The organism is Pedobacter glucosidilyticus DSM 23534 (assembly GCF_000425145.1).
Classification (GTDB): domain Bacteria; phylum Bacteroidota; class Bacteroidia; order Sphingobacteriales; family Sphingobacteriaceae; genus Pseudopedobacter; species Pseudopedobacter glucosidilyticus.
Window position 1 is genome coordinate 1 of record NZ_AULF01000009.1, and the last position, 204,097, is coordinate 204,097.

A 204,097-nucleotide genomic window follows, 5' to 3' on the forward strand; every position below is an offset into this window, starting at 1 on the left:
CACCAAAATAGAATCAAAAGCAAAAACAGATTTTCTGAAGGTTAAATTGTTAGTTTCATATCTACCGCCTGCATCTTGAACAAAATCCATTGCAAATATGCCATCATTACCTGCTGATAGTGCACCAACAAAACTTTTTGCTTGATACTCGTCTCTGGTTGAATTTGTTGGAGGTCTTAAATCAGCATAGTCTGATAAATGGACAGTTGTTGTGCCAGGCATTACATTCCAATCCCAACCATCTCCACCAGAGATATATCCTGTGGCGGCTGTAGTTTCATAAAGAATGTCTAAAGCTCCATAACCTTGGTATCTGCCATAACGATTGGCATTGGCATAAATCTCTGTACCAAACATTTTATTGGTTAAGCCTTTTGCAATAGCAACCCAGTTTTTATGACGTTTAATACCCATTGGACCATAATTAAATTGATGAAAACCATCCAAATTAACTGTAGGTACTCCAGGGTAGTATGTTGTTTTGTAAAAATAGTTGTATAAAGCAGCTGCGTCAGGATCTACGGTTTGATTAATAAGGTTTCCACCTACAGTAACTAATTTTCTAAAATCAGATATTCTAACTGCTGATGATTGGTTAAAAGGAAATCTCCCTGAGCTAGAATTAGCCCTTACTGCCCCTTTATTCAGCTCTAAAAATAACACTTTAACTGCTGTTAACATGTAATTGTAGGCTTCTAAAGAAATTTTAAAAGGCGTACCTCTTAAGTTATAAGCATGATCTATCCATGTAGCATAGGCATACATGTAATGAAAGTATTTAGATTGATGATGATACCCTAAACCATCTGGCTTAACGCCATCTCTACCTCCGTCACCTGGTTCCATTACCTGCGCCATAAATCTGTTTATAGATTTTAAATCTCTTACAATTTCTGCATTATCATTACTTAATAATGCCAGTTTAATAATATTTTCTAACTTAAGATGAACAAAGTCCATGTTATTTCTAACCAAAAACTGATTGCTGTAGATCTTATTATACTCATTAGACCATTTGAGCATCTTAATTAAATCTGATTTTACATTAGCATCTGAAATTAAAGGCGCTACAATTATGAAATTATCATTAAATACTCTTGCGTTGTCATAAGCATTGGTTTCCATTACATTTCTACCGCCTTCCGCTACTCCTTGGTCAATAAGATATCTGGTAAATAATGTTAGCGTATCTAAATTGCTTTGTGTTGTATTATTAAAATATTTTCTTGCAAAGATGTTACAGTACCTAGAAAACTTAACTAAGCTATCCTGATTAATATCACTTAACAAGCCCCTGATATAGTAAAGTGTACCACTAGTTAAACTAGGGCCACAATATTTATAATAAGCTCTCGCTTCTGCTAATTCTGCTGGTGTAGGGACTGGTGCAGTACTAGAAGTTGGAACAATACTGTATCTCTTTTTAAGGCTATCTATACCAATTAATTCAGCTGAATTTGGTGTTACAAGTGCAATGTCAGGTGTATTTAACCAGCTTGATAAAGGTTGCCCTCCACGTAAAGAAGAAGTTACTAGAAATTGCGAGTTATCTACCAGCATATGAGTTCCAGGATACCTTAATTCTTTATCCCCAACCCAGTCAATTTCATCAATCCAAATTTGCCTACTACCTGTTGTACCAGACTTCTTCTTAAATGTAAATTTAACTGTTGATAGGTCAAAGCCTGGCAAAGCATTACCACCACCATAATCAGCAACAAGGTTACGATGATATTCTCGCCAGCCTGTAAAATTCAATACAATAGTTCCTGTTCTTTTTACCTCACCGGAAGGATTTAAAAATTGCACCAATAAGGTATCTGACGCACTATTAGTATTTGTAAAAATATAAAAGTGCGTGTTATTTATATTAGAATTTTGCGTTTGTGCTAAACTAATAGTTAAACCGCTAACAGTAAGGGTTTGATTATTTGTGGGTGTCCATTTTAAAGCTTGTGTTCCGCTCTTGAAACGTGTGGTACTTAATGCCAAATTTCCAGAGCTTGATGTAGTTGTCCAATTACTTGGGACTGAAGTTATACCATCAAACGTTACGGTTTGAGCTTTGAGATAAGTTACTCCATAGAGTAAGATAAAAAATAATAGAATTCTTTTCATTTTGGTTTAATTATTAACCAATTTTACCAAAACAAAAGATGGGTTAACCACGAAAATTGTATCACAAATACAAGTCTAATGTGTTAAATCCTAATAAATTAAGGTTATAACATTTTGATTAAACTGTTTTATCCTTATTTTTTTGATCTTTCATTTAATTGCTGTTGGTATAAAGATTTTGGTACTACACTTTCACCGTTATTAAATATAAATCCATCACCAACGGCTGGCAAACCTATATATTTAAAGTTGTTATTAGATATTTTATTCAACTTGTCTAAGCTTTGTTCAATATTAATTTTAGTACTCCATTTATCGGTTAATGCAACTGTACCAAAAGAGAAATTTTGCGCTGTTGGGGGTTTCATTACAACTGCCAACGGAGTCATGCAATTCCATAAAACCATTTGTGCTCCTGCCCAACCATGTCCAGATCCAAAACTTCCTCTGTTAGACAAACTAAAGCCTGCATCTGGTCCAGAAACAGAGCAATTATCAAATAAAGTTCCGGTGGCCCATCTTTGGTGTGGTTCTGATTTTGCGTGGCAAAGTTCTGCAGTATTATTTACAAAAGCGTTCGGACCTGCCACTACGGCTCCCATTACAAAATCATGTCGGCCGTTACGGGCGTAAGAATTAGTAACTAAACATTGTTGCCCGTTTATTGAGTAGGCATAGCGTCTTCCTCCTTCGATAAGACATACAGGGTCTAAAAATCTACAATTTTGTATAGTGATAAACCTGCTTTTAAGTCCGCAAACAAATCCAAAAGAAAATACGGTAACTTCTATATTATCAGCCCAACTGTTTTCAGCATTTACAAAATCTAAAAACGTCCAGCCATGTTGCTCATCGGCAAAATAAGTTTCGCCTTCTCTATTTTTTGCAATAACACTTTTATTAAATAACGAGGTTGCTGATAAATTACATATTCCAACATCTGTTAATCTTTTAGTATAACTGTATTTATAAACTAGTCCGCCTCCATATTCTTTTTGTAAGGCATTAGTAAGAGGGATATCTATGGTGATGATGTTTTTATCTATAGCTGTAATTTTTCTTTCAAAGATTAGATTTTTAGAACCTGGCTCCCATTGCTTAGTAGTATTCACTCTCTTTCCGTCTTCACTTAATTTCCCACTTTTTCTATATTCTTCTAACTGGTTGGCGTTTAAGACTTTAATTGAGCTCCAGCTATCTTCTATTTTATCCATTCCAATAGCTGTTATCCACTCGGTGGTGCTAGGTCTTTCTACTATTATAGCATCTCCAACTTTAAAGCATGAGGCATCATTTACCAATATTTTTCTAGTACCCGATGGAACATAATCTGCTACTACCTGACGTTTGGTTTTATGATCAATTTTAAAGTTTTCTCTTTCACCAATTCTAACAAGCGTATATTGTTTAGGTGTGGTAGCAACTAAAATGGTATTTCTAGCCTGGTCTTTTTCGCCCATTAAAACCACTCCAGAATATTTTATGGTAATACTTTCTGATAGGTTGTATGTGCCAGGCATTAATAACAATGCTCCTCGTATCCCATTCTTATCTGCTTTAAGCTGTCCAATGCTATCCAAAGCGTTTTGAATTGATTTAGTATTATCACCATCCAAAGGGCTTAGTGTTTTAACTACTTTAGTTAAGTTAAATTTAGTAATACCAGCTTTATAGCCACTAAATGAAAAATCAGGGATAATATCTCCTTTATCTGTATAAGGTTTATAAACTAAGCTATTTGTTTTTTCATCAAGGTAGATGATATTATTTGTGTTTGATATAGCATTATGGTTGTCATTTTGGGCAAATATTGATGTTGTGGTGAATAAAATTAGAATTGTATTAATAAATAAATTTTTCATGTTTTTATATTTTAAGAGCCTAATTAATACACGATATATTTCAAGGCTATTTATCGTGATTGATAATGTAATTTTTAGGCGATTGTTCAAATCACTTTGTTTAGAAATGACACAATTTCGTCTATTTTTTCATCTACTATTAACTTATAGTTTGAGTGTGGTTTATCTTTTAACACATGTAACTGTGATTTTTTAGATTCAATTACGTCCATTCTATCTTTTATAGCATGAGCATAAGCTATGTTTATGGTTTTGTCTAAATCTCCATGATAAATTAAAACCGGAGGCGCACCTTTTGTAATAACATTTACGTTTTCTAAACCACCATAAAAGTTTACTACCCCTTTTATAGGTAATACTTTTTGTTTTGAGCCATAGGCAACGTATAAAGCAGCCATTGCGCCAGCAGAACTTCCAGTAATAGCAACTTTGTTTATATTTAATTTGTATTTAGCTGCATGATTTTTTATCCATTGCATAGCACTTATAGCATCATCAGATGCGTTTTTAATCGCCTCATTTAAAATCGGATGGAAAGAACCATTGGGAGGTAAGCCTTTTGCCATATTGCTAGAACAGCTAGCTCCAATTACTTTTTTGTACCTTAAAGTTAACCTGTAATTTATAGAAACAACCGCAAAACCTTGAAGAGAAATTTTAGAACATAATTCTAACATCCCTTTATCGCCATTAACAAAACCACCACCATGCAGGTACAAGAAAACAGGGAGTGATTCTTTTTCATTTACCTTATTGGGTAGGTATAAATCAAGAATCCTATCACTTACCGAGTCATTTATGAATTCTGGAATGGAGCCATATCTTATATTTTTTATAATGGAGATGCCGTTATACGTTATTTGTTTTTGAACTGGCGGAACGTAATTATCTATTAAATTATTTTGTGCATGAACTGTAAAAGTTAAAACGAAAAATAATACGAATATAAAAAGTATGGAATTTAGCTTTTGCTGCATGTTATAATTTTAAGCTAAGAATTTTAAAATCTTGATTAGAATAAATAAGTAAAAGTAATTTTAGGATAAGACTATAAAATTTTACTATATATTTTAATCAGCTCCTTTATAAAAAGCTATTTAAAAATGATGTAATCTCATTTATTTTTTCCTTTGCTATTAAATTATATTGCGCATGTCCTTTATCTTTTAATATTTTTAATTGAGATTTATCTGAGCCAATCTTATCCATTCTTTCTTTTAAAGCGTAGGCATATTCAATATTAATAGTCGTATCTAAATCTCCATGGTAAGTTAGAAGTGGTGGCGAAATTTTTGAAATAACGTTTGCATTTTCAAGCCCACCCCATAAATTCACAACCGCTATAATAGGCAGTACTTTTTGTTGAGAAGCGTAAGCAGCATGTAAAGCCGTCATTCCGCCAGCAGAACCGCCACCTATAGCTACTTTGCCAGTATTTAAATTATATTTTACTGCATTATCTTTTATCCATTGCAATGCACTAATAGCGTCATCTGACGCGTTTTTTATAGCTTCATTTAACACCGGATGAAAGGCGCCATTAACAGGAAGCCCCTTAGCCATATTAGCTGAACAAGATGCCCCGCTTACTTTTTTGTATTTTAAAGTTAAACGATAGTTGATAGAGGCTACAGCAAAACCTTGAGATGCAATTTTAGAACATAAATCTACTAATCGCTTGTCTCCACCAGTAAAACCACCACCGTGAATAAAAACAAAGACAGGTAAGGATGTTGAACTGTTGTTAGTAGGAAGGTATAAATCAAGGATCCTATCACTTGTAGAATCTGTTGCTATTTGTGGAATAGGAGCATATCTTAAATTTTGATGAAGAGTGATGTTATTAGGCAATTTAATTTCTGAAGGAGATGGAGGTTGATAACCTACAGGATTTGAATTTTGTGCAAATGTTAAGCTACAAATAAGTTGCGATAATACTGTAGTTAGTATGAATAACCATTTATGTTTAATCATAAAAATAATAAGATTAGGGTTAAATTTGGATTTATAATTTTATTATAAAATTAAGCTTTAGCTACTGTTTTAGACCATTACACAGGTATCATATATGTAGGTCTATTGTATTATAATGTGGTAATTATTCTACTTCTCTAAATTGTTTTGCAAACTCTAGTGGATTTGCATCAAATTCTTCTTTAAAGCATTTTCTGAAATAATTTACATCTTGGAAACCTACCATATAGGCCACCTCATTAATATACATTTTCTTCTGCTTAAGTAATTGGGCAGCTCTTTGCAAACGGATATATCTTATAAACTCTACCGGGCTTTTGGATGTTAAGGCTTTTAACTTCTTGTATAAGTTTCCTCTGGTCATGCCAATATGTGCACTAATATCTTCTACACTTAGTGTTTCTTCTGATATATGCTCTTCTATATACTTAATAATACGCTCTATAAATAAATCATCAAAACTAGAGATAATGGTATTGGTAGGTTCTAGCAGTACTTGTTTTTGAAATCTTGAACGCATTTTCTGGCGGTTCAATATCAAATTCCAAACTTTAACTTCTAACAAATCTAGGTTAAAAGGTTTCGAGATATATTCGTCAGCGCCTTTTTCTAAGCCTTCTAGTTTAAATAAAAGTGGGCTACGGGCTGTTAGCAATACAATAGGAATATGACTGGTATTGATGTTTTCTTTTAAGAGTTTGCATAGCTCAACACCGTCCATTTCAGGCATCATTACATCACTTATTATAATTTCTGGAATATATTTTAAGGCTTCTTCGTATCCAGTTTTTCCATTTTCGGCGGTATAAACTTCAAACTCTGGTTTAAAATGATCTTCTAAAAAATTACGCACTTCGGTATTATCTTCCACAATAAGCATGATAATTTTCTCAGGGCCATGGTCTGCCTTTATCTTATTTTTTACATCTTCAAAATTCCTTTGTCTGTTTAAATGGTAGTCTTTATAGTTGTCTATATTATCTGTCTGTAGGTAATTATCATCTATTTCCGACTCTTTTAAATGAGTATCGCCTAAAGGCAACTTAATTTTAAAACAAGTAAAGCCATTCTCTCCTTCAGTGGCAGGAGTGCTCTGCACATCAATTTCACCTTGATGAAGATCTACCAGTTCTTTTGCAAAAGCTAAGCCTATGCCCGTACCAGATACATTGTTTAGCAAGCTATCAGTATGTTTGAATGGGGTGAAAATGCTGGCTATCCTATCTGGTGCTATACCACAACCATTATCTGTGATGCTTATAGCAACCTGTTTGTTAGGTTTAACTTGTTCAACATATACATTTATTTTGCCATATTCCGGAGTGTATTTAATAGCGTTAGAGAGAATGTTGTAAATTACCTTCTCCATTTTATCTTTATCAAACCAAGCCTCTATCTTTTCATCGGAAAAAGAAAAAGATAAGTCGATATTTTTAGCATTGGCTAGGTTTGTAGAAATAACCACAATCTCGTTTACAAACAACACTATATCTCCTTTGGCAGCTTTCAAGCTCGATTGATTTAAATCTATCCCTCTTACATCTAATAACTGATCAATCAAATTAAGTAACCTTTGCCCACTCTTATTCATGGTATTGAGGTATTGGTGCAAAGCTGGGTTATTTGCATGAGCCGATAAAAGCTTTTGTAAGGGAGCCATTATCATAGTTATAGGCGTTTTAATTTCATGAGATATTTTTAGAAAGAAACTTAGTTTTTGTTGTGCCAGCTCTCTTTCTTGTTTTGCAATGTATTGCTCATAAGTAATCTTCCCTTTTAAACGCTCTTTATACTTTGTATAAGAGTAAAAAAGGTATAATAGTAGTATGATGATGATAAAGTACGCAAGATAAGCCCACCATGTTTGATACCAAGGAGGCAAAATGGTAATGTTAAGTGTTTTGATATTACTTACCCAAATACCGCTGTTGTTGGCTGCTTTAACTTTAAGCAGATATTTACCAGGGTCTAGATTAGTATAGGTTGCTTGTCTTTGGTCGTTAACGTAATGCCATGTATCATTAGGAAAGCCTTCTAGTTTAAAAGCATATTTGTTTTTCTCTGGATGTATAAAATTTAGCAGAGAAAATTTGATGGTAAAAGAAGCTTTATTATAAGGTAAAATAATTTCCTGAGTTTCATCAATAGCTTTATTTAGGACACTATTTTCTCCGGCACTCACAGGTTTTCCTAATATAGAAAGTTCAGTAAAAATAATATTGGGCTTATTCTTGTTTACTGATAGTTGGCTAGGTAAAAAAGAAGTTAACCCGTTAATACCACCAAAGAAAAGTTCATTGTCTATACCCCTATAAACCGAATGATGCAAGAATTGATTACTTTGCAAACCATCCTTTACGGTATAGTTCACAATTTTAATATGCTCGAATTTTAAAGATTTAGTATTTACAGTGATATTTACTTTAAAAATACCACGGTTTGTACTTAACCATAAAGCCCCCAGCTCATCTTCTGTAATTGCATGAATAGTATTATTTAACAAGCCATTATTGCTGTTTAGGACTAAAAAACGATTGGTTTTAGGGTCGTAATAATTAAGTCCACCACCGTCTGTCCCGATCCAAAACCTGCCTTTGCTATCATTAAATAAGCAAAGTATATTATTGTTACTTAAACTATAAAGGTTGTTTTTATCATAAACATAGCTTGATATTTCACCTGTTTTATAGTTGAGATAGTTTAAGCCTGCTGTTCTATTTCCTATCCATAAACCTTTACCATTATTATCTTTTAATGCTGTAAGATTGTTAGAGTTAAAGAAACCTTCTTTAACAGTTTGGTTGTTATAAGCCTTTATTTTTTTTCCATCTTTAAATAAATATAAGCCACCAAAATTGCTCGCAATCCATAAGCCTTGTTTGGTGTCCTCAAAAACATGCTGCTGTATAAATGCTGGAGAATTATTAGAGGTCGCAAAATTAAATTGTTGAAATGCCCGGCTAGTGGTATTAAATTTTAATACTCCTCCACCTGTACTTAGCCACAGGATATCGTTCTTTTCAGAATCTTTATGAATGATTTTGATGGTATTGTAGGTACTAGTACCTTCTGCGTACTTATAAACTTTTATTGTATTTGCTTTTCTATCCCAATAGTTTAAACCGCCGCCATCTGTTGCCAGCCAAACATTTTTGTTTTGATCCTCATAAACACTATTAATCTCTTTATTTGAGAGCTTTACTGGGTCTTCTTTTGCATGCCCTTTGTAAGCAAAATTTTCTTTGAAATTATAAACCAGATTAACTCCTCCAGAATAGGTTCCCAGCCATATATTTCCCTCTTTGTCTTTATATAAATAGCGTACAGAAGCTTGGCTTAATGAATATTGAGATTTCTCATCACTTTTATAGGTGTAATTTTTAATACTGCCGGTATTAGGGTTAAGTATGCTCAAGCCAAACTTGGTACCCACCCAAATTTCATTTTTATTAACAATTAAAATGCTTCTTACAGTATTAGATAAAAGACCGCTAGTATTAGTGAAATATTCTATCTGATTATTATTTTTAAAATGTAAAACTCCTTCTGCTTCTGTGGCTAGCCAATAAGAACCATCTTCTTCATATTTAATAGTTCTTATCCAAGAGTTTTTAACGGTATTTTGTAATGTTGGATAAGCAGAAACCAGCTTTTTTTTATTAAAGTCATAAAAATACAAACCCTTAAATTTTCCTATCCAAAGTAGGTTGTTTTTATCTATATAGATAGATTGAATTCGCTTATCCTTACCTAAGTTTAATTCTATATCTAAAAGTTTTCCTTCCAAAGGATTTAAGTATTTTAGACCATCATCTGTAGCTATCCAAATTATTCCGTTTTTATCTTCAACTATACTGTATACTGCATAATGCTTATTGCTTTTGCTAGAGAAAGATTTAAACACTTCTAAATTTCTATCAAATAGATTTAAGCCAGAAGATGTACCTATCCATAATCGATTTTTCTTATCTTCTATGACAACACTTACTCTATTATCATTTAAGCTGTTTGGATTTCTTCCATCATTTTTATAAGTAACAAAATCATAACCATCATATTTGTTTAATCCGTCCCATGTGCCTATCCATATAAGGCCTTTATGGTCTTGATAAATAGTGTTGACAGTGTTTTGAGATAGGCCGTCGTCTATGGTTAGGTGTTTAAATTTTAAATCATCGGCAAATAGACTTTTAAAGAAAAAAAAGTGTAATAAATAAACAACAAAATATTTGATTAAAAATTTCGCTCTCAACTCTTAGAATTAAATTAACCTAATATATGATTAATATCAGTGGTTTTTATAAATGGTTTTTTCAAAAGTAGTAATAAATATTCCAAATAAAATCCAGTTCAGCAGTCTTAGCTAGTATTAACTAGTCTGTCTTATTTAATAATTGGAGACATAATAATGTATATAGTGAAATTTAGTTTTGGTAACCTAAACAATTACTGAAACTAGTTGGGAAGTATAAATTAAAGTATTAATTGTTTTAAGTATATTTTAACTTAGTAGCCCGTAGGGGAATCGAACCCCTGTTTCCAGAATGAAAATCTGGCGTCCTAACCCCTAGACGAACGGGCCAAATATCTTTGGGTGTGCAAATATAGAAAACAGCCTAAAACTCACAAAAAAAATTAAATATTTTTTAATCGTACACATTAGGTAAATTCGCTAAAATTTCTGAGAGCATATATGAGGGTAGCCATTAATGGTTTTGGGCGCATCGGGCGTACCGTTTTAAAACTATTATTACAAAAGCAAGATATAGAGGTTGTTGCCATTAACGATTTAACAGATACAGCAACATTAGCGCACCTGTTCAAGTACGATTCTGTGCATGGTAATTATAAAGGAACCGTAACGCATCATCAGCAAGAGCTTGTGGTTAACGGGCAAAGCATCCAAACCTATGCCGAGAAAAATCCAGAAGATTTACCTTGGGAAGCACTAAATATAGATTTAGTGATAGAGTCAACCGGTAAATTCTTATCCCGAGCTTTAGCAAATAAACACCTAGAAGCAGGAGCTAAAAAAGTGCTATTATCAGCTCCAGCTATAGACAAAGATATTCCAACTGTAGTACTAGGCGTTAATGATGGGCAAATAGATTGGTCTTCAAAAATCATCTCCAATGCATCTTGCACCACCAACAATGTGGCAGCTATGGTAAAAGTTTTAGATGATAACTGGAAAATTAAAGAAGGTTACATCACCACGGTACATTCTATGACGGGTGATCAAAACCTGCATGACGCACCACATCGTGATTTAAGAAGGGCAAGAGCAGCTTCATCTTCTATCATCCCAACCACAACAGGGGCGGCAAAAGCCATTACCAGTATTTTTCCTCAATTAGAGGGTAAATTAGGCGGTGCAGGCATCCGTGTACCTGTCTTAAATGGTTCTTTAACAGATTTTACCTGTATTCTAGAACAGCAACCATCATCGGTAGCACAAATAAACGAAGCCTTTAAAGCCGCAGCAGAGGGCTCACTTAAAGATATTCTGTATTATACAGAAGACCCTATTGTTTCCGTTGATATTATTGATAACCCACACTCTTGCGTATTTGATGCGCAACTAACCTCTATTGTTGGCGGTATGGTAAAAGTAGTAGGTTGGTACGATAACGAGTTTGGTTACGCTAGCCGGTTGGTGGATGTTGCTCAAAAAATGGCCATAAAATAAAGCTGATGATTAAGTTTATTTCCGCAAAAGATGTTTTGCCTTTACGCAATCAGGTTTTAAGAGAAGGCAAACTTCAAGACCATGAATGTGCTTTGCCTTTAGATGAAGAACCTGAAAGTTTCCATTTAGGCTATTTCGTGGCAAACGAATTGGTTTCCATTGCTACATTTCATATCGTTCCAAAAGAAGGTTTTGCGGGTTTGGGCTATCAATTAAGAGGCATGGCTACAGATGAGGGTTTTAGAGCTAAAGGTTATGGTAATATGCTGATTAATTTTGCAATCGTATATTTGCGAGGCAAAAAGGCTAACTATTTGTGGTGTAACGCCAGAAAAGTAGCTTATAAGTTTTATGAAGGTTTAGGTTTCGAGTTTATTTCTGATGAATTTGAAATCTCCGGTATAGGCCCTCATAAATGCATGTATTTAAAAATTCAATAACAATCCAACACAATAAATATGAATACTGTAGACAAATTAAATTTCGCAAACAAGAAAGCTTTAGTAAGGGTAGATTTTAACGTCCCTCTGGATGCTGATTTCAATATAACCGATGATAAGCGTATTACAGCTGCCTTGCCAACTATCCAAAAGATTTTGAATGATGGTGGTGCAGTTATCTTAATGTCGCACTTAGGTCGTCCAAAAGATGGTCCTACAAATAAATATTCTTTACAACATGTGGTTAAGCATTTATCTACTTTGTTAGGTAAAGAAGTGGCTTTCGCCGATGATTGTATAGGTGCCGAGGCAAAAGCTAAAGCTGATGCTTTACAAGCAGGAGAGGTGTTATTGATAGAAAATTTACGTTTCTATAAAGAAGAAGAAAAAGGTGATGAAGTATTTGCAGAAAAATTAGCTCAATTGGGTGATGTTTATGTGAACGATGCCTTTGGTGCGGCACACAGAGCACATGCTTCTACCGCTGTAATTGCTAAATTTTTCCCAACAGCAAAATATTTTGGTTATTTAATGGCTTCTGAGTTAGAAAATGCAGAAAAAGTATTAAATAAAGCCGAAAGACCATTTACAGCTATTATGGGTGGTTCTAAAGTTTCTGATAAAATCCAATTGATAGAAAGATTATTAGATAAGGTAGATAATTTAATTATTGGTGGCGGTATGACATATACTTTCGTGAAAGCTTTAGGCGGTGAAATTGGTAAATCTATTGTAGAGTTAGATAAGCAAGAACTGGCTTTAGAGATTTTAAAGAAAGCAGAAGCAAAAGGTGTAAAAATTTATATCCCTACAGATTCTTTAATTGCGGATGATTTTGCAGAAACAGCCAATACGCAATACGTAGAAACAAAAAATATCCCTTCAGATTGGGAAGGATTAGACATTGGTTTAGAAACCCGTAAAAAATATGCAGACATCGTGATGAATTCTAAAACCATCCTTTGGAATGGTCCAATGGGCGTTTTTGAAATGAAGAAATTTGAAGAAGGTACCAGAGCTGTAGCAGACGCTATTGTAGCTGCAACTAAAAATGGGGCATTTTCTTTAATAGGTGGAGGAGACTCTGCGGCAGCTATCGCTAAATTTGGTTTAGAAAACGAGGTAAGCTACGTTTCTACAGGTGGTGGTGCTTTATTAGAATATATGGAAGGTAAAGAACTTCCAGGTGTAAAAGCTATACAAGGCTAAAACATTTTTAGTCACAAATAAGACTATAGCATCATTTTATGTCAGGCTGAGCGAAGTCGAAGCTTTTTTATCCTATCCTTCAACTTCGCTCAGGATGACAATAATCCTCAGCCGTATTCCCCATTGACCAATAACTATTCCCTATTAACCAATAACTATTCCCTATTCTCCCATTCCCCAACTATCTATTCCCCATCACCCAACAAAACTCTCCAGAATCTTAAATCCCTCGTTAGTGCTAAGCTCTACTTTTTGTGTACCAGCAGGAATTAAAATACAATCTCCCATGCTAACCGGTAACTCTTCCATACCATATTTTAAAATATAAGAACCTGAAACACAAACATGAATCACAAAGCTATCCAGAGCACTATAATCTCTCATCACAGAAGTTTCAAAGTCTAAGACATGGGTGGTAAAATATGGGCAAGAAACCAATGGTGTTGGCGTATTTTTTTCTTTTTTATAAGCTGTTTTATAAGCGTCGTAAAAGTTATAATCAATAGCATCTAAGGCTTCTTCAACATGAAGTTCTCTTTTATTACCCTTGTCATCCACACGGTCAAAATCATAAATGCGGTAAGTGATGTCTGATGTTTGCTGTATCTCAGCAATCAAAAGTCCTTTTCCTATGGTGTGCACCCTTCCGGCTGGTAAGAAAAACACATCATCAGCTTTTACATCTTCCTTGTTTAAAATAGCTGTAAGTTTGCCTTCGTTAAATTTTTCTAAATATAGCGCTCTATCAACTTTTTGGTTGAAACCGGCTATCAAAGAAGCACCTTCATCAGCTTGTATCACATACCACATTTCTGTTTTACCAAAAGAATTATGGCGCTTTTTGGCTAATTCATCATCAGGATGAACTTGTATAGATAAATCTTCATTAGCATCTATAAATTTTACCAATAAAGGAAACTCATCTCCAAACCTGTCATAAACACTTTTACCTACTAGGTTTTCTTTTTCTGTAGCCAATAAAGCCGCCAATGATGTACCTGCTAAAGGTCCATTTGCGATCACAGAAACATCACTTTTTACACCAGATATTTCCCAAGTTTCGCCGCAATTAGGTAAGTTTCCAAAATCTTTCCCTAAAACTGTTTTGATTTTTTGTCCGCCCCAGATTTTGTCCTTAAAAATGGTTTTAAATTTTAATGGATATAAATGATTCATTTTTTTAATTCAGTTAACAGGTTATGTTATAAGTGAAATGTAAAAATACAATTTTGAATGTACTAGGGCTGCTATTTCTAAAATTCTTTTTCGCAGCATCAGCTATAAATGTCTAATAAATAGATATTCATCACTTTTTTATTATCTCAGCTATAATTTATTTGATAATCCAAATATTTGTTATAAATTTATTTTATTATGCTTGCATAATATCAACCAATATAAACTATAAAATAATTAAAATGAAGAAACAGATACTTTTAGGCATCATGGTGCTTAGCTTTTCATTTTTTGCGCTGCCTACCTTGGCACAAAATGTTAAGGGAAAAGTTGTAGCGTCAGACAATAGTAGCTTACCTGGGGTAAGTATTATTGTACAGGGTTCTTTTGTTGGTACTTCTACAAATGGAGACGGTGCTTTTGCTTTGAATGTGAATTTTGATAAAGTACCTGTTGTGTTAGAAGTTTCAATGTTAGGTTTTCAAACCCAAAAGATTTCTTTAAATAAACCAAGCACCGATTTAAAAATCACCTTGCAAGAAGCCACTATAAACTTTGATGAGGTTGTTGTTTCTGCTTCCAGGGTAGAAGAACGTATCCTAGAAGCCCCTGTAACCGTTACCAAGGTTAGCGCTAACCAAATATTAGCCGGTGGTGGTCCAGAGATGTTTAGTAACCTGGCTAGATATCAGGGGATAGATGTTAACAGTTCTTCTATGCTTTTAACCACTATTTCTACCAGAGGTTTTAATAGCCCTAAATCAGAGCGTATGATTCAACTTGCAGATTATGTAGATACTCAAGTACCAAGTTTAAATCTTAATGCGGGTAACATGTTAGGTGTTGCCGAGCTGGATGTAAGTTCTGTAGAAATTATACATGGTCCTGCTTCTGCTTTATATGGTGCCAATGCTTTTAATGGTGTCTTATTAACCAATTCAAAAGATCCATTTTATACAGAAGGTTTATCATTAAAATTAAGAGGAGGTAATAGAGCTTTATTTGATGGTCAAATCAGATACGCTAAAAAATTGACTGATAAATTGGCTTTTAAAATTAATGCTTCTTATTTTTCTGCCGACGATTGGTTGGCTAATGATCAATCATCTAAAAGAATAACTTCGGCAAAAAATTACGGACCAGGTTCTGGTTTTGGTTATGATGCTTTAAATACCTACGGAGAAATTAGTACAGTACAAGCTGGTGTAACAACTCCTATTGTTCCTGGAGAAGTACTTTATACACCAGGATGGACAGAATCAGCTTTAATTGCCAATGATAATAGAACTTTAAGTTACAGAATTAACCCTAGTATCTCTTATTTAATTACCGATAAGCTAAAAGCTACACTAGATTATAAAAGGGCAGGTGGCACCACTACTTACCAATCTACCAGTAGGTATCGTTTTAAAAACTTAAGTGTTGACCAGTTTAGAGCCGAGTTAAAATCTGATAAATGGTTTTTAAGAGCTTTCAGAACCGAAGATAATGGTGGTGATACTTATGATTTAAGCTTCTTAGGAGCTAGAATGGCAACTTTAAACCCTACAGCAGCTGGATTACCTGCATTGCCAATTAATCCTACAACCATAACACTAGCAAATCCTCAAGGGAGACCCTATTCGAATCATACCGAAATGTTTTTCACCACTTACGGAGGTGCTATACAACAAGGTGCAACGCCAGCACAAGCTTATGCAGCAGCAAGCGCAACATGGCCAAAAGAAGGTTCCACATCTTTTAACGCATTGCGTAAATACAATGCTGAGCTAAACCAACCAGCAGGTTCTAGGTTACCTGTTAACTCTGTTATGACAGATGTGAGCGGACAATACCAATTTGGGTTTAAATTTGCAGATGTTATTGTTGGTGGTGCTTACAGAGCATTTGGCTTAGCTTCCCAAGGTGCAGTTTTTGAAGATACTCCTGGTGGTGATAGAATTAAAAATTACGAATATGGTGTTTACAGCCAAGTAGCTAAAACTTTCTTTAATGATGCATTAAAATTACAAGTTGCCGGGCGTTTAGATGATTTCCAAAATTTCGACTCTAAATTCTCACCAAGAGCTTCAGCAGTTTATACTTTTGGAGAGAAAAGACAACACAACTTCCGTTCTAGCTACGGTGTAGCCTTTAGAAGTCCTACCCAAATAGACCAATACATCCGTTTAGATATTGGTAGCGCCTTATTATTAGGTAACGTTAGAAACGGTTTCAACGGTTATAACACTAGTTTATTAGCTGGAGGCCAAGCGGCAGTAGGGGCAAATATTGCTGCAGTTGCTGGAGGTTCTACCGCATTTAATTATGCAGCACCACGCTTAGATTTAGAACAGGTTGCCACTTTTGAAGTAGGTTATAAAACCATCATTAAAGATAAATTAACTTTTGATATTACCTATTTTAGAAGTAATTACGATAATTTTATCGGGGCCCAACCATTTGTTGGAAATACAGATGGATCTAGACCAACAGCAGGACAATTGGCAGTTGCTGTAGGCGCAGCACCTGGTTCAGATAATCAAACAAGGAACCGTTTAAATGATCCATCAAGTCCTACCCGTATCATTCAAGTTTGGTTTAATAACCAACAAGAGGTAACAACACAAGGTGTTAGCGTTGGTTTAGGATATGCTTATAAAAAAGAGTTAAACTTTAATGCAAATTATAGCTATAATAAAATTGGTGATTTACCAACTGGTTTCTTAGCCTTCTTTAACACACCAGAAAACAAGTTTAATGTAGGTATTGATGGCGAGTTTAAGAAAAGACTAGGTTATAATGTTAATTATAGATGGCAACAAGGTTTTGTATATGAATTCCCTTTTGATATTGGTCCTATAGATAACATTGGTACCTTAGATGCTTCTTTGTCTTATAAAATTCCTAAAGCTAAATCAACCATTCAGATTGGTGGTTCTAATTTAACCAATGCTTATAATACGCAAATTTGGGGCGGCCCGCAATTGGGAAGAATGATTTTTGCCGGAATTTTGGTTGATATTAAATAAAACTTAAATAGCCCACACTAACTAATAAAATGCGAAGCTGCTGATGATGTAAATCATTGGCAGCTTTTTTTACTTTAGTCGTTTATAATTAATCTTCTTCCAGTATCTCTTGTACACGGCCAACTTGTCCATCATCCAACATCACTTTAATACCTCGATGATGTTTTGGCGCACTTGTTAAGATTCTTTTTACAATACCTTCGGTTAGGGTGCCTGTTCTCTGGTCTTTCTTTAAAACGATATTTACCAAAGCTCCAATTTTGATGTTATTTCTGATTGTTCCATCCATCATTAAAAAATATTACGCATTAAAAAAGAGGCTGTCTCAAATCATCACTTTATGTCAGGCTGAGCGGAGTCGAAGCCTTTTTTGAGTATATCAGAGAATATTTCGACTCTGCTCTATGTGACAAATGTGATTTTTGTGACAGCCTCTTTATAGACTATTTAAATACAAGCTAATGGTTTAACTTGAGCTTCTATAATTATAGCTACTTAACCTAATTTAGCTTTTAAATTCTCATCAATAGCAGCTAAGAATTCTTCTGTATATAGGTAATGTGTACCATGTTCTACTTTATTTCCATGGATACAAACAGCTAAGTCTTTAGTCATTTTACCACTTTCTACAGTTTCAACACAAACTTGCTCTAAAGTTTGGCAGAAATTAATAAGCTCTTGGTTGTTGTCTAACTTACCACGGAACTCTAAACCTCTAGTCCAAGCAAAAATAGATGCAATTGGATTAGTAGAAGTAGGTTTTCCTTTTTGATGATCACGGAAGTGACGGGTAACCGTACCATGTGCAGCTTCTGCCTCCATTATTTTACCATCAGGGGTAACCAAAGTAGAGGTCATTAAACCTAAAGAGCCAAAACCTTGTGCTACGGTGTCAGACTGTACATCACCATCGTAGTTTTTACAAGCCCAAACAAAGTTACCATTCCATTTTAATGCAGAAGCAACCATATCATCAATTAAACGGTGCTCGTAAGTAATACCAGCAGCTTCAAATTGAGCTTTAAATTCTTGTTGATAAATCTCTTCAAAGATATCTTTAAAACGACCATCGTATTTTTTTAAGATAGTGTTTTTAGTAGATAAATATAAAGGCCATTTTTTACTTAAAGCTTGGTTAAAGCATGATCTTGCAAAGCCTTTAATACTTTCGTCTGTATTGTACATAGCTAAAGCAACACCATCTCCTTTAAAGTTAAATACTTCAAATTCTTGAACAGTACCGTCTTCACCTTCAAATTTAATGGTTAATTTACCTTTTCCTTTGGTAACAAAATCAGTTGCTCTGTATTGGTCTCCAAAAGCATGACGACCAATGCAGATAGGTGCAGTCCAGTTTGGAACTAAACGAGGAACATTTTTACAAACAATAGGCTCTCTAAATACAGTACCATCTAAAATATTTCTGATGGTTCCGTTCGGAGATTTCCACATTTGCTTTAAACCAAACTCTTCTACTCTGGCCTCATCCGGAGTAATGGTAGCGCATTTAATACCAACACCATATTGTTTGATTGCATTGGCTGCATCGATTGTGATTTGGTCATTTGTTTGGTCACGATACTCCATTCCTAAATCATAGTATTTAATATCTAAATCTAGGTAAGGAATAATCAATTTGTCTTTAATGAATTTCCAGATAATTCTGGTCATCTCATCGCCGTCTAGTTCTACTACAGGGTTTGCAACTTTGATTTTGCTCATTATTTATTTGTTTTTGTTTTATCCCACTAAAATGAGGCGTAAATATAAGAATTGATTTTTAATGCGAGCTTTTGGCTCAGCTGTTTTTTGTAATGTTAAGGTCTTAATTTTAATGTTTTGGCATATTTATAGTACAACATGATTTACAATTACTTAAAATGATAAACCATGGAAAATAAAAAGCAAATAAACCACGATAACGAAAGGTTTAACCGTAACCAAGAGTCTAATCTAGTTGATAACGAGGCGCAAAATCTAAAATATAACCCTAAGGAAGGTAGTTTTGAGTTGGATGTAGATCCAGAAGAAGCTCAGGAAGTAGGATATGAGCATCCAGACCCTTATGATACTGCTGCCAATGATTATAGTTCTGATTATGATGAATCTAATCCTTATGTTGGCGATGAATATGATAAAAATGCTTCTTTAGAACACGATGCCGATAAATTAGGGATGCACATCACAGGTGAGGAAAATCTTAAAATCAGTAAAAAAGACGAAGAGATTGCTCGTACTCCAGAAGATAGTCGTGATGATTTAGATGAAGAAGGTTATCCTAAATTCTTAAAGTAATTTAGAAATCAATATCTAGGTTGAAAATTCTTCTAAAGTCTTCTAGTTTAGGGTTTTTTTCAACCAGATGTTGGTATTTATCTCTGCTGGTATATAATTTTCTTTCTTCCTGCTTCTCGTTAATAATAGGTTCTAAAGTAATGGAGAAATTATTTAATTGCTTGCGCAGATAGTTTAGAACGTCTATTCGCTCATTAATCAACTCGTTAGCTTGCAACTTATTCTCTACCTCTAGCTCTATTTGATAGCCTGCCTTTAATTTGGGTGTATAGTTCATCATTAAAGCGGCCAAGCTCATTTTACCATCAGCTTTAGCTTTAAAAGAGAAATTTCCCCAAGCTTCAATAAACTGCGCTGCTGTAAAATCATCCTTAGCATCACCAGTTAGATAGTCTATAGTGTCTTCCAGCTGTTCTTTGGTTTTTATAGCCGTAGGATTTTTTAAATTAGGTATTAAAGTAGTTCCTAATTTTGGAATAAGCGTTTTAGGGTTGATATTTATTTCTGCCGCTGGTGTTTCTGTCTGAGATACCACCTGATTTATCGCTTTTTCTGATGTTTGTACAGTAGGAGCAACTTTTTCTAGTACATCCTGTTTAGGAGCAGTAAGAGGTATGTTTGCTTGAGGACTGGCTAAATTTTCAGGTTTTTTTTTTAGTTGCTCAGCTATTTGCTGAACATGAGGGTTTTGGCTTAAGCTTACCGCTTGACTGATGTGGCTTATCTTAATCAGCGTAAGCTCAACCTGTAAACGTTGGTTTTTACTGATTTTATAATTTAAATCGCATTGATTGGCAATATTTAATGCACTTATTAAGAAAGATGCTGAAGCTAATTTAGCCTGCTCTAAATATTTTTGTTTGATATTCTCGCTAACTTCTAATAATTGAACAGTAGCGGCATCTTTACAAACCAATATATTTCTAAAGTGCGATGCTAATCCAGTAATAAAGTTGTTCCCATCAAAACCATTGTTTAAAATCTCATCAAACAAAAGTAAAGCGGCTGGCGTATTTTGCGCCATTAAAAACTCGGTAACCTTAAAATAATAATCGTAATCAAGAATATTAAGGTTATCAATAACAGCTTGATAATTAACCTGTCTGTTAGAAAAACTAACAATTTGGTCAAACATAGATAAGGCATCTCTTAAACCTCCATCTGCTTTTTGGGCTATCAGGTGTAAACCGTCCTGATCATAAGCTATTTCTTCTCTAGTGGCAATTTTAGCCAAATGATTGGCCATATCCTCAACCTTTATCCTGTTAAAATCGAAGATTTGGCAACGAGATAATATAGTTGGTAATATTTTATGCTTTTCTGTAGTTGCTAAAATAAAAATAGCATAAGAAGGTGGTTCCTCTAAAGTTTTCAAAAAGGCATTAAAAGCACTTTGAGAAAGCATGTGAACCTCATCTATGATATAAACTTTATATTTTCCGGCTTGTGGAGGTATCCTTACCTGGTCTATTAAATTTCTAATATCATCAACAGAGTTGTTTGAGGCAGCATCTAATTCATGAAAATTAAAAGAATTACCATTTTGGAAAGAGATACAAGATGCACAAGTACCGCAAGCTTCTGCTGTAGGGGTTAAATCCAAGCAGTTGATGGTTTTAGCTAAAATTCTGGCGCAAGTAGTTTTACCTACCCCTCTTGGCCCGCAAAATAAAAATGCTTGTGCAAGCTGATTGTTTTTAATAGCATTTTTTAAAGTATTGGTAATATGCAGCTGCCCCACAACACTTTCAAATGTTACAGGTCTGTATTTTCTTGCCGATACTATAAAGTTCTCCATCAGGTTGCTAAAATAGAAAGATGTATTTGATTGTGCAATTTAAAAATGATTAATCGGGGATGCTTTGCTTGAATTATATTTTGGTTTGTTAAATTAATTTTTTCATTTTTAATATACCAATTATTTAAGAATGTATAGGTTTTTATTTTTTGTAAAACTATTGCCCGGTTTTATAACTTTTTTATTTAGAAAAGTAATAAAATGAAGGTGTTGCAAATCTTCGATATCGAGTTCTTTATGATAAAATCCTTTTAATCTCTTGTTTATCAATTAAATGTTTTCTACCTTTGCAATCCCGTAAAAGCGGGTAAAACAATAGTAAGAAATGAATCAATACGAAACCACTATCATTCTTACCCCATTGTTATCAGAAGAAGTAGCAAAAGAAGTGATTGCAAAATTCACGAAAGTGTTAACTGATAACGGAGCCGAAATTGTCCAAGAGGATAATTGGGGTTTGAAAAAACTAGCGTATCCAATTGAGAAAAAATCAACTGGATATTATCATCTAACTGAATACAAGGTATCAGGAGAGGTTATCGGCAAATTTGAATTAGAGTTAAAACGTGATGAGCGTGTTATGAGATTTTTGACAGTACGTTTAGATAAACATGCTGTAGCTTATAACGAGAAAAAACGTAACGGCGCATTTAACAAGAAAAAAGCGGAGGCAGCAAACTAATGGCACAAGATCAAATCCAATATGTTACTGCTCCCAAGGTGGAGGATAACAGAAAGAAATACTGCCGTTTTAAGAAAAATGGTATCAAGTATATCGATTACAAAGACGCTAACTTTTTATTGAAGTTTATCAATGATCAAGGTAAAATTTTACCTCGTCGTTTAACTGGTACTTCTTTAAAATATCAGCGTAAAGTAGCTCAAGCAGTTAAAAGAGCTCGTTTAATTGGTATATTACCTTTCGTTACAGACGGTTTAAAATAAGGAGGCTAAGCAGATGGAAGTTATATTAACACAAGATGTAAAAAACCTAGGCGAGAAAGACGATATCGTTACAGTAAAACCAGGTTACGGCCGTAATTATTTAATTCCTCAAGGTCAAGCTATTTTAGCTACTGAGTCGGCAAAGAAAGTTTTAGCTGAGAACATCAAACAAGCTCAGTTTAAACAAGAAAAAATTAAGAAAGACGCAGATGCTGTTGCAGCTAGATTAACTGATGTAAGATTAACTATTGGTGCTAAAGCTGGCGAAAGCGGTAAAATCTTTGGTGCTGTTAATACGATACAAGTTGCAGATGCATTAAAGAAATTAGGCTTTGATGTAGACAGAAGAAGAATTACTTTTGATTCTGATGTAAAGTTTGTTGGTGAGTATATTGCTAACTTAAACTTACACAAAGAAGTTAAAGTACAAGTTCCTTTTGACGTAGTTGCTGAGTAATTTATCGGTACATGAATAATTTAAATGCTTCCTGATAATTTTCAGGAAGCATTTTTTTTGAAATCAAATATGGCAAAATCATCTTCTTTGCTCCAAAGGCTATCCAAAATCATCCTGAGGTTGATATTATGGTTTTTCGGTATCAGCATCTTTTGGGTTATCCTGTTAATATTTGTAAATCCTCCTGTTACCTATTTGATGTTACAACGAGGTTTTGAGAGAAAAGCAGAAGGTAAAACATGGAAGCTTAAGAAAGACTGGAAAGATTTTGAAGATATTTCCATGAATCTTAAAAAAGCAGTTTTAGCAGCAGAAGACGCCAGATTTTTGATTCACCATGGTTTTGATTTTGAAGCTATAGAAAAAGCTTATCAGAAAAATAAGAAAGGTAAAAAAATACATGGAGGTAGTACCATATCCCAGCAAACAGCAAAAAATGTATTTCTATGGCCGGGTAGGTCATATATCAGAAAAGCTTTTGAAGCTTACTTTACCTTGCTGATAGAGATTTTCTGGTCTAAAGAAAGAATCTTAGAAGTTTATCTTAATGTTATTGAAACCGGAGATGGTATTTACGGAATGGAAGCCGCTACCCAAACTTATTATGGTAAATCTTGTACAAGTCTATTAAAAGGAGAAGCTGCTTTATTAGCTGCAGTTTTGCCTAACCCAAGAAGATGGACACCCCTAAAACCAACCACTTATATTTATTATAAGCAAGGTCTTATTTTAAGAAATATGAGAAATCTAGGAAAACTTAAGTTTTAAATGCTTTGAGGTAAAGAAAATACCCTTTGATGCCAGCTATTTATAAACTTACCTTCCCACTTATCCTGATATTCTTGATAATTTTGAACTAGATTATTGAAAACAATCGTGTTTTGATTAATTTTTCCTGCCGCTATAAGAGCCTCGAAAGCATCACGATTTACAGTTTTTACTTCCTCTTGTTCTTTATAAGCTATATTAAACCTGTCGAAAAGATTAACTTGATATTTTTCCTGAATTTCTTTCATTAAATGAACAGATTTATCAATAGAACAGCCACTAGCTCCAGCCTCACGCTCATCCACAATTAAAACAATAAAACGATTATATTTAATTTCAAAGCCAGCTTTTAATTGTTGTTGATGCGCTTGCCAACCAGCGGTAAAATCTGCTAATAATTGCTCTAGTTCTTTTACTTCAGCATCAGTAAAAACTCTGTCTGATTGATAAATCCAAACTCTAGAAAGTGGGTGAAATTTCATACCGTAAAATTAGTAATTCTAAACATGATCTGGATGATGATTGTAAGAGTTTACATTAAGATGGAGTTAATAAGTGGAAAAATATATTTCTTGTTTTTTTAATAGTTGCATTAAATTTAATGCGTGAATTTACTTTATGTCTTAAGTTTTGTTTTCTTGAGTTTCCTTGGTGTCCTGAATGATACCGATGAGCTTAAAAGTTTTTATAGAAAGCAAATAGAAGAGCTTCTTAGAAAGTACGATGCAGACCGATTCATTGGGAGTAAATCATTTACGCTGGAAGTTAACAATAATGGTTTTTTACGTTACAAAAGAATTTTAGCAAGTAACAAAACAGAGTACTATTCCGTAAGAATAGAAAAAGTTCAAAAGTTAAATTATTTTGGAAATGAAAAATCGGGTTGGTTAAGCGTAGTTTGCGAACCATCTTCTGTGATATTTCAAAGCTATAGAGATCCATCTGGTGATGTTGATTCCATGGCTCATGAAATTCATCTTCCTTTAAGAGGGATTTCAGAAGAAGAGCTCAATTCATTAAATAAAAGCTTTGATTTTTTAAGAGAAAATTATTAAAATACTCTTTAATCATGCTTTTAATTGATATTTTTTCTTATTTTAGTGTTATTATTTATAACGATTTAAATGAAGTTCGGTAAAATAAGTTTTATTATCCTGATTTGTGCATTACTGATTACACATACCTTGGTATTAAACATCTGGTTAAGTGGAGATGTCGCTCAGCAAAATCAAGTAAGTTTTAAGAAGTATAATCATGCCAAAGACAGTTTAATACAAGAAGATGGCAGATTAATAAATTATAAAAACTCTTCAGCTCCGAAAATCGAATCTATTTCTGTAAGTAGGTGAAAATTACCCAGCACCCTTTACAAGATGCTGGATGATGAGGATTTTTAAACTAGATTATTATTTCTGGCTGTAATTTCGGCAATATCTAATACTTCAATATCCTGTTCTTTTTCAAAATGTTTAACGCCGTCTTTCATCATGGTCATACAAAAAGGACAACCCACTGCCACAACCGATGCTTTGCTTTCTAACACATCATTCATCCTTTCAATATTTACATCTTTTTTGCCTTTTTCTGGTTCTTTAAACATTTGGGCACCACCTGCGCCACAGCAAAGTCCGTTTTGCTTGCAACGTTTCATTTCTACCAAATCGGCATCTAAAACTTCCAATACTTTTCTAGGCGCTTCATATACACCATTTGCTCTACCCAAGTAACAAGGGTCATGATAGGTTATTTTTTTACCTTTAAAAGGTTCTCCGTTTTCTGCTTTTAATTTACCAGCATCAATAAGTTCTTGTATCAATTGCGTGTGGTGGATCACTTCATAATGACCTCCTAAATTGGGATACTCATTTTTAATGGTGTTAAAGCAATGTGGGCAAGCGGTTACAATTTTTTTGATATGATAACCGTTCAAAACTTCGATATTCATCATAGCCTGCATTTGAAAAAGAAATTCGTTGCCTGCTCTTTTTGCAGGGTCTCCGGTACAGTTTTCTTCTGTGCCTAATACCGCGAATTTAATATGGCAATGCGTTAATATCTTAGCGAAAGCCTGTGTAACTCTTTGTGCTCTTTCATCATAACTACCGGCGCAGCCTACCCAAAATAAAATTTCTGGTTCTTCGCCCGCAGCCATCATTTCTGCCATGGTTGGTACTTGTGTCATTGGTTATCTTTGTTAGTTGCCAGTTCTTAGTTATCGGTTTCTGTAGTAGAATCTTTAATATCGTTAAGTGTCCTTACTCTTTTATCTTTCTTCTCTTTATCTTTTTGTCTTAAAATTTAATCCTCTTTATTTGCCCAATTAAATCTATCCGCAGGCGAATATTTCCAAGGAGCACCATTATTCTCGATGTTAGAGAACATCGCGTTTAAGCTCCCCGTTACATTAGATTCTTCCATTACTGCATAACGTCTTAAATCTAAAATGATAGAAAGCGGGTCTATATTTACCGGGCAAGCTTCTACGCAAGCGTTACAAGTGGTACAAGCCCAAATTTCCTCTCTGCTGATATAGTCATCCAATAAACTTTTACCATCGTTATAATCTTTACCATGCTTATCTATATTTCTGCCAATCTCTTCCATTCTGTCTCGAGTATCCATCATGATTTTTCTTGGAGATAAAAGTTTACCTGTTATATTAGCCGGACAAGAAGAAGTACATCTACCACACTCTGTACAGGTATAAGCATTCATCAATTGCACCCAGTTTAAGTCTTGTACATCCTTAGCTCCAAACTTATTATTAGCATCTAAAGCAGGAGGTGTATAAGATGGATTTAACATAGCTTTTACCTCATGAGATACGGTTTCCATATTGTTAAATTCACCTTTTGGAGTAAGTTTAGCATACCATGTATTAGGAAATGCTAAAATGATATGGAAGTGTTTAGAAAATGGTAAGTAGTTTAAGAAGGCTAATATGCCTAATATATGGAACCACCAACAAAAACGTTCGATTAGGATTAGGGTATTGACTTCTGTAGGCAATAAAGGTGAAATAAACTGCGACACCGGGAAGCTGCCTGCAAGGGCGTAGTGACCAGCACCTGCTTGCTGTAATTTATAATCTGCTGCATTCATGGTTAAAAAAGCAGACATCAATAAAACCTCAATCACTAAAATATAAATAGCATCTGATTTTGGCCAGGCAGTCATTTCCACACCACTGAAACGTTTAAGCTGTAACACCAGCCTTCTCGCCAAGAAAACAAATACACCCAGAAGAACTAATAAGGCTAAGATTTCAAAGGAAGCTATTAAAAAGTTATAGAAACTCCCTAAAAAAGAAAACACACGGTGTGTACCAAAAATACCATCAATTACAATTTCTAAAACTTCTATATTGATGATGATGAAACCCACATAAACCAAAATGTGCATGATGCCCGCCACAGGTCTCGCAGTCATTTTACTTTGCCCAAGTGCTACCTTAAACATGTTTTTCCAACGCTCTGGTTGATGGTCTGTACGGTCTATAGGTTTACCCAAATTAATATTCCTGATAATTTTCTTAATGCTAATGGTAAAAGCTGCAATGGCTACCATAAGTGCTAAAATGAAAATAATTTGTGCCAGCATAGTGTTTAAATTGATGATAGAGCTAATATAAAGATTAAATTTAAAAAAACTATGCAAGCATAGTAATTTTCTTCTTAATCCTAATCATTAAGGTATGAAATGTTTTTATTATCAATAATAATACCTGAACAATTATTTTACAGGGCTTTTGTAACAAAGCTTTCATCAGCCTCGTCTTAGTATACAAACATTAAATTTATGGAAGAACAACTATTAGAAGAAGCTTTACAGCTGATGCTTGCCGGAGAGCAAGAAGATGATTCTATATTGAGCGAAGTATTAGCCATAGTACAAAAACTTTTAGCATAACAGGGTCATGATTTTTAAGTACGAAAGAATATTGATTTTCTTTTATGAAGCTTTAATACGGTGACTTAAAGAAGTTTAGTAATTATTTGAAAATATTATTTGTATTTTATCAAAAAGAGGCTACATTTGCAATCCCGAAACGAAGCAACGTTTCCACCAAGATGGTACGGTAGCTCAGTCGGTAGAGCAATGGACTGAAAATCCATGTGTCGCCGGTTCGATCCCGGCCCATACCACCAGAAACCCTTTCGAGTTTATCTTGAAAGGGTTTCTTGCTTTAATAGTTATCTTTGTTAGCATTTGGATTTTTATTTTCATCTTTAAAAGATATAACGCTTAGGTTTTCTAATTTTGTTCCTTAAGAAATAGCATGGCCACATTCCGTTTATTACTTTTTCCATTCTCGCTGATTTACGGAATCATTGTTTGGCTGCGTAACAAATTTTACGATTGGAATTGGTTGAGCAGCACTTCTTTTAAATTACCGCTTATTGTTATTGGCAATTTAGAAGTTGGTGGGGTTGGCAAAACACCTTTAACAGAATATATCATCAGACTATTAAAGTCTGATTTTAAAATGGCAACTTTAAGTAGAGGTTACGGACGCAAAACTAAAGGCTTTAGGCTGGTAGAAGAAAATGAAAACGCATCCTTAAATGGCGATGAACCTCAACAATTAAAAAATAAATTTCCTGACATTACAGTTGCAGTTTGTGAAGACAGGGTTTTTGGCGTGGAAAAACTTGAAAATGTACATGAGCTTATTGTTTTAGATGATGCCTATCAGCATAGGGCTTTAAAAGCCGGGATGAACATCTTATTGTTTGATTATCATCGCTTAAAGCATTTTAAATTATTGTTGCCTGCTGGAAATTATAGGGAATCTTTTGCAGGTAAAAGTAGGGCTCAAATGATCGTGATTACCAAATGCCCCTTAGATTTATCCGAGACTGAGAAAAATAAAATCAAGGAGTCTTTTTCTTTAACTCATTATCAAAAAATCTTTTTTTCTTCCCTAGCTTACAGCAAGCAATTAAAAAAAATTGATACTGGAGAAAGTTTAGCTTTAGAAGAAATAGCAGCTGATACACCCATTTTATTGCTCACAGGTATAGCTAGGCCGGCATTATTACGAAAAGAAGTAGAAAAGTATAGTTCGCATATTATTCATCATAATTATCCAGATCATCATCATTTCAGCCGAAAAAATATGCTTAAACTTGTAGCAGATTTTGAAAAATGTGGTACAGGAGCATTAATTATCACAACAGAAAAGGATGCCGTACGTTTAAAATCTCAGTCTGATAAAGAGCTATTAGCCAGACTACCTATTTACGAATGGCCCATTGAGGTTGTTTTTAAACATGATGAATTGATTTTTAAAGAAGAAATTTTAAAATATGTTAAAGCAGTTAAATGATTCTGTAGAATTTATAAAGAAAAGAATAGGTGATTTTGAGCCAGAAATAGGTATTATTTTAGGCACAGGCTTAGGCGGTTTGGTGAAAGATATTGAGATAGAACATCAATTATCTTATGCGCATATTCCTCATTTTCCTATTTCTACTTTAGAGTTTCACTCTGGTAAATTGATATTTGGAACTTTATCAGGTAAAAAAGTAGTAGCCATGCAAGGGCGCTTGCATTATTATGAAGGCTATAATATGAAACAAATTACTTTTCCGGTGAGGGTTTTAAAACTATTAGGGATTAAAACTTTGTTTGTTTCTAATGCAAGTGGGGCTTTAAATCCGGCTTTTAAGAAAGGCGATTTGATGATAATTGAAGACCATATTAACTTACAGCCAGAAAATCCGCTAACAGGTACAAATTTTGATGAGTTGGGTCCGAGATTTCCAGATATGAGCGAGCCCTACAAAAAGCATTTGATAGAAAAGGCTTTGGCTATTGCTGCAAAAGAACAGATTACTTGCCATAAAGGTGTTTACGCTTCTGTAACAGGTCCAAATTTAGAAACCAGAGCAGAATATAAGTATTTAAGAATTATTGGTGCTGATGCTGTTGGGATGAGTACTGTACCCGAAGTTATTGTTGCCAACCACATGGGTTTACCTGTATTTGCCATTTCTGTGTTAACAGATGAAGGTTTCCCTGAAACCTTACAACCTGTGTCGGTAGCGGAAATTATCAAAACAGCCACGGAAGCAGAACCACACATGACCAATATCTTAAAACAGTTAATTTTATTGGTGTAATGTTAAAAAAGCTGTTCCTTTTCATCTTACTGGCTATTGGATATGTTTCTGTAATAGCACAGGTACGCCAAATGCCACGTACCATTGGAACGGGTAATACCAGGTTTAATGATCCGAACCAAAATCAGCCAAATGGACAACAGCCTGTGCAACCTAAAGAAGAAATAAGTGTTGATTCTTTAAGAAAGCAGTTAGAAACTAAGAAGGACTCTATCATTTACACAGCAAAATTTATAAAAGTTACAAAAGAAGAGTTTTTAAGAGATAGCGCCAGGTTATTTCCTTTAGACACCAGTACCACTAATTTTCATAGGTTTAACCCTTTGTATGACCCTAAAAGCCCAACCATGAATACCGGAGCTATGGGTATGGCGTACAGGCCCATGTTGTTTGAGCCCTTAAAAAATATAGGATTTGATTTAGGCTATCATTTTTTTGATAGGTATTTAACCAAGCCAGAGGACATTATATATTACCAAGCAAGGTCTCAGTTTACAGAAATGTATATGGTATCAACCACACTGGGGGTAAATGCCGAGCAAGTTTTCCATGTGATTCACAGCCAAAATATAAAACCTAATTGGAATGTAGGCGCAAAATATGCTACCAACCGTACAGAAGGCTATTATTTTGGGCAAACGGCTAATAATTTAAATGCTTCTTTATGGACTTGGTACGAGTCTAAAAATAAACGTTATACACTTTTGGCAAATGCTATTTTTAATACGATTAAAAGTGACGAGAATGGTTCCATTAGAAATGATTCTATTTTTACTGTACCTACCATAGTACAGCCCGAGTTTGAAGCTACCCGTTTAGATGGAGCGCAACACAACTGGAGATATAATACCATCAACATCAAACAGTTCTATAATATAGGTAAACAAAGATTTGCCTCGGCAGATAGTACATCGGCTTTGCCAACACAAAGGGTGAGCTATAATTTTACCTATAACAGGCAGAAATATTTTTTCAGAAATACAGGGATTGACACTACTGGCGTATTAAATAACTATTATATTTTCAGAGATTCCACTTCTGATTCTACCTTGGTAAATCATCTTAAAAACGAATTTGCTTATAGTTTTTATTTAAGAGGGAAAAAGCTTTCTTTTTTGAAGAACGAGTTGAAGTTGGATGTTGGCTTAGTACAAGATTTTTATGACTATAAGCAGGTTAATTATCAATCTCAATTCCAAAACTTAAGCTTAAAAGGAACTTTAAATTACAGCTTTAGCGATAAAGCTAGCTTAAAAGTAGACTTACAGCAGATTTTCCAAGGCAGAAATATTGGTGATTTCTTATATCAAGCGCAATCAGAAATAAAGCTAAGCAATTCTGTTGGTAGATTAGTCTTGGGGGCTTACTCTCAAAACCAAAGTCCGGCGATTATTTACGAACGTTGGTTTTCTAATCACCACCGTTGGAATTTGAATTTTGATAATCAAAAAACACAAAACTTATCTTTTGCTTATGTAAACCCAAAGTTTCATTTTCAGGCTAAAGCCGAGTATTTTTTAGTGTCTAATCATCTTTACTTTTCATCAGAAAATAATATCATAGAGCCTAAACAATTAGGTAGTAATGTCAATTTATTGAAACTTAGCGTAGGTAAAGATTTTAAGTTTGGGAAGTTTACTTTCGAGAATTATCTGGTTTACCAGAAAACAGATTTTGAGCAAATTTTAAGAACACCAGAAGTATATACCTTCCATAGTATATACATGCACCAAGATTTTTTTAAGGTTTTAAAAACCGAGTTTGGTTTTGATGTACGTTACTTTAGCGAATATACCGCACCTTCTTATGCACCAGCTATTGGGCAGTTTTATAATGGCGAGGCAGTAAGGTTTAATACCTGGCCTGTTGCTGATGCTTGGATAAGAACCAATTGGAAAAGAGCCAACTTATTTTTAAGATATAATTATGTAAACCAAGGGCTTTTCTCTAACGGATATTATACGGTAAACAGGTATCCTATGCCTTACGCTGCTGCGCAATTTGGCATAAAGTGGAATTTCTACGATTAGGTTTTTTGTTTTTTCTTTTTAGCTGCCGGGAAAAGGATGTTGTTAAGGATAAGTCTGTAACCGGGCGAGTTCGGATAAAGATTTAAATCTGTTGGCGGATCGCCCACAATATGCTGATAATCTTCTGGATCATGGCCACCATAGAAAGTCCATTGCCCTTTTCCAAACTGCCCATGAATGTATCTGGCTTCATTTGCAGCTTTTAATTCGCCCATCACCAATACATCAGGTTTTATGGTTTTGTTATTAAAGGCAGTAGTTTGTCCCATAAAACCTTTGATAACTTTTTCGTGGTTCTGGGTCAGCATGGCTGGTACAACATCCCATTTTGCCGAAAAGTCAAATAGCGTAAAGAAATCTCTTGTTCTTTCTATATTTCTAAAACTGGTAGCATCAATATTTGAAAACTCATAATTAGACGGGTTTAAATCCAAAAGGAAATTCTGAAAAGCGAAAGTATTATTGAAATTTAGCTTTTGCTGGGCTTGAGGGTCGGCTGGGTCACCATCAAACATGCTTTCGCAAATATCTGTTCCGGCCGCAGCCAAAGCGATATCAAAACTATCTGTACCAGAACACATAGCAAAGAGGAAACCGCCTCCGCTACAAAAGTCTCTAATTTTTGAAGCTACAGCCAGTTTCATCTGAGACACTTTTGTAAAGCCCATCTTTTTGGCGGTACTTTCTTGCTGTTGCACATCATCTCTGTACCAAGAAGCCATCCGGTAATTGGCCCAAAATCTTCCATACTGCCCCGTAAAATCTTCGTGGTGTAAGTGAAGCCAATCATATTCTAGAAGTTTGCCATTTAAAACCTCTTCATCATAAATAATATCGTAGGGAATCTCCGCATAAGTTAAAACCATGGTTACAGCATCGTCCCAAGGAAGCTTACTTTTAGGAGTATAAACAGCTATTTTTGGAGTTTTTTCAAGTTTTACAATATCCATATTAACCTCCGGATTAGAAATTTCCGTAAAAATGGCTGTTACTTTAGCATCGGCAATAACCTCATAACTGATGCTTCTTATTTTAAGCTCTTTTTCAATAGTTGTATTATAGGTTGTTAAAAAGCTCCCGCCTCTATAATTTAATAGCCAGTTTACTTCCTGCTGATTTTTTAAAACCCAATAAGTAAGTCCGTAGGCTTTTAAATGGTTCTTTTGGTCTTCATCCATAGGGATAAGGATAGAAGCTGCAAAGCCCTTAAAAGTGAAAATTAGTAAGAATAAAAGAAGAAAGTTTTTTTTCATTTCTCTAAAATTACGCATATAGAATGAAAACGATTAGTGGAGGCTAAAAATTTTATTAATTTTGCATTCTTAAAACCAAGAATATGAGTAAAGCAATCATTAAAACCGAAAAAGGAGATATGACTGTAGCCTTCTATGATGAAGACGCACCCAATACAGTAGCCAACTTTAAAAAATTAGCGAAAGAAGGATTTTATAATGGCGTAACTTTTCATCGTGTAATTCCTGATTTTGTAGTGCAGGGTGGCTGTCCTTTTTCTAAAGACGCTGCAACATCATACAAAGCTGGTAGTGGTGGTCCGGGTTATCATATAGACTGCGAGTTAACTGGCGGCAACCAATATCACGAGCGTGGAGTATTATCTATGGCGCATGCAGGAAGAAATACAGGTGGTTCTCAGTTTTTTATCTGCCACAGTCGTAACAACACAGCTCATTTAGACCGTAACCATACTTGTTTTGGGAAAGTTATAGAAAATGTAGATGTGGTTGATGATATCAGACAAGGAGATAAAATTTTAAGTATAGAAATAGTAGAAGATTAATTAGAGCTTCAACAAAAGATATGAATTTAACAGGCTTAGTAGCTGTTTCGGGTAAACCGGGCTTATACAAATTAATAGGGCAAAACAAATCGGGTTTTATTTTAGAAAGCTTAGATGCTCAAAAATCTAAATTAGTTGTAAATATGTCTACAGCTAAACTAGCATCTTTAGAGGATATTACCATTTATGGTGATGACGAGGATTTAAGGTTAAAAGATGTTTTTGAGGCCATGAAAGCTTTTAAAGGTGTTGTTCCAGAAGCTAAAGCTGATGGCAAAGACCTTAGAAAATTCTTTTTTGAAGTGGCGCCTAACCATGATGAAACCAGAGTTTACGCTTCTGATATCAAAAAAATTGTATCCTGGTATCATATTTTAAAAGATCTTCCAATTTTTTCTGAAGAAGAGCAAGTAGCTACAGAAACACAGGAAATAGAAGCCGTAACAGAAGAAAAACCTAAAGCGGCAAAAGTTAAAGAAGCTAAACCTAAGGCAGAAAAAACTACCAAAGCACCTGCCAAGAAAGCTACAAAGAAAGAAGCATAAGTATAAATCGTAAAATACAAAGCCTTTAAGATTTTCTTAAGGGCTTTTTTATATTTGATAAATTTCTAAGATGAGCTGCTATCTTATTATGTCTACAAATTATAGGAGGCATCAGCTATCTTGTTATTGGTTATTACGTTTAAAAGCTTTATGCCTAAATTCTTTTGTTGTTTAACAAGAGGGCAGCCTTAAATTATGGATGAGTTAGACGAGAGCTTTCCCCTGTAAAACCTTTAAGGAAATTGAAATAAATTATAATATTAGCTATCTTTAAAAAGGCTAAGCAAAATTCGCATTTTGATATTTGATAATTATAACCTTTACTACCTCGGTATTATTTTGATGTCGGGATTCGTAAGTCTTACGGCACTTCCTTCTATCATGTTTATAGCAAGGGAGCGTAAATTATATGATGATTTTCATCAAGAGCGTAAAACACATCAATCTGGTATATCCAGATTAGGAGGAGTTGGTATTTTTTGTAGTTTCACCATCATATCACTACTTTTTGCAAGGTACGATAGCGTTTTGCCTACTAATATTTTATTAACAGCCTGTATCATGCTATTTGCCGTAGGTTTAAAAGATGATTTGGCAGGGGCAGGGCCGGGTACAAAATTTTTCATTCAGTTTTTAGCATCAGCAATACTCGTTTTTTTAGGAGATGTTCGTTTAACCAGCATGTATGGTGTTTTTGGAATATCAGAGATAAGTTTCCTGTCTAGCATAGTACTTTCTATCACCACCATTATGTTTATGATAAACGCCTTTAATCTTATTGATGGGATAGATGGCTTAGCAGGCACCTTAGGTCTTATCGTTAATTTAACATTCGGGATCATGTTTTTGCACATGGGACAGGGCGAAATAGCCACATTGGCCTTTAGTATGGTTGGTGCATTAGCAGGCTTCCTGTATTATAATTATACACCTTCAAAAATATTTATGGGTGATACAGGAAGTTTATTAATAGGTTTAATTTCAGTAGTGTTAGGAATTAAGTTTATAGAGCTAAATAAATTTGGAAGTACAGAAGTTACACCCGTTTTTATCTCGGCACCAGCTACTGCAGTAGCCGTACTGATTATACCTTTATTTGATACTTTTAGAGTGTTTACACTAAGAGTTATAAAAAAGAAATCTCCTTTTAAAGCTGATAGAAATCATATCCACCATCGTATACTAGCTTTAGGCTTTACCCATTTACAAGCTACTTTTGTAATTGTATTAACCAATTTGTTTTTTATTTACTTGGTTTTGGTATTGAAAGAATGGGGCAATTTTGTACTCATTTTTGTTTTTTTTGGTTTGTGTATACTCATCAATTGGATTACCACAGTTTTATTAAGAATCAAGTTCAGGAAAGATTTTAAATTAAGTTATTTCTGGGAATAATTTAATTTTCAGGTCTTCCTAGGGCTTTCCCCTTTTGATAAAGCTGCTCTTCCTTTTCCACCAATTGTTTTTCTTCCAGTGATTGGTCTTTCCTAATTAAATTTTTCATGTCAGGTTGCCCTGCATCTACCCAGGCCGAATACCAAAAGCTGCCAACCGAAAGAATAGATTTTCTCATTTGCCTTTCTACCATCCCATCTAAAGCCTTATGATAAGCTTCCGAGTATTCTGCAGAATATTCTCTAATTACCTTATTATTTCGCTCGCTATAACTGTATTTTCTATCAGAGGGAAAGCTTTTACTCAATTGCTTCTCAAATAAAAGAGTAGAGTCTAACATGGTATAGGTATTTTCTACAATTTTCCAGGCTTCGTTTAAAGGATTATCTATATATTTTGCTCTTCCAACAAAGTAATCATATCGGTCTGCAAATAATTCGGGTAGTCTACTTTCCCAAAAACCATGTATACCTATTTGGCCTGTCAGTTGCCCATTATAATTTTCAGTAGTATGCAAAGGTACATGAGCATCTGCTATATAATGCCCAATATCGGCAGAGTGACGTAGAATTTGTACCGAGTCGCGGTCTTTAAATGCTTTAACCAGCCTGTAGTACACACGTTCTATATGCCAAGGTACAATACCATAAGCTTTTAAAGTATCTTCAGAATACTTTTTAACAGCATCATTCCATTTCTTAGGGATACTATCAAAAGGAGCTTTTCCATAATGGTCGGCATCTAGGTAATGCCTTGGTGCTTCTAAAGAATCTGCATACCTGCGTTTATCTGGGTCTACCGCATGGTCTGTTATATAGTTGATGTTGCTCTTATAAAAGCTAATGAGATCTTTTGGTAAGGTAAAAACAGCAAGCCTGTTTATCCTTTTATGCGCAAAAAATCCCCAAGAACAAAGTAAAATTACCAGTGGTAAAAGAATGATGAGTAGTTTTTTAGTATTCTTCATAATCAAATGTAAGGCTTGTATATTTATTTAAATAAGTTATTGTTTAAAATTTTTGTAAAGCTTATTTTTTTATGGCTTACACATTCAGGTGCTAAGGCTATTTTGTGTTAAATGCTGCTTAATAAAGCATATCATGAATTGGAAGCTCATGCTACTTAATTTTTAAGGTTTAAATACATGTAAAAAAAATAGCATAACACTTTGTATTTTAATTTTTTCAATCTATATTTGCATCCCCAATAGGGAAAGATATTAATAAGGAATAAAAAGCTTAAGATGGCAAATCATAAATCGGCATTAAAAAGAATCAGATCAAACGCGGCGAAGCGTTTACGTAACAGATACCAAGCTAAAACTACTAGAACTTTTATCAAAAGATTACGTAGTGCAGTTTCTAAAGACGAAGCTCTAGCATTATTACCTAAAGTAACTTCAATGTTAGATCGTTTGGCTAAAAAGAACGTAATTCATAAAAATAAAGCAGCTAACAATAAGTCAAGATTGACAAAATTTGTTAACTCCTTATAAGATATAGATATTCCTTTTATCTAAAAAAGCTGATTTTTTAATTAAAATCAGCTTTTTTTATTTGTGTTTACATAGGTTTTTGTATTTTTAATTAATGAAATCAACCTATGAACAAAAAATGCCTATTACTACCTGGGCAGAAGAAGACCGTCCACGTGAAAAATTATTAGCTCAAGGCAGAAGAGTTTTATCAGATGCTGAGCTTATTGCCATCTTAATTGGTTCAGGCAGTAGGTCAGAATCAGCCGTAGATTTAAGTAAAAGAATACTAAATACTTATCAAAATAATCTAGATGCTTTAGGTAAGCTAAGTGTTCAAGAATTATCTAAATTTAAAGGAATTGGAGAAGCTAAAGCCATTTCTATCATAGCAGCCCTAGAACTAGGCCGGAGAAGAAAAGAAGCAGATGTGCCAGAACTTACCAGTATTTATACGCCATCAGACATATTTAATGTATTAGAATCTTATTTTGCAGATTTAATGCATGAAGAGTTTTGGATTATTTTACTCAATAAAAGGAATGCTATTTTAAATAAAATTTTAATATCTAAAGGTGGTTTGGCAGGTACTGTGGCAGACCCTAAAATCATCTTCAAAGCAGCATTAGAACATCATGCTGCTAGTATCATATTAGCTCATAATCATCCTTCCGGAAATTTAAAACCTAGTTCGGCAGATATCAGGCTTACCAAAAAAATTGTAGATGCAGGTGCTTTGTTAGATATATCCATTTTAGACCATGTTATTTTTTGTGATAAAAAATTTTTTAGTTTTTCTGATGCAGGCATGATATAAGCGTTTTTAATTAAACTTAATGATGGGCACTTTGCTAATATTTTCATCATTAAGCTTTCTTTTCCTATTTTTGCGCTTTCGCGAAAATACAAATACATGAAGATATCCTACAGCTGGTTAAAACAATTCCTAGATACAGATTTAAAACCCGAAGAAATTTCAGCCATACTCACTTCCATAGGTTTAGAGGTTGAAAGTTTAGAGCGTGTACAAGCAGTACCCGGTGGTTTAGAAGGTTTGGTTATAGGTTACGTAAAAGAGCGTTCCCAGCATCCTAATGCTGATAGATTAAGCATCACTAAAGTTGATGTTGGTACCAATGAAGATTTACAAATTGTTTGTGGTGCACCAAATGTAGCAGCCGGCCAAAAAGTAGTGGTTGCAACGGTGGGTTGTACTGTACATCCAACAAGTGGCGAGCCTTTTAAAATAAACAAATCTAAAATAAGAGGCGAAGTATCTGAAGGGATGATTTGTGCCGAAGACGAAATTGGTTTAGGAAAATCACATGATGGCATCATGGTTTTGCCAGAAGATGCGCCAATTGGTAAAGAGGCAAAAGAGTTTTTTAATCTACAGGATGATTTTCTTTTTGAAATAGGCTTAACACCAAACCGGGCAGATGCTGCTTCTCATTTAGGCGTTGCTCGTGATATTGCAGCTTACCTAAAAATTGATATTAAAAAACCTGTTGTTGACAGTTTCAAAGTGGCAGAAGAAACATCAGCTATAGAAGTTGTTATAGAAGATGCAGTTGCAGCACCCAGATATTCTGGTTTAACCATTAGTGGAATAGAAGTTAAAGAATCTCCAGATTGGCTAAAAGAGAAATTAGCTGTGATAGGCCTAAGAGCAATAAACAATATTGTAGACGTTACCAATTATGTTTTGCATGATTTAGGGCAGCCTTTACATGCTTTTGATGCGGATGAAATCAAGGGAAATAAAGTCATTGTGAAAAAATGTGCAGAAGCTACTTCATTTAAAACCTTAGATGAGGTAGAGCGTAAGCTTTCTGCTGATGATTTAATGATTTGTAATGCCCAAGAGCCTATGTGTATTGCCGGAGTTTTTGGTGGCATAACATCAGGTGTAAAAGCTACAACAAAAAATATATTCTTAGAGAGTGCCTATTTTAACCCCGTAAGTGTAAGAAAAACAGCTAAAAGACATGGTTTAAAAACCGATTCTTCTTTCCGTTTTGAGCGTGGTACTGATCCAGAAATTACGGTTTACGCTTTAAAAAGAGCCGCTTTGTTGATACAGGAAGTTGCTGGGGGTACTATTTCATCTCCAATATTTGATCATTATCCGCAGCCAAACCCTTATTTTGAGGTTGATTTAAGCTTAGATAGGGTAAATAAAATTATTGGACAGGTAATTCCTGATGAGGAAATCATCAGCATCATTAAATCTTTAAGTATTACAGTTGTTAAAGCCGAGAACAGGTTACTTCAATTACAAGTGCCTAGCTATAAGGTTGATGTAACCAGAGAAATTGATGTGATAGAAGAGGTGCTGAGAATTTATGGTTACGATAATATCGATATACCTGGCAAAGTTAATGCTTCTTTAAACTATTCATCTAAACCTGATAAGGAAGCGGTACAACATACCATTGCCGATTTATTATCCTCAAATGGATATTTCGAGATTTTATCTAACTCTTTAACAAAGAAGAGTTTCACTTTGGATGAGGAAAAAGCTGTAAATATCTTAAACCCGCTTAGCTCTGATTTGGATGTGATGCGACAGTCTTTGTTGTACTCTGGCTTAGAGGCTATTGCATACAACAGCAATAGAAAACAAGCAGATTTAAAGTTTTACGAGTTTGGAAAGACTTATTTTTTAAAGGAAGAGAAATATCAGGAAAATAATTGCTTGGCTATTTTTGTAACCGGTAAAACACCTGCTAACTGGCAAAATGCAGCTAAAGAATATAGCTTCTATCAAATTAAAGCCACAGTTGATGCTATCATTCAAAAGTTAAATGTTGCTAATCTGATATCTGAAGATTTAAAAGATAGCGAGTTTGCTTACGGCATCACCTACAAAAGAGGACAAAAAACTTTAGTGAGGTTTGGCGCAGTAGAAAATGCAGCTTTAAAAAAGGCAGATGTTGATAAAGCCGTTTTTGCAGCCATCTTCAATTGGGATTTAATTTTTACCATCATCAGAAATAATAAAATCACTTATCAAGAGATTTCTAAATTCCCTGCGGTGAAAAGAGATTTATCGATGCTGCTAAATGCTGATATTAGTTTTGAGCAATTGAAGAAGATAGCTCTTAAAACAGATAAGAAATTGTTGAAAGCGGTTGATGTTTTTGATGTTTATCAAGGAGACAAACTTCCGGAAGGAAAAAAATCTTATGCTTTAAGTTTTGTTTTGCAAGACGAAGAACAAACCCTTACGGATAAACAAATAGATGCGGTGATGCAGAAATTAATTGTTAATTTCGAAAAAGAAATAGGCGCAGAAATTAGAAAGTAAATTTCCATATTTTGTATTCCCTATTTTAACTTTTGAATTTTTAGTTTAGAATTTTAAAATATTATGTCTGTAATAGCTCAAAAATTAGATCAGGTTCTGGACCGCACCCAAAAACTGGTAGAGTTAGCAAAGGCTTTACAGGAGCATAATGACCTTTTAAATCTTGAAAATCAATCGCTTCAAGTAGCATTAAATACCAGCGAAACCAAGCGAAAAGAGCTAGAAGAAAAGCTTAGAGTTTTAAAGTTAGCGAAGAGTTTAGAGGGTACAAGTGAAAAAACACTTGACATCAAGAAAAAAATTAACGAATTTGTGCGGGAAATAGATAAATGTATTGTATTGCTGAAGAAGTAATACAGTAGTGAACCTAAGCTCAATGGGAGAGATCTCCATAAAAATAAATATTGCTGACCGTGTTTATCCTTTAAAGATAAACGTGGAGGAAGAGGAAGTTGTGAGGCGAGCTGCTAAATTAATAAATGACCGCATAAAAGAATTTCAAGAAAATTATGCAGTTAAAGATAAACAAGATTTGCTCTCTATGTGTGTGTTGTATTATGCAACCGCAACCATAAAGGCCGAGAAAAATGCCAGTAATGAAGATACAGAGGTGGCAGAGAAAGTTTATCATTTAGATAGTTTATTGAACGATTTTTTCGCTAAACAAAAGTAATAGCGTTCTTTATATAAGAGTTTTAAAATTTAACCGCAGTTAAATTTTAGGTTTCACTATTAAAAACTTAACACTTCGATATTTTGAAGGTAAGTATAGATAATGCCGATTTTTTGCCATCAGCAACACCTCGGTTATTTGTACCTTTAACCTGTAATTGAAGTTTACAATACATGAAATCTAAGAGTTAGTTGCGGTTTTTTTATTTTATTTAACGACATTTTATGGAGATAATGATTTACCTCGCTATTGCAATTGTTGCTTTTGGTGGAGGAGTTTTAACAGGAAGAGTACTACTTCGTCAGCTACTAAAACAACAAGAAGTAGCAGCACAATCTAAAGTAAAGAAGATTTTAAAAGATGCTGAAAATAATGCTGAAATCTTAAAAAAGAACAAATTATTAGAGGCTAAAGAGAAATTCTTGCAAATGAAAGCAGATCACGAGCAAGAAATCAATCAAAAAAATATTGCCATTTCACAAAGAGAGAACACTTTAAAACAAAAGGAACAGTCTCTCAATCAGAAATTAGAAAATCAAACCAGAAAAGAGCAAGAGCTTGATAATCTTAAAAAGAAGTTAGAGCAACAAACAGAAATTGTTGTTAAAAAACAAGAAGAGGTTGAGGCTATCAAAAATCAACACATCAAAGAGTTAGAAACTATTGCTGGTTTATCTGCCGAAGAAGCTAAAACACAACTAGAAACTAATTTAAAAGAAGAAGCCAGAACCAATGCTATGGCTCAAATTAAAGATATTGTTGATGAAGCTAAAATGACTGCAGCTAAAGAAGCTAAAAAAGTAGTTATACAAACCATTCAACGTACAGCTACTGAGTCTGCAATAGAAAATACCGTATCTATTTTCAATATCGAAAATGATGAAATTAAAGGTAGAATTATAGGTAGAGAAGGCAGAAATATCAGAGCTTTAGAAGCTGCAACAGGTATAGAAATTATTGTTGATGATACGCCAGAGGCTATCATCCTTTCTGGTTTTGACCCTGTAAGAAGAGAAATTGCCCGTTTAGCACTTCACCGTTTGGTAACAGACGGACGTATACACCCTGCCAGAATTGAAGAGGTGGTAGCCAAAACTCAAAAACAAATTGAAGAAGAGATTATTGAGATAGGCGAGCGTACTGTTATTGATTTAGGTATCCATGGCCTTCACCCAGAGTTAATCAGAATGGTGGGTAGAATGCGTTACCGCTCTTCTTACGGACAGAATTTATTACAACACTCTAGAGAAGTTGCCAACTTCTGTGCTACTATGGCATCAGAACTAGGGTTAAACGCTAAATTGGCTAAAAGAGCCGGATTATTACATGATATTGGTAAAGTACCTGATGATAATCCAGAATTGCCACACGCAATTTTAGGGATGCAGCTAGCAGAAAAATATAAAGAGCACCCTGAAGTTTGCAACGCTATTGGTGCACACCATGATGAGATAGAGATGACTTCCATGATATCCCCTATTATCCAAGCTTGCGATGCTATTTCTGGTGCAAGACCAGGCGCAAGAAGAGAGGTAGTAGAAAGCTATATCAGAAGACTAAAAGAGTTGGAAAGCTTAGCTTTATCTTACCCTGGCGTTGAAAAAACCTTTGCTATACAAGCTGGTAGAGAGTTAAGGGTGGTAGTAGAAAGTGAAAAAATAAGTGATGCGCAATCTGAAATTTTAGCTGCTGATATTTCTAACAGAATTCAAACTGAAATGACTTATCCTGGTCAAATCAAAGTTACCGTTATCAGAGAGACTAGGTCTGTAGCATACGCAAAATAGGTTTAAAGTATAGAGTAGAAAGTACGGAGTAGAAAGTATAAAGACCCTAAATTTTTGAGTTAAAGAGATTTAAACTTAAAGAATTAATATCAAGCGGTGGATTTATCCATCGCTTTTATATTAAAATGAAATGACTAAAGTAAATCAAGAAGAAAAAAGAGAAATAGACGTTTTGTTTGATGAGTATTCAAAATCGCATCAGCATCCAACAAATAAACTTATCCATTGGATATGTGTGCCACTTATTTTATTTAGCATCATAGGTTTAATAACCGCCATACCTTTTCCGCATATTGCCTTTTTAGGAAAATATAATACTTACATCAATTGGTTTTCTTTTCTATTAGCGGGTAGCATCTATTACTATCTAAAACTATCGCCTTTGCTTTCTTACTTAATGTTATTTGTAGTGGGGGCTATGTATTTTTTCATTGTGCAGCTAGAATATGTAGAGCAAGCTGGTGGTCCAGCACTATGGCAAGTAAGCTTAGCAATATTTATACTATCGTGGATAGGGCAATTTATAGGGCATAAAATAGAAGGCAAGAAGCCTTCTTTTATTACAGATTTGAAGTTTTTATTGGTCGGACCTATTTGGCTACTTCATTTTATTTTAAAAAGGTTCAACATCAGATACTAAGGTTAAGTGTTAACCTTTTCTTAACACATCAATTACTGTTACTTAATTTTAAAGTAACACCCACGTAACATGTAGCTAATACTTTTGCAACAACTAAACAAAGCAAAAGTGAATCAAAAATTATTTAGCTCATTTTCTATCATTAGCATTCTGCTAATAACTTTATCCATTAATGTTTTTGCGCAAACTGGAAAAATAACAGGTAAAGTTACCGATAAAACTACAGGAGAAACATTAATAGGTTTAATAGTTGGTATTGATGGTACAACTAAAGGCGCTGTTACAGATATTGAAGGTAGATATTCTTTACAAGGTTTAGCACCGGGTAAGTATAATTTAAGTTTTAGATATCTCGGGTATCAAACTAAAAATGTAACGGGTGTAGAAGTTAAAAGTGGCGTAGTTTCTACTTTAAATGTCATCATGGAAGAGTCTGCCAGTAAAAGTTTAAATGAAGTTGTGGTTACTGCAACTTATAAACAAGCAACAGTTGGAGCTTTATATGCGCAGCAAAAAAATAATGTAAGTATATCTAGCGGTATTTCATCTGACATCATCAAAAGATCACCTGATAGGAATACTTCCGATGTTTTAAAGCGTGTAAGTGGGGCAAGTATTCAAGAAAATAAATTCATTATTGTAAGGGGGCTTAACGATAGATATAACTCTGCTCTTATTAATAATGCCATTTTATCCTCTACAGAACCTGATAAAAAAGCTTTCTCATTTGATATTTTTCCATCTAATTTAATTGAGAGAATAGTAATAAATAAAACGGCATCTCCTGATTTACCTGGTGATTTCGCAGGGGGTATTGTTCAAATTTTTACAAAAGATGTACCTGATGAGAATTTTACCGAGATATCGGTTGGTCAGGGATATAACAATATATCAACTTTTAAGGATTTTAAATCAAATGTTAATTCTGAAAATAAATGGATAGGTTTTTCTGCAAATTCAAGAGCACTACCCGCTGCATTTCCTACAGATAGACAGTCTTACGCTACATTACCAGATGCACAGAAAGCAGATGCATCAAGACTTTTCGACAATAGCTATCCAGAGTCAGTATCAACTGCTATTCCTTCTCAAAATTATCAAGCTACAGTTGGTTTAAGAAAGGATTTAAAAGATGATGCTACAGTTGGTTCAATTATATCTTTAACCTACAGAAGTGCTCAGAATCTTTATCAGTTTTTAAGAAATGACTGGGATAATCCCGATACCAGAACTATTTATGCAAAAGAGTACTATGACGCTCAAAATAAATTTAATGTTACTTGGGGTGGTATAGCAAACTTCTCTTATAAAAAGGGTAATAATAAGATTTCATTCAAAAATTCATATAATAGAGTTTTAGACGAACTTTACTATACTAGAACTGGAGAGAATAGAAATAACTTAGTTGATGTTGATTTTAGATCAAACGAGTTAAGCGAAAAGAGCTTTTATAATACTCAATTTGAAGGAGACCATTTATTTGGTAAAAAGAAATTAAAGTTCAATTGGAATTTAAACTATGCTAATATCAATCGCTCACAACCAGATTTAAGAACTATAGAATATACAAGGTCTATTGGAACTCAATTGCCTTTTGAAATGGTAGACAGAAACTCAAGAAGATTCTTTTCTGATTTAAGTGATAATAATATAGGTGGTTCTGTTAACTTATCAATTCCTTTCAATTTCAAAAAAGAAGTTAACACCTTAAAAGTTGGTTTACTAGGTCTTCAGAAGTATAGAGATTTTAGCTCAAGAATCTTTAACTATCAAACTCAGGCTTCAGGAGCAGAAGCAGCCAGATTAATTTCTCTACCTTTTAATGAAATCTTTCAACCAGAAAACATTAGAGCAGATAGATTTATCTTAAATGAGTTTACCAATAACCCAGATGCTTATAAAGGTCAATCAACCTTAGGTGCAGGATATCTAATGTTAGATAATAAATTGTCTGAGAAATTAAGATTGGTTTGGGGAAGTAGATTAGAATATTTTTATCAGAACATAGATGGAACAGATTTAAGCGCACAACCAGTTGATGCAGAGGAAATTTATCTTGATGTATTACCTTCTTTTAATTTAACCTATTCTTTAACAGAAAAGTCTAATTTAAGACTATCCGGATCTAAAACTGTTACCAGACCAGAATTCAGAGAATTAGCTCCATTTGCTTTCTTTGATTATCAAACTACAGCCTCTTTATCGGGAAATCCTGATTTGAAAAGAAGTTCAAACTATAATGCTGACATCAGATTTGAGACCTATCCTTCTGCAGGTGAAGCAATTACAGTATCAGCTTTTTATAAGTATTTCCAAAACCCTATAGAACTTATTGCTAACTCATCATCTAATTCAGATTTGAGAAGATTTTCATACCAAAATGCTAATAGTGCAATAACTTTAGGATTGGAAGTAGATTTTAGAAAAACTTTAAGTTTTATTTCTGATAAAGGATTCTTTAATAATACCACGTTTTTTGCAAATGCCTCATATATCAAATCTGAGGTTAGCTTAGGTAATGTAGGAGGAAATCAGAATAGAGCTTTGCAAGGTCAGTCACCCTATTTAATCAATGGTGGATTGCAATATTCGGATTCAAAATTAGGTCTTACTCTTAGTACTTTATATAATAGGATAGGCCAAAGGATAAACGTTGTTGGTTTCCAGGGTTATCAAGACTGGTATGAGAACAGTAGAGATGTTGTGGATATACAAATCAGCAAACAAGTATTTAAATCAAAAGGGGAATTTAAATTGAATGTTTCCGATTTGTTAAGCCAAGATTTTGTGACCTATCAAAATATGGATTCTCAAAACGCTTTTAATAAGGATATTGATAGAAATATCTTTACTAACAATCCTGGAAGGTCTATTTCGCTTTCTTTTTCTTACAAATTCGGAAATAGAAATTGATAACAATATGTTAATGTGTATTTAAAGCACACTTAATTTTTACTTATCATCTTTGAGCAAATAAAAAATAAAGAAATGAAAAAATTAAATCTCTTAAGTTTATTGGTGTTATTAACAGTATTAATAAGTAGTTGTGGTAAAGATGACCCTACTGAAGATACTGGTCCTCAGCTTGAAATTGTTAATCTTCAAAGCGGCGCTACACTAGAAGGCTCTTACAGTGGAAAAGATATTAGACTAGCGGAAGGAACTTATACATTAAAAGCTTATGTTTATTTAACTGGAGGTTCAAAACTAACTATAGCTCCAGGATCAATCATTAAAAGCGATATTACACAAAAAGGAGCTTTAATTGTAGAAAGAGGTTCTCAGTTAATTGCTGATGGTACAGCTGCTAAACCGATTGTATTTACTTCTGGTAAAGCAGTTGGACAAAGACTACCAGGTGATTGGGGAGGAATTATTTTATTAGGTAAAGCACCAACCAATCGTTCAACTGAGCCTTTAATAGAAGGTGGTGTAAATAGGAACTACGGTGGTACAGATCCTAACGATAATTCAGGTATATTAAGATATGTAAGAATAGAGTTTGCTGGTATAGCAGCAGAACCAGGTTCTGAAATAAATGGTTTAACTTTAGGTGCTGTAGGTTCTGGTACAACGCTAGATTATATTCAAGTTGCTTATGGTAATGATGATGCTTATGAGTTCTTCGGTGGAAATGTAAATGCAAAACATTTAATCGCTTATGCAACAGCTGATGATGATTTTGATTTTGATTTTGGCTACACAGGTAAAATACAATTTGCTGTAGCACTTAGAGATCCTGAATTTGTGGATTCTGGTGATGCAGGTAATGGTATTGAGTGTGATAACGATGGAGCAGGTTCTTCTGCAACCCCTATCACAAGACCTGTTATATCTAATATGACAATTTTAGGTCCAAATGGCGCTGCTAATACTGCGGCAAATCATAACTTCGCAAATAGATTTAGAAGAGGAACAAGATTTGTTTTAAATAACTCTATTTTATTAGGTCATCCAGACGGTGGTTTGTCTTTGGAATCTAACCCTACCTATGAAGCTTTTATAGCTGGAAATTCTGAATTCAAAAATAACTTAATTTATGCGTTAGCTGCTTCATTTAAATTAGGTGGAGATGTAACAACTGCAGGTGCTACTGCTGCTGCAATTCAAACAAAAGCTACAACAGACGGTACTTTGTTACTAGCAAACTCAGCAGGTGCAGGTTTAACAGATCCATTCAATTTACTTACTCCTAACTTCTTACCAGCTACTGGTTCTGTAGCGTTAACAGGAGCAGCTTTTTCAGGTGCTACCAATGATACGTTCTTTGAAAGAGTAACTTATAAAGGTGCTTTTGGTGGAACTTCAAACTGGGCTTCTGGTTGGACTAATTTTAACTTTACAAAAACAGCTACTGGTTATTAATTCTTAAATATTAACAGACTAGCTTGATAATATCAATAAAAATCCCGTTACTCAAGTGACGGGATTTTTTTACATAGATTACTAAAATAATCACCATATGAAAAACACAATAATAATGCTAATACTATCATTAATAATATTTAGCTGTAAGAAGGATAATCTTGCAATTCCATCATCAAAACAAGAATCTTATAAAATAGAATCCAATCAATTTAATGCTACCTTAATAAAATTAAAGGATACTCAGGATTTAAATCTAGTTTTAAACGCAAAAGATAGTCTCTTATACAAAGAAGTCAAAGTATTAAATGAATACTATCATTTTTATTTTAAAGTTTATAGCAAATCGACAGGAGAATCAGTTTTACTTCATGGAAATATAAATGAGGATTCGAAAAAGCTTACATATTACACATATTTCGTAAAAGAATAATCAAAATATATGACGGATTTCTTAAAGTCTCGTTACTTTCCGTAACGGGACTTTTGTGGATAGGTGTCCTAACTTAAATTTGCAGCTATAGCTTAAACTCTTAAATATAATATTTTGCTCTAAATGGTGTAATAACGCTAGAAAAGAAAGCAGGTAAAGTCTTCTTGTATCCAATAATTATTTGCTTTTAATACCTCTTCGCCCAAATACAAGGTGTTCTCGTTTTGCGCAAGTATAAGGAGTTAGGTAAGCGAGTAAAAAAGCTACTTGGACCTTAATTAATAGTTCTAACATTTAAGGCGTGTCGTATGTGTAAATCAAAAGGGTGAATACCTAAATTAGAGTATACCTTTTCAATGATAATAAGAATATTCTAATATTTTTTTAAACCTGTAAGATTTTCTCCAAATACTCAAAATTCACTATCTCATAAGCTAACAGAGGATTTTTTTGTTAGATCTAAATATCCCTTATAAATAATTGTAAACTATCCAATATTTAAACAAATCTTTTACTTTGTACTTTCTACTTAAATAATATAGCTTATACAACTTTGCATTCGAGTTTGCATTAACTTAATCAAGTTTTTTATTCAAAAAAACTTGAAGCACTTTGCATAAATTTAAACAACTTAATTCTTAGAATTTTAAAATATATAATTAAAACCATAAATTAGATATTCTAAATATTATTCCTTGCTATAATTTTGTTTTTTTGAATACGAACTCCTTTTCCGATTTGGATGATTCAAGTTTAACTGTTCTGTTGCAACAGGGGTATGAACAGGCTTTTAAACAAATTTATGAACGCTATAAAGGTGTTCTCTATCTACATGCGGTAAAAATGCTAAAAGACCGTGATGAAGCACAAGATGTTGTACAAGAAATATTTACCAAACTATGGGATAAAAGAGAAACAATCATCATTAACACAACACTATCCGCTTATTTATACACCGCTATTCGTAATAAAATACTGGACATATTTTCTCATGAGAAAGTGGTTGCCACCCATCAACAATCTTTGCAAGATTTCATCAATCAAGGTGAATACCAAACAGACAATTATATGCTAGAAAAGGAATTAATTGTTTTGATAGAAAAAGAAATCTCAGCACTTCCAACAAAAATGAAAGAAGTATTTGAATTGAGTAGGAGAAAAAATCTTTCTTACTCGCAAATTGCCGAACAACTAGATATTTCAGAAAATACAGTTAGAAAGCATATTTCAAAAGCCTTGTCTAGGCTCCGATCTAAACTTACTTTCATACTTATAATATTCGCTATTGTATTAAAATACGTTACCCAATAATAATAGTGCTAAAAAAAATATCTAGAGTACTACTTTAATAAAACATAACCGTCTTTATTATAATTGATGGTTCATCAAAAATTAAAATGAAAAAATTAAATGCAACCCAACTTCTAGAGAAATATCGCTTAGGAACTATAAGCGATGAAGAAAAGGCAATTTTGGAAGCTTGGTACAATAGCTATGTTAAAAGTGAAGCTATGATTAACCTATCAGAAAAAGAAATTGAACAAGATCTTTTAAAGATATCAGAAAAAGTTCCTTTCGCTGATACTAAAATCAAGCAGTTAAATAGAAATAGATTTATAATAAAAGTAAGTGCAGCTGCTGCTTTAATTTTTCTTTCCTTATTCACTTTTCTTTATTTTAATAGAACCTCAGAGAAGTCTAAAACTATTGTAGAAATACAAAAGGAGATAATCCCAGCACAAAATAAAGCAGTACTAGTTTTAGCAAATAATAAAAGAATAGTTTTAGATGATTCTTCAATCGGAGAGTTGGTAAATCAGTCAGATATATCGATAAGTAAAACTGCTGATGGAAAATTAAAATATAAAGTTCTAAAAAGTAATACAGAAGAAGCAGCAGAAGTACAATATAATACTATTAGTACACCACGTGGTGCACAATATCAAGTAGAGCTAGCAGATGGCTCTCTTATATGGTTAAATGCATCATCATCAATAAGTTTTCCAACTCGTTTTGACGGAGATGACAGAGTAGTAAAGATTACCGGAGAGGTTTATTTTGAGGTAGCAAAAGATAAAAGCAAACCATTCCGCGTAAGTACAGGAAACCAACTTGTTGAAGTTTTAGGAACACATTTTAATATAGATGCACATAGTAAGATTGCTATAAAAACTACTTTGTTAGAAGGTTCTATAAGGGTTTCATCAGGTGGTAGTAAACGAAATGCGAAAATTTTAGTTCCAGGAGAGCAGTCTTTATATGATCATAACAATTTAACGATTCAAATTTCTAAAGTAGACTTAGAAAAAGCTGTAGCATGGAAAAATGGATACTTTTTATTTGTTGATGATGACTTAACAACCATAATGGAAGAAATTTCTAGATGGTATGATGTTGATATTATTTACATTGGTAATAAAAAAATCAGTCAAAAATTTAGCGGTACCATATCTCGGTCTAAGTCACTTGCTCAAGTTCTTAGAGTTTTAGAAGTAAGCGGAAATGTAAACTTTAAAGTAGAAGGAAGGAGGATAAAGGTTATGTTTTAATTTTACTTTTAGGTTAAAACAAGAATCCCTAAAGTGCAGCGAACACCTTAGGGACAAATTGGGTTAACCCATTCAAATTTTCTACATCAATACAAACAAATTATAAACCCAACATTTCAAATGTATGAAATTTTATTGTTTTAATTTTTTCGGCTTATCCACCGAAAAATTCAAAATTTTGATGATCATGAAGTTAACGTTCATCATATTAGTCGTAACATTATTCCAAGTTAGAGCAAGTAGTTATGCTCAGAATATCAACATTAAACAAACCAATAGTTCAATAGAATCGGTTCTTAAAAAGGTAAGGGTGCAAAGTGGTTATGATTTTTTTTACAATTCTGATTTAATAAAAAGTGCAAAACCCATTAGTATTGACATTAAAAATGCAACTATAAGTGATGCTTTAAGTATAATTTTTAGAAACCAATCTTTAAGTTATACTATTGAAGAAAAAACCGTAATTATTACTCCAGCACCCTTAGTTAATTTCAATATAGACGTTAAGGGTAAAATTATTGATGAGAAAGGCGAATCATTACCTGGCGTAAGTGTAAAAGTGAAAGGCGAGAATCAGGCAACTTCTACTGATATAAATGGTAATTTTATATTGAAGAATGTTAAAGAAAATGCCGTTATACAGTTTTCTTTTATTGGATTTCAGAGTATTGAAGTATCAGCAAAAGCTGATGTAGGAATTATTACACTCAAAACAAGCAGTGCTAACCTTAGTGAAATTTTAGTTGTTGGCTATGGTACAGTACGTCGGGGTGATGTTACTGGGGCAATTACATCCTTAAAACCCGATGCTATTGAAGCTTCGCAAGCTGTTTCTGTAGAAAATATTTTACAAGGTAAAGTAGCAGGAATGTTAGTAAGCACATCAAATGCTAGCCCAGGTGCAGCTTCTTCTATTACAATAAGAGGAGCAAACTCACTTCGTGGTGATAACCAACCATTATATGTGATTGATAATATTCCGCAGGCATCAACCGGAGAAATTCCCTCAAGTGCTTTCGGTGGTGGCGATTATGAAATTGCACAAAATCCCTTAACTAACTTAAATCCATCAGACATTGCAGATATTCAAGTATTAAAAGATGCTTCTGCAACAGCCATCTATGGTTCGCGTGGTGCAAATGGTGTAATCATTATTACTACAAAAAAAGGAATTGCAGGAAAAGCAAAAGTAAGTGGAAATGCCAATTACTCAATAGTGCAAGCAACAAACTTACGCGATATGATGAGCCTTTCTCAATTTGGAACTTACAGAAATGAGAGAACTGGTGTTGCAGGGGCACAATTTTTTCAAGTTGAAGATCAAACACGTTATATCTTTCCAGGAGGTGTGTACGATGCTAGTGACCCTTCTACATATTTTATTCTGGAGGAAAGAAATTGGCAAAAAGAAATTTACCAATCTGCTTTAAGTCAAAATTATGATTTAACCTTAACAGGAGGTACAGATGCTATAAAGTATTATTTATCTACTGATGTAAAACTTATCAACGGAATGATAAATGGTACAAGTTTAAGCCAACAAGGATTACGCTTAAATTTAAATGGTGATATCACCAAAAAGTTGAAATTTGCAATTTCAATGAGTGGTAACCTTAGGAAAAATGATATGATGAGTGGTGGTAATAGTAGAGGTGGAGCTACAGGCTCTATAGCCCGTACTGCTATTGATTCTGCCCCTTTTGAATTTCCAGCAGGAGATCCTCTATTGAATAATAGTGAAGAAGCTAGAACTACAACTTTGGCTTGGTTAAATGATTATGATGATTTTACCATAGAAAAATCTGCCCGTGTTTCTAGCGAATTAACGTGGCAAATATCAAAAAACTTCTCATATAACTTACGTTCTGGTGGTAACATCAGGCTACAAGATCGGGATAGATGGTATGGGACAGATTTATTTTTGGGTTTAAACAATAATGGTTATTTAGGTTTAAATTCTTTAAACGCTAATAATTATACGGTTGAAAACTTAGTTAATTACAACTATTCAATTAAAAATTTGGTTGATATAAGTACAACTGCTGGTGTTACTTATGATGATTATGGTTGGATAAACACCTCAACAACCGCATCAAATTTTCAGTTTAAAAATTTAAGAACAGAGGGGCTACATTTAGCTTCTATCATTAATCAACAACAACCACAACAAAGAGATTATCAATTACTTTCTTTCTTGGGAAGAGTAAATCTATCATTTTTTAAAGGTAAATATTTAGCAACCCTTACCGGTAGATCCGACGGTTCTAGTAAATTTAGAAAAGGTAATAGAACAGAATTTTTCCCTTCTTTAGCATTAGCTTGGAGAGTGGAGCAAGAAGAATTCTTAAAAAATATTAATTGGATAGATCAATTAAAATTAAGAGTAGGTTACGGTAAAACCGGAAGTCAATCAATTTCTCCTTACAACAGTTTTTATAATTATGATCAAGTAATTGATTATGCAAATGCCATTGGTGATAAACAATTAGCAATTGCAGTTGCGAACTTGCAAAACAGTGATTTAAGATGGGAAACTACTTCTGCTTACAACGCAGGTATCGATTTCTCCTTGTTTAAAGGTAGAATAGGTGGAACCATTGATGCTTATTACAAAGAAACTAACGATTTGTTAATTGAAAAAGCCCTACCTACTTCAACCTCATTTAACTCCATTACCTTAAACCAAGGGGCTATGAGTAATAAAGGTTTAGAGTTAAGTTTAGATGGTGATATTGTTAAAACCAAAAACTTTAAATGGACCTTATCTGCAAATATAGGTAGTAACCAATCACAAATTAAAGATTTAGGATACGCAGAGGCAAAATATGGCAATGAAACTTATAGAGCTTATCTAGGAAACGCTATCGGGGACCATTTTGGTGTAGCAAACATATTTATAGTAGGTAGAGAACCTGGATTGTTTTGGGGTTATAAAACAAATGGAATTATTCAAACTGGAGAGACTGGTTTACCAACATCTGCTTTATTTACTCAGACTCCTGGAAATATTAAAGTAGTTGATGTAACGGGCGATGGAAGAGTTGATGCTAATGATAGAACCATTATTGGTAATCCAAATCCAGACTTTAGTTATGGTTTTAGAACATCATTCAGCCACAAAACGTTAACATTATCTGCTACATTTTATGGTGTCTATGGCAATGATATTGTTAACGGAAACTTAAGATACGAAGAAACACCATCAATAAACACAGGGAATTTAACCAAGTATGCGTTTGAAAATCGTTGGACACCAACTAACCCGTCTAATCTTTTCCCTTCTGTAAATAGCAATTTACAAAATGTGCTTTATGATAGATATGTTGAAGATGGTAGTTTTTTAAGATTAAGTGATATCACTTTAAACTATAATATTCCCAAAAAATTACTTAAAAAAACTGTACAGAATGTAGGTTTATTTACATCAGTAAAAAATGTGCTTTTAATTACAGATTATACAGGCTACGACCCAGAGATGAGAACTTTTGCTTTTGATGGGCTAAGACCTGGCATAGATCTAAATTCTTACTCAAACCCACGTCAGTTTATTTTTGGTCTTAATATTACATTTTAATACTTGAGGAAATGAAAAAGTTAAAATATATTGGATTATTAATGATAACAGTTTTGTCTTCATCTTGCGAAAAATTATTGCAAGAAGACCCAAAGTTTTCTATTAATAGTAAAACAGCATTCGAAGCAGAATCTACAGCAGAAATTGCGCTTAAGGGTTGCTATGGCTACTTAACAACTTATGGTAGCTATGGTCAGCAAACTACAGAGGTACTTGTTGCAGCTTCCGGACTATCTTGGGCACAAACAAATAAAAGCGATAATGACCTGCTAGTATCATTAACTATACCGGCAACAAATGGTTTGGTTAACACAACATGGGGAGCTTATTATAGAGTCATTGGTCAATGCAATTTCTTTATCAATAGTGTTACAGAAAGTAATCTGAGTAGCGAATATAAAACGCAAAGTATTGCAGAAGCTAAATTTCTAAGGGCTTTTTGCTATTTTAATTTGGCAAATATGTTTGGAGATGTACCTTTAAGATTGTTTCCAACATCTACCACAACAATTGCCGTAGGTAGATCGCCAAGAGCTGAGGTTTATGCCCAAGTAGAACAAGATTGGTTAGATGCAGCAGAAAATCTTAAAACTAAAGAACAATTAGGTGCAAATGGAATTGGAAGAGCAACTAAATACGCTGCTTACGCTTATTTGGCGAAACTTTATTTTACTTTAGCAAGTCAGGAGAATGTCTCGTCTTCACCTTATTGGGCAAAAGCCAAAGCTATAGGAGATAAGGTAATCATTGAGGGTAACTACGATTTAGAACCAAAATTTAGAAATCTATTTGTTAACCACGTAAATAATTCCGTAGAATCTATTTTTCAATTAAATTTTTCAACCGCATCTATTACAACAGGTAACCGAACAAGTTGGATTTTTTCACCTGCAAATTCAACTACAGGTATAAGTTTTGGTAGAGAGAGAGCATCAAAAGCCTTTTTTGATTTATTTAAAGGTACTTACCTTAATGATCCACGTCTAAATGTGAGTTTTGTTTCAAGTTGGAAATCACTTAATAATAATCAGCAACAGTTTTCATATCCTTACTTGAGATCTGCTAATCAGGGGACGCCTACAAACCCAATTTTTGTAGCTATTGATTCTATCAAATATGACAACTTGAGCAATCCAACTAACCCAAAAATTTCTGAACTATCTACACGTATGGTAGATAACTTTACAAAGAGAGCTGGAGATCATCCAGGTTGGGCATACTACGGTAAGTTAATGGATGTTACCGCTACAGCACAAAACAGCAATAAAAATCTTATTCTTTTCCGTTATGCAGATTTTCTTTTACTCATGGCTGACGTTGAAAATGAATTAGGCAATAAAGATAAAGCTGTTGAATACATCAACAAAGTATTAACAAGAGCTCGAAATTCTGCAACTCCAGCTAGTGTTAATCCTAAAAATGTATTATTGGACATTACGAAAGAAAATTTACGTAATAAAATCTTCTTTGAAAGATTATTTGAATTAGCAGGAGAACCAGAAATGTTTTTTGATACTAGGCGTAGAGGTGTAGATTATTTTAAAATGATTATAGATAATAATAATAATCACAACATTACCAAAGCATTTGTTGATTATGCAGCTGCAAATGGCAATGTAACCAATTTTAGAGACCGCTTACTACCTTCAACACCTGAGTTATTGAAAAAGAATCTATTGTTACCAATACCAGTAGATGAGATTAATACCAATGATGAGATTAACGAAAGTGATCAGAATTATGGCTATTAAATTTAAAAGAAGATGAAGAATCAGTCTCAAATACTATACTTATCATATTAACTGGAGTCGATTGTCATCCAGCGGAGTCGAAGGAGAAAAACTTCGATTCCGCTATTAACAAAAAATGTAATTTGAAATAGCCTCTTTTTTGATTTTCAAAAAGTTTAAATTTTAAAATCTTTCAAAAAGCAATACTACTTATAGCAGTATTAACCGTCTATATATTGATGTGCAATCAAAGTATAATCAGTTAATTTTTAACAATTAAATTCTTAAACATGAAAATGTTTGATTTTCGCCATATTTATTGGCTTAGCATGCTATTGGCTTTTCTTACTCATGGGTGTAAAAGTAAAGAAGTTAAAAAACAACCCAATATTGTCATCATCATTTCTGATGATCACTCCTTTCAAACCATTGGGGCTTATGGCAGTAAGATTATAAAAACACCCAATATTGATCGCATTGCAAAAGAAGGCGTAACTTTTAATAAAGCTTATGTTACTAATTCAATTTGTGGACCAAGCCGGGCTGTTATATTAACAGGTAAGTATAGTCACAAAAATGGCTTTAAAGACAATGAAACCTCAGTTTTTAACTACAAACAGGATATGTTTGTAAAGCACCTAGCAACTAATGGTTATCAAACCGCTTGGATAGGAAAACAGCATCTAGGTAATAAAACAGAAGGGTTTACTTATTATAATATTTTGCCAGAACAAGGAGATTATTATAACCCTGAATTCATTCGAATGGATGGTAGTATAGAAAATACAGAAGGTTATGTAACCAATATTATTGAAGAAAAAGCTGAAAACTGGTTAGATAAGCGTGATCCTAATAAACCATTTTGTCTAGTTATCGGTCATAAAGCAACACATCGAACATGGATTCCAGATACTTCCGATTTTAATTTGTATGATGATGTGAAATTTCCTTTACCAGCTACTTTTTATGATGATTATAAATGGCGTAAAGCTGCAAGTTTACAGGAGATGCAGGTGAGCAGAAATCTTTTAATGAGTTATGATTTAAAAATGTTAAGCTACGCTTCTGAAAATGAACCCATGATTGAAAGAATGAATCCGGCACAAAGAGCAAAATTTGACGCATATTATAAACCCATAGAAGCAGATTTAAAATCAAGAAACCTAAGTGGTAAAGCCCTAGCTGAATGGAAATATGAACGTTATATGAGAGATTACGCTAGCACTGTTGCATCACTTGACCGCAATATTGGTAGAACCTTGGATTATTTAGATAAAAATAATTTAACAGAAAATACAGTGGTTATTTACTTATCTGATCAGGGATTTTACATGGGAGAACATGGATGGTTTGATAAACGTTGGATGTATGAAGAATCTTTCCGTACGCCAATGGTGATGCGTTATCCAAGGGTTGTAAAAGCCGGAACCGTAAGTGAAAATATGATATTGAATTTAGACATTGCTCCAACCATGTTAGATATCGCCGGTTTAGCAATTCCAAAAGAAATGCAAGGAGAGTCTTTTATGCCCATAATAACCGGTGATAAGAAAAAGGAGCGTGATGCTATTTTTTACCATTATTATGAAAACGGAGAACATGCAGTTTCTCCTCACTTTGGCATACGTACTAAAAGATACAAACTTATCCGCTTTTATAAAAAAGTAGAAGGTTGGGAGTTATATGATTTAGAGAAAGACCCTTACGAAATCCACAATGTTTACGATAATCCAGTATATCAAAAAGTTATTCCTGCACTTAAAAGCAGAATGATACAGTTGATTGATAAATACGAAGATACAGATGCTAAAAAGATTTTAAATAAGAAATAAACCCGCCAGAACCTTTTATAAATATCATGATGATACTCCAAAAAAAACTAGGATTACTACTAGCATTAAGTTTAATAACTTTTCTGCCAATTAGAATAGTTAAAGCACAAAATAATATTATTCCAAAACCAGCAAACATCAAACTTGGTAATGGCTCATTTACCATCAATAATCAAACGATTGTTAGCTATCCTAAAAAAAATACCGAGTTAAGAACCTTGGTAGATTTTTTTAATCAACATATCCATAAAATATCTGGTATTACTTTATCCAGTAATAAAAAATATACTCAAACAATCGAATTTAAATTGGTAGATATAGCAAGCTTACGTAAAGAAGGATATCGTTTAACTGTAGCTAAAGATTTGATTTTACTTGAAGCAAATGCTAAAGAAGGACTCTTTTATGGCGTACAATCCTTAATACAATGTCTACCTGCAATTAGAACAAATGAAGCTTTAAACATTCCTTTTATGGAAATCACAGACTATCCCCGTTTCGGTTGGCGTGGGATGATGCTGGATGTAAGTCGTCATTTTTTCTCAGTAGAAACTATCAAAGAAATTATTGATTTACTTGCAAGCTATAAAATGAATGTTTTTCATTGGCATCTGGTTGATAATGAAGGATGGCGATTAGAAATTAATAAATATCCAAAATTAACCAGTGTTGGTGCATGGAGACAAGAAGTTTATGGTAGCCGTTGGTATGCTAAAGATTCAACTTTAAACCTTAATGATACTTATAAGTACGGCGGTTATTATACTCAACAGCAAGCTAAAGATATTGTTGAGTATGCAAAAGCCAGAAATATTACTGTAATTCCAGAAATTGAAATGCCCGGACATTCAGGTGCAGCTTTAGCGGCCTACCCACAGTTTTCCTGTACTGGAATTCCACAAGCAGTGCCAAATTCTACTGTTGTGAATGGAATTAAAGGACACCGAGGTGTAAACTTTGAATATTGCGCTGGTAACGATAGTACTTTTCTTTTTTTACAAGATATATTAAAAGAAGTGATGCAGATTTTCCCATCAGAGTATATTCATATTGGTGGGGATGAAGTAGAGAAATTCCGTTGGGAAGAATGTCTAAAATGCCAATCAAGAAAAAAAGCAGAGCACCTGAAAGATGCACACGACTTACAAAGCTATTTTATCAAAAGAATTGAGACTTTTTTGTTAGCTCATGATAAAAAACTCTTAGGATGGGATGAGATTTTAGAAGGTGGCCTAGCCTCATCTGCAACCGTAATGAGCTGGAGAGGCGAAAAAGGAGGTATTGCAGCTGCAAAAGAAGGTCATGATGTAATCATGTCTCCTAGTGATCCTTTATACTTTAACCGCTATCAAGCCGATCCAAAAACAGAGCCTTTTGCAGCGGGATTCTCTATAAATAGTATAGATAAAGTATACCATTACGATCCTCATTCTGCTAAACTAAATACCGAGCAACATCAATTTATCAAAGGAAGTCAGTTCGCTCTTTGGACAGAGAATATTGCTACAACAGAATATTTAGAGTATATGATGTTGCCAAGAATGCCAGCACTAGCCGAAGGATTATGGACCCCTGTTGCAGCAAAGAATTACGATGATTTTATAAAACGTTTAAACGCTTGGCATTTTAATGCATGGGCTGCAAAAGGCTTTAGCTTTTACCAAGCATTATATAAACAAAAATATTAAGCCTCATTCGTACATCTTTTTTATAAAGGCTCATAAATAACCCAGATACAATAGCTTTTTTTAAATCCTAAAAAAATGAAAAATACTTTTATAATACTGATGAGCTACATCATCATGTTATTAGGTTGTAAAGCAACTTCAAGGTTTTCAGAAAATATCTCTCAAAAAAATAAAGAACCAAAGTGGAAACTCGTTTTTGAGGATTCATTTAATTCACGGGGGGATTTTAATCAAAAAAAGTGGACTTTTAGTCCTCGTGGAAATTCTCCTTGGAGTAAATATTTAACACCTTCTTCAAAATACGTATACCAAAGCGGAGGTAGTTTAATGTTAATGATGGATAATCAGAAAATTGATGAAGATAATGTCCCTTATCATTCTGGAGGCATACAAACCAAAGGAAAATTTAGTTTCTTATACGGTAAAGTAGAAGTAAAGGCAAAATTTAAATCAGGTAAGGGCGCATGGCCTGCAATATGGATGATGCCCGAAAAAAGTACTTATGGTACTTGGCCCAATAGTGGCGAAATTGATATTATGGAACAAGTTAATTTTGAGAAAGTAGCCCATCAAACTATTCATAATGCCTCAGTAACTAATTCTAAAGGGAATAGTTCTGCTACACACGCTGCAAAATATAAATTAAATGATTTTAATATTTATGGGATAATATGGACTCCAAAATATATCCAGTTCTATGTAAATAATATACTTCAATACACTTATAATAAGCCTGAAAATGCGGATTATAAAACTTGGCCATTTGATCAGCCTTTTTACCTAATCCTCAACCAATCGGGTGGTTTGGGATGGCCAGGAGCTATTCTAGATGCAGATTTACCTTTCAATATACAGGTAGATTGGGTAAAAGTATATCAAGAAAATAAATCGAGAACATATTTCTAAAACTTAAATAGGAGAGTATTAATCTCGTTTGGTTAAAACAACATCAATTTTAAGACTAAAAACCTAAAAGTAAAATCTTTTTATTAAAATATAGCGAGGTAATTCTATTTAATTTTTTTAAAAAGAGTACTACTAAATGCTCCTAAGCCCGTCATATCATTAGTGTTTTACAAATCATAGCACTACCACATTATTAACCCTTATAATTTCAATATGATGAAAAAAATACTCACCATCTTTTTTGCTTTAGGTATCATGGTATCTAATGCCCAAGTAATTAATAAAGCTATGAACTTTCCTGGTAACGGAACTACTACACAGCAAGGTGTTTCCTTTCCAAATATCAATACGTTAAATAGCGTCACCCAATTTACTCTTGAAGCTTGGGTTTATATTGATAACTGGAATACAGGCAGTATAATGTTAACAGGTAACGGAACTGCAACAAACAGAATTGGCATACAATTAGGAACGCTACCAAATACCACAAAGGTATTATACTTTTATGTTGGTAATGGGGCAAATACTAGTTTACAGGTAAATAATCCTAATATTGATGATGGAGCATGGCACCATATAGCCATGGTTTTTGATGGCTCGCAGGCTACTGCTAATGATAGGATTAAGGTATATATAGACGGAATTGCCAAAACTACTGGTATAGTAAACAATGGTACTTTCCCTACTTCAACTGGAGTTGCAACTAACCCTTTTTGGCTAGGAAGAGACTTCTTTAAAGGCCAGATAGATGAAGTAAGGATATGGAATATAGCATTAACACAAAGCCAGCTTGATAATAGAAATACAATCAATGCATACCATCCTTTGTATAACAATCTACTAGCTTATTGGAAAATGGATAACTTAACCAGTGGATTAGTGAAAGACAGTAAAGGAACAATAAACGGGACCATAACGGCTACCACATCAGCCCTTACCACTGTTACCAATAACCCACAGTTTACTTATAAAGTCATAAGTGGTTATGTTCGTTCTAATTTTTATGAAAATGCAAAAATTAGTAATGAACAAATTCTAAATAACAACGATCTCATTTATTTAACATGTAGCCCTTATGCCAATGGTGATTTATTCTTTGAATATCCTATTAATGATGGAGTTCTTACCAACGCAAATTATTTAAGCAGCTTCAATGGTAGAAACGGAGTAATGAGTTTTGGAGGTAATGGAGCAAATATGAATTGTGGTAAAAATCTTTTAAATACCGCTACTGCCGGAGCTAACAGATTCTCTTTTGCTACTTGGGTTTATGTTGATAACTGGGTAGAAAATAGTTATATTTTTAGAAAGCAATCCTCTGCAAGTAATAGTATAGATTTACAATTGGGTGCTCAAGCTACTTCTACCTTATACCTTCATATAGCCAATGGTGGCGATAATTACGTACAATTGAATAATTCAGGAATTGCAGATGGACAATGGCACCATGTAGCTGTTACTTATAATGGTGGTGCAGGAGCAAATTCACAAATAATCATCTATATAGACGGAGTTAGTAAACCTTTAACCTATAAGAATGGGAATGGATTGTTACCAACTTCTGGTCCTTTCATTCAGTCAGACTTTGAATTAGGAACAAATTTTTCAGGTAAACTAGACGAAACCAGTGTAAGTTTATTGACTTTAAGCCAAAGTGAAGTTACAAGTGTTAGAAATGGTACTTATATAGAGAACAATACACCTAGTTTCAATAAAACCAAAGTAGCAGCTTATTGGAAGTATGATGATGCTGCCACTCCTGGAAAAGATTCTAGAACTTGGTTGGGAGTACTCAATGCTTTAAAATCCACAATCAATGGATATGATGGTATTAAGTTACGTTTAGGTGTTACCAACGGAGATTGGACTAGCATGATTACAAATTCTACAGCTAGACAAAATTTTGCTACCAATATTAATAATATTGTTCAAACCTATGGTCTCGATGGTGTAGATTTAGATTTTGAGTGGGCGTTAAACTCTCAACAATGGGCAGATTATAGTAGTACCATAATAGCAGTGGATGCAGCACTATCGCCAACATCCATCTTTTCAGTATCTCTTCACCCATTATATCATCAAATTAGTACATCAGCTATTGCAGCAGTAGATTTGGTGTCTATTCAATCTTACGGCCCCAACCCTAATAGGTTTCCTTACAGCCAATTTTTAGCCGATATAACTACGGTTACAAATTATGGATTTCCTAAACCTAAACTTTTAATGGGAGTACCGTTTTACGGAACTGCAAGTTCAAATCCTAGCCCAAGTGTTACTACGGGTTATAATGATATTCTCATTGCTAATCCTTCATTAAATCCTGCTTTAGATGAGGCAACCGTTAATGGCACAGCTTTCACTTTTAATGGTAAAAACACCATTATATCAAAAACTATTTATACAAGAGATCAATTATTAGGTGGTATTATGTCTTGGGATTTAGGTAATGATGCTACACTTTATTCCAATCCATTATCTTTATTAAGAGCCGTAAATACAATAGCAAATGCTAATATAGGTGAGCCAGATAATTTATTCTTACCTGTTAATATTTCATCATTTTCGGTAAAAGCCAATCTTTCATCGGTAAATGTATTATGGAAAACTTCATCAGAACAAAACAGCCAACTTTTTGAAATAGAGCGTAGTATTAATGGTGTTGATTTTTCTGTCCTTGGCTCAGTTTCTGCAAATGGTAACTCCTCAAAAATAATTTCTTATCAATTTGATGATTTATCACCAGTAACAGGTATAGCTTATTATCGCTTAAAACAAATCGATCAAGATGGTAAATTTGAATATAGCGATGTTAAGTCTGTTCATTATTACCACGGAAAAAAGGTATCCATCAATATTTACCCTAATCCTGCAAAAGATAAGTTAATAATTAGTGGACCATCCACTGATATTAAAGAAGTAGTCTTTTCAGATTTAACAGGAAGAGAATTATGGAGAAAAGCTAATCCAGAAACATCTTTAATAATTCCAGAAAACATCAGCCCTGGAATATATATACTTACAGTAATTTATAAAGACGCCGTATACCAACAAAAAGTAGTTATGCAAAATTAATACAGAAACTACGGGTTAAAAATAACCTTGATACACAAGAAAATAATTAGAATAATCATCATTCTGCTAAGCTAAACTTTATCATTGATATAAAACGGAGGATTTTATTCTCCGTTTTATATAAAAATAAACACTTAAAACGTGAAAATATCAGCGATATATTGTTTGGTGATAAGCATGTTAAACTATACTAATTTTAAATCTGATACTGTAATAAAAATCCGATGAATTTAAATAATCACTTTTAACTTTAATGGTAACTAAATGAAATTCTTAAAAATAACATTAACAACCCTAACAACATTACTAACGATATTAAATCATGTGAATGCCCAAAATACGGCTACTATAGAGCCAGAAGATACCGCGTATGATATTATTCGTAAGGCAGCTAATGTTACTCCTACGCCAAGACAGTTACGTTGGCAGCAACTAGAACTAACTGCCTTTTTCCATTTTGGTGTTAACACTTATACAGGAAAAGAATGGGGTACAGGAAAAGAAAATCCTAAAATTTTTAATCCTACCAACTTAGATACCGAACAGTGGATTCGTACAGTAAAAGAGGCAGGTATTAAACAAGTAATTCTGACTGCTAAACATCACGATGGTTTTTGTTTATGGCCAACAGCTACTACAGAACATTCACTTAAAAATAGCCCTTGGAAAAATGGTAAAGGAGATGTTGTAAAAGAAGTTGCCGAGGCATGCAAGAAATATGATATAGGTTTTGGTATTTATCTCTCTCCTTGGGATATGAATGCTTCTATATATGGAACACCTGAGTATAACGATTTCTTTTTAGAACAGTTAACAGAATTGCTTACAAAATATGGTCAAATTGATGAGGTTTGGTTTGATGGTGCCAATGGCGAAGGTCCAAATGGAAAAAAACAAGTATATGACTTTAATAGGTGGTACACACATATACGCAAACTACAACCTCAAGCAGTTATCGCCATCATGGGGCCTGATGTGCGCTGGGTAGGTACAGAAACAGGATATGGGAGAGAAACGGAGTGGAGTGTCTTACCAACAGCCGAGAAAGATGAAGAAAAAATTGCTTTACTCTCTCAAAAGGATGTAGCTGTAGTCCCTACGTTATCAGGGTCTTTCAGAGATCAGGATCGTGGTAGTAGAAGTAAATTAAAAGGTGCAACTGGCCTAATCTGGTATCCAGCAGAAATGGACGTTTCTATTCGTCCGGGATGGTTTTATCGCGAGACAGAAAACGATAAAATCAAAACACCAGAAATATTACTCGATATTTATTTTGGTTCAGTAGGGAGAAATGGTGTATTACTTTTGAATATCCCTCCAGATAAACGTGGGTTGATACATGAAAATGATATAAAAGTTTTACAAGAATGGAAAAGACTTAGAGATGAGATTTTTGATGATAACCTGGTAAAAAAAGCCAAATTGAAAGGTAATGGTGAAAAGTTAAAAGCAGTTAAAGATGATAACTATAATACTTTTTGGACAACCAAAGGAAACGATAGTACAGCTGTAATAGATTTGAGCTTTAAAACTCCACAAACCATGAACGTATTCGAGTTGCAAGAAAATATTGCTATTGGGCAACGTATTGAGAAATTTATTGTAGAATACAAAGATGGAGAAGAATGGAAAAAAGCTATAGAAGGCACCACAGTAGGATACAAACGCTTGATACAATTTCCAGAAATAACAACTTCATTCATCCGTTTAAAAATTGTTTCTTCTCGTTTATCACCAACACTCTCCAAAATAGGATTATACAAACAATAATTAAAAAAACTTATTAAAGGAATCTAAGAAATAAGGATGGATGCAAACAGTATCTATCCTTAAAAAATCTTAAAGAAATCTACCAATGATTTTAAAGCCCCAAAGGCAACTTCTAAAAAACTTTACTATACCAATCAATTTTAAAAGTAACTTCTAAACTTGTTAAGATGACAAAACAATATCTTAAATCATTTTATGCCCTTATTGGCTTCTTCTTATGGACATTGCCCACATGGGCACAAAGAGATACTATTCTATTAAATGAAAATTGGCAGTTCCTGATGGATAAAAATGCTAAAGGAATGGAACAAAAATGGTTTGAAAAGCAATTAGATAATTCTAAAACTATAAATATTCCACATACATGGAATGTAGAAGAAGAAAATCAGAATTTTTATGGTTGGGGATGGTATCAAAAAACGATACAAGTACCCAAATCATGGAAAGATAAAAATGTTACTATAGAATTTGGTGCTGTAAATCATACTTCCTATATCTACTTAAATGGGAAAAAAATCTATGAAAATATAGGAGATGGCTTCAATAAATTTTATGTTAATCTTAATGGAAAACTCAACTACGGGCAAAAAAATACGTTAACAGTAGCTGTAAATAATGATTATGGGCGTAATAAAATTCCTTTCGGTAACTCGTTTGATTGGCCCAATGATGGTGGTATTATCCGTAAAGTTAAAATGATTGTAAGCGGAAAACCTGCTGCTGCTTACCTTCATGCATCATCATCTGTACATCTAGAGGATGAATCAGTAAAATTAAAACTAAAAATAGGATTTGACCAATCTCTTGATACAAAAACAAGCTTTTTGGTGAAAATCACCGAAGAAAACCAGCCTTCAAAAAAAGTAATTTGGCAAAAAGTAAGTACAGCACAATGGAAGAAAGAAGAAGCAGAAATTAATATCAAACTTGATAAAGTAAATCTTTGGCATTTTGATCGTCCAAACCTGTACAAAGTAGATGTTACCATTATAAATAATAAGAAAGCCGTTGATAAAATAGCTATAAATACAGGTTTCAGAACCTTCCAATTTAAAAATGGCAAAACCTACCTAAACGGAGAGCACATTAAATTAATGGGGATAGAGTGGACAGCTGGTTCTAACCCTAATTATGGTTTTGCAGAACCAGATAGCGAAATTATACGTCATGCCCGTATGATGAAAAATGTAAACGCCATATTTAGCCGTTTACATTTTACACAGGATGATTTGTTTTATGATTTCTGCGATCGGAATGGAATCTTATTACAAACAGAAGTACCACTTTGGGGTCCAGAAACGCCTGTTAATGATACCATCAAAACGTTAGCGCATACCCAACTTAACCGTATGGTTAAAAATCTTTATAATCATCCCTCTATTTTTGGATGGGGAGTAGGTAACGAGCTACGTGGGAGAGATCTGGAAATGAAAAAAATGATTAGCGGACTATTGGCTACGACAAGAAGTTTAGATCCTAACAGAATGACAAGTTATGTAAGTAATACTTTAAAAAATGGCTTTAATACAAATTCTAATTTTGTTCCTGATGCTGGTAGCTTTGGCGATTATTTAATGATGAATGAATACGCTGCAAGCTGGTGGAACATCCCTCAAGCCAAACTTTCTAACTATCTTGATAGCATTCATCATTCTTATCCAGATAAGCCATTCTTTATATCAGAATTTGGCCTATGTGAGCCTAATTTTAAAGGAGGCGATAAAAGACGTATAGAAGACCTCATTTACCACATGGCAGTATATGAGTCTAAACCCTATGTAGAAGGGGCAATATATTTTGATTTAACAGATTACCGTACTCATTATCCTGGTACCATGGATAAAAATAAATTTAGGAGAAGAATCCACGGAGTTTACGATATGTACGGAAATCCTAAACAGTCAATGGAAGTACTACGCGAAATGTCTTCTCCGTTAGAAGTGCAGTACATGTATAAAAAAAGAGGAAAGCTATGGCTCACCATTTTTGGTAGCATAGGGCTTCCCCAGCATATAGTTAAAGGGTATAAATTATATGTTTCTGATAAAACAAGTAATTATAAGCTTTATAGAGCATACCAATTGCCAGAAATTAAACCCGGGGAACGTTTAGATTTAGAAATAGATGATTTATTTAACGGAGAAGGTATTGTAACTGTAGAGCGCCCTAATGGTTATGTAGTTACGCAAAAATCATTTTATTAAATCTAAACTTAAATCAAATCATTAATGTAAAGTTGCAAACTAACGGAGTAATCCTTTTCAAATGGGGGAGACACTAGTCAAATACATGGAAAGCGTGGAAGATAGCATTCTTATGATTTTAAGATTTTTCTGCACAACCAATTGGCAAGGTGTCTACCCTATAGAGAAGGTTTAGGAGGCAAAGTATGCCTCGTGTCTTTTTCATATTTAGTACTAATAAATGCCAATTAACTAGATTTCTTTTTTTAATAAAATTATTTCTATAATTATCTTATATTTTAAGTTGTATGGAACATCTATAATACATCCTGCACAACATAGTCACAAATTGTTGAAAAGACAGAGTAATAAAAACATTAAAACATTTCGGACTTAAAGATAAATTCAGCGACATTTTTTGTAAAGAATTTGGAAACAATAGTGAAAAAAATAAACAAATTTCGAAACGTAATTTTAAAATTGGACGTTCCACCTAACCACCCAACCCCCTAACCACCCAACCACCCAACCACCTAACAAACTAACCAACCAACCACCTAATCACCTAACAAACTAACCACCCAACCACCCAACACATACATCACACATAGATCACACATATCAATCCGAAGGATCACCGAAGGAAGAAAACACCAAAAACCAGACTTTTCGCCATTTTTCACTTATTTCAGCAGCAAGAGCAGTAGAGCCAACAGAAGCTAATAGGTTCTATTTTGTTCTAAACAAGTTGCATAAGGTTTTATTTTGTTCTTTTAGCTCAAACACATTTGGAACTTCATTTTATATGGATAACAATTTTAGCATCTTTATGTGCGTAAAGCTTAAAAACAAGCTCTATCATTAAAACCAATTTAAGCCTCCATGAGTCAGTATTTCATATTTTCAAGACTTAGAAAATTTTGTATATTATTTTTATTAAGTGTTAGCAGTACATTTGCACAAGACAAGCCCGTATTACAAAACCCGGTTTTAAAAGGATATTATCCAGATCCAAGCATTTGCCGTGTAAATGATGATTATTATCTGGTTTGTTCAACTAACGAGTATTTTCCCGGTTTACCCATCTTCCATAGTAAAGATTTAGCAAATTGGCAGCAAATAGGCCATGCTTTAGATAGGCCAGATCAAATAAGATTAGATAGCGTAAACCCATCAGGAGGGATTTTTGCACCTACCATCAGATACCATCAGGGGCTATACTATATTTTATGTACCAGAGCCGGTGGCGATCCTGTAAAAAGAAATTTTGTGATAACAGCAACAAATCCCGCTGGCCCATGGAGCAATCCCTATTGGCTGGAAGAAGCCCCAGGTATAGACCCTTCTTTGTTTTTTGATGACGATGGAAAAGCTTGGTACACAGGTAATAAAATCCCAAATAAAGAAAGATATTTTAAACAAAGAGAAATTTGGTTGCAAGAGTTTGATACCAAAACCATGAAACTTAAAGGTCCGGTAACCCTTTTATTGGATGAAGGAGCAACCAGAGAAGCCCGTAATATAGAAGCCCCACATATTTATAAGGTAAACGGTTATTATTACCTCATCATAGCAGAAGGAGGTACAGATTTTAACCATGCTGTTACTGTTTTTAGAAGTAAAAGCATTCAGGGACCTTATGAAATTGGAGCTAAAAATCCCATCATCACCAGCAGACATTTAGGCAATCATTACCCTATACAAAATATTGGGCATGCAGATTTTGTAGAAACACAAAATGGCGAGTGGTATACCGTTTTGCTCGGAACCAGACCCTACGGTGGAAAAGGTCTGGCTAATTTAGCTCGCGAAACTTTTATAGCACCCTTAATTTGGGAAGATGGATGGCCAGTTGTAGCACCCGGCGAAGGCAAAGTACTCCCCCAGTTTCCTTTTCCTAATTTGCCAGCGTTTAAGGTAGCCAAGCCTGATAGAAGAGATGATTTTGATAGTGATAAATTAGCCTATCAATGGAATTTCATCAGAACACCATCAGCAAATTTATATTCGCTAACCCAAAAAGAAGGAACTTTAAGGCTATATCTGAAACCAGAAACCATTACAGAAAAAGCTAACCCAGCTTTTATTGGACGCAGGCAACAGCATATCAATTTCTCGGCAAGTACATTCATGGAGTTTAATCCAAAAAATAAAGAAACAGCAGGGTTGTTGGTTTATCAAAACCCAACCCATCATTTTAAGTTGGAGTATCTCTTACAGAATGGAAAAAAGGTGTTGCGCTTAACCAAGGTAAAAGCAGGAGAGGTAGAAATACTAGCAGAAAAAGCTGTTGATGCCAAACAATTATTTTTAAAAGTATCTGCCAAAGGTCAGGCCTATACCTTTCACTACGCTACAAAAGAAAACGAATGGAACTTATTACTAGATGATGTGGAAGGCACCATGCTTAACAGAACAATGGCAGGAGGCTTTACAGGAGTTTACCTAGCTATGTATGCCAGTAGTAATGGTTTAAAAACCAAGAATTATGCAGATTTTGCATGGTTTGATTATTTGGGTGAAGATAAATAGGCAGTACAACAATAATGATGTTTTTTACGATGAATAGCTCCTTCCCATTATGATTAAAAAAATTCTCCTCAGCTTCTTATGCTTTCAAACGGCTCAACTTTGCGCACAAGAGCAGCTAAAGGCCCAGCTATTTCCTCTTGCTGCTGTAAAATTAGAAGACGAACTCTTTCTTAAAGCACAACAAAATAATTTAAAGTATATATTGGCTTTAGAGCCAGATAGACTTTTAGCTCCATTTTTAAAAGAAGCCCAGCTTACGCCCAAAGCACCCATGTATGGCAATTGGGAAACCAGCGGACTCGGAGGGCAAACTGCTGGTCATTATCTTTCATCACTTGCCATGATGTATGCCTCAACCAAAGAGCCAGAGTTGATAAAGCGGCTAAACTATATGATAGATGAGCTAGCTATATGCCAACAAAAAAATCCTGATGGATACCTTGGCGGGGTGCCTGATGGTTTAGCCATTTGGGCTGATGTAGCAAATGGAAAAATAGAAGTATCAAACTTTTCATTAAATAAAAAATGGGTGCCATGGTACAATTTACACAAGCTTTATGCCGGCTTAATTGATGCTTATTTAATCAGCAATAACCAGAAAGCAAAACAAATACTCGTGAAACTGAGCGATTGGTGTTTAAATACTATTGCCAATTTAAGTGATGAGCAGATGCAAAATATGTTGCGTTGCGAGCATGGCGGTATGAACGAGGTTTTAGCAGATGTAGCAGCCATCACTGGTGATGATAAATATTTAGCGGCAGCCAAGCGCTTTTCGCATCAATTTATTCTACAACCCTTAATACAACAAAAAGATGCCCTCACCGGTCTTCATGCCAATACGCAAATTCCAAAAGTAATTGGTTTTATGCGTATAGCAGAACTTACAAGTAACCAAAGCTGGAAAAATGCAGCTAAGTTTTTTTGGGAAAACGTAGTTTATCATAGAAGCGTAGCCATAGGAGGCAATAGCGTAAGAGAACATTTTAACAAAACCGATGATTTTTCTGAACTTATTCATCATAAAGATGGTCCAGAAACTTGCAACAGTTATAACATGTTGAAATTAAGTAAGCAGCTGTTTCAAAATCATCCACAAGCAGCTTATATGGATTTTTATGAGAAAACCACCTATAACCATATACTAGCTTCGCAACACCCGCAACACGGAGGCTTGGTTTATTTAACCCCTATGCGGGCGCAACATTACAGAGTTTACTCTAAACCAGAGTTGGCTTTCTGGTGCTGCGTGGGTACAGGTATAGAAAACCATGCTAAATACGGCGAGTTGATTTATGCTTATCAGAAAAATGACATCTTTGTAAACCTATTCATAGCATCCACCCTAAACTGGAAAGAAAAAGGCCTGATTTTAAAACAGGAAACAAAATTTCCTTTTCAGGAATCTACAGCATTAACGCTTAAATTGGCAAAACCATCCTCATTTACCTTATACATCAGAAAACCAGAGTGGTTAAAAAATGCTCAGATGAATATTTTAGTTAACCAAAAGACTGTAAAAGCCCAACTACAGGCAAATGGATATTATGCTATCCAAAGAAACTGGAAAAATAATGATCAAGTAAAGCTTACCCTGCCCATGGCAACTCAAGCAGAGAAATTACCCGATCAATCTTCTTGGGTAGCTTTTAAACATGGTCCAGTAGTACTTGCTGCAGCTACCTCTTCTCAAGATTTGGTAGGTTTAGTTGCCGACGATTCCAGAAAAGGGCATATTGCTAACGGACCAATCTATTCTGTTGCAGATGCTCCGGTTCTCATCACAACAGCTACAGATTTTAAACCCCAATTAGAAGTTATCGATAAAGAAAAACTTATTTTTAGTGCTTCCTCATACATTTATCAGGCTAAGTACAAAGACCTAAAATTGATTCCTTTTTTTAAGCTGCATGATGCTCGTTACATGCTGTATTGGCCGGTAAGTAATCTCGAAAATGTAGAAGAAAATCGTAAGAAATGGCTGGCAGATGAGCAAAGAGTTTTACCATTAGAAACTGCCACGATAGATTTTGTGGCACCTGGCGAACAACAGTCGGAAGTAGACCACGCTTTTGAAGGCGATCAAACAGAAAATGGATTATTTAGAGATAGGCGGTTTAGAGCCATAAAATCTTGGCTCTCCTATGAGCTTAAAAACGAGAACAAGCAGGCCAGAAAACTCCGTATTACGTATTACGGAGCCGATAAGGTAAACGGACTTCAAATTTTTATAAACGATAAGCTTTTGCAACAAGTTGTTTTAAATGGAGATAAAGGAGAAAAGTTTTTTGATGAAGAATACCCCATTCCTGATGATATACTTTCAAGCGTTGACGCTAAATCTTTAAAAGTGAAATTTGTAAATCAGGAAGCTACGCCAACAAAAATCTTTTTTATAAGACTTTTAAAAAACTTATAAATGATAAAATGATTTTTATGATTTACCTAACAATATTAACTTAGCAAATATTAGCTAACCATATACCAAACCGCAACATGAGGAATTCTATTCTTAAATTTAAAAACCTAACGTTTATCATATTAAGTTTTTTACTTGTTTTAACCGTACAGGCACAAACCAATACCACATCCAGCTTTACTTTAGTAGTTACCGCCGATAAACCTAACTGGATTTACCAATTGGGCGAGCAACCTAAATTTAAAATTACAGCCCTTCAAGACGGTAAGCAAGTTAAAAACATAAAAGTAAAGTACGAGCTTGGTCCAGAAAAAATGCCAGCTATTAAAAAGGACTCGCTAATTTTAACCAAAGGAGAAGCTTTTGTAAATGCCAATTCTTTAACAGCACCAGGTTTTTTAAGAATAACCGTTACGGCACAATCTGGAGATAAAATAGTTAAAAGTTTGGCTACAGCAGCTTTTGCTCCTGAAAGCATAAAACCTACCATTACTTTGCCTGATGATTTTAATACTTTTTGGGCAAATGCGATAAAGGAGTTAGATAAAGTGCCTTTTGATGCAAAATTAGAATTGCTAAAAGAACGTTCTACAGCCACAGTTGATGTTTACCAGCTCAATATCCAAAACATAGGCACTTCCAGAATTTATGGTATTTTGTGTGTGCCAAAAAAAGAAGGAAAATATCCGGCCGTGTTAAAAGTACCGGGTGCTGGTGTAAGACCATATAATGGCGATATTGCCCTGGCAGAAAAAGGTTTTATAACCTTAGAAATAGGTATACATGGTATCCCGGTTAACTTAAATGCAGGTGTTTATGATGATTTAAGAGCTGGTGCATTAGCAGGTTATCCTAGCTTTAATTTAGACAACAAAAACAGCTTTTATTATAAAAGAGTTTATTTAGGATGTATCAGAGCCTTAGATTATTTAGCCAATCATCCAGCTTATGATGGTACTAACTTAGCTGTACAAGGTGGCAGCCAAGGTGGGGCATTATCTATTGTAACGGCAGCATTAGATAAAAGAATTAAATATTTGGTGGCATTTTACCCAGCTTTAAGCGATGTTACAGGTTATTTATTTAATAGGGCAGGTGGCTGGCCACACTACTTCAATGCAACATCTGTAAACCTAAATAATACCAAAGCCAAGCTAGAAACTTGCCAGTATTATGATGTAGTAAATTTTGCTAAACAGTTAAAGGTTCCAGGCTTTTACAGCTGGGGATTTAATGATGAAACCTGTCCGCCAACATCTATGTATGCAGCTTATAACAGCATTAGTGCGCCAAAAGAATTAGCTATTTACAAAGAGTCTGGACATAGACAACTGCCCGAGCAAAAAGAACAAGCCACCAATTGGTTAATAGATAAGTTGAAAAAGCCTTAATTGCGAAATTTAAAATAATCTTATACCCTTGTATTCAGAACTATTTATTTAGTTCTGTTACATTTGTATAAACACTCACTTATTTTGCTGATTAATGCGTACCGATAATTTTTTTAAGCTCATCCAAATAGATGAATATTCTGCTACCCCAAAATACTTGCAGCTGTGCGACTCTATTGTAGAAGCCATAGAAAACGGAAAGCTTAAAAAAGGGGATGTTTTACCATCTATAAATGAGTTAAGTTATGCTTTAGATATTTCCAGAGATACAGCAGAAAAAGGATATAAGCATCTTAAAAAGCAAAACATCCTAGTATCAGTACCTGGTAAAGGCTATTACATAGGACAAACAGATTTTAAAAAGAAAATCAGGGTGTTCTTGCTCTTCAATAAGCTATCAGCACATAAAAAAATTATTTACGATGCTTTTGTAGCCGCATTGGGTGAAGAGGCAAGTATTGATTTTTACATTTATAATAACGATTATACCATCTTTAAAAAGCTTATTCTAAGTAAAAGAAGCGATTATTCTCATTATGTCATCATCCCACATTTTGTAGAAGGAGGTGATGATGCTTATCAAATTATCAATACCATACCAGCAGAAAAACTTATCCTATTAGACAAAAAATTAGAGGGTATAGTAGGTAATTATTCGGCAGTATATGAGAATTTCAGGCAGGATATTTACCAATCTCTCCATCAAGCTAAAAAAGAACTCTCTAAATACCACACATTAAAGCTTATTTTTCCCGATAAAAGTTATTATCCAACAGAAATCATAGATGGTTTTAAACTTTTTTGTCAGCAATATGCCTTTAACCACCAAATCATTCATGATATAGAATCAGAACCTATAGCAAAAGGTGAAGTTTATATCAATTTGATGGAGCATGATTTGGTTACTTTGATAGAAAAAATACTTTCTTTAAATTTTGAATTGGGTAAAGAGGTTGGCATCATCTCCTATAATGAGACACCATTAAAAAAATTATTGCTAAACGGAATTACCACCATTTCAACTGATTTTAAACTCATGGGAACCATCGCAGCAGAGATGATAAAGAATCAAATTTCGGCACATCGCGAAATTCCATTTGCACTTACTTTAAGAGCCTCTTTATAAAGAGCACATGATGGTGCATGACAGTTTAACTAAGCTTGGTGCATATTTTAGCGCTACCAATAAGTTAAACGAATTTACATGCAAGCATTACTAGGCGTTATTTTTCATTTTATCGGGGGCTTTGCTTCGGGTAGTTTCTACATTCCTTACAAAAAAGTTAAAGGTTGGTCTTGGGAAAGTTATTGGATAGTAGGCGGGATATTTTCTTGGCTAATTGTACCTCCTCTAGCAGCTTATTTAACCATACCAGATTTTACTGCAATTATTGCCGCTACTGATGGTGACATTTTGGGCTTAACTTACTTTTTTGGTGTTTTATGGGGAATAGGTGGCCTAACCTATGGTTTAGGAGTAAGGTATTTAGGTGTTTCTTTAGGGAGTTCAATCATTTTAGGTTTATGCTCTGTTTTTGGAGCTTTAATTCCTTCTTTTTATTATGATTTATACCCTAGTCCGGGTAAAGATTCTTTTACAGATTTAATAAACAACACTTGGGGTCAAATGGTGCTATTAGGTATTCTGGTATGTATCATCGGAATTATCATCTGCGGAAAAGCAGGTATGATGAAGGAAAAAGATTTAAACGCCACAGAAAAGGACACTGCTAACAATGAGTTTAAAATAGGTTTAGGACTTTTTGTAGCCATAGTTTCTGGTGTTTTGAGTGCATGTTTTGCTTTCGGTATTGATGCAGGTAAAGATATGGCCTCTACCGCGAACGAGGTATGGAAAGCTAATAACCCCAACCAAGGCGAGTTCTTGTTTCAAAACAATGTAACTTATGTTGTTATTCTCTTAGGTGGTTTAACTACCAATTTTATTTGGTGCATGCTGCTAAATATCCGTAACAAAACTTTCGGAGATTATACCAACACAAGCACACCACTTTTAAAAAACTATATCTTTTCTGCCTTAGCGGGCACAACATGGTTTCTGCAATTTTTCTTCTACGGTATGGGCGAAAGTAAATTAGGAAATGGCCCAAGTTCGTGGATATTACACATGGCATTTATCATTCTTATAGCCAACCTTTGGGGTTTAATACTTAAAGAATGGAAAGGTGTAAAAAGTAAAACCTTCACTACAGTAATAGTAGGTATTCTCTTTATTATCCTTTCTATTTTAATTGTAGGCTACGGAAACTCAATCAAATCATAAACAATAAAAACCAAAATAAGATGTCTTTTGATACAAAGCAATTTAAACATGTAAGCTATTTATGGGATGAGGCAGAAGCAGCAAAACTTGCCGGTGATGAAGTAGCTTTATTAATTTATCGTTCAAATTTATTAGGTGCAGATTTAAGATTAACCAACTATGGTGGTGGAAACACATCTTGCAAAGTCATAGCAAAAGATCCTTTAACAGGTGCAGATACAGAAATCATGTGGATCAAAGGCTCTGGTGGCGATATAGGTACCCTCAAGAAAAGTGGCTTGGCAGCGCTATACGTAGACCGCTTGCGCAATTTAAAAAATATATACCGTGGGGTAGCCTATGAAGACGAGATGGTTGAACTTTTTAACCACTGTATTTACGATTTAGCTTCTAAAGCACCATCTATTGATACACCTTTACATGGTTTTTTACCATTTAAACATATAGACCATTTACATCCTGATGCAGCTATCGCTATAGCAGCAGCAAAAGATGGTAAAAAAATTACTCAAGAATTATTCAACGGAGAAATTGGTTGGGTTGAGTGGAAAAAACCAGGTTTCGAGCTAGGCTTACAGTTAAAGCAATGTTTAGATGAAAACCCTAGTATTAAAGGTATTATGCTGGGCTCGCATGGTTTATTTACTTGGGGAGATACAGCTTACGAAAGCTACATCAATACCTTAGAGGTGATAGAGAAATGTGCGGAATACCTAGAGCAAAATTATGGTAAAAAAGGACCTGTTTTTGGTGGACAAAAAATACAAAGTCTTCCAGAAGACCAACGTAAGAAACAAGCTGCTGCTTTAGCACCTATTTTACGTGGTTTTTGCTCAAGCGAAAGAAGCATGATTGGGCATTTTACTGATGATGCTAGAGTACTCGAGTTTATCAATTCTCATGATTTAGATAGGTTAGCACCACTAGGAACCAGTTGTCCAGACCACTTCCTAAGAACTAAAATTAGTCCTTTAGTATTAGACTTAAAGCCAGAGCAAGATTTATCAGACGTAAAAGCTATAAAAGAGCAATTAGCACCAGCATTTGAGGCTTACCGTAAAATGTATACCAATTATTACGAGACCTGCAAGCATGATAATAGCCCGGCTATAAGAGATGCTAATCCGGTAATTATTTTATACCCAGGTGTAGGTTTATTCTCTTTCTCAAAAGATAAACAAACTACCCGTGTAGCGGCAGAATTTTATATCAATGCTATTAATGTGATGAAAGGTGCTGAAGCTATTTCAGAATATACCTCATTACCAAGACAAGAGGCTTTTGATATTGAGTACTGGTTGCTAGAAGAAGCTAAATTACAACGTATGCCTAAGCCAAAGGCTTTATCCGGGCGTATTGCTTTAATTACAGGTAGTGCCGGTGGTATAGGTAAAGCTATTGCAAAGAAATTTGTAGAAGAAGGCGCTGTAGTTATTTTAAACGATATGAATGCAGAGCGTTTAGCTGGTGCTGGCGAAGAGTTTAAAAAGCTTTATGGTAAAGATGCTTATACCACAGCAGTTTTAGATGTTACCAATGATAGCCAAATACAAGAAGCTTTAGAAGTAGCTGCTTTGGCTTTTGGCGGGGTAGATTTAATTGTAAATAATGCTGGTTTATCTATCTCAAAATCTATAGAAGACCATACCGATAAAGATTGGGATTTACTTTACGATGTATTGGTAAAAGGCCAATTTAAAATTACCCAAGCAGGTGTAGCAATCATGCGTAAGCAAAATATTGGTGGCGATATCATCAATATTGTGAGCAAAAACGCTTTAGTTTCTGGTCCAAATAATGCTGGTTATGGTTCTGCAAAAGCAGCGCAATTACATTTAAGCAGATTAAATGCTGCAGAATTAGGTGCTGATAAAATCCGTGTAAACGTGGTTAACCCTGATGCTGTAATCTCTGATAGTAATATCTGGGCTGGTGGCTGGGCAGAAGGCAGAGCAAAAGCTTATGGCGTTAAAGTAGAAGAACTGCCTGCTTACTATGCAAAACGTACTTTATTGAACGAGATTATTTTACCAGAAGATATTGCTAATGCTTGTTTCGCATTTGCTGGTGGTTTATTAAATAAATCAACCGGTAATGTGCTAAATGTTGATGGTGGTGTTGCCATGGCATTTGTAAGATAAAAAGCAGCAATGAAAATACCGATTAAGAACAATTGCTACGGTTTCTTAATCGGTTATTTTTGATTATATTAATAAAAAACCAATTACAACCATGTTGATAGAAAAAAGTCATATAGACCAACATAATAGCGATCATCAAGCGTCACATCAAAAAAGGTTTGATTTCATTAAATCAGAAATTCCTCAAGTAGAGGCTGTTATCCAAAAATTAATTGATTTCCAAATAGCTATCCCTAGTTGGGCTTTAGGTACAGGTGGTACGCGTTTCGGCAGATTTTCTGGTGGTGGCGAGCCTCGTAACCTAGAAGAAAAAATTGCTGATATTGGCTTGTTGCATACATTAAACCAATCTAGTGGTGCTATATCTTTACATATTCCTTGGGATATCCCTCAAGATTATGACGCTATAAAAAATCTTACGGCAAGTCATGGTTTACGTTTTGATGCTATGAACTCTAATACCTTTCAAGATCAAAAAGGACAAGAGTTGAGCTATAAATTTGGTTCATTACAGCATGTAAACAAAGCGGTAAGACAACAAGCTATAGCACATAATATCGAAGTTATTCAACAAGGTTTAGCATTAGGTTCAGATTCTTTAACCGTTTGGCTAGCAGATGGTTCTTGCTTTCCTGGGCAATTAAACTTCAGAAAAGCTTTCCAAAATACTTTAGAAAGCTTGCAGGAAATATATGCTGCCTTACCAAAAGACTGGAAAATGTTTGTAGAGTATAAAGCTTTCGAACCAAATTTCTATTCGATGACCGTTGGCGATTGGGGACAGTCTTTATTATTTGCCAATAAACTAGGCCCTCAAGCTTATACTTTGGTAGATTTAGGTCATCATTTACCAAATGCCAATATAGAGCAAATAGTTTCTTTATTATTGATGGAAGGTAAACTAGGCGGTTTCCATTTTAACGATTCTAAATATGGCGATGACGATTTAACCGCAGGAAGCTTAAAACCATATCAGTTATTCTTAATATTTAACGAATTGGTAGAAGGTATGGATGCAAAAAATATGAACCACGCCAAAGATTTAGGTTGGATGATTGATGCATCGCACAACGTAAAAGATCCGTTAGAAGATTTATTACAATCTGTTGAAGCTATCATGATTGCCTATACACAAGCTTTATTGGTTGATAGAACAGCTTTACAAAAAGCTCAAGAAGAAAACGATACGGTTAAATGTCAGGAAATATTACAAAATGTTTTCCGTACCGATGTTAGAGCAATTGTAGCAGAAGCTCGTTTACGTTCTGGTGCAGCTTTAGATCCGGTAGCAGCTTACAGAAAATTAGCCGTAAGACAAGAACTTATAAAAGAAAGAGGAGCTGTAACGGTAGCAACCGGACTTTAATATTTTAGATTTTAGAATTACAATTTTAGATTGATTTCTGAAGAATTTAGAGTTTAAATGACGATTTATATTGAAGATTTTAAACTCTAAACTTTTCACTTTCAACTTAATACTTTCAACCTTTAACTTAATACTTTCAACTTAAAAAATGCTTATTCCCGTTATCGCTGTTTTTGATGTAGGTAAAACCAATAAAAAGCTTTTCCTTTTTGATGAGCAATACCATATTGTTTATGAAAAATCGGCTCGTTTTTTAGAAACCAAAGACGAAGATGGAGACAGCTGCGAGAATTTGGACAGCCTTAGATTATCAGTTTTTGATTCTTTAAATGAAGTTTTAAAAGCCAATAAATACGACATCAAAGCCATTAATTTTTCTACTTACGGGGCAAGTTTTGTATACCTTGATGAGGAAGGAAAACCCTTAACGCCACTTTACAATTATCTAAAACCTTATCCAAAAGAATTAGAAGAGTTATTTTACCAAACACATGGCAGCCCACAAAAAATAGCACAAGAAACAGCATCGCCAGCTTCGGGTAGTTTAAACTCTGGTATGCAATTGTACCGTATCAAGCATCAAAAACCTGATATTTTTAAGCAGATAAAATACGTTTTGCATCTTCCGCAATACATGAGCAATTTAATCACTGGTAAATATTTTACCGATATGACCAGTATTGGATGCCATACCCAACTGTGGGATTTCAATAAAAAAGATTATCACCAATGGGTTTACGATGAACAATTGGTAGAAAAGCTTCCAAAGATTTTTCCTGCTGATGATGTTATTGAAGCCTCTTTTATGGGCAAAACTTATAAAACAGGTGTAGGCTTGCATGATAGCTCGGCAGCTTTGATTCCTTATTTGGTAAATTTTAAAGAGCCTTTTGTATTGCTTTCTACTGGTACTTGGTGTATTAGTCTTAATCCGTTTAACGAAAGCCCTTTAACCTCGCAAGAGTTAGAGAACGATTGCTTAGCTTACATAGCTTATCATGGGAAACCAGTAAAAGCTTCAAGATTATTTGCAGGCTTCGAGTTAGAACAACAAAGCAAAAGAATAGCAGCACATTTTAAGGTTGATGCGCTTATTTTTAGAACCATGCCTTTTGATGCACAATTGGCAGCTCAATTAAAAGAACGCTTTAAAAATGAAGATCAAGCATCAGTAATTTTACCAAAGCAATCTACATTTGGAGGTAGAGATTTAAGCAGTTTTGCAAATGAAAAAGAAGCTTATCATCAATTAGTGGCAGATATTATTGATTTACAATCGCAATCCACAGCTTTAATTATAAAAGGTTCTGCCATAAGGAAAATATTTGTAGATGGTGGTTTTTCAAAAAATACCATATATATGAATTTATTGGCAAGAGCATTCCCTCAGATAGAGGTTTATGCCGCCTCCATGGCTCAAGCAACGGCTTTAGGTGCTGCGGTGGCTATTCATAAACATTGGAACACAAAAGCCCTCCCAAATGATATTATAGAACTAAAGTACTATTCTGTAAATCAACCCATACTGGGCGAATAAAAAAACATCTTTTTAAACATTTATAATAGCGTTTTCTAATTTGAGGACGCTTTTTTTTATGCCAAGTTTTTGCTGGTATAAAATTACCTCTTTTATCATGGGTTAAACCAATCCTATTTTATCATGTCTTAAATATATTGTTATCATAAAAATCTCAAGAGTTATGAAAATCACTTTTCGTTATTTCAGTATAACTGCACTCATCATTACCGGTTTATTGGTACTGGCTTCCTTTACTAAAGAAAAGCCGGTAAAGGCAAAGTTTTCTTTTCCTTACAAGCAAGCAGGTTTAACCGAGCGTGAAGCAGCAGCGCACCTTTTAAATAGATTTACCTATGGTATCAAACCAGGTGAAATAGATGCTGTGCTGAAAATGGGCTTAGAGAAATGGTTTGCTACTCAACTAAAAGCAAATTTAGAAGATAAAGAGTTGAAGCAAATGCTAGATAAGTATGATGCACTTCAACTCTCCAACGCACAAGTAGTAGAAAAATACCCAAGAGGTGGAGTAGTTATCAGAATGGCTATCAAAGATGGATATGTTCATAAAGACTCAGTTAATCAAAACCGGGCAGATTATCGTCAAATCATCAAAAAATATATGGATGATAAAGATTTAAAACCACAGCAAGAGCTTTACAGACAATTTATCAGTCAAAAGATATTAAGAGCGGCTTATTCAGAAAACCAGGCTCAGGAAGTTTTAACAGAGTTTTGGTTTAACCATTTCAATGTTTCCTTAGATAAAGGGCAATGTGCCGAGTTTATACCAGCTTATGAGCGAGATGTGATTAGGCCAAATGTATTTCAGGATTTTAATATTTTATTACAAGCAACCGCAAAATCTCCGGCCATGTTAAGGTATTTAGATAATTTTTCTAGTGCTGGCCCTATGGAGATGCCTAAAAATGCAAAAGTTAAAAGACCAGCTAATAACAACCGAGGCTTAAATGAAAACTATGCCAGAGAGGTAATGGAGTTGCATACTTTAGGTGTTGATGGTGGCTACAGTCAGCAAGATGTAACCCAGGCTGCCCGTGTATTAACCGGTTGGACAATAGCCCCTATGAATGATGGTTATGCTGATGGGATGAAAAAAACCATGGAGAATACACCCAAAGATAAGCTCCTTAAATCTGGCTTTGTTATAGATGGTGATTTTATGTTTGTACCTAACCGTCATGATAAAGGAGAAAAAACAGTGCTAGATAAATACTTTCCTGCCGGTGGAGGCTATGAAGAAGGTGTTACTTTATTGAATATGCTGGCCGATCATCCATCAACAGCTAAGTTTATCTCACGTAAATTGGCTATACGTTTTGTAAGCGATAATCCTCCACAAAGCTTAATAGATAAAATGGCTAGTACCTTCCGTGAGAAAAAAGGGAATATCAGAGAGGTGATCATCACGATGGTTACAGCTCCAGAGTTTTGGAATAAAGAGGCTTTAAGAGAAAAAACCAAATCTCCTTTTGAATTGGCTATCAGTGCTGTTAGAAGTTTAGATGCCGAGATTACCCAGCCTTATCAGTTATTTACTTGGATTAATAAAATGGGTCAGAAAATTTATTACTATCAGGCACCAACAGGTTTCCCAGATAGGGCGGCTTATTGGATAAATACAGGCTCCTTATTAAACAGAATGAATTTTGGATTAGCTATTGCATCGCAAAAAATACCGGGGGTAAGGTTTAATATACAAGCTTTAAATCAAAACAGAGAACCAGAGAGTGCAGAGGCAGCTTTATATACCTACAGCAAAATTATGATGCCAGAGCGTAATGTGCATGAAACGGTTAAAAGGCTAAAACCTATGGTTAATGATTCTGAGTTGAGTAAAAAGGTAGAAGCGGCAGCCAATAAAAATCAGGTGAAAACAGAAAATATGATGAATGAGGATGCCGCCTTAGGAGATGATATGATGGGAATGCAAAATATGAAAGAAAAAAATCAGCAAAAATCATCTACTCCGCCTAAACAAACCATGCAGGCAAATGCAGGGAGTAACATGTTGGCACAAGTAGTTGGGGTAATTATTGGTTCTCCAGAGTTTCAACGTAAATAATAAATTAAAATATTAAGGATATGACATCAAGGAGAGGATTTATAAAAGCAGGTGGTTTAGCTCTTTTTGGGATAGGTATTGGCGGTATTCCAACCTTCTTATCAGAAGCTGTAGCAGGTATCAGAGAGCCAGGCTTGTTCCAACGCCGTAAAATACTGGTATGTATTTTTCAACGCGGTGCTATGGATGGTTTAATGGCTGTAACGCCTTTTAACGATGAATATTTAAAGGCTGCAAGACCAACACTATTTATGTCGCCCGTTAAAGCAGCAAATAAAAAACCTTTGATAGATTTAGACGGTAATTTTGGTTTACATCCATCAATGGCGGCTTTTGAGCAGGTTTTTAGAGACAAAAGGATGGCTATCGTACATGGTATTGGCTCGCCAAATACAACACGTTCCCATTTTGATGCTCAAGATTATATGGAGTCTGGTACACCTTTTAAAAAGGGAACATCTAGTGGTTGGTTAAACAGAGCGGTGGGTTTACTTGGTCATGAGGCGGCTACACCATTTCAGGCAGTAAGTTTAACATCTTCTTTACCTCGTTCTTTTTATGGGGATAACCCTTCTTTAGCTATCAGTAATCTCCAAGATTTTAATATTCAAATGAGAGGAAACCAAGCCAGCGCTAATATGGCGGCTAAGAATTTTGAAGATTTATACGATCAAACATCTTCTGAGCTATTGAAAAATACAGGTAAAGAAAGTTTTGAGGCTATTAAAATGCTTCAAAAAACCGATACTAAAAATTATAAGCCAGCTAATGGCGCAGTATACCCTACATCATCTTTAGGAAATTCTTTAAAGCAGATAGCTCAGCTCATTAAAATGAACGTTGGTTTAGAGGTGGCTTTCGCCGAGTCTGGTGGTTGGGATACCCACTTTAACCAAGGTACAGATACCGGTATTTTCGCTAGAAATGTTAATGATTTAAGCGAGAGTATTATGGCTTTTTGGACAGATATGGGCACTTTACAAGATGATGTTACGGTAATGACGATGACAGAATTTGGACGTACCGTTAAACAAAACGGAACTGGTGGAACAGACCACGGAAGAGCATCATGTAATTTTATTTTAGGTAATGATGTTAAAGGTGGCTTAGTACATGGTAAAGTGGCACCATTATCTGTAGAAAATTTAGAAGATGGAAGAGATTTAGCCGTAACTACAGATTTTAGAAGTGTATTTAGTGAAGTTGCTGCAAAACATTTGAAAGTAAATAATCATGCTCAATTATTTCCAGACTGGAATGGCAGTGCCATTGGTGTTATGAAATCTTAAAATGATAAAATTTCTATAAATGAGGCTATCTCAAATCACCACTTTATGTCAGGCTGAGCGGAGTCGAAGCCTTTTTTGAGTATATCAGAGAACATTTCGACTCCGCTCAATGTGACAAATATGATTTCTGAGATAGCCTCTTTTTTATGGAAAAATCTGTATATCAAACAGATGAGATGATTGAATTTTTTAGCTTCTAAAATTGTGAATATTATTGATGATTTTTTTTCTAGAATTAAAATCAATTGATATATTTGCGCCACAGTAACAAACTCGTTTTGTACATACGATCCCGAATAGCTCAGCTGGTTAGAGCATCTGACTGTTAATCAGAGGGTCGCTGGTTCGAGCCCAGCTTCGGGAGCCAGACTGGGCAAGCAGATTTTATCTAGCTTGCCCTTTTTCTTTTTAGTGCCTAAGTTCTTGGGATCAAGCGTAAAAGTTGGGGAGAGACATTAAGCATATATTTTAGCTAGTCTAAAGAGGAATATTTGATGATTTTATAATCAGGACCATCAATATCACCAGAGAGCAATAGCTCTCTTCCCTGAGTAATACGTTTATTAAGCTCCGTAATTTCAACGATGTATTTAGATTTATTTAGGCGGTCATGTTTAGTGACGGATTCAAAACTATCGAGTATTGCCGTTTTAAAATGCAGAGCAAAAATATCGTTAACATTTTATGCCCACTTCAGCAGCAAGAGCAGTAGAGTTAACAGGAGTTGATAGGTTCTATTTTGTTCTATTGAGCTTAAAGTATTTGGAAGCTAATCATCAGAAGTAAAGAGAAAAAAGATTTATAAAAAAACGAAGCAGAAATGAGTATCAATATCCAATAAAGATTTCACAAATAAACCTTATTAAGCTAAATATTTGTTATTTTCAGGCTTTTTGATACAAATGGAAATCATCATCATTATTGCATTGATACTTTTAAACGGAGTTTTTTCTATGAGCGAGATTGCTTTAGTCTCATCCAGAAAATTTAAATTAGAAAGTGCAGCAAAAAAGGGAAATAAAAATGCTAAAAAGGCATTAGAATTAGCAAATCATCCCAATACATTTCTATCTACAGTACAAATAGGTATTACTTTAATTGGTATCCTTACCGGTATTTTTAGTGGTAATACTTTTACTGCTGCTTTAACCCATTGGTTTAATAGTTTTCATGTCTTACAAGCTTATAGCGAGTCTTTAGCAGTTATCACGGTTGTTGTAGGCATTACCTATTTAACCATCGTTTTCGGAGAACTTATCCCTAAAAGGGTGGGACTAAGCTTTCCAGAAAAAATCGCCTCTTTTGTTGCCATTCCCATGACAGCCTTAAGCACCATATCTAAACCCTTAATATGGTTATTAGCCAAAACAAACGATTTGTTTTTAGGCTTATTTGGTATCAAAGAGAAACAAGATGGGATCATAACAGAAGAAGAGATAAAATCTATACTAAGCGAAAGCACCAAAGGCGGAGAAATAGAAGAAATAGAACATGATATTGTAAAGCGGGTTTTTTCGTTAGGAGATCGTAAAGTTGGTCAACTCATGACGCACAGGCATGATGTAATTTGGATCAATATAGACGAGTCTTTAGAGCAAATAAGAGATAAAGTTAGCCAAGAACCCCATTCCGTTTATCCAGTTTGTGATACTACCATAGACAAAGTGTTAGGCTTTATATCTATAAAAGTATTATTTAGTAAAGCTACCAGTTTTAATGATTTTGATATGATTAAAAATCTGGCTAAACCGCTTTATGTGCCAGAAAGTATGCCAGCTTATCGGGTGTTAGAAATGTTTAAAATCCATAAATCTCATAGTGCTATTGTTTTGGATGAATATGGCTCTTTACAGGGTATCATCACCAAAGATGATGTTTTAGACGAATTGATAGATGATTCTATTGAGTCGGAAGATAACCAGTATCAAATTATCCAAAGAGATCAAAACTCGTGGTTTGTAGATGGACAATTGCCTTTTTTTGAATTATTAGAATTTTTTAATCTGGAAGAGGCTCATAAACCGGCCGATTTTACCACTGTTGCGGGTTTATTTATTTCTTTGGTAAATCATATTCCAAAAACCGGCGAAAAAACAGAATGGAATGGTTTTATATTAGAAGTTTTAGATATGGATGATAACCGCGTAGATAAGCTTTTAATTACCATAAAAGAGTAGTGTATAAAGCAATTATACATCCATCAAAAATAAAAACGTAAACCAGGCATAAGTATCCAACACGCAGGCTTAGGCTATATTCGCCATCTTAAATAAGTAAGACTTAGAAAACTTTACATTATATAACATGTACTGCTTATCTCAGATATAAACAAATTTGTTTATATTTGAGTATGCAATTCTCTATAGATAAATATAAAGGTCTACATCCAGGAATGATATTGGAAAGGGAATTAAAGAAAAGGAAGCTTAAAAAAGCTCCTTTTGCACTATCATTACAAGAATATCCGCAGACCTTAAATGAAATTACAAAAGGGAGACGCGGCATTACACCTGCCTTATCCCTTAAAATAGATCAAGCATTAGAATTTAAAGAGGGAACCATGCTTATTTTGCAGGCCTATTATGAGCTCGAAAAAGAAAAATTAAAAACAGAGCCGCTGCCAAATCTTTCTTTGCTAAGAAAAGCACTTTTTTGGGACACAGATATCGAAACAATAAATTGGCGTAAGCAATCTAAAGCAATCATAAAAAGAGTGTTTGAAAGAGGGAATGAGGTAGAAAAAAATGAGATCATCAGATTTTATGGTGAAAAGAAAATTAAAGAAGCTATAGGTTCTTTAGATTCCATAAAAGTTCTTAACCATAAAAGAATAGCTTAAAATGCTCTATTGGAATACTGTTGAAAAACTTCTGAAAGAAATACTTCTCACTTTAATGTACGCACCAGAATTAAAAGATTTTAGGCTTGTTGGAGGTACTGCAATGAGTTTGCATCTCGGTCATAGGGTGTCTGTTGATATTGACCTATTTACTGATGCACCCTATGGTTCTATCAAATTCGAGGAACTTGATAAGTTCATTAAAGAAAATTTTGCTTATGTAACTGGAGATTTCGGTGGAAATCCGGGAATAGGTAAGTCTTATCTTGTTGGAAAATCTTCTAACGAAGTAGTCAAGCTAGATATTTATTATGCAATGGATCCATTTTTTCAAGATATTGTTGAGGAAGATGGAGTAAGACTGGCGAGTTTAGAAGAAATTATAGCCATGAAAGTTGATATTATTCAGCGAATAGGAAGAAAGAAAGATTTTTGGGATTTACATGAGGTACTAAATCGTTATGACATTAATAAAATGATAGACCTTCATCGCCAAAGATTTGAACGGACTCATGATGAGAAGCTCATAAGAGAGAACTTTTTGAATTTCACTGAAGCTGATGACGATTTAACTCCAATATGTTTAAGAGGTAAAGAATGGGTATTTATAAAAGAAGATTTTGAAGATGCAATTGAGAAATCTAATGCCAATTAAATTACATTTAAGACTTGGTTAATTTGGATTTAATGGAAATAGATGTATGACAATAATGAAAGCACCAGTTAGTCCATGGCTATGTCTAGCCCGATAAGATTTACGCCAGTTTGGAAAAAACAGAATGGAACGGTTTTATATTAGAAGTTTTAGATATGGATGATAACCGCGTAGATAAGCTTTTAATTACTATACAAGAGTAGTGTATAAAACGTTTACAAATCCATCAAAAATAAAAAACACTATATGTTGGTGTTTTAAACCTTTATATAGTGTTTTCTATTAAATTTACTTGTTATTTATTAAAGATAATCTTTAAAAAAGTGTAAACTCAACCCTACGGTTTTCTTGTCTGCCAGCAGCAGTAGTATTACTTGCTATAGGTTGGTTTGGACCGTAACCTGTAGCTTCAATTCTAGAAGCATTAACTCCTTGGCTTACTAAATAAGCTTTTACTGCTTCTGCTCTTTCTTTAGATAAACGTAAGTTTAATTCCATAGAACCTGTATTATCCGTATGGCCAGCAAGTTTAAGGCTAAAGTTTTTTTCTACCAGTAAAGCAGCAACTTTATTTAAAGTAGGATAAGATACAGAGCGTAGGGTGGATTTACCCAAATCAAATTCTAAGTTTTTAATGGCTTCATCAACAATTTTTCTATCCACCTCGGTTACCATTATTTTTTCTCTGATAATTTGTTTTGGTGTGGTTAAAGGACATCCAGCGCCATCAACTACAGTATTTGCAGGTGTGTTAGCACATTTGTCAAATTTATTAGCTACTCCGTCACCATCATCATCGCCTAAATCTTTAGCATATTGCTCCCTGTCTCTCAAAGCATTTTGTTCTGCATTAGATAATGCTCTTCTTAGCTCTTCACTTTCTGCAGCTGTTTGTTTTCTTAAATCAGCCAAAGCGCTATAATTAGCTAATTGTGGGTTTTCTTTTTTCCCCAAAGCAAACTCAACACCTGCATGTCCGTAAGAGAAATTATCAAATCTAGAGCCAGCAACACCATCAAAAGTGTTTGTTTTCATGAAATTTACATCATAACCCAAATCTAGGTTAACACCTTTGGCTATGCCTATTTTAAAACCTGCACCTACAGGTACAAACCAATTTTCTGCATACCCACGGTTTGGCCCCGCATTTACCACCTCAGCGTTAGAGGATAAATATCCAGCCCCAGCTTTTACATAAGGCGAAAAATATCCTTGCTCATTATTGATACTCAAATTGGCTAAAGTGAAATTGGCTGTTAAAGCAGCAGACCACTCTATATGAGATTTAAAACTTGAACCTTCATATAAGGTATTAGCAGAAGTGTTAGGAACCAAACTTGATGCTCTTAATCCTTCAACCTTACCAGCCAAAAAATCTGCCTGAATTCCAAATGATGGTATAATTTGCTTTTTTAAATAGCCACCATAACCCCAGTTTTCTTTTGGAGTATTAAAATCATTTGTTTGACCTCTGAATACCGTGTATGGAGTTAATACTCCACCATGTATACCAACGGACCACGTACGGAAATTTTTAGTTGAAAAACGAGATGTTGTCTCTGCGGTTGTTTCCTGTGCATTACTTTGTGTTGCTAAACTTGATAAAACAAGCAGCATACTAATTTTAGAAATTGTTTTCATAGCTTAATCAATTAAATCGGTAACATAATAAGGTTACCGAATAATAGGTGTATTAGAAAAACCCTGCCAAGAATTTTTATAAGTTATAATCAGGCTCTGTATCATAAAGAGCTGGTATTTATCTTGAGCTTTGTTTTGTCTTGTACTCTTGGCAGTACATGATGAACCTATATTTAAGAAGATGTATGATTTTTTATGAGCTATTCTTACAAAAAAAGCCCGCTTCGTTAAAAGCAGGCTTCTTAAAAATACTTATGTAGCTTAAGCTAGTTTTCTATATTTAATCCTTTTAGGTGTAACATCACCCAATCTCTTTTTACGGTTTTCCTCATATTCTGAGTAATTGCCTTCAAAGAAATACACTTGCGAATCGCCTTCAAAGGCTAAAATATGGGTACAAATCCTATCTAAAAACCACCTATCGTGAGAAATTACTACGGCACAACCTCCAAAATTCTCTAAAGCTTCTTCCAAGGCTCTTAAAGTATTCACATCTATATCATTGGTAGGCTCATCTAGTAATAAAACGTTAGAGCCTTCTTTTAAAGTAATTGCTAAATGAGCTCGATTACGTTCACCTCCAGATAAAACCCCAACTTTTTTCTGTTGGTCTGCTCCGTTAAAGTTAAATTTAGAAACATAAGCTCTAGAATTGGTGGCTTTATTTCCTAACATCATGGTCTCATGTCCGCCGGTAATATTCTCCCAAACAGATTTTTCTGGGTCTAAATCATGATGCATCTGATCTACATAACCTAATTTTACAGTCTCTCCAACTCTAAAAGTACCAGCGTCTGGCGTCTCTTGGCCAGTAATTAACCTAAATAAAGTAGTTTTTCCGGCACCATTTGGCCCTATAATACCCACTATACCAGCCGGCGGAAGAGAGAAAGTTAAATTTTCAAATAGTACACGGTCTCCATAAGCTTTGGTTACACCATTAGCCTCAATAACCACATTACCTAATCTTGGTCCTGGCGGGATAAACAGTTCCAGTTTATCTTCTCTTTCTTTAGTTTCTTCTGATGCTAATTTCTCATAATTACCCAATCTGGCTTTAGATTTTGCATGTCTGGCTTTTGGTGCCATTCTAACCCATTCTAGTTCTCGCTCTAAAGTTTTTTGGCGTTTGCTTTCGGTTTTTTCTTCTTGGGCTAGGCGTTTAGCCTTTTGATCTAACCAAGATGAGTAATTACCTTTCCATGGAATACCTTCTCCACGGTCTAATTCTAAAATCCAGCCAGCAACATTATCTAAGAAATACCTGTCGTGGGTAACCGCTATGACAGTTCCTTCGTAGTTTTGCAAGTGCTGCTCTAGCCAATCCACAGATTCCGCATCTAAGTGGTTGGTAGGCTCATCTAACAATAAAACAGCAGGTTCTTGTATTAATAATCGGCATAAAGCTACACGTCTTTTTTCCCCTCCTGACAATGTGGCAATCTTAGCGTCAGGTTCTGGGCAACGTAAAGCGTCCATAGCTCGCTCTAATTTTGCATCTAATTCCCATCCGTTAGCAGCATCAATTTGGTCTTGCAAAACGCCTTGTCTTGCCAAAAGTTTATCCATCGCATCAGCGTCTTCATAAACTTCGGGTAAACCAAATTTTTCGTTTATTTCTTCGTATTCTTTCAGGATGTCTGTAATCTCTTTTGCACCCTCTTCAACCACCTCTTTAACGGTTTTTTCTGGGTCTAGCTCTGGTTCTTGTGCTAGGTAGCCTACAGAAAAACCTGGAGATAATACTACTTCTCCTTGGTAAGATTTATCTAAGCCAGCAATAATTTTTAATAGGGAAGATTTACCCGATCCATTTAACCCTATTACGCCAATTTTAGCGCCGTAAAAGAAAGAAAGGTAAATATTTTTTAGTACCTGTTTCTGTGGTGGATAAATCTTATTTACCCCTGCCATTGAAAAGATTATTTTCTCGTCTGCCATTATTTCATCAATTGAAAGGCAAATATCGTTTTTTTGGTCAGAAACAGGTAAAAATTCTTAACTTCACTAGTGTAAAGCGGTTTTCCACTATATTGGTTAAATTGTTGATAAAAACTACTAAACGTTACTCTTGCATTTCTAAAACTATTTGATACATTAGAACGTTTCTACACTTATAGAGAAAGGTATTATATGGAAGCTAAATTTTCGCCCCGAGTTAAAGACGTAATTTCTTACAGCCGTGAAGAGGCTTTAAGATTAGGTCATGATTATATTGGCACAGAACATTTGCTATTGGGTTTGATTAGAGAAGGAGATGGGGTAGCGATAAAGATTTTAAAATCTTTGGGTGTTGATACAGCAAAGCTTCGCAGAGCTATTGAAGATGCCGTACGTGGTACTTCTGCTATTACTGCTAATTTAGGGAACATTCCCCTAACCAAGCAAGCAGAAAAGGTATTGAAGATTACCTACTTAGAAGCTAAAATTTTTAAAAGCGATATTATAGGTACAGAGCATCTTTTATTATCCATTTTAAGAGAAGAAGATAATATTGCTTCTCAGATATTGGCGCAGTTCAATTTAAATTATGAAATATTTAAATCTGAAGTAGAAAATAATAAAGGTGGTTTTAGAGATGATCCTACAAATTCTGCAACCAGTGGTGGTGATGATGACTTTAAAGAAGAAGAGTCTTTTTCTACACCTAAGAAGGTTTCAGATATCAAATCTAAAACGCCAGTACTTGATAATTTCGGAAGAGATTTAACAAAAATGGCCGAAGACGGGAAACTAGATCCTATCGTTGGTCGCGAGAAAGAGATTGAGCGTGTGTCTCAAATTTTATCTCGTCGTAAGAAAAACAATCCTATCTTAATAGGAGAGCCTGGTGTGGGTAAATCTGCCATTGCAGAAGGTTTAGCTTTAAGAATTGTACAACGTAAAGTTTCAAGAGTATTATTTAACAAGAGAGTTGTTACACTTGATTTAGCTTCTTTGGTGGCTGGTACAAAGTATCGTGGCCAGTTTGAAGAGCGTATGAAGGCTGTGATGAACGAGTTAGAGAAATCTCCAGATGTTATTTTGTTTATTGATGAGATTCATACCATTGTTGGTGCTGGTGGTGCCTCCGGCTCATTAGATGCTTCTAATATGTTTAAGCCTGCATTAGCTCGTGGAGAAATCCAATGCATTGGTGCTACAACTTTAGATGAATATCGTCAGTACATAGAGAAAGATGGTGCTTTAGACCGTCGTTTCCAAAAGGTGATGATAGAGCCTGCTACGCCAACAGAAACTATCGAGATTTTAAACAGAATCAAAGAAAAGTACGAAGAGCATCACGGTGTAACTTATACTGATGAGGCTATTGAAGCTTGCGTAAGCTTAACTTCAAGATACATTACGGATAGATTTTTACCAGACAAAGCTATTGATGCTTTAGACGAGGCTGGCTCTAGAGTTCACTTAACCAATATTCATGTTCCGCAAAATATCATTGATATTGAGCAAAAAATAGAACAAATAAAGGTTGAGAAGAATAAAGTAGTTCGTAGCCAAAAATACGAAGAAGCAGCAAAACTTCGCGATACTGAGAAAAATCTGTTAGAAGAATTAGATAAAGCTAAGGCAGAGTGGGAAGCAGAAACTAAAACCAAGAGATATATTGTTTCTGAGGATAATGTAGCCGAAGTAGTTTCTATGATGACTGGTATTCCGTTACAACGTGTGGGACAAACCGATAGCCAAAAACTATTAGGTATGTTCGAGAAAATTAACGAAAAAATTATTGGTCAGGATGATGCTATCAAGAAATTAACCAAAGCAATACAACGTACCAGAGCCGGATTAAAAGATCCTAAAAAACCAATTGGTTCTTTCATTTTCTTAGGACCTACAGGCGTTGGTAAAACAGAGTTGGCTAAAGAACTTGCCCGTTTCATGTTTGATGCAGACGATGCTTTGATTCAGATAGATATGAGCGAGTATATGGAGAAATTTGCTGTTTCCAGATTGGTAGGAGCGCCTCCAGGTTATGTGGGTTATGAAGAGGGCGGACAGTTAACCGAGAAAGTGCGTAGAAAACCTTATGCTGTGGTATTGCTAGATGAGATTGAAAAAGCGCATCCAGATGTATTTAATATCTTATTGCAAGTTTTAGATGAAGGCCAGTTGACAGATTCTCTAGGTCGTAAAGTCGATTTTAGAAATACCATCATCATCATGACTTCAAATATCGGAGCTCGTCAGTTAAAAGATTTTGGACAAGGTGTTGGTTTTGCAACTTCTGCTAAATTATCACAAACCGAAAGTCATAATAAAACCGTAATTGAAAGCGCTTTAAAAAGAGCATTCGCTCCTGAGTTTTTAAACCGTGTTGATGATGTAATTGTGTTTAACTCTCTTGAAAAAGAAGAAATATTCCAAATTATTGATATAGAATTAAAAGCTTTATTTGGTCGAGTTCAAACTCTGGGTTATGATATCAAATTAACTGAAGCTGCTAAGGATTATATTGCTGAAAAAGGCTTTGATGCCAATTTTGGTGCTCGTCCTCTAAAAAGAGCTATTCAGAAATTCTTGGAAGATCCGATTGCAGAAGAAATTCTTAAAGGAGAGCTTACAGAAGGTGATACCATGGAAGTAGATTATGATAAAGAAAAAGATCAAATCCATATCATAGGTAAAGCCGCTAAAAAGAAAAAGAAGAAGGAAGAAGAAAAAGAAGGTGGAGAATAAGTAGAACTTCTTCTATCAAGAAAAGCATCACAAATAATTGTGGTGCTTTTTTTGTTAGTATGCAACCATCATCATATATCAATCGTCTAATAATTAATTATTCATTTTTAAATATAACACACATGAAGAAGCTAGCCATCGTTTTATTAGGTATATTGGTGTTAGGAACATCATCTTGCCGAAAAGTAACAGAAGAATATTATACCATCCCAAATAAAACCATTTATGATGTTGTCCAAGAAAATGAATGGATTACTAATGATGGCGGAGTAACTTATTCATTTTCTATTCCTTTATCAGAAATTAATCAGAATGTTTATGATTTAGATGGTATTTTGGTTTATGGGACCTTTGTTGATGGTGAAGATGAACCTATTCCAAATGTATTTGAGGGGATTTCTTATACCTATGCCGTTAGAGTAGGGGCCATCATCATCAAGGTACAAAGTACTGATTTAGGAGTGATTAACAGACCTGGTGCTTTACCGGTTAAAATAGTGTTAATCCCGTCAGAACAATAAGATATATTTATCATGTGTCTGGTATAAAAAAGCCTCAAAACCATTATTTGGTTTTGAGGCTTTTTTTATCGAGTGCTGTATTAGATTTTAGTCTTCTACAACAACACCCATGCTGCAAAATTTCTCAATTCTCTCATCAATTAACTTCTCGATTTTTTTAGCTTTCAGCTCAGATAAATCTGTCAGTAACTGGCTTTTGATGGTTTCTGCCATAGCTTTAGGGTCTTGATGTGCGCCACCTAAAGGTTCTTTAATAATACCATCTATCAGCTTATTGTGATACATATTATCAGCAGTAAGCTTTAAGCATTCTGCTGCTTGTTCTTTAAAATCCCAGCTTCTCCATAAAATAGAAGAACATGATTCTGGTGAAATAACAGAGTACCATGTATGCTCTAACATATAAACTTTATCTCCAATACCTATGCCCAAAGCTCCGCCAGAAGCACCCTCACCAACAATGATACAGATGATAGGAACATTTAGCACAGACATTTCAAGTAAGTTTCTTGCAATAGCTTCACCTTGTCCACGCTCTTCGGCTTCAAGACCAGGGAAAGCACCCGGTGTATCGATAAAGGTAATAACAGGTTTGTTAAATTTTTCGGCAAGCTTCATCAGTCTCAATGCCTTTCTATATCCTTCCGGATTAGCCATACCAAAATTTCTGTACTGGCGCATTTTGGTATTTACACCTTTTTGATGACCAATAATCATCACAGATTGCCCGGCAATAGTTCCGAAACCACCAACAATGGCTTTATCATCTTTAACGGTTCTATCACCATGCATCTCTATAAAATCATCACAAATCATTTCTATGTATTGCAATGTATAAGGTCTTTCTGGATGCCTAGAGATTTGTACTTTTTGCCAGCCTGTGAGGTTGTTATATATGTCTAGCTTGGTTTTTTGTATTTTATCTTGCAGTTCTTTCAATGTAGCAGACATATCTACCTTAGTTTTTTCTGCTACCTGCTTTACTTTTTCAACCTGTTGCTGTAAGTCTGCAATAGGTTTTTCAAAGTCGAAAGATGTATTCATATCGCTCCTTTTATTTAGGTTGCTAAGTTATCGTTTAATCTTAAATTTTAAAAAAACTAATTTACAACAACTAGTTGTTTGTATTTCTGGAGTTGAGTTGCAGAAAGCACTTTTTTAGTTGCGATATGAGCTTTTAAATAGGCGTTTCTTAATTCGCCCTGCAGAGCCCCGATTTTATTGGTATAAAAAATTAAAGAACCATCGTTTATTTTCTGCTCTTTAAACAAAGTATTGAGTTTACTTTCTTGAGCTAAAATGAAACTCCCCATTTCTTTAGCCTTTCTGGCCATTTCATTAAGGATTTGAGTGATTTGTGATTTTTGTGCAGCGTTTAAATTAAGTTGTTGTGCATATTGTAAAGCTTTCTGCGGTGAGGGATAATTATTTATTTCTGCTACCAAAACCAATTCAAGTGGATTTGCTTTAGTATAAGCCAAATATTGTTCATTGCTTAAATACGTTGGCTTTATACTTTTTAAAGAGTCTGTTTGGTAAGTATTAGCTTGTAACACAGAAAATCCTAATACGCAAAATAAAAGCGTAAATAGTGCAGTTTTCTTCATTTAATTTTCAGGTTTGATTTTATTAAGTTTCTCTTTTGCAGCATCCCATGTATTTTGCTGAGGTTTTTCTTGTGTGTTATCAATAAGTTCTTGTAGGTTAGCCAAGCCTTTTAACACTTCCTCGGCTTTAATATTTGCCTTTTTTAAATATAATAAGTCAATAATTAAAGCTTTACTATTTCCTTTATCATCTGTTATCATGCTGATGCCTGCTGTCATAATCAAATATTTAACGTTTCAATAGCAAATATGGTATTAAATTTTTAAGCATAAAAAAAACCGGGTCTTAAACAGGCCCGGTTTTACGTAAGGTGGTTTTAATGTTAAATTTTTATTGAAGTAACTGTAGTGATATTATCTTCTGGAGAAACTAATAAGATAACTTGTTTTTCTCCGCTGATTAAAGATACCCAGTATGAACCAGTGTCATCAGAAAATTGGAAATCAGATGGTCTTGAAATGATTTTAACAATTTTTTGAATTTTAGCACCAGCGTAAGTATCATAAATACTTTTTAACGCAACTTTAGAAAACTCTTCTGTTTTAACAATTTGTGTAGCAACTAAAAACTCATTTTGTAAATTGTATAAAGCGTAAGCTGGTTTATCATTTAATTTAAAAAACGCAGTTTGAAATTTTTCATTGATATTCCACTTTACATCAGTTGCGTTGTAAAAGTTATAAGCAAATTGTCTTAAAACATTTTCTGCAACGTTTCCAGATTTTGAAGCCGCTTTAGAGTCTTTTTCGTCAGCAAAGCTTACTGTTAAACTCAATAATAGTGCGATTGATAATATAGCCTTTTTCATAATTTTAAATTTTAAATAGTAACATAATTATTTACACAACAAAAGTATGTTAATATTATTAAATATGTAAGTAAAATTTAATTTTTATAAAAAATTCATATTAAAAAGACTTTTTAATTAAAAATGAAAAAAATCTTAGTGTAAATACTACACTATTTGATAAATTTATAAAAAGACTTGGTAGGTAAGGGTGATTTTATTTTGTAAGTGTTTGATAAAGAGCTTTTTTGTGTAAAATATTTGTTAAATAGATGTGATTTTATTGTGAATCTTGGCTTGATGAAACAAAAAAGGGCTGATTCTAAGAATCAACCCTTATTAAAAGCGTCATGATTTTGTTTATAATTTTTCTAAATCAGCAATATTGCTTTTTAAATATTCTATTTGAAGATTAACATCTGCTTTAGCTTGGGTAGGAGTAGAATTTAACAAATCTGTTTTTATTTTTAAAAGATTATGAAGTAAACCTATAACGTATTTATCAATACCATAAGATTTATACTGTATACCAATACCTTTTAAAAGAGCTACATTCTCGTTAAAAATGCCTGTATTTTTTATTTTGCTTAACATGCCAACATAACGCTGCATCATCTGAAACTTTTCTTCTATACCACCATCTTTAAAAGCCTTAGAAACAAAATCGAAATTATTTTCTGAACCTTCATCTGCATAAAGCGCTACCAGAGCAACAGATAAAGGGCCTCTGCTATCTTGTTCTAAAGTTTTTGCAAGTATGATTGCTTCTTTTTTATTGGTTGCAGCTAACGCTGCCAAGGCAGCGCCTTGTACCGCATACGATTTACTCTTTAAAGCTTCTTTAAACAATGTTTCATGCGAACTGTCTTTTAAAGATGCTAATGCAGTTATAGCAGCTGCTTGTACTAATGTTTTTTCATCGGTTTTAACTAAATTTTTAAGTATAGGAAGTGCTTTAGCTTTAACAGATGATTGATTTAGCTTTAGAGCATCTATGGCTTTGATTCTTATTTTGTAGTATTTATCATTTAAAGCGCTGTGGATAATTGCTTGTGCAATTGCATCGCTACTATTTTTGCTAGCTGCGTTTAAGGCTTCTAAACGGTCAAGATACAGTGGTGCGTTCTCATATTGAAAGGCGTATTCACTTAAAGATTTTTCATCTGTTTTTTTTGCTAGTATGATTTTATCAGCATCAACATTAACTAAATCTGGTTTTTTATTTAGAGTGAAATTTAATGTGTCGGTTTTTTTAGTCATGAAATAATCGTGACGTTCTTTTTTACCACCTACATAAATATCAATTTTCATAGGTAACAAGAATACATCGTTTTTTTGAGTCTGATTTAATATAACTTGCTGTGTTTTTGCGCCTTCGTTCCAGCTATATTTGATGTTAAGCTCTGGATGACCTTCTCTAAAATACCATTGATTAAAAAACCAATTTAAGTCTTTACCAGTAACCTCTTCAAAAGCTAATCTCAATTGGTGCGCTTCGCCGGTTTTAAAGGCATTACTTTTTAGATATAGATTTAAGCTTTTATAAAATGCATCTTCCCCAATATCATGACGAAGCATGTTTAATATACGCCCTCCTTTTTGATAAGACACTACATCAAACATATCTTCTTTATCTTCATAATGAAATCTAATCAGATGTTTAGATTTAGCAGTAGGGTTATTAAGGTAGGCTTGCATAGCTTCATAATTATGAGCATCTCCTGCATCTTTACCAAATTTATATTCGTTCCAAAGGGTTTCGCTGATATCAGCAAAAGATTCATTAACAGATAAATTGCTCCAACTTTCGGCAGTTACGTAATCTCCAAACCAATGGTGAAAAAGTTCGTGTGCAATAACATCTTCACCAGCACTTCCATCTAACAGTTCACGGTCTGTTTGTTGAACAAAATCACCATGTATAGTGGCTGTGGTATTTTCCATTGCACCGCTTACAAAATCTCTCACTACAACTTGTGCATATTTATCCCAGGGGTAATCTATCCCTAATTTATTAGAAAAAAAGGTCATCATCTCTGGTGTATTACCAAAAATGCTTTTCGCATAAGGAGCGTACTTAGGCTCTAAATAATAGTCTACCGGTATGTTTTTCCATTTATCTTGATAAATTTTAAAATTGCCTACAGCCATCATAAATAAATAAGGAGCGTGAGGCTTGTCCATTTTCCAAGTATCCGTACGAGTGCCATCTTTATTAGATTTTTTATTTACCAAAGTACCATTAGATAAAGTTGTATACTTTGCAGGCGCAGTTATGCTAATTTCCTGCGTGGTTTTTTGATTCGGACTATCTATGGTTGGAAACCATACTGAAGAACTTTCAGTCTCGCCTTGTGTCCATATTTGAACAGGCTTATTTTGTATGGTACTATCAGGATTTATAAAATATAACCCTTTAGCATTGGTAATAGCTGCACTACCTTTGGCTTTAAGCTCATCGGGTTTAGCCACATAATCAATATAAACGGTATAGCTTTCTTTACTAGAATAAGTTTTATCGAGGTTTATTTTGAGTTTTAAACTATCATAGCTGTAGTTAAGCTTGCTTAGCTTATGATTAGTAACCAAAGCTACAGTTTTAATATCCATCCCTTTAGCATCTAGGGTTAAAGAATCAATAGCGTAAAAGAGAGGTTTAAGAGTTATCCAAGCTTTACCATTTAGCCTTCTTTTTTGATAATCGAAGCTAACATCTAATTTGGTGTGTATTAAATCGTTAATTTTATCAACTGTTGCCCGGTAAGCTTTTAGTGATTGTGAAAATGAGGCAGTAGGAAGAGAAAATAGTAAAATAACTACAGATAAATACCTGAATAAGCGATAAATCATGTGAATTTAGTTAGTGAAGTTGCAAAGATATTTAAATTGAGTTAAAACTATTGTAGTTTCATTTGTAAAGAATTTATATCCTATTTATATTACGGCTTTAAATTGAATACATGAGTCATATATACCTAATCTTAATATACTTTCATCTATTACTCTTTCAGGGGATTGATATTAATCATTATAAAAAGGTAATAAGCACTTCTGATAATGATTCATTAGTGGTAAATGCACACATTATGATGATGAAGTCTTTTGGACCTAATAAAATGGACTCCGTAAGATTGTATTTTAATAAAGCTTTTGACTATTCAAAAAAGAAAAACTTTTTAATAGGCGAGACTATCCTGAACCATAACATGGCTAATTTATTAAGTGTGCATGGAGATTTATCAGAAGCATTGGTTTATGCTAACGCCGCTGCTGCTGGTGCTAAAAAGCAAAAAGATGAGCTTAACCTAGCCAGGGCTTATGGATTGTTAACGGTTATTTATGGGCGTAAGGGCGATTTTACAAAATCAGCGGCAAATGCATTTTCATCCTTAAATATTTTTGAAAAATTAAAAAATAAATCTGGTATGATTAACGCTTACATTAAATTAAGCGCAATCCATATACAAATTCATGATTTTAAAAGCGCACTTAAATACTGTAAAATTGCCGACTCTTTAAATAAAGAAGTAAAGGATAAAGATTTTGAGTTAGATATTGTAAATAATTTGGCTATAGCATTTGCAGAACAAGGTAAATTGGACGATGCTTTAGAAATGTTTAAAAGAGTAAGTAACTTAACAAAAAGGCAAAAATCTAAAATATCTGCACATGCTTCTGCACTGATGAATATTGGCTTAGTTTATAAAGAGAAAAAAGAATATAAAAAGGCCTTAGACTATTATCAACAATCTTACAAAGTTTCCTTAGATAATAATTATCCAGAGGGAATTGTAAAAAACATGCAGAATATTTCTGTTGCTTATTATTTTATTGGTGATTATGATAAAAGTAATCAAGAGGCCTTAAAAGCCCTAGATAAATCGCGAGAAATGGGGGTTATTGATTTGGAAGTTGAGATTTTAGAAGGTTTAAGGAGTAATTATTTAAAACAGCAAGATTATAAAAATGCTCAAAAATATACAGAAGAGTATTACGAAGCAGCTATGAAGCTGAACGTTAAAGAGCGTGAGAGAGAAATTTCAGGTATTAAGGATAAGTATGAATTAGAAAAAACACAAGAGCAAGTTAAACTGCTTAATCAAATTAATGAAACAAGAACCAAGCAACGTAATTTAAGTATTATTCTTCTGGTGATTGCGTTCTTCTCTATGATTGTTTTTGCTTATTCTTATTATCGTATTAGAATTCTAAACAGGCAAAATGTTATTAACAAAGATAAATTGTTTGAGAGCAATCAAATTAAAGACAGGATATTTTCTATTATAGGTCATGATTTAAGAAGTGCCTATGTATCAACGTTAGGGATTTTAAGTCTTATCAAAGAAAACAATATATCAGAGCATGAAAAAAGCAGTATGATAGATCGTGTTATTCATCAATCTGAAACTGCATTAGAAACTTTAGATAAATTATTACATTGGGGCTACAGCCAAATAAGAGGAGCTAAAATTACGCTAGAGGATTTTAATTGCGCAACACCCATTAAGCAAACTTTAGATTTTTTACAGCAACTAATTCAAGAGAAACAGGTGGTTGTTGATAATCAGATTAATGAGGAAATATGTGTTTTGGCTGATAAAAATCATTTCAATTTTATCATAAGAAATCTAATTTCAAATGCAGTAAAGTTTACACCCAATGGTGGTAAAATAACTTTGAAATCTCAAGAAGAAAAAGATAGTTTTAAGTTTTTTATTACTGATAGTGGTGTTGGTATTGCTAAAGCAAGATTAGAAAAAATTTTTACTGCCGACTCTTCAAGTACAAGTGGTACTCAAAACGAAAAGGGTACAGGATTAGGATTGATCATCTGTAAAGAGTTTATAGAAAGTAACGGCGGTAAAATTGAAGTAAATAGTATAGAAGGAGTAGGAACTACTTTTAGCTTTACTTTAAAGAAGGGAAAATGTTAATGAAAAGAGAATGTCTCCAATACAATTTTTGAGGCATTCTCTTTTAAGAAATTAACAATATTGTTCAAAAGCACCAATCAAATTATCTGCTATCATTTGTGCTGGGCGACCTTCAATTTGATGTCTTTCTATAATGTGTACCAATTTACCATCTTTAAATAAAGCCATTGATGGCGATGATGGTGGGTAAGGCAACATGTAATTACGGGCAGCATCTACAGCGTCTTTCTCCATTCCGGCAAAAACAGTTACAATTTTACTAGGCTTTTTGCCTTCCTGTACCGCAATTTTAGCAGCCGGACGGGCATTTGCAGCAGCACAACCACAAACAGAGTTAACTACAACAAATGTTGTACCTTCTGTTTCTATAGCTTGTTTTACTTCATCAGCATTTTTTAATTCTTCAAAACCAACACTAGTTAAGTCGGTTCTCATTGGGGCAACTAAATATTCTGGATACATTTTCTTTGTATTTACGATTTACGAATTAAGATTTTTCTTTTTACAAGCACAAAATTAAGCTTTTAACCAAATGCTAACAATAAAGCATATCAACTGGATGTCATAAAAGAATTGAATCATAGTATAAATAATTGAGTTTGGGGTTTAATAGAACTTATGGTTTACAATTTGTAAACTTTTTTTACCTTTGAGTAGATGAATCATTTTAACATCATAAAGCGTAGCACCTTAATTGAATTTTATACTAAGTATCCTGATGCTAAAAAGCCTATAGAACTTTGGTATTCTGAAATTAGAGAAAGTGATTTTAGCAATTTTAATGAGTTAAAGGCCGTTTATAAGCATGCAAGTGTAGTAGCAAATAACAGAGTTGTGTTTAATATAAAAGGTAATAACTACAGATTAGTTGTAAAGATTAACTTTTACACTAAGCAAATTTTTATCATCTGGTTTGGTACACATAAAGATTACAATAAAATAGATGTAGAAACTATAAGCTATAAAAAATGAATTGGACAATTTTAAAAACAGAAAGCGATTATAATAAAGCCTTAGAGAGGCTAGACATAATTTTTGATGCTGAACCTAATAGCCCTGATTTTGCAGAAGCTGAATTATTAGGATTGCTTATCAGTAATTATGAGGATAAGCATTATCCAATAGCCAGCCCCAATCCCATAGAAGCTATAAAATTGAAGATGGAAGAATTAGGATTAAAGAATAAAGACCTACAGCCTTATATTGGGTCTAAAAGCTACGTATCTTCTATACTAAGCGGTAAAAGGGAAATAACATTGCGTATAGCTAATATTTTACACCATAAACTCGGTATCCCTACTGTGGTATTCTTTAACGCAAACGTTTAATAGGATTTGATTACCATTAAATTTAGAAATTATGACCATGTTTGCGCCAGCACATCCGGGGGAATTAATAAAAGAAACCATAGAGGGATTGAGAGAAGAAACCAGTAATAAAACTGACTTTGGAAGAAGTTGCTGCTGGGTTAGAAATTAGTCGTAAAACTTTATCTGCCATCATCAATCAGAAGCAAGGTATTAGTCTTGAAATGGCATTAAAACTCGCCAAAGTTTTTAATACAAGTCTTGATTTTTGGTTAAGAGCACAAGAAAATTATAATCTTGCGCAGGCTGAAAAAAAGTGAATACCGATAATATCAGGGTTTTTTGGAGAGAAGCTGTGGCGGTATTGTAGATTGTAAAACTCCATTAGTTGCATCAATCGCCTCACCTATTTTCAAAAGTTCTTCTATTTGTGATATTTTAAACTCTTTTTTATAGTAATCTTCCATTTTATAATGAATTTTAGATGAGGGCTATAAAAATACCAAAATCTTAACAATCTCATTACCATTAACCATTTGAATTTCATCCGCCTAAGCGGTATCTTTGCAGCTCACAAAATAAAAAAACTATGTCATCAGTAGTGATAATTTTATAGATTTCATAGTTTTGCACCATATTAAAAAAAGCTTATAATAGTGATTTATAGGCTTTTTTTATTTAATAATATTTCGTGGTATTAATAAAAGGTGTGCAAATGGTGTGCAAATTCTTATATTTGTAATATGGCATCAGCGCAAATCTATTTAGACAAAAGGCGACAAAAAGCAGACGGTAGTTTTCCTATTAAAATACGTGTGGGTAATGGTAAAGAGGTTCGGTATTATAGTACCGTACACAATTGCAATGGCCCTCATCATAAAGAGGAGTTTGACAAAATTATAACTGGGGGAGGACGGAATAAAACTATAATTAAAAAGCATGATGATTTGATAAGTTTACTTAATAAGGCAACGCAAATTATCGACACTCTTTATCCCTTTGATTTTGATACATTCGAAGTTAGATTTCGTCAAAAAGGTAATAGGTTAGATTTAATTTCCCTATTAATAAGTAAATCAGAAAAACTTAGATTAGAAGAAAAGTTTGGGAATGCTAATTTATACAAACAAGCTGCAAACCTCTTAACTGTTTACATATCAGAAAAAAATAACAGTGAGTTGTTATTAAATAGTATCACACCTAAATACTTAAGTGAGTTTGAGTCTTGGGCCTTAAGCATAAAAAACAATAAGAAAGAACCTAAGTACTCGAAAACTACCCTATCAATCTACATGATTAGAGTAAGGGCAATTTTTAACGATGCTATCAGCGATCAAGTTGTACACCCTTCTGTTTACCCTTTCCACACTCCACAAAATAATAGGGGTTATAAAATACCAGTACCAGCCGGAAACAAAAGAGCCTTGACGAAAGCTCAAATAATGCAAATTTTGAATTATGAGGCTTTGACCGATAAGCAGCAACAAGCAAAGGACTTTTTCATATTCTCATACCTAGCTAGCGGAATGAATCTTATAGATATATTTTCCCTTCGTTGGTCTGATGTAAAAGGCGATGTCTTTACTTTTATAAGGAAAAAAACAGCCGGTAAAACAGGCGGACGAAATGTAATTTCTATCACCTTAAACAAGGTCATGTTTGATATAATAGACAGACAAGGGAATAAAAGAGGAACCAGTCCCCTAGTGTTCAAAATATTAAATCCTAATGCTTCAGAATTAGAAATCCAAAAAACCACAAGGCTCGTAATTGCAAGCATTAATTCCAATCTTAAAAAGATAGCTGCCAAATTAGATATTACAACCGATATATCTAGCTATTACGCTAGACATAGCTTTAGCACCAACCTAATGAACAATAACGCCCCAGTAGTATTTATTAGCAAGCAGTTAGGGCATACTAGTATAAAAACAACAGAGAATTATTTAGGTGAGTTCACAGATAATAACGCTCAATCTTACACCGATAATCTTTTAGACTAGAATTGTCATATTACAGTCAGTATTTTTTATTATTTGTCTTAAAATTTTAAGATGAATAACAAAAAAGACCTAATTATTATACGTTTTTATTACGATTGCCAAAGGCAAACATCTATAAATCAGTTATTTGTAAAATATTTAATGTTTAACTAAGGTATATATTAGTATATTTGGGCAAGCGAAAGACAGATATTTTAATCTGATTTTTATAGACGGTTTCACGCTCGTAAACGGCTATGATTGATAAAAGAAATATTGTGGCTTAAGTCGCTTCGACTTTACTGAAAAATCGCAAAAACGCAAAAAAGGAAAAAAGACCACTACGTAAAAAGTTGAGAATTAAAAGCAAGGGCGTTTGCTAATCATTAATCTTTAAAATTTACGAAAGTGAATAAACCTGATGTGTATGGCCTGAAAGGTCTCCAAGAACTTCTAAATTGCTCTAAGTTTACAGCGCAGAAAATCAAAAATAGCGGAAAAATACCTTTTATTTCTGTTGGTAAAAAACTAGCATTCAATAGTGAAGAAGTATTACAAGCGTTAACTACTAAGGCAAAGGAGGGTCTACCCAATGCAAACTAATGTAATGCAAAATCCTTTTGAGTTAATCCTTAATAAACTCAATCATTTAGAAAGCCTGATAGGTTCTGCTGCAACACAATCCTCAACGTCTTTTAAATATTTAAGCGTTGTTGAAGCAGCTCGGTTTTTAGATAAAACACCCAACGCTTTACGTGTAATGGTCTGCAAAAACCAAATAAAACACATTAAGAAAGGTGGAAAGCTTTATTTTCTTCAATCCGATATTGAAGAATATATGGAAAGCGGAAGGGTTGAAATAAAAAGCAAGGAAGACCCGATAGAAGCTTTAAAAGTTGGCAATAAAAAGAAAGGAGTCTCAAAATAATGAAAACTCCTTTTACTCTCTCTAATTTCGCAAGGCAAGGCAAAACTAAGAATAAAAAACGAAATTCAAAACCCTTACACAATAATATATCACTGTATACCAATAACTTAATAATAGATATTGCGCCTTACAATACCCAAAAATGTTATATAACTGTTAAGTGTAATGATATAGTCATCCTATCGGGTATAACTGATATTAAATATCTCAATGACCCTAATATCTTTTACCAAAAAGTAAAGGCTGCTTTGCCAGAATTTTTTAATAATAAGGGGGGACATAAATGAACGCTTTAGAAGCCAAAACGATAGGCCTTAAAATAGCCCCGGATTACTCTAGATTCTTAATACACCAATGCTTGGATTTACCTAAACCAGAAAGCGTTTTTAGTATTAACGGTATTTCCCTTTTTACAAAGAAATCCCTTTCTCTAGTTAAAGCTAAAGCTAAAGCAGGCAAGACGTCGGCTGTCGCTTGGATGATTGCACAAATGCTAAAAGACAAGGTTTCAGTTATTTGGTTTGATACAGAACAAGGGTCGTACTATGGCAGCAGAACGCAGCACTGGATACTATCTATTGCTTTTTTAGATTCTTCAGAATTTCTACAGTATTATGATTTAAAAACCCTGTCACCTAATGAGAGACTTGAAGCGATAGAACAAATATTATATAATAATAAACCTGAGGTTGTTGTAATTGATGGTGTAAGGGATTTAGTAAGTAGCATTAATAACGAGGATCAAGTATCAAACGTTATAACCCATTTAATGCAATGGGTAGAGAATTACAATTGCCACATAATAAATATTTTACATCAAAATAAATCTGACAATAACGCTAGGGGCCATTTAGGTACAGAATTAAATAATAAGGTGGAAATAGCGTTAAAAGTTGAGACAGACGCTATCAATCAAATTCTTATATCCCCGGAATTATCAAGGGGCTTACCATTTGAGGGTTTCGCACTTGGTAGGTCAGATGCTGGAATACCTTATTTAATTAAAGATTGGCTTTCACCTGAATCCGCAAAAACCAAAAACAAAAAGCCCTTACCTACTCAAATTGATTATGAATTTCATGTTAGTGTTTTACAAAAGGTTTTCCATAATGAACATCAATTAAATGGTTCAAATTTTTACAACGAATTTATAGTCGCTTACAATTCTCTTGTAGATGCCACGATTGATAAAATGGTTTATAACCGATCAAGGGAATTTCTAAATTTTTATGTGAGAGAAAAATACTTATGCCTTCAAAAAGGTAAGCGAAACAACGAAATTTTATACGAACTAAACCCGGAAAAAGAAGATGATAAATTCATTTAAGGACGTCGGTTCGATAGTAGATAACGGTTTGTTAACAAACCAAAATAACAAACCGGTTTTGGGTTTGTGGTTTGTTATCCCCCTATATATAGGGGGTAACTAACACACCAAACCACGAATAAAAAAGTATAAAAATTTGAAAGCAGGTAATTAGTAAAATAACAAACCGAAAAGTCATTATGGAAATATCAAAATTTGAGAAAATACATTTTTTAAAACCGATAGCCACTATTCACCCCTTAGAGCCTTTTCTTGACATGGGTTGTAAAGACATCATTGAAAGCATAAGAGCCGAACCGATTGAGGATATACAAAAGCTGATGAAGACCGAGAATTTACCCGCCTTCACAGCAAGCGGTACTTTTTCACCAACTCGAAATGAAGCCAGTTTAAAGAAGCATAGCGGCTGCATAGCCTTTGACATTGACAAATTGAAAGCGTTTGAGGTTGACCCCTTAAAACGTTTACTGAAAGACGACCCGTTCGTTTATGCTTGTAGCTTATCTGCAAGAGGTAAAGGCCTTTGTGGCTTATTTAAAATTTCAGAGCCAGCATTTCATAAAAAACATTTTGCAGCAATGGAAAGGTATTTCTTAATGACGTATCATGTAAAATTAGACCCCGCCCCCAGTAATGTGGCAAGTGGTAGGTTTTACAGCTATGATGCAAACCCTTTTATAAACGAAAAATCAAAAATATTTGAATATTTATATGATGAACCTAAAAAGCCAAAAAACAACTATTCTGGTAAAAGTAATAGTTATAGCGTAGCAGATGATTTTAACATTAGAGGCGGGGCGTTAATTGAAGAACTTTTAATCGAACACGGTTGGGCTTATATTGAAACAAAAGGCACAAACAATAGATACACAAGGCCCGGTAAGACCTCGGGTATTAGTGCAAATTATTGTAGTGAAAGAAAACTATTCTTCGTATGGTCAACTGACCCCGACACAGGTTTAAAAGTCGACAGAGCTAAAGCTTTTAATCATTGGGCCGTATTCGTTCAACTAGAGTGCAACGGCGATCAAAAAGAAGCTGCCAGAAAGTTATACGCTTTAGGCTATGGGAACCCCTTGGACATTACACCACACGTTGAAGCCCCTGAGATAATCGATTTATCAAAGTTATTCAATTTTCCTTTTTTAATCCCTGCAAACTCTTTAGAGGTTAAAATCTGTGATGAAATATTAACCCCTCAACAATTTAATCAAATATTAACATGACAAATAGTGAGAAAATTAAGAAAGTTATTCAAAACACCCAATTAATATAACAAACTTTAGAAGCTTGGAACAATAAGCCAGATTTAGACACTTGCTTGACAATCAATCAGATATATCTTGAGTCAAATAGGCTCTTGTTTCAGGTTTTAATCTCAGTTTCCGAAAAACTTGAAAGTATAGACTTTGAGTAAATGGTTAATAAATGAAATACGAATAATAAATGTCAAATAAACACTTAATAAATAAAAATGGAACAGAAACTAATTGCAGAAATGCTACAAAATTTGGATGAGGCCTCAAAAGAGCTCAGGAAATTACAGCCACCGAAAGAAGAAGACCCTGCAAAGGTATCGGAGCCGGTTAAGAATTATCTCGACTGGCAAAAATCAGAAAACGAGAAAAGAGAAGCAGCCAAAAAGCAAGGAATCTATAAAGGGTATTAATAATTAAACAAAATGGAAAATATAATAATATCGCCCCCTATTATCAAAACTAGCACCTTTCAGGGTGCTACGAACTACATCGATATGTATAATGAAAAGAAAGCTCTTTTAGCTGCAATCGAAAACGGAACAGCTTATACAGTTAGTGCTGAACTAAACAACTTTTTAAAACACACAGACCCAAATTTATACCACACTATTAACGCTTTATAACATGGAAAAGATATTTATCTCAATTGATTCAAAAAAACAAAATAAATCTTTATCGAACTTACAATTACTCTCTGATGCTCTTAAAAACGCTAATGACGTTCTACTTAGAATTATTGGTAATCCATTAGATACCAATATTGCTAAAACATTAGTTTTCAAAGGAATTGATGTTTTTGTAGGTGATTTTGTCAAGAATTTTGAATTACAACTTAAGAAAGAAAACAAACCTTTACTATATATCCAAAATAGTTGTAATGATATAAAAGAACCACTTCTTGAAGACTTAAAAGAAGCTTTTGAACCTATCAAAAACATACCCTATAAGGATTATTTCAAGTATATAGCTCTCCATAAAAATGGCAATCCGTTAATTCTGGAGAATGCCCAAAAAGATATAACTGAAGATTGTACAATTTATGCAGATTCAGAAGCAAAAATACAGCTACATAAAAAACATTTAGAGGCTGTTAAGATTTTAAATGAATTATCAAACGCATACTACGAGTTATTCCAGCGAAGACTAACCATGTATGACTTTTATGGAACTTTTCTGAAATTTAATGATAATGGTCAACTTATTCCTGTAGAAATACCATATAATTTATCAATTGAAAACAGAAATTAATAATTAACCGAAGGGGCGCAAATTCGGGCATAGAATAAGGGTAAATATTTGTTAATGAGATATTTACCCTTATTTTTATTAGACTTTTAAAATTATTTATATGCCTGTAGATATATCAAACGGTGGCTTAAACTTTAGTAGTGATTTAGACCCTCAAGGATTTGTACAGGGCGCAAATACTATTAAACAGAAAGAAGCTGAACTAAGAAAGGTTGTAGCTGACGGAGCAAAACAGCAAAAGTTTTACACCGATGAAATGTTACAGAGCTGGATTTGATTTGAGCAAAAAGCAGTTTGACTTCCATGTAGTTACCGCCAAAGAGCAACTAGACATAGCCATGAGTATAATATTAGCAAGTATAGATTTAGAAGGTGAAAACATATATGTGGGTACCGACAAGAAAGCATTTAATATAAAAAGCGGTTTACCCTTAAAGGAAGAGGTTACAAAACTATATGAGATAAGACCCAGATTATTTTTTGCAGGTAATGGAGTAGATGATATTATTTATAGAGTAAAAGAAATACTGATAGAAAGCAACGATAAATCAGTTGAGGATTTGTTTACTATCATCAATAATATTAAAGTTTCTACGATAGAGGTTAACAATAAAATAATTGGGGACTGCGTATTTGTTATTTGTGGTCTGCTAAACGATAAACCTTTCATTTATGTTAGAGATACCAAAAGCGGTCAAAGCCACTTATTGAAGCCAAAATCCGGCAGGATAATTTATGTTCTAGCGACTTTTAATGATGAAGTAGCAAAAGAACTACATTCCTACTTTCCTTCGCAGTACAACCGTTTAAACGATTGTTCAGCCTCAATATTAAATACTTTAAGGAAAGGGAGCACCTTATGTAATACAATTGGTGAAACTTTCGATATAAAAACCACAAAATTAAGCAGATGAATAAAACAACAAGATTAAAATTTAAAGTAAGTGCTCTTAATAATAGATGTGCTTCAGGTGTTATGTTAGTTGGCGATGCTGCCGGTAATAACAACGCCGGTGTGTCTGGTGTGGTAGATGCCACACCCGGCAATAGTGTAAGGTTTTGGGCTGGAGCTCCTTATGCAGATCGGAATACAGCACCTTATAGAGTTCAGCAAGATGGTAGTTTTTATTCAACTAAAGGCAAGATAGGTTGTTTAGATATAGGTGTTAATGATTTACGTCTTGGGGACGAAAGTAGTTGGGCAGCTAACAGCAATTATATTACTATATCAGAAAGTTATTTTTTATATAGAAAAAACGGCAATGTTGTAGGAAACAAAAGAGAAGTTGCATTTGATTTATACAGCAATCAACTGGGTAGTCCCAATACCATATCCTTTAAAGTTGAAAATTCTACTGAAAACAGTGGTATTTTTGGAGGTGCAAATGTGGCTGTTCTAGGCGATGCTAAGAACGGAAACCTAAACTATGCTTTCTATGCGGGTAATGGACTTTCAAAATTCAGAGGTATAGAAAATGAAGTTAAAATTTCAGCATCAGGCTATACTTTAACTAAAGATGATTACTATGTATTAATTACCTCAGGCGGTAATGTTTTTTTACCGGCCAATCCAGAAGAAGGTCGCACCGTTTGGGTGGCAAAAAATACCGCTTCAACGGTAACCCTTCAAGGAAACGGCAAAACAATCTTTGTTAGAAATGATGGTGGAAATAGTGCTATAACCTTACAATGGTCTATGCAATTAATTTATGCTGGTGGTGCATGGAGATTATTGCAACAATTGGTTTAATATATCGAATTCAGTAGTACTTGTTGATTCCTGAAGTACTACTGAATTACTAAGCTATCCATGGCATTTTCATCAAGCATTTTTTTTACGTCTGGTACGCTTTTAGCCCTGTCTTGTAGTCTACTAACTAAATTTTCATCGAGCTTAATAGTCAAGTCCATGTTCTTTTTATCAACGATTGAAAAACCTGTTGGTTCACCAAAAAAGGTCAATTCCTTTTGTTTTATCATTTCTTTATAGAACAAATCTAGCGCTTCCATGTATGCCGTTGTATCATTTTCTGATTGGATTGAATAAGTGGAATCCTTTTCATAAAAATTAAGCGTTAAACGATACTCATTTAAATTAGCTGTTGTCGGTTTATTTGAACTGCCTTTACAAGAGATGATAAAAAGAGCCAAAGCGAATAGTAATGATTTTTTCATAGTACTAAAATATTAAAAAAACATATTACTATCTAATCCTTAGGAGCTTTATCGTTTATCGCATCCGCTAAATCTTTTAGAACCCCCCAGGCTTTTTTCAAATCTTCATCCGTTAATTGCTGGGTACTGTGTCCAGACTTTACTCTATTAACCTTATTATAGAGTCTTGAGCGTGGATTGCTTTTACCTTCGTACATTTTGTTAGCTATACCAGTAGCGTTTATCTCTGGACGCTCTAAAATCTCTTTAAAATCTTCTTCCTTCATACTGTAAAGATAATAATAATCTAAATTGAATTATACTTTTGTATAACATTACGTTTCTATGACAAATAAACAATAATTGAATTATACATTTGTATCATTCAATTAATAATAGCGGTATATGAAATCTATAAAGTTACAAAAACAGTTAAATGCAGAATACGCAAAAAGAAACCCTAATATGCCTAAGGTTCTAGACCTGTATGTTAGAATGAACGAAGAAAAAGTTAAAGAAGGTTTGCCCTACTTAAGACTTGAAAATTTAGAAAAAAGAATCGCACTTAGATCATCAATAATTTAATAAGTATGAGATCATTAGTATTTAAAACTGCATGGCAGTTAAATAGCAGCTTCAAGAATTTTTCAGAGGCATTAAAACACGCCTGGGCAATAATAAAGTTGAAATATAAGATGCTCAAAGGTGTTGTAGAATTTGCTTATAAAAAAGTTGATGGCAGTATAAGAACAGCCGTTGGGACACTACACGCACCTCATGTCAATTACGAATTCAAAGGGCAACCTAGTAGCAACAAAACAATGGCATATTTTGACCTTGAACAAGGTTCATTCAGAAGTTTTAAAATTGAAAATTTAATCTATTAAGCTATGATAACGACAATTGAGCAGTACAAAATTTGGATTGAGAACGCACCTTTAGAAGAAGTTATAAAGATGGGAGAAGAACTGTTAGATATTCTTAACTGCGAAATTTTAGGTGTGAAACTCTTAATAGACGAAAAGTAATGGATACTATAGAACAAATTGCGAAAGCTAGACAACTCGGTCATTTAATGAGATTTGAAGTGCAAAAAAGACCGAACAATACGGACATTGTAGAAGGCACCATACTTTACGCTGTACCTATGTGTAGTGAAAATTTATATTTTCAATTTACAGACGGTAAACCTAACACCTTTATTGTTGTAGATGATGAAAGTATAGAAGTATTAACTGTAAACCCAAATAAGAGGGTAGAAATAGAAATGATGAATGCTATTAAACCAAATATATGGGTGGTTATGTCCCGGCAAGAAAATTTGAAGGTATCTACCAGAAGATTAGAACTGTATAAACAATTTCCCCATCTATTGCCCTCAGTTAAACTTAAATTGAACGCGAACTAATAAAACACAAAAATGGAAATAACACTTTTAACCCTTAGAAACATGTTGGCTGATGCAGCTGAAATTGGAGCTCAAACAGCATTAACAAAAGCCGGTCTAATCAAGCCTTGGATAAGTAAAGCAGAAGCTTTTAGAAGATATGGTGAGAAAACTGTAAAGCGTTGGATAGCAGAAGGTCAAGTAAAACTAAGATACCCTAGCATTAATGCTGTAAAAAAGCATATCAATTTAGAAGAGATTGAAGCTGTAAATAAAGCCTATAATACCCCTATTTATAAACACTTTTAAGGTTTTTACTATATTAGGGTATGAAAACCCTAACCTTACAAATCACAAAATTAAACTTCGATGCTATTCTAGACGGTAGTCAAAAGCAAGAAGAAAGGCAAATCTGGCCTAATACAGTAAAACGATATATCGTTGACCCTGATGCGCTGGAATTGGAACTTATCAAATACGATGCTCTTTATCTCATCAATGGTAGGCAAAAGAACGCTAGACGTTTAACTGTGGAAGTATTAGATGCTGAATTGTTTTTTGAGGTAGATGAAGAAAACAAACAAATAACCTACTTTGAGAATGGGATTGAATACGATTTAGCATTTGTAAGTTATTCGCTGGGCAAAATCCTTTCAACTGAAAATTGTTAACGTCATTAGTCTTTATAATCCTTGTCATAATACGGCAAGGGTTTTTATTTGATTAGTTTTCCAATTAAACTTTATTTAGATTTGTCTAAGATAATCACGCAAGGTGTGTAAATAGTGTGCAAATATGATTTTAAAATTTGCGTAACTAATTGATTATTAAAAAATTAAATAAAACAACTATGTCATCAGTAGAGACAACTTACGTACCTTACAAAGTGAAGGATATTTCCTTGGCCGAATGGGGAAGAAAAGAAATTGAATTAGCCGAGGCAGAAATGCCAGGTTTAATGGCTCTTAGAGAAGAATTTGGCGCAAGCAAACCTTTAAAAGGAGCAAGAATTGCAGGATGCTTACACATGACCATCCAAACTGCAGTTTTAATTGAAACTTTAGTAGAATTAGGAGCAGATGTTACTTGGTCTTCTTGTAATATTTTCTCAACTCAAGATCACGCAGCTGCTGCAATTGCTGCCGCAGGTATCCCTGTTTACGCATGGAAAGGCATGAATGCAGAAGAGTTTGATTGGTGTATTGAGCAAACCTTATTCTTTGGCGAAAACCGCGAGCCTCTAAACATGATTTTAGATGATGGTGGCGATTTAACCAATATGGTTTTAGATAAATATCCAGAACTAGCAGCAGGTATCAAAGGAATCTCAGAAGAAACAACTACAGGTGTTTTACGCTTACACGATCGCGTTAAAAAAGGAACACTTCCAATGCCGGCAATCAATATTAACGATTCTGTAACCAAATCTAAATTCGATAATAAATATGGCTGTCGCGAGTCTTTAGTAGATGCTATCCGCAGAGCTACAGACGTTATGATGGCTGGTAAAGTAGCTGTTGTTTGCGGTTATGGCGATGTTGGTAAAGGTTCTGCAGACTCTTTACGTAACGCAGGTGTTAGAGTTATTGTTACAGAAATAGACCCAATTTGTGCTTTACAAGCTGCAATGGAAGGTTTCGAAGTTAAAAAGCTCGCTACCGCTATCAAAGAGGCAGATATTGTGGTAACAGCAACTGGTAACAAAGACATCGTAAGAGGCGAGCATTTTAAAGCCTTAAAAGATAAAGCTATCGTTTGTAACATTGGTCACTTCGATAACGAGATTGATATGGCTTGGTTAAACGCAAACTATGGCGATACCAAAATCGAAATTAAACCACAGGTAGATAAATATACTATTGATGGTAAAGACGTTATCGTTTTAGCAGAAGGTCGTTTAGTTAATTTAGGTTGCGCAACTGGTCACCCATCATTTGTAATGTCTAACTCCTTTACAAACCAAACTTTAGCGCAAATAGAGTTATATACAAACTCATCAGCTTACGAAAACAAAGTTTATGTTTTACCAAAAACATTAGACGAGAAAGTAGCTCGTTTGCATTTAGCAAAAATCGGTGTCGAGTTAGAAGAACTTCGTCAAGACCAAGCAGAATACATTGGTGTTACTGTACAAGGTCCTTTCAAATCAGACGCATACCGTTATTAATATTTTTAATTGTTGTCCCGATAGCTATCGGGAGACGATTAATCCAAGCCGCTCTGTACCCACAGGGCGGTTTTTTTATGTAGTTACGGAGGAGTTTTATTAAGAAAAGCAATGGCAGCATTTCATTTTAAGGCTAGTCCGGTGCTTTGCTTTACTCCTCGTCCATTTTACGTAAAAGCTACAAATGTACTGCGGGGTATCGCCCACGCCCCGGTTTATTTTTCAAAACCTGTACTAAGTATTTACAGTATCACAGCATAATGATACCTTTGTATATGTCATTAGCCAAATTATCAGTAAACATCAATAAAATAGCCACTTTAAGAAACTCAAGAGGTGGTAATAACCCTAATGTATTACAAACAGCATTAGACTGCGAGCGTTTTGGAGCACAAGGAATAACCGTACATCCTCGTCCCGATGAAAGACATATTCGCTATCAAGATGTTTACGATTTAAAAGGCCAAATCCAAACAGAATTTAACATAGAAGGCAATTGCCAAGAAGAAAAATTTGTAGAATTGGTTTTAGCAAATAAACCAGCACAAGTAACTTTAGTACCCGATGCTTTAGGGCAAATTACCTCTAACCACGGTTGGGATACTATCAAACATCAAAACTATTTACAAGATATTATTGCTGTTTTTAAGCAAGCTGGTATCAGGGTATCTATCTTTGTAGATCCTAATCCAGAAATGGTTGAAGCCGCAAAAACTACAGGTACAGATAGAATAGAACTTTATACAGAGTCTTACGCGGTAAATTATCATCAAGATAAAGAAAAAGCTATATTACCTTATGTAAAAGCAGCCGAAATGGCCAATAAAGTAGGTTTAGGCATCAATGCCGGGCATGATTTAGATTTACATAATCTTCAATATTTTGCGCAAAATATACCAGGTTTGTTAGAAGTTAGTATAGGGCATGCACTTATTTGCGATGCACTTTATCTAGGCTTAGAAAATACTATCCAAAGATATTTGTATCAGTTGAAATAATTATATTTACACAAAGCACTTATCATGACAATCTCAGCAATAAGAATCAAATTACAAGAATATATAAAAGTGGCAGATGAAAAAAAAGTCAAAGCTATTTTTGCACTTTTAGAAGATGATATTGTAAAAGATTTTAATTGGTGGGAAGATAAAGACTTAGTAAAGGATTTTGAGGACAGGGTAAAAAAATGCAAGAATGGTACAAATAAGGCCTTTTCTTTGGAAGAAATAGATGCAGATATAGAGAAAATAAAAGCTAACACTATTTCATGAGCTATAAAGTACTACTAACGAAAAAGAGTAGGAAAGAATTTCTGGATGCTTTTTGTTGGTATCAAGAACAAAAATTAGGTTTAGGTGATGATTTTAAAACCGAGATTTATAAACATCTTAATTTAATATCAGAAAATCCAAAACACTATCCCAAAAAGATAAGAGAACTAAGAGAATTGGTTGTCAAAAAATTTCCATTTATCATCATTTACAGTATAGATGAAACCTCTAGGATTATCTATATAGCTTCCATCTTTCATTTCAAAAGAAACCCAAAAAACAAGGTTTAAACTTTTAAGCTACTTGTATTTTAATCTTTACAATTTCATGCTGTTTCTATTATAAAAGCACCCTCATTTTTCATAATTTTGCGCATCTTAAAAACTTCCGTTTAAATGAAATTAAATGTTGATTATCAGGAACTGTTCGAGCAAAGGCATATTGCACCAAATGAGCAGCATACCCAAGAAATGTTAGATGCTGTTGGGGTAAATTCTTTAGAAGAACTAATTGCCCAAACAGTGCCGCAAAACATACGTCTTAAAGGTGCTATGGATTTACCTTCGGCAAAAAGTGAGTTCGAATACCTGAATCATCTTAAACAAACGGCTTCTAAAAACAAGATTTTTAAATCGTACATAGGGCAAGGTTATTACGGTGTTATTGTGCCAGGTGTTATCCAAAGAAACATTTTAGAAAACCCAGGATGGTACACGCAATACACACCTTATCAGGCAGAAATTGCGCAAGGTAGATTACAAGCGCTATTAAATTTCCAAACGATGGTTATTGATTTAACCGGAATGGAAATAGCCAATGCGTCTTTGTTAGATGAAGGAACTGCAGCTGCAGAAGCGATGTTTATGCAATATAGTTTAAGGAAAAATAATGCTGCAAAAACATTTTTCGTTTCTGAGGAAGTATTCCCACAAACCATAGATATTCTAAAAACACGTTCGCAGCCTTATGGTATAGAGCTTGTTATCGGCGACCATAGAACCGTAGAGCTAACAGAAGATATGTTTGGTGCTATTGTTCAATACCCAGCAGGTAATGGTGAAGTATTTGACTATAGCGATTTTGCTAATAAAGCTCATGAAAAAAATATAAAACTTACTGTTGCGGCAGATATTATGAGTTTAGCTTTATTAACTCCTCCAGGAGAATGGGGCGCTGATATTGTTGTAGGTACAACCCAACGTTTTGGTATTCCAATGGGTTTTGGTGGGCCTCATGCCGCTTTTTTTGCTACAAAAGAAGAGTACAAAAGGTCTATGCCAGGCCGTATCATTGGGGTAACTATTGATGCTCATGGAAATTACGCTTTGCGTATGGCCTTACAAACCAGAGAGCAACATATCAGAAGAGATAAAGCAACTTCAAATATTTGTACGGCTCAAGCTTTATTGGCTATTATGGCTGGTATGTATGCTACTTACCATGGCCCTAAAGGGCTTAAACTTATAGCAGAAAGAATACATGGTTTAGCTGTTTTATTGTCTAATGCTTTACAACAGCTAGGTTATAAACAAGAAAACCAAGCTTATTTTGATACGGTAAGGTTTAACGTAGGAGCATTGGTAAATGCTATCAAAGCAGAAGCTTTAAATAACGAAGTTAACTTAAACTACCAAGGTGAAATCGTAACCATTGCTATTGATGAGACTACCTCTGTAGCAGATATTAAAACCTTAGTAAGATTCTTTGGAAAAGTAAAAGGTATCAATCAAAATGATATAGATGTTGATGCTTTAAGAGGAGATTTAGCAAGTACTATTCCTGTTTCTTTAACTAGAACATCAGCTTATTTAACGCATCCTATATTTAATAGTCATCACTCAGAACATGAGTTGCTGCGTTATATCAAATCTTTAGAAGCAAAAGATTTATCCTTATGCCACTCTATGATAGCTTTAGGTTCATGTACCATGAAATTGAATGCTACCACAGAAATGATTCCGGTTACTTGGCCAGAGTTTGGAAATTTGCATCCTTTTGCGCCAATAGATCAAACTGGTGGTTATATGCAGATTATGGATGAGTTAAACCGTTGGTTAAGCGAAATAACCGGCTTTGCATCCATGAGCTTACAACCAAATGCTGGTGCACAAGGTGAGTATGCAGGTTTAATGGTTATCAGAGCCTATCATCAAGATAGAGGAGATTTCCATAGAAATATTGCTTTAATTCCATCTTCTGCACATGGTACAAACCCGGCTTCTGCTGCTATGGCAGGAATGAAAATCGTGGTAACTAAATGTGACGAAAAAGGAAACATTGATGTTGAAGATTTAAGAGTAAAAGCAGAAGAACACTCTGCTAACTTAAGTTGTTTAATGGTAACATATCCATCAACTCATGGTGTTTTTGAAGAGTCTATCATAGAAATCTGTGATATTATCCATCAGCATGGAGGGCAGGTTTATATGGATGGTGCCAACATGAACGCACAAGTAGGTTTAACATCTCCGGCAAATATTGGTGCCGATGTTTGTCACCTCAACTTACATAAAACATTTTGCATTCCACATGGAGGTGGTGGCCCAGGTATGGGGCCAATTGGTGTAGCTAAACATTTAGTTCCGTATTTGCCTGGGCATGCTGTGGTAGATATCGGTCAAGAAAAATCTATAAATGCAGTTTCGGCGGCACCTTGGGGTTCTGCATCTATTTTATTAATTTCTCATGCCTATATAGCTATGATGGGAGCTGAGGGCTTAACTAACGCTACTAAATATGCTATCCTAAATGCAAATTATATCAAAGCTAGGTTAGAACAAAATTATCCAGTATTATACTCAGGAGCGAATGGAAGATGTGCACATGAGATGATTTTGGATTGCCGAGAGTTTAAAACTTTAGGTATCGAGGTTACAGATATCGCTAAAAGATTGATGGATTACGGTTTCCATGCACCAACAGTTTCATTCCCTGTGGCTGGTACAGTGATGGTAGAGCCTACAGAATCTGAACCTAAACACGAGTTAGACAGATTCTGTGATGCTATGATAGCTATAAGAAATGAAATAGCTGATATTGAAACTGGTTTATTAGACAAAGCAAATAATCCTTTAAAGAATGCGCCACATACCGCTGCAATAGTAACAGGTAATGATTGGGATAAACCTTATACCAGACAAAAAGCGGCATTCCCTCTACCTTATGTGGCTCAGTATAAATTTTGGCCTTCCGTAGGTAGGGTTAATGATACCCATGGTGATAGAACTTTAATCTGTTCTTGTCCACCATTAGAAACCTACTTAGAAGAAACTGTTTAAGAAAGAGAATAACTTCATTCATAAAAAAAAGCTGGATTATCCAGCTTTTTTTGTTTAAGTTTAAAACATAAAATAAATATTTTACAAGAAAAATATTGTCATTAAAATTATGTTTCAGCTATAAGTATGCGGTTTTTAATATCATTTTTAACTAGCTTTCTTTTAGTACTTAAAATTTTAAATGCTTCTGAAAAAGACACGATTAAGCTTCAGCTCAAATGGCGTCATCAATTTCAGTTTGCAGGTTATTATGCGGCACTTATTAGAGGGTATTATAAGGAAGAAGGTTTAAATGTTCAGTTAATTTCTGGAGGTCCATCAGTATCACCTATCAATGAAGTTTTAAAAGGCAGAGCCGATGTCGCAATTTTTGATCCTAATATAATTCTTAGAAATTCTAAAAAGAATCCTTTAGTTGTTTTAGCAACTATCATGCAATCATCTCCCTATGTAGTCTTAAGTTTAAAAGAAAAAAATATATTAAAACCTTCTGATTTAATAGGTAAAACAATCTTAGCAGATCAAGATCAAGGATGGAATATTGTTAAAGCTACTTTACTAAAAGAAGGTATAAAGGAAGACTTAATAAATATAATCCCTAGAAAAAAAGATTCAGAAGAAATTGCCGACGGCAAAGCCGATGCTGTTGTTACCTATATTACCACACAACCACAAAGACTTCATCAATTAGGGTTAAAGCTCAATATGATTAGGCCAGTAGAATATGGTGTTGATTTTTATGGAGATGTTTTGTTTACAACTAGATCTTTTGCTTACCGTAATACCCAAGTAACAGATGCATTTATTAGGGCAACCTTAAAAGGCTGGGAATATGCACTAGCGCATGAAGATGAAATGATTACCTATATTCTAACATTACCAGGTGTTAAAGAGCATGGTAATAACAAAGCTTTTTTAAAGGTAGAAGCAGCGGAAGTAAGGAAGCTAATCATGCCAGATTTAGTACAAATTGGTCACATGAATTTAGGTAGATGGCAGTATATGCTTCAAATTTACCAACAATTAGGTATTGCAAACAAAGATTTAACTTTAAAGGATTTTATCTACAACGCAGAAGATCGCAGCTTAAGTAAATGGCTTAAACCCTTAATTTATCTAAGTATTGTTGTTTTAATTGTTATCGTTATTATTTCTTTTATCAATTGGCAATTGAGAAAAAGAGTTAGAGTTAAAACAGCAGAGTTATCGGCAGAAATTGAAAGTAGAAAAGCTGCCGAGAGCTTTGCTAAAAGGAATGAACAAAAGTTAAAGTTGGCTATAAAAAGTGCAAATATTGGTCTTTGGGATTGGGATTTACAGCAACAAAAAGCTTTTGTGAGTAAAGATTGGTGCAAGATCTTAGGAATAACTTATCAAGAAACATTAAATCAAATAAATTTACTGCATTATATACATCCCAATGACAGGTTAAATGTTGTTAAAAGTTTTCTACGATTTAGAAACAGTATTGAAAAGCAACAAATTGTACAATTTAGATTAAAAAGTAATCATGGAGATTATTTATATGTTATGGCCTCCTTTACTTTTGGAGAACAAATAGCTAAGCATATCGTATCAGGCATTGTGATTAATATTGATACCATTAAACGTAAAGAATTTCAACTCATCAAAGTTTCGGAAGAATTATTAAGAAGCAACAGCGAGCTTAAAAAGTTTGCTTATATCACTTCTCATAATTTAAGAGCACCCATAGTAAATCTGGAAACACTGTTTAATATGTTGCATCTTCCTGATCTAAATCACGAACAAGCCATTATTATTGATAAAATAAATATCTCCATTCAAAAACTCAGCAACGTATTAAATGATTTGATAGAAATTGTCTCTCATCAAATTGCATCAGAAAATAAATATCCAGTAAAAATTAATCTTGAAGAAGAGTTCGTAAAAGTAATTACTTCCCTAGAGCCTCAAATACTAAAAGCCAACGCTAAAATAAGATTGCATTTTGAAGAAAACTTTCTGTTTTACCCTAAGCAATATTTTGAAAGTGCTATCTATTGTTTATTAACCAATACTTTAAAATATAAATCAAATGATAGAAATTTAGAAATAAATATCTCAACACTTAAAGTAGAAAATCAAGTTATCTTAAAAGTTTCTGATAATGGTTTGGGTATTGATATGAAAAAAAATGGAGATAAAATTTTTGGTTTGTATCAAAGATTTCATGAAAATATTGAAGGTAAGGGATTAGGTTTATTTATATTAAAATCCCATTTAGAATCTTTAGGTGCGTCAATAGAAGTAAGTAGCCAATTAAATTTAGGAAGTACTTTTATACTAACATTTAACCAATCCGAATACATTTAAACTGCTTTTGATAATGTCAGTATAATGTAAATAGATATTTACATGTTTAAACATGTAAATTATTTATGTAGGTTTGCAATACAAAATTAAAAATTATGAAAAAAGGAATATTATTAATTGCTTTAGTAAGCATGATTATGGTAGCATTTAAGCCTGCCGTTGTAGAGTATAAAGTTGATACTCAAAAATCAAAAATCGAATGGATTGGTAAAAAAGTTACAGGTGAGCACCGAGGTGAAATCAAACTTTCATCAGGCGTATTAAACTATAATGGAAATGCGTTGTCTGGAGGTAACTTCATCATCAATATGAACAGCATGACAGTAACTGATTTGGAAGGTGAGATGAATGCAAAATTGTTAGGGCATTTAAAAGCCGACGACTTTTTTGGAGTAGATAAACATGCGCAATCAAAATTTACAATCACTAAAGTTACTCCTGTTAGTTCTGGAAAAGTAAATATTACTGGTAATTTAACTATAAAAGGGATTACCCAGCCTATAACATTTCCTGCCGCTGTAAGTATTAAGAATGGTGTTTTGGTAGCAGTTGCTCAAGGTGTTAAAGTAGATAGAACTAAATATGATATCAAATACGGCTCTAAAAGTTTCTTTGATAGCTTAGGAGATAAAGCAATTAATGATGATTTCGAGCTTAATATTAATTTAGTTGCTAAAAAATAAGCAATAGAATTATTTAAAATCATCAATAAGGGGATAAGTATAAACACTTTATCCCCTTTTTTTATTTTGTGTAGAAAATAATGCTTGTAATTAACCAATAGTGTATATTTGTCCCCAATAAATGTTTCCCAAATAGCATTACAACTTTAAATGTTAAATAAATACAAATTAAAATACAGTATTGTATTCCTTATATAGATTATATATGATTAATCTTTACGAATTAATATTTATGGTATAAAACTTGAGACAATTTTTAAATTATACTGTATCAATTATGATTAATGATTATAATAGCGGAATAATTTTATTAGGCTAACTCGAAACTTTATAATTAATAAAAACTTTATTTAAACTCTTTCGTAAAAGAGCCCATATATGATGAATCAAGCCTTACATATTTTAATTATTGATGATGACGAAATCAATAATTTTATAGCCGCTAAACTAATAGACAAGATACCACCAAGAGCAAAAGTTTCTACTTGTTTAAATGGACAAGAAGGGATAGATTATATTATTTCTGGGTTAAATAACCAAGAAGAGCTTCCTGATATTATTTTTTTAGATATCAATATGCCTGTTATGAATGGTTGGGAGTTTTTAGAAGAGTACGCTAAAATAGCTCATCAGCTATCAAAAAAGATAGTTATCAATATGCTTTCTTCATCTGTATACAATGATGATATCAGTAAATCAAAAACTTTTTCTACAGTAAACAAATTTATTTCTAAACCATTAACTGTAGAAAAGATAAAGAGTTTGTATGATAGTTTAGGTATTAACTAAAAGCACTTACCGTAATATTTCCTTGTTCGTCTTCTTTTACTGTACCGATAGTCCTGTTTTTAGCATGATAAAATAAGCAAATCCAATGGTTTTGTGCTGCTTTTTTACCATATTCAGTTCTTAAATCTTTAGCTAGTTTTCCATCAAAATCATATTTAGCTATAAAATTTCTTTGTAACTGTTCTGGTTCAGGCACTACATCGCCACCAAAAAAAATCTCTTGGTCTGCATTTTTTATATAATATACTTGGTGAAATTCACAATGCCCACCGGTAAGTTCATAACTAATTTCATCGGTTAAGATTCCATTTCCATCAATAAAATGAACTTGTCCTGATCTTTGTATCACATCAAAAATCTCTGTTTTATATGAGGATGATTGCTTAGCATAAGCCGTTTCCCACTCGCCCCTTTGGATAATGTATTCTGCGTTAGCAAAGCTAGGTTCTAATTTGCCCTGATTATTCCAAACCATCCCACCACTATGGTCATAATGTAAATGAGACATTAAAACTTTAGTAACATCATCCGGATGATAACCTGCTTTTTTAATATTTTCATGTAAAATAAGATTGCCTTTCTCATCATGATAACCTAAACCCGTATCTAGAATTAATAATTCCTTTTCAGTTTTAATCAAAAACGGATTGATGTGTATAAACAATGAAGCAGGTCTTTCGCTTGCTTTATGAATGCTAGGGTCAAAGGGGATAAATTTCTTTGATGAATCTACAGAGTATGAACCTTCTTTAAGTGCTATAATTTCCAAAATGCTAGTTTTTTGTAATTTAAATAAGACATAATCAGTGGCTTACAATTCTTTTTTATGGAGCTTATTGATTATTGTATCTTTACTGTGTTACATTGCGCAAATATATGGAAAAAAGGTGGGTAGAGCATTCGATACAAGATATAGAAACTGTTAAATTACTCTCAGAAGAGTTAAATATAGATGAGATTTTAGCTCAAATGTTGGTTGCCAGAGGTATAAAAACTTTTGAGCAAGCTAAACTATTTTTTAGACCATCTTTGGATGATTTGCATGACCCATTTTTAATGAATGGGATGGAAGAAGCCGTATCCAGAATACAAAGAGCCATCAAAAACCAAGAGCATATTTTAATTTATGGAGATTATGATGTTGATGGTACAACTTCTGTAGCTTTAACCTATTCTTTCTTTAAAGATTTATATCCTCATTTAACTTATTATATTCCAGATAGATATGTAGAGGGCTATGGTATATCAACACAAGGGATTGATTATGCCACTCATCATGGTATAAGCCTTATAATAGCTTTAGATTGTGGTATCAAATCTATTGATAAGGTTGAGTATGCAAAAGAAAAGGGAATAGATTTTATCATTTGCGACCATCACCTACCGGGAGATGAAATTCCGGATGCTGTTGCTGTGCTAGACCCAAAACGTAAAGATTGTCATTACCCATATAAAGAGCTTTCTGGTTGTGGTTTAGGCTTTAAACTAATTCAGGCTTTTGCATCTAGAAATAACATCCCACAAGAAAAGGTGTTAAAATATCTTGATTTGGTAGTGGTAAGTATTGCTTCGGATATTGTGCCTATTACTGGAGAAAATAGAATTTTAGCGCATTATGGTTTAAAAAAACTTAACTCAGACCCATGTAACGGTTTAAAAGCTTTAATTGAGTTGTCTGGTAAAGCCGATGATTTTACCATCACAGATATTGTTTTTTCTATTGGCCCTAGAATTAATGCCGCTGGTAGAATTGATGATGCCAAACAAGCGGTTAAACTTTTAATAGCTTCCTCAACGCAATTGGCAGAGGATGCTGGCTTTATCATTAACCTCAAAAATTCTGAACGTAAAGAGTTTGATAATAATATTACAGAGCAAGCGCTTAACATGATTTTAAACTCTCCAGAAATGGAAAAAAGAAAATCAACCGTTGTTTACCATGAGACTTGGCATAAAGGTGTGATAGGAATTGTAGCGAGTAGACTAACAGAGAAATATTATCGTCCAACAATTGTTTTAACTCAGTCTAACGGACATATTGCAGGTTCGGCAAGGTCTGTTTTGGGGTATGATTTGTATGAAGCTTTATGTGAGTGTAGCGATTTGTTAGAGCAATTTGGCGGACATAAATACGCCGCAGGTTTAACCATGAAACCAGAGAACTTACCTGCTTTCATCCATAAATTTGAAGAGGTTGTATCTGCTACCATTACCGATGATATGCTTATCCAAGTAATAGAAGCAGAAAAATGTATAGATTTAAAAGATATTAATCCTAAATTTTTCAGGATATTAAAGCAGTTTGCTCCTTTTGGTCCTCAAAATATGGCACCTGTTTTTATCAGTAGAAATGTATATTCGTACGGCTATGGCTCTATTGTTGGTAATAACCATTTAAAAATGAGTGTTAGACAAAAAGATAGTCAAGTTTTTGATTGTATAGCCTTTGGTTATGGAGATTTTTTAGAGCAAATTAACAGAGGTATACCTTTTGATATTTGTTACACTATAGAAGAGAATGTATGGAAAGATAAACGTTCAATACAATTAAACATCAAAGGCATTAAAACCTATTAGGTTAAAATTTATGATATTAAGAGCAGAAAATCTAATTAAAAAATATAAGCAAAGAACTGTTGTAAATAACGTTTCTTTTCATGTAGGGCAGGGAGAAATTGTAGGTTTACTTGGCCCAAATGGAGCAGGCAAAACAACTTCATTTTACATGATAGTGGGTTTGATAAGACCAAATGAAGGCAATGTTTTTTTAGAAGATGAAAATATCACCCAAGACCCAATGTACAGAAGAGCGCAAAAGGGTATAGGCTACTTAGCGCAAGAAGCTTCTGTATTTAGAAAACTCACCGTAGAAGATAATATCAAAGCTGTTTTAGAGATGACGCAACTCTCCAAAACAGAACAAAAAGATAAATTAGAACAACTTATTGATGAATTTAGCCTCCATAAAGTAAGAAAAAACCGTGGCGATTTATTATCGGGTGGCGAGAGAAGAAGAACAGAAATTGCCAGAGCTTTAGCCGCAGACCCAAAGTTTATTTTATTAGACGAACCTTTTGCAGGGGTAGACCCTATTGCGGTAGAAGAAATTCAAACTATTGTTGCCAGACTAAAACATCGCAATATTGGGATTTTGATTACCGATCATAATGTAAACGAAACCTTATCTATTACAGATAGAGCTTATTTATTAGCAGAAGGTAAAATTATGCTTGCTGGCACTCCTCAAGAAATTGCGGATAATGAAATGGCTAGGAAGTTTTATCTAGGACAGCATTTTGTACTTAAAATCAAGAATTTTAAAGTTTAAAAACTATATCTCTTACATTCAAAGTAGCCCATAGCCCATTATGACAATTGTAAATTCTTTTCTTAACTGGATTATGAAAAAGCGTATGCACCAGATAGAGCTTTTCATGAAATATCCTAATGAAGTACAAGAAGAATGGTTAAATACTTTGGTAAACTCAGCAGAAAATACAGAGTGGGGTAAGCTTTACGATTATAAATCCATAGAAAACGAGCGTCAATTTAAAGAGCGTGTACCCTTGCAAAGTTACGATACTTTAAAGCCTTTTATAGAAAAAATGCTAAAAGGCGAGCAGAATATACTTTGGCCATCAGAAATTAAATGGTTTGCCAAATCATCGGGTACCACCAGCGATAGAAGTAAATTTATCCCTGTAAGTGAGGAAGCTTTAGAAGAATGTCATTTTAAAGGAGGTAAAGATATGCTGGCTATTTATTGTAACAATAGACCAGACGCCAAGATGTTTACTGGTAAAAGTTTGGTTTTAGGAGGTAGCCACCAAATCAATCAATTAAGTCCCGATTCCTTCTATGGGGATTTATCAGCCGTTATCATAAAAAACTTGCCTATATGGGCAGAAATGATGCGTACGCCAGATATGTCTATTGCTTTAATGGATAACTACGAGGAGAAGATTGAAAAGATGGCCAGAGCAACTATGGAAGTTAATGTAACCAATATTGCTGGTGTACCAACCTGGACTATCGTTCTTGCAAAACGCATTTTAGAACTTACGGGTAAAAATAACCTCATGGAAGTTTGGCCTAATTTAGAGCTTTATGTACATGGTGCAGTAAATTTTGAACCTTATCAAGAACAATTTAAAATGCTTATTCCTAACGAGCAAATGTATTATCTGGAAACCTATAATGCATCTGAAGGCTTTTTTGGGATACAAGATCAAAGTGAAGATAAAGATTTATTACTGATGCTTGATTATGGTATTTATTACGAGTTTTTACCAATGGAGCATTTTGATGAGGAAAACCCTGAGACATTATCCCTAAGCGAGGTTGAGCTTAATAAAAATTACGCCATCATCATCAGTACCAATGCCGGTTTATGGAGGTATGTTATTGGTGATACAGTAAAGTTTACTTCATTAGACCCTTACCGAATAAAAATAACTGGAAGAACTAAACATTTTATTAATGCATTTGGCGAGGAGGTTATCATAGATAATGCTGAAAAGGCACTTACTAAAGCTTGTGCGGAAACCAATGCTATTATTAAAGATTATACTGCCTGCCCAATTTATTTCCAAGGTAATGAGGCTGGCGGTCATGAATGGATCATAGAGTTTGAAAAGAAACCTAACGAGTTTAATAGATTTGTTGATATTTTGGATAATACTTTACGCGAAGTAAACTCTGATTATGACGCTAAAAGATTTAAAGATATGGCTTTAAGAAGACCAACAGTACATATTGCTCCTGATGATACTTTCTATAAATGGTTGAAACAGAAAGGGAAATTAGGCGGACAACACAAGGTTCCAAGATTGGCAAACAACAGAACTTATGTTGATGAAATCTTACAAATCATACAAAGTTCATAGCCATTTAAAAAATAATTAAACCCACATGCAACCTATCTTATAAATTCATCATCTACCTTATATAACACGATGAATTTGCAGCACAAATACTCTCAGGAAGAAATTATTAAAGGATGCCAGGCAGGCGAAAGACGTTATCAAGAGTTGCTGTATAAGATGATGTCTTCTAAAATGCTAGGTGTTTGTATGCGTTACGCTAAAGATCAATTTGAAGCAGAAGATATGATGCAAACTGCTTTTGTAAAGGTATTTAAGAATATAAATGCGTACCGCGGAGAAGGTTCTTTTGAGGGCTGGATAAGAAGAATAATGGTAAATACTTCTATAGAAGTGTACCGTAAAAATTTAAGAAGTTTAAATATTGTTGATATAGATGAAACACATGATCATCAGGCCTCAACAGCATTTGATATGAGTAGATTAAATATTGCAGACTTAATGAAGTTGATAAGAAATCTTTCTGATGGTTATAGATTAGTATTTAACATGTATGCTATAGAAGGATATTCGCATAAAGAAATAGCAAAAGAACTAGGCATTACAGAAGGAGCATCAAAATCCCAGTTAAGTAGAGCTAGAGCAATATTAAGAGAACAAATTTTAAAAATGGAGGGAAACAGTTATGGAACCAATGTCGGATAAAGAATTGGATCTTTTATTCAAATCTAAATTTGAAGATTATGAAGTAGAGCCATCAGTTTCAAGCTGGTCTAAGATAGACGAACAGCTATCTATTAAGCCTATGCAACGCAGAAAAGTTCCTTTTCTATGGATGGCAGCTGCTAGTGTATTAGTTGTTTTGGGTTTAGGTTTAATATTTTGGAATAAACCGCAGGAGCAAATTATGTTAAAAGGTAAGCCAGCTATTGACGAAGGAAATATCTTGATTGCTGAAAATAATAGTACTAGTTCAAGTAATGAGGTTAACACTAATACTAAGCAAGCCAACCTGCAATCAGGAAATCAAGAAAGTGAAGTGCAAAAAATAACTCAATCTGTTTCAGAACAAAATGGTTTGCAAGAAGAAAATCTTTTTGCATCCATACAAACAGATAAGTCAGGAATACAAGAAGAACAAGAGCTTGTAACACGTACAGAACCAGTTAAAAGAATCACGGTAACAGAGCTAATACTTCTTGAGGAAGAAAATGCAGTAAAAACTGATAAAATTAAATCGAGCATGTTTTCTTCTTTTAATGAAGATAACCAATCATCAGAAAAAATAAGATCTGTAGGAGATTTGGTAAATTTTGTTATCGCAAAAGTTGATAAAAGAGAGCAAAAACTTATCAGAATTAGTAAAACAGACGAAAGTGATATAGAAATAACAGGAATTAATCTAGGACTCTTTAAATATAAAAAAGACTAAAATGATGAAACAATTCATACTTGTAACATGCAGCATTTTTTCTATCGCAGCATTTTCTTATGCCCAAACGGCAGACTCAGTGATGGTTAAAAAAGAAAGAAAAGCCCATTTAGAAATAGGGAAAGAGGGAGTTAATATTCATATTGGTAAATCAGATTCAACTCAAAAAGATAAAAAGGGAAGTTTTCCCAAAGTAAGTTTTGGATTTAACTTTGAGCATTTTGATATCGGTTTAAGCAAATATCATAACAATGGTGATTTCGGGTTCCCAAATAGCTATGATTTTTTAGAGCATAACAACTGGAAAACGCATACTTTTGGTTTTGATATTCTGCAATTTGGAGTAAGGTTTAATCCAAATTTTAAAATAGCGCTTGCCGGGGGGATAGATTGGAATCATGTAAGACTTGAGAAAGATGTAACCATCAGACCAGATTCGCCCGTGTTAACAGCTGACCCATCCTCAGAAACGAATTTAAAAAAGAATAGATTTTCTAGTAGATACGTAAGAGTCCCTTTGTATTTTGAATATAGAAGTAACCAAGGTAAGGATGGGAAAAGATTTTCTGTAGTAGCAGGTCCGGAAGTAGGTTTCCTGATAGATGGCAAGGTTAAACAAAAGACTGATGGCGGCGAGAAAATCAAAGTTAAAGATGATTTTAATTTTAACCAATTTAGATATGGTGCCAATCTTAGGCTAGGTTATGGTGGCGCAGGTTTATTCTTTAAATATTACCTTAACGATGTATTTGCAGAATCAGAGGCTCCTGGTTTAGAAGGGTATAAAAACCTTTCATTTGGATTAACTTTCGGATTTTAACCTGTAATAATATGATGTGTGTAAAAGCTCTGTTTTGATACAGGGCTTTTTTTATTCTTTCATTTATCAACACGATGATTATATTTACTAAGTAAACAATAAGATTTTGCCTTTAATTAGTGTAAGTAATATTTATAAGAACTTTACAAAGACCTCTCATTCTGGTGTTTCCGGAATTAGCCTTGATATTCATGAAGGTGAAATTGTGAGTATTGTAGGAGAAAGTGGAAGCGGTAAAACAACTTTATTAAAGCTAATTTATGGTTATCTTATTCCTCAGGAAGGTGAAATCCTTTTTGAAGGTAAGCGTGTATTGGGACCCACAGAAAAGTTGATTCCAGGGCATGATGAAATGAAAATGGTTACGCAAGAACTTACCTTAAACCTTTATGCTAGGGTTTATGATAATATATCGTCTCTGCTATCTAATACTGATTTAGATGTTAAAAGAGATTTAACCATGCAAACCATGGAATTCTTAAGAATAGACCATTTGGCCTATAAAAAAATTGTTGAATTAAGCGGCGGCGAGCAGCAACGCGTAGCTATAGCAAGGGCGGTTATTACCGAGCCTAGAGTGTTATTATTAGACGAACCTTTTAGTCAGGTTGATTCCATTCTAAAAAAACAATTAAGAGATGATATAGAACGCTTAGCTCGTTTCTTAAAAATAACAGTTATCATGGTATCTCATGATCCTAACGATGGTTTATCATTATCTGATAAGTTGGTGATTGTAAAAGAGGGGAAAGTAGTTAGAGAAGGTAAACCACAAGAAATTTATCACCACCCACAACATGCTTACGTGGCTCAGCTTATTGGTAAAGCCAATATTTTAGAAGGTTTATCATTTTTAGAAAAAGGTAAGTATGCTGTTTACCCTCAGGATGTTGTTGTGAAAAAAGATGGTATAGCTGCTAAAGTTAAATCAGTTCATTTTGGAGGTTTATATCAAGAAGTTGAATATGTAATTGAAGATAAAATCATATTATCTTATGATTTTGATTTTCTACCGTTATCTAGAGGCGATGAAATAAACATTGCTTTTAAAAAGCTAATAGCGTTGGATTCTTAATAAAAATCGGAGCATAAATTGGGTAAAATCAAAGATTTTTACCCAGTTTTTCTATCATATCTTGAGGGATATTTTCTAAATCCAAAACCAAAAAACCATCTAAACTATCAGAGAATTTAGGGTCAATATTAAAACAAATAATCTTAGCATTTAAGGCGATATATTGCCTTAGCAAAACAGGAATTTTAATATGATTGCTCTCTACTTCAGCAATTAAACTATCTAGGTTTTTAAGAGAGTTACTGTTAGCCGTTAGTATATCAGCATCAATTTTAGAAAAGTCTACCTTAAATTGTTTTCTAGGTTTAACCATTTGTGCCATTTCGTGGTCAAAATGATTACGGTAAATAAAATCCACAATCAAAGATTTAGAAAATTTACTAAAAGTATTACTGATGGATACAGGACCAATCAAATATTTATATCTAGGATTATCAATCAGAAATTTAAGAATCCCTTTCCACAGTAAAAACAGTGGTAAAGGTTTTTGTTGATATTCTTTTCTTATCCAAGAACGCCCAAGTTCTAAACTATTTCTTAAAACAACACTAAACTGAGACTTTATCTTAAACAATTCGGCAGTGTAAAAGCCTTTTTTGCCATAGCTGTAAAAAATTTCATCGCCTTTTCCAATTCTATATGCTCCAACAACCATTTTTTGCTCAGTATCCCAAATAAATAAATGGTTGTAATAAATATCATAACTATCTAAATCGATAGATTTATTAGTGCCTTCTCCAACTTCCCTAAAAGTAATTTCTCTTAATCTTCCTATTTCTTTAATGATGTTAGGGATATTTTGAGTAGGGGTGATGTAAACCTCATAGTTTTTCTCTGTCCACACCAAACACTCACCACGCAAGTCCTCAATTTCTTTTTCCATCAAAGGTGTTTCAATAGGAGGAATAATATCTTGAGATTGCTTTAAAATTTTAAATAAATTAGCACTGCTAAAAATTTTTCGCTCGTTTTCTAATCCGGCACCTAAAGCATAAGTTTTGGCTCTTAAAAAAGCCAATAGAGCGCTGTTATTATCGTTATTAGGGATTTCTTCAAATTTTATAGGTTTCCCTATTCTTACATGGATGGTATGCCCCTTTTTATTAAACAATTCTGATGGTAGTTTAGCAGTTCTTAAAGCAGGGTGTATGAGTGATAATAAGTTAAATAACAAACCATTATTACCATGAAAATAAATAGGCACCACCGGAACTTTAGATTTAGATATCAATTTACCCACTACCAGATGCCACAGCTTATCTGTTACTTGCTGTTGTTCTAATTTAAAGGTAGATACCTCGCCAGCCGGAAAAATCCCAATAGGAGTACCGCCATTTAATAAGCCTAAAGTTGTTTTTATACCGCTAATACTGGATGAGTGATCTATATTTTCAAACGGATTTACAGCTACAAAAAAATCACTCAGGTTAGGTATTTTCTTCAATAAGAAATTTGCCATTACCTTGGCTTCTGGCCTTATGGTACAAAGTATTTTTATCAAAACCAAACCTTCTATGCCGCCATAAGGATGATTTGCTACACTTATAAAAGCACCATCAAGTGGGAGATTTTTTAAATCGCTTTCTTTAATCTCTACTTTAACACCTAAAAGTCTTAAAATTTCATCTACAAAATCCACGCCCTCAAAATCGGCTGCTTTAGCAAATGTTTCGTTAATATCATTTATTTTCATGATTTCCATTAACAAGTAAGCCAATCCGGGCATTCTAAGCTTGTTAATTTTAGTAGCTTTCGCAAATTCTTCTGTCGTAATTATTTTCATCAGAATTGGTCGGTTTTTTATGCAAATATCAACTCTTTTAATAGATATTAGCTAATTAAATTTTTATTGATAGTATTAAAAATAATTCTTTAATTTGATTTATTATCTACGTATGAATCAAAAATTTAAAGAATACTTTAGTATTTCTCGTCAGGAATACAGAGGTGTATTGGTGTTATTTATATTAATTGGGATACTTTTTAGCCCTTATGTTTATGAACGTTTCTTTTTCAAGCCTTTAGAAATAAAAATAGAAACCATTAAGCCCGCTTTAACCCAAATTGATAAATATAAAAATATAGGCGATGAAAATCATGAAGAAGAATTTCATAAACCTATTTTATTTAAGTTTAACCCCAACCATTTACCAGTGGAGGATTGGATAAAGCTAGGGCTATCAGAAAAGCAGGCTCTTTCTATTAAAAAATATGAAGCCAAAGGAGGCAAGTTTTATAAGAAGGAGGATGTTAAAAAAATGTATGCTATTTCTCCTGCTATGTACCAACGGTTAGCACCTTATATAGACATACCAGAAAATAAAAAGGAGGCTTATACCACTTACGATAGGAAGGAGTCTTTCCCTAAAAAGGCTTTTGTTATGGTTGATGTAAATAATGCAGATTCATTACAGTTATTAAACATCAAAGGAATAGGCCCTGCATTTGCCTCAAGAATTATAAAATATAGAAATAGGTTAGGAGGTTTTATTAGAAAAGAGCAACTCATGGAAGTTTACGGATTAGATTCTGTTAAATATGCTCAAATAGAAAATCAGATTTTGATAGATAAAGAGAAAATTACACCCCTCCATATCAATACAGCTGAATTTGCAGACATAAAGAGGTTTCCATATCTGTCTTATAAACAAATGAATGCTATTATCGCTTACCGTAAACAACATGGTGCTTATAAATCCATTACAGATTTAAGTAAAATCCACATCTTAAATCCCGAAATAATCAGTAAAATTGCTCCATATATCCAATTTTGATGATTGAACAAAAAATAAAGGAAGCCGTAAGAGATGTTATGGATTTTCCGAAGCCAGGTATTGTTTTCAAAGACATTACACCTATTCTAAAAAATCAAGAATTATGTACTCAAATTATTGATTCTTTTGTAATACAATTAAAGGAGTTAGACTTTGATGCTATAGCAGGTATAGAAAGCAGAGGCTTTTTATTTGGATTGATGTTAGCCAATAGGTTAAATAAGCCTTTTATTCCAATTAGAAAAGCAGGTAAATTACCTTATAAAACCGTAAAACAAAGCTATAATCTAGAATACGGCTCTGCTACTATAGAAATGCATGAAGATGCTTTTGAACCAGGAACCAAAATCTTAATTCATGATGATTTATTAGCTACCGGAGGAACTGTTGAAGCTACATCTTTGTTGATACAAAAAATGAAAGGCAAGATAGCAGGCTTTTCTTTTATCATTAGCCTAGATTTTTTAAAGGGTAAGGATTTAATTAAGCCTTATGCTGATAAAGTTGTGGCTTTGGCAGAGTATTGATTAAAAAGTTTAATTAAAATCTAAATATGAAAAACAGCTTACTATTATTACTGTTATTTGGTGCTGCACTCACCAACGCCCAAGACCTTCATAGAAAAGGCTTTTTTAACAAAACTAAATTAGGTGTAGCCATACGAATGAATACATCTCCATCTTATTCTGGTATTAGGGATGCAGGAAACGGTACAGAAATTACCACCATAAATGGTTGGCATATCAATAAGCATGTTTCATTAGGTTTAGGGTTAAGTACATCTTCTTACATCAATCCAACTTTAACTTCTTACCCTGTATTTGCAAATGCACATTACTATTTTAAAGAAAGCTTTAAAACGCCTTACACTTTTACAAATTTAGGCTATGGCATTACATCTAACAGATATGATGGAGGCTTACTATATGAGATAGGTGCAGGCTACAATCTTAAATTAGGCAAGAAAACAGCCCTAACACCAGAAATATCTTATAAATATCAAGATTTTAGATATAAAATATCTGATGATAAAATAGCTTTAAGTTCTATAGCATTAGGTATAGGCATTCTTTTTTAACTTTTTGATGTACAGCCTTTTACTTTTAAATAAATATTAATTAATAATACAACTCTGAAAAACATCACAAAAAGAGATTTAAAATCCTTTTTATTAAGCTTTGCAATAATGTTTTTAATTGAGCTAATTTTAAATTGGAGTGATTTTGAACGAGGTTATCAAGATGGTAAACCTTATCCTAAAGAGATTGATAAATAGCTTATTAAATAAATCTTTCAAAACTTGCAAAATACAATCTCACTCATTACCTTTGCAATCCATTAAAAATGAATAGAAGGGTGGTATTTAAAAAATGATTATTATCAACGTAAAAGACGGAGAATCAATTGATAGAGCTTTAAAGCGCTTCAAAAAGAAATTCGAAAAAACAGGTGTTTTAAGAGAGCTTCGTAGTCGCCAGGCTTATGAAAAGAAGTCTGTTGCCCGTAGAATGGAAGTTAAACACGCTATTTACAAACAAGGCTTAAACTTAGAATCTTAATAAATAACAATTTATTAAATAGATTTTTACATTATATAAAAACTATTTGTATATTCAATTTCGGATAAACAAATAGTTTTTTATGTTTTTAGAGCGTTTTTTTAATTATCTACAGTACGAAAAAAGGTATTCCAAGCATACCTTAACTGCTTATAAAAACGATTTACTACAATTTGAAAATTTCCTTAAAGAATTTGAATCAGATATTCTAACTGTTAATCATCAACAAATAAGAAATTGGATGATTACTTTACTAGATGATGGCATAGAGGCTAGATCTGTAAATAGAAAAATATCTACACTAAGAGCTTTTTATAAATTCCTAGTAAAAGAGGAGGTGCTATCCATCAATCCTGTATTAAAAATACAGACACCTAAGGTTGCAAAAAAATTACCGGTTTTTGTAGAAGAGTCCAAGCTTATCGCTTTATTAGATAGCACCAGTGCTTTTGAAGATAGCTTTACAGGTGTTAGAGATAAATTGATATTAGAGCTATTATTTGGTACGGGCATGCGATTAAGCGAGCTTTTAGGTTTAACCATTGCTTCAATAGATTTAAACCATCAAACCATAAAAGTTCTGGGTAAAAGAAACAAAGAAAGAATTATTCCTATCCACCATTCTCTGGTAAATCAAATAAAAAGTTATTTAACAGAAAGATTAGCTATCGTTGCGGATACAAATACAACATCCTTCATCGTTACAGAAAAAGGAGAACAAGCTTATGCAAAACTAATTTATAGAGTTGTGCAGCGTTATTTAAGTTTAGTAACTACACAAGATAAAAAAAGTCCACACCTGTTAAGGCATAGTTATGCAACATCGTTATTAAACCATGGGGCAGATATCAACGCCATCAAAGAGTTGTTAGGGCATGCAAGTTTAGCTGCTACACAAGTTTACACGCACAATTCTATAGAGAGAATTAAAACAATTTATAAACAAGCCCATCCAAAGGCTTAAAAACAGGAGGTAAAATGAAAATCGGAGTTCAATCCATCCACTTCAATGCCGACAAAGATTTATTGGCATTCATTCAAAAAAAAGCAAACAAATTAGATTTGTTTTTTGACCAGATTATTGGCGGAGATGTTTATTTAAAATTAGATAATGTCTCTGATGAAGCTAATAAAATCACGGAAATTAAGTTAATGATACCAGGTAATACCTTATTTGCAAAAGAACAATGTAAAAGCTTTGAAGAAGCAACAGACTTAGCCATAGAATCTTTAAGAAAACAAATAAATAAACATAAAGAGAAAATTAAAGCTCATGAGAGTAATCATAAGCAAATTATTTCTCAAGCTATAAACTAGCTATATAATTCATTATCAACAGCCTTGAAACGGCCTTAATCGATGATTGTAAAAATCATCGATTTTTTTTTAAAAAAAATTTTGTTCGAATAGTAATTTTTGTACTTTTGCAGTCCCTCAAGCACAGGTCTTCTGGGATAAAAAAAGAAAGTTCTTTAAATTTAATAAAAGCCTCCTTAGCTCAGCTGGTAGAGCAACTGACTTGTAATCAGTAGGTCATTGGTTCGATTCCGATAGGAGGCTCAAGAGTGCGGGGGTATCGCATAGCGGCAATTGCGGCGGACTGTAAATCCGCTCCTTCGGGTTCAGTGGTTCGAGTCCACTTACCCCCACAATTAACATGCGGAAGTAGCTCAGTTGGTAGAGCGATAGCCTTCCAAGCTATAGGTCGCGAGTTCGAACCTCGTCTTCCGCTCACTTATTAAAAATAATATAGCCGCCTGTTTTAAAATTAGGCAGGGCTTTTTTTGTTTAAAAGCCGATGTAGCTCAGCGGTAGAGCACTTCCTTGGTAAGGAAGAGGTCATGGGTTCAAGTCCCATCATTGGCTCGATAAGATAGAGATTAAAAAAATTAAAGTATATAAAATTAACCTACTAATAAGTACAAAATCATGGCAAAAGAAAAATTTGACCGTAGTAAACCACACTTAAACATCGGTACAATCGGTCACGTTGACCACGGTAAAACTACATTAACCGCAGCTATCACTAAAGTATTAGCTGATGCAGGTTTATCTGAAGCTCGTTCATTTGATTCAATTGACTCAGCTCCTGAAGAAAAAGAAAGAGGTATCACTATCAATACAGCACACGTAGAGTATTCTACTGCTAACCGTCACTATGCACACGTTGACTGTCCGGGTCACGCGGATTATGTGAAAAACATGGTTACTGGTGCTGCTCAGATGGATGGTGCTATCCTTGTTGTTGCTTCAACAGATGGTCCAATGCCTCAAACTCGTGAGCACATTCTATTAGCTCGTCAGGTTGGTGTACCAGCTCTTGTTGTTTTCATGAACAAAGTAGATATGGTTGACGATCCAGAGTTATTAGAGCTTGTTGAAATGGAAATCCGTGAGTTATTATCTTTCTATGATTTCCCTGGTGATGACATTCCTGTAATCCAAGGTTCTGCTTTAGGTGGGTTAAATGGTGATGCTAAATGGGTTGGTAAAATCATGGAGTTAATGGATGCTGTAGATAACTTCATTCCAATTCCACCAAGATTAACAGATCTTCCTTTCTTAATGCCTGTTGAGGACGTATTCTCAATCACTGGTCGTGGTACTGTTGCAACTGGTCGTATAGAAAGAGGTGTTATTAACTCTGGCGAGCAAGTGGATATCTTAGGTATGGGTGCTGAGAACTTAAAATCTACAGTTACTGGTGTTGAGATGTTCCGTAAGATATTAGATAGAGGTGAAGCTGGTGATAACGTAGGTTTATTATTGCGTGGTATTGAGAAAACTGATATCCGTCGTGGTATGGTTATCTGTAAGCCAGGTTCAGTAACTCCTCACACAGATTTCAAAGCTGAGGTTTACGTATTATCAAAAGCAGAAGGTGGACGTCATACTCCATTCTTTAACAAATACCGTCCTCAATTCTATTTCCGTACAACAGACGTAACTGGTGAAATCACTTTACAAGAAGGTGTAGAAATGGTTATGCCTGGTGATAACGTAACAATCAATGTTAAATTGATTAACGCAATCGCAATGGAAAAAGGTCTACGTTTCGCTATCCGTGAAGGTGGTAGAACAGTAGGTGCTGGTCAGGTAACTGAAATTGTAGCTTAATTTTAAGCATCATAAATATTTGAAAGCTAAGGTATTTAATGCCTTAGCTTTCTTTAACAAAAACGGGAATAGTTCAACGGTAGAATAGAGGTCTCCAAAACCTTTGATCAGGGTTCGAATCCTTGTTCCCGTGCTAAAGCAATACAAATGGCTAATTTTGCAGAATATATTAAAGAATCTTACACAGAGCTTACTGAAAAAGTAACTTGGCCAACTTGGGGTGAATTGCAGAATAGTGCTATCATAACCTTAGTGGCTTCTCTTATCATTGCATTAATCATATTTGCAATGGATGAGTCTGCAGGTAATCTGATTAAATTAATTTATAAGTCATTCGTATAATATAATTAAAGATGAGCGACCAATTAAAGTGGTATGTAGTAAGAGCGGTAAGTGGGAAGGAAAAAAAAGTAAAGCAATATATAGATGCTGAAATCAGTCGTTTAGAGCTTACTCATTTGGTTCCTCAGGTTTTAATACCTATGGAAAAATACTATCAGATGCGTGATGGTAAAAAAATCGCTAAAGAAAGAAACTACTACCCAGGGTATGTTTTAATAGAAGCTGCTTTAAATGCAGAGTTAGAATTAATCATCAAAAATATCAATAGTGTTATCGGCTTCTTAGGAGATAAAAGCGGAAACGCTGTCCCGTTAAGACCGGCAGAAGTTAATCGTATCTTAGGTAAGGTTGACGAGATGGCACAACAAGGAGAGATGATTAATATTCCTTATTATGTAGGTGAAAACATCAAAGTGATGGATGGTCCTTTCAATGGCTTCTCTGGAGTTATTGAAGAAGTGAATGAGGAAAAGAAAAAATTAAAGGTTATGGTTAAGATTTTTGGAAGAAGAACTCCATTAGAACTTAACTATATGCAAGTAGAGAAAGAGTAAAAAGTATAAAGTAGTAAGTATAAAGTATCAAGATTATATAGGTGCTAAATACTAATAACTAGATACTAAATACTAATAAAAGATGGATATGAGCTCAACAAAAGAATGCTTCCACATTAATTAACGTTGAGAAATAAATAAATAGAAAATGGCAAAAGTAGTCAGTGCGTTAATCAAATTACAAATCAAGGGTGGCGCTGCAAATCCATCACCTCCAGTTGGTCCGGCATTGGGAGCAAAAGGGGTGAACATTATGGAGTTTTGCAAGCAATTTAATGCTCGTACCCAAGATAAACCAGGGAAAGTTCTTCCGGTTGTAATTACTGTTTACGCAGATAAATCTTTCGATTTTATCATCAAAACTCCACCAGTAGCTATCCAATTAATGGAAGTTACTAGCATTAAAAGTGGATCTGCAGAACCTAACCGTAAAAAAGTTGCTAGCGTAACTTGGGAACAGGTAGAGGTTATTGCAAAAGATAAAATGCCTGATTTGAATGCATTCACAGTAGAATCAGCAATGAGAATGGTAGCTGGTACCGCCCGTAGTATGGGTATAAACGTTACAGGAAACGCTCCCTGGAACAATTAATTAAACAACAAAGTTAAAGACAGTGGCTAGATTAACAAAAAATCAAAAGACAGCACTTTCCAAACTTGAAGCTGGTAAAGCTTACTCTTTAAAAGAGGCAGCTAACCTGGTTAAAGATATCACAACAACTAAATTTGATGCATCGGTAGATATTGATGTTCGTTTAGGTGTTGATCCACGTAAAGCCAATCAAATGGTTCGTGGTATTGCTACTTTACCTCATGGTACCGGTAAGACAGTACGCGTTTTAGCATTAGTAACTCCTGACAAGGAAGAAGAAGCTAAAGCTGCAGGTGCTGATCACGTAGGTTTGGACGAGTATATTGCTAAGATTGAGAGTGGTTGGACAGATATCGATATTATTATTACTACTCCTAGCTGTATGGCTAAAGTTGGTAAATTAGGTCGTATTTTAGGTCCACGTAACTTAATGCCTAACCCTAAGTCAGGTACTGTAACCCAAGAAGTTGGTAAAGCAGTTGCTGATGTTAAAGGTGGTAAAATCGACTTTAAAGTTGATAAAACAGGTATTATCCATTGCTCAATAGGTAAAGTATCTTTCCCTGCTGATAAAATTTATGATAATGCTTTGGAGGTTCTTCAAATCATTTCAAAATTGAAACCATCAGCTGCTAAAGGAACATATTTTAAGAGTATTCATTTATCTTCAACTATGTCTCCTGGAATTGAAATTGAAACTAAAACAGTAGCGGGAATTTAAGATTATGAGAAAAGAAGAAAAACACGAAGTTGTTTCTGCTTTAGCTGAACAAATGAAAGAGTACGGTAATTTCTATATTACTGATACATCTGATTTAACAGTGGCAAAAATCAATAATATTCGCCGCAAATGTTTTGAGAACGAAATTGGTATACAGGTTGTAAAAAACACACTTATCAGAAAAGCTTTAGAGCAATTAGATGGTGATGTTGCACCTTTATTCGATGTTCTTAAAGGTTCATCTTCTGTGATGTTTTCTACTACAGGAAACGCACCTGCAAAGCTTATTAAAGCTTTAAGAAAAGAAGGTGATAAACCAGTTTTAAAAGCAGCATATATTGATTTCACTGCATTTATCGGAGATAACCAGTTAGACGCTCTAGTTAATCTTAAATCTAGAGAAGAGCTTATTGGCGATATCATCGGTTTATTACAGTCACCAGCGAAGAATGTTGTTTCAGCACTTCAATCTGGAGGAAACAAATTGGCAGGAATTGTCAAAACTTTACAAGAAAGAGGTTAACCAAATACCTGAAATTTGGAATTAGTAAAACAAAAAGTAAAATTTTAAAAATTAAATATAATGGCAGATTTAAAAGCGTTTGCTGAGCAGTTAGTAAACTTATCAGTTAAAGAAGTAAACGAATTAGCTCAAATTTTAAAAGATGAGTATGGTATTGAGCCTGCTGCTGCTGTTGCAGTTGCTGGTCCTGCTGCTGCTGGTGATGCACCTGCTGCTGCTGAAGAGAAAACATCTTTTGATGTAATCTTGAAAGATGCTGGTGGTCAGAAATTAGCGGTTGTTAAATTAGTTAAAGACTTAACTGGTTTAGGCTTAAAAGAAGCTAAAGATTTAGTTGATGGTGCACCTAAAGAATTAAAAGCTGGTGTTGCTAAAGACGAAGCTGAAGCTCTTAAAAAACAATTAGAAGAAGCAGGAGCTGTTGTTGAGATTAAATAATTAGAGTCTCTCTACAAAATATAGCCTTAAACTCCCTCCGTTAAAACGGATTGGAGTTTATGGCTTTTGGTGTATATCACCAATTTTAATAAAAATACTGAATGGTTGTTCAGTATTAATCGAATTTTCGGTTTAGTTTAACTAAAATTTTAGACCCTTGGCAAACAAAAGCAATCAAAGGATAAACTTTGCTCAAAGTAAGCATGTAATTGATTATCCTGATTTTCTGGATGTTCAAATCCAATCGTTCAAGGAATTCTTTCAGTTAGAAACCACTTCAGATAACCGTCATACAGAAGGGTTATTTAAAGTTTTTGCTGAAAACTTTCCGATCTCAGACTCGAGAAACATATTTGTTTTAGAATTTCTGGATTACTTTATTGATCCACCTCGTTATGATATACAAGAGTGTATTGAGCGTGGGCTAACTTACAGTGTACCTCTTAAGGCAAAATTAAGATTGTCTTGTAATGATGAGGAACACGAAGATTTTGAAACAATTGTTCAAGATGTTTATTTAGGGACTATTCCTTATATGACACCTAAAGGAACTTTTGTTATCAATGGTGCAGAACGTGTAATTGTTTCTCAGCTACACCGCTCACCAGGTGTATTTTTCGGTGTAAGTCGTCATACAAACGGTAGTAAATTATACTCAGCCCGTGTTATTCCTTTCAAAGGTTCATGGATAGAGTTTGCTACAGACGTTAACAATGTGATGTATGCTTACATAGACCGTAAAAAGAAATTCCCTGTAACTACACTTTTAAGAGCAATTGGTTATGATTCTGATAAAGATATATTAGAATTATTTGACTTAGCAGATGAAGTTAAGGTTAGCAAATCTGGACTTAAAAAATATGTAGGTCGTAAACTTGCTGCAAGAGTTCTTAAGAAATGGGTAGAAGATTTTGTGGATGAAGATACAGGTGAAGTTGTTTCTATTGATAGAAATGAAATTATTCTTGAAAGAGAAACCATTTTAGAAGATGATCATATCGATATGATTGTTGATGCTGGTGTTAAAACTTTAATTCTTTCTAAAGAAGATAGCAACAGCGGAGACTATACTATCATTTATAATACTTTACAAAAAGATACTTCTAACTCTGCTAAAGAAGCGGTAGAACATATCTACAGACAATTACGTAACGCAGAACCACCTGATGAGGAAACCGCTCGTGGTATCATCGATCGTTTATTCTTCTCAGATAAACGTTATGATTTAGGTGATGTTGGTCGTTACCGTATCAATCGTAAGTTAAAATTAGATACTCCTGTGGAGACTAAAGTTTTAACTAAGATGGATATTATTGCGATTGTTAAATACTTAATCAAATTAATTAACTCTAAAGAAGATGTTGATGATATCGATCACTTATCTAACCGTCGTGTTCGTACTGTTGGTGAGCAACTTTATGCTCAGTTTGGAGTAGGTTTATCAAGAATGGCAAGAACCATTCGTGAGCGTATGAATATCCGTGACAACGAGGTATTTACGCCAACTGATTTGATCAATGCTCGTACCTTATCTTCAGTAATCAATTCTTTCTTTGGAACTAACCAGTTATCTCAATTCATGGATCAAACCAATCCATTGGCTGAGATTACTCACAAACGTCGTTTATCGGCCTTAGGTCCAGGTGGTTTATCTAGAGAGAGAGCTGGTTTTGAGGTTCGTGACGTTCACTACACGCACTACGGCCGTTTATGTACTATTGAAACTCCAGAAGGACCAAACATTGGTTTGATTTCTTCTCTTTGCGTACATGCTAAAATTAATAACCTTGGATTTATTGAAACTCCTTACCGTAAAGTTGTTGAGGGTAAGGTAGCAGTAGACCAACCAGTTATTTACTTAAGTGCAGAGGATGAAGATGGTATGACCATCGCACAAGCGAATGCACAATATGATGAAAAAGGAAATTATGTTGACGATAAAGTAAAAGCAAGATATGAAGGCGACTTCCCGGTAATTGAGCCAGAAAAACTTGATTATATGGATGTATCTCCAAATCAGATTACTTCTATTGCGGCTTCATTAATTCCTTTCTTAGAGCATGATGATGCGAACAGAGCTTTGATGGGATCTAACATGCAACGTCAAGCTGTACCATTATTACGTCCAGAAGCTCCTGTAGTAGGTACAGGTTTAGAAGGTCGTGTTGCTCGTGACTCAAGAACTTTGATCAACGCAGAAGGTAATGGTGTTGTTGAGTATGTTGATGCTAATAAGATTACTATTAAATATGATAGAACAGAAGATGATACTTTAGTTTCATTTGATGGAGAATCTAAATCATATAACTTAATTAAATTTAAGAAAACCAACCAAAGTACTTGTATCAACCTAAAGCCAATTGTTAAAAAAGGACAAAGAGTTGAAAAAGGTCAGGTTCTTTGCGAAGGTTATGCTACACAAGATGGTGAATTAGCCCTTGGAAGAAACTTAAAAGTTGCTTTCATGCCTTGGCAAGGTTACAACTTTGAAGATGCTATCGTAATCTCTGAAAGAGTTGTTTCTCAGGACATCTTTACTTCTCTTCATATTGAAGAATTTGAATTAGAAGTGCGTGATACAAAACGTGGTGAAGAGGAGTTAACTCCGGATATTCCTAACGTTTCTGAGGAAGCTACTAAAGATTTAGATGAAAACGGTATCATTAGAGTAGGTGCTGAAGTTAAAGAAGGTGATATTCTTATCGGTAAAATCACTCCTAAGGGAGAATCAGACCCTTCACCAGAAGAGAAACTTTTAAGAGCAATTTTCGGAGATAAAGCTGGTGATGTTAAAGATGCATCTTTAAAAACTCCACCTTCAATCAATGGTGTTGTTATTGATACTAAATTATTTTCAAGAGCTAAGAAAACTTCTAAAGCAGAAGAAAAAGCAGCTTTAGACAAATTAGAAGCAAGACATGAGAAAGCTGTAAGAGAGCTTCGTGAAACCTTGGTTGAGAAATTGTTTACTATCGTAAATGGTAAAACTTCACAAGGTGTTTACAATGTTTACAAAGAGCTTTTAATTGCTAAAGGTGTTAAGTTTACGCAGAAGTTATTAATGGAATTGGATTACAATCACATTAATCCAACGAAATGGACAACTGATGAGGACAAAAACGAATTGATAAAAGCGCTTCTACATAATTTCAATATTAAAGTTAACGAAGAATTAGGTGCTTACCGCAGAGATAAATTTGCTATCAGTGTGGGTGATGAGCTTCCTTCAGGTATCGTTCAAATGGCGAAAGTTTATGTTGCTAAGAAACGTAAATTAAAAGTAGGTGATAAAATGGCTGGTCGTCACGGTAATAAGGGTATAGTTGCTCGTATCGTTCGTGATGAAGATATGCCTTTCCTTGCTGATGGAACTCCAGTTGATATCGTGTTAAACCCACTAGGTGTACCTTCTCGTATGAACCTTGGACAGATTTACGAAACTGTTTTAGGTTGGGCAGGTAAAGAATTAGGGTTGAAATTTGCAACTCCAATTTTTGATGGTGCATCTCATGATGAGGTTGAACATTATGTAAAAGAAGCTGGTGTACCAGAATCAGGAAGAACATACTTGTACAATGGCTTAACTGGAGAGCGTTTTGACCAACCAACAACCGTAGGTATCATCTATATGTTGAAACTAGGGCACATGGTTGATGATAAAATGCATGCTCGTTCAATAGGACCATACTCATTAATTACACAACAACCATTAGGTGGTAAAGCACAATTTGGTGGTCAGCGTTTTGGTGAGATGGAGGTTTGGGCACTTGAAGCGTTTGGTGCTGCTAACATTCTACAAGAGATATTAACAGTTAAATCTGATGATGTTGTAGGAAGAGCAAAAACTTACGAAGCAATTGTTAAAGGTGAAAATCTTCCAACTCCAGGTGTTCCAGAATCATTCAACGTATTGGTTCATGAACTAAGAGGATTAGGTTTAGATATTACATTAGATTAATAAGGCCGAAGGCCGAAAGCTTAAAGCGTAATGCTTTAAGCTTTTAGCATTCTGCTTTTAGCTTAAGAAAGAATATGTCTTACAAAAAGGATAATAAAATAAAAAGTAATTTTACCTCAATTACCATTAGCTTATCTTCTCCTGAAGCAATTTTGGAAAGATCAAGTGGTGAGGTATTAAAGCCTGAGACAATCAACTACAGAACGTATAAGCCAGAACGTGATGGTTTATTTTGCGAGCGTATTTTTGGTCCGGTGAAAGATTACGAATGCCATTGCGGTAAATATAAGCGTATTCGTTATAAAGGAATCGTTTGTGACCGTTGCGGTGTTGAGGTTACAGAGAAAAAAGTACGTCGTGAGCGTATGGGACACATCAACCTTGTTGTTCCTGTAGCGCATATTTGGTATTTCAGATCTTTACCTAATAAAATTGGTTACTTATTAGGTTTGCCAACTAAAAAATTAGATTTAATCATTTACTACGAGCGTTACGTAGTTATTCAATCTGGTTTAATGGCAGATCAAGGTATCAATTACATGGACTTCTTAACAGAAGAAGAGTACCTTGATATCTTAGATAAATTACCTAAAGAAAATCAGTATTTGGATGATAAAGATCCAAATAAATTCATCGCTAAGATGGGTGCTGAGGCTTTAGAAGATTTACTAAAACGTCTTGATTTAGACACTTTATCTTATGATTTACGTCATCAAGCAGCTAATGAAACTTCTCAGCAACGTAAAAACGAAGCTTTAAAGCGTTTACAAGTTGTTGAAGCTTTCCGAGGTTCTCAAGGTCGTATAGAGAATAATCCAGAATGGATGATTGTTAAAATCGTTCCGGTTATTCCACCAGAATTACGTCCATTAGTGCCATTAGAAGGTGGTCGTTTTGCAACTTCAGATTTAAATGATCTTTATAGAAGAGTTATTATCCGTAATAACCGTCTAAAAAGATTGATGGAAATTAAAGCTCCAGAAGTAATCTTACGTAACGAAAAACGTATGTTACAAGAAGCTGTTGACTCTTTATTTGACAACTCACGTAAAGTGAATGCTGTTAAAACTGAAGGTAACAGAGCTTTAAAATCATTATCTGATATATTAAAAGGTAAACAAGGACGTTTCCGTCAAAACTTACTAGGTAAACGTGTGGATTATTCTGGACGTTCTGTAATTGTGGTAGGTCCTACCTTAAAATTACACGAATGTGGTTTACCTAAAGATATGGCAGCAGAGCTATTCAAACCATTTATCATCCGTAAGATGATAGAAAGGGGAGTAGTTAAAACTGTTAAATCTGCTAAGAAAATTGTGGATAGAAAAGACCCTCTAGTTTGGGATATTTTAGAGAACGTATTAAAAGGACATCCAGTTCTTTTAAACAGGGCTCCTACACTTCACCGTTTAGGTATCCAAGCATTCCAACCTAAATTAGTTGAAGGTAAAGCTATCCAATTACACCCATTAGTTTGTACTGCATTTAACGCGGATTTTGACGGTGACCAGATGGCTGTTCACGTACCACTAGGTAACGCTGCTGTTTTGGAAGCCCAAATCTTGATGTTAGCATCACATAACATTCTTAACCCTGCTAACGGAACTCCGGTAACGGTACCTTCTCAAGACATGGTTCTTGGTTTATACTACATGACTAAAGGTCGTAAGTCTGAGCCAGGACACCCAGTAAGAGGTGAAGGTTCTATTTTCTATTCTTCGGAAGAGGTAACGATTGCCTACAACGAGAAGCAAATAGATTTACATGCCTTCATTAAAGTAAAAGCTAAGGTTAAAGGTAAAGATGGTTCAATAGAAGCTAAAACTATTGAAACTACAGTTGGTAGAGTATTATTTAATGAAGTTGTACCAGAAGAGGTGGGTTTCATTAATGAATTGCTAACTAAAAAATCTCTTAGAGATATCATTGGGGAAGTTGTAAAAGTTACTGGTATGGCCAGAGCTGCAAATTTCTTAGATGAAATCAAAACTATGGGATTCCAGTATGCTTTCAGAGGAGGTTTATCTTTCAACTTGAAAGATTTAAATATTCCTACCGAGAAACATACTTTATTAGAGCAAGCTCGTAAAGAAGTTGATGAAGTAATGAATAACTATAACATGGGTTTCATTACCAACAACGAACGTTACAACCAAATTATCGATATCTGGACGCGTATCAATAACAAACTGACATCGCATGTAATGCACCAGTTAACAAACGATAACCAAGGATTTAACTCTGTTTATATGATGTTAGATTCTGGAGCTCGTGGTTCTAAGGAGCAAATTCGTCAGCTTTGCGGTATGAGGGGATTGATGGCAAAACCTCAAAAATCAGGTTCAGGTGGTGAGATTATTGAGAACCCTATTCTTTCTAACTTTAAAGAAGGTTTATCAGTTCTTGAGTACTTTATCTCTACCCACGGTGCTCGTAAAGGTCTTGCGGATACAGCATTAAAAACTGCTGATGCTGGTTACTTAACTCGTCGTTTACATGATGTTGCTCAGGATATGGTTATTAAAGCACACGATTGTGGTACTTTAAGAGGTATGTTCACAACAGCTTTAAAAGATAACGAGGATATTGTTGAGCCATTATACGATAGAATTTTAGGTCGTACTTCATTACATGATGTTTACCATCCATTAACTAATGAATTATTAGTTGGTGCTAATGAGGATATCACTGAAGAAATCGCGAAAGCCATAGAAGAGTCTCCGTTAGAAGGAGTTGAAATACGTTCTGTATTAACTTGTGAGGCTCCAAGAGGGGTTTGTGCACTTTGCTACGGAAGAAACTTAGCTTCTGGTAAACGTGTTCAAATGGGTGAGGCAGTTGGTGTAATTGCAGCACAGTCTATTGGTGAGCCGGGTACACAGTTAACACTTCGTACTTTCCACGTGGGTGGTACTGCATCTAACATTGCAGCAGAATCTCAAATCAATGCTAAATTTGATGGTGTTATCGAGTTTGAAAACATCAGAACTGTTGAGTATGACACAGAAGAAGGTAAAGTAGAAGTTGTTTTAGGTCGTTCTGGAGAGTTTAAAATTGTAGATCCAAATAGCGGAAGAGTTATTGTAACCAATAATATCCCTTATGGTTCTTATTTATATGTTAAAGAAGGAACTAAATTAACTAAAGGAGATAAGATTTGTTCTTGGGATCCTTATAACGCAGTAATCATATCTGAGTTCTCTGGTAAGGTAGAGTTTGAATCAGTCATAGAAGGTGTTACCTTCCGTGAAGAGTCTGATGAGCAAACCGGACACAGAGAGAAAGTGATTATTGATACTAGAGATAAAACCAAAAACCCTGTTGTTAAAATCGTTGACAAAAAAGGTGGTTCTATTAGAGAATACAATATTCCGGTAGGAGCACACATTGTTGTAGATGAAGGCGACGAGGTTAAAATGGGTGAAATCTTAGTTAAGATTCCTCGTACAACTGGTAAAACTAGAGATATCACCGGTGGTTTACCTCGTGTAACCGAATTATTTGAAGCTAGAAATCCATCTAACCCAGCTGTTATTACAGAGATTGATGGTGTGGTAACTTTAGGAGGTGTTAAACGTGGTAACCGTGAGGTAACTATCGAGTCTAGAGACGGTCAAGTTAAAAAATATCTTGTTCCTTTATCTAAGCACATCTTAGTACAGGATAATGACTTTGTTAAAGCTGGTATGGCATTATCTGATGGAGCAACTTCTCCTGGCGATATCCTATCAATTAAAGGTCCTGCAGCTGTACAAGAATATCTTGTTAATGGAATCCAAGAGGTTTACCGTTTACAAGGTGTGAAAATTAACGATAAGCACTTTGAGACTATCGTTCACCAAATGATGCAAAAAGTAATGATTGAGGATGCTGGTGATACGAAATTCTTAGAAAAAGAAGCCGTAGATAGATTTGATTTCTCTATTGAGAATGATAGTATCTATGATAAAATGGTAGTTGAAGATCCAGGAGATTCTAATACTTTAAAACCAGGTCAGATTATTTCTGTACGTAAATTACGTGATGAGAACTCACAATTGAAACGTAAAGATTTGAAACTGGTTACAGCAAGAGAGGCTCGTCCGGCAACGGCAAGTCCAATGCTACAAGGTATTACCAGAGCATCTCTAGGTACTAAATCGTTTATCTCGGCTGCATCCTTCCAAGAGACTACTAAAGTTCTTAATGAAGCTGCAATTGCTGGTAAGCGTGATAATTTATTAGGATTGAAAGAAAATGTAATTGTTGGTCACTTAATCCCGTCTGGTACAGGATTAAGAGATTACGAAAGAATTATTGTTGGATCTCAAGAAGAATACGATAAATTAATGGCTTCTAAAGAAGAGGAAGAAGAGATTGAAGCATAGTAATCTCTCTAAATAATAAAAAGCCTGCTAGAAATAGCAGGTTTTTTTGTTTACTTCTTTTGGAGCAAATTTTGTATTTTTATAAAAAAGTCTAATAATGAGCGTTTCAGAAATTCAATTGTATCAAATTCTTAAAGCTAAGATAGGAGATAAAGAGGCTGAAGAATTGGTTTCTTATGTGAAATCCGAAGTAAACAAAGAATTTGAGACTAAAAAAGATACTTTAGCAACCAAGGTTGATTTAGCCAATATGAAAGGCGAAATCATCAAATGGATGTTTATTTTCTGGATTGGTCAAATAGGTGTTACTTTAGGTATAATATTCGCTTTTATTAATAAATAGAAGAATATCAATGATTCATTTTAAGTTCCGGAAAGGCCGGGACTTTTTTATTTTTATAGCATGCAAGAACAAAACGACAACCAACTAAACATAGAACTATCAGAAGAAATAGCAGAAGGTGTATATTCTAACCTAGCCATCATAACGCATTCTAATAGCGAGTTTGTACTTGATTTTATTAGGGTAATGCCTGGCATACCTAAGGCAAAGGTGAAAAGTAGAATTGTATTAACACCAGACCATGCAAAGAGGCTATTATTAGCTTTAGAAGATAATATTGCCAAGTTTGAAATGATAAATGGACAGATAAAAGGCGGTGGAGAACCTAACAATGGAATGCCTTTTAATTTTGGAGGGCCTACTGCACAAGCTTAATCATGAGGAAGAGAGATAATTTCTTTTTCAATAAAGGAAATAATCTCTCTTTCTTCTTCTGGGTTAAACCAATGTATATTTTCTGTTTTTCTAAACCAAGTTAGCTGTCTTTTAGCAAATCTTCTGGTATTCTGTTTAATAGCTTCAATAGCTTGTTGTAAAGTAATCTTATCCTCTAAATATTCAAATATTTCCGAATAGCCAACCGTATTAAGACTATTTAAGTGTTTGTAATCTTGTAAGGCTTTTACCTCATCAACTAAGCCTTGGGCTACCATTAAATCTACCCTTGTATTGATTTTTGTATATAGTTCTTCTCTTGGCATATCTAAGCCAATGGTGATACTTTTAAAAGGACGTTCTTTTTTTATTCCGCTACGAAAAGAAGAAAATGCTTTACCTGTTGTATGATAAACTTCAAGAGCTCTAATGATGCGTTGCGGGTTATGTATATCAACTTCTGCGTAGTAAGTTGGGTCTACTGCTTGTAATTCTTGCTGTAGAGGGCTTATCCCTTCCTTAATCAGTCTATCATTAAGATTTTCTCTAACTTCATTTTTTACTGGAGGCAGTTTATCAAAACCCTGTAATACAGCATTAATATATAAGCCAGAACCACCAACCATAACCAAAACATCATGACTTTTAAAAAGTTGATTTAGAAGCTCTAAAGCCTCCTTTTCGTAAGAACCTACACTGACTTGCTCTTGTATGCTGTGCGAGTTGATGAAATGGTGTGTTGCTGCTTTTAGTTCTTCATTTGTGGGTTTTGCAGTTCCTATGCTCATTTCTTTAAAAAATTGTCTGCTATCTGCTGATAAGATTTCGGTATTAAAATGCTGTGCAATTTTTATGGCAAGGGCAGTTTTGCCAATCGCTGTTGGGCCTGCAATTACAATAAGAACTTTGGGTTTATTCATGCTATTTTTAAACAAAAAATCCGGCTTAAACCGGATTTTAATATGTTGTTTTATTCTCTATCATAATCATCCTGATCGAAGTTTTCATTATCAGAAAACTCGTCAGAAAATTCATCGCTTTCCTCTTCGTCGTCTTCACCTTCTTCTGTGTCAGAATTTAGGGCTTCTAATTCGTCCTCATCGGCAATTAAAATGGTTTCATCTTCTAAGAAATCTGGGTCTTCATCGCCCGTAATTTCATCAGGAGAACCAATAATATTGCTAATGATTTTTGGTGCTTCGCCAACAGCTTTAAATACTAAAGGATAAGTTTGAGTAGGGTTATTTTCTAAAATTTTAATCAGCTCTACATGAAAATCAAAAGGTTTTTCAAAATTATAGATGTAATAAAACTTTTGATGCGGGTCATCTATATGGCTGCTTAATTTTGCATTCTCCATTAAACTTATACCACGGTCTATTTTTCTTTCATTAGGTAAGTAAGCAATTTCTTCGTTTTTTATCCAATGATCATTACTTACATAAAAAGAAGAAGACTTCTCGGGGTCATAACCTATAGATTTATGAATTGCATAATGCAAATCTTTAAATGTTTGATTTGATTTAATATCAATCTCTCTGATTACATCATCGTAATCCTCAAAACTTACCCTGAATCTGTAAACTGCCATGCTGCAAAAATAATTTTTATAGGGGATTTTTCTTAATTTATTTCACCTTCGTTGATAAATAAAAGGAAAACCTAATCTAGTTCTTTTTCAATTTTTAGCCCAAGTTCTATGCCTGTTTTTTTCATGAAATAAAGTGCTTCAGAACGGTTATTGGCTATATCTCCTTCTAAAATAGCTTCTCTAATCTTGTTTTTGATGATTCCAACTTCTTTACCGGCTTGTAAATTGAAAGTTTTCATAATGTCTTCACCGGTAACTGGAGGCTGCCAATTTCTTATTTTATCTCTCTCTTCAACATCTTTAAGCTTTTGTTTTACCAACTCAAAGTTATTCCTGTACTTTTTGATTTTGTACTCATTTTTGGTAGTTACATCTGCCTGGCATAAGAGCATTAAAGCCTCTGTGTGTTCACCTGCTTCAAATAATAATCTTCTGACTGCGGAATCTGTAACAACTTCTTGTGCCAATACAATAGGACGGAGGTGAAGTTGTACCAACAATTGTACAAACTTCATTTTATCGTTAAGAGGTAATTTTAAATCAGCAAATATTTTAGGAACCATTCTAGCTCCTTTATCTTCATGACCATGGAAAGTCCAGCCGTGATTTTTCTCAAAACGTTTGGTTGCTGGTTTGGCAATATCATGTAAAATAGCTGCCCATCTTAACCATAAATCATCAGATGTTTTGGCAACATTATCCAATACCTGTAAAGTATGGTAAAAGTTATCTTTATGTCCTTTACCTTCTACGATATCTACCCCATGCAAAGCCACCATTTGTGGAAAAATCAGTTTCAATAAACCTGTATCAAACAAATAATTAAAACCTATGGATGGCTTAGGCGATAGAATAATTTTATTCAGTTCATCTGTAATACGCTCTTTCGAGACTATTTTAATACGCTCTAAGTTAAGTTTTATGGCATCAATAGCGTCTTGACTAATTTTAAAATTAAGTTGAGTAGCAAAGCGTATAGCTCGCATCATCCTTAAAGGATCATCAGAAAAAGTCTCATTAGGATTTAAAGGCGTAATAATTTTTTTTTCTTCCAGATGTTTAATGCCATCAAAAGGGTCTACCAACTCTCCATATTGATGAGGATGAAGGTGGATAGCCATAGCATTGATGGTAAAATCTCTTCTTTTTTGATCGTCTTCTAAAGTGCCATCTTCAACAATGGGTTTTCTAGAGTCTGCTCTGTATGATTCTTTTCTGGCACCCACAAATTCTACTTCTAAATCTCTATAGCGCAACATAGCGGTCCCAAAATTTTTAAAAACAGCAACCTTAGTTTTTAAGATTTTACCTACTTCTAAGGCGAAATTTGGTCCATTGCCTATCACTAAAATATCCACATCTTTAGAAGGACGGTTTAGAAATATGTCTCTTACAAAGCCACCTATTACATAAGTTTCGACATTTAAATTGCCAGAAATTTTAGAGATAATTTTAAAAATAGGATGTTTAAGGTGTTGCTTCATATTTGATTTGGACAATGCTATCAAAAACTGAATGCATATTCCTGAAATTTTAAAAACGCTACCAAAGATAATTCTTTAAACTGAAGGCTGAAAGCTTATTTCCTGATAAAGGCAAAGGCTCCATTTGCTTCTAATTTCATGATGGTGGATGGCTTTTTAGTTTGATGATTATGTTGTTCTAATTGCACAATATAATCTACACCATCTTTAATGGTTTGAGGTATTTGAGAAAAGTTATTAGGGGTGGGCTCACCACTTAAGTTAGCAGATGTAGAAATTATAGGTTTTCTAAATCTTTGCACTAACTCTTTACAAAATGGATGTTTGGTTATTCTAATGCCAATGCTACCATCGCTATTGATAGCGTTTTCCGCTAAATTTTTAGCACCTGAGTAAATGATAGTCAAAGGGTTTTCTGCAAATTCTATTAAATCATAAGCAACATCGGGTATTTCTTTAACATAGCTTGGTAGCTTGGCATCTGTGTCTAATAAAATGATAAGGCTTTTAAACTCTTCTCTTTTTTTAAGCGCAAAAACTTTAGCAACAGCATCTTTATTGGTGGCATCGCAACCAATTCCCCAAATGGTATCTGTTGGGTATAGAATTAAACCACCATTTTTTAAAACTTCTAAAGCCTTATTAATTTCTTCTTTTAGCATGTTCAATGGTTTTTAGGTAAACGCTGTTTAAGTTTTTTGCAATACTTTCATCATTAAAATTTTCGGCATAGGTTAAGCCTTTTTTAATCATGTTATTTTGTAAATCTTCATCTTTTAACACTCTTTCTATGGCTTTAGCAAGTGCAATGTCATCATCAGGATGAACGTATAAGCTATTTGGTCCACCCGCTTCTTCTAAACAAGAACCTGTTGCTGCAATTACAGGAATCTTACTGTTCAAAGCCTCTACAATAGGTATCCCAAAACCTTCGAACCTGGAAGGATAAATGAAAATTTTAGCTCCTTGGTAAATAAGTGGTAATTCTTGAAAAGGAACATTTTCTAAGAAAATAACCTGTTGTGTAAGATGATTTTCTTGAATAAAATCTAAAATTTTTTGTTTATAAGCGGTTACTTTACCTACTATAACCAGCTTAATATCTTGTTTAAGATGCTTTAAAGCTTTACAAATCAATAATTGATTTTTGCGTGTTTCTATAGTTCCAACAGATAGAAGATATTGCTGTGGTAGCTTATATTTTTCTTTTATTTCCTTGATAGCATCATCTGAATATGGACAACAAAAAGCAGCATCGCAACCTTGATAAACAACATCAATTTTTTGAGGATTGGTATTAAAATACTGAACAATATCTCGTTTTGTTTGCTCGCTTATGGCAATAATCCTATCTGCATTTTTGCAAGCCGCTTTAAATTTGTAACGATAAATTTGTCTATCAACCCATTTGAAATAATGTGGAAAACGAAGGAATATCAAATCATGAATGGTAACAACGCTAGTAATATTAGATTTTTTAATATTAGCCGGAAGCTCGTTACTTAAACCATGAAATAACTCAACATCATCATAAACCAATGATTTTGTAAGCTGGAAACTCCTCCAATAGGATTTTAAAATTTTTACGGGAGCTGTTTTAACCGATATGTTGGCAAAAGGTTCAACCAATGTTTGCCTTACCTTTGCGTTATCTTGCGGTGTGTAAAGTAGGTATTGGTTCTGAGGATAATATTTAGCCATGATGCTGATAACTGCCCGACTATAATTACCTAAGCCAGTGAAGTTTTTAAATGCTCTTTTGGCTTCGAACCCTATTTTCATATTTTTTAAGTTTAAAGTAAAAAGTTAAAAGTAAAAAGGTTTTGATCAATGTTTATCTAGCTTTCTACTCTTAACTTTAAACTTTTTACTTTCAACTTCTATTAAATCGCTACACTATGTTCTCTTAATGCATCGTTTAATGATGTTTTTTTATCGGTAGATTCTTTTCTCTTACCAATAATTAAAGCGCAAGGTACTTGGTACTCGCCAGCAGGGAATTTTTTGGTATAGCTACCTGGTATCACAACAGAGCGCTCTGGAACATACATTTTATGTTCTACAGGCTCATCGCCAGATACGTCGATAATTTTGGTTGATGCGGTTAATACCACATTAGCACCTAGAACAGCTTCTTTACCTACTCTTACACCTTCTACAACAATTGCTCTAGAACCTATAAAACAGTTATCCTCAATAATTACAGGTGAAGCTTGAACCGGCTCTAATACACCGCCTAAACCAACACCACCACTTAAGTGTACATTTTTACCTACTTGTGCACAAGAACCAACTGTTGCCCAAGTATCAACCATCGTACCTTCATCAACAAATGCGCCTATGTTAACATAAGAAGGCATCATGATAACGCCTTTTGCTAAATGCGCACCATAACGGGCAATACCATGAGGTACTACACGCACACCTCTCTCTTTATAGTCGGTTTTCAATTTCATTTTATCGTGAAAAACAAAAGGACCAACTTCAATTTCTTCCATTTCTCTGATAGGGAAATAAAGAATTACTGCTTTCTTTATCCAGTCGTTAACAGCCCAACCATCTAAAATAGGTTCTGCAACTCTTAGTTCACCTAAGTCTAAACGATAAATAACTCTTTCTATAGCATCACGGTATTCTTTGAAATTCAATAAATTTCTATCTTCCCATGCATCTTCAACGGCTTTTTTTAATTCGGCAATCATATTAAAATTTTTGTTTGCAAATTAAAGCTTTTTTTAGCTAATAATCTGATTTTTGACTTATTTTGAGAAGATTTATGGTAGAAAAAGTAAGGATAGATAAATACCTGTGGGCAATAAGATTGTTTAAAACCAGAACCTTGGCTACAGAAGCTTGTAAGGCTGGAAGGGTAAAGAAAGATGGCACAAACATTAAAGCCAGTTACGAGGTTAAGGTGGGCGATGTTTTGCAGGTTTCGAAAAATATTGAGAAGAAGTTGATAAGAGTTGCAGCTTTATTAGCCAACCGTGTAGATGCTAAAAAAGCGGTCTTACATTATGAGGATATAACTCCATTAGAAGATACGATTAAATTTAAATCTATGTTTAGGATGCCTGTTTTAGAACGAGACAGAGGAACAGGAAGACCAACTAAAAAGGATAGACGTGAAATAGACGATTTACAAGATAACTTCTTTATGGATGAAGAAGACGATTAAGGGAATTCGTAAAGATTTTTAAATAAGTACATGACTTTTTTGGATTCTATTCCGAAAAAGTTATAACTTTTTTGGATTTCATTCCGAAAAAGTTAATTTTGTAAGAAATCAAATACCATGATAGATAGATTTCTTACAGAAAAAATCAAGGCTAAACTCTTTAAAGGAAAGGCTATCATTCTTACTGGGGCAAGGCAAATTGGTAAAACCACTTTACTGAAATCTTTTTTTGGAAGTGATGAAGAAGTTTTATGGCTTAATGGAGATGAAGTGGATGTACAAGAGTTGTTTTCTACAATTTCTGCAACTCGTTTAAAAGCTATTTTTGGTCAGAAGAAAATAATTGTCATAGATGAAGCACAAAGAATCAAAGACATTGGTTTACGCTTAAAACTCATTACAGACTCTATTCCAGAAGTACAACTTATTGCAACCGGGAGTTCTGCTTTTGAGTTGGCAAATCACATTAATGAACCTTTAACCGGTAGAAAATGGGAGTACAAAATGTTTCCAATCTCATTCTCAGAAATGGTACAGCATCATGGTTTATTAGAAGAAAAACGTTTGATTCCACATCGTTTAGTTTATGGTTATTATCCGGATGTTATTGTTAATCAAGGAAACGAAGTAGAACTATTAAAGCAATTATCCGATAGCTATTTGTATAAAGATATTTTGGCTTGGGAGCAAATCCAAAAGCCAGATAAATTATTAAAACTCTTACAAGCTTTAGCTTTTCAAGTTGGTTCTCAGGTTTCTTTTAACGAATTAGGACAAATTTGCGGATTGGATTCTAAAACAGTAGAGAAATATATTGTATTGTTAGAACAAACCTATGTTATATTTAGGTTGAGTTCTTTTAGTAGAAACTTGAGGAATGAACTTAAAAATAGCAAGAAGATATATTTTTATGATAATGGAATTAGAAATGCGGTTATAGCAAATTTTAATCAAATAGAAAATAGAGCTGATGTAGGTGCTTTATGGGAAAACTTTGTAGTTTCTGAACGTATTAAATTCTTGAATTACTCTGACAAGTGGGTAAATTACTGGTATTGGCGAACCAAAGAACAAAAAGAGATTGATTGGGTAGAAGAAGCTAATGGACAATTAACGGCCTATGAATTTAAATGGAGTGCATTAGCAAAAGCAAAGTTACCTCAGCTTTTTCTTAAAACTTACCCCAATAGCCAATTTAAAGTCATTAGTAAAGAGAATATAGATGAATTTTTGTTGTAATGGAGTTATTGTAATTTAAGGAATTTTCAAGATTTTCTAACAAAACTTTCTATAATTTCTAATCCTAATAAAGCTTCTTCTAGCGAACACGGGTTTTCTCCTTCATCTCTAAAATAGGCTATTGTTTTGGTAATCATTGGTCGTTGAATATTTACAGGATGCTCAAATTCTTCATGAACAGTCTCTCCATTTTTGGTGATGCTTAATTTATTTCCAAAGATGTGAAAAGTTATTTTTCCTTTTGTACCTATAATCTCGCAAAACTCTTCTTCTTGTTCGGGTAGTACATCAAAACACCATAAACCGTTGAAAATAATGTTATTTTCAAATTTGATTTGGCCACAAATAATATCATCAGCATCACTTTTTAGAGATTGGTTAGCAGAGACCCCATTAAAATAAATAGGTTTTCCAAAGAAATAAAGCATTAAATCTATGGCGTGTGGTGCTAAATCATGAAATAAGCCTCCACCAGAGATACTGGGGTTTAAGCGCCAGCTTTCTTCGCTTGCGGCAATCATATCAGAATCGCTTCTTTGTAAAGTATGTAGGTTAACAAATTTTACCTCACCAATAAGCTGCTCATCTAAAAGATTTTTTATAGCCTTAAAATAAGGTACTTCTCTTCTATAATGGGCAACTACCACTTTCTGCTGATATTGCTTTTGGGCTTCTATAATAGCTTTACAAGCTTCCGTATTAATGGTAACAGGTTTCTCAATATAAACTGGTTTACCTGCTTTTAAGGCTTCAATAGCGTAGTCATGATGTTGAAGAGGTGGCGTGGCAATGTAAATGGCATTTATATCATCATCCAGAATTAAGGCAGAAGCATCTTGATACCATTTTTGTATATGATGTCTTTTAGCATAGTCAGCAGCTTTTTCTGCATTTCTTCTCATCACAGCTACAACTTTAGAGTATTCTTGTCTAAAGGCAGGACCACTTTTAACCTCAGTAACATTGCCACAACCAATAATTCCCCAATTGATATTTTCCATTTTAATAATCTTTTTTACTAGCTGATTGTTGCCACATTTCAAAAGCTTTTAAAGCCTCGTCTCTTAATAATTGTTGCGATGGTAATTTCCTGTCCTCAGGTTTCAAGTCTATTTCCTGATAAATGAAATCATCATTAAAATTGATAGCAGCGGCATCTTTTTTGGTATTTGCGTAGTACAATTTATCTATCCTAGCCCAATATATTGCACCCAAACACATGGGGCAAGGTTCGCAACTGGCATAAATAGTGCATCCTTCTAAAGAAAAGGTGTTTAGGTTTTGGCAAGCTAGTCTTATAGCCGCAACTTCTGCATGTGCTGTAGGGTCGTTTGTTGTAGTAACTGTATTAGCGCTTTTTGCTATAATTTGACCGTCTTTAACGATAACCGCTCCAAATGGGCCACCTAAATTGTTTTTAACATTGTCTTCAGAGAGGGCAATAGCCATTCTCATAAAATCTTCATGTTCCATAGCTGTAAATTAAAAAAGCTCAACATCAAATGCCGAGCTTTTGTTTATATTTTAAGAATTGAAAATATTACTTTTTGTCTTTTTTATAAGCTTCATTTAAGCCTTTGATTACTTCTTTAGTAACATCTAAGCTTTCATCAGCAAATAAAATAGCACTATTACCTTTAGAGTAAGTTAAAACCATTTTATAGCCTTTTTCTTTAGCATAGATTTTAAGGTAATCAGCTACTTTATCATAAAGTTTTTCATTTTCTGCCATTTCTTCGCTTTGTAAAGCAGAACCTGCATTTTGCTGATAAGCCTGTAATTCTTGTTGTTTACGAGCTAAACGCTGTTCTGTACTAGCTCTTTCATCAGCACTCATACCTTGTGCACCTTGTTGGTATGCGGCAACTTCACGTTGGAAAGCAGCACCTTTAGTTTTTAAATCAGCTTCGGCTTTTTTAGACTTATCTTCAAATTTAGATTTGATTTCTTTGAAATACTCGTAGTTATTTAACAATGAATCTGAGTTTACGTATACCACAGCAGCAGCTTGGTCTTTAGCAGTTTCGGTTGTTGATTTAGTTGTTTTTGGTTCTGTACTATCATTACAGCTTACTACAGCAACAGCTAATAATAAGCCTAAACCTGCTTTAGTAATGTTAGAAAAATATGGTGTCATTTTTATTTATTTTTACACAAAGATATACTTTCAATAAAAGTATCCTAATAAAATAAAAAAAGACCTTTCAGAATCATCGAAAGATCTTTTTTTAATATCAATTTAAATGGATTAAGCCATTTGCTTGGTTAATTTTTCAGCTAAAACTGATTTTGGAACTGCGCCAATTTGCTTGTCAACAATTTCACCGTTTTTGAAAAATAATAAAGCAGGAATGTTTCTGATGCCAAATTTCATAGAGATTTCTGGATTGTGGTCTACATTAACTTTACCAACAACAGCTTTACCATCATATTCTTTTGCTAACTCTTCTACAACAGGTCCAACCATACGGCATGGTCCGCACCACTCTGCCCAAAAGTCTACTAAAACTGGTTTATCTGATTTTAATACTAATTCTTCAAAATTAGCATCTGTAATTTCTAATGCCATAATATCAATGATTTAAATAAAAATTCTTTTTTTAAGATTTCAAATATACATACCCAAACATTCTGCCACAAATAGATTCTTGTAATCTTACCATAGGATAAAGCTATAGTTAAAACAATACAGGTATTTTTTGTTTAATAGTATGGATAGATGTTGTACTGGCGCATATTTTGTTAATTATATTTAAAGCAATAAATTTTTATTTTTTGAACAAATATCTATCACTCATTTTAAAGACAATTCTCTGGATTTTTACCGGTGTTATTACTTTGTTTTTATTGGTCGTATTGCTTATCCAAGTTCCGGCTATACAAAATATGGTAAAAAATAAAGTAGTTAACTATCTGGAAGAGAAAATAAAAACACCCGTAAGTATAACTAAGCTAGAAATTGGCTTGCCAAAAAAAATAATTCTTCATGGCGTTTATTTTCAAAGCCTGCAAAAGGATACTTTATTAGCTGGCGATAAACTGGCTGTAGATATCAGTTTGTTCAAATTACTAGACAATAAGTTAGAGATTAATAGTATAGATCTGCAAGGCATTACCGCTAATGTTAAAAGAAATCAAGATTCGGTTTTTAATTTTGATTACATCATTAAAGCATTTGCTACTGAGCAAACAAAAGAATCAATGCCTCAGGATAGTAGTGCTACCATGAAATTTTCAATAGAAAAAATAAATTTAGACAAAATAAGGGTAAGGTTTGATGATGCCATCACGAAAAATAACTTGGATGTTTACCTCAACCACCTTGATACAAAAATTAAAAAATTTGATTTAGATAGTTTAGATTTTGATGTTCCTAAGATTACCCTAAACGGTTTAAATTTAAATTTGAAACAAGGTATTGTAGAAGAACTGGTAAACAACACACAAGAAACTGTTAAAGAAGCTTCTCATAACCCATTTTTTAAATTAAAGCTCGAAGAAATAGCTCTTTCGGCTATAAAAATCAATTATAATAGCGAAGGAAATAGCCTGAAAACCTTTTTAGATTTGGGTGAACTAAACCTGATTTTTAATACACTAGACTTACAAAAACAATGGATAAACATTGAAAAACTAGCTATGAAGCAAACTAAAGGAAGTTTAGCCTTTGGAAAAGCATTAGCGAAACCCATTACAGAAACAACAAGCAACAACACACAACCCGGCTGGAAAGTTGGTTTACAAGAAGTGGCTATAGCACATGTTGATTTTAAGTTTGATGATTTTAATAGCAAACCTTTAAAAAGAGGTATAGATTATATGCACCTGGATTTAAAAGGACTTTTGCTAAATGCAGATGATATTTATTACAGTACCGATACCATTTCTGGAAAAATAGCCAGTTTGAAAGTTGCAGATAAAAGTGGCTTAAATATTCAGGATTTTAAAACATCTTTTTTTTACGGACCTAAGTACGCTTACCTAGAGGATTTATATATTAAAACTCCACGGTCGCTTATTCGGGATGAAATTAAAGTGGCTTATCCATCTATTGCAACTTTATCAAAGAATTTAAGTGAACTGTATATAGAAGCATCGTTAAATAAAAGTAGTATCGCTTTCACTGATATTTTACTATTTGTACCAGATTTAGCTCAAAATCCTCCCTTTAAAGGAAACCCAAATGCTATATTAAGGGTGAATAGCACTGTAAAAGGAAGGTTAGACAATCTAAATATTCCTAAACTAGAACTTAGCGGAATTGGTCAAACTAAACTAGTTGCCAATGGTAGGATAAAAGGACTTCCAAACGTTGAAAAGGCGTTTTTTGATCTTAATATCAAAGAATTTAGTACCAGCGCCAAAGACATCAATAGCTTTATTCCTAAAGGTACTTTACCGGCTCAATTTCAAATTCCGCAACGTTTATCATTAAATGGATTTTTTAAAGGAGCCATAAATAATTTTAATACGCAACTCTTTCTAAAAAGTAGTTTAGGAAATGCTACTGTTAAAGCTAATTACGACCAACGTTTAAAAAACAAAGAACGCTACCAAGCCACGGTAGAGGTAAAAGATTTCCATGTTGGGCAACTGATGAAAAATGATTCTATCGGTAGGATAAGTTTAAATGCGCAAGTTAGTGGTATGGGTTTAAACCCTAAAACGATGGTTGCCGGCGTAAAAGCTCGGGTTTTAAAAGCTCAATACAATGGTTATAACTATAAAAATTTAGATGTTAAAGGAAATATCAAAGCAGGAGTATATCAGGCTACAGCCAATATGGAGGATAAAAACCTTGATTTTGATTTATTAGCTAAAGGAAGTTTTAATCAGCAGTATCCAAGTTTATCTTTAAAAACTAATATAGATAGCGCCAATTTTGGAGCTTTAAATTTGTATAAAGGAAGCCTAAAATTTAGAGGTAAAATAGATGCCGATATAGCAACACTAGACCCTGATTATCTGAATGGGAAAATATCAATAAACAATATGCTTATTGCAACAGAAACAGAGCGGTTTCCTTTAGATTCTATCAATATCATTTCGCAAGCATCGGCATCTCAAAACTCGTTAAACATCAAATCTCCTTTTTTAAATGGAAGTATAAAAGGTAAATATCAGTTTACGCAATTGGCTACAGCCTTGACCAATAGCATAGCTAAATATTACGATACCAGCCAGGGAATAAAAAAAGAGCCTGTTAAACCTCAATATTTTGCCTATCAATTATCGGTTCAAAATCATCCAGCATTAATAGCTTTTGTTCCGGGTTTAACCCGGATAGAGCCTATCCAAATAAACGGACGCTACAATAGCGAAGGCGACACCATTATTATGAAAGCCAATATCCCTAAGTTAATTTATGGTTCAAATATCATTACCAACGCCGTTTTAAATGTTGCGCCAAATAATGATAGTTTGGCTTACAGCTTTATTATTGATGAAGTTAAAAGCAGTCAATTCTTGCTTCCTTATACAGCCTTAAGTGGAAACATTGCAAAAAATATCATCGATTATCGTTTACAGGTTAAAGATATCCAAGACAAAGAACGTTATTTAATTGCCGGAACCATGCAGGCCATTAAAAACGATACTGAGTTTAAACTGGCTTTAGAAGGGTTAAAACTTAATTACGAAAGATGGCAGATTAACGAAAATAACCTCTTAAGTTTTGGAGAAAGAGGTATTTATGCCAATAATTTCGAATTACGAAACCAATCTCAATCCATCAAAATACAATCGCAAGCAAGGGTTTTAAATGCCCCTATGACTGTTACTTTTGATAATTTTAAAATTGAAACCTTAACAAGCATCATCGAGAAAGATTCTTTATTAATAGGTGGGACCTTAAATGGAGATGTTTTACTGAAAGATTTAGATCGGGATTTCTCTTTTACCTCAGATTTAGCTATTCAAAATTTCAATTTCAGAACAGATACTTTAGGAAACATCAGCCTAAAAGTAAATAACCAGCAAGCCAATACTTTTGCTGCACAGGTAGCCATAACTGGGCAAGATAATGATGTTAGACTAGATGGTATTTACCGTACCAATAACAGTAGTTTTGATATGGATTTAGCTATAGCAAAGCTAAATCTTAAAAGTATAGAAGGTTTTACTTTTGGCAATTTAAAAGAAAGTAGCGGTTATTTAACAGGCGATTTTAAAATATCTGGTACAGCTGCAGCACCAAAAGTTATTGGCGATTTACAGTTTAAGGATGGGGCTTTTAGAGTAACACCTTTAAACTCTTATTTTCAATTACTGAATGATAAAATATCTTTTACCCAAGAAGGAATCAATTTTAATAGGTTTAGTTTATCAGACTCGGCCAATAATAAACTCACGGTAAACGGAGCAATTTATACCAGCAATTATCAGGATTATAGATTTAATGTAGATGTAAATGCCAATAATTTTAGAGCAGTTAACTCAACAGCTAAAGATAATGAGCTTTATTATGGCGATTTGTTTTTAAACACTCGATTAAGAATTCGCGGTGATTTAAACCAACCAGAGGTAGAAGGAACACTAAAAATTAATAAGGATACTAGGTTTACTATTGTTTTGCCGCAATCAGACCCGGGTATAGCAGACAGAGAGGGGATTGTAGAATTTATAGATCAAGATAATCCGCAATTGGCAGAAACTTTTGCTTTACCGGATTCTCTTAATAAAAGTAGTGTTACCGGTATGGATGTTTCTATGAATATAGAAGTAGACCCAGAAGCAGAACTTACCATGATTATTGACAAAGGAAATGGCGATTTTGTTAAGCTTAAAGGCGAAGCAGAGCTAACCGGAGGCATGGACCCATCAGGTAAAATAAGCCTTACCGGGAAATACGAATTAAAAGAAGGAAGTTATGAAATGTCTTTCAACTTCATCAGACGGGTATTTAAAATTAAAGAAGGAAGCTCTCTGGTTTGGACAGGAGAGCCAACCACCGCTAATATAGATATTACTGCTATTTACGAAACAGAAACAGCTCCTTTAGATTTATTGGATAATCAATTAGGTGGTAGGTCCGCTGCGGTACGTAACACGTACAAGCAAGAAATTCCTTTCCAAGTATTACTCAATATGGATGGCGAGTTACTAAAGCCAGAAATTAGTTTTGATATTGTGCTCCCAGAAGGAAATTATAATGTTTCTCAAGATATCATCAGTGAGTCAAGAACCCGTCTAGAGCAGTTAAGGCAGCAGCCATCAGAGCTTAACAAGCAAGTTTTTGCATTGTTATTGTTAAACAGATTTGTAGGCGAAAACCCTTTTGCAAGTGAAGCTGGTTCTGGCGGAGTAGAATCTATAGCCAGACAAAGTGTTAGTAAAATATTATCTCAACAATTGAATAATCTTGCAGGCGATTTACTTGGAGGTGTTGAGTTAAATTTTGATTTGGAAGCTACCGATGATTATACCACAGGACAAAGAGAAAACCGTACCGATTTAAATGTTGGCTTATCTAAAAGATTGTTAAACGATAGGTTAAAAGTTACCATTGGTAGTAATTTTGGTTTAGAAGGTCCGCAACAAGCAAACCGCCAAACTAATAATATAGCCGGAGATATTGCTGCCGATTATCAGCTTTCTAAAGACGGACGTTATTTGTTAAGAGCTTATCGTAAAAATCAATACCAAATGGCTATACAAGGGCAGGTTATAGAAACAGGTTTAGGATTTATTTTAACGATGGATTATAACCAATTTAAAGAGATTTTTGAAAAGCCTAAATCGCCACGAAGAAGAAATAATTCAAAATGATGAATAGATATTTGATAGTTTTCATGGTTATTTTCTTGATGTCTGCTTGTAGCAATATCAAGTATTTGCCTAAAGGCGAGCAACTTTATATAGGGGCAGAAGTTACGATTACAGATAAAGAAATTACCAAAAGCGAGCGTAAAAGTTTAACATCAGAATTAGAAGGGGTATTAAGACCCAAACCTAACTCAACTATTTTAGGTTTAAGACCAAAATTATTTTTTTACAACATCGCCGGAACTCCTAAAAAAGAAAAGGGTTTAAGAAACTGGCTGAAGAATAAAGCAGGTGAACCTCCTGTTTTAATGAGTAAGGTAGATCTGGATTATAATGCATCTATCATTCAAAACCGCTTAGAAAATAAAGGATATTTTTTAGCAGAAACCAGTGCTGATTCTACCGAAAGAAACCAAAGAGTAAAAGCCCAATACTCGGTGCAAACCAAAAAGCAGTATAAAATAAGGGAGGTGATTTTTCCTCAAGATTCATCGGTATTAACTCAAGCCATCAAAGAAACAGAAGTTAATACTTTCCTAAAACCAACAGAAGCTTACGATTTAGACAAAATTAAGGCCGAGCGGGAGCGTATAGATGTCCGCTTAAAAGAGAAAGGCTTTTATTATTTCGGGCCAGATTATTTAATTGTTAAAGTTGATAGTACCGTTGGAAACCAGCAGGTAGATTTATTAGTAGAAGTAAAAAAAGAAACCCCTATTAATGCTAAACAAGTTTATACGATAGATGATATTTACATTTACCCTGATTATTCTTTAAGAAAAGAAAGGCGGTTAAATAAAGACTCGGCAGTTGTTTATAAAGATTTTAAAATTATTGACGATGGCGAGCCACTTTTTAAACCTCAGGTTTTTGATCGTACTTTGTTTTTCCATAAAGGAGATGTTTACAACCGTACTGATCATAATTTGTCGCTTAATAGGCTAGTTAATTTAGGTGTTTTTAGGTTTGTTAAAAATCAATTTAAGGAAACAGATTCTATCCAAAACGTTTTAGACGCTTATTACTATTTAACGCCCAGAGAGAAAAAATCTATCCGTTTTGAATTGTTAGGGAAAACAAACTCAGCTAATTATACCGGTACAGAGTTAAATCTAAACTGGATAAATCGCAATACCTTTAAAGGGGCAGAACAATTAACCATCACAGGTTTTGGGGGAGTAGAAACGCAAGTATCAGGGCAAAACCAAGGTTTTAATGTTTACCGCTTTGGGGCCGATGCTAGCTTGATTTGGCCACGCTTTATTACACCTTTTAATATCAACGGTACCAGTGCTTTTGTACCCAAAACCAGAGCAACTTTGGGCTACGAGTTTCAAAATCGAGTAAAATTGTACTCTTTAAATACTTTTAAAGGCTCTTTTGGCTATTTATGGAAAGAAGAAATCCGTAAAGAGCATCAACTTAATGTAATTGATATAACCTACGTAAATTCTTTTAATGTTTCTGATTTATACAGACGTCAAATTGATAGTATTCCATCTTTAGCCAGAGTGATAGAAAAGCAATTAATTTTTGGTCCAACTTATAGTTTCACCTTTACCAATACCACAGAAACCAGTAAAACACATACGTTTTATTACAAAGGCTCTATAGATTTATCTGCAACGATTACAGGTTTAATAAAAAATGGTAATGTACAAAGAGGTGATACAGCTACTATTTTAAATGTCCCTTATAGTGAGTTTGCAAAAACCGAACATGATTTTAGGTATTATCTAAGACTAAATGATAGAAATAGAATAGCTAGTAGAATTATTATAGGGGCGGGTTTACCTTACGGAAATTCTAGTTCTTTACCTTTTATTAAACAGTTTTTTTCTGGCGGTACAAATAGCATCAGGGCATTTAGGGCTCGGTCTTTAGGTCCGGGTACTTTCCGTTACGATGTTGATGAGAATAGCTTTTTGCCAGACCAATCTGGAGATTTTAAATTGGAGTTGAATGCAGAATATAGAGCAAAATTATTTTCTATTGTAGAAGGTGCAGCTTTTATTGATGCAGGTAATATCTGGATGGCTAACGACGATCCAAACCGACCAGGTGCTGTTTTATCTAAAGATTTTATGAAAGAATTGGCTGTTGGAACAGGTGTTGGTTTGCGTTTTGATTTATCTTTTCTGATTTTGAGGGGAGATTTAGCATTTCCTATCCGAAAACCTTATTTACCCGATGGCGAACGTTGGGTTTTAAACCAGATAGATTTTGGTAACAGAGATTGGCGTAGAGAAAATCTAGTTTTCAATTTAGCTATTGGATATCCTTTTTAAGGATATACATATCTTTTTTTGGACAAATTTAAAGTTGTACTTTATATTTGTCTATTTATTCATAAATATTTGAATTTTAGTTTTTTATGTTTACTTTTTAAGATCAAATAGTTGATATTATTTGTAATTAAGTGAAAATAGACCTATATTTGGACGGATTTAAAGTTGTACTTTAAAAATGGCTGTTTCATTAAAAGAATTTATATTAAGGATATTAGATAGCGAGTTAAATCGATTATCAAAACTATATAGCATTATAGTGGTTACAGGTCCTAGGCAATCTGGAAAGACTTCTTTGTGCAAGCATCAGTTTCCGAATTATCATTACATCAATTTGGAAAATCCTACTACCAGAGAGCAAGTAATGGCAGCACCAAAAGCTTTTTTAGAGGAGCATCTTGGCGGATTAATCATAGATGAAGCCCAACATATTCCAGAGTTATTTTCTTATTTACAGGTTATCGTAGATGAGCGTGAGGATACTAAATATATATTAACCGGTAGTAGTAATTTTGCTTTATTACAAAGCGTTACGCAATCATTAGCTGGTAGGGCAGCTATACTTACCTTATTACCTTTATCATTAAATGAAATTGGCGAACATAAAAATACAAGTACCAATACTTTACTCTTAAATGGTGGTTATCCGGCTGTTTGGGCTAAGGGAATTCCTGCAAATGATGTAACACAAAATTATTATAACACTTATATAGAAAGAGATGTAAGACAGTTGTTAAATATTAAAGATATTAATCGTTTTCAAGTGTTTATGAAGTTGTGTGCAGGTAGGGTAGGTTCAGAGTTTAATGCTTCTTCATTATCAAATGAGATAGGCGTATCAGTACCTACAATACAAGAATGGTTAAATACTTTAGAAGCATCCTATGTAGTATTTAGGTTACCACCTTTTTTTAGAAATATTGGTAAAAGGCTAGTGAAATCTCCTAAAATATATTTTTATGATACCGCATTAGCTTGCTTTTTGTTAGGTATAGAAAATGAGCAACATCTGGATGCTCATCCTTTGCGAGGTGCTATTTTTGAGAATTTGGTGGTGTTAGAGTTTATGAAAAATAGATTTAACAAAGGTAAATTACCAAATTTATATTTTTATAGAGATAAGTCTCAGCATGAAGTTGATTTAGTAGAAGAAAAAGGTTTGCAACTTCATGCTTATGAAATTAAATCAGCTAAAGCTTTTACAAGAGATTTTTTAAATAACTTAAATTATCTTAGAAAAGTTGTTGGACAAGATATCACATCCACACAAGTAATTTATGATGGTCCAGATGATTATGCAACATCAGAGAACGGGATTATAAATTTTAGAAATTTAAAGTTTGATAGTTAAAAATGAAGGGTTCTGAATGATTAAACCCTTCAATCTCTCTTAATTTAAAACATAATCTACTTCCAATTCATCCAACTGGCTTAAAAGCTCTTTACAAATATTAATTTGTTTGGTTTTACTTTGCATATCTACTTTTAAGCGGTCTTTTTTATCCAAAATAACAAAGCTTAATTTTTTAGAGCCACTATGGTTTGATATCACTTGATTTAAACTCTGAATAAATTCATCACTTATTTCGCTTATATCCACACTGATATCAATCTTGGTAGATTGTTTCTCCAGAACATCTCTAAGGTCTGTAAAATCCGTATAAGAAATACGATGCCTTTTAGTACCGTCTGGATTAGAAAAGTAGCTTACATTTCCTTTGATGTAAAGATAATTATTGACAATCAAATGGTGTTTAAATTTAAGATACTCATCTCTATAAATGGTAAATTCAAAAGCATCATCATATCCCTCAAGCTTAAAAATACCCCAACCTCTGCCGTCTTTGGTAGTCATGTGCCTTATAGCTGTCACAATACCACCAACTTTAAATTGGAAATCGGCACCTTTCTCAATGTCATTAAATATGGTGAGATTACCGGTAGAACAGTACTTATTTAGCACCAATTTATACTCATCTAAAGGATGCCCTGAGATGTAAATCCCAACAACTTCTTTTTCTTTAGCAAGCTTTTCCATAGCGCCCCATTCTTCGCAAGGACATAGCGTAGGCTCTGCAATTTCTACATTGCTTGAGCCTCCAAATAAACTTCCTTGAGAGGAATTTTCATTTTCTTTATGCTTAGCACCATATTTAATAGCCTTCTCCAGTGGCGATGCTCCATCACCATCATCATAAAAATATTGAGCTCTATGGGTATTTTCAAAACAATCAAATCCGCCTGCTAAAACCAAATTTTCTAACGCTTTCTTATTAGCAGCTCTTAAATCAATACGTTTGGCTAAATCAAAAATAGATTTGTATTTACCTGTTTTACGGTTTTCTACGATGGTTTCAACTGCTCCGGCTCCTACACCTTTAATAGCACCCATACCAAAACGGATAGCATATTGCTCATTTACAGTAAATTTATAATAAGACTCATTCACATCCGGACCTAAAACTTCCAAACCCATACGCTTACATTCTTCCATAAAGAAAGTTACCTGCTTAATATCATTCATGTTATTTGATAGTACAGCAGCCATATACTCGGCAGGGTAGTGGGCTTTTAGATATGCAGTTTGGTAAGCAATCCAAGCGTAACAGGTAGAGTGAGATTTGTTAAACGCATAACTCGCGAAAGCTTCCCAATCTTTCCATATTTTTTCTAATGTTTTAGGGTCATGACCTTTCTCTGCCGCTTGTTGCACAAATTTGGGTTTCATTTTATCCAAAACATCTTTCTGCTTTTTACCCATAGCCTTACGTAAAACGTCGGCCTCACCTTTGGTAAACCCAGCAAGCTTTTGCGAAAGAAGCATCACCTGCTCTTGGTAAACTGTAATACCGTAGGTTTCTTTTAGGTATTCTTCACAAGCATCTAAATCGTATTTTATTTCTTCTTCGCCATTTTTTCTTCTGATAAAACTTGGGATATACTCCAGTGGTCCTGGTCTGTAAAGCGCATTCATGGCAATTAAATCACCAAAAACTGTTGGCTTTAGCTCTTTCATGTACTTTTGCATTCCGGGCGACTCGTACTGGAAAATACCTACCGTTTCACCACGTTGGAAAAGCTCATAAGTTTTTACATCATCAATAGGGAAGGTATCAGGGTCTAAATCTATATCTAATCTATGTTTAACCAGTTTAACGGTATCTTTTATCAGCGTAAGCGTTTTAAGACCTAAAAAGTCCATTTTTAATAGACCAGCACTTTCTACTACCGAGTTATCAAATTGGGTAACATATAAATCAGAGTCTTTAGCTGTAGCAACCGGAACGAAATTGGTAATATCGTCAGGAGTAATGATTACCCCGCAAGCATGAATACCGGTATTTCTTAAAGAACCTTCCAGAACTTTTGCTTGTTTGATGGTTTCGGCACCTAAATCATTCCCATTGGCCAAAGCAATTAATTGCTGAACGTTTTCCATTTCCTCAGAACGGAGCGCACTTCTAAGCGCTTGCTCATCCATATTGAAAATCTTATTCAGTTTTAGGTTAGGGATGAGTTTAGCAATTTTATCAGCTTCAAAAAGTGGTAAATCTAGCACACGGGCGGTATCTCTGATAGATGATTTTGCCGCCATAGTACCATAAGTGATGATTTGTGCTACTTGACTGGCACCATACTTTTTAATAACATAATCCATTACTCTTCCACGACCTTCATCATCAAAGTCGATATCAATATCGGGCATGGAAACTCTGTCTGGATTTAAGAAACGCTCGAAAAGTAAATCATAAGCAATAGGGTCTATATTGGTGATGCCTAAACAATAGGCTACTGCTGAGCCCGCAGCAGAACCCCTTCCTGGACCTACAGAAACATCCATTTCTCTGGCTTTGGCGATAAAATCCTGAACAATTAAGAAATATCCCGGGTAACCGGTATTTTCAATGGTCTTAAGCTCAAAATCTAAACGTTCTCTAATTTCTGGAGTGATTTCTTCATAACGTTTTGCTGCGCCAACATAAGTTAAGTGACGTAAATATTTATTCTCGCCTCTTTTACCGCCATCTGCTTCGTCTTCTGGTACTAAAAACTCTTCCGGAATATCAAATTTAGGAAGCAAAACATCGCGGTAAAGCGAGTAAGTTTCTACTTTATCAATTACCTCAGAAATATTGATGATAGCTTCCGGAATATCCGAAAACAGCTTTTTCATTTCATCGGCAGATTTAAAATAGTACTCGTCGTTTGGTAAGGCATAACGGAAACCTCTTCCACGTCCTTTTGGAGTAGAAAATTTCTCGCCATCTTTTACGCATAATAAAATATCATGCGGATGAGCATCTTCTTTATTGATGTAATAAGTATTATTGGTGGCAATAAGTTTAACCTGATGTTTTTTAGCTAAGCTTATTAAAGTTTGGTTTACCCTATTTTCATCTTCCTGATTGTGGCGCATCAGCTCAATATAAAAATCTTCGCCGAAGGTTTGTTTCCACCAAATTAAAGCTTCTTCGGCTTGGTTTTCGCCCATGTTTAAAACCTTGCTAGGGATTTCTCCATACAGGTTTCCAGAAAGCACCATAATATCTTCTTTATACTGCTCTATAATTTGTCTGTCTATCCGGGGTACATAATAAAAACCGCTTGTATAAGCAATAGAAGACATTTTTGCTAGGTTGTGGTAACCTTTTTTATTCTTTGCCAAAAATACTACTTGGTAGCCATTGTCTTTTCTACTTTTGTCTTTATGGTTATCGCAAACAAAAAACTCGCAACCTACAATCGGTTTTATAATGGTTTCTGTAGGTGTTTCACCATTTTCTAAGGCCGCTTTATTTTTTGCTTCTGCTGCTTTATTATGATTTAAAACATTACTCACAAAATGGAAAGCTCCCATCATATTGGCGTGATCTGTAATGGCAACAGCTGGCATTTTATATTTTGCAGCTGCCTTTACCAAATCTGGAACAGATGCCGTAGATTGTAATATAGAAAACTGTGTGTGGTTATGCAGATGTACAAAATCAACATCAGTTAGACTAGCAAAGCTATCGCTGTTAATTTGATTAACATCATGTTGCTGTTTTGTGTTTTTTCTAAGCGCTTCGGAAGCCTCTTTTAGGTTGATATGTTTTAAACCAACAGGGCGAATAGCTTCTGGATTAGCATTTTTAAACTGAGTTAGATAAGCCTCATCAGCCTGAAGCTCCTGAGTAGTGAAAACATCTTTTCTAAGAAGCTCAAAAAAACATCTGGTGGTCGCTTCAACATCGGCGGTGGCATTATGCGCTTCGCCAAAAGGTACTTGAAATAGGTATTGGTGAAGCTCTGTTAAATTAGGGAGTTTAAACTTCCCACCTCTACCGCCGGGTAATTGTAAGAGGCTGGCCGTAACTTCTGTACAGGTATCTAATATGGGCTTGCTATTAAGTTCTGTTGCTATTTGATAGCGGTGGAACTCGCAACCCATAATGTTTAAATCAAACTTGATGTTTTGCCCTACAATAAACTTCGCTTGTGTAATAGCGGCATTAAATTTTACTAAAACATCAGCTAAAGGAAATCCTTCTGCTGCGGCTAGCTCGGTAGAAATACCATGAACTTTCTCGGCATCGTAAGGGATATTAAAGCCCTCTGGCTTAATTAAATAATCCTCATTGGAGATGAGTTTCCCCATATCATCATGCAATTGCCATGCAATTTGAATACACCTGGGCCAGTTATCTGTATCGGTAATAGGGGCATCCCATCTTTTAGGTAATCCAGTGGTTTCGGTATCAAAAATTAAATACATCTTAATGATATGTTTTTGTGAATGAGGAGTTTGGCAGATGAAGATTATTCTGCCTGACTAAGCTCAAATTTACCAAAAAAATTGTGTGATTTTGGGGTGTTGATAACTTGTTTGCTCATTTAAACTATCAATATTATTTTGAATTTATTCATATAATAAGCATATTTAGTAACTATGAAAAAACATGTTTCAAAACCTATAGAAGTAGGTGTTATTAAATCTACTGCAGTATTTATACTGTTTATTTGGATTTCTTTTTTGCATGTTCATGCTCAAACACAAAATTTTAATTATGAAAGTTTCAAAACTAGCTTAAGAGATACCGTTACTTTAAGCAAGAAAGATAGTTTGGAGGTAATTAAACACCTTTCAGGAGACTTTGATAAGTATTACAAACATCGATTAAAATTAAGAAGATCCACTATTAAGTCTCATTCTTGGGATAGAGCATCTTTTTATCTAAACAAATCTATTAAAGAAGTTAAAGCTTATGCTAAAGAACTCAAAATTGATAGTGCTTATTATTTGGTAGCTTTTGTTTCGGATACCCAAATTAAACATCCTTTAAAAAAGGAAATCATCAGCGATTTAAAAAATAGTTTTTATGAAATAAAGAAAGATTCTTCTGTTTATAATTTAGAAGGTGCGGACTTATTGAATGCTTTTTTTACTATCAGGATGAAACCTAGAAGTGAGAAACAGCATAAACTCATTTATCAAATAAAAAACAAACCAGACATAGCTTTAATAGAACAGGTTTTTTTAGTAAAACAAGATGATTTAAAGCCCGAAATGCGTCAAGATTCTTCACAATTAAAACAAATAATTATAAAGCCCTTTGCAGATGAAAAAAGCTTTGATGATTTAATGGAATTATCTAAAATACGCTATAAAGCCATGTATCCTGATAAAAAGGATGTTTCTGACATGAATAGCTACAGGTATTATTTATACAGAATAAATGACTATTCTTTTAATGCAGTTGGTGGGTATGGTTTATAAGCAAAGAAAGAGTAAGCTTTATACCTAAATAGTCCATTTTATTTTTACAATTTTGTCTATAAGTATTTTAAAATTATATTTTTAAAGAATTATTTATTAGCTTTAATCATCTTAAGCGATACTCTCTATTTTTAGAAACATCATTCTACCTTTATGTTTCTATCTATTTTTTTAAACATTAAAGCTTTGGTCATGATGGTAAACCACATTCATTTTGGAACTCAATTTAAAAAACGTAATCATCATCTTTTAAAAGACCCTGTGATTGAAAGTTACAATAATCAGATGGATATTTTGGTCAAGCGTTTTAGAATTATGGAAGTAATGGAGCAGGGGAAAAGAGTTGAAAAGTGGACTTGTAAAGAAGCAGAGGCAAAATATATTTTTCTAAAGACAGAGCTTCAAGAATATATTCAAATACATCATCCTGAGGTATATAAATAAAAAAGCTTTCCAGAAATGTATCGGGAAAGCTTTTTTTAGATAAGCGATGTTCTTATAAAGTAGCCATGTGTTGTAATAAATCAACAATTTTGTTAGAGTAACCCCACTCGTTATCGTACCAAGATACAACTTTAACAAAGTTATCATTTAAAGAAATACCAGCTTTTGCGTCAAAAATTGAAGTACGAGCATCTCCTAAGAAATCTGTAGAAACAACTTCATCCTCGGTATAACCTAAAATACCTTTTAACTCGCCTTCAGATGCAGCTTTCATAGCTTTCTTAATATCTTCATAAGAAGCAGCTTTCTCTAAACGTACAGTTAAATCAACTACAGAAACGTCAGCAGTTGGAACACGGAAAGCCATACCAGTTAATTTTCCTTTAATTTCTGGGATAACTAAACCCACAGCTTTTGCAGCACCTGTAGATGAAGGGATGATGTTTTGGTAAGCGCCACGTCCACCTCTCCAATCTTTAACAGATGGTCCGTCAACAGTTTTCTGAGTTGCAGTAGCAGCGTGTACTGTAGTCATTAAGCCTTCTAATACACCAAAGTTATCGTTTAATACTTTAGTGATAGGAGCTAAACAGTTAGTAGTACAAGAAGCGTTAGAAACGATGTTTTGATCTGCTCTTAAAGTTTTGTGGTTAACACCCATAACAAAAGTAGGGGTATCATCTTTAGCAGGAGCAGACATTACTACTTTCTTAGCACCAGCTTCAATATGTTTTTGTGCAGTTTCTTGAGTTAAGAAAAAGCCAGTTGATTCAATAATATATTCAGCACCAATTTCATTCCATTTTAAGTTAGCAGGATCTTTTTCTGCTGTTACTCTAATGCTTTGGCCATTAACCACAAGGTTACCATCTTTTACCTCTACAGTACCATCAAATCTTCCGTGTGTAGAATCGTATTTTAACATATAAGCCATGTAATCAACATCAATTAAATCATTAATGCCCACAACCTGAATGTCTTTTCTGTTTATTGCAGCTCTGAAAGCTAATCTTCCAATTCTTCCGAATCCGTTAATTCCAATTTTCATTTGTTTTAATTTTTATTTGCGTAATAATTCAATAAGTTATAAATAGGTTCTTTAATGATAGTGGATATTTTAATATGATGCTCTTTGGCAGTTTCTCTTAAATAATCCTGAAAGTTTGCGGCAACAGTTCCAACAAAATAAATAGGTTGTTTTTTGCCATATTTCTCTATCAAAGGAATAAGATAAATGTTGATAAACTCGCGAAATCCATTTTTTACAAAATCTTTAACAAAAGGGTTTTCCCTATTTTCTGTTAGCAAATCTACTAAAGAACTTATAAAAATGTTTGGATGTGCTTGTTTATATATCTTATCTAGAATTTGTTTTTTATCTAAATCGTACTTTTTCTTAAAAAGTAGGTTTATATCTGATGGTAAAGTTTGGGTGATATAGGCTTTGATTAAGTTTTTACCTAACCAATTAGAAGAACCTTCATCCGCAATAGCGTAACCTAAACCATAGTTGTTGTCTATAATTCTTCTTCCATCAAAAAAAGCTGCGTTAGAGCCGCTGCCCATAATACATACAATACCTGTTTTATCGTCACAGCTTGCTTTTGCGGCAGCCAGCAAATCGTTATGTACAAATATCTTACTGTATCTAAAAAATTGGGAAAATGCGTTACTTACTATCTCACTTCTTTCTTTTGATGTTGCGCCTGCACCAAAAAAGTATATTTTCTTTATTTTTTCTGCGTTATGAATCAGTTGTATATTCTTATTTAAAACTTGAAGAATATATTTTTCATCATTAAAAAAAGGATTTATACCTACAGTTCTAAGCTCAATGGTTTCTGTACCCTTATGGGCAATCCGCCAATTGGCATATCTAGATCCACTGTAAACTACTGCAACCATTTTTTTATGCTAATATGCTAGACATTTCCATTAAATCGTCTTCTAACTTAAACTCATGTCCTGATAGTGCTTCACTTAAATCAGTAAGTGCAATAGTATTGCCATGCAAACCAACCATTTTTCTGGTTTGGCCAGCCAATAATGCTTTTACCGCTGCAAAACCCATTCTACTGCCCAAAATTCTATCAAAACTACTTGGGCTACCGCCTCTTTGTAAATGGCCTAAAATGGTAACTTTAGTATCGTAGTAATCAAATTTTTCTTTTACTCTTTTAGCTACGTTATAAGCACCTCCGTTTTTATCTCCTTCGGCAACAATTACAATACTAGATGATTTTAAGTTAGCCGCCCCATGCTCTAGTGTTGAAATTAAATCCTCTATAGCTGTATCTTTTTCTGGTAACATAATAGCTTCTGCGCCGCCTGCAATACCAGCTCTTAAAGCTATACATCCAGCATCTCTTCCCATTACTTCTATAAAGAATAAGCGGTCATGAGATTCTGCCGTGTCTCTTATTTTATCAATAGCTTCTATTACCGTATTAGTTGCGGTATCAAAACCTAAAGTAAAATCAGAACCATAAAGGTCGTTATCAATAGTGCCTGGTACACAAATTACAGGAATATCGTATTTGTTTGAGAACCTTTCTGCACCTGTAAATGTTCCATCTCCACCTATCGCAACTAAGGCATCTATTCCTTGTTTTTTTAAATTTTGATAGGCTTTTTCCATCCCTTCCTCCGTTCTAAATTCCAAACAGCGGGCAGTTTTTAAGATAGTACCGCCTAATTGCATGATATTACTTACCGAATGACGATTCATCACTATAAAGTTTTCATCTATCATTCCTTGATAACCTTGTTTTATTCCAATCATCTCACAACCAAAATGAATACCTGTTCTCACAACAGCTCTTATACACGCATTCATTCCTGGGGCGTCTCCACCGGAAGTAAACACTGCTATTTTCTTAATTTTCGACATTTTTATTTTGAACATTGGTTTAAGGCTTACTAATATACGGTGTATTTTTTACACTAAGTGAGATTTTGTCAATTTTTTTTTTCAAATTTGATAATTGAATTTTTATAAACGCTAAGATTTGGAAAATTTACCTTTACGTTTTGAGTCGATTTTCTCGGCTGATTGTATCATTTTTGGATTTGATGAGGGTGAATTAAAAGTTTTGCTTATCGAGCGAAATGAAGAGCCTTTTAAAGAATGGTTTGCCTTGCCTGGAAACTTTGTTTATGAAAATGAAAGTATAGATGAGGCAGCAGAACGTATATTATACGAGTTAACCGGTTTAAAAGGTATTTACATGCAGCAGTTTTATACTTTTGGCGAGGTTAATAGACACCCACAAGGTAGGGTAATTACGGTGGCTTATTTTGCTATGATAAGATTAAATGGGCAAAAAGAATTAAAACCTGTTACCAATTATGCCAGAAAAGCTGTTTGGGTTTCAGTAAAGGATTTGCCTCAATTAGCTTTTGACCATACTGAGATTTTTAAGAAAGGTTTTGAGAAAATTAAGAATAAGATTAGCTACCAACCTATTGCTTTTGAGCTTTTACCAGAGAAGTTTACCCTTACGCAATTACAAAACCTGTACGAGGTTATCTTAAATAAAAAGCTAGATAAAAGAAACTTTAGAAAGAAAATGTTGGCTTACGATATTTTAAAAGAGCTGGATGAGAAGCAGAAAGGTGTTTCTTATAGAGCAGCAAAACTATACAAATTTGATAAGCGTAAATACAGTAAATATTTCCATAACGAGCTGTCTTTTGGTAAAGAGTAAGCTCTCGTAAATTATTAAATAAAAATGGCGCATTAAGCGCCATTTTTATTTTTTATTAAATTTTCTTACGTGATAATCTACCAAATTATCTATAGGAGAGCGGATGATAACCCCCATTTCCATGCCGTATTCTTGAGCAACTTCTTCTAAAATATTTCTAAAGTTATAAGCAACAGAGCCAATACAATTAAATTTATAAGAAGTATAATTAGGATAATGGCTTACCAGATTTTTGAAAAAATCATCAAAAGAAGATTTAACTAAATTTCTAGAATATTCTATATTAACCGTAATATCGTAAACAAATTTGCTAAAACTTGCACAAAATCTGTTTGGTAGTGGTTTGGTATAAACCTGATCTAAAATATCATCTGGCGTTAGTTTAAAGGTTTCCCAAAATACGGCTCTCACATTTTCTGGCATATAACCCCTTATATAATCTGATAAAAGTTTTTTACCAATATAACAGCCACTACCTTCATCTCCTAAAATATAAGCCAGAGAATCAATATTAAATTCTATGTCTTCACCATCATAGATGCAAGTATTAGTACCTGTGCCTAGTATGGCGGCAAAGCCTCTTTCATCGCCTAGTAGGGCTCTTGCAGCTGCTAATAAATCATGTCCGATGTTTACTTTTGCATTGATAAAAAAAGCCCTCATGGCTTTTGCTACAATTTCTGCTTTTTCATCGTTATGTACCCCAGCACCATAATAATTAACTTCTTTAATAGCTGCTATAGGCAAATCAGATGCAATATTTTTCTTTAATGATTCTAAAATATACTCGGTATTAGAGAAATAAGGATTGTAACCTTCAGTGTTGAAAAGTACTTTTTTCCCATCTTCAGTAATTAAGCACCAGTTTGTTTTGGTCGAGCCTCCATCGGCAATTATAATCATGTTAATTTAAATTAGGTTTTTAAAGATAGGTAAATCTTCTTATTGTACAAAATACACTAAGTGTTTTTTGCATAAAAAAATAAATTTTATGGATAAAAACATTGTTTAAGGCCTTTTTCTAAAATCTCTCTCTTTAGATTTTTACCAATAAAAACAATTCTTGTTTCTCTTTCTTCATCATTTTTCCAGTCATCTCCTTCTGTAAATACAGGCGCCCCTTTAACAGATTGGATGATGAGTTGTTTTTTAAATCCTTCTATATTTAAAATTCCTTTTATCCTATAAAAATAAGCACCTTGTATCATCAACATTACACTAAAATAATGCCTTAGTTTTAGTAAGTCGAAACTTGGTTTTAAGATATAGCTTTGTGATACGATATTATGATGATGTGTTTCTGGCTTTAGTTGAAGAAGAGGTTTATCATCTGTTTTAAAACCTAAATTAAACCTAACTTTAGATTTATCATAAGCATGTAGTTGTAATAAGGCTGTGCTTGGGGTTTTACTATAATCAGTAAAAACGAAATCAGCAAATGGATTTAAAGCCTTTACTTTTTCTTTTACTTCTGCTAAAATTGCTGCCGAAGCTTCGCTACTTTTATTGAAAATTAAAAAATCTGAAAAAGCAATTTGCTTGGATGCTTCTTCTTCAATACCTAAAACATCTAATATATTTAACGTATCTACAATACCTATAACACCATCTAATTTAAAAGCAGTTTGGATATTATAATCTGTTAAAAAGGTAGCCGCTACGGCAGACGGATCTGCTATACCCGTTGTTTCAATAATTAAATGGTCATAATCATAAGGACCAGTAACTAGCTTGTTTAGCAAAGCCGCCAAGTCTCCGTTTACAGAGCAACAAATACAACCGTTAGAAAGTTCAAAAATATTTTCATCGGTGTTGATAACTAACTGACTGTCTATATTAATTTCGCCAAATTCGTTTTCTATAATAACGAATTTTTTCTGCGGGTTTTCTGCTATCAGATGGTTTAAAAAAGTAGTTTTACCGGCACCTAAAAATCCGGTAAGTATGGTAACAGGTACAGCTTTAAAAGACATTTTGATGGTATTAATTTGCAACTAAAGTAAGAGGCAAATTTACTTTAAATAGGCTACCTTGCCCCGGTGTGCTCATGACATCAATACTACCTTTTAATTTTTCTAGCAATTCCTTTACAATATACAGGCCCAAGCCAGAAGAACTTTCGTTATTGGTTGGCTTGTTTGATAATAGGGTAAAACGTTTAAAAAGCTTGTCCATTTCATGAGGGTGAATACCCGGACCTTCATCTTTAATACTTACACTAAACTGCTCATTTTGGGTTTGAAGCGTAATAAAAACTTGCTTGTTAAAAGATGAAAATTTGATAGCGTTTGAAAAAAGATTATTTAATACTCTTGTCAGTAAATTACTATCAGTTTTGATGTTTAGTGCTGAGGGTAAAGGCTCGTAATTTAAGCTGATATTTTTTTCATCAGCAGATTTTAAGAAATTACCTATAATATCTCTTACAAAAGCATTTAATTCTAACTCTTCAATATAAGGTTTAATAGGTGTGCTCTCCATACTGTTAAGTGTTTCCATCTGGCTGATAAGATGAAATACATCTTGCATACTTTTGTTAAAAATGCCAAAAAGTTCTTCTGTTTCGCTATTGGTTACCATTTCCTCAAATAAGAAAGATAACATTTTAATATTGCTTAATGGCGATTTTAAATCATGAAGTAATATCTGTGAAAGCTGATCTTTCTCTTGCATGATTTTTTGCAAGTTTTCATTGTTTTTTTCTAACTCTTGATTAAGTTTTAAGAGTTCTTCATTTTTTTCTGCTATTTGCTTTTCAAAAGATCTTTTGTCTAAATAATTACTTATCCACTGCCCAAGATATTGTACAAAATCTCTATCAGCTTGATTAAATTTTTTAGGATTGGCATAAGAGGAAGAAAAATTTAAAGTACCAAATTTTTTTCCTTCGGATATAATAGGAACGCCTATGTAAGAACGAGTTTGAAATTTACTGTAACAAGGATGACCTTTTAAATAAGAGGTTGCTGCATCGTCAATATCAAAAACATTATTCTCTCTAATGGTAATTTCGCAGAAAGTATCTTTTAAATCAAAAATCTGATTTTTAAGTTGTAATTCCTTATTGTTAGAATCGTAATCAATAATGTGGTAATCTTCCTGAATAACCTGAGAAATAATACCAGTTTCCATCTGTAGAAAGCCACATGAAATATTTAGAATTTCTGTAAAATCATGAATATTTGTTTGAATTAAAAGAGACGTGATTTTATAAATCTCGTTCATTCTTTCTTCTTCTAACGAATTGGTTGTAGCCATAATGCTTTGAAAAGGTTTCAATTGCAAAGTAATAAATATTTCTTTACCTAATACTCGAAAATTACTTGAAATGTTTCACTAAACATAATGGCATGATATTGCATGTTTAATTTTTGGAATGAATAAGCAACAAAAAATACTAGCAAAAATTGGTCTCGACCCTAAAATTACTGCTAAGGCTATAGGTTTACGTTACATCAATAACCAACAAGCAGGTTATAACAGGTTTAAAACAAAGAGTGGTTTTTTATATAAAGATGAAGATGGGAAAAAGGTTACTGATAAAAAACTACTGGAAAGATTTAAAAAGTTAGTTATCCCGCCAGCTTATGAGCATGTTTGGATTTCACCTTCAGAAAATACACACTTACAATTTACAGGTATTGATGCAAAAGGTAGAAAACAGTATCGCTATCATCCAGAATGGAATAAAATAAGAAATGAAGCCAAGTTTTATCGATTAAGAAAGTTTGCAGAAGCACTTCCACACATCAGAAAACAAGTAGAAACAGATTTAAATAGAAAAGGATTACCTTTTGAGAAAGTATTGGCTTTGGTAGTGAAACTGATTGAGCTTACACATATCAGAATTGGAAATGCCGAGTATAGCAAGCTTTATGGCTCTTTTGGGCTAACAACTTTAAGAGATAAGCATGTAAAATTTACAGGTAACAAGGTTAATTTTATTTTTAAAGGTAAAAAAGGTGTGCAGCATAACATCAATTTGCAAAGTAGAAAACTAGCTACGCTAGTAAAGAGGTGTAAAGATATCCCTGGTAAAGAATTATTTCAATATTATGATGATGAAGGGAAGCATTATCGTGTTGAGTCTGGCGATGTAAACCAATACCTTAAAAGTATTACTGGAGAAGATTTTACCGCTAAAGATTTTAGAACTTGGGCTGGCAGCGTACATGCTTTATGTACCTTAAAACAGATGGAAAAAGCTGATCAAGAACAAATCTGTAAAAAGAATATAGTACAAGCTATTGATGAGGTTGCCCGCAAATTGGGTAATACCCGTACGGTTTGTAAGAAATATTATATACATCCTATTGTGTTCCATAGTTATGAGAAAGGTACTTTGTATCAATACGATATTGATGAGGATCTAGAAGATAGTCTTCTCCCCGAAGAAAAATTATTGGTAAAAATCTTAGATTCAGAAAACATGTCGGTGCTTAGTTAGTTTATCTCCTTAAATGCGTATTTTGTTGGGATAATTTAAGCCGTATGAAAAAAATATTGGTTGCTAATAGGGGTGAAATAGCTCTTAGAATTATGCGCTCTGCTAAAGAGATGGGTATTAAAACCGTTGCAGTTTTTTCTGAAGCTGATAGAAATGCCCTACATGTACGCTATGCTGATGAAGCTATTTGTCTTGGTGAAGCTGCTTCCACAGCATCTTATTTAAACATCCAAAAGGTAATTGATGCCTGTAAATTAACAGGTGCAGAAGCCATTCATCCGGGTTATGGTTTTTTATCAGAAAACCCAGAATTTGCCAGAAAAGTAAAAGCAGCAAGTATCATTCTGATTGGTCCATCGCCAGAAGCTATGGAGATAATGGGTAATAAATTATCAGCAAAAGCTGCAGCATTAAAATATAAAATTCCTTTGGTTCCTGGTACAGAAGAGGCTATCACCAATATAGAGCAAGCAAAAGAAAAAGCAACAAGTATTGGCTTTCCTGTTTTGATAAAAGCAGCTGCTGGTGGAGGTGGTAAAGGTATGCGTTTGGTACATCAGGTAGAAGATTTTGAAGAGCAAATGAAATTGGCTATTTCTGAAGCGGAATCTGCCTTTGGTGATGGTGCTGTTTTTATAGAAAAGTATGTAACATCGCCAAGGCATATAGAAATTCAGGTTTTAGGAGACCAACATGGAAATATTGTTCATCTTTTTGAACGCGAATGTTCTGTACAACGTCGCCACCAAAAAGTGGTTGAGGAAGCGCCTTCTGCTGTTTTAGACGAGACAACAAGAGCCAAAATGGGAAAATGTGCGGTAGATGTAGCTCGTTCTGTAAATTATACTGGAGCAGGTACAGTAGAGTTTATTTTAGATGCCGATAAGAATTTCTTTTTTTTAGAGATGAATACTCGCTTGCAGGTAGAACATCCGGTAACGGAAATGATAACCGGGGTTGATTTAGTGAAAGAGCAAATAAAAATTGCCAGAGGCGAAGTACTTTCTTTTACTCAGGATGACTTAAACATAAAAGGTCATGCTATAGAGCTAAGGGTTTATGCAGAAGACCCAGCCAATAATTTCCTGCCAGATATTGGTACGCTAAAAACTTATAAAACTCCTAAAGGTATTGGCGTAAGGGTTGATGACGGCTTTGAGCAAGGTATGGAAATACCTATTTATTACGACCCTATGATTGCCAAATTGGTTACCTACGGTAAAAATAGGGAAGAAGCTATAGAAAGAATGTTGCGAGCAATTGCAGAATATCAAATAAGTGGTATTGAAACTACTTTACCTTTTGGTAACTTTGTCATGCAGCATGAAGCTTTTAAATCAGGAAATTTTGATACGCATTTTGTAGCTAAGTATTTTAAACCAGAAGTACTAAAGAAACAAGATAATGAGGAAGAAAAAATAGCTGCAATTTTAGCTTACAAGCTGTTTACGAAATCAAGCAATAAGCAATTAGCGACTGCAGCACAAGAAACTTCAAACTGGTTAAGAAATAGAAAAAATTGGTAATTCAACAAATAAAACAATACATGTTTACTGGTATTATAGAAACTTTAGGAACCGTTACAAGCTTAAGAAAAGAGCAAGAAAATTTACATATTACCGTATCTTCTACAATAAGTAAAGATTTAAAAATAGACCAATCTGTAGCGCATAATGGCATTTGCTTAACCGTGGTTTCGCAAAATGAGGAAAGCCACACTGTAACCGCTATTTACGAAACTTTACAAAAAACTAATCTGGGAAGTATACAAGAAGGCAGTTTGGTAAACCTAGAACGTTGCATGCAAATGAATGGTAGGTTAGATGGGCATATTGTACAAGGCCATGTAGACCAAACTGGTATTTGTATTGCCTTAGAAGAGCAAGAAGGTAGCTGGTTTTACACTTTTAGTTATGATGAGGATAAGGGCAATGTTACAGTAGAAAAGGGTTCTATCTGCGTAAATGGAATAAGTTTAACTGTAGTAAACTCTAAACCTGGGCAGTTTTCCGTAGCTATCATTCCATATACTTACGAGCATACCAATTTACAAAGTGTAAAACCTGGCGATATGGTAAACCTAGAATTTGATATCATTGGTAAATATGTTGCTCGTTTAATGGGGAATACTAAAACAGTTTAGTTTGTCCTACTCCGGCAATTTTAGCTTCATGTTTTAATAGCCATTGTTTGCGCCATAAACCACCCGCATAGCCGGTAAGTTCGCCAGCCATGCCTACTACTCGGTGGCAGGGTACAGCAATCATGATTTTGTTTTTGCCATTGGCGGCTGCAATGGCTCTTATGGCTAGTAAATTTTGCATCCTAATAGCTAAAGTGGTATAAGAGATAACTTCTGCAAATTTTAGTTCTTGCAATGTACTCCAAACTTGTTGTTGAAAATCAGTACCGCTTTGTTTTATAGGGAAAGTAAAGCTTTTTAAATCTCCATTTAAATATTGTTGAAGTTCAGTTATAGCCAATGCTAAAATATCGGTTTTTGTGCCATTTTCTTGTGGTGCATCTGCAAAGCTAATTTCACAAATGGTATTATTTTCTTCTTTAATAATAACAAAGCCTAAAGGACTTTCAATACTTTGTACATTCATCAATCAAATATCATAAAAAATATAAGGCTTTACGCCGATGTTGAGCTTATATATGAGCTTTTACTATCTTTGCTACTGCATGATATTAATTAAACAAGTTAAGAGTTTATTATACAAAGAGATTTTATTAGAATGGCGTTCTAAATATGCCTTTAATGGTATTTTGCTCTATGTTATCTCTACCGTTTTTGTTTGTTATTTATCATTTAAAACTACTCCTCCTTTAGTTTGGAATGCGCTTTTCTGGATTATTTTACTTTTTGCAGCTATCAATGCCATCGCAAAAAGTTTTATGCAAGAAAGTAAAGGTCGCTTGTTATACTATTATACCATTGCTAGTCCCCAGGCCATCATTATCTCTAAAATTATTTATAACATTTTGTTGATGATCATCATGTCTGCCATCGCTTTTTTGGCTTATCAAATTGTGTTTCAAAACGCAGTTGCCAATTTAGGATTATACTTAATAGCAGTTTTATTAGGCAGTATTAGTTTTTCTACGGTTTTCACCATGATATCTGCTATAGCCTCTAAAGCAGGTAATAATGGTACTTTAATGGCTATATTAAGTTTCCCTGTTATCATCCCGTTATTGATGCTGATTATTAAGCTCTCTAAAAATGCAATGGATGGCTTAGACCCTTCTGTTTCTTATGATGAAATTGGCGTTTTATGTCTCATTAATATCGTAGTAATTGCTGTTTCTTTATTACTATTTCCTTACCTTTGGCGAGATTAATTTTTAAGCAATGATGTATAAAAATTGGTGGAAAGTGTTGGCTGTAATCTTAGTATTATTCTCCGTTACCGGAGGTTTATTGATAGCCGTTCCGGCACTTCCAATCTTACATGAAAGTATCAGAAATTTATATTATCATGTACCTATGTGGTTTGCCATGATTATTATTTACCTAGTTTCTGTTATTTATAGTATTAAATATTTGGGCTCAGGAAAAGAAAACGATGATTTAATTGCTGTAGAAAGTGTAAATACAGGTATTATTTTTGGTTTTTTGGGTTTAGGTACCGGCATGATTTGGGCAAACTTTACTTGGGGAGCACCTTGGCCAAATGATCCAAAATTAAATGGTTCTGCCATAGCTACTTTAATGTATCTGGCATACATCATCTTAAGAGGCTCTATTGATGAAGAGCAGAAAAGAGCAAAAATTTCTGCCATTTACAACATTTTCGCCTTCCCCATCATGGTAGTACTTATCTTTGTGTTACCACGATTAACAGATTCTTTACATCCCGGTAACGGTGGAAACCCAGGTTTTGGTGCTTATGATTTGGATAGTAATATGCGTTATGTTTTTTATCCTGCTGTATTAGGATGGATTTTAGTAGCTACCTGGATTATGACACTTCGCTATAGAATTAGAGTATTAGAAAATAAAAATAACCAAATTCAATAATGAAAAGATTTTTCTCCTTAATCGCCATACTATTTTTGGTTGTACAATTTGCACAAGCACAGTCCGTTGAAATGGCAGAAACCCTACGTTCTTCTGGTAAAATTTACGTGGTAGTAGCTGTTATGGCTTTGTTATTTTTGGGCTTGTTTTTTTACCTATTTTCTATAGATAGAAGATTGAAAAAAATCGAAAAGGATAAATAGGCTTCATCTTCCTTAAAAACAAACATTTAAAACAAAAATGCCCCTGTGTGGTTAAAACACTAAGGTTTTATCAATTTGCAGAAGACAAATATTTCTCTCAACTTGTATAAAATTTTTTTATAAACCATAAAAATTACTACTATGACCAAAGCAGGCGAGGTTATTTTTGATGACTACCATTTTTTTAATGATGTATGCCAATATGTAGATCAGGCAGCAGCATTTACCAATCATGATAAAGGCTTATTAGAACAAATAAAAGCCTGTAATAGCATCTATCATCTTCAATTTCCTATTAGAAAAGGCAATAGTTACGAGATTATTCATGCTTGGCGTGTACAACACTCTCACCACATGTTGCCTACCAAAGGCGGCATCAGATATAGCGATATCGTAAACGAAGATGAAGTTATGGCTCTTGCGGCTTTAATGACATATAAATGCGCTATTGTTAATGTTCCTTTTGGTGGTGCTAAAGGCGGTATCAAAATCAATCCTAAAAACTACACGGTTGCAGAATTGGAAAACATTACTAGGCGTTATACAGTAGAACTTATTAAGAAAAACTTTATAGGCCCTGGTATTGATGTGCCAGCGCCAGATTACGGTACCGGAGAACGCGAAATGTCTTGGATTGCTGATACCTATTTAACCATGAACCCCGGTTCTTTAGACGCTTTGGGTTGTGTTACAGGTAAGCCTATTGCTTTACATGGTATTGCAGGCAGAAGAGAAGCAACAGGCAGAGGTGTAGCTTATGCGGTGAGAGAATGTGTTTCTGTTGCAGAAGATATGAAAGCATTAGGCTTAACAGCAGGTATTGATGGGAAACGCATTATTGTACAAGGTTTAGGTAATGTTGGTTTCCATGCAGCTAAATTTTTAAGTGAGCAAGGTGGTATTATTGTAGGTATCTGCGAGTTTGATGGAGCTATTTACAATGCCAACGGTTTAGATGTTAATGATGTAGTAAGACACAGGAAAGAAACTGGTAGTATTTTAGGATACGCAAAAGCTACATCAGAGTTTGAACACTCTGCTGAAGGTTTAGAGCAAGATTGCGATATATTGGTTCCTGCAGCTTTAGAAAATCAAATTACCATAACTAACGTTGCCAGAATAAAAGCTAAAATTATTGCTGAAGGTGCTAATGGTCCAACCACACCAGATGCGGCAGATTTCTTTATTAAAAATGGTGGAATGATTATTCCTGATATGTATGCTAACGCAGGTGGGGTTACAGTTTCTTATTTTGAATGGTTAAAAAATTTATCTCACGTAGCTTTCGGTAGAATGGATAGGAGATACGATGAAACCAATAACTTGAATATCTTAAGCATGATAGAAAGCACTACTGGGGTTACTTTAACCCCTCAGCAAAGAGCTATGATAGCCAAAGGGCCATCAGAATTAGAATTGGTAAACTCTGGTTTAGAGGATACCATGGTAAGATCTTACCATGAGATAAGAGAAATTAAAAATGTTAAAAATACAGGTAGTTTAAGAACAGCCGCCTTTGTTGCTGCTGTTGATAAAATAGCCGTTTCTTACATGAATATGGGTATTTGGCCTTAAGTTAAACTTAAAGGTAAAAAAGCTATTGGAGAATTTTCCAATAGCTTTTTTTATGTTTTGGTTGCTGCAACTTAGAAATTAACTTGTGCCTGTATTCTCAGCAAGCTCCCTCTTTGTAAGTTATCCTGAAGGGCAAAATCTTCAAATCTTCTGGAAGAAAAAGTATAGTTAACTACCAATTCTAAGAATTTATTAGGCTCCCATTCTGCACCAACTTCTAGCTCTTTTACTAAGTAGCTGCGGGCATCTCTTTCATGTTTTTTGCCACCATCATAATATTGCGCTTTAATGAATGGATATAACAAGTGCTTGTTAATTTTAGCCATATAATTCAACATCACATAACCACCGTTTAAAGATTTTACTTCAACAGAGTCTGTTTGTTTGTTAAACTCTGGTCCTTTACCAATATTATATTCTGCTTGTAAACCAAATGGTTGAGGGTAGACTACCAAAGTTGCAGCAATTCTTTGGTCTAAATAGTTTCTGTTAGCATTGGTTTTAACACCAGAACTTAATTGGTCTGTAGCCATTACATATTTACCAGTATAAGCTTGTATACCAGGTTCTATAAACTGTTTGCCAAACAAAAAAGGATAAGATAAACGAGCTATTAAATGTTGCTTGTTATTTAAATCTGCTCTGTTAGCGGTTTGCCCATTATAGGCGCCAAAGCCAAAAACACCATAATCTCCAGAGCCTTTTAAACCTAGTTTAATCAAATCAGAAAATCTTTGTCTAATTTCTTTTGGTGCCCAGTAAAAGAATAAACCTAAATCACGTTCGTTAGCTGCTGCGCTATTAATAGCATCATTACGGTCTAAAGAGATTCTGTTTTGGCTAGATTGCATGTTCTCAAAACCATAAGGTATTTTACTCTGGCCAAATCTAAACCTAAATTCATTATCGCTATCTAAGCCTACATCAACATAAGCATCTCTTATTTGTCCAAAATTAGATGAAGTACCTGCTGAACTAGCAAAATCTGGTTGAATGTAAATATAAACCTGTTTACTTATTTGCCCAAAAAAGATGAGTCGGATTCGTCTTAAGAAGAAATCTCCTCCATCTCCCCAAGATCTGTCGCATTGTTCGCATTTTAAGTCTGGGTTACTTTCTAGAAGTCCGTTATACCTTAATTGCGCATAACCTCTTAATGAAATTTTATCGTACCATTTCTCTGTTGATGTTTTAGGCTTTAATACTAAAGTATCTTTAGTTTGAGCTTGAGATAAATGAGAAAAAGTAAGCATTATAAACAGTAAAAGGCAACTTAATACATTAACAGCTTTTAAATACATGAATAAATAATTGTTAAGTAAATATTAAAATCGATGCAAAATTAATATTATGATAACAATAGCTTAATTAAATTGAAAAGTTAATGATTTGTTAATATTAAATTAACGTTTCTGCTGAAATACTTGCAAAAACTTACATGTTTCGCCTGTACTGTCCACCAACTTCATAAAGTGCTTGAGATAATTGCCCTAAAGAGCAATATTTTGTGGCTTCCATTAAACTTTCAAATATATTGCCGTTTTGGATGGCTACTTTTTTCAACGCATCTATCTCTATGCTTGCTTTATCCAAATTTCTTGCCTTAAATGCCTCAAGCGTTTGTATTTGATATTCTTTTTCTTCTGTAGTCGCCCTAATAACTTCTCCCGGCGCAACCGTAGGAGAACCATCTTTACTTAAAAAGGTATTTACACCAATAATAGGGAAATCCCCATTATGCTTAAGCGTTTCGTAGTGTAAAGATTCTTCTTGTATTTTGCTTCTTTGGTACATGGTTTCCATAGCACCTAAAACTCCACCACGCTCATTTAACCTGTTAAATTCTAGTAATACAGCTTCTTCAACTAAATCTGTAAGCTCTTCTATAATAAAAGCACCTTGTAAAGGATTTTCGTTTTTAGCTAAGCCTAATTCTTTATTAATGATGAGTTGTATCGCCATAGCTCTTCGTACAGATGCTTCTGTTGGTGTGGTTATAGCCTCGTCATAAGCGTTGGTGTGTAAAGAGTTGCAATTATCATAAATAGCATAAAGCGCTTGTAATGTAGTTCTGATGTCGTTAAAGTCAATCTCTTGGGCATGTAATGACCTTCCGGAGGTTTGGATATGGTATTTCAATTTCTGAGATCTATCATTTCCTTTATATTTCTCTTTGATAGCTTTAGCCCAAATTCTTCTGGCTACTCTTCCTATCACGGCATATTCTGGGTCTATTCCGTTAGAAAAAAAGAAAGATAAATTAGGGGCAAAATCATCAATATGCATTCCTCTACTTAAATAATATTCCACAAAAGTGAAACCATTTGCCAAAGTAAATGCTAATTGCGTAATGGGGTTTGCACCAGCCTCTGCAATATGATAGCCAGATATAGAGACGGAGTAAAAGTTTCTAACCTTTTGGTCTATGAAATATTGCTGTATATCGCCCATCATTCTTAAAGCAAACTCTGTGGAGAAAATACAAGTATTTTGGGCTTGGTCTTCTTTTAAAATATCTGCTTGTACAGTGCCTCTTACCGTTGCTATTGCTTTTTCTTTGATTTGGTTATAGATAGCTGATGGTAAAACTTCATCCCCAGTAACTCCTAAAAGCATTAAGCCTAGCCCATTATTACCTTCTGGTAAAGCTCCGTTATAAACTGGTCTTGCTTGTTTTTTAGCTTCATAAATTGCTTGTATTTTAGCTTCAATCTCTGCTTCTAAACCGTTTTCTTTGATATAAATTTCACATTGTTGGTCAATAGCGGCATTCATGAAAAAACCTAAGAGCATGGGCGCTGGTCCGTTAATCGTCATAGATACTGATGTGCTAGGGTCGCACAAATTAAAGCCAGAGTAGAGCTTCTTAGCATCATCTAAAGTAGCAATACTTACACCCGAGTTTCCAATTTTACCATAAACATCGGGTCTAATATGTGGGTCTTCGCCGTATAAGGTAACAGAGTCAAATGCAGTTGATAATCTTTTTGCATCCTGACCTAAAGATACATAATGGAATCTTTTATTGGTACGTTCTGGGCCACCTTCACCAGCAAACATTCTGGTTGGGTCTTCACCTGCTCTTTTTAAAGGGAAAACTCCCGCAGCATAAGGAAATTCTCCAGGTAAATTTTCGGTAAGTAACCATCTTAAAACATCGCCCCAAGCTTTGTATTTAGGTAAGGAAATTTTAGGGATTTTAAGTTTTGATAAAGAAACTGTTTTTAAAGCCTGTTTAATTTGTTTATCTCTAACCTGATAAACAAATTCATCCTGCTGATATTTTTCTAAAGTTTGAGGCCATTCTTTCAACAGATTTTTACAATACGTGTCTAATTGTTCTTCTAGGTGATTGTAAATTTCTTTTAGAGCCTCAGCAGCTTGTTCTTGTTTGTAAGCTAAGGATAAATCTGCCGCTCCATTAACTTGATACATCTTTTGAGCAATGCCTGCTTGCTGCGCTACCCAACTAGCATAAGCAAAATTTGCTTCTGTTATTTCTGCTAAATATCGACTTCTATGTGGTGGGATGATATATTTTTTTTCATGATCCGCAGTAGCAATATCAGTTTTAATATGGAAATTTAAGCCTGTTTTTGTTTCTATTTGATGGATGATGGCCTTAAATAGCTGATTGGTTCCAGGGTCATTAAACTGAGATGCCATCGTAGTGAAGATGGGTAAATCTTCATCAGGAGTTTCAAACAATAAATGGTTGCGCTTAAATTGCTTTCTTACATCTCTTATAGCATCTTGCGCTCCTTTTTTATCTGATTTATTGATGGCTACCAAATCAGCAAAATCAAGCATATCAATTTTTTCTAGTTGTGTGGCGGCACCAAATTCAGGTGTCATCACATATAAAGAAACATCCACATAATCGGTAATTGCAGTATCAGACTGGCCAATACCCGATGTTTCTACAATTATCATATCAAAACCAGCAGCTTTACAAATAGCTATAGACTCTTCAATATGTTTAGAAAGTGCCAAATTAGCTTGTCTTGTAGCTAAAGAACGCATATACACCCTGGGCGTATTAATCGCATTCATGCGGATACGGTCGCCTAGAAGTGCTCCACCGGTTTTTCTTTTAGATGGATCTACCGAGATAATGGCTAAACTCTTATCTGTATAAGTTAAAAAGCGCCTTACTAATTCATCTGTTAAAGATGATTTTCCTGCACCACCCGTTCCAGTAATGCCTAAAACTGGAGTAACCTTCCCATCAAGATTTTTTAATGCATTAATGAAATTTTCATGTTTTTGAGCATCATTTTCTGCAAGTGTTATACAGCGAGCTATTTCTTGAAAATCTTTGTTTTTTATATTTGATAATTCAGGTTTATAAATCTCAATCGGATTAAAATCGCAACTTTCAAGCATGTAATTAATCATGCCTTGTAAGCCCATCGTACGGCCATCATCCGGAGAGAATATTTTAGCAATACCATATTGGTGCAGCTCTTCTATTTCTTCTTGCAAAATAACGCCTCCGCCACCACCAAAAATTTTAATATGATTTGCTTGTTTTTCTTTCAGCAAGTCAAACATATATTTAAAATATTCGATATGCCCGCCTTGGTAAGATGTTAGCGCAATGCCTTGCACATCTTCCTGTATAGCGCAGTTTACAACCTCTTCAACAGATCTGTTATGCCCTAAATGTATAACCTCAGCTCCAGACGATTGTAAAATCCTTCTCATGATGTTGATAGTGGCATCATGACCGTCAAATAAGGAGGCTGCCGTTACAAATCGTATTTTATTTTTTGGTTTATAAATGGAGTTTTCTTGCATAGCGCTGAAGAGTTTTTAAAAACAAATTTAACTAATTGATGATGGACAAAAGCCTTTAATTCGTAATAATCTTATGGCTGTTTATAGGGGCAAAAAAATAGGGAGCTAATTTTCATCGGCTCCCTATTAAAAACTTATTCTTATCTCTTAATTATTAACCACTAATATTGGTTTTTTAGCTATTCTGGCCAATTTAACAGCTACTGAATCTAAATAATCTCCATCTTTTAATAAATGGTTTTTATTAATCATACTGTAAACATCACCCAATAAATATTCATGAATTAAGTCTGGATATTTTTGTATATCTAAACGTCTCAGGTTCTCCAAACTCATTTTACAATCGTTTACTCTTCCTGCAAAGCAATCGTTAAATAGTTGCTTTCCGTATTCAATATCTAAATCAGGTATACCATTATCAGAAGCGTGTGCTATTGTTAAATCGCAGTTCAAGTGTTTAGCTACTTGTCCAAAAGCTCTCATAAATCTTACCTCAGTAAACCTAATATCAGTACAATAAATAATACTTTTAAGCTGCTGTGGTTCTTGTACATCATCAGCGATAAACAAAACTGGACATTTAGCGTCATTCACAATTTTAGAAGTTAAGGCATCTAACCTTATCCCTTTTTCATCCACATAAGCGCAATTGATGATGATAAATTGGGTATCTATAACCTGTTTAAAACGATGTTCTGATTTTAGAACCTCCTGTGCGTTATAAATGGGATAGTGTATTTGATTAGAAAAATTACCTTGTAAAAACTCAGGTAATAAAGTTGTTTGATCTACCTGTTTAGAATAGACTTCACTACTGTCTGTTTCTGCAACAAGGTTAAGTTGTTTCTCTCTGGTGCTTTGTTTAAGTTGTGTGTCGCAAAATGCTGATTTTGCTTCTGTAACTTTAGAAATAGACGTTATCCACTGCAAAACTGAAGTGCTGGCGGCCTTGAAATTAACGAAATGACTAATATTTTTCATGAGATAATAAATTGTGATATGAACAGTTTCATCCATCACAATTTTTAAACCACTTATTGTATCATCACAAAAAAAATAGAATTATTTTTTTCTTTGGCCTGGGGCAAAAGGTTTGGCAGATTTACTACCTGTCATTTTCTTGGCTTGTCCGGGAGGTACTTTACCACTATTTCCGGCTGTTTGGTAGGCACAACCAGAAAGTATAAATGCAAAAATTACAAATGCACTAAAGACTAATTTTAAATGTTTCATGTTTTATTTTTTTGAAACATGATGCAAAACTAAAGCCATTTCTTTTTCTTAAAATAGATTAAAGTACCAAAAGAAGAAACAAACATGAATAGGATGGCTAGCGCATACCCATACTGCCAATCAAGCTCGGGCATAAGTTTAAAGTTCATACCATAAATGCTGGCAATTAAGGTAGGAGGCATAAAGGCAACCGTAGCAACGGTAAATATCTTGATGATACGGTTTTGCTCAATATTAATTAAACCCATAAAAGTGTCTTGAAGATACTCTAATCGCTCAAAAGCAAATTTATTATGTTCTAATAAGGAGCTAATATCTTTAATCATGATTCTTAACACGCCCATATATTCCTGTGGAAAAGTTGATGATTTCATCAGGGCAGAAATCATTCTTTGCTTATCAATGATGTTTTCTCTCAACATCATATTATCATTTTGGAGCGATGAAATCTTTAATAAATCTTCTTCATCTACTTTTTCGCTGGTTGCTTTTAAACTTTTATTTAGTTCTGATATTACTTTGGCGATATTTTCAATCAAATCTGCATCTTGGTCTATACAGGTTTCTAAAATGGTAGAAAGTATCTGGAAACCATTAACATACAAAGTTGGGTTGGCCTTTATTTTTTTTACAGATTCTCCAAAAGTTTTTAAATCATCATCTCTGTAAGTAAATAATATACCTTTTTCAAGGATGATAGAAACCGGACTATAATCAAAACCGTGTTGCCTTACAGATAAAAAATTAGAATTAATGATAATTTCGTTATCCATCTCGCTAAAGCGTGATGAACTTTCTATCTCTTGAGATTCTTCTTCTGATGAGTATTTGATATCAAAATAAGTTTCTATCGTAACTTTTTCCTCTACAGTTGGGTTCTGCAAATCTACCCAAACCAAGCTTTCCATAGGTATTTCCCTTAAAAGCTCTACATCTGTCTCTTTTGCAAGGCGGGTATTTTTTTTATAATAGATTCTCAGCATCGTTCATCAATTTGTATTAATCATCATTTCGTATCTTTGCAAAAATATCTTTAAATAGTGGAAAAATCTCTCGCATTCGGCGAAAAAAATTATAATTACTACAGTGCTTACTTAAAGGAAAAGTATCAGGTAAAACGTGTGTACAAAGTTATTGTTGACGGAGGTTTTACTTGCCCCAACCGTGATGGGTCTAAAGGTTATGGCGGTTGCACCTACTGTAATGTGGATTCTTTTACGCCAACCTCCAGAACTATGGCTACCATGAAAGAGCAAATAGAGTTTGGAATGGAACGAGCTAGAAAACACTACAAAGCAGAAAAATTTATCATTTATTTTCAGCCCAATACCAATACTTATGCTCCGGCACATTACTTAAAAACCATGTATGATGAGGCTTTAAGTGTTGATACTACTGATGTTGTTGGCTTATCTGTTGGTACCAGACCCGATTGTTTAGATGCCGAGAAAATAGCTTTATTAGAAAGTTATACCGATAGACTTGATGTTGATTTAGAAATGGGGATGGAGTCTATTTATAACGAAACGTTAGCGCAAATTAACAGGGGCTGTTCTCATGATGAGTTTGTAGACATTATGAAACTGTTAGAGAATACCAAATTAGATATTTGTGTACACACTATTTTTGGTTTACCCGGAGAAACCAAACCCATGATGCTTAAATATGCTGATGAGATAAACCGTTTTCCGCAAATAAATTTCGTTAAGTTTCATCATTTACATATCGTAGAAGGCTCTATCATGGGCGCAAAGTATAAAAAGGAACCTTTTAAGCTCTTTAGTTTAGCAGAATATACTGATTTTCTTTGCGAGATATTACCCTTAGTTCGTCCAGATATCATTATTCAACGTCTTTTTGGTATATCAGATTTAGACATGTTAATAGCTCCAAAATGGGGCTTAAAAAAATCAGAAATCCAAACTTATATTGATAACGAAATAGAAAGAAGAGGCGTGGTACAAGGTTCAAAATACCCACAAACATTGGTTTAGGTAAAAAAACGAACCATTGCAACTTAGGTTAACATAGACTCTTATTATCCGTTTGCTTTTATTCATTAAACATGAAATTTTCTTTACCCCTTTTTGATTTTAAACAGAAAGTAGATTATAAACTAGAGATTTTAGCAGGTTTAACCGTAGCGATGACCATGGTTCCAGAATCTTTATCCTTTGCTATATTGGCTGGTTTTCCTCCGTTGGTAGGTTTATACGCCGCTTTTATAATGGGTTTAGTAACCGCCGTTTTTGGTGGTAGGCCAGGTATGGTTTCTGGTGGGGCAGGGGCAACAGCAGTTGTTCTGATAGCTTTAATGCAATCACATGGTTTAGATTATGTATTTGTAGCGGTTGCCTTAGCAGGGATAATTCAAATCCTGGTGGGGCTCTTTAAGCTTGGGAAATTTATCAGGTTAGTTCCTCAGCCGGTTATGTATGGCTTTGTTAATGGTTTGGCGGTTATCATCTTTACTTCCCAGTTTCAACAATTAAAAACAGTAGCTAACGGACAAGAAATGTGGTTAACAGGTCAAGCACTGTATACCATGGTAGGTTTAATCCTACTCACCATCAGTATTATTTTGATATTTCCAAAAATTACAAAAGCAGTTCCTGCCTCCTTGGTTGCTATTATTATTGTATTTATTTTGGTTTTAGTCTTAGGTATTGATACCAAAACAGTACAAGATATTGCCTCAGTAAGTGGAGGTTTCCCTCCGTTCTACATCCCTCAGATACCTTTTAATGTTGAAACTTTAGAGATTATTTTCCCTTATGCTTTAATTATGGCTGGCGTTGGCTTAACAGAAAGTTTGTTAACCCTCAATCTGGTTGATGAAATTACCCATACAAAAGGAAAAGGGAATAAAGAATGTTTGGCTTTAGGTAGTGCTAACCTACTAAATGGATTCTTTTATGGTATGGGGGGGTGCGCCATGATTGCCCAAACACTTATCAATCTATCAGCAGGTGCAAAAGCAAGGTTATCAGGTATTATTGCTGCATTAACTATTTTGTTAATTGTTTTAGTGGGTGCTCCAATTATAGAAAAAGTGCCAATAGCAGCTTTAGTTGGTGTCATGTTTATGGTTGCTATTGGCACTTTTGAGTGGATAAGTTTACGCATCATTAATAAAATGCCTAAACATGATGTTTTTACGGGTATTATGGTGGCTGTTATTACCATTTGGTTGCATAATTTGGCTTTGGCAGTTCTTATTGGAGTAATTATTTCTGCATTGGTATTTGCTTGGGAAAGTGCTAAGCGAATAAGAGCCAGAAAATATATAGATGAACAAGGGATTAAACATTATGAAATATATGGGCCTTTGTTCTTTGCTTCAGTAAGTCATTTCACAGAAAAATTCGATATCCAAAACGACCCACAAGAAGTGATCATAGATTTTAAAGAAAGTAGGGTTGCAGACATGTCTGGTATAGATGCCCTTCATAAACTTACAGTCCGATACCAAGAAGCAGGTAAAACATTGCGCTTAAGACATTTAAGTGATGATTGCAGACGTTTATTATCCAATGCCAAAGGGATAATTGATGTAAATATTTTGGAAGATCCGGATTATCCCGTAATGACGGATAAGGCTTAGTGGGATAATATTATTTCATAATATCTGCTAGATTGATTGATAGTATTTCTTCTTTCGCTCGTTTGTAACGAGTTATTATTTTAGGGTATAAAGTAAAGTGGTAGGTGCTGCCTTTAATCATTAAATAACATTCTCAAAAGAAGGAAGGTGGCCTATGAAGATTTGGAAGTAGAGTCAAATAAATCTTTTGTAAAACTTTCGTTAAGAACAGGTGGGAAACAATCCGACGGGTGTTTTAGAAGCTTTCAATATGCAAACCCTTCACACCACTCAGGATTGTGAATAAAGATTTATTTAGACGAAACGACAAATATTCATCAGCCTTGATTTATTCATTGTTTTTCATAGGTATTCATGAACTCGTTCCTTGTTTTTGTTTCTCATCAAGGAAAAGAAAGACGCCGCAACCCGGCTAGGGTTGGAAAGCCTTGTGCGGAGATGCCAGTTTTTAAAGCTTCTCTTAGTTTAGTAATCTTTAATGATTATGATTATCCGCCTCATGAGCCGGCGGGGCCCATTACTTTTTAGAGGGAAAAAGTAATCAAAACCCTTGATCAATCCCGCAGGAGCCCTTTTCTCACATCCCTTACCCACACTCAAAAACAGGGAGCGCTTATTTTTGCTCGGTCATGGTTTATGAAAGTTAGTGTAAACTCGAACGCAAAACCGCATGCGCTATAGGCTTGGAAGTGCAAGATTTTTTAATTTCTGCTACTGTTTTTTTCGTCTTTCCGGCTCTTGGGGATTGCTCATGCGTTTCGGGATATTCTGTTTTTTATGAATGGTTGTTCCTATCTAGAAGTAGAAAGTATAAAGAACCTAAAAAGTGGATATTTAGGGACTGCCTTAAATATAAAACTCATTTTCCCGAAGAACGAAAGACGGCCTATGAAGATTTGGAAGTGAAGTCAAATAAATCTTTTGCAAAAACTTTCATAAAACACCATCGGAAAACAATCCGACGGGTGTTGTAGTAGTTTTCAATATGCAAAACCATTCACACCACTCAGGATTGTGGATAAAGATTTATTTAGACGAAACAACAAATATTCATGAGCCTTGATTTTTTGTTCACTTTTTTATCAAGAAAAAAGTGAATAGGGCTGGCCGCCTATGAGGCCGGAAAGCCTTGAGCGCTAAGCTAATTAATTTAAATATCTTTAATGATATTAATTATTCGCCTCTATCACCGGCGAGGCTCGTTCCTTTTGCGAGACCAAAAGGAACCAAAATGAAGCTTTAGCGAATTCATGAATACCTTTAAAAATCAATAAAAACTAATGAATAAATCCTTGATCAATCCCACAGGAGCCTTTTTGCACAAATCTCACCCACAATTCAAAAATAATGAGCGCTTTATTTAAGTAAAAAGTCAAAAGAACCTGAATATCGGATATTTAGATAATATAAAAAGTGCTCATCCAAACCCAAAATTATGTTTTAAGACAATCTACCTCAGCATCCGATAAATTGCTTATTTTTGCGCCCTGTTTAAAGTCCCTCATCAAAATGTTAGAAAAAGAAATCAATAAAAGAAGAACCTTCGGAATTATCAGTCACCCCGATGCCGGTAAAACTACACTAACAGAAAAACTCCTTTTATTTGGAGGTGCTATACAAAAAGCAGGAACTGTAAAACGTAACAAAGCCGAAAAAACCGCTACCTCCGATTTTATGGAGATAGAAAAGCAACGTGGTATTTCTGTGGCTACCTCCGTAATGGGGTTTGAATACAAAGATATTAAAATCAACATCTTAGATACCCCAGGTCACAAAGATTTCGCTGAAGATACTTATCGTACTTTAACAGCGGTCGACTCGGTAATCTTAGTGGTAGACTGTGTTAAAGGGGTTGAGGAGCAGACACGTAAACTGATGCAGGTTTGTAGAATGAGGCATACACCTGTTATCATTTTCATCAACAAAATGGATAGAGAGGGTAAAGACCCTTTTGATTTGTTGGAAGAGTTAGAAAAAGAATTAAATATCTCTACCCGACCATTGAGCTGGCCAATTGGAATCGGACATACTTTTAAAGGGGTTTATCAACTTCACAAAAAATCTTTAAATCTTTATAGCCCTAATAAAAAGGAAATTGCAGACGATGTTATCGCCATTAACGATTTAAACCAGCCAGAATTAGATCAAATGTTGGGGCAAAATGCTGCAAACAAATTAAGAGAAGAAGCAGAATTGATTGAAGAAGTAGCAGAACCATTTGATTTAGGCTTATACCGTTCGGGTTATCTGGCTCCTGTTTTCTTTGGTAGTGCAATCAATAATTTTGGTGTACAGGAGCTCTTAGATACTTTTATTGAAATTGCCCCTACGCCACAAGGACGCGAAGCTAACTTAAGGCCAATAGCGCCTACCGAAACTAAGTTTACAGGCTTTGTATTTAAAATACATGCCAACTTAGATCCTAACCACCGCGATAGGATAGCATTTTGCAGAATTACCTCGGGCACTTTCTTAAGAAATACTTTTTATTACCACACTCGTTTAGATAAGAAATTAAAATTTGCCTCTCCAACCAGTTTCATGGCAGATAATAAAAGTTTAGTAGAAGAAGCTTATCCTGGAGATGTTATAGGTTTATACGATGCCGGAAACTTTAAAATTGGAGATACGCTTACCGAAGGAGAAAAGCTGCAATTTTTGGGAATACCTAGTTTTTCGCCAGAAATATTTAGAGAATTGGAAAATACCGACCCTATGAAGACAAAACAGTTAGAAAAGGGTATTAACCAATTGAGTGATGAAGGAGTAGCACAATTGTTTACCGTAAATCCTGGAAATAGAAAAATTATTGGCACTGTTGGAGAGCTACAGTTTGAGGTGATTCAATTTAGATTGAAACAAGAATACGGAGCCTCCTGTATTTTCAGACCCTTAAACTTTTCTAAATCAAGTTGGGTCTCTGCAACTACACCGGCAGATATGCAACAGTTCTTAAAAGCTCAAGCCTCTCGTATTGGTTACGATAAAGAAAGCAGACCCGTTTTCTTTTCTTCGTCACAATGGGATTTAGAATATACAGCAAAACAGTTTCCGGAGATAAGTTTTCATGATACTTCTGAATGGGATAGATTATAAATTTCAGAATATGCTCCTGAAATTATATAAAGAGATTATTAAATCACTATTTAAGTTCAGGTTGAGGCCCCCTGCCTATTAGCTAGTCAAGCCTTAAAAAGTCCAATTTAACTTTACAGGGTATAATTTATTGGGATGATCTTGCAGATTTTTTTTGGTCAGTTTATCAAATACCCACATTAGAAGGAGCTGCCATTGTAAAAAGAAGCTGGCAAAAGATGATTTCCATTTATTCATCATCCTTTTGAAGTTAAAAGCAGCAGCAGCAAGCATAATATTGATATTATCGCCCACTATTCCTTTATAAAAGTTGCGGTTTAATCTGTGATCTTGTTTGATGTGTCCGATAATGGGTTCTATGGATGCCCTTTTGCGATGTAACTTTCTAAGTTTATTAGCCTGATACCTGCTGATGTTCTTTTT

176 protein-coding genes and 8 tRNA genes are annotated in these 204,097 nt (G+C 34.2%); 132 read left to right on the top strand and 52 right to left on the bottom strand.

Annotation, left to right across the window (positions count from 1 at the left end):
- The 6 genes from H510_RS0102535 to H510_RS0102560 all read right to left on the bottom strand — a co-directional run.
- A partial coding sequence (locus H510_RS0102535; protein ID WP_026902875.1) for a chondroitinase family polysaccharide lyase occupies window positions 1-2,118 on the bottom strand: 2,118 nt, incomplete at its 3' end.
- 134 nt (window positions 2,119-2,252) lie between these two features.
- Window positions 2,253-3,980, bottom strand: coding sequence for a hypothetical protein (locus H510_RS18105; RefSeq protein WP_051291019.1), 1,728 nt, complete (start codon window positions 3,978-3,980; stop codon window positions 2,253-2,255).
- 86 nt (window positions 3,981-4,066) lie between these two features.
- On the bottom strand, window positions 4,067-4,957 hold the full coding sequence (locus tag H510_RS0102545; protein WP_026902876.1) for an alpha/beta hydrolase: 891 nt from the start codon (window positions 4,955-4,957) through the stop codon (window positions 4,067-4,069).
- Window positions 4,958-5,063: 106 nt separating this feature from the next.
- The gene (locus H510_RS0102550; protein WP_026902877.1) at window positions 5,064-5,954 is read right to left on the bottom strand and encodes an alpha/beta hydrolase; all 891 of its coding nucleotides are present in this window, start codon (window positions 5,952-5,954) and stop codon (window positions 5,064-5,066) included.
- A gap of 124 nt (window positions 5,955-6,078) precedes the next feature.
- The gene (locus tag H510_RS0102555; protein ID WP_026902878.1) at window positions 6,079-10,206 is read right to left on the bottom strand and encodes a hybrid sensor histidine kinase/response regulator transcription factor; all 4,128 of its coding nucleotides are present in this window, start codon (window positions 10,204-10,206) and stop codon (window positions 6,079-6,081) included.
- A 258-nt stretch (window positions 10,207-10,464) separates the two neighbouring features.
- Window positions 10,465-10,536 (bottom strand) — tRNA-Glu (locus H510_RS0102560).
- A gap of 111 nt (window positions 10,537-10,647) precedes the next feature.
- Between H510_RS0102560 and gap (H510_RS0102565) the strand changes: the two genes are divergently transcribed.
- The 3 genes from gap (H510_RS0102565) to H510_RS0102575 are packed head-to-tail and all read left to right on the top strand — an operon-like array spanning window position 10,648 to window position 13,292.
- Window positions 10,648-11,643 (top strand): type I glyceraldehyde-3-phosphate dehydrogenase, encoded by a 996-nt coding sequence (gap, locus tag H510_RS0102565; protein ID WP_026902879.1) that lies wholly within the window; start codon window positions 10,648-10,650, stop codon window positions 11,641-11,643.
- A gap of 5 nt (window positions 11,644-11,648) precedes the next feature.
- Window positions 11,649-12,083 carry a GNAT family N-acetyltransferase gene (locus tag H510_RS0102570; protein WP_036691696.1) on the top strand — a complete coding sequence of 145 codons (435 nt, stop codon included), beginning with the start codon at window positions 11,649-11,651 and terminating at the stop codon, window positions 12,081-12,083.
- Between the two features lie 18 nt (window positions 12,084-12,101).
- Window positions 12,102-13,292 (top strand): phosphoglycerate kinase, encoded by a 1,191-nt coding sequence (locus H510_RS0102575; RefSeq protein ID WP_026902881.1) that lies wholly within the window; start codon window positions 12,102-12,104, stop codon window positions 13,290-13,292.
- A 195-nt stretch (window positions 13,293-13,487) separates the two neighbouring features.
- On the opposite strand, the gene H510_RS0102580 is transcribed toward H510_RS0102575, so the two are convergent.
- On the bottom strand, window positions 13,488-14,468 hold the full coding sequence (locus H510_RS0102580) for a type I phosphomannose isomerase catalytic subunit (protein WP_026902882.1): 981 nt from the start codon (window positions 14,466-14,468) through the stop codon (window positions 13,488-13,490).
- Between the two features lie 242 nt (window positions 14,469-14,710).
- On the opposite strand from H510_RS0102580, the gene H510_RS0102585 reads away from it, so the two are divergent.
- Window positions 14,711-17,479 carry a TonB-dependent receptor gene (locus tag H510_RS0102585; protein WP_026902883.1) on the top strand — a complete coding sequence of 923 codons (2,769 nt, stop codon included), beginning with the start codon at window positions 14,711-14,713 and terminating at the stop codon, window positions 17,477-17,479.
- A gap of 88 nt (window positions 17,480-17,567) precedes the next feature.
- On the opposite strand, the gene H510_RS0102590 is transcribed toward H510_RS0102585, so the two are convergent.
- Together H510_RS0102590 and H510_RS0102595 are read right to left on the bottom strand one after the other, a co-directional pair.
- A complete protein-coding gene (locus tag H510_RS0102590; RefSeq protein ID WP_026902884.1) occupies window positions 17,568-17,768 on the bottom strand; it encodes a YwbE family protein in 201 nt (66 codons plus the stop codon).
- Window positions 17,769-17,974: 206 nt separating this feature from the next.
- A complete protein-coding gene (locus H510_RS0102595) occupies window positions 17,975-19,201 on the bottom strand; it encodes an NADP-dependent isocitrate dehydrogenase (protein ID WP_026902885.1) in 1,227 nt (408 codons plus the stop codon).
- Between the two features lie 168 nt (window positions 19,202-19,369).
- Between H510_RS0102595 and H510_RS0102600 the strand changes: the two genes are divergently transcribed.
- Window positions 19,370-19,774, top strand: coding sequence for a hypothetical protein (locus H510_RS0102600; RefSeq protein WP_026902886.1), 405 nt, complete (start codon window positions 19,370-19,372; stop codon window positions 19,772-19,774).
- 1 nt (window position 19,775) lies between these two features.
- Here the strand turns inward: H510_RS0102600 and H510_RS0102605 are convergent, their stop codons facing one another.
- Entirely contained in the window at window positions 19,776-21,572 is a 1,797-nt protein-coding gene (locus H510_RS0102605) for a DNA polymerase III subunit gamma/tau (RefSeq protein WP_026902887.1), read from the bottom strand.
- 325 nt (window positions 21,573-21,897) lie between these two features.
- Between H510_RS0102605 and rpsF the strand changes: the two genes are divergently transcribed.
- The 4 genes from rpsF (at window position 21,898) to mtgA (ending at window position 23,742) form a co-directional block, all read left to right on the top strand.
- Entirely contained in the window at window positions 21,898-22,254 is a 357-nt protein-coding gene (gene rpsF / locus H510_RS0102610; RefSeq protein WP_026902888.1) for a 30S ribosomal protein S6, read from the top strand.
- On the top strand, window positions 22,254-22,517 hold the full coding sequence (rpsR, locus tag H510_RS0102615; RefSeq protein ID WP_026902889.1) for a 30S ribosomal protein S18: 264 nt from the start codon (window positions 22,254-22,256) through the stop codon (window positions 22,515-22,517). Before rpsF ends, rpsR begins: the two co-directional genes overlap by 1 nt.
- 13 nt (window positions 22,518-22,530) lie before the next feature.
- Window positions 22,531-22,974, top strand: a complete 444-nt coding sequence (gene rplI / locus H510_RS0102620; protein WP_026902890.1) for a 50S ribosomal protein L9 — start codon at window positions 22,531-22,533, stop codon at window positions 22,972-22,974.
- A gap of 69 nt (window positions 22,975-23,043) precedes the next feature.
- Window positions 23,044-23,742 carry a monofunctional biosynthetic peptidoglycan transglycosylase gene (gene mtgA / locus H510_RS0102625; protein ID WP_036691734.1) on the top strand — a complete coding sequence of 233 codons (699 nt, stop codon included), beginning with the start codon at window positions 23,044-23,046 and terminating at the stop codon, window positions 23,740-23,742.
- Here the strand turns inward: mtgA and H510_RS0102630 are convergent.
- Complete coding sequence (locus H510_RS0102630; protein WP_026902892.1) at window positions 23,739-24,224, bottom strand: hypothetical protein; 486 nt, start codon at window positions 24,222-24,224, stop codon at window positions 23,739-23,741. The two genes, mtgA and H510_RS0102630, sit on opposite strands and share 4 nt — an antisense overlap.
- 123 nt (window positions 24,225-24,347) lie before the next feature.
- Here H510_RS0102630 and H510_RS0102635 point away from each other — a divergent pair, with 123 nt between their 5' ends.
- Together H510_RS0102635 and H510_RS0102640 are read left to right on the top strand one after the other, a co-directional pair.
- The gene (locus H510_RS0102635; RefSeq protein ID WP_155977788.1) at window positions 24,348-24,797 is read left to right on the top strand and encodes a hypothetical protein; all 450 of its coding nucleotides are present in this window, start codon (window positions 24,348-24,350) and stop codon (window positions 24,795-24,797) included.
- Window positions 24,798-24,866: 69 nt separating this feature from the next.
- Window positions 24,867-25,091, top strand: coding sequence for a hypothetical protein (locus H510_RS0102640; RefSeq protein WP_026902894.1), 225 nt, complete (start codon window positions 24,867-24,869; stop codon window positions 25,089-25,091).
- A gap of 44 nt (window positions 25,092-25,135) precedes the next feature.
- On the opposite strand, the gene H510_RS0102645 is transcribed toward H510_RS0102640, so the two are convergent.
- Together H510_RS0102645 and H510_RS0102650 are read right to left on the bottom strand one after the other, a co-directional pair.
- Window positions 25,136-25,924: a (Fe-S)-binding protein gene (locus H510_RS0102645; protein WP_026902895.1), complete on the bottom strand. Its 789-nt coding sequence runs from the start codon at window positions 25,922-25,924 to the stop codon at window positions 25,136-25,138.
- A gap of 116 nt (window positions 25,925-26,040) precedes the next feature.
- Complete coding sequence (locus H510_RS0102650) at window positions 26,041-27,342, bottom strand: 4Fe-4S dicluster domain-containing protein (protein ID WP_026902896.1); 1,302 nt, start codon at window positions 27,340-27,342, stop codon at window positions 26,041-26,043.
- Window positions 27,343-27,814: 472 nt separating this feature from the next.
- Between H510_RS0102650 and H510_RS0102660 the strand changes: the two genes are divergently transcribed.
- The 4 genes from H510_RS0102660 to H510_RS0102675 all read left to right on the top strand — a co-directional run bounded on the left by H510_RS0102660 (window position 27,815) and on the right by H510_RS0102675 (window position 31,897).
- Window positions 27,815-27,890 (top strand) — tRNA-Phe (locus H510_RS0102660).
- A gap of 131 nt (window positions 27,891-28,021) precedes the next feature.
- Window positions 28,022-29,071 (top strand): tetraacyldisaccharide 4'-kinase, encoded by a 1,050-nt coding sequence (gene lpxK, locus H510_RS0102665; RefSeq protein ID WP_026902897.1) that lies wholly within the window; start codon window positions 28,022-28,024, stop codon window positions 29,069-29,071.
- The gene (locus H510_RS0102670; protein ID WP_026902898.1) at window positions 29,052-29,867 is read left to right on the top strand and encodes a purine-nucleoside phosphorylase; all 816 of its coding nucleotides are present in this window, start codon (window positions 29,052-29,054) and stop codon (window positions 29,865-29,867) included. The genes lpxK and H510_RS0102670 overlap by 20 nt, the downstream gene beginning before the upstream one ends.
- Window positions 29,867-31,897 (top strand): putative porin, encoded by a 2,031-nt coding sequence (locus H510_RS0102675; RefSeq protein WP_026902899.1) that lies wholly within the window; start codon window positions 29,867-29,869, stop codon window positions 31,895-31,897. The genes H510_RS0102670 and H510_RS0102675 overlap by 1 nt, the downstream gene beginning before the upstream one ends.
- Here H510_RS0102675 and H510_RS0102680 read toward each other — a convergent pair.
- On the bottom strand, window positions 31,894-33,150 hold the full coding sequence (locus tag H510_RS0102680) for a hypothetical protein (protein ID WP_026902900.1): 1,257 nt from the start codon (window positions 33,148-33,150) through the stop codon (window positions 31,894-31,896). The two genes, H510_RS0102675 and H510_RS0102680, sit on opposite strands and share 4 nt — an antisense overlap.
- Window positions 33,151-33,233: 83 nt before the next feature.
- Between H510_RS0102680 and H510_RS0102685 the strand changes: the two genes are divergently transcribed.
- From H510_RS0102685 to H510_RS0102695, 3 genes are all read left to right on the top strand, one after another.
- Window positions 33,234-33,695 carry a peptidylprolyl isomerase gene (locus tag H510_RS0102685; RefSeq protein WP_026902901.1) on the top strand — a complete coding sequence of 154 codons (462 nt, stop codon included), beginning with the start codon at window positions 33,234-33,236 and terminating at the stop codon, window positions 33,693-33,695.
- A 20-nt stretch (window positions 33,696-33,715) separates the two neighbouring features.
- Window positions 33,716-34,240, top strand: coding sequence for a DUF5606 family protein (locus H510_RS0102690; protein ID WP_026902902.1), 525 nt, complete (start codon window positions 33,716-33,718; stop codon window positions 34,238-34,240).
- A gap of 342 nt (window positions 34,241-34,582) precedes the next feature.
- Window positions 34,583-35,635 (top strand): MraY family glycosyltransferase, encoded by a 1,053-nt coding sequence (locus H510_RS0102695; RefSeq protein ID WP_036691700.1) that lies wholly within the window; start codon window positions 34,583-34,585, stop codon window positions 35,633-35,635.
- Window position 35,636: 1 nt separating this feature from the next.
- Here the strand turns inward: H510_RS0102695 and H510_RS0102700 are convergent, their stop codons facing one another.
- Window positions 35,637-36,602, bottom strand: coding sequence for a zinc dependent phospholipase C family protein (locus tag H510_RS0102700; RefSeq protein ID WP_026902904.1), 966 nt, complete (start codon window positions 36,600-36,602; stop codon window positions 35,637-35,639).
- Between the two features lie 276 nt (window positions 36,603-36,878).
- On the opposite strand from H510_RS0102700, the gene rpsT reads away from it, so the two are divergent.
- The 34 genes from rpsT (at window position 36,879) to H510_RS0102870 (ending at window position 88,139) form a co-directional block, all read left to right on the top strand.
- Window positions 36,879-37,130, top strand: coding sequence for a 30S ribosomal protein S20 (gene rpsT / locus H510_RS0102705; protein WP_026902905.1), 252 nt, complete (start codon window positions 36,879-36,881; stop codon window positions 37,128-37,130).
- A 94-nt stretch (window positions 37,131-37,224) separates the two neighbouring features.
- The gene (gene radC / locus H510_RS0102710) at window positions 37,225-37,926 is read left to right on the top strand and encodes a RadC family protein (protein WP_026902906.1); all 702 of its coding nucleotides are present in this window, start codon (window positions 37,225-37,227) and stop codon (window positions 37,924-37,926) included.
- Window positions 37,927-38,022: 96 nt separating this feature from the next.
- Complete coding sequence (gene pheT, locus H510_RS0102715; RefSeq protein ID WP_026902907.1) at window positions 38,023-40,419, top strand: phenylalanine--tRNA ligase subunit beta; 2,397 nt, start codon at window positions 38,023-38,025, stop codon at window positions 40,417-40,419.
- Between the two features lie 63 nt (window positions 40,420-40,482).
- Window positions 40,483-40,773, top strand: a complete 291-nt coding sequence (locus H510_RS0102720; protein ID WP_026902908.1) for a phenylalanyl-tRNA synthetase subunit beta — start codon at window positions 40,483-40,485, stop codon at window positions 40,771-40,773.
- Window positions 40,774-40,795: 22 nt separating this feature from the next.
- The gene (locus H510_RS0102725) at window positions 40,796-41,092 is read left to right on the top strand and encodes a cell division protein ZapA (protein WP_026902909.1); all 297 of its coding nucleotides are present in this window, start codon (window positions 40,796-40,798) and stop codon (window positions 41,090-41,092) included.
- A gap of 224 nt (window positions 41,093-41,316) precedes the next feature.
- On the top strand, window positions 41,317-42,879 hold the full coding sequence (rny, locus tag H510_RS0102730; RefSeq protein ID WP_026902910.1) for a ribonuclease Y: 1,563 nt from the start codon (window positions 41,317-41,319) through the stop codon (window positions 42,877-42,879).
- Window positions 42,880-43,009: 130 nt separating this feature from the next.
- Window positions 43,010-43,519 carry an Mpo1 family 2-hydroxy fatty acid dioxygenase gene (locus tag H510_RS0102735; protein ID WP_026902911.1) on the top strand — a complete coding sequence of 170 codons (510 nt, stop codon included), beginning with the start codon at window positions 43,010-43,012 and terminating at the stop codon, window positions 43,517-43,519.
- 108 nt (window positions 43,520-43,627) lie between these two features.
- Window positions 43,628-46,432 carry a TonB-dependent receptor gene (locus tag H510_RS0102740; RefSeq protein WP_026902912.1) on the top strand — a complete coding sequence of 935 codons (2,805 nt, stop codon included), beginning with the start codon at window positions 43,628-43,630 and terminating at the stop codon, window positions 46,430-46,432.
- A 75-nt stretch (window positions 46,433-46,507) separates the two neighbouring features.
- Window positions 46,508-47,884: a hypothetical protein gene (locus H510_RS0102745; protein ID WP_026902913.1), complete on the top strand. Its 1,377-nt coding sequence runs from the start codon at window positions 46,508-46,510 to the stop codon at window positions 47,882-47,884.
- Between the two features lie 97 nt (window positions 47,885-47,981).
- The gene (locus H510_RS0102750; protein WP_026902914.1) at window positions 47,982-48,317 is read left to right on the top strand and encodes a hypothetical protein; all 336 of its coding nucleotides are present in this window, start codon (window positions 47,982-47,984) and stop codon (window positions 48,315-48,317) included.
- 714 nt (window positions 48,318-49,031) lie between these two features.
- A complete protein-coding gene (locus H510_RS0102755; protein WP_026902915.1) occupies window positions 49,032-49,628 on the top strand; it encodes an RNA polymerase sigma-70 factor in 597 nt (198 codons plus the stop codon).
- A gap of 86 nt (window positions 49,629-49,714) precedes the next feature.
- Window positions 49,715-50,866, top strand: a complete 1,152-nt coding sequence (locus H510_RS0102760) for a FecR family protein (RefSeq protein ID WP_026902916.1) — start codon at window positions 49,715-49,717, stop codon at window positions 50,864-50,866.
- 187 nt (window positions 50,867-51,053) lie between these two features.
- Window positions 51,054-54,440, top strand: coding sequence for a TonB-dependent receptor (locus H510_RS0102765; RefSeq protein ID WP_245584778.1), 3,387 nt, complete (start codon window positions 51,054-51,056; stop codon window positions 54,438-54,440).
- Window positions 54,441-54,451: 11 nt separating this feature from the next.
- Complete coding sequence (locus H510_RS0102770) at window positions 54,452-56,191, top strand: RagB/SusD family nutrient uptake outer membrane protein (protein ID WP_026902918.1); 1,740 nt, start codon at window positions 54,452-54,454, stop codon at window positions 56,189-56,191.
- 275 nt (window positions 56,192-56,466) lie between these two features.
- Window positions 56,467-58,002 carry a sulfatase family protein gene (locus H510_RS0102775; protein WP_036691736.1) on the top strand — a complete coding sequence of 512 codons (1,536 nt, stop codon included), beginning with the start codon at window positions 56,467-56,469 and terminating at the stop codon, window positions 58,000-58,002.
- Window positions 58,003-58,028: 26 nt separating this feature from the next.
- Window positions 58,029-59,690 (top strand): beta-N-acetylhexosaminidase, encoded by a 1,662-nt coding sequence (locus H510_RS0102780; RefSeq protein ID WP_245584779.1) that lies wholly within the window; start codon window positions 58,029-58,031, stop codon window positions 59,688-59,690.
- A gap of 75 nt (window positions 59,691-59,765) precedes the next feature.
- The gene (locus tag H510_RS0102785) at window positions 59,766-60,596 is read left to right on the top strand and encodes a glycoside hydrolase family 16 protein (RefSeq protein WP_026902921.1); all 831 of its coding nucleotides are present in this window, start codon (window positions 59,766-59,768) and stop codon (window positions 60,594-60,596) included.
- Between the two features lie 213 nt (window positions 60,597-60,809).
- Window positions 60,810-63,668, top strand: coding sequence for a LamG-like jellyroll fold domain-containing protein (locus H510_RS19445; protein ID WP_081659171.1), 2,859 nt, complete (start codon window positions 60,810-60,812; stop codon window positions 63,666-63,668).
- 264 nt (window positions 63,669-63,932) lie between these two features.
- Complete coding sequence (locus tag H510_RS0102795; RefSeq protein ID WP_026902922.1) at window positions 63,933-65,438, top strand: alpha-L-fucosidase; 1,506 nt, start codon at window positions 63,933-63,935, stop codon at window positions 65,436-65,438.
- 167 nt (window positions 65,439-65,605) lie between these two features.
- On the top strand, window positions 65,606-67,642 hold the full coding sequence (locus H510_RS0102800) for a glycoside hydrolase family 2 protein (RefSeq protein WP_051291023.1): 2,037 nt from the start codon (window positions 65,606-65,608) through the stop codon (window positions 67,640-67,642).
- Between the two features lie 861 nt (window positions 67,643-68,503).
- Window positions 68,504-70,153, top strand: a complete 1,650-nt coding sequence (locus H510_RS18115) for a glycoside hydrolase family 43 protein (RefSeq protein WP_081659172.1) — start codon at window positions 68,504-68,506, stop codon at window positions 70,151-70,153.
- Window positions 70,154-70,202: 49 nt separating this feature from the next.
- Entirely contained in the window at window positions 70,203-72,572 is a 2,370-nt protein-coding gene (locus tag H510_RS0102810; protein ID WP_026902924.1) for a glycoside hydrolase family 127 protein, read from the top strand.
- Between the two features lie 77 nt (window positions 72,573-72,649).
- Window positions 72,650-73,963, top strand: a complete 1,314-nt coding sequence (locus H510_RS0102815; RefSeq protein ID WP_026902925.1) for an acetylxylan esterase — start codon at window positions 72,650-72,652, stop codon at window positions 73,961-73,963.
- A gap of 94 nt (window positions 73,964-74,057) precedes the next feature.
- A complete protein-coding gene (locus H510_RS0102820; RefSeq protein ID WP_026902926.1) occupies window positions 74,058-75,089 on the top strand; it encodes a GntR family transcriptional regulator in 1,032 nt (343 codons plus the stop codon).
- A 78-nt stretch (window positions 75,090-75,167) separates the two neighbouring features.
- Window positions 75,168-76,247 (top strand): L-rhamnose/proton symporter RhaT, encoded by a 1,080-nt coding sequence (rhaT, locus tag H510_RS0102825; protein WP_026902927.1) that lies wholly within the window; start codon window positions 75,168-75,170, stop codon window positions 76,245-76,247.
- A gap of 20 nt (window positions 76,248-76,267) precedes the next feature.
- Window positions 76,268-78,388 (top strand): bifunctional rhamnulose-1-phosphate aldolase/short-chain dehydrogenase, encoded by a 2,121-nt coding sequence (locus tag H510_RS0102830; protein ID WP_026902928.1) that lies wholly within the window; start codon window positions 76,268-76,270, stop codon window positions 78,386-78,388.
- A gap of 91 nt (window positions 78,389-78,479) precedes the next feature.
- The gene (locus H510_RS0102835) at window positions 78,480-79,754 is read left to right on the top strand and encodes a sugar isomerase (RefSeq protein WP_026902929.1); all 1,275 of its coding nucleotides are present in this window, start codon (window positions 78,480-78,482) and stop codon (window positions 79,752-79,754) included.
- Window positions 79,755-79,902: 148 nt separating this feature from the next.
- Window positions 79,903-81,291: an FGGY-family carbohydrate kinase gene (locus H510_RS0102840; RefSeq protein ID WP_026902930.1), complete on the top strand. Its 1,389-nt coding sequence runs from the start codon at window positions 79,903-79,905 to the stop codon at window positions 81,289-81,291.
- 163 nt (window positions 81,292-81,454) lie between these two features.
- Window positions 81,455-83,356, top strand: coding sequence for a DUF1800 domain-containing protein (locus H510_RS0102845; protein ID WP_026902931.1), 1,902 nt, complete (start codon window positions 81,455-81,457; stop codon window positions 83,354-83,356).
- Window positions 83,357-83,376: 20 nt separating this feature from the next.
- Window positions 83,377-84,645, top strand: coding sequence for a DUF1501 domain-containing protein (locus tag H510_RS0102850; protein ID WP_026902932.1), 1,269 nt, complete (start codon window positions 83,377-83,379; stop codon window positions 84,643-84,645).
- A 290-nt stretch (window positions 84,646-84,935) separates the two neighbouring features.
- A tRNA-Asn gene (locus H510_RS0102855) sits at window positions 84,936-85,012 on the top strand.
- Window positions 85,013-85,547: 535 nt separating this feature from the next.
- On the top strand, window positions 85,548-86,822 hold the full coding sequence (locus H510_RS0102860; protein ID WP_026902933.1) for a hemolysin family protein: 1,275 nt from the start codon (window positions 85,548-85,550) through the stop codon (window positions 86,820-86,822).
- A 173-nt stretch (window positions 86,823-86,995) separates the two neighbouring features.
- The gene (locus tag H510_RS0102865) at window positions 86,996-87,484 is read left to right on the top strand and encodes a helix-turn-helix transcriptional regulator (protein WP_026902934.1); all 489 of its coding nucleotides are present in this window, start codon (window positions 86,996-86,998) and stop codon (window positions 87,482-87,484) included.
- Window position 87,485: 1 nt separating this feature from the next.
- Window positions 87,486-88,139, top strand: a complete 654-nt coding sequence (locus H510_RS0102870) for a nucleotidyl transferase AbiEii/AbiGii toxin family protein (protein WP_026902935.1) — start codon at window positions 87,486-87,488, stop codon at window positions 88,137-88,139.
- Between the two features lie 315 nt (window positions 88,140-88,454).
- On the opposite strand, the gene H510_RS0102880 is transcribed toward H510_RS0102870, so the two are convergent.
- Window positions 88,455-89,780: an OmpA family protein gene (locus H510_RS0102880; protein ID WP_026902936.1), complete on the bottom strand. Its 1,326-nt coding sequence runs from the start codon at window positions 89,778-89,780 to the stop codon at window positions 88,455-88,457.
- A 261-nt stretch (window positions 89,781-90,041) separates the two neighbouring features.
- Complete coding sequence (ettA, locus tag H510_RS0102885) at window positions 90,042-91,721, bottom strand: energy-dependent translational throttle protein EttA (RefSeq protein WP_026902937.1); 1,680 nt, start codon at window positions 91,719-91,721, stop codon at window positions 90,042-90,044.
- 192 nt (window positions 91,722-91,913) lie between these two features.
- On the opposite strand from ettA, the gene H510_RS0102890 reads away from it, so the two are divergent.
- Complete coding sequence (locus tag H510_RS0102890) at window positions 91,914-94,460, top strand: ATP-dependent Clp protease ATP-binding subunit (protein WP_026902938.1); 2,547 nt, start codon at window positions 91,914-91,916, stop codon at window positions 94,458-94,460.
- A gap of 122 nt (window positions 94,461-94,582) precedes the next feature.
- Window positions 94,583-94,981, top strand: coding sequence for a hypothetical protein (locus H510_RS0102895; RefSeq protein WP_026902939.1), 399 nt, complete (start codon window positions 94,583-94,585; stop codon window positions 94,979-94,981).
- Between the two features lie 87 nt (window positions 94,982-95,068).
- Here H510_RS0102895 and H510_RS0102900 read toward each other — a convergent pair whose 3' ends face one another.
- The 5 genes from H510_RS0102900 to H510_RS18125 all read right to left on the bottom strand — a co-directional run bounded on the left by H510_RS0102900 (window position 95,069) and on the right by H510_RS18125 (window position 100,226).
- Window positions 95,069-96,025 (bottom strand): acetyl-CoA carboxylase carboxyltransferase subunit alpha, encoded by a 957-nt coding sequence (locus tag H510_RS0102900; protein ID WP_026902940.1) that lies wholly within the window; start codon window positions 96,023-96,025, stop codon window positions 95,069-95,071.
- A gap of 56 nt (window positions 96,026-96,081) precedes the next feature.
- A complete protein-coding gene (locus H510_RS0102905) occupies window positions 96,082-96,588 on the bottom strand; it encodes a hypothetical protein (protein WP_026902941.1) in 507 nt (168 codons plus the stop codon).
- Window positions 96,589-96,807, bottom strand: a complete 219-nt coding sequence (locus H510_RS0102910; protein ID WP_026902942.1) for a hypothetical protein — start codon at window positions 96,805-96,807, stop codon at window positions 96,589-96,591.
- 104 nt (window positions 96,808-96,911) lie between these two features.
- Window positions 96,912-97,397: a hypothetical protein gene (locus H510_RS0102915; protein WP_026902943.1), complete on the bottom strand. Its 486-nt coding sequence runs from the start codon at window positions 97,395-97,397 to the stop codon at window positions 96,912-96,914.
- A 339-nt stretch (window positions 97,398-97,736) separates the two neighbouring features.
- A complete protein-coding gene (locus H510_RS18125; RefSeq protein ID WP_036691708.1) occupies window positions 97,737-100,226 on the bottom strand; it encodes a M1 family metallopeptidase in 2,490 nt (829 codons plus the stop codon).
- A gap of 110 nt (window positions 100,227-100,336) precedes the next feature.
- Here H510_RS18125 and H510_RS0102925 point away from each other — a divergent pair, with 110 nt between their 5' ends.
- The gene (locus H510_RS0102925; RefSeq protein WP_081659173.1) at window positions 100,337-102,310 is read left to right on the top strand and encodes a tetratricopeptide repeat-containing sensor histidine kinase; all 1,974 of its coding nucleotides are present in this window, start codon (window positions 100,337-100,339) and stop codon (window positions 102,308-102,310) included.
- Between the two features lie 51 nt (window positions 102,311-102,361).
- Here the strand turns inward: H510_RS0102925 and H510_RS0102930 are convergent, their stop codons facing one another.
- Window positions 102,362-102,772, bottom strand: a complete 411-nt coding sequence (locus H510_RS0102930; RefSeq protein ID WP_026902945.1) for a BrxA/BrxB family bacilliredoxin — start codon at window positions 102,770-102,772, stop codon at window positions 102,362-102,364.
- Window positions 102,773-102,967: 195 nt separating this feature from the next.
- Here H510_RS0102930 and H510_RS0102935 point away from each other — a divergent pair, with 195 nt between their 5' ends.
- The 3 genes from H510_RS0102935 to H510_RS19815 all read left to right on the top strand — a co-directional run bounded on the left by H510_RS0102935 (window position 102,968) and on the right by H510_RS19815 (window position 103,937).
- Window positions 102,968-103,282 (top strand): type II toxin-antitoxin system HigB family toxin, encoded by a 315-nt coding sequence (locus H510_RS0102935; RefSeq protein ID WP_026902946.1) that lies wholly within the window; start codon window positions 102,968-102,970, stop codon window positions 103,280-103,282.
- The gene (locus H510_RS0102940; protein WP_026902947.1) at window positions 103,279-103,638 is read left to right on the top strand and encodes a helix-turn-helix domain-containing protein; all 360 of its coding nucleotides are present in this window, start codon (window positions 103,279-103,281) and stop codon (window positions 103,636-103,638) included. The genes H510_RS0102935 and H510_RS0102940 overlap by 4 nt, the downstream gene beginning before the upstream one ends.
- Before the next feature lie 119 nt (window positions 103,639-103,757).
- The gene (locus H510_RS19815; RefSeq protein ID WP_211226538.1) at window positions 103,758-103,937 is read left to right on the top strand and encodes a HigA family addiction module antitoxin; all 180 of its coding nucleotides are present in this window, start codon (window positions 103,758-103,760) and stop codon (window positions 103,935-103,937) included.
- A 12-nt stretch (window positions 103,938-103,949) separates the two neighbouring features.
- Here the strand turns inward: H510_RS19815 and H510_RS20535 are convergent, their stop codons facing one another.
- Window positions 103,950-104,084 carry a hypothetical protein gene (locus H510_RS20535; protein WP_281168235.1) on the bottom strand — a complete coding sequence of 45 codons (135 nt, stop codon included), beginning with the start codon at window positions 104,082-104,084 and terminating at the stop codon, window positions 103,950-103,952.
- Window positions 104,085-104,360: 276 nt separating this feature from the next.
- Here H510_RS20535 and H510_RS0102960 point away from each other — a divergent pair, with 276 nt between their 5' ends.
- From H510_RS0102960 to H510_RS0103015, 12 genes are all read left to right on the top strand, one after another.
- On the top strand, window positions 104,361-105,620 hold the full coding sequence (locus tag H510_RS0102960; protein WP_026902948.1) for a tyrosine-type recombinase/integrase: 1,260 nt from the start codon (window positions 104,361-104,363) through the stop codon (window positions 105,618-105,620).
- 387 nt (window positions 105,621-106,007) lie between these two features.
- Window positions 106,008-106,202 (top strand): DUF3853 family protein, encoded by a 195-nt coding sequence (locus H510_RS18130; protein ID WP_036691712.1) that lies wholly within the window; start codon window positions 106,008-106,010, stop codon window positions 106,200-106,202.
- Between the two features lie 4 nt (window positions 106,203-106,206).
- The gene (locus tag H510_RS0102970) at window positions 106,207-106,527 is read left to right on the top strand and encodes a helix-turn-helix domain-containing protein (protein WP_162143047.1); all 321 of its coding nucleotides are present in this window, start codon (window positions 106,207-106,209) and stop codon (window positions 106,525-106,527) included.
- The gene (locus tag H510_RS20655; RefSeq protein ID WP_026902950.1) at window positions 106,527-106,814 is read left to right on the top strand and encodes a hypothetical protein; all 288 of its coding nucleotides are present in this window, start codon (window positions 106,527-106,529) and stop codon (window positions 106,812-106,814) included. The genes H510_RS0102970 and H510_RS20655 overlap by 1 nt, the downstream gene beginning before the upstream one ends.
- Before the next feature lie 71 nt (window positions 106,815-106,885).
- On the top strand, window positions 106,886-107,854 hold the full coding sequence (locus H510_RS19450) for an AAA family ATPase (protein WP_162143048.1): 969 nt from the start codon (window positions 106,886-106,888) through the stop codon (window positions 107,852-107,854).
- Between the two features lie 179 nt (window positions 107,855-108,033).
- Window positions 108,034-109,080, top strand: coding sequence for a BT4734/BF3469 family protein (locus tag H510_RS0102985; RefSeq protein ID WP_026902951.1), 1,047 nt, complete (start codon window positions 108,034-108,036; stop codon window positions 109,078-109,080).
- A 248-nt stretch (window positions 109,081-109,328) separates the two neighbouring features.
- On the top strand, window positions 109,329-109,523 hold the full coding sequence (locus tag H510_RS0102990; RefSeq protein ID WP_026902952.1) for a hypothetical protein: 195 nt from the start codon (window positions 109,329-109,331) through the stop codon (window positions 109,521-109,523).
- Window positions 109,524-109,535: 12 nt separating this feature from the next.
- On the top strand, window positions 109,536-109,736 hold the full coding sequence (locus H510_RS0102995) for a hypothetical protein (protein ID WP_026902953.1): 201 nt from the start codon (window positions 109,536-109,538) through the stop codon (window positions 109,734-109,736).
- A gap of 1 nt (window position 109,737) precedes the next feature.
- A complete protein-coding gene (locus H510_RS0103000) occupies window positions 109,738-110,361 on the top strand; it encodes a hypothetical protein (protein ID WP_026902954.1) in 624 nt (207 codons plus the stop codon).
- 100 nt (window positions 110,362-110,461) lie between these two features.
- Window positions 110,462-110,638: a hypothetical protein gene (locus H510_RS20065; RefSeq protein WP_155977789.1), complete on the top strand. Its 177-nt coding sequence runs from the start codon at window positions 110,462-110,464 to the stop codon at window positions 110,636-110,638.
- Window positions 110,613-111,275, top strand: a complete 663-nt coding sequence (locus H510_RS0103010) for a hypothetical protein (protein ID WP_026902955.1) — start codon at window positions 110,613-110,615, stop codon at window positions 111,273-111,275. The genes H510_RS20065 and H510_RS0103010 overlap by 26 nt, the downstream gene beginning before the upstream one ends.
- Window positions 111,272-112,111 (top strand): hypothetical protein, encoded by an 840-nt coding sequence (locus H510_RS0103015; RefSeq protein ID WP_026902956.1) that lies wholly within the window; start codon window positions 111,272-111,274, stop codon window positions 112,109-112,111. The genes H510_RS0103010 and H510_RS0103015 overlap by 4 nt, the downstream gene beginning before the upstream one ends.
- A gap of 38 nt (window positions 112,112-112,149) precedes the next feature.
- Here the strand turns inward: H510_RS0103015 and H510_RS0103020 are convergent, their stop codons facing one another.
- Window positions 112,150-112,536 carry a hypothetical protein gene (locus H510_RS0103020; protein ID WP_026902957.1) on the bottom strand — a complete coding sequence of 129 codons (387 nt, stop codon included), beginning with the start codon at window positions 112,534-112,536 and terminating at the stop codon, window positions 112,150-112,152.
- Window positions 112,537-112,568: 32 nt separating this feature from the next.
- Window positions 112,569-112,802 carry a hypothetical protein gene (locus H510_RS0103025; protein ID WP_026902958.1) on the bottom strand — a complete coding sequence of 78 codons (234 nt, stop codon included), beginning with the start codon at window positions 112,800-112,802 and terminating at the stop codon, window positions 112,569-112,571.
- A 118-nt stretch (window positions 112,803-112,920) separates the two neighbouring features.
- Here H510_RS0103025 and H510_RS0103030 point away from each other — a divergent pair, with 118 nt between their 5' ends.
- The 15 genes from H510_RS0103030 to H510_RS0103095 all read left to right on the top strand — a co-directional run bounded on the left by H510_RS0103030 (window position 112,921) and on the right by H510_RS0103095 (window position 124,424).
- Window positions 112,921-113,100, top strand: coding sequence for a hypothetical protein (locus tag H510_RS0103030; protein WP_026902959.1), 180 nt, complete (start codon window positions 112,921-112,923; stop codon window positions 113,098-113,100).
- Window positions 113,101-113,105: 5 nt separating this feature from the next.
- On the top strand, window positions 113,106-113,402 hold the full coding sequence (locus H510_RS0103035) for an SH3 beta-barrel fold-containing protein (RefSeq protein ID WP_036691714.1): 297 nt from the start codon (window positions 113,106-113,108) through the stop codon (window positions 113,400-113,402).
- Window positions 113,403-113,405: 3 nt separating this feature from the next.
- Window positions 113,406-113,543 (top strand): hypothetical protein, encoded by a 138-nt coding sequence (locus H510_RS20070; protein WP_155977792.1) that lies wholly within the window; start codon window positions 113,406-113,408, stop codon window positions 113,541-113,543.
- Complete coding sequence (locus tag H510_RS0103045) at window positions 113,543-113,923, top strand: hypothetical protein (RefSeq protein ID WP_026902961.1); 381 nt, start codon at window positions 113,543-113,545, stop codon at window positions 113,921-113,923. The genes H510_RS20070 and H510_RS0103045 overlap by 1 nt, the downstream gene beginning before the upstream one ends.
- Window positions 113,924-113,935: 12 nt before the next feature.
- Window positions 113,936-114,211 (top strand): hypothetical protein, encoded by a 276-nt coding sequence (locus tag H510_RS0103050; protein WP_026902962.1) that lies wholly within the window; start codon window positions 113,936-113,938, stop codon window positions 114,209-114,211.
- 20 nt (window positions 114,212-114,231) lie between these two features.
- A complete protein-coding gene (locus H510_RS0103055; RefSeq protein ID WP_026902963.1) occupies window positions 114,232-114,573 on the top strand; it encodes a hypothetical protein in 342 nt (113 codons plus the stop codon).
- Window positions 114,574-114,752: 179 nt separating this feature from the next.
- A complete protein-coding gene (gene ahcY, locus H510_RS0103060) occupies window positions 114,753-116,069 on the top strand; it encodes an adenosylhomocysteinase (RefSeq protein WP_026902964.1) in 1,317 nt (438 codons plus the stop codon).
- Window positions 116,070-116,180: 111 nt separating this feature from the next.
- Complete coding sequence (locus tag H510_RS20075; protein WP_155977795.1) at window positions 116,181-116,330, top strand: hypothetical protein; 150 nt, start codon at window positions 116,181-116,183, stop codon at window positions 116,328-116,330.
- Window positions 116,331-116,344: 14 nt separating this feature from the next.
- Window positions 116,345-117,067, top strand: a complete 723-nt coding sequence (locus H510_RS0103065) for a pyridoxine 5'-phosphate synthase (protein WP_026902965.1) — start codon at window positions 116,345-116,347, stop codon at window positions 117,065-117,067.
- A 24-nt stretch (window positions 117,068-117,091) separates the two neighbouring features.
- Entirely contained in the window at window positions 117,092-117,340 is a 249-nt protein-coding gene (locus tag H510_RS0103070; protein WP_026902966.1) for a hypothetical protein, read from the top strand.
- Window positions 117,337-117,630 (top strand): type II toxin-antitoxin system RelE/ParE family toxin, encoded by a 294-nt coding sequence (locus tag H510_RS0103075; RefSeq protein WP_026902967.1) that lies wholly within the window; start codon window positions 117,337-117,339, stop codon window positions 117,628-117,630. The genes H510_RS0103070 and H510_RS0103075 overlap by 4 nt, the downstream gene beginning before the upstream one ends.
- Window positions 117,631-117,735: 105 nt before the next feature.
- Window positions 117,736-120,618 (top strand): aminomethyl-transferring glycine dehydrogenase, encoded by a 2,883-nt coding sequence (gcvP, locus tag H510_RS0103080; protein ID WP_026902968.1) that lies wholly within the window; start codon window positions 117,736-117,738, stop codon window positions 120,616-120,618.
- Between the two features lie 126 nt (window positions 120,619-120,744).
- Window positions 120,745-122,952 carry an ABC transporter substrate-binding protein gene (locus H510_RS0103085; protein WP_026902969.1) on the top strand — a complete coding sequence of 736 codons (2,208 nt, stop codon included), beginning with the start codon at window positions 120,745-120,747 and terminating at the stop codon, window positions 122,950-122,952.
- 95 nt (window positions 122,953-123,047) lie between these two features.
- Entirely contained in the window at window positions 123,048-123,635 is a 588-nt protein-coding gene (locus H510_RS0103090) for a YceI family protein (RefSeq protein WP_026902970.1), read from the top strand.
- 378 nt (window positions 123,636-124,013) lie between these two features.
- A complete protein-coding gene (locus H510_RS0103095) occupies window positions 124,014-124,424 on the top strand; it encodes a response regulator (protein ID WP_026902971.1) in 411 nt (136 codons plus the stop codon).
- Here H510_RS0103095 and H510_RS0103100 read toward each other — a convergent pair.
- Window positions 124,417-125,193, bottom strand: a complete 777-nt coding sequence (locus tag H510_RS0103100; RefSeq protein ID WP_026902972.1) for an MBL fold metallo-hydrolase — start codon at window positions 125,191-125,193, stop codon at window positions 124,417-124,419. The genes H510_RS0103095 and H510_RS0103100 overlap by 8 nt on opposite strands.
- Before the next feature lie 107 nt (window positions 125,194-125,300).
- Here H510_RS0103100 and recJ point away from each other — a divergent pair, with 107 nt between their 5' ends.
- The 7 genes from recJ to H510_RS18140 all read left to right on the top strand — a co-directional run bounded on the left by recJ (window position 125,301) and on the right by H510_RS18140 (window position 132,574).
- Window positions 125,301-127,001 (top strand): single-stranded-DNA-specific exonuclease RecJ, encoded by a 1,701-nt coding sequence (gene recJ, locus H510_RS0103105; RefSeq protein WP_026902973.1) that lies wholly within the window; start codon window positions 125,301-125,303, stop codon window positions 126,999-127,001.
- Between the two features lie 10 nt (window positions 127,002-127,011).
- Window positions 127,012-127,752, top strand: a complete 741-nt coding sequence (gene lptB, locus H510_RS0103110) for an LPS export ABC transporter ATP-binding protein (RefSeq protein WP_026902974.1) — start codon at window positions 127,012-127,014, stop codon at window positions 127,750-127,752.
- A gap of 40 nt (window positions 127,753-127,792) precedes the next feature.
- Window positions 127,793-129,310 (top strand): GH3 auxin-responsive promoter family protein, encoded by a 1,518-nt coding sequence (locus H510_RS0103115; protein WP_026902975.1) that lies wholly within the window; start codon window positions 127,793-127,795, stop codon window positions 129,308-129,310.
- Window positions 129,311-129,379: 69 nt separating this feature from the next.
- Entirely contained in the window at window positions 129,380-129,952 is a 573-nt protein-coding gene (locus H510_RS0103120; RefSeq protein WP_026902976.1) for an RNA polymerase sigma factor, read from the top strand.
- Between the two features lie 4 nt (window positions 129,953-129,956).
- A complete protein-coding gene (locus tag H510_RS0103125) occupies window positions 129,957-130,679 on the top strand; it encodes a hypothetical protein (protein ID WP_211226539.1) in 723 nt (240 codons plus the stop codon).
- Window position 130,680: 1 nt separating this feature from the next.
- Entirely contained in the window at window positions 130,681-131,499 is an 819-nt protein-coding gene (locus H510_RS0103130) for an outer membrane beta-barrel protein (RefSeq protein WP_245584782.1), read from the top strand.
- A 106-nt stretch (window positions 131,500-131,605) separates the two neighbouring features.
- Window positions 131,606-132,574 (top strand): ABC transporter ATP-binding protein, encoded by a 969-nt coding sequence (locus tag H510_RS18140; RefSeq protein WP_036691719.1) that lies wholly within the window; start codon window positions 131,606-131,608, stop codon window positions 132,572-132,574.
- 28 nt (window positions 132,575-132,602) lie between these two features.
- Here H510_RS18140 and H510_RS0103140 read toward each other — a convergent pair whose 3' ends face one another.
- Window positions 132,603-134,357 carry a bifunctional lysophospholipid acyltransferase family protein/GNAT family N-acetyltransferase gene (locus H510_RS0103140; protein ID WP_026902979.1) on the bottom strand — a complete coding sequence of 585 codons (1,755 nt, stop codon included), beginning with the start codon at window positions 134,355-134,357 and terminating at the stop codon, window positions 132,603-132,605.
- A 112-nt stretch (window positions 134,358-134,469) separates the two neighbouring features.
- On the opposite strand from H510_RS0103140, the gene H510_RS0103145 reads away from it, so the two are divergent.
- The 22 genes from H510_RS0103145 to H510_RS0103255 all read left to right on the top strand — a co-directional run bounded on the left by H510_RS0103145 (window position 134,470) and on the right by H510_RS0103255 (window position 152,237).
- On the top strand, window positions 134,470-135,348 hold the full coding sequence (locus H510_RS0103145; protein ID WP_026902980.1) for a ComEA family DNA-binding protein: 879 nt from the start codon (window positions 134,470-134,472) through the stop codon (window positions 135,346-135,348).
- Window positions 135,348-135,875, top strand: a complete 528-nt coding sequence (locus tag H510_RS0103150; RefSeq protein ID WP_026902981.1) for an adenine phosphoribosyltransferase — start codon at window positions 135,348-135,350, stop codon at window positions 135,873-135,875. The genes H510_RS0103145 and H510_RS0103150 overlap by 1 nt, the downstream gene beginning before the upstream one ends.
- A gap of 26 nt (window positions 135,876-135,901) precedes the next feature.
- Window positions 135,902-136,426, top strand: a complete 525-nt coding sequence (locus H510_RS0103155; protein ID WP_026902982.1) for an outer membrane beta-barrel protein — start codon at window positions 135,902-135,904, stop codon at window positions 136,424-136,426.
- A 292-nt stretch (window positions 136,427-136,718) separates the two neighbouring features.
- Window positions 136,719-136,907: a 30S ribosomal protein S21 gene (gene rpsU / locus H510_RS0103165; RefSeq protein ID WP_026902983.1), complete on the top strand. Its 189-nt coding sequence runs from the start codon at window positions 136,719-136,721 to the stop codon at window positions 136,905-136,907.
- A gap of 82 nt (window positions 136,908-136,989) precedes the next feature.
- A complete protein-coding gene (locus tag H510_RS0103170; protein WP_026902984.1) occupies window positions 136,990-137,871 on the top strand; it encodes a tyrosine-type recombinase/integrase in 882 nt (293 codons plus the stop codon).
- A 14-nt stretch (window positions 137,872-137,885) separates the two neighbouring features.
- Window positions 137,886-138,224, top strand: coding sequence for a ribosome hibernation-promoting factor, HPF/YfiA family (gene hpf, locus H510_RS0103175; RefSeq protein ID WP_026902985.1), 339 nt, complete (start codon window positions 137,886-137,888; stop codon window positions 138,222-138,224).
- 170 nt (window positions 138,225-138,394) lie between these two features.
- Window positions 138,395-138,467: transfer RNA gene (locus tag H510_RS0103180), tRNA-Thr, on the top strand.
- 9 nt (window positions 138,468-138,476) lie between these two features.
- Window positions 138,477-138,556, top strand: a tRNA-Tyr gene (locus H510_RS0103185).
- 10 nt (window positions 138,557-138,566) lie between these two features.
- A tRNA-Gly gene (locus H510_RS0103190) sits at window positions 138,567-138,639 on the top strand.
- A 62-nt stretch (window positions 138,640-138,701) separates the two neighbouring features.
- Window positions 138,702-138,773: transfer RNA gene (locus tag H510_RS0103195), tRNA-Thr, on the top strand.
- Window positions 138,774-138,836: 63 nt separating this feature from the next.
- Window positions 138,837-140,024, top strand: a complete 1,188-nt coding sequence (gene tuf, locus H510_RS0103200; protein WP_026902986.1) for an elongation factor Tu — start codon at window positions 138,837-138,839, stop codon at window positions 140,022-140,024.
- A gap of 62 nt (window positions 140,025-140,086) precedes the next feature.
- Window positions 140,087-140,157, top strand: a tRNA-Trp gene (locus H510_RS0103205).
- Window positions 140,158-140,171: 14 nt separating this feature from the next.
- Entirely contained in the window at window positions 140,172-140,366 is a 195-nt protein-coding gene (secE, locus tag H510_RS0103210) for a preprotein translocase subunit SecE (protein WP_026902987.1), read from the top strand.
- An 11-nt stretch (window positions 140,367-140,377) separates the two neighbouring features.
- Window positions 140,378-140,920 carry a transcription termination/antitermination protein NusG gene (gene nusG / locus H510_RS0103215; RefSeq protein WP_026902988.1) on the top strand — a complete coding sequence of 181 codons (543 nt, stop codon included), beginning with the start codon at window positions 140,378-140,380 and terminating at the stop codon, window positions 140,918-140,920.
- A 148-nt stretch (window positions 140,921-141,068) separates the two neighbouring features.
- Entirely contained in the window at window positions 141,069-141,512 is a 444-nt protein-coding gene (gene rplK / locus H510_RS0103220; RefSeq protein WP_026902989.1) for a 50S ribosomal protein L11, read from the top strand.
- A 22-nt stretch (window positions 141,513-141,534) separates the two neighbouring features.
- Window positions 141,535-142,233, top strand: a complete 699-nt coding sequence (gene rplA, locus H510_RS0103225) for a 50S ribosomal protein L1 (protein WP_026902990.1) — start codon at window positions 141,535-141,537, stop codon at window positions 142,231-142,233.
- A gap of 4 nt (window positions 142,234-142,237) precedes the next feature.
- Window positions 142,238-142,756: a 50S ribosomal protein L10 gene (gene rplJ / locus H510_RS0103230; protein WP_026902991.1), complete on the top strand. Its 519-nt coding sequence runs from the start codon at window positions 142,238-142,240 to the stop codon at window positions 142,754-142,756.
- A gap of 60 nt (window positions 142,757-142,816) precedes the next feature.
- Window positions 142,817-143,194: a 50S ribosomal protein L7/L12 gene (gene rplL / locus H510_RS0103235; protein WP_026902992.1), complete on the top strand. Its 378-nt coding sequence runs from the start codon at window positions 142,817-142,819 to the stop codon at window positions 143,192-143,194.
- 157 nt (window positions 143,195-143,351) lie between these two features.
- A complete protein-coding gene (rpoB, locus tag H510_RS0103240) occupies window positions 143,352-147,152 on the top strand; it encodes a DNA-directed RNA polymerase subunit beta (RefSeq protein ID WP_026902993.1) in 3,801 nt (1,266 codons plus the stop codon).
- Window positions 147,153-147,226: 74 nt separating this feature from the next.
- Window positions 147,227-151,519 carry a DNA-directed RNA polymerase subunit beta' gene (rpoC, locus tag H510_RS0103245; RefSeq protein WP_026902994.1) on the top strand — a complete coding sequence of 1,431 codons (4,293 nt, stop codon included), beginning with the start codon at window positions 147,227-147,229 and terminating at the stop codon, window positions 151,517-151,519.
- A 97-nt stretch (window positions 151,520-151,616) separates the two neighbouring features.
- Window positions 151,617-151,862: a hypothetical protein gene (locus H510_RS0103250; RefSeq protein WP_026902995.1), complete on the top strand. Its 246-nt coding sequence runs from the start codon at window positions 151,617-151,619 to the stop codon at window positions 151,860-151,862.
- A gap of 60 nt (window positions 151,863-151,922) precedes the next feature.
- The gene (locus H510_RS0103255) at window positions 151,923-152,237 is read left to right on the top strand and encodes a DUF3467 domain-containing protein (RefSeq protein ID WP_026902996.1); all 315 of its coding nucleotides are present in this window, start codon (window positions 151,923-151,925) and stop codon (window positions 152,235-152,237) included.
- On the opposite strand, the gene miaA is transcribed toward H510_RS0103255, so the two are convergent.
- The 6 genes from miaA to H510_RS0103285 form a co-directional block, all read right to left on the bottom strand.
- Window positions 152,234-153,157 carry a tRNA (adenosine(37)-N6)-dimethylallyltransferase MiaA gene (miaA, locus tag H510_RS0103260; RefSeq protein WP_026902997.1) on the bottom strand — a complete coding sequence of 308 codons (924 nt, stop codon included), beginning with the start codon at window positions 153,155-153,157 and terminating at the stop codon, window positions 152,234-152,236. The genes H510_RS0103255 and miaA overlap by 4 nt on opposite strands.
- 50 nt (window positions 153,158-153,207) lie before the next feature.
- A complete protein-coding gene (locus H510_RS0103265) occupies window positions 153,208-153,828 on the bottom strand; it encodes an IS1096 element passenger TnpR family protein (RefSeq protein WP_026902998.1) in 621 nt (206 codons plus the stop codon).
- 71 nt (window positions 153,829-153,899) lie between these two features.
- A complete protein-coding gene (locus H510_RS0103270) occupies window positions 153,900-155,312 on the bottom strand; it encodes a CCA tRNA nucleotidyltransferase (protein ID WP_026902999.1) in 1,413 nt (470 codons plus the stop codon).
- A gap of 95 nt (window positions 155,313-155,407) precedes the next feature.
- Window positions 155,408-155,974 (bottom strand): L-threonylcarbamoyladenylate synthase, encoded by a 567-nt coding sequence (locus tag H510_RS0103275; protein ID WP_026903000.1) that lies wholly within the window; start codon window positions 155,972-155,974, stop codon window positions 155,408-155,410.
- On the bottom strand, window positions 155,955-157,094 hold the full coding sequence (locus H510_RS0103280; RefSeq protein WP_026903001.1) for a glycosyltransferase family 4 protein: 1,140 nt from the start codon (window positions 157,092-157,094) through the stop codon (window positions 155,955-155,957). Before H510_RS0103280 ends, H510_RS0103275 begins: the two co-directional genes overlap by 20 nt.
- 101 nt (window positions 157,095-157,195) lie before the next feature.
- On the bottom strand, window positions 157,196-158,014 hold the full coding sequence (locus tag H510_RS0103285) for a 2,3,4,5-tetrahydropyridine-2,6-dicarboxylate N-succinyltransferase (protein ID WP_026903002.1): 819 nt from the start codon (window positions 158,012-158,014) through the stop codon (window positions 157,196-157,198).
- A 74-nt stretch (window positions 158,015-158,088) separates the two neighbouring features.
- On the opposite strand from H510_RS0103285, the gene H510_RS0103290 reads away from it, so the two are divergent.
- Window positions 158,089-158,490, top strand: a complete 402-nt coding sequence (locus H510_RS0103290; protein ID WP_026903003.1) for an RNA-binding S4 domain-containing protein — start codon at window positions 158,089-158,091, stop codon at window positions 158,488-158,490.
- A 117-nt stretch (window positions 158,491-158,607) separates the two neighbouring features.
- Window positions 158,608-159,729 (top strand): ATP-binding protein, encoded by a 1,122-nt coding sequence (locus tag H510_RS0103295; protein ID WP_026903004.1) that lies wholly within the window; start codon window positions 158,608-158,610, stop codon window positions 159,727-159,729.
- Window positions 159,730-159,755: 26 nt separating this feature from the next.
- Here the strand turns inward: H510_RS0103295 and H510_RS0103300 are convergent, their stop codons facing one another.
- The 4 genes from H510_RS0103300 to trxA form a co-directional block, all read right to left on the bottom strand.
- Entirely contained in the window at window positions 159,756-160,730 is a 975-nt protein-coding gene (locus H510_RS0103300) for a Gfo/Idh/MocA family protein (protein ID WP_026903005.1), read from the bottom strand.
- 1 nt (window position 160,731) lies between these two features.
- Complete coding sequence (locus H510_RS0103305; protein ID WP_026903006.1) at window positions 160,732-161,202, bottom strand: nucleoside deaminase; 471 nt, start codon at window positions 161,200-161,202, stop codon at window positions 160,732-160,734.
- Between the two features lie 67 nt (window positions 161,203-161,269).
- Window positions 161,270-161,866 (bottom strand): OmpH/Skp family outer membrane protein, encoded by a 597-nt coding sequence (locus tag H510_RS0103310; protein WP_026903007.1) that lies wholly within the window; start codon window positions 161,864-161,866, stop codon window positions 161,270-161,272.
- 111 nt (window positions 161,867-161,977) lie between these two features.
- Window positions 161,978-162,298, bottom strand: coding sequence for a thioredoxin (trxA, locus tag H510_RS0103315; RefSeq protein ID WP_026903008.1), 321 nt, complete (start codon window positions 162,296-162,298; stop codon window positions 161,978-161,980).
- Between the two features lie 206 nt (window positions 162,299-162,504).
- On the opposite strand from trxA, the gene H510_RS18145 reads away from it, so the two are divergent.
- The 3 genes from H510_RS18145 (at window position 162,505) to H510_RS18150 (ending at window position 171,132) form a co-directional block, all read left to right on the top strand.
- Window positions 162,505-167,496, top strand: coding sequence for a translocation/assembly module TamB domain-containing protein (locus tag H510_RS18145; protein ID WP_036691725.1), 4,992 nt, complete (start codon window positions 162,505-162,507; stop codon window positions 167,494-167,496).
- Window positions 167,493-169,781 carry a translocation and assembly module lipoprotein TamL gene (tamL, locus tag H510_RS0103325; protein ID WP_026903009.1) on the top strand — a complete coding sequence of 763 codons (2,289 nt, stop codon included), beginning with the start codon at window positions 167,493-167,495 and terminating at the stop codon, window positions 169,779-169,781. Before H510_RS18145 ends, tamL begins: the two co-directional genes overlap by 4 nt.
- Before the next feature lie 178 nt (window positions 169,782-169,959).
- Window positions 169,960-171,132 (top strand): ATP-binding protein, encoded by a 1,173-nt coding sequence (locus tag H510_RS18150; protein ID WP_036691727.1) that lies wholly within the window; start codon window positions 169,960-169,962, stop codon window positions 171,130-171,132.
- A 39-nt stretch (window positions 171,133-171,171) separates the two neighbouring features.
- On the opposite strand, the gene dnaE is transcribed toward H510_RS18150, so the two are convergent.
- Window positions 171,172-175,536, bottom strand: a complete 4,365-nt coding sequence (gene dnaE / locus H510_RS0103335) for a DNA polymerase III subunit alpha (protein ID WP_026903010.1) — start codon at window positions 175,534-175,536, stop codon at window positions 171,172-171,174.
- A 174-nt stretch (window positions 175,537-175,710) separates the two neighbouring features.
- Here dnaE and H510_RS19455 point away from each other — a divergent pair, with 174 nt between their 5' ends.
- The gene (locus H510_RS19455) at window positions 175,711-176,538 is read left to right on the top strand and encodes a hypothetical protein (protein ID WP_051291025.1); all 828 of its coding nucleotides are present in this window, start codon (window positions 175,711-175,713) and stop codon (window positions 176,536-176,538) included.
- Window positions 176,539-176,730: 192 nt separating this feature from the next.
- Window positions 176,731-176,982 (top strand): hypothetical protein, encoded by a 252-nt coding sequence (locus H510_RS0103345; protein ID WP_155977798.1) that lies wholly within the window; start codon window positions 176,731-176,733, stop codon window positions 176,980-176,982.
- 52 nt (window positions 176,983-177,034) lie between these two features.
- Here the strand turns inward: H510_RS0103345 and gap (H510_RS0103350) are convergent, their stop codons facing one another.
- The 3 genes from gap (H510_RS0103350) to pfkA are packed head-to-tail and all read right to left on the bottom strand — an operon-like array spanning window position 177,035 to window position 179,872.
- Window positions 177,035-178,030, bottom strand: coding sequence for a type I glyceraldehyde-3-phosphate dehydrogenase (gap, locus tag H510_RS0103350; protein WP_026903012.1), 996 nt, complete (start codon window positions 178,028-178,030; stop codon window positions 177,035-177,037).
- A gap of 5 nt (window positions 178,031-178,035) precedes the next feature.
- The gene (locus H510_RS0103355; protein WP_026903013.1) at window positions 178,036-178,887 is read right to left on the bottom strand and encodes a hypothetical protein; all 852 of its coding nucleotides are present in this window, start codon (window positions 178,885-178,887) and stop codon (window positions 178,036-178,038) included.
- A gap of 4 nt (window positions 178,888-178,891) precedes the next feature.
- On the bottom strand, window positions 178,892-179,872 hold the full coding sequence (gene pfkA, locus H510_RS0103360; protein WP_026903014.1) for a 6-phosphofructokinase: 981 nt from the start codon (window positions 179,870-179,872) through the stop codon (window positions 178,892-178,894).
- A 118-nt stretch (window positions 179,873-179,990) separates the two neighbouring features.
- Between pfkA and H510_RS0103365 the strand changes: the two genes are divergently transcribed.
- Window positions 179,991-180,689, top strand: coding sequence for an NUDIX hydrolase (locus tag H510_RS0103365; protein WP_051291026.1), 699 nt, complete (start codon window positions 179,991-179,993; stop codon window positions 180,687-180,689).
- Between the two features lie 45 nt (window positions 180,690-180,734).
- Here H510_RS0103365 and H510_RS0103370 read toward each other — a convergent pair whose 3' ends face one another.
- From H510_RS0103370 to H510_RS0103380, 3 genes are all read right to left on the bottom strand, one after another.
- Window positions 180,735-181,592 carry an N-acetylglucosamine kinase gene (locus tag H510_RS0103370; RefSeq protein ID WP_026903016.1) on the bottom strand — a complete coding sequence of 286 codons (858 nt, stop codon included), beginning with the start codon at window positions 181,590-181,592 and terminating at the stop codon, window positions 180,735-180,737.
- A gap of 86 nt (window positions 181,593-181,678) precedes the next feature.
- Window positions 181,679-182,662, bottom strand: a complete 984-nt coding sequence (locus H510_RS0103375) for a CobW family GTP-binding protein (protein ID WP_036691750.1) — start codon at window positions 182,660-182,662, stop codon at window positions 181,679-181,681.
- A gap of 10 nt (window positions 182,663-182,672) precedes the next feature.
- Window positions 182,673-183,968 carry a GAF domain-containing sensor histidine kinase gene (locus tag H510_RS0103380; RefSeq protein WP_155977800.1) on the bottom strand — a complete coding sequence of 432 codons (1,296 nt, stop codon included), beginning with the start codon at window positions 183,966-183,968 and terminating at the stop codon, window positions 182,673-182,675.
- A gap of 97 nt (window positions 183,969-184,065) precedes the next feature.
- Here H510_RS0103380 and H510_RS0103385 point away from each other — a divergent pair, with 97 nt between their 5' ends.
- The 3 genes from H510_RS0103385 to H510_RS0103395 are packed head-to-tail and all read left to right on the top strand — an operon-like array spanning window position 184,066 to window position 187,279.
- Window positions 184,066-185,136, top strand: a complete 1,071-nt coding sequence (locus H510_RS0103385) for a DNA topoisomerase IB (RefSeq protein ID WP_026903019.1) — start codon at window positions 184,066-184,068, stop codon at window positions 185,134-185,136.
- Between the two features lie 44 nt (window positions 185,137-185,180).
- Window positions 185,181-186,662, top strand: coding sequence for an acetyl-CoA carboxylase biotin carboxylase subunit (accC, locus tag H510_RS0103390; protein ID WP_026903020.1), 1,482 nt, complete (start codon window positions 185,181-185,183; stop codon window positions 186,660-186,662).
- A 20-nt stretch (window positions 186,663-186,682) separates the two neighbouring features.
- A complete protein-coding gene (locus H510_RS0103395; protein ID WP_026903021.1) occupies window positions 186,683-187,279 on the top strand; it encodes a riboflavin synthase in 597 nt (198 codons plus the stop codon).
- Here the strand turns inward: H510_RS0103395 and H510_RS0103400 are convergent.
- A complete protein-coding gene (locus H510_RS0103400) occupies window positions 187,266-187,745 on the bottom strand; it encodes a methylated-DNA--[protein]-cysteine S-methyltransferase (protein ID WP_026903022.1) in 480 nt (159 codons plus the stop codon). The genes H510_RS0103395 and H510_RS0103400 overlap by 14 nt on opposite strands.
- Before the next feature lie 79 nt (window positions 187,746-187,824).
- Between H510_RS0103400 and H510_RS0103405 the strand changes: the two genes are divergently transcribed.
- The 4 genes from H510_RS0103405 (at window position 187,825) to H510_RS0103420 (ending at window position 190,941) form a co-directional block, all read left to right on the top strand.
- Window positions 187,825-188,484 carry a heme exporter protein CcmB gene (locus H510_RS0103405; protein ID WP_026903023.1) on the top strand — a complete coding sequence of 220 codons (660 nt, stop codon included), beginning with the start codon at window positions 187,825-187,827 and terminating at the stop codon, window positions 188,482-188,484.
- A gap of 13 nt (window positions 188,485-188,497) precedes the next feature.
- Entirely contained in the window at window positions 188,498-189,163 is a 666-nt protein-coding gene (gene ccsA / locus H510_RS0103410) for a cytochrome c biogenesis protein CcsA (protein WP_026903024.1), read from the top strand.
- Entirely contained in the window at window positions 189,163-189,366 is a 204-nt protein-coding gene (locus H510_RS0103415) for a CcmD family protein (protein ID WP_026903025.1), read from the top strand. The genes ccsA and H510_RS0103415 overlap by 1 nt, the downstream gene beginning before the upstream one ends.
- Before the next feature lie 141 nt (window positions 189,367-189,507).
- Window positions 189,508-190,941, top strand: coding sequence for a Glu/Leu/Phe/Val family dehydrogenase (locus H510_RS0103420; protein ID WP_026903026.1), 1,434 nt, complete (start codon window positions 189,508-189,510; stop codon window positions 190,939-190,941).
- 71 nt (window positions 190,942-191,012) lie between these two features.
- On the opposite strand, the gene H510_RS0103425 is transcribed toward H510_RS0103420, so the two are convergent.
- The 5 genes from H510_RS0103425 to corA all read right to left on the bottom strand — a co-directional run bounded on the left by H510_RS0103425 (window position 191,013) and on the right by corA (window position 197,957).
- Window positions 191,013-192,194 carry a porin gene (locus H510_RS0103425; RefSeq protein ID WP_036691753.1) on the bottom strand — a complete coding sequence of 394 codons (1,182 nt, stop codon included), beginning with the start codon at window positions 192,192-192,194 and terminating at the stop codon, window positions 191,013-191,015.
- 181 nt (window positions 192,195-192,375) lie between these two features.
- Window positions 192,376-195,741, bottom strand: a complete 3,366-nt coding sequence (locus H510_RS0103430) for a methylmalonyl-CoA mutase family protein (protein WP_026903028.1) — start codon at window positions 195,739-195,741, stop codon at window positions 192,376-192,378.
- Between the two features lie 147 nt (window positions 195,742-195,888).
- Window positions 195,889-196,722 carry a hypothetical protein gene (locus H510_RS0103435; RefSeq protein ID WP_155977802.1) on the bottom strand — a complete coding sequence of 278 codons (834 nt, stop codon included), beginning with the start codon at window positions 196,720-196,722 and terminating at the stop codon, window positions 195,889-195,891.
- A gap of 81 nt (window positions 196,723-196,803) precedes the next feature.
- Entirely contained in the window at window positions 196,804-196,974 is a 171-nt protein-coding gene (locus H510_RS20465) for a hypothetical protein (RefSeq protein ID WP_169449315.1), read from the bottom strand.
- A 29-nt stretch (window positions 196,975-197,003) separates the two neighbouring features.
- The gene (gene corA, locus H510_RS0103445; protein WP_026903030.1) at window positions 197,004-197,957 is read right to left on the bottom strand and encodes a magnesium/cobalt transporter CorA; all 954 of its coding nucleotides are present in this window, start codon (window positions 197,955-197,957) and stop codon (window positions 197,004-197,006) included.
- Window positions 197,958-198,014: 57 nt separating this feature from the next.
- On the opposite strand from corA, the gene mnmL reads away from it, so the two are divergent.
- The 3 genes from mnmL (at window position 198,015) to H510_RS0103465 (ending at window position 203,674) form a co-directional block, all read left to right on the top strand.
- Entirely contained in the window at window positions 198,015-198,968 is a 954-nt protein-coding gene (mnmL, locus tag H510_RS0103450; protein ID WP_026903031.1) for a tRNA modification radical SAM protein MnmL/YtqA, read from the top strand.
- 71 nt (window positions 198,969-199,039) lie between these two features.
- Window positions 199,040-200,578 carry a SulP family inorganic anion transporter gene (locus tag H510_RS0103455; protein WP_026903032.1) on the top strand — a complete coding sequence of 513 codons (1,539 nt, stop codon included), beginning with the start codon at window positions 199,040-199,042 and terminating at the stop codon, window positions 200,576-200,578.
- 1,509 nt (window positions 200,579-202,087) lie between these two features.
- A complete protein-coding gene (locus tag H510_RS0103465; protein WP_026903033.1) occupies window positions 202,088-203,674 on the top strand; it encodes a peptide chain release factor 3 in 1,587 nt (528 codons plus the stop codon).
- Between the two features lie 93 nt (window positions 203,675-203,767).
- Here H510_RS0103465 and H510_RS20470 read toward each other — a convergent pair.
- Window positions 203,768-204,097: transposase (locus H510_RS20470; RefSeq protein ID WP_026903034.1), on the bottom strand; the 330-nt coding region annotated here is incomplete at its 5' end.

Excerpts from the sequence above, each read along its gene's own strand:
- H510_RS18105 (WP_051291019.1), bottom strand. The coding sequence starts at position 3,980 with ATGAAAAATTTATTTATTAATACAATTCTAATTTTATTCACCACAACA.
- H510_RS0102545 (WP_026902876.1), bottom strand. The coding sequence starts at position 4,957 with ATGCAGCAAAAGCTAAATTCCATACTTTTTATATTCGTATTATTTTTC.
- H510_RS0102550 (WP_026902877.1), bottom strand. The coding sequence starts at position 5,954 with ATGATTAAACATAAATGGTTATTCATACTAACTACAGTATTATCGCAA.
- gap (WP_026902879.1), top strand. The coding sequence starts at position 10,648 with ATGAGGGTAGCCATTAATGGTTTTGGGCGCATCGGGCGTACCGTTTTA.
- H510_RS0102570 (WP_036691696.1), top strand. The coding sequence starts at position 11,649 with ATGATTAAGTTTATTTCCGCAAAAGATGTTTTGCCTTTACGCAATCAG.
- H510_RS0102575 (WP_026902881.1), top strand. The coding sequence starts at position 12,102 with ATGAATACTGTAGACAAATTAAATTTCGCAAACAAGAAAGCTTTAGTA.
- H510_RS0102580 (WP_026902882.1), bottom strand. The coding sequence starts at position 14,468 with ATGAATCATTTATATCCATTAAAATTTAAAACCATTTTTAAGGACAAA.
- H510_RS0102585 (WP_026902883.1), top strand. The coding sequence starts at position 14,711 with ATGAAGAAACAGATACTTTTAGGCATCATGGTGCTTAGCTTTTCATTT.
- H510_RS0102590 (WP_026902884.1), bottom strand. The coding sequence starts at position 17,768 with ATGGATGGAACAATCAGAAATAACATCAAAATTGGAGCTTTGGTAAAT.
- H510_RS0102595 (WP_026902885.1), bottom strand. The coding sequence starts at position 19,201 with ATGAGCAAAATCAAAGTTGCAAACCCTGTAGTAGAACTAGACGGCGAT.
- H510_RS0102600 (WP_026902886.1), top strand. The coding sequence starts at position 19,370 with ATGGAAAATAAAAAGCAAATAAACCACGATAACGAAAGGTTTAACCGT.
- H510_RS0102605 (WP_026902887.1), bottom strand. The coding sequence starts at position 21,572 with ATGGAGAACTTTATAGTATCGGCAAGAAAATACAGACCTGTAACATTT.
- rpsF (WP_026902888.1), top strand. The coding sequence starts at position 21,898 with ATGAATCAATACGAAACCACTATCATTCTTACCCCATTGTTATCAGAA.
- rpsR (WP_026902889.1), top strand. The coding sequence starts at position 22,254 with ATGGCACAAGATCAAATCCAATATGTTACTGCTCCCAAGGTGGAGGAT.
- rplI (WP_026902890.1), top strand. The coding sequence starts at position 22,531 with ATGGAAGTTATATTAACACAAGATGTAAAAAACCTAGGCGAGAAAGAC.
- mtgA (WP_036691734.1), top strand. The coding sequence starts at position 23,044 with ATGGCAAAATCATCTTCTTTGCTCCAAAGGCTATCCAAAATCATCCTG.
- H510_RS0102630 (WP_026902892.1), bottom strand. The coding sequence starts at position 24,224 with ATGAAATTTCACCCACTTTCTAGAGTTTGGATTTATCAATCAGACAGA.
- H510_RS0102640 (WP_026902894.1), top strand. The coding sequence starts at position 24,867 with ATGAAGTTCGGTAAAATAAGTTTTATTATCCTGATTTGTGCATTACTG.
- H510_RS0102645 (WP_026902895.1), bottom strand. The coding sequence starts at position 25,924 with ATGACACAAGTACCAACCATGGCAGAAATGATGGCTGCGGGCGAAGAA.
- H510_RS0102650 (WP_026902896.1), bottom strand. The coding sequence starts at position 27,342 with ATGCTGGCACAAATTATTTTCATTTTAGCACTTATGGTAGCCATTGCA.
- lpxK (WP_026902897.1), top strand. The coding sequence starts at position 28,022 with ATGGCCACATTCCGTTTATTACTTTTTCCATTCTCGCTGATTTACGGA.
- H510_RS0102670 (WP_026902898.1), top strand. The coding sequence starts at position 29,052 with ATGTTAAAGCAGTTAAATGATTCTGTAGAATTTATAAAGAAAAGAATA.
- H510_RS0102675 (WP_026902899.1), top strand. The coding sequence starts at position 29,867 with ATGTTAAAAAAGCTGTTCCTTTTCATCTTACTGGCTATTGGATATGTT.
- H510_RS0102680 (WP_026902900.1), bottom strand. The coding sequence starts at position 33,150 with ATGAAAAAAAACTTTCTTCTTTTATTCTTACTAATTTTCACTTTTAAG.
- H510_RS0102685 (WP_026902901.1), top strand. The coding sequence starts at position 33,234 with ATGAGTAAAGCAATCATTAAAACCGAAAAAGGAGATATGACTGTAGCC.
- H510_RS0102690 (WP_026902902.1), top strand. The coding sequence starts at position 33,716 with ATGAATTTAACAGGCTTAGTAGCTGTTTCGGGTAAACCGGGCTTATAC.
- H510_RS0102695 (WP_036691700.1), top strand. The coding sequence starts at position 34,583 with ATGTCGGGATTCGTAAGTCTTACGGCACTTCCTTCTATCATGTTTATA.
- H510_RS0102700 (WP_026902904.1), bottom strand. The coding sequence starts at position 36,602 with ATGAAGAATACTAAAAAACTACTCATCATTCTTTTACCACTGGTAATT.
- rpsT (WP_026902905.1), top strand. The coding sequence starts at position 36,879 with ATGGCAAATCATAAATCGGCATTAAAAAGAATCAGATCAAACGCGGCG.
- radC (WP_026902906.1), top strand. The coding sequence starts at position 37,225 with ATGAAATCAACCTATGAACAAAAAATGCCTATTACTACCTGGGCAGAA.
- pheT (WP_026902907.1), top strand. The coding sequence starts at position 38,023 with ATGAAGATATCCTACAGCTGGTTAAAACAATTCCTAGATACAGATTTA.
- H510_RS0102720 (WP_026902908.1), top strand. The coding sequence starts at position 40,483 with ATGTCTGTAATAGCTCAAAAATTAGATCAGGTTCTGGACCGCACCCAA.
- H510_RS0102725 (WP_026902909.1), top strand. The coding sequence starts at position 40,796 with ATGGGAGAGATCTCCATAAAAATAAATATTGCTGACCGTGTTTATCCT.
- rny (WP_026902910.1), top strand. The coding sequence starts at position 41,317 with ATGGAGATAATGATTTACCTCGCTATTGCAATTGTTGCTTTTGGTGGA.
- H510_RS0102735 (WP_026902911.1), top strand. The coding sequence starts at position 43,010 with ATGACTAAAGTAAATCAAGAAGAAAAAAGAGAAATAGACGTTTTGTTT.
- H510_RS0102745 (WP_026902913.1), top strand. The coding sequence starts at position 46,508 with ATGAAAAAATTAAATCTCTTAAGTTTATTGGTGTTATTAACAGTATTA.
- H510_RS0102750 (WP_026902914.1), top strand. The coding sequence starts at position 47,982 with ATGAAAAACACAATAATAATGCTAATACTATCATTAATAATATTTAGC.
- H510_RS0102760 (WP_026902916.1), top strand. The coding sequence starts at position 49,715 with ATGAAAAAATTAAATGCAACCCAACTTCTAGAGAAATATCGCTTAGGA.
- H510_RS0102765 (WP_245584778.1), top strand. The coding sequence starts at position 51,054 with ATGAAGTTAACGTTCATCATATTAGTCGTAACATTATTCCAAGTTAGA.
- H510_RS0102770 (WP_026902918.1), top strand. The coding sequence starts at position 54,452 with ATGAAAAAGTTAAAATATATTGGATTATTAATGATAACAGTTTTGTCT.
- H510_RS0102775 (WP_036691736.1), top strand. The coding sequence starts at position 56,467 with ATGTTTGATTTTCGCCATATTTATTGGCTTAGCATGCTATTGGCTTTT.
- H510_RS0102780 (WP_245584779.1), top strand. The coding sequence starts at position 58,029 with ATGATGATACTCCAAAAAAAACTAGGATTACTACTAGCATTAAGTTTA.
- H510_RS0102785 (WP_026902921.1), top strand. The coding sequence starts at position 59,766 with ATGAAAAATACTTTTATAATACTGATGAGCTACATCATCATGTTATTA.
- H510_RS19445 (WP_081659171.1), top strand. The coding sequence starts at position 60,810 with ATGATGAAAAAAATACTCACCATCTTTTTTGCTTTAGGTATCATGGTA.
- H510_RS0102795 (WP_026902922.1), top strand. The coding sequence starts at position 63,933 with ATGAAATTCTTAAAAATAACATTAACAACCCTAACAACATTACTAACG.
- H510_RS0102800 (WP_051291023.1), top strand. The coding sequence starts at position 65,606 with ATGACAAAACAATATCTTAAATCATTTTATGCCCTTATTGGCTTCTTC.
- H510_RS18115 (WP_081659172.1), top strand. The coding sequence starts at position 68,504 with ATGAGTCAGTATTTCATATTTTCAAGACTTAGAAAATTTTGTATATTA.
- H510_RS0102810 (WP_026902924.1), top strand. The coding sequence starts at position 70,203 with ATGATTAAAAAAATTCTCCTCAGCTTCTTATGCTTTCAAACGGCTCAA.
- H510_RS0102815 (WP_026902925.1), top strand. The coding sequence starts at position 72,650 with ATGAGGAATTCTATTCTTAAATTTAAAAACCTAACGTTTATCATATTA.
- H510_RS0102820 (WP_026902926.1), top strand. The coding sequence starts at position 74,058 with ATGCGTACCGATAATTTTTTTAAGCTCATCCAAATAGATGAATATTCT.
- rhaT (WP_026902927.1), top strand. The coding sequence starts at position 75,168 with ATGCAAGCATTACTAGGCGTTATTTTTCATTTTATCGGGGGCTTTGCT.
- H510_RS0102830 (WP_026902928.1), top strand. The coding sequence starts at position 76,268 with ATGTCTTTTGATACAAAGCAATTTAAACATGTAAGCTATTTATGGGAT.
- H510_RS0102835 (WP_026902929.1), top strand. The coding sequence starts at position 78,480 with ATGTTGATAGAAAAAAGTCATATAGACCAACATAATAGCGATCATCAA.
- H510_RS0102840 (WP_026902930.1), top strand. The coding sequence starts at position 79,903 with ATGCTTATTCCCGTTATCGCTGTTTTTGATGTAGGTAAAACCAATAAA.
- H510_RS0102845 (WP_026902931.1), top strand. The coding sequence starts at position 81,455 with ATGAAAATCACTTTTCGTTATTTCAGTATAACTGCACTCATCATTACC.
- H510_RS0102850 (WP_026902932.1), top strand. The coding sequence starts at position 83,377 with ATGACATCAAGGAGAGGATTTATAAAAGCAGGTGGTTTAGCTCTTTTT.
- H510_RS0102860 (WP_026902933.1), top strand. The coding sequence starts at position 85,548 with ATGGAAATCATCATCATTATTGCATTGATACTTTTAAACGGAGTTTTT.
- H510_RS0102865 (WP_026902934.1), top strand. The coding sequence starts at position 86,996 with ATGCAATTCTCTATAGATAAATATAAAGGTCTACATCCAGGAATGATA.
- H510_RS0102870 (WP_026902935.1), top strand. The coding sequence starts at position 87,486 with ATGCTCTATTGGAATACTGTTGAAAAACTTCTGAAAGAAATACTTCTC.
- H510_RS0102880 (WP_026902936.1), bottom strand. The coding sequence starts at position 89,780 with ATGAAAACAATTTCTAAAATTAGTATGCTGCTTGTTTTATCAAGTTTA.
- ettA (WP_026902937.1), bottom strand. The coding sequence starts at position 91,721 with ATGGCAGACGAGAAAATAATCTTTTCAATGGCAGGGGTAAATAAGATT.
- H510_RS0102890 (WP_026902938.1), top strand. The coding sequence starts at position 91,914 with ATGGAAGCTAAATTTTCGCCCCGAGTTAAAGACGTAATTTCTTACAGC.
- H510_RS0102895 (WP_026902939.1), top strand. The coding sequence starts at position 94,583 with ATGAAGAAGCTAGCCATCGTTTTATTAGGTATATTGGTGTTAGGAACA.
- H510_RS0102900 (WP_026902940.1), bottom strand. The coding sequence starts at position 96,025 with ATGAATACATCTTTCGACTTTGAAAAACCTATTGCAGACTTACAGCAA.
- H510_RS0102905 (WP_026902941.1), bottom strand. The coding sequence starts at position 96,588 with ATGAAGAAAACTGCACTATTTACGCTTTTATTTTGCGTATTAGGATTT.
- H510_RS0102910 (WP_026902942.1), bottom strand. The coding sequence starts at position 96,807 with ATGACAGCAGGCATCAGCATGATAACAGATGATAAAGGAAATAGTAAA.
- H510_RS0102915 (WP_026902943.1), bottom strand. The coding sequence starts at position 97,397 with ATGAAAAAGGCTATATTATCAATCGCACTATTATTGAGTTTAACAGTA.
- H510_RS18125 (WP_036691708.1), bottom strand. The coding sequence starts at position 100,226 with ATGATTTATCGCTTATTCAGGTATTTATCTGTAGTTATTTTACTATTT.
- H510_RS0102925 (WP_081659173.1), top strand. The coding sequence starts at position 100,337 with ATGAGTCATATATACCTAATCTTAATATACTTTCATCTATTACTCTTT.
- H510_RS0102930 (WP_026902945.1), bottom strand. The coding sequence starts at position 102,772 with ATGTATCCAGAATATTTAGTTGCCCCAATGAGAACCGACTTAACTAGT.
- H510_RS0102935 (WP_026902946.1), top strand. The coding sequence starts at position 102,968 with ATGAATCATTTTAACATCATAAAGCGTAGCACCTTAATTGAATTTTAT.
- H510_RS0102940 (WP_026902947.1), top strand. The coding sequence starts at position 103,279 with ATGAATTGGACAATTTTAAAAACAGAAAGCGATTATAATAAAGCCTTA.
- H510_RS20535 (WP_281168235.1), bottom strand. The coding sequence starts at position 104,084 with ATGGAAGATTACTATAAAAAAGAGTTTAAAATATCACAAATAGAAGAA.
- H510_RS0102960 (WP_026902948.1), top strand. The coding sequence starts at position 104,361 with ATGGCATCAGCGCAAATCTATTTAGACAAAAGGCGACAAAAAGCAGAC.
- H510_RS0102970 (WP_162143047.1), top strand. The coding sequence starts at position 106,207 with ATGCAAAATCCTTTTGAGTTAATCCTTAATAAACTCAATCATTTAGAA.
- H510_RS20655 (WP_026902950.1), top strand. The coding sequence starts at position 106,527 with ATGAAAACTCCTTTTACTCTCTCTAATTTCGCAAGGCAAGGCAAAACT.
- H510_RS0102985 (WP_026902951.1), top strand. The coding sequence starts at position 108,034 with ATGGAAATATCAAAATTTGAGAAAATACATTTTTTAAAACCGATAGCC.
- H510_RS0102990 (WP_026902952.1), top strand. The coding sequence starts at position 109,329 with ATGGAACAGAAACTAATTGCAGAAATGCTACAAAATTTGGATGAGGCC.
- H510_RS0102995 (WP_026902953.1), top strand. The coding sequence starts at position 109,536 with ATGGAAAATATAATAATATCGCCCCCTATTATCAAAACTAGCACCTTT.
- H510_RS0103000 (WP_026902954.1), top strand. The coding sequence starts at position 109,738 with ATGGAAAAGATATTTATCTCAATTGATTCAAAAAAACAAAATAAATCT.
- H510_RS20065 (WP_155977789.1), top strand. The coding sequence starts at position 110,462 with ATGCCTGTAGATATATCAAACGGTGGCTTAAACTTTAGTAGTGATTTA.
- H510_RS0103010 (WP_026902955.1), top strand. The coding sequence starts at position 110,613 with ATGAAATGTTACAGAGCTGGATTTGATTTGAGCAAAAAGCAGTTTGAC.
- H510_RS0103015 (WP_026902956.1), top strand. The coding sequence starts at position 111,272 with ATGAATAAAACAACAAGATTAAAATTTAAAGTAAGTGCTCTTAATAAT.
- H510_RS0103020 (WP_026902957.1), bottom strand. The coding sequence starts at position 112,536 with ATGAAAAAATCATTACTATTCGCTTTGGCTCTTTTTATCATCTCTTGT.
- H510_RS0103025 (WP_026902958.1), bottom strand. The coding sequence starts at position 112,802 with ATGAAGGAAGAAGATTTTAAAGAGATTTTAGAGCGTCCAGAGATAAAC.
- H510_RS0103030 (WP_026902959.1), top strand. The coding sequence starts at position 112,921 with ATGAAATCTATAAAGTTACAAAAACAGTTAAATGCAGAATACGCAAAA.
- H510_RS0103035 (WP_036691714.1), top strand. The coding sequence starts at position 113,106 with ATGAGATCATTAGTATTTAAAACTGCATGGCAGTTAAATAGCAGCTTC.
- H510_RS20070 (WP_155977792.1), top strand. The coding sequence starts at position 113,406 with ATGATAACGACAATTGAGCAGTACAAAATTTGGATTGAGAACGCACCT.
- H510_RS0103045 (WP_026902961.1), top strand. The coding sequence starts at position 113,543 with ATGGATACTATAGAACAAATTGCGAAAGCTAGACAACTCGGTCATTTA.
- H510_RS0103050 (WP_026902962.1), top strand. The coding sequence starts at position 113,936 with ATGGAAATAACACTTTTAACCCTTAGAAACATGTTGGCTGATGCAGCT.
- H510_RS0103055 (WP_026902963.1), top strand. The coding sequence starts at position 114,232 with ATGAAAACCCTAACCTTACAAATCACAAAATTAAACTTCGATGCTATT.
- ahcY (WP_026902964.1), top strand. The coding sequence starts at position 114,753 with ATGTCATCAGTAGAGACAACTTACGTACCTTACAAAGTGAAGGATATT.
- H510_RS20075 (WP_155977795.1), top strand. The coding sequence starts at position 116,181 with ATGGCAGCATTTCATTTTAAGGCTAGTCCGGTGCTTTGCTTTACTCCT.
- H510_RS0103065 (WP_026902965.1), top strand. The coding sequence starts at position 116,345 with ATGTCATTAGCCAAATTATCAGTAAACATCAATAAAATAGCCACTTTA.
- H510_RS0103070 (WP_026902966.1), top strand. The coding sequence starts at position 117,092 with ATGACAATCTCAGCAATAAGAATCAAATTACAAGAATATATAAAAGTG.
- H510_RS0103075 (WP_026902967.1), top strand. The coding sequence starts at position 117,337 with ATGAGCTATAAAGTACTACTAACGAAAAAGAGTAGGAAAGAATTTCTG.
- gcvP (WP_026902968.1), top strand. The coding sequence starts at position 117,736 with ATGAAATTAAATGTTGATTATCAGGAACTGTTCGAGCAAAGGCATATT.
- H510_RS0103085 (WP_026902969.1), top strand. The coding sequence starts at position 120,745 with ATGCGGTTTTTAATATCATTTTTAACTAGCTTTCTTTTAGTACTTAAA.
- H510_RS0103090 (WP_026902970.1), top strand. The coding sequence starts at position 123,048 with ATGAAAAAAGGAATATTATTAATTGCTTTAGTAAGCATGATTATGGTA.
- H510_RS0103095 (WP_026902971.1), top strand. The coding sequence starts at position 124,014 with ATGATGAATCAAGCCTTACATATTTTAATTATTGATGATGACGAAATC.
- recJ (WP_026902973.1), top strand. The coding sequence starts at position 125,301 with ATGGAAAAAAGGTGGGTAGAGCATTCGATACAAGATATAGAAACTGTT.
- lptB (WP_026902974.1), top strand. The coding sequence starts at position 127,012 with ATGATATTAAGAGCAGAAAATCTAATTAAAAAATATAAGCAAAGAACT.
- H510_RS0103115 (WP_026902975.1), top strand. The coding sequence starts at position 127,793 with ATGACAATTGTAAATTCTTTTCTTAACTGGATTATGAAAAAGCGTATG.
- H510_RS0103120 (WP_026902976.1), top strand. The coding sequence starts at position 129,380 with ATGAATTTGCAGCACAAATACTCTCAGGAAGAAATTATTAAAGGATGC.
- H510_RS0103130 (WP_245584782.1), top strand. The coding sequence starts at position 130,681 with ATGATGAAACAATTCATACTTGTAACATGCAGCATTTTTTCTATCGCA.
- H510_RS0103140 (WP_026902979.1), bottom strand. The coding sequence starts at position 134,357 with ATGAAAATAATTACGACAGAAGAATTTGCGAAAGCTACTAAAATTAAC.
- H510_RS0103145 (WP_026902980.1), top strand. The coding sequence starts at position 134,470 with ATGAATCAAAAATTTAAAGAATACTTTAGTATTTCTCGTCAGGAATAC.
- H510_RS0103150 (WP_026902981.1), top strand. The coding sequence starts at position 135,348 with ATGATTGAACAAAAAATAAAGGAAGCCGTAAGAGATGTTATGGATTTT.
- H510_RS0103155 (WP_026902982.1), top strand. The coding sequence starts at position 135,902 with ATGAAAAACAGCTTACTATTATTACTGTTATTTGGTGCTGCACTCACC.
- rpsU (WP_026902983.1), top strand. The coding sequence starts at position 136,719 with ATGATTATTATCAACGTAAAAGACGGAGAATCAATTGATAGAGCTTTA.
- H510_RS0103170 (WP_026902984.1), top strand. The coding sequence starts at position 136,990 with ATGTTTTTAGAGCGTTTTTTTAATTATCTACAGTACGAAAAAAGGTAT.
- hpf (WP_026902985.1), top strand. The coding sequence starts at position 137,886 with ATGAAAATCGGAGTTCAATCCATCCACTTCAATGCCGACAAAGATTTA.
- tuf (WP_026902986.1), top strand. The coding sequence starts at position 138,837 with ATGGCAAAAGAAAAATTTGACCGTAGTAAACCACACTTAAACATCGGT.
- secE (WP_026902987.1), top strand. The coding sequence starts at position 140,172 with ATGGCTAATTTTGCAGAATATATTAAAGAATCTTACACAGAGCTTACT.
- nusG (WP_026902988.1), top strand. The coding sequence starts at position 140,378 with ATGAGCGACCAATTAAAGTGGTATGTAGTAAGAGCGGTAAGTGGGAAG.
- rplK (WP_026902989.1), top strand. The coding sequence starts at position 141,069 with ATGGCAAAAGTAGTCAGTGCGTTAATCAAATTACAAATCAAGGGTGGC.
- rplJ (WP_026902991.1), top strand. The coding sequence starts at position 142,238 with ATGAGAAAAGAAGAAAAACACGAAGTTGTTTCTGCTTTAGCTGAACAA.
- rplL (WP_026902992.1), top strand. The coding sequence starts at position 142,817 with ATGGCAGATTTAAAAGCGTTTGCTGAGCAGTTAGTAAACTTATCAGTT.
- rpoC (WP_026902994.1), top strand. The coding sequence starts at position 147,227 with ATGTCTTACAAAAAGGATAATAAAATAAAAAGTAATTTTACCTCAATT.
- H510_RS0103250 (WP_026902995.1), top strand. The coding sequence starts at position 151,617 with ATGAGCGTTTCAGAAATTCAATTGTATCAAATTCTTAAAGCTAAGATA.
- H510_RS0103255 (WP_026902996.1), top strand. The coding sequence starts at position 151,923 with ATGCAAGAACAAAACGACAACCAACTAAACATAGAACTATCAGAAGAA.
- miaA (WP_026902997.1), bottom strand. The coding sequence starts at position 153,157 with ATGAATAAACCCAAAGTTCTTATTGTAATTGCAGGCCCAACAGCGATT.
- H510_RS0103265 (WP_026902998.1), bottom strand. The coding sequence starts at position 153,828 with ATGGCAGTTTACAGATTCAGGGTAAGTTTTGAGGATTACGATGATGTA.
- H510_RS0103270 (WP_026902999.1), bottom strand. The coding sequence starts at position 155,312 with ATGAAGCAACACCTTAAACATCCTATTTTTAAAATTATCTCTAAAATT.
- H510_RS0103275 (WP_026903000.1), bottom strand. The coding sequence starts at position 155,974 with ATGCTAAAAGAAGAAATTAATAAGGCTTTAGAAGTTTTAAAAAATGGT.
- H510_RS0103280 (WP_026903001.1), bottom strand. The coding sequence starts at position 157,094 with ATGAAAATAGGGTTCGAAGCCAAAAGAGCATTTAAAAACTTCACTGGC.
- H510_RS0103285 (WP_026903002.1), bottom strand. The coding sequence starts at position 158,014 with ATGATTGCCGAATTAAAAAAAGCCGTTGAAGATGCATGGGAAGATAGA.
- H510_RS0103290 (WP_026903003.1), top strand. The coding sequence starts at position 158,089 with ATGGTAGAAAAAGTAAGGATAGATAAATACCTGTGGGCAATAAGATTG.
- H510_RS0103295 (WP_026903004.1), top strand. The coding sequence starts at position 158,608 with ATGATAGATAGATTTCTTACAGAAAAAATCAAGGCTAAACTCTTTAAA.
- H510_RS0103300 (WP_026903005.1), bottom strand. The coding sequence starts at position 160,730 with ATGGAAAATATCAATTGGGGAATTATTGGTTGTGGCAATGTTACTGAG.
- H510_RS0103305 (WP_026903006.1), bottom strand. The coding sequence starts at position 161,202 with ATGGAACATGAAGATTTTATGAGAATGGCTATTGCCCTCTCTGAAGAC.
- H510_RS0103310 (WP_026903007.1), bottom strand. The coding sequence starts at position 161,866 with ATGACACCATATTTTTCTAACATTACTAAAGCAGGTTTAGGCTTATTA.
- trxA (WP_026903008.1), bottom strand. The coding sequence starts at position 162,298 with ATGGCATTAGAAATTACAGATGCTAATTTTGAAGAATTAGTATTAAAA.
- tamL (WP_026903009.1), top strand. The coding sequence starts at position 167,493 with ATGATGAATAGATATTTGATAGTTTTCATGGTTATTTTCTTGATGTCT.
- H510_RS18150 (WP_036691727.1), top strand. The coding sequence starts at position 169,960 with ATGGCTGTTTCATTAAAAGAATTTATATTAAGGATATTAGATAGCGAG.
- dnaE (WP_026903010.1), bottom strand. The coding sequence starts at position 175,536 with ATGTATTTAATTTTTGATACCGAAACCACTGGATTACCTAAAAGATGG.
- H510_RS19455 (WP_051291025.1), top strand. The coding sequence starts at position 175,711 with ATGAAAAAACATGTTTCAAAACCTATAGAAGTAGGTGTTATTAAATCT.
- H510_RS0103345 (WP_155977798.1), top strand. The coding sequence starts at position 176,731 with ATGATGGTAAACCACATTCATTTTGGAACTCAATTTAAAAAACGTAAT.
- gap (WP_026903012.1), bottom strand. The coding sequence starts at position 178,030 with ATGAAAATTGGAATTAACGGATTCGGAAGAATTGGAAGATTAGCTTTC.
- H510_RS0103355 (WP_026903013.1), bottom strand. The coding sequence starts at position 178,887 with ATGGTTGCAGTAGTTTACAGTGGATCTAGATATGCCAATTGGCGGATT.
- pfkA (WP_026903014.1), bottom strand. The coding sequence starts at position 179,872 with ATGTCGAAAATTAAGAAAATAGCAGTGTTTACTTCCGGTGGAGACGCC.
- H510_RS0103370 (WP_026903016.1), bottom strand. The coding sequence starts at position 181,592 with ATGATTATAATTGCCGATGGAGGCTCGACCAAAACAAACTGGTGCTTA.
- H510_RS0103375 (WP_036691750.1), bottom strand. The coding sequence starts at position 182,662 with ATGTCTTTTAAAGCTGTACCTGTTACCATACTTACCGGATTTTTAGGT.
- H510_RS0103385 (WP_026903019.1), top strand. The coding sequence starts at position 184,066 with ATGAATAAGCAACAAAAAATACTAGCAAAAATTGGTCTCGACCCTAAA.
- accC (WP_026903020.1), top strand. The coding sequence starts at position 185,181 with ATGAAAAAAATATTGGTTGCTAATAGGGGTGAAATAGCTCTTAGAATT.
- H510_RS0103395 (WP_026903021.1), top strand. The coding sequence starts at position 186,683 with ATGTTTACTGGTATTATAGAAACTTTAGGAACCGTTACAAGCTTAAGA.
- H510_RS0103400 (WP_026903022.1), bottom strand. The coding sequence starts at position 187,745 with ATGAATGTACAAAGTATTGAAAGTCCTTTAGGCTTTGTTATTATTAAA.
- H510_RS0103405 (WP_026903023.1), top strand. The coding sequence starts at position 187,825 with ATGATATTAATTAAACAAGTTAAGAGTTTATTATACAAAGAGATTTTA.
- ccsA (WP_026903024.1), top strand. The coding sequence starts at position 188,498 with ATGTATAAAAATTGGTGGAAAGTGTTGGCTGTAATCTTAGTATTATTC.
- H510_RS0103415 (WP_026903025.1), top strand. The coding sequence starts at position 189,163 with ATGAAAAGATTTTTCTCCTTAATCGCCATACTATTTTTGGTTGTACAA.
- H510_RS0103420 (WP_026903026.1), top strand. The coding sequence starts at position 189,508 with ATGACCAAAGCAGGCGAGGTTATTTTTGATGACTACCATTTTTTTAAT.
- H510_RS0103425 (WP_036691753.1), bottom strand. The coding sequence starts at position 192,194 with ATGCTTACTTTTTCTCATTTATCTCAAGCTCAAACTAAAGATACTTTA.
- H510_RS0103430 (WP_026903028.1), bottom strand. The coding sequence starts at position 195,741 with ATGCAAGAAAACTCCATTTATAAACCAAAAAATAAAATACGATTTGTA.
- H510_RS0103435 (WP_155977802.1), bottom strand. The coding sequence starts at position 196,722 with ATGAAAAATATTAGTCATTTCGTTAATTTCAAGGCCGCCAGCACTTCA.
- H510_RS20465 (WP_169449315.1), bottom strand. The coding sequence starts at position 196,974 with ATGAAACATTTAAAATTAGTCTTTAGTGCATTTGTAATTTTTGCATTT.
- corA (WP_026903030.1), bottom strand. The coding sequence starts at position 197,957 with ATGCTGAGAATCTATTATAAAAAAAATACCCGCCTTGCAAAAGAGACA.
- H510_RS0103455 (WP_026903032.1), top strand. The coding sequence starts at position 199,040 with ATGAAATTTTCTTTACCCCTTTTTGATTTTAAACAGAAAGTAGATTAT.
- H510_RS0103465 (WP_026903033.1), top strand. The coding sequence starts at position 202,088 with ATGTTAGAAAAAGAAATCAATAAAAGAAGAACCTTCGGAATTATCAGT.